This is a genomic window from Streptomyces sp. NPDC016459 (assembly GCF_040632845.1).
Taxonomy (GTDB): Bacteria; Actinomycetota; Actinomycetes; order Streptomycetales; family Streptomycetaceae; genus Streptomyces.
The window spans coordinates 57,084-287,769 of sequence record NZ_JBEYCR010000005.1; the positions used below are offsets into that span (position 1 = coordinate 57,084).

Annotated in this window: 193 protein-coding genes, 5 pseudogenes and 1 riboswitch (1 of these 199 running past the window's edge); of the genes and pseudogenes, 138 read left to right on the forward strand and 60 right to left on the reverse strand. The window is 71.9% G+C overall.

Annotated features, from left to right (window positions below; translation table 11 throughout):
- From ABZ567_RS15010 to hflX, 3 genes are all read left to right on the forward strand, one after another.
- Positions 1-2,093, forward strand: the 3' portion of a protein-coding gene (locus ABZ567_RS15010) for an HD domain-containing protein (protein WP_360788969.1). The gene continues 751 nt to the left of window position 1, outside the view; only the last 2,093 of its 2,844 coding nucleotides appear in the window; its start codon lies off the left edge, out of view; its stop codon occupies positions 2,091-2,093.
- Between the two features lie 111 nt (positions 2,094-2,204).
- Positions 2,205-3,695 (forward strand): M1 family metallopeptidase, encoded by a 1,491-nt coding sequence (locus ABZ567_RS15015; protein WP_360788972.1) that lies wholly within the window; start codon positions 2,205-2,207, stop codon positions 3,693-3,695.
- A gap of 152 nt (positions 3,696-3,847) precedes the next feature.
- On the forward strand, positions 3,848-5,341 hold the full coding sequence (gene hflX / locus ABZ567_RS15020; protein WP_360788975.1) for a GTPase HflX: 1,494 nt from the start codon (positions 3,848-3,850) through the stop codon (positions 5,339-5,341).
- Between the two features lie 111 nt (positions 5,342-5,452).
- Here the strand turns inward: hflX and ABZ567_RS15025 are convergent, their stop codons facing one another.
- Both ABZ567_RS15025 and ABZ567_RS15030 read right to left on the reverse strand, forming a co-directional pair.
- A complete protein-coding gene (locus ABZ567_RS15025) occupies positions 5,453-6,616 on the reverse strand; it encodes a hypothetical protein (RefSeq protein ID WP_360788978.1) in 1,164 nt (387 codons plus the stop codon).
- 266 nt (positions 6,617-6,882) lie between these two features.
- Entirely contained in the window at positions 6,883-8,061 is a 1,179-nt protein-coding gene (locus ABZ567_RS15030) for a hypothetical protein (protein WP_360788980.1), read from the reverse strand.
- A 582-nt stretch (positions 8,062-8,643) separates the two neighbouring features.
- Here ABZ567_RS15030 and ABZ567_RS15035 point away from each other — a divergent pair.
- From ABZ567_RS15035 to ABZ567_RS15055, 5 genes are all read left to right on the forward strand, one after another.
- On the forward strand, positions 8,644-10,002 hold the full coding sequence (locus tag ABZ567_RS15035) for a diaminobutyrate--2-oxoglutarate transaminase family protein (RefSeq protein ID WP_360789832.1): 1,359 nt from the start codon (positions 8,644-8,646) through the stop codon (positions 10,000-10,002).
- A 37-nt stretch (positions 10,003-10,039) separates the two neighbouring features.
- On the forward strand, positions 10,040-12,082 hold the full coding sequence (locus ABZ567_RS15040; protein WP_360788982.1) for an IucA/IucC family protein: 2,043 nt from the start codon (positions 10,040-10,042) through the stop codon (positions 12,080-12,082).
- Positions 12,083-12,137: 55 nt separating this feature from the next.
- Positions 12,138-12,824 carry a GNAT family N-acetyltransferase gene (locus tag ABZ567_RS15045; protein WP_360788985.1) on the forward strand — a complete coding sequence of 229 codons (687 nt, stop codon included), beginning with the start codon at positions 12,138-12,140 and terminating at the stop codon, positions 12,822-12,824.
- 103 nt (positions 12,825-12,927) lie between these two features.
- Positions 12,928-14,730 (forward strand): IucA/IucC family siderophore biosynthesis protein, encoded by a 1,803-nt coding sequence (locus tag ABZ567_RS15050; RefSeq protein ID WP_360789835.1) that lies wholly within the window; start codon positions 12,928-12,930, stop codon positions 14,728-14,730.
- Between the two features lie 50 nt (positions 14,731-14,780).
- The gene (locus tag ABZ567_RS15055) at positions 14,781-16,754 is read left to right on the forward strand and encodes an ATP-dependent DNA helicase (protein WP_360788988.1); all 1,974 of its coding nucleotides are present in this window, start codon (positions 14,781-14,783) and stop codon (positions 16,752-16,754) included.
- Between the two features lie 108 nt (positions 16,755-16,862).
- Here ABZ567_RS15055 and lexA read toward each other — a convergent pair whose 3' ends face one another.
- Positions 16,863-17,651 carry a transcriptional repressor LexA gene (lexA, locus tag ABZ567_RS15060; protein WP_360788990.1) on the reverse strand — a complete coding sequence of 263 codons (789 nt, stop codon included), beginning with the start codon at positions 17,649-17,651 and terminating at the stop codon, positions 16,863-16,865.
- Between the two features lie 447 nt (positions 17,652-18,098).
- On the opposite strand from lexA, the gene nrdR reads away from it, so the two are divergent.
- The gene (nrdR, locus tag ABZ567_RS15065) at positions 18,099-18,608 is read left to right on the forward strand and encodes a transcriptional regulator NrdR (RefSeq protein WP_360788992.1); all 510 of its coding nucleotides are present in this window, start codon (positions 18,099-18,101) and stop codon (positions 18,606-18,608) included.
- 170 nt (positions 18,609-18,778) lie between these two features.
- Entirely contained in the window at positions 18,779-21,673 is a 2,895-nt protein-coding gene (locus tag ABZ567_RS15070; RefSeq protein WP_360788995.1) for a vitamin B12-dependent ribonucleotide reductase, read from the forward strand.
- A 115-nt stretch (positions 21,674-21,788) separates the two neighbouring features.
- Here ABZ567_RS15070 and ABZ567_RS15075 read toward each other — a convergent pair whose 3' ends face one another.
- On the reverse strand, positions 21,789-22,319 hold the full coding sequence (locus ABZ567_RS15075) for a TerD family protein (protein WP_360788998.1): 531 nt from the start codon (positions 22,317-22,319) through the stop codon (positions 21,789-21,791).
- A 141-nt stretch (positions 22,320-22,460) separates the two neighbouring features.
- Here ABZ567_RS15075 and ABZ567_RS15080 point away from each other — a divergent pair, with 141 nt between their 5' ends.
- The 6 genes from ABZ567_RS15080 to ABZ567_RS15105 all read left to right on the forward strand — a co-directional run bounded on the left by ABZ567_RS15080 (position 22,461) and on the right by ABZ567_RS15105 (position 27,840).
- A complete protein-coding gene (locus ABZ567_RS15080; RefSeq protein ID WP_360789001.1) occupies positions 22,461-23,291 on the forward strand; it encodes an arylamine N-acetyltransferase in 831 nt (276 codons plus the stop codon).
- 42 nt (positions 23,292-23,333) lie between these two features.
- Positions 23,334-23,939, forward strand: coding sequence for a YdbC family protein (locus tag ABZ567_RS15085; RefSeq protein WP_360789004.1), 606 nt, complete (start codon positions 23,334-23,336; stop codon positions 23,937-23,939).
- A gap of 172 nt (positions 23,940-24,111) precedes the next feature.
- On the forward strand, positions 24,112-24,771 hold the full coding sequence (locus ABZ567_RS15090) for a histidine phosphatase family protein (protein ID WP_360789007.1): 660 nt from the start codon (positions 24,112-24,114) through the stop codon (positions 24,769-24,771).
- Between the two features lie 12 nt (positions 24,772-24,783).
- Positions 24,784-25,692 (forward strand): ADP-ribosylglycohydrolase family protein, encoded by a 909-nt coding sequence (locus tag ABZ567_RS15095; protein ID WP_360789010.1) that lies wholly within the window; start codon positions 24,784-24,786, stop codon positions 25,690-25,692.
- Positions 25,693-26,381: 689 nt separating this feature from the next.
- A complete protein-coding gene (locus ABZ567_RS15100) occupies positions 26,382-27,095 on the forward strand; it encodes a ribonuclease HII (RefSeq protein ID WP_360789012.1) in 714 nt (237 codons plus the stop codon).
- 106 nt (positions 27,096-27,201) lie between these two features.
- Positions 27,202-27,840, forward strand: a complete 639-nt coding sequence (locus tag ABZ567_RS15105; RefSeq protein WP_360789015.1) for a hypothetical protein — start codon at positions 27,202-27,204, stop codon at positions 27,838-27,840.
- A 57-nt stretch (positions 27,841-27,897) separates the two neighbouring features.
- Here the strand turns inward: ABZ567_RS15105 and ABZ567_RS15110 are convergent, their stop codons facing one another.
- Together ABZ567_RS15110 and ABZ567_RS15115 are read right to left on the reverse strand one after the other, a co-directional pair.
- Complete coding sequence (locus ABZ567_RS15110) at positions 27,898-28,527, reverse strand: hypothetical protein (RefSeq protein WP_360789018.1); 630 nt, start codon at positions 28,525-28,527, stop codon at positions 27,898-27,900.
- Positions 28,528-28,755: 228 nt separating this feature from the next.
- Entirely contained in the window at positions 28,756-30,939 is a 2,184-nt protein-coding gene (locus ABZ567_RS15115) for a RecQ family ATP-dependent DNA helicase (protein ID WP_360789021.1), read from the reverse strand.
- A 141-nt stretch (positions 30,940-31,080) separates the two neighbouring features.
- Here ABZ567_RS15115 and ABZ567_RS15120 point away from each other — a divergent pair, with 141 nt between their 5' ends.
- The 5 genes from ABZ567_RS15120 to ABZ567_RS15140 all read left to right on the forward strand — a co-directional run bounded on the left by ABZ567_RS15120 (position 31,081) and on the right by ABZ567_RS15140 (position 38,563).
- Positions 31,081-32,505: a DUF4192 domain-containing protein gene (locus ABZ567_RS15120; RefSeq protein ID WP_360789023.1), complete on the forward strand. Its 1,425-nt coding sequence runs from the start codon at positions 31,081-31,083 to the stop codon at positions 32,503-32,505.
- 115 nt (positions 32,506-32,620) lie between these two features.
- Entirely contained in the window at positions 32,621-34,693 is a 2,073-nt protein-coding gene (locus ABZ567_RS15125) for a glycogen debranching N-terminal domain-containing protein (protein WP_360789026.1), read from the forward strand.
- Positions 34,694-34,802: 109 nt separating this feature from the next.
- A complete protein-coding gene (locus ABZ567_RS15130) occupies positions 34,803-35,633 on the forward strand; it encodes an NUDIX domain-containing protein (protein ID WP_360789029.1) in 831 nt (276 codons plus the stop codon).
- A 122-nt stretch (positions 35,634-35,755) separates the two neighbouring features.
- A complete protein-coding gene (locus ABZ567_RS15135) occupies positions 35,756-37,513 on the forward strand; it encodes an ABC transporter ATP-binding protein (protein ID WP_360789032.1) in 1,758 nt (585 codons plus the stop codon).
- A 159-nt stretch (positions 37,514-37,672) separates the two neighbouring features.
- On the forward strand, positions 37,673-38,563 hold the full coding sequence (locus ABZ567_RS15140; protein WP_360789035.1) for a FadR/GntR family transcriptional regulator: 891 nt from the start codon (positions 37,673-37,675) through the stop codon (positions 38,561-38,563).
- 216 nt (positions 38,564-38,779) lie between these two features.
- On the opposite strand, the gene ABZ567_RS15145 is transcribed toward ABZ567_RS15140, so the two are convergent.
- Complete coding sequence (locus tag ABZ567_RS15145) at positions 38,780-39,010, reverse strand: hypothetical protein (RefSeq protein ID WP_188266940.1); 231 nt, start codon at positions 39,008-39,010, stop codon at positions 38,780-38,782.
- On the opposite strand from ABZ567_RS15145, the gene ABZ567_RS15150 reads away from it, so the two are divergent.
- The gene (locus ABZ567_RS15150; RefSeq protein ID WP_360789037.1) at positions 38,943-40,490 is read left to right on the forward strand and encodes an RNA polymerase sigma factor; all 1,548 of its coding nucleotides are present in this window, start codon (positions 38,943-38,945) and stop codon (positions 40,488-40,490) included. The genes ABZ567_RS15145 and ABZ567_RS15150 overlap by 68 nt on opposite strands.
- Positions 40,491-40,644: 154 nt before the next feature.
- Complete coding sequence (locus ABZ567_RS15155) at positions 40,645-41,463, forward strand: serine protease (RefSeq protein WP_360789040.1); 819 nt, start codon at positions 40,645-40,647, stop codon at positions 41,461-41,463.
- Positions 41,464-41,568: 105 nt separating this feature from the next.
- Here the strand turns inward: ABZ567_RS15155 and ABZ567_RS15160 are convergent, their stop codons facing one another.
- Positions 41,569-41,799 carry a hypothetical protein gene (locus ABZ567_RS15160; protein ID WP_030211728.1) on the reverse strand — a complete coding sequence of 77 codons (231 nt, stop codon included), beginning with the start codon at positions 41,797-41,799 and terminating at the stop codon, positions 41,569-41,571.
- 431 nt (positions 41,800-42,230) lie between these two features.
- Here ABZ567_RS15160 and ABZ567_RS15165 point away from each other — a divergent pair, with 431 nt between their 5' ends.
- The 3 genes from ABZ567_RS15165 to ABZ567_RS15175 all read left to right on the forward strand — a co-directional run bounded on the left by ABZ567_RS15165 (position 42,231) and on the right by ABZ567_RS15175 (position 46,614).
- A complete protein-coding gene (locus tag ABZ567_RS15165; RefSeq protein ID WP_360789044.1) occupies positions 42,231-44,348 on the forward strand; it encodes a DNA topoisomerase IV subunit B in 2,118 nt (705 codons plus the stop codon).
- Positions 44,349-44,539: 191 nt separating this feature from the next.
- The gene (locus tag ABZ567_RS15170; protein ID WP_360789047.1) at positions 44,540-45,025 is read left to right on the forward strand and encodes a DUF485 domain-containing protein; all 486 of its coding nucleotides are present in this window, start codon (positions 44,540-44,542) and stop codon (positions 45,023-45,025) included.
- Positions 45,022-46,614, forward strand: a complete 1,593-nt coding sequence (locus ABZ567_RS15175; RefSeq protein ID WP_360789049.1) for a cation acetate symporter — start codon at positions 45,022-45,024, stop codon at positions 46,612-46,614. Before ABZ567_RS15170 ends, ABZ567_RS15175 begins: the two co-directional genes overlap by 4 nt.
- 9 nt (positions 46,615-46,623) lie before the next feature.
- Here the strand turns inward: ABZ567_RS15175 and ABZ567_RS15180 are convergent, their stop codons facing one another.
- Positions 46,624-47,313: a response regulator gene (locus ABZ567_RS15180; RefSeq protein WP_360789052.1), complete on the reverse strand. Its 690-nt coding sequence runs from the start codon at positions 47,311-47,313 to the stop codon at positions 46,624-46,626.
- Positions 47,310-48,992 (reverse strand): sensor histidine kinase, encoded by a 1,683-nt coding sequence (locus ABZ567_RS15185; protein WP_360789054.1) that lies wholly within the window; start codon positions 48,990-48,992, stop codon positions 47,310-47,312. Before ABZ567_RS15185 ends, ABZ567_RS15180 begins: the two co-directional genes overlap by 4 nt.
- Before the next feature lie 111 nt (positions 48,993-49,103).
- On the opposite strand from ABZ567_RS15185, the gene ABZ567_RS15190 reads away from it, so the two are divergent.
- A complete protein-coding gene (locus ABZ567_RS15190) occupies positions 49,104-50,189 on the forward strand; it encodes a CobW family GTP-binding protein (RefSeq protein ID WP_360789057.1) in 1,086 nt (361 codons plus the stop codon).
- Between the two features lie 37 nt (positions 50,190-50,226).
- Here ABZ567_RS15190 and ABZ567_RS15195 read toward each other — a convergent pair whose 3' ends face one another.
- Positions 50,227-52,683: a DNA topoisomerase IV subunit A gene (locus ABZ567_RS15195; protein ID WP_360789059.1), complete on the reverse strand. Its 2,457-nt coding sequence runs from the start codon at positions 52,681-52,683 to the stop codon at positions 50,227-50,229.
- A 181-nt stretch (positions 52,684-52,864) separates the two neighbouring features.
- On the opposite strand from ABZ567_RS15195, the gene ABZ567_RS15200 reads away from it, so the two are divergent.
- From ABZ567_RS15200 to ABZ567_RS15215, 4 genes are all read left to right on the forward strand, one after another.
- Positions 52,865-54,223, forward strand: coding sequence for a pitrilysin family protein (locus ABZ567_RS15200; RefSeq protein ID WP_360789062.1), 1,359 nt, complete (start codon positions 52,865-52,867; stop codon positions 54,221-54,223).
- Positions 54,220-55,617: a pitrilysin family protein gene (locus ABZ567_RS15205; protein ID WP_360789065.1), complete on the forward strand. Its 1,398-nt coding sequence runs from the start codon at positions 54,220-54,222 to the stop codon at positions 55,615-55,617. The genes ABZ567_RS15200 and ABZ567_RS15205 overlap by 4 nt, the downstream gene beginning before the upstream one ends.
- A gap of 240 nt (positions 55,618-55,857) precedes the next feature.
- Positions 55,858-56,023: riboswitch (cyclic di-AMP (ydaO/yuaA leader) on the forward strand.
- 12 nt (positions 56,024-56,035) lie between these two features.
- Positions 56,036-56,806 carry a M23 family metallopeptidase gene (locus tag ABZ567_RS15210; RefSeq protein WP_360789068.1) on the forward strand — a complete coding sequence of 257 codons (771 nt, stop codon included), beginning with the start codon at positions 56,036-56,038 and terminating at the stop codon, positions 56,804-56,806.
- A 250-nt stretch (positions 56,807-57,056) separates the two neighbouring features.
- Positions 57,057-57,740: a GntR family transcriptional regulator gene (locus ABZ567_RS15215; protein ID WP_360789070.1), complete on the forward strand. Its 684-nt coding sequence runs from the start codon at positions 57,057-57,059 to the stop codon at positions 57,738-57,740.
- 142 nt (positions 57,741-57,882) lie between these two features.
- Here the strand turns inward: ABZ567_RS15215 and ABZ567_RS15220 are convergent, their stop codons facing one another.
- A complete protein-coding gene (locus ABZ567_RS15220) occupies positions 57,883-58,164 on the reverse strand; it encodes an HPr family phosphocarrier protein (RefSeq protein ID WP_030211756.1) in 282 nt (93 codons plus the stop codon).
- 215 nt (positions 58,165-58,379) lie between these two features.
- Between ABZ567_RS15220 and ABZ567_RS15225 the strand changes: the two genes are divergently transcribed.
- The 4 genes from ABZ567_RS15225 to ABZ567_RS15240 all read left to right on the forward strand — a co-directional run bounded on the left by ABZ567_RS15225 (position 58,380) and on the right by ABZ567_RS15240 (position 64,123).
- Positions 58,380-61,577 (forward strand): GNAT family N-acetyltransferase, encoded by a 3,198-nt coding sequence (locus ABZ567_RS15225; protein ID WP_360789073.1) that lies wholly within the window; start codon positions 58,380-58,382, stop codon positions 61,575-61,577.
- Positions 61,578-61,608: 31 nt separating this feature from the next.
- Positions 61,609-62,205 carry a DUF5998 family protein gene (locus tag ABZ567_RS15230; RefSeq protein WP_360789076.1) on the forward strand — a complete coding sequence of 199 codons (597 nt, stop codon included), beginning with the start codon at positions 61,609-61,611 and terminating at the stop codon, positions 62,203-62,205.
- Entirely contained in the window at positions 62,205-63,410 is a 1,206-nt protein-coding gene (locus ABZ567_RS15235; RefSeq protein WP_360789079.1) for a nucleotide pyrophosphatase/phosphodiesterase family protein, read from the forward strand. The genes ABZ567_RS15230 and ABZ567_RS15235 overlap by 1 nt, the downstream gene beginning before the upstream one ends.
- Before the next feature lie 62 nt (positions 63,411-63,472).
- Entirely contained in the window at positions 63,473-64,123 is a 651-nt protein-coding gene (locus ABZ567_RS15240; protein WP_360789081.1) for a thymidine kinase, read from the forward strand.
- A 113-nt stretch (positions 64,124-64,236) separates the two neighbouring features.
- Here the strand turns inward: ABZ567_RS15240 and ABZ567_RS15245 are convergent, their stop codons facing one another.
- Together ABZ567_RS15245 and ABZ567_RS15250 are read right to left on the reverse strand one after the other, a co-directional pair.
- Positions 64,237-65,424 carry a helix-turn-helix domain-containing protein gene (locus tag ABZ567_RS15245; RefSeq protein WP_360789084.1) on the reverse strand — a complete coding sequence of 396 codons (1,188 nt, stop codon included), beginning with the start codon at positions 65,422-65,424 and terminating at the stop codon, positions 64,237-64,239.
- A gap of 86 nt (positions 65,425-65,510) precedes the next feature.
- A complete protein-coding gene (locus ABZ567_RS15250) occupies positions 65,511-65,693 on the reverse strand; it encodes a hypothetical protein (RefSeq protein ID WP_360789087.1) in 183 nt (60 codons plus the stop codon).
- 239 nt (positions 65,694-65,932) lie between these two features.
- Between ABZ567_RS15250 and ABZ567_RS15255 the strand changes: the two genes are divergently transcribed.
- The 11 genes from ABZ567_RS15255 (at position 65,933) to ABZ567_RS15305 (ending at position 82,532) form a co-directional block, all read left to right on the forward strand.
- Complete coding sequence (locus tag ABZ567_RS15255; RefSeq protein WP_360789090.1) at positions 65,933-66,889, forward strand: DUF3068 domain-containing protein; 957 nt, start codon at positions 65,933-65,935, stop codon at positions 66,887-66,889.
- 255 nt (positions 66,890-67,144) lie between these two features.
- Entirely contained in the window at positions 67,145-68,371 is a 1,227-nt protein-coding gene (locus tag ABZ567_RS15260) for a glycosyltransferase family 4 protein (RefSeq protein WP_360789093.1), read from the forward strand.
- Between the two features lie 64 nt (positions 68,372-68,435).
- Positions 68,436-69,113 (forward strand): class I SAM-dependent methyltransferase, encoded by a 678-nt coding sequence (locus ABZ567_RS15265; protein ID WP_360789837.1) that lies wholly within the window; start codon positions 68,436-68,438, stop codon positions 69,111-69,113.
- Between the two features lie 22 nt (positions 69,114-69,135).
- Positions 69,136-73,449 carry an alpha-(1->3)-arabinofuranosyltransferase family protein gene (locus ABZ567_RS15270; RefSeq protein ID WP_360789096.1) on the forward strand — a complete coding sequence of 1,438 codons (4,314 nt, stop codon included), beginning with the start codon at positions 69,136-69,138 and terminating at the stop codon, positions 73,447-73,449.
- A gap of 80 nt (positions 73,450-73,529) precedes the next feature.
- The gene (locus ABZ567_RS15275; RefSeq protein WP_360789099.1) at positions 73,530-75,149 is read left to right on the forward strand and encodes a condensation protein; all 1,620 of its coding nucleotides are present in this window, start codon (positions 73,530-73,532) and stop codon (positions 75,147-75,149) included.
- The gene (locus ABZ567_RS15280) at positions 75,146-75,940 is read left to right on the forward strand and encodes a methyltransferase domain-containing protein (protein ID WP_360789101.1); all 795 of its coding nucleotides are present in this window, start codon (positions 75,146-75,148) and stop codon (positions 75,938-75,940) included. The genes ABZ567_RS15275 and ABZ567_RS15280 overlap by 4 nt, the downstream gene beginning before the upstream one ends.
- A gap of 3 nt (positions 75,941-75,943) precedes the next feature.
- Positions 75,944-76,849, forward strand: a complete 906-nt coding sequence (locus ABZ567_RS15285; protein ID WP_360789104.1) for a DMT family transporter — start codon at positions 75,944-75,946, stop codon at positions 76,847-76,849.
- Positions 76,846-77,052, forward strand: coding sequence for a Trm112 family protein (locus tag ABZ567_RS15290; protein ID WP_360789107.1), 207 nt, complete (start codon positions 76,846-76,848; stop codon positions 77,050-77,052). The genes ABZ567_RS15285 and ABZ567_RS15290 overlap by 4 nt, the downstream gene beginning before the upstream one ends.
- A 275-nt stretch (positions 77,053-77,327) precedes the next feature.
- Entirely contained in the window at positions 77,328-80,018 is a 2,691-nt protein-coding gene (locus ABZ567_RS15295; protein ID WP_360789110.1) for a YfhO family protein, read from the forward strand.
- A gap of 144 nt (positions 80,019-80,162) precedes the next feature.
- Positions 80,163-81,128 (forward strand): glycosyltransferase family 2 protein, encoded by a 966-nt coding sequence (locus ABZ567_RS15300; protein ID WP_360789113.1) that lies wholly within the window; start codon positions 80,163-80,165, stop codon positions 81,126-81,128.
- Positions 81,129-81,131: 3 nt separating this feature from the next.
- On the forward strand, positions 81,132-82,532 hold the full coding sequence (locus tag ABZ567_RS15305; protein ID WP_360789116.1) for a polysialyltransferase family glycosyltransferase: 1,401 nt from the start codon (positions 81,132-81,134) through the stop codon (positions 82,530-82,532).
- A 39-nt stretch (positions 82,533-82,571) separates the two neighbouring features.
- On the opposite strand, the gene ABZ567_RS15310 is transcribed toward ABZ567_RS15305, so the two are convergent.
- Positions 82,572-83,345, reverse strand: coding sequence for a VOC family protein (locus ABZ567_RS15310; protein ID WP_360789119.1), 774 nt, complete (start codon positions 83,343-83,345; stop codon positions 82,572-82,574).
- Positions 83,346-83,518: 173 nt separating this feature from the next.
- On the opposite strand from ABZ567_RS15310, the gene ABZ567_RS15315 reads away from it, so the two are divergent.
- On the forward strand, positions 83,519-84,346 hold the full coding sequence (locus tag ABZ567_RS15315) for a sulfurtransferase (protein WP_360789121.1): 828 nt from the start codon (positions 83,519-83,521) through the stop codon (positions 84,344-84,346).
- A gap of 414 nt (positions 84,347-84,760) precedes the next feature.
- Here ABZ567_RS15315 and sepH read toward each other — a convergent pair whose 3' ends face one another.
- Entirely contained in the window at positions 84,761-85,834 is a 1,074-nt protein-coding gene (gene sepH, locus ABZ567_RS15320; RefSeq protein WP_360789123.1) for a septation protein SepH, read from the reverse strand.
- Between the two features lie 453 nt (positions 85,835-86,287).
- On the opposite strand from sepH, the gene ABZ567_RS15325 reads away from it, so the two are divergent.
- Complete coding sequence (locus tag ABZ567_RS15325; protein WP_360789126.1) at positions 86,288-87,190, forward strand: hypothetical protein; 903 nt, start codon at positions 86,288-86,290, stop codon at positions 87,188-87,190.
- A 3-nt stretch (positions 87,191-87,193) separates the two neighbouring features.
- On the opposite strand, the gene ABZ567_RS15330 is transcribed toward ABZ567_RS15325, so the two are convergent.
- Both ABZ567_RS15330 and ABZ567_RS15335 read right to left on the reverse strand, forming a co-directional pair.
- Positions 87,194-88,534: a D-arabinono-1,4-lactone oxidase gene (locus ABZ567_RS15330; protein WP_360789128.1), complete on the reverse strand. Its 1,341-nt coding sequence runs from the start codon at positions 88,532-88,534 to the stop codon at positions 87,194-87,196.
- The gene (locus ABZ567_RS15335) at positions 88,473-89,738 is read right to left on the reverse strand and encodes an MFS transporter (RefSeq protein ID WP_360789131.1); all 1,266 of its coding nucleotides are present in this window, start codon (positions 89,736-89,738) and stop codon (positions 88,473-88,475) included. The genes ABZ567_RS15330 and ABZ567_RS15335 overlap by 62 nt, the downstream gene beginning before the upstream one ends.
- Before the next feature lie 160 nt (positions 89,739-89,898).
- On the opposite strand from ABZ567_RS15335, the gene ABZ567_RS15340 reads away from it, so the two are divergent.
- Together ABZ567_RS15340 and ABZ567_RS15345 are read left to right on the forward strand one after the other, a co-directional pair.
- Entirely contained in the window at positions 89,899-91,026 is a 1,128-nt protein-coding gene (locus ABZ567_RS15340; RefSeq protein WP_360789133.1) for a ferrochelatase, read from the forward strand.
- A gap of 21 nt (positions 91,027-91,047) precedes the next feature.
- Entirely contained in the window at positions 91,048-91,848 is an 801-nt protein-coding gene (locus ABZ567_RS15345) for an inositol monophosphatase family protein (RefSeq protein ID WP_360789840.1), read from the forward strand.
- A 143-nt stretch (positions 91,849-91,991) separates the two neighbouring features.
- Here ABZ567_RS15345 and ABZ567_RS15350 read toward each other — a convergent pair whose 3' ends face one another.
- Positions 91,992-92,165 carry a hypothetical protein gene (locus ABZ567_RS15350; RefSeq protein ID WP_360789136.1) on the reverse strand — a complete coding sequence of 58 codons (174 nt, stop codon included), beginning with the start codon at positions 92,163-92,165 and terminating at the stop codon, positions 91,992-91,994.
- Between the two features lie 370 nt (positions 92,166-92,535).
- Between ABZ567_RS15350 and ABZ567_RS15355 the strand changes: the two genes are divergently transcribed.
- The 4 genes from ABZ567_RS15355 to ABZ567_RS15370 all read left to right on the forward strand — a co-directional run bounded on the left by ABZ567_RS15355 (position 92,536) and on the right by ABZ567_RS15370 (position 96,164).
- Positions 92,536-93,189 carry a response regulator transcription factor gene (locus ABZ567_RS15355; protein WP_266970061.1) on the forward strand — a complete coding sequence of 218 codons (654 nt, stop codon included), beginning with the start codon at positions 92,536-92,538 and terminating at the stop codon, positions 93,187-93,189.
- A 4-nt stretch (positions 93,190-93,193) separates the two neighbouring features.
- A complete protein-coding gene (locus ABZ567_RS15360; RefSeq protein WP_360789139.1) occupies positions 93,194-94,432 on the forward strand; it encodes a HAMP domain-containing sensor histidine kinase in 1,239 nt (412 codons plus the stop codon).
- Between the two features lie 395 nt (positions 94,433-94,827).
- Positions 94,828-95,124 (forward strand): DUF4193 domain-containing protein, encoded by a 297-nt coding sequence (locus ABZ567_RS15365; protein ID WP_003955561.1) that lies wholly within the window; start codon positions 94,828-94,830, stop codon positions 95,122-95,124.
- Between the two features lie 11 nt (positions 95,125-95,135).
- Complete coding sequence (locus tag ABZ567_RS15370) at positions 95,136-96,164, forward strand: hypothetical protein (protein ID WP_360789142.1); 1,029 nt, start codon at positions 95,136-95,138, stop codon at positions 96,162-96,164.
- Positions 96,165-96,230: 66 nt separating this feature from the next.
- Here the strand turns inward: ABZ567_RS15370 and ABZ567_RS15375 are convergent, their stop codons facing one another.
- Entirely contained in the window at positions 96,231-96,746 is a 516-nt protein-coding gene (locus ABZ567_RS15375; RefSeq protein WP_360789145.1) for a DUF3093 domain-containing protein, read from the reverse strand.
- Positions 96,747-96,804: 58 nt separating this feature from the next.
- On the opposite strand from ABZ567_RS15375, the gene ABZ567_RS15380 reads away from it, so the two are divergent.
- The 8 genes from ABZ567_RS15380 (at position 96,805) to ABZ567_RS15415 (ending at position 104,343) form a co-directional block, all read left to right on the forward strand.
- Positions 96,805-97,389 (forward strand): PaaI family thioesterase, encoded by a 585-nt coding sequence (locus ABZ567_RS15380; protein ID WP_360789147.1) that lies wholly within the window; start codon positions 96,805-96,807, stop codon positions 97,387-97,389.
- A complete protein-coding gene (gene dut, locus ABZ567_RS15385; RefSeq protein WP_360789150.1) occupies positions 97,389-97,901 on the forward strand; it encodes a dUTP diphosphatase in 513 nt (170 codons plus the stop codon). Before ABZ567_RS15380 ends, dut begins: the two co-directional genes overlap by 1 nt.
- Position 97,902: 1 nt before the next feature.
- Positions 97,903-98,667 (forward strand): DUF3710 domain-containing protein, encoded by a 765-nt coding sequence (locus ABZ567_RS15390; protein ID WP_360789153.1) that lies wholly within the window; start codon positions 97,903-97,905, stop codon positions 98,665-98,667.
- A 229-nt stretch (positions 98,668-98,896) separates the two neighbouring features.
- Positions 98,897-99,625, forward strand: a complete 729-nt coding sequence (locus tag ABZ567_RS15395; protein WP_360789155.1) for an ABC transporter ATP-binding protein — start codon at positions 98,897-98,899, stop codon at positions 99,623-99,625.
- A gap of 145 nt (positions 99,626-99,770) precedes the next feature.
- Positions 99,771-102,317, forward strand: coding sequence for a sensor histidine kinase KdpD (locus ABZ567_RS15400; RefSeq protein WP_360789158.1), 2,547 nt, complete (start codon positions 99,771-99,773; stop codon positions 102,315-102,317).
- A gap of 115 nt (positions 102,318-102,432) precedes the next feature.
- Positions 102,433-103,119: a response regulator gene (locus ABZ567_RS15405; protein WP_360789161.1), complete on the forward strand. Its 687-nt coding sequence runs from the start codon at positions 102,433-102,435 to the stop codon at positions 103,117-103,119.
- Positions 103,120-103,176: 57 nt separating this feature from the next.
- On the forward strand, positions 103,177-103,584 hold the full coding sequence (locus ABZ567_RS15410; RefSeq protein ID WP_360789162.1) for an OB-fold nucleic acid binding domain-containing protein: 408 nt from the start codon (positions 103,177-103,179) through the stop codon (positions 103,582-103,584).
- A 3-nt stretch (positions 103,585-103,587) separates the two neighbouring features.
- Positions 103,588-104,343, forward strand: coding sequence for a DUF3159 domain-containing protein (locus ABZ567_RS15415; protein WP_360789165.1), 756 nt, complete (start codon positions 103,588-103,590; stop codon positions 104,341-104,343).
- A 133-nt stretch (positions 104,344-104,476) separates the two neighbouring features.
- Here ABZ567_RS15415 and ABZ567_RS15420 read toward each other — a convergent pair whose 3' ends face one another.
- Positions 104,477-105,157, reverse strand: coding sequence for a TrkA family potassium uptake protein (locus tag ABZ567_RS15420; RefSeq protein ID WP_360789167.1), 681 nt, complete (start codon positions 105,155-105,157; stop codon positions 104,477-104,479).
- Complete coding sequence (locus ABZ567_RS15425; protein WP_360789170.1) at positions 105,157-105,825, reverse strand: TrkA family potassium uptake protein; 669 nt, start codon at positions 105,823-105,825, stop codon at positions 105,157-105,159. The genes ABZ567_RS15420 and ABZ567_RS15425 overlap by 1 nt, the downstream gene beginning before the upstream one ends.
- A gap of 235 nt (positions 105,826-106,060) precedes the next feature.
- On the opposite strand from ABZ567_RS15425, the gene ABZ567_RS15430 reads away from it, so the two are divergent.
- On the forward strand, positions 106,061-108,109 hold the full coding sequence (locus ABZ567_RS15430; protein ID WP_360789173.1) for an APC family permease: 2,049 nt from the start codon (positions 106,061-106,063) through the stop codon (positions 108,107-108,109).
- Between the two features lie 96 nt (positions 108,110-108,205).
- Positions 108,206-109,534, forward strand: coding sequence for a TRAM domain-containing protein (locus ABZ567_RS15435; RefSeq protein ID WP_360789175.1), 1,329 nt, complete (start codon positions 108,206-108,208; stop codon positions 109,532-109,534).
- Between the two features lie 187 nt (positions 109,535-109,721).
- On the opposite strand, the gene ABZ567_RS15440 is transcribed toward ABZ567_RS15435, so the two are convergent.
- From ABZ567_RS15440 to ABZ567_RS15485, 10 genes and pseudogenes are all read right to left on the reverse strand, one after another.
- Complete coding sequence (locus ABZ567_RS15440; protein ID WP_360789178.1) at positions 109,722-110,444, reverse strand: alpha/beta hydrolase; 723 nt, start codon at positions 110,442-110,444, stop codon at positions 109,722-109,724.
- A gap of 3 nt (positions 110,445-110,447) precedes the next feature.
- Positions 110,448-111,236 (reverse strand): DUF1295 domain-containing protein, encoded by a 789-nt coding sequence (locus tag ABZ567_RS15445; RefSeq protein WP_360789842.1) that lies wholly within the window; start codon positions 111,234-111,236, stop codon positions 110,448-110,450.
- 35 nt (positions 111,237-111,271) lie between these two features.
- On the reverse strand, positions 111,272-112,558 hold the full coding sequence (locus ABZ567_RS15450; RefSeq protein WP_360789181.1) for a cyclopropane-fatty-acyl-phospholipid synthase family protein: 1,287 nt from the start codon (positions 112,556-112,558) through the stop codon (positions 111,272-111,274).
- A complete protein-coding gene (locus ABZ567_RS15455; RefSeq protein WP_360789183.1) occupies positions 112,555-113,835 on the reverse strand; it encodes a cyclopropane-fatty-acyl-phospholipid synthase family protein in 1,281 nt (426 codons plus the stop codon). The genes ABZ567_RS15450 and ABZ567_RS15455 overlap by 4 nt, the downstream gene beginning before the upstream one ends.
- Positions 113,836-113,888: 53 nt before the next feature.
- A complete protein-coding gene (locus ABZ567_RS15460; RefSeq protein ID WP_360789186.1) occupies positions 113,889-114,635 on the reverse strand; it encodes a DUF1365 domain-containing protein in 747 nt (248 codons plus the stop codon).
- Positions 114,632-115,891 (reverse strand): FAD-dependent oxidoreductase, encoded by a 1,260-nt coding sequence (locus ABZ567_RS15465; protein ID WP_360789189.1) that lies wholly within the window; start codon positions 115,889-115,891, stop codon positions 114,632-114,634. Before ABZ567_RS15465 ends, ABZ567_RS15460 begins: the two co-directional genes overlap by 4 nt.
- Before the next feature lie 223 nt (positions 115,892-116,114).
- Positions 116,115-116,474, reverse strand: coding sequence for an STAS domain-containing protein (locus tag ABZ567_RS15470; protein WP_360789192.1), 360 nt, complete (start codon positions 116,472-116,474; stop codon positions 116,115-116,117).
- 7 nt (positions 116,475-116,481) lie between these two features.
- Complete coding sequence (locus ABZ567_RS15475) at positions 116,482-117,915, reverse strand: SpoIIE family protein phosphatase (protein ID WP_360789195.1); 1,434 nt, start codon at positions 117,913-117,915, stop codon at positions 116,482-116,484.
- A 484-nt stretch (positions 117,916-118,399) separates the two neighbouring features.
- Complete coding sequence (locus ABZ567_RS15480; protein WP_360789198.1) at positions 118,400-119,134, reverse strand: anti-sigma factor; 735 nt, start codon at positions 119,132-119,134, stop codon at positions 118,400-118,402.
- Positions 119,131-119,427, reverse strand: a pseudogene (locus ABZ567_RS15485) (sigma factor-like helix-turn-helix DNA-binding protein); the annotation flags it as partial. The gene ABZ567_RS15480 and the pseudogene ABZ567_RS15485, both read right to left, overlap by 4 nt.
- A 314-nt stretch (positions 119,428-119,741) precedes the next feature.
- Here ABZ567_RS15485 and ABZ567_RS15490 point away from each other — a divergent pair.
- The 5 genes and pseudogenes from ABZ567_RS15490 (at position 119,742) to ABZ567_RS15510 (ending at position 123,831) form a co-directional block, all read left to right on the forward strand.
- Positions 119,742-119,981 (forward strand): chaplin, encoded by a 240-nt coding sequence (locus tag ABZ567_RS15490; RefSeq protein WP_360789845.1) that lies wholly within the window; start codon positions 119,742-119,744, stop codon positions 119,979-119,981.
- 400 nt (positions 119,982-120,381) lie between these two features.
- Positions 120,382-120,900 (forward strand): MMPL family transporter, encoded by a 519-nt coding sequence (locus ABZ567_RS15495; protein ID WP_360789200.1) that lies wholly within the window; start codon positions 120,382-120,384, stop codon positions 120,898-120,900.
- Between the two features lie 29 nt (positions 120,901-120,929).
- Positions 120,930-121,480 (forward strand): annotated as a pseudogene (locus tag ABZ567_RS15500) (MMPL family transporter).
- Positions 121,481-121,510: 30 nt separating this feature from the next.
- Positions 121,511-123,097, forward strand: coding sequence for a molybdopterin-dependent oxidoreductase (locus ABZ567_RS15505; protein WP_360789203.1), 1,587 nt, complete (start codon positions 121,511-121,513; stop codon positions 123,095-123,097).
- An 83-nt stretch (positions 123,098-123,180) separates the two neighbouring features.
- Positions 123,181-123,831 carry a fasciclin domain-containing protein gene (locus tag ABZ567_RS15510; RefSeq protein WP_360789206.1) on the forward strand — a complete coding sequence of 217 codons (651 nt, stop codon included), beginning with the start codon at positions 123,181-123,183 and terminating at the stop codon, positions 123,829-123,831.
- Positions 123,832-124,002: 171 nt separating this feature from the next.
- Here ABZ567_RS15510 and ABZ567_RS15515 read toward each other — a convergent pair whose 3' ends face one another.
- Together ABZ567_RS15515 and ABZ567_RS15520 are read right to left on the reverse strand one after the other, a co-directional pair.
- The gene (locus ABZ567_RS15515; RefSeq protein WP_360789208.1) at positions 124,003-124,257 is read right to left on the reverse strand and encodes a DUF4394 domain-containing protein; all 255 of its coding nucleotides are present in this window, start codon (positions 124,255-124,257) and stop codon (positions 124,003-124,005) included.
- On the reverse strand, positions 124,247-125,104 hold the full coding sequence (locus tag ABZ567_RS15520) for a LysR family transcriptional regulator (protein ID WP_360789210.1): 858 nt from the start codon (positions 125,102-125,104) through the stop codon (positions 124,247-124,249). The genes ABZ567_RS15515 and ABZ567_RS15520 overlap by 11 nt, the downstream gene beginning before the upstream one ends.
- Before the next feature lie 148 nt (positions 125,105-125,252).
- Between ABZ567_RS15520 and ABZ567_RS15525 the strand changes: the two genes are divergently transcribed.
- The 12 genes from ABZ567_RS15525 to sbnB all read left to right on the forward strand — a co-directional run bounded on the left by ABZ567_RS15525 (position 125,253) and on the right by sbnB (position 140,525).
- Positions 125,253-126,107, forward strand: coding sequence for an alpha/beta hydrolase (locus ABZ567_RS15525; RefSeq protein ID WP_360789213.1), 855 nt, complete (start codon positions 125,253-125,255; stop codon positions 126,105-126,107).
- Positions 126,108-126,571: 464 nt separating this feature from the next.
- A complete protein-coding gene (locus ABZ567_RS15530; RefSeq protein WP_360789216.1) occupies positions 126,572-127,798 on the forward strand; it encodes a condensation domain-containing protein in 1,227 nt (408 codons plus the stop codon).
- Between the two features lie 416 nt (positions 127,799-128,214).
- Positions 128,215-130,680, forward strand: coding sequence for an ATP-grasp domain-containing protein (locus tag ABZ567_RS15535; RefSeq protein ID WP_360789219.1), 2,466 nt, complete (start codon positions 128,215-128,217; stop codon positions 130,678-130,680).
- Positions 130,677-131,936, forward strand: a complete 1,260-nt coding sequence (locus ABZ567_RS15540) for an MFS transporter (RefSeq protein WP_360789222.1) — start codon at positions 130,677-130,679, stop codon at positions 131,934-131,936. Before ABZ567_RS15535 ends, ABZ567_RS15540 begins: the two co-directional genes overlap by 4 nt.
- Positions 131,937-131,993: 57 nt before the next feature.
- Positions 131,994-132,305 carry a hypothetical protein gene (locus ABZ567_RS15545; RefSeq protein ID WP_360789225.1) on the forward strand — a complete coding sequence of 104 codons (312 nt, stop codon included), beginning with the start codon at positions 131,994-131,996 and terminating at the stop codon, positions 132,303-132,305.
- A 23-nt stretch (positions 132,306-132,328) separates the two neighbouring features.
- Positions 132,329-133,021, forward strand: coding sequence for an SDR family oxidoreductase (locus ABZ567_RS15550; RefSeq protein WP_360789228.1), 693 nt, complete (start codon positions 132,329-132,331; stop codon positions 133,019-133,021).
- Positions 133,021-134,391 carry a fatty acid--CoA ligase family protein gene (locus ABZ567_RS15555; protein WP_360789231.1) on the forward strand — a complete coding sequence of 457 codons (1,371 nt, stop codon included), beginning with the start codon at positions 133,021-133,023 and terminating at the stop codon, positions 134,389-134,391. The genes ABZ567_RS15550 and ABZ567_RS15555 overlap by 1 nt, the downstream gene beginning before the upstream one ends.
- On the forward strand, positions 134,384-135,004 hold the full coding sequence (locus ABZ567_RS15560) for a hypothetical protein (protein WP_360789233.1): 621 nt from the start codon (positions 134,384-134,386) through the stop codon (positions 135,002-135,004). Before ABZ567_RS15555 ends, ABZ567_RS15560 begins: the two co-directional genes overlap by 8 nt.
- Positions 135,005-135,022: 18 nt before the next feature.
- On the forward strand, positions 135,023-136,735 hold the full coding sequence (gene cmlS, locus ABZ567_RS15565) for a chloramphenicol-biosynthetic FADH2-dependent halogenase CmlS (RefSeq protein ID WP_360789236.1): 1,713 nt from the start codon (positions 135,023-135,025) through the stop codon (positions 136,733-136,735).
- Between the two features lie 189 nt (positions 136,736-136,924).
- Entirely contained in the window at positions 136,925-138,289 is a 1,365-nt protein-coding gene (locus ABZ567_RS15570; protein ID WP_360789239.1) for a cation:proton antiporter, read from the forward strand.
- Positions 138,290-138,583: 294 nt separating this feature from the next.
- Positions 138,584-139,549, forward strand: a complete 966-nt coding sequence (gene sbnA / locus ABZ567_RS15575; RefSeq protein ID WP_360789242.1) for a 2,3-diaminopropionate biosynthesis protein SbnA — start codon at positions 138,584-138,586, stop codon at positions 139,547-139,549.
- Complete coding sequence (sbnB, locus tag ABZ567_RS15580; protein WP_360789245.1) at positions 139,542-140,525, forward strand: 2,3-diaminopropionate biosynthesis protein SbnB; 984 nt, start codon at positions 139,542-139,544, stop codon at positions 140,523-140,525. Before sbnA ends, sbnB begins: the two co-directional genes overlap by 8 nt.
- Here sbnB and ABZ567_RS15585 read toward each other — a convergent pair.
- A complete protein-coding gene (locus ABZ567_RS15585; RefSeq protein ID WP_360789248.1) occupies positions 140,515-141,231 on the reverse strand; it encodes a 4'-phosphopantetheinyl transferase superfamily protein in 717 nt (238 codons plus the stop codon). The genes sbnB and ABZ567_RS15585 overlap by 11 nt on opposite strands.
- Before the next feature lie 189 nt (positions 141,232-141,420).
- Here ABZ567_RS15585 and ABZ567_RS15590 point away from each other — a divergent pair, with 189 nt between their 5' ends.
- Positions 141,421-142,287: a metallophosphoesterase gene (locus tag ABZ567_RS15590; RefSeq protein WP_360789250.1), complete on the forward strand. Its 867-nt coding sequence runs from the start codon at positions 141,421-141,423 to the stop codon at positions 142,285-142,287.
- A gap of 362 nt (positions 142,288-142,649) precedes the next feature.
- Here the strand turns inward: ABZ567_RS15590 and ABZ567_RS15595 are convergent, their stop codons facing one another.
- The gene (locus ABZ567_RS15595; RefSeq protein ID WP_360789252.1) at positions 142,650-143,198 is read right to left on the reverse strand and encodes a tellurite resistance TerB family protein; all 549 of its coding nucleotides are present in this window, start codon (positions 143,196-143,198) and stop codon (positions 142,650-142,652) included.
- Between the two features lie 484 nt (positions 143,199-143,682).
- Here ABZ567_RS15595 and ABZ567_RS15600 point away from each other — a divergent pair, with 484 nt between their 5' ends.
- Complete coding sequence (locus ABZ567_RS15600; protein ID WP_003973099.1) at positions 143,683-143,886, forward strand: cold-shock protein; 204 nt, start codon at positions 143,683-143,685, stop codon at positions 143,884-143,886.
- A gap of 302 nt (positions 143,887-144,188) precedes the next feature.
- On the opposite strand, the gene ABZ567_RS15605 is transcribed toward ABZ567_RS15600, so the two are convergent.
- Complete coding sequence (locus ABZ567_RS15605; RefSeq protein ID WP_360789255.1) at positions 144,189-144,749, reverse strand: hypothetical protein; 561 nt, start codon at positions 144,747-144,749, stop codon at positions 144,189-144,191.
- Between the two features lie 222 nt (positions 144,750-144,971).
- Here ABZ567_RS15605 and ABZ567_RS15610 point away from each other — a divergent pair, with 222 nt between their 5' ends.
- Positions 144,972-145,802 (forward strand): hemolysin III family protein, encoded by an 831-nt coding sequence (locus tag ABZ567_RS15610; protein ID WP_360789257.1) that lies wholly within the window; start codon positions 144,972-144,974, stop codon positions 145,800-145,802.
- 342 nt (positions 145,803-146,144) lie between these two features.
- On the opposite strand, the gene ABZ567_RS15615 is transcribed toward ABZ567_RS15610, so the two are convergent.
- Complete coding sequence (locus tag ABZ567_RS15615) at positions 146,145-146,558, reverse strand: arsenate reductase ArsC (RefSeq protein ID WP_360789260.1); 414 nt, start codon at positions 146,556-146,558, stop codon at positions 146,145-146,147.
- A gap of 91 nt (positions 146,559-146,649) precedes the next feature.
- Between ABZ567_RS15615 and ABZ567_RS15620 the strand changes: the two genes are divergently transcribed.
- From ABZ567_RS15620 to ABZ567_RS15630, 3 genes are all read left to right on the forward strand, one after another.
- Entirely contained in the window at positions 146,650-146,958 is a 309-nt protein-coding gene (locus ABZ567_RS15620) for a metalloregulator ArsR/SmtB family transcription factor (protein ID WP_360789263.1), read from the forward strand.
- On the forward strand, positions 146,955-148,040 hold the full coding sequence (gene arsB, locus ABZ567_RS15625; protein ID WP_360789266.1) for an ACR3 family arsenite efflux transporter: 1,086 nt from the start codon (positions 146,955-146,957) through the stop codon (positions 148,038-148,040). Before ABZ567_RS15620 ends, arsB begins: the two co-directional genes overlap by 4 nt.
- Positions 148,041-148,119: 79 nt before the next feature.
- The gene (locus tag ABZ567_RS15630) at positions 148,120-149,181 is read left to right on the forward strand and encodes an ArsO family NAD(P)H-dependent flavin-containing monooxygenase (protein ID WP_360789269.1); all 1,062 of its coding nucleotides are present in this window, start codon (positions 148,120-148,122) and stop codon (positions 149,179-149,181) included.
- A 78-nt stretch (positions 149,182-149,259) separates the two neighbouring features.
- Here ABZ567_RS15630 and ABZ567_RS15635 read toward each other — a convergent pair whose 3' ends face one another.
- Positions 149,260-149,748: an N-acetyltransferase family protein gene (locus tag ABZ567_RS15635; protein ID WP_360789271.1), complete on the reverse strand. Its 489-nt coding sequence runs from the start codon at positions 149,746-149,748 to the stop codon at positions 149,260-149,262.
- Positions 149,749-149,952: 204 nt separating this feature from the next.
- Here ABZ567_RS15635 and ABZ567_RS15640 point away from each other — a divergent pair, with 204 nt between their 5' ends.
- Together ABZ567_RS15640 and ABZ567_RS15645 are read left to right on the forward strand one after the other, a co-directional pair.
- Positions 149,953-151,311, forward strand: coding sequence for an NAD(P)-binding domain-containing protein (locus ABZ567_RS15640; RefSeq protein WP_360789274.1), 1,359 nt, complete (start codon positions 149,953-149,955; stop codon positions 151,309-151,311).
- Complete coding sequence (locus ABZ567_RS15645; RefSeq protein ID WP_360789847.1) at positions 151,308-152,561, forward strand: MFS transporter; 1,254 nt, start codon at positions 151,308-151,310, stop codon at positions 152,559-152,561. The genes ABZ567_RS15640 and ABZ567_RS15645 overlap by 4 nt, the downstream gene beginning before the upstream one ends.
- A gap of 467 nt (positions 152,562-153,028) precedes the next feature.
- Here the strand turns inward: ABZ567_RS15645 and ABZ567_RS15650 are convergent, their stop codons facing one another.
- Entirely contained in the window at positions 153,029-154,291 is a 1,263-nt protein-coding gene (locus ABZ567_RS15650) for a cellulase family glycosylhydrolase (protein ID WP_360789277.1), read from the reverse strand.
- 609 nt (positions 154,292-154,900) lie between these two features.
- On the opposite strand from ABZ567_RS15650, the gene ABZ567_RS15655 reads away from it, so the two are divergent.
- On the forward strand, positions 154,901-155,935 hold the full coding sequence (locus tag ABZ567_RS15655) for a LacI family DNA-binding transcriptional regulator (protein ID WP_360789280.1): 1,035 nt from the start codon (positions 154,901-154,903) through the stop codon (positions 155,933-155,935).
- A gap of 97 nt (positions 155,936-156,032) precedes the next feature.
- On the opposite strand, the gene ABZ567_RS15660 is transcribed toward ABZ567_RS15655, so the two are convergent.
- The 3 genes from ABZ567_RS15660 to ABZ567_RS15670 all read right to left on the reverse strand — a co-directional run bounded on the left by ABZ567_RS15660 (position 156,033) and on the right by ABZ567_RS15670 (position 159,384).
- Complete coding sequence (locus ABZ567_RS15660) at positions 156,033-156,947, reverse strand: carbohydrate ABC transporter permease (RefSeq protein WP_360789283.1); 915 nt, start codon at positions 156,945-156,947, stop codon at positions 156,033-156,035.
- The gene (locus ABZ567_RS15665) at positions 156,944-157,975 is read right to left on the reverse strand and encodes a sugar ABC transporter permease (RefSeq protein WP_360789286.1); all 1,032 of its coding nucleotides are present in this window, start codon (positions 157,973-157,975) and stop codon (positions 156,944-156,946) included. The genes ABZ567_RS15660 and ABZ567_RS15665 overlap by 4 nt, the downstream gene beginning before the upstream one ends.
- Before the next feature lie 83 nt (positions 157,976-158,058).
- Positions 158,059-159,384, reverse strand: a complete 1,326-nt coding sequence (locus tag ABZ567_RS15670) for an extracellular solute-binding protein (protein WP_360789289.1) — start codon at positions 159,382-159,384, stop codon at positions 158,059-158,061.
- Between the two features lie 293 nt (positions 159,385-159,677).
- Here ABZ567_RS15670 and ABZ567_RS15675 point away from each other — a divergent pair, with 293 nt between their 5' ends.
- Together ABZ567_RS15675 and ABZ567_RS15680 are read left to right on the forward strand one after the other, a co-directional pair.
- Positions 159,678-162,095 (forward strand): glycoside hydrolase family 2 protein, encoded by a 2,418-nt coding sequence (locus ABZ567_RS15675; protein ID WP_360789292.1) that lies wholly within the window; start codon positions 159,678-159,680, stop codon positions 162,093-162,095.
- The gene (locus ABZ567_RS15680; RefSeq protein WP_360789295.1) at positions 162,092-163,123 is read left to right on the forward strand and encodes a LacI family DNA-binding transcriptional regulator; all 1,032 of its coding nucleotides are present in this window, start codon (positions 162,092-162,094) and stop codon (positions 163,121-163,123) included. Before ABZ567_RS15675 ends, ABZ567_RS15680 begins: the two co-directional genes overlap by 4 nt.
- 121 nt (positions 163,124-163,244) lie before the next feature.
- Here ABZ567_RS15680 and ABZ567_RS15685 read toward each other — a convergent pair whose 3' ends face one another.
- The 3 genes from ABZ567_RS15685 to ABZ567_RS15695 all read right to left on the reverse strand — a co-directional run bounded on the left by ABZ567_RS15685 (position 163,245) and on the right by ABZ567_RS15695 (position 166,802).
- A complete protein-coding gene (locus tag ABZ567_RS15685) occupies positions 163,245-164,225 on the reverse strand; it encodes an acetylxylan esterase (protein ID WP_360789298.1) in 981 nt (326 codons plus the stop codon).
- A gap of 141 nt (positions 164,226-164,366) precedes the next feature.
- Positions 164,367-165,602 (reverse strand): mannose-6-phosphate isomerase, class I, encoded by a 1,236-nt coding sequence (manA, locus tag ABZ567_RS15690; protein ID WP_360789301.1) that lies wholly within the window; start codon positions 165,600-165,602, stop codon positions 164,367-164,369.
- A gap of 210 nt (positions 165,603-165,812) precedes the next feature.
- Positions 165,813-166,802, reverse strand: a complete 990-nt coding sequence (locus ABZ567_RS15695) for an ROK family protein (RefSeq protein WP_360789304.1) — start codon at positions 166,800-166,802, stop codon at positions 165,813-165,815.
- A gap of 258 nt (positions 166,803-167,060) precedes the next feature.
- On the opposite strand from ABZ567_RS15695, the gene ABZ567_RS15700 reads away from it, so the two are divergent.
- Positions 167,061-168,524: a GH1 family beta-glucosidase gene (locus ABZ567_RS15700; protein WP_360789307.1), complete on the forward strand. Its 1,464-nt coding sequence runs from the start codon at positions 167,061-167,063 to the stop codon at positions 168,522-168,524.
- On the opposite strand, the gene ABZ567_RS15705 is transcribed toward ABZ567_RS15700, so the two are convergent.
- Together ABZ567_RS15705 and ABZ567_RS15710 are read right to left on the reverse strand one after the other, a co-directional pair.
- Positions 168,457-169,101, reverse strand: a complete 645-nt coding sequence (locus ABZ567_RS15705; RefSeq protein WP_360789310.1) for a pyridoxamine 5'-phosphate oxidase family protein — start codon at positions 169,099-169,101, stop codon at positions 168,457-168,459. The two genes, ABZ567_RS15700 and ABZ567_RS15705, sit on opposite strands and share 68 nt — an antisense overlap.
- Before the next feature lie 58 nt (positions 169,102-169,159).
- The gene (locus tag ABZ567_RS15710; protein ID WP_360789313.1) at positions 169,160-170,407 is read right to left on the reverse strand and encodes a globin domain-containing protein; all 1,248 of its coding nucleotides are present in this window, start codon (positions 170,405-170,407) and stop codon (positions 169,160-169,162) included.
- Between the two features lie 494 nt (positions 170,408-170,901).
- Between ABZ567_RS15710 and ABZ567_RS15715 the strand changes: the two genes are divergently transcribed.
- Together ABZ567_RS15715 and ABZ567_RS15720 are read left to right on the forward strand one after the other, a co-directional pair.
- On the forward strand, positions 170,902-171,531 hold the full coding sequence (locus tag ABZ567_RS15715; protein WP_360789316.1) for an NADH oxidase: 630 nt from the start codon (positions 170,902-170,904) through the stop codon (positions 171,529-171,531).
- A gap of 30 nt (positions 171,532-171,561) precedes the next feature.
- Positions 171,562-171,996 (forward strand): VOC family protein, encoded by a 435-nt coding sequence (locus ABZ567_RS15720; protein WP_360789319.1) that lies wholly within the window; start codon positions 171,562-171,564, stop codon positions 171,994-171,996.
- Between the two features lie 162 nt (positions 171,997-172,158).
- On the opposite strand, the gene ABZ567_RS15725 is transcribed toward ABZ567_RS15720, so the two are convergent.
- The gene (locus tag ABZ567_RS15725; protein ID WP_360789322.1) at positions 172,159-172,803 is read right to left on the reverse strand and encodes a type III effector protein; all 645 of its coding nucleotides are present in this window, start codon (positions 172,801-172,803) and stop codon (positions 172,159-172,161) included.
- Between the two features lie 132 nt (positions 172,804-172,935).
- Between ABZ567_RS15725 and ABZ567_RS15730 the strand changes: the two genes are divergently transcribed.
- The 4 genes from ABZ567_RS15730 (at position 172,936) to ABZ567_RS15745 (ending at position 176,437) form a co-directional block, all read left to right on the forward strand.
- A complete protein-coding gene (locus ABZ567_RS15730; protein WP_360789325.1) occupies positions 172,936-173,370 on the forward strand; it encodes an Hsp20/alpha crystallin family protein in 435 nt (144 codons plus the stop codon).
- Between the two features lie 233 nt (positions 173,371-173,603).
- The gene (locus ABZ567_RS15735; protein ID WP_360789327.1) at positions 173,604-174,017 is read left to right on the forward strand and encodes a DUF2267 domain-containing protein; all 414 of its coding nucleotides are present in this window, start codon (positions 173,604-173,606) and stop codon (positions 174,015-174,017) included.
- Positions 174,018-174,099: 82 nt separating this feature from the next.
- Positions 174,100-174,537 (forward strand): DUF2267 domain-containing protein, encoded by a 438-nt coding sequence (locus tag ABZ567_RS15740; protein ID WP_360789850.1) that lies wholly within the window; start codon positions 174,100-174,102, stop codon positions 174,535-174,537.
- A 274-nt stretch (positions 174,538-174,811) separates the two neighbouring features.
- Positions 174,812-176,437: a CAP domain-containing protein gene (locus ABZ567_RS15745; RefSeq protein ID WP_360789330.1), complete on the forward strand. Its 1,626-nt coding sequence runs from the start codon at positions 174,812-174,814 to the stop codon at positions 176,435-176,437.
- Between the two features lie 21 nt (positions 176,438-176,458).
- Here the strand turns inward: ABZ567_RS15745 and ABZ567_RS15750 are convergent, their stop codons facing one another.
- Both ABZ567_RS15750 and ABZ567_RS15755 read right to left on the reverse strand, forming a co-directional pair.
- Positions 176,459-177,070 carry a response regulator transcription factor gene (locus ABZ567_RS15750; RefSeq protein ID WP_360789333.1) on the reverse strand — a complete coding sequence of 204 codons (612 nt, stop codon included), beginning with the start codon at positions 177,068-177,070 and terminating at the stop codon, positions 176,459-176,461.
- A gap of 65 nt (positions 177,071-177,135) precedes the next feature.
- A complete protein-coding gene (locus ABZ567_RS15755) occupies positions 177,136-177,351 on the reverse strand; it encodes a hypothetical protein (protein ID WP_360789335.1) in 216 nt (71 codons plus the stop codon).
- A 352-nt stretch (positions 177,352-177,703) separates the two neighbouring features.
- Here ABZ567_RS15755 and ABZ567_RS15760 point away from each other — a divergent pair.
- Positions 177,704-178,389 (forward strand): annotated as a pseudogene (locus ABZ567_RS15760) (3-deoxy-7-phosphoheptulonate synthase); the annotation flags it as partial.
- Here the strand turns inward: ABZ567_RS15760 and ABZ567_RS15765 are convergent.
- Complete coding sequence (locus tag ABZ567_RS15765; protein ID WP_360789337.1) at positions 178,367-178,888, reverse strand: alpha/beta fold hydrolase; 522 nt, start codon at positions 178,886-178,888, stop codon at positions 178,367-178,369. The pseudogene ABZ567_RS15760 and the gene ABZ567_RS15765 sit on opposite strands and share 23 nt — an antisense overlap.
- 202 nt (positions 178,889-179,090) lie before the next feature.
- Positions 179,091-179,555 carry an aspartate/glutamate racemase family protein gene (locus ABZ567_RS15770; protein WP_360789341.1) on the reverse strand — a complete coding sequence of 155 codons (465 nt, stop codon included), beginning with the start codon at positions 179,553-179,555 and terminating at the stop codon, positions 179,091-179,093.
- A 489-nt stretch (positions 179,556-180,044) separates the two neighbouring features.
- Here ABZ567_RS15770 and ABZ567_RS15775 point away from each other — a divergent pair, with 489 nt between their 5' ends.
- The 5 genes from ABZ567_RS15775 to ABZ567_RS15795 all read left to right on the forward strand — a co-directional run bounded on the left by ABZ567_RS15775 (position 180,045) and on the right by ABZ567_RS15795 (position 184,379).
- Positions 180,045-180,773, forward strand: a complete 729-nt coding sequence (locus ABZ567_RS15775) for a DUF4097 family beta strand repeat-containing protein (protein ID WP_360789344.1) — start codon at positions 180,045-180,047, stop codon at positions 180,771-180,773.
- Positions 180,774-181,135: 362 nt separating this feature from the next.
- Positions 181,136-181,702, forward strand: a complete 567-nt coding sequence (locus ABZ567_RS15780; RefSeq protein ID WP_360789347.1) for an ABC transporter permease — start codon at positions 181,136-181,138, stop codon at positions 181,700-181,702.
- 157 nt (positions 181,703-181,859) lie between these two features.
- Positions 181,860-183,194: a cytochrome P450 gene (locus tag ABZ567_RS15785; protein WP_360789349.1), complete on the forward strand. Its 1,335-nt coding sequence runs from the start codon at positions 181,860-181,862 to the stop codon at positions 183,192-183,194.
- Between the two features lie 4 nt (positions 183,195-183,198).
- Positions 183,199-183,417, forward strand: a complete 219-nt coding sequence (locus tag ABZ567_RS15790) for an MbtH family protein (RefSeq protein WP_360789353.1) — start codon at positions 183,199-183,201, stop codon at positions 183,415-183,417.
- Between the two features lie 20 nt (positions 183,418-183,437).
- Complete coding sequence (locus ABZ567_RS15795) at positions 183,438-184,379, forward strand: ATP-binding cassette domain-containing protein (protein WP_360789356.1); 942 nt, start codon at positions 183,438-183,440, stop codon at positions 184,377-184,379.
- 111 nt (positions 184,380-184,490) lie between these two features.
- Here ABZ567_RS15795 and ABZ567_RS15800 read toward each other — a convergent pair whose 3' ends face one another.
- Positions 184,491-185,168, reverse strand: coding sequence for a 4'-phosphopantetheinyl transferase superfamily protein (locus tag ABZ567_RS15800; protein WP_360789359.1), 678 nt, complete (start codon positions 185,166-185,168; stop codon positions 184,491-184,493).
- Positions 185,169-185,300: 132 nt separating this feature from the next.
- Here ABZ567_RS15800 and ABZ567_RS15805 point away from each other — a divergent pair, with 132 nt between their 5' ends.
- From ABZ567_RS15805 to ABZ567_RS15845, 9 genes and pseudogenes are all read left to right on the forward strand, one after another.
- Positions 185,301-185,786: a TrkA C-terminal domain-containing protein gene (locus ABZ567_RS15805; RefSeq protein WP_360789362.1), complete on the forward strand. Its 486-nt coding sequence runs from the start codon at positions 185,301-185,303 to the stop codon at positions 185,784-185,786.
- Positions 185,787-185,793: 7 nt separating this feature from the next.
- Positions 185,794-187,026, forward strand: coding sequence for a cation:proton antiporter (locus tag ABZ567_RS15810; protein ID WP_360789364.1), 1,233 nt, complete (start codon positions 185,794-185,796; stop codon positions 187,024-187,026).
- Between the two features lie 199 nt (positions 187,027-187,225).
- Positions 187,226-189,607 (forward strand): collagenase, encoded by a 2,382-nt coding sequence (locus tag ABZ567_RS15815; RefSeq protein ID WP_360789367.1) that lies wholly within the window; start codon positions 187,226-187,228, stop codon positions 189,605-189,607.
- Positions 189,608-189,692: 85 nt separating this feature from the next.
- A pseudogene (locus ABZ567_RS15820) lies at positions 189,693-190,829 on the forward strand (FAD-binding oxidoreductase); the annotation flags it as partial.
- Positions 190,830-191,212: 383 nt separating this feature from the next.
- Positions 191,213-191,551, forward strand: coding sequence for a (2Fe-2S)-binding protein (locus tag ABZ567_RS15825; protein WP_360789370.1), 339 nt, complete (start codon positions 191,213-191,215; stop codon positions 191,549-191,551).
- Positions 191,532-193,007, forward strand: coding sequence for an FAD-dependent oxidoreductase (locus ABZ567_RS15830; protein WP_360789373.1), 1,476 nt, complete (start codon positions 191,532-191,534; stop codon positions 193,005-193,007). The genes ABZ567_RS15825 and ABZ567_RS15830 overlap by 20 nt, the downstream gene beginning before the upstream one ends.
- Positions 193,008-193,200: 193 nt before the next feature.
- Positions 193,201-194,064, forward strand: coding sequence for a dihydrodipicolinate synthase family protein (locus ABZ567_RS15835; protein WP_360789853.1), 864 nt, complete (start codon positions 193,201-193,203; stop codon positions 194,062-194,064).
- Positions 194,065-194,203: 139 nt separating this feature from the next.
- Positions 194,204-195,208 (forward strand): proline racemase family protein, encoded by a 1,005-nt coding sequence (locus tag ABZ567_RS15840; protein WP_360789375.1) that lies wholly within the window; start codon positions 194,204-194,206, stop codon positions 195,206-195,208.
- Between the two features lie 127 nt (positions 195,209-195,335).
- Positions 195,336-196,046 carry a GntR family transcriptional regulator gene (locus ABZ567_RS15845; protein WP_360789378.1) on the forward strand — a complete coding sequence of 237 codons (711 nt, stop codon included), beginning with the start codon at positions 195,336-195,338 and terminating at the stop codon, positions 196,044-196,046.
- 136 nt (positions 196,047-196,182) lie between these two features.
- Here ABZ567_RS15845 and ABZ567_RS15850 read toward each other — a convergent pair whose 3' ends face one another.
- Positions 196,183-196,575 carry a RidA family protein gene (locus ABZ567_RS15850; protein WP_360789381.1) on the reverse strand — a complete coding sequence of 131 codons (393 nt, stop codon included), beginning with the start codon at positions 196,573-196,575 and terminating at the stop codon, positions 196,183-196,185.
- A 243-nt stretch (positions 196,576-196,818) separates the two neighbouring features.
- On the opposite strand from ABZ567_RS15850, the gene ABZ567_RS15855 reads away from it, so the two are divergent.
- From ABZ567_RS15855 to ABZ567_RS15875, 5 genes are all read left to right on the forward strand, one after another.
- Complete coding sequence (locus ABZ567_RS15855) at positions 196,819-197,391, forward strand: dihydrofolate reductase family protein (RefSeq protein ID WP_360789384.1); 573 nt, start codon at positions 196,819-196,821, stop codon at positions 197,389-197,391.
- 70 nt (positions 197,392-197,461) lie between these two features.
- Positions 197,462-197,893, forward strand: a complete 432-nt coding sequence (locus tag ABZ567_RS15860; RefSeq protein ID WP_360789387.1) for a cell division protein SepF — start codon at positions 197,462-197,464, stop codon at positions 197,891-197,893.
- Between the two features lie 433 nt (positions 197,894-198,326).
- Positions 198,327-199,421, forward strand: a complete 1,095-nt coding sequence (locus tag ABZ567_RS15865; RefSeq protein ID WP_360789856.1) for an ATP-binding protein — start codon at positions 198,327-198,329, stop codon at positions 199,419-199,421.
- Positions 199,422-199,461: 40 nt separating this feature from the next.
- Complete coding sequence (locus ABZ567_RS15870) at positions 199,462-199,842, forward strand: nucleotide pyrophosphohydrolase (RefSeq protein WP_360789858.1); 381 nt, start codon at positions 199,462-199,464, stop codon at positions 199,840-199,842.
- 127 nt (positions 199,843-199,969) lie between these two features.
- Positions 199,970-200,443, forward strand: a complete 474-nt coding sequence (locus ABZ567_RS15875; RefSeq protein WP_360789389.1) for a DUF6099 family protein — start codon at positions 199,970-199,972, stop codon at positions 200,441-200,443.
- A gap of 11 nt (positions 200,444-200,454) precedes the next feature.
- Here the strand turns inward: ABZ567_RS15875 and ABZ567_RS15880 are convergent, their stop codons facing one another.
- On the reverse strand, positions 200,455-200,739 hold the full coding sequence (locus ABZ567_RS15880; RefSeq protein WP_360789392.1) for a hypothetical protein: 285 nt from the start codon (positions 200,737-200,739) through the stop codon (positions 200,455-200,457).
- Positions 200,740-200,986: 247 nt separating this feature from the next.
- Here ABZ567_RS15880 and ABZ567_RS15885 point away from each other — a divergent pair, with 247 nt between their 5' ends.
- The 6 genes from ABZ567_RS15885 to argF all read left to right on the forward strand — a co-directional run bounded on the left by ABZ567_RS15885 (position 200,987) and on the right by argF (position 209,538).
- Entirely contained in the window at positions 200,987-201,910 is a 924-nt protein-coding gene (locus tag ABZ567_RS15885; protein ID WP_360789394.1) for an LLM class F420-dependent oxidoreductase, read from the forward strand.
- Positions 201,911-201,923: 13 nt separating this feature from the next.
- Positions 201,924-202,838 (forward strand): homocysteine S-methyltransferase, encoded by a 915-nt coding sequence (gene mmuM, locus ABZ567_RS15890; protein ID WP_360789397.1) that lies wholly within the window; start codon positions 201,924-201,926, stop codon positions 202,836-202,838.
- Positions 202,839-202,903: 65 nt separating this feature from the next.
- Positions 202,904-204,370 (forward strand): 3' terminal RNA ribose 2'-O-methyltransferase Hen1, encoded by a 1,467-nt coding sequence (locus ABZ567_RS15895; RefSeq protein ID WP_360789400.1) that lies wholly within the window; start codon positions 202,904-202,906, stop codon positions 204,368-204,370.
- On the forward strand, positions 204,367-206,895 hold the full coding sequence (locus ABZ567_RS15900) for a polynucleotide kinase-phosphatase (RefSeq protein ID WP_360789402.1): 2,529 nt from the start codon (positions 204,367-204,369) through the stop codon (positions 206,893-206,895). The genes ABZ567_RS15895 and ABZ567_RS15900 overlap by 4 nt, the downstream gene beginning before the upstream one ends.
- A gap of 288 nt (positions 206,896-207,183) precedes the next feature.
- Entirely contained in the window at positions 207,184-208,416 is a 1,233-nt protein-coding gene (locus ABZ567_RS15905; RefSeq protein WP_360789405.1) for an arginine deiminase, read from the forward strand.
- 111 nt (positions 208,417-208,527) lie between these two features.
- Entirely contained in the window at positions 208,528-209,538 is a 1,011-nt protein-coding gene (argF, locus tag ABZ567_RS15910) for an ornithine carbamoyltransferase (protein ID WP_360789408.1), read from the forward strand.
- A 42-nt stretch (positions 209,539-209,580) separates the two neighbouring features.
- Here the strand turns inward: argF and ABZ567_RS15915 are convergent, their stop codons facing one another.
- Entirely contained in the window at positions 209,581-210,138 is a 558-nt protein-coding gene (locus ABZ567_RS15915; protein ID WP_360789411.1) for an ATP-binding protein, read from the reverse strand.
- 241 nt (positions 210,139-210,379) lie between these two features.
- On the opposite strand from ABZ567_RS15915, the gene ABZ567_RS15920 reads away from it, so the two are divergent.
- From ABZ567_RS15920 to ABZ567_RS15930, 3 genes are all read left to right on the forward strand, one after another.
- The gene (locus tag ABZ567_RS15920; RefSeq protein WP_360789414.1) at positions 210,380-211,207 is read left to right on the forward strand and encodes an enoyl-CoA hydratase family protein; all 828 of its coding nucleotides are present in this window, start codon (positions 210,380-210,382) and stop codon (positions 211,205-211,207) included.
- A complete protein-coding gene (locus ABZ567_RS15925) occupies positions 211,192-213,624 on the forward strand; it encodes a bifunctional salicylyl-CoA 5-hydroxylase/oxidoreductase (RefSeq protein WP_360789417.1) in 2,433 nt (810 codons plus the stop codon). Before ABZ567_RS15920 ends, ABZ567_RS15925 begins: the two co-directional genes overlap by 16 nt.
- Before the next feature lie 181 nt (positions 213,625-213,805).
- Positions 213,806-214,267, forward strand: coding sequence for a hypothetical protein (locus ABZ567_RS15930; RefSeq protein WP_360789419.1), 462 nt, complete (start codon positions 213,806-213,808; stop codon positions 214,265-214,267).
- 49 nt (positions 214,268-214,316) lie between these two features.
- Here ABZ567_RS15930 and ABZ567_RS15935 read toward each other — a convergent pair whose 3' ends face one another.
- The 3 genes from ABZ567_RS15935 to ABZ567_RS15945 form a co-directional block, all read right to left on the reverse strand.
- On the reverse strand, positions 214,317-214,625 hold the full coding sequence (locus tag ABZ567_RS15935; protein ID WP_360789422.1) for a hypothetical protein: 309 nt from the start codon (positions 214,623-214,625) through the stop codon (positions 214,317-214,319).
- A 122-nt stretch (positions 214,626-214,747) separates the two neighbouring features.
- Positions 214,748-215,575 carry a PaaX family transcriptional regulator C-terminal domain-containing protein gene (locus tag ABZ567_RS15940; protein ID WP_360789425.1) on the reverse strand — a complete coding sequence of 276 codons (828 nt, stop codon included), beginning with the start codon at positions 215,573-215,575 and terminating at the stop codon, positions 214,748-214,750.
- 38 nt (positions 215,576-215,613) lie between these two features.
- On the reverse strand, positions 215,614-217,239 hold the full coding sequence (locus tag ABZ567_RS15945; RefSeq protein WP_360789428.1) for an AMP-binding protein: 1,626 nt from the start codon (positions 217,237-217,239) through the stop codon (positions 215,614-215,616).
- A gap of 162 nt (positions 217,240-217,401) precedes the next feature.
- On the opposite strand from ABZ567_RS15945, the gene ABZ567_RS15950 reads away from it, so the two are divergent.
- The 10 genes and pseudogenes from ABZ567_RS15950 (at position 217,402) to ABZ567_RS15995 (ending at position 230,241) form a co-directional block, all read left to right on the forward strand.
- The gene (locus ABZ567_RS15950) at positions 217,402-218,592 is read left to right on the forward strand and encodes an acyl-CoA dehydrogenase family protein (protein WP_360789431.1); all 1,191 of its coding nucleotides are present in this window, start codon (positions 217,402-217,404) and stop codon (positions 218,590-218,592) included.
- Positions 218,593-218,622: 30 nt separating this feature from the next.
- Positions 218,623-219,036 carry a RidA family protein gene (locus ABZ567_RS15955; RefSeq protein ID WP_360789434.1) on the forward strand — a complete coding sequence of 138 codons (414 nt, stop codon included), beginning with the start codon at positions 218,623-218,625 and terminating at the stop codon, positions 219,034-219,036.
- A 95-nt stretch (positions 219,037-219,131) separates the two neighbouring features.
- Entirely contained in the window at positions 219,132-220,679 is a 1,548-nt protein-coding gene (locus ABZ567_RS15960; protein WP_360789437.1) for an MFS transporter, read from the forward strand.
- 104 nt (positions 220,680-220,783) lie between these two features.
- Positions 220,784-222,349: an ABC transporter substrate-binding protein gene (locus ABZ567_RS15965; RefSeq protein ID WP_360789861.1), complete on the forward strand. Its 1,566-nt coding sequence runs from the start codon at positions 220,784-220,786 to the stop codon at positions 222,347-222,349.
- 85 nt (positions 222,350-222,434) lie between these two features.
- Complete coding sequence (locus ABZ567_RS15970; protein ID WP_360789439.1) at positions 222,435-224,324, forward strand: ABC transporter permease subunit; 1,890 nt, start codon at positions 222,435-222,437, stop codon at positions 224,322-224,324.
- The gene (locus ABZ567_RS15975) at positions 224,305-225,267 is read left to right on the forward strand and encodes an ABC transporter ATP-binding protein (protein WP_360789442.1); all 963 of its coding nucleotides are present in this window, start codon (positions 224,305-224,307) and stop codon (positions 225,265-225,267) included. Before ABZ567_RS15970 ends, ABZ567_RS15975 begins: the two co-directional genes overlap by 20 nt.
- The gene (locus tag ABZ567_RS15980) at positions 225,264-225,938 is read left to right on the forward strand and encodes a dipeptide/oligopeptide/nickel ABC transporter ATP-binding protein (protein ID WP_360789445.1); all 675 of its coding nucleotides are present in this window, start codon (positions 225,264-225,266) and stop codon (positions 225,936-225,938) included. The genes ABZ567_RS15975 and ABZ567_RS15980 overlap by 4 nt, the downstream gene beginning before the upstream one ends.
- On the forward strand, positions 225,935-227,173 hold the full coding sequence (locus ABZ567_RS15985; RefSeq protein WP_360789448.1) for an MFS transporter: 1,239 nt from the start codon (positions 225,935-225,937) through the stop codon (positions 227,171-227,173). Before ABZ567_RS15980 ends, ABZ567_RS15985 begins: the two co-directional genes overlap by 4 nt.
- Before the next feature lie 173 nt (positions 227,174-227,346).
- Positions 227,347-227,549 (forward strand): annotated as a pseudogene (locus ABZ567_RS15990) (helix-turn-helix domain-containing protein); the annotation flags it as partial.
- Between the two features lie 598 nt (positions 227,550-228,147).
- Positions 228,148-230,241, forward strand: a complete 2,094-nt coding sequence (locus tag ABZ567_RS15995; RefSeq protein ID WP_360789451.1) for a DUF262 domain-containing HNH endonuclease family protein — start codon at positions 228,148-228,150, stop codon at positions 230,239-230,241.
- Positions 230,242-230,686 lie beyond the last annotated feature (445 nt).

Here is a 230,686-nt window from a genome sequence, read left to right on the forward strand (position 1 = left end):
TCATCGCCGACAACCCGCACGCCGGTGATGCGCTGGGCGCCGTCGCGGAACAGGTGTCCGCGATCCTGCGCGAGGCGGGCATCGGAGCCGAAGTCGGCGTCCGGCCACGGCACTTCGTGTCCGTCCATCGGGTCCGCCTCAAGCGGGGCGAGCTACGCGGCTGCGACTTCGGACGGCTCCTCGTCCTCGTCGCCGAGGACGCGGACTGCTACGCGGTCCTCGGCGAGCTCCACACGTGCTTCACCCCGGTGATCTCCGAGTTCAAGGACTTCATCGCCGCCCCCAAGTTCAACCTCTACCAGTCTCTGCACACCGCGATCGCCGCCCCGGACGGAGCCGTCGCCGAGGTCCTCATCCGGACGCACCGGATGCACAAGGTCGCGGAGGCGGGGGTCGTCGCCCTCGGCAATCCCCATGTCGGTCAGGAGACCGGCGCGCAGCCGGGCGGCATCGCCCTGGACGCGACCGCCGGGCCGACCACCACGACCGACGGGTCCGACACCCCGGCCGGCACGGCAGACCGGCCTGGCGCGACCCCTCAGCCCGATACCGCCGCTGGTCTGCACGCGACCGACGGGCCAGGCACGGCGGTGGGTACCGGCACGGCAGGGGGCACCGGCGGGGCGGTGGGTACCGGCACGGCCGTAAGCCCTGATACGACCGCCGCACGCGACCGGGCCGACACGTCCGCCTCTGCCGCCGGGCCCGGCCTGGCCGACCGTCCTGCCGCTGCCACCGGGCCGGGTCCGGCAGCGCGGCCCGGCGTTGCCACCGAGTCAGACTCCGCCGAATCGCCCGCCACCACCCGGGGTGCCGGAACCTCCGACCGTTCGAGCGCCTGGCATCAGCCCGCCCGCACGCGTGAGCCCGGCGCCACGGACCGGCCCGGCACCGCCGACCGGCCAGACGCCACGCCCCACCCCGGCTCCGCCGACCGCCCCGGCTCCGCCGACCGCCCCGGCCCTGGCACCACCCCCCTCCCCGGCACCGCCGATGGCCGTGGCCCCGCCGACCACACCGGCCCCGCCACCACCCACCACCCCGACACCTCCCACCGGCCCCCCGCCTCCCTTCCGCCGCAGCACCCCACCGCCCCCCAGCGCGGCGCCCCCGCTGCCGCCTCCCCGGCCGAGGACGGTGAGCGTGTCGATCCCACTCGACCCGGCTGGCTCTCCCGGCTGCTCGACTGGCAGCAGTCCGCCCCCGACCCCGACACCTTCTGGACCTCGCTCCGCGCCGACCTCGCCGAGGACGACGAGATCACCGTCTTCCGGGCCGACGGCAGCGCCCCCGGCACGATCAGCCTGCCGGCCGGAGCCAGCTGCGTGGACGCCGCGTACGCGCAGCACGGCGAGGCCGCGCACGCCTGCCTCGGCGCCCGCGTCAACGGGCGCCTCGCGCCGCTGAGCACCGTCCTCGGAGACGGCGACACCGTCCAGCTGCTTCTCGCCCAGGACACCGTGTCCGGACCGTCCCCGGAGTGGCTGGACCACGCCCGTACCCCCGCCGCCAGGATCGCGATCACCCGCTGGCTCCAGGCGCACCCGGAGAGCGCCGCACCGCCGGCCGCCACCACCGGCCCGCGCCCGCCTGCCACCGTCACCGCCGACCGCCGGCCCGGCGCGGAGCTCCACGCCGACCTGGAGGGGGAGCCGAGCGCGCCCGTCCGCCCGGCCGGCTGCTGCACCCCCGTACCGCCGGACGAGATCACCGGCTTCCGGGTGCGCGGCGGGTCGGTCACCGTCCACCGCGCGGGCTGCGCGGCCGTCGACACCATGCGCAGGCTGGGCCGCGACCCCGTCGCCGTCCGCTGGGGCGACACCGCCCAGGGCAGGGTCACCCTGGTCGCGGAGTCCTTCGGGCGGCCCGGCCTCCTGGCCGACCTCACCGAGGCCATCGCCGTCGCCGGGGCAGCCGTCGTCTCCGCGACCGTCGAACCGCCGAGCGAACAGCGGGTCCGCCACACGTACACCCTCCACCTCCCCGACGTGGCCCGGCTCGCGGCCCTGATGCGGGCGATGAGGGACGTACCGGGGGTGTACGACGTGTCCAGGGCCCGCCACCGGCCGTCCCGGCAGCGACGCCGGGCCTGACCCCGCCGCTTCCCCATGTGACCCCCTTCGGGTGGCGGGCGAGCGCGCCGCCCGGGGGAGCGGGCGAAGCCCTGGTAGCCGTAGGGCCAGTCCTCCGGAAAGGCCTGGTCCATGCCGCTCGTCCGAACAACCCCGCGCCGCGCCCGGTGGCTCCGCTCCGCCGTCCTGGTCGCCGCCTCGGCGGGGCTCGTCGCCGCCGCTCTGCCCGCCCCGGCTCCCCTCGGCATCGGGGATCCGCTCTTCCCGCACCTCGGCAACCCCGGTTACGACGTCCTCGCGTACGACATCGATCTCACCTATCCGGGGGTCAACACCCGGCCGCTCGCCGCCGTGACCCGGATCGAAGCCCGCGCCACCGAGGACCTGGAACGGCTCAACCTCGACTTCACCCGTGGCACGGTCTCCGCCGTCACCGTCGGCGACCAGCCCGCCGCGTACACCAGCAGCGGTGAGGACCTGGTCGTCACCCCCGCCGTGCCGATCGACGCGGGCGAGCAGATCGAGATCACCGTCACCCACACCAGCGACCCCGGCGGCCCCGCGGACACCGGCGGCTGGGTCCGTACCGGCGACGGTCTCGCCATGGCCAACCAGGCCGACGCCGCCCACCGGGTCTTCCCTTCGAACGACCACCCGGCGGACAAGGCGTACTTCACCTTCCGGATCACCGCTCCCAGCGAGCTCACCGCGGTCGCCAACGGCCTCCCCGTCGGCCGCGTCACCCGAGGCGCCACCAGCACCTGGACGTACCGCACCCACCATCCGATGGCCACGGAACTCGCCCAGGTCTCCATCGGCCGCTCCACGGTCGTGCACCGGTCAGGGCCCCACGGGCTGCCCGTCCGGGACGTGGTGCGCACGGCCGACCGGACGCTGATGGAGCCCTGGCTGCGCCGGACCCCGGGGCACCTGGAGTGGATGGAGCGGCAGGTCGGCCCGTACCCCTTCGAGACGTACGGGGTGCTCGTCGCGGACGCGGAGACGGGCTTCGAGCTGGAGACCCAGACCCTCTCGCTGTTCGAGCGGGGCCTGTTCACCGAGCCGGGCTTCCCCGAGTGGTACGTCGACTCGATCATGGTCCACGAACTCGCCCACCAGTGGTTCGGCGACAGCGTCTCGCCCCGGACCTGGTCCGATCTGTGGCTCAACGAGGGCCACGCCAGCTGGTACGAGGCGCTCTACGCCGAGGAGACCGCCGGCAAGTCCCTGGAGCTGCGCATGAAGGCCGCCTACGGCGCCTCCGACGGCTGGCGGGCCGCCGGTGGCCCGCCGGCGGCGCCCAAGCCCCCCTCGCCCACCCACAAGATCAGCCTCTTCCGGCCCGTCGTCTACGACGGCAGCGCCCTCGTCCTCTACGCGCTCCGCCAGGAGATCGGCACCGAGGCCTTCCAGCGCCTGGAGCGTCGCTGGGTCGCCGACCACAGGGACGGCAACGCCACGACCGCCGACTTCATCGCGTTGGCGTCCGAGATCGCGGGACGGGACCTCACCCCCTTCCTCCGCGCCTGGCTGTACGAGGCGAAGACCCCGGCGATGCCCGGGCACCCGGACTGGCGCAGCCGCCCGGCCGGAACCGCCAGGACCACCCCGAAACCCGGATGACGGGCCCGGCAGGGGCGTGTCACCATCGTCAGGTCGGCGACGCGGTCGGCGCGCCGGGAATCTTCCGGTGCCCTCACGCGTTCCCACGGCATAAGACTCATCGCCTCGTGTGGCTCCATCGGAGCAGACGCGGCAATCGACGTAAGGATCAAATGACCTCCTCTTCTTCCCCTTCCCAGGACGAGCAGAGCTTCGCGGAGACGAGCCGTACCGAGAGCCTTCGGGCCGATGCCCTGATGGAAGAGGACGTCGCCTGGAGCCACGAGATCGACGGGGACCGGGACGGCGACCAGTTCGACCGCTCGGAGCGCGCGGCGCTCCGTCGTGTCGTCGGCCTCTCCACCGAGCTCGAGGACGTCACCGAGGTCGAGTACCGCCAGCTGCGCCTCGAGCGCGTCGTGCTGGTCGGTGTGTGGACCTCGGGGACCGTCCAGGACGCGGAGAACTCCCTGGCCGAGCTCGCGGCCCTCGCCGAGACGGCGGGCGCCCTCGTGCTCGACGGCGTGATCCAGCGCCGTGACAAGCCGGACCCGGCGACGTTCATCGGCTCCGGCAAGGCGCGCGAGCTGCGGGACATCGTGGTCGAGACCGGCGCGGACACCGTCGTCTGCGACGGCGAGCTCAGCCCCGGCCAGCTCATCGCCCTCGAAGACGTCGTCAAGGTCAAGGTGGTCGACCGGACCGCCCTGATCCTCGACATCTTCGCCCAGCACGCCAAGTCCCGAGAGGGCAAGGCGCAGGTCGCGCTCGCGCAGATGCAGTACATGCTGCCGCGCCTGCGCGGCTGGGGTCAGTCGCTCTCCCGGCAGATGGGCGGCGGCGGCGGTGGCGGCATGGCCACCCGTGGTCCCGGTGAGACCAAGATCGAGACCGACCGGCGTCGTATCCGCGAGAAGATGGCGAAGATGCGCCGGGAGATCGCGGAGATGAAGACCGGCCGCGACATCAAGCGGCAGGAGCGGCGCCGTAACAAGGTGCCGTCGGTCGCCATCGCCGGTTACACCAACGCGGGCAAGTCCTCCCTGCTCAACCGCCTCACCGGCGCGGGCGTGCTCGTGGAGAACGCGCTGTTCGCCACGCTCGACCCGACCGTACGCCGGGCCGAGACGCCCACCGGCCGGGTCTACACCCTGGCCGACACCGTCGGCTTCGTCCGGCACCTGCCGCACCACCTGGTCGAGGCGTTCCGCTCCACCATGGAGGAGGTCGGCGACTCCGACCTCATCCTGCACGTGGTGGACGGCTCGCACCCCGCTCCCGAGGAGCAGCTGGCCGCCGTGCGCGAGGTCTTCCGGGACGTCGGCGCGATGAACGTGCCGGAGATCGTCGTCATCAACAAGGCGGACGCGGCGGACCCGTTGGTGCTGCAGCGGCTGCTGCGGACGGAGAAGCACTCCCTCGTCGTCTCGGCCCGTTCGGGTCAGGGCATCGAGGAACTGCTCGCGCTCATCGACCGCGAGCTTCCGCGCCCGAAGGTCGAGCTGGAAGCCCTCGTGCCGTACACGCAGGGCGGCCTGGTCTCGCGGGTGCACGCCGAGGGCGAGGTCGAGTCCGAGGAGCACACCCCGGAGGGCACCCTGCTCAAGGCCCGGGTGCACGAGGAGCTGGCGGCGATGCTCGCGCCGTACGTTCCCGCCGCGCACTGATCCACGGCTGAACGACCGAGGGCGCTGTCCCCCTTCCGCCAAGGAAGGGGGACAGCGCCCTCGGTCATGGTGCGGGCGTGCGTCGCCCTCGGTCATGGTGCGGGCCGTGCGTCAGCGGGCGAACTTCTTGCTGACCATCTCGTGGGCCGCCTTGGCGCCCCGGCCCAACTGCGGTCCGGCGAGCCAGCCGTTGCGGCCGGCCGGGCCGATCGAGGTGTTCGACACCAGGGCCGTCTTGCCGTTCGGCATGACACGGAACCAGCCGCCGCCCGAGGAGCCGGCGGTCATCGTGCAACCGATGCGGTACATCGTCGGCGTGGCCGGGGCCGTGGTGTACCGCGTCGCCCGGTCGACACACTTGTGCATGATCATGCCGTTGAAGGGCGGCGCCGCCGGGTAACCCCAGGCGCCCACCGTCCCCGCCCTCGCGGGCGCCGGCGCGGAGAAGTCGACCGGCAGGGCGGCTCCTACGGTCTCCTCCAGGGACTTGCCGCCCCGCTGCGGCTTCACGTGCAGCACGGCGTAGTCGTACGGCCAGGCCTGGTTGGACCCGCCGGACCTGATCCACTCACCGGAGGTCACGGCCCAGTCGGCCCAGTACTGGCCGTACGGGTACACCTCGTGCGGCTTGGCGTTGTCGAGCGCGGCGGGGGACCTGCCCAGGTCGTTGAAGGCCGGGACGAAGGTGATGTTGCGGTACCAGCCGCCCTTCTTGCCCGCGTGGACACAGTGGCCGGCCGTCCAGACCAGGTTGGACTTACCGGGCCGGCGCGGGTCCTTCACGATGGTGCCGGAGCAGACCATGTGGCCCTGCGGCGAGTCGAAGAAGATCTTCCCCACCGGGGCCGCGTTGCGGTGGTACGGCGTCTTCTCCCGCTGCGCCCTGACGGGACGGGGCGTCGGGTCGCTGCCGCCGCCCGCCTGCGCGGTGATCGTCGGGTCCGGGCTCTTCGCCGACTGCATGCGCGCCGGGTCCCAGAGCCCCTCGATCACCGGGTTGACGAAGTCCTCGGCCTCACGGAGCCAGGTGTCCTTGTCCCAGTTCTTCCACTCCCCGTCCTTCCACTTGTCCAGGTCGACACCGTGCTCCTTGAGCTTGTCGGCCAGGTCCTTGGTGAGGTCGGCGCCCCCGCCGTCGGTGGCCGGCGCGGAGCTACCCGCCGCGGTGGCCGGTTTGTCGGCGGCCGGGGTCTCGGTGGGCCCGCAGGCCGTGGCGGTCAGCGCGAGCGCGGTGACCAGGCCGAGGGTGGCTGGTAGGAGTCGTACGGAACGCATGTGGTGAATTCCCCCTGTGATGATGCCGCGCCCGGACGGGCCACGCTCCGCGGCGAGTTGTCGCCGCGACGTTGCCATGGACGCGTCACTTGCGGTGCACAGTATGCCGGTCGGCAGGACGGGCCGGGCGGGCCGGACGACCGGTCAGTGGTCGGACGGGCGGTCAGTGGTCGGACGGGCGGGCTGGACGGCCGGTCAGTGGTCGACCGGGCGGGCCGGACGCGGGAGAGGCGGGGCCGGTGGGCCCCGCCTCGTCGCGCGGGTGCCTACTGCCCGGCGTACTTCTTGCTGACCGCGTCGAAGATGGACTTCGCCTCCGCGCCGAGGCGCGGACCGGCGAGCCAGCCCGCCGACGACGGACCGATCGAGGTGTTCGACACCAGCGCCGGCTTGCCGTCGCTGCCCTTGGCGACCCAGCCGCCACCGGACGAACCACCGGTCATGGTGCAGCCGATGCGGTACATCGTCGGCTGCTCCGCCTTCAGGGACAGCCGGCCCGGCTTGTCCGCGCACTGGAACATCTTCTGACCGTCGAACGGCGGCGCCGCCGGGTAGCCGGTCGCCTCCAGGCTCGCGATCTTCGCCACCGCCGGCGCGTTGAACTGCACCGGAAGCGCCGAACCGACCGTCTCCTCCAGGGACTTGTCCGTGCCGCCCTTCTCCGGAGTCACCTGGATGACCGCGAAGTCGTAGGGAGCACCCGCGCCGCCGGTGGACGCGCCCTGGGCGATCCACTGGTCGGAGGTCTTGACCCAGTCCGCCCACCACACGCCGTACGGCGCGATCTGCTCCCGCGTCGCCTTCTCCAGGTCGGCGGTCGAAAGGCCGGAGTCGTTGTACGAGGGCACGAAGGCAATGTTGCGGTACCAGCCGCCCTTCTTGCCCTTGTGCACGCAGTGGCCGGCCGTCCACACCATGTTCGACTTGCCGGGGTGCGCCGGGTCCTGCACGACCGTGGCCGAGCAGACCATCGAGCCCTCGGGGCCGTCGAAGAAGACCTTCCCGGACTCCGGGGCGTTGGCGTGGTACTTCGGCGCCACGGCCTTCGCGCGCACCGGCTCCGGCGTCGGGTCGGTCTTGCCCTCGTCACCCGAGATGTCCTCCTCCCCGACCGGCTGGTCGGGGCGCTCGGCCTCGCGCATCCGGTCCGGGTTCCAGAGGTCCTCGATGATCGGGTTGACGAAGTCCTGGGCCTCGCGCAGCCACTTGTCGCGGTCCCAGTTCTTCCACTCGCCGTCGCGCCACTTGTCGACGTCGATCCCGTGCTCCTTCAGGCGGTCCTTCAGGTCCTCCGGAATCCTGAGCTTGTCGGCCGGGCTCTGGGCGGTCGCGGGCGCGCTGGGCTTGTCTCCCGCGTTCTCCTCGCTCGGACCGCAGGCCGTGGCGGTGAGCGTCAGCGCGGCGACGGCGGAAGCCGCCGTCAGCAGCGGACGAATCGATCGCATCTCGTGATCCCCCTGGGACTACGTCAACTTGTGCATGCACGAACAGCGGCCGCGCCCGTGCGGACAGCGGCCGACGGCCCCCACTATGCCGGTGCCGGAGGGGGACGGTACTCGGCCGGTCGGCGGTTCCGGCCGTCGTCCGGCTGTTGCCGTGACGTGATCCGGGACACGCCAAGTTCTTGTCTCCGGCCCGTGATCCCCGGCAGTTCTCGTCGTTGGTACGCACGGGGGACACGACGGTGGCGCTCAGGGCGACCCTTGCAGCGGCTCCACGACGTCCCGATGTGCAACGCAACCGTTACAGCGGGAGGACACCGAGTCGTGGCCGTGACCGAATCAGCTCCGGCCGTCCCACCGGCTGCGCGGACGCAGCCCCGGACACCCGAAGGCCCCACGGGCCCGCCACCCGGAGCTCCAGGCCGAACGGCTCAAGGCCCAAAGGCTCAAGGTCGAACGGCTCCGGACCAGGCAGCTCCGGACCAGGCGGCTCCGGGCCAGGCAGCTCCGGCCCGAGCCGCTTCTGACCGGGCGGTCTCGGACCGGGCCGCTTCGGATCAAGTCGGTGGTGGCGGATACGAAGGCATCCTTCGTCGGCAGTCCCTGCGCGAATCCGCCGCCCGGACCTACGCCCGCTCCCTGCCCATCGTGCCCGTGCGGGCCAGGGGCCTGACCATCGAGGGTGCCGACGGCCGCCGCTATCTGGACTGTCTCTCCGGCGCCGGGACGCTCGCCCTCGGGCACAACCACCCCGTCGTACTGGAAGCCATCAAGAAGGTCCTCGACTCGGGCGCCCCCCTGCACGTGCTCGACCTCGCCACCCCGGTGAAGGACGCCTTCACCTCCGAACTGTTCGCCACCCTCCCGGGCGAACTCGCCGACAACGCCCGCGTCCAGTTCTGCGGCCCCGCGGGCACGGACGCCGTCGAGGCGGCCCTCAAGCTCGTCCGCACCGCCACCGGCCGCAGCGGCCTGCTCGCCTTCACCGGCGCCTACCACGGCATGACGGCCGGTGCCCTGGCCGCCTCGGGCGGGGCGACCGACGTCCGCGTCACCCGGCTGCCCTACCCCCAGCAGTACCGCTGCCCGTTCGGCGTCGGCGGCGCCCCCGGCGCCCGACTCGCCGCCCGCTGGACCGAGAGCCTCCTCGACGACCCCAAGAGCGGTGTCCCCGCCCCCGCCGGAATGATCGTGGAGGCCGTCCAAGGCGAAGGCGGGGTCCTCCCCGCCCCCGACGACTGGCTGCGCCGGATGCGCCGGATCACCTCCGACCGCTCCATCCCGCTCGTCGTCGACGAGGTCCAGACCGGGGTCGGCCGCACCGGCGCGTTCTGGGCCGTCGAGCACAGCGGCGTCGTGCCCGACGTGATGGTCCTGTCCAAGGCCATCGGCGGCTCCCTTCCCCTCGCCGTCATCGTGTACAGGTCCGAACTCGACGCCTGGGGACCCGGCGCCCACGCGGGCACCTTCCGCGGCAACCAGCTCGCCATGGCCGCGGGCACGGCCACCCTCGCGTACGTCCGGGAGAACAAGCTCGCCGAACGGGCCGGCACCCTCGGCGCCCGCATCCTCGGCCGACTCCGGGGCCTCGCCGCCGCCCACCCCTGCGTCGGCGACGTCCGTGGCCGCGGCCTGATGATCGGCGTCGAACTCGTCGACCCCGACGCGGCGGGACCCGACGACCTCGTCCCGCCCGCCGCCCCCGCCCTGGCCCTCGCCGTCCAGCAGCAGTGCCTCGCCCGCGGACTCATCGTCGAACTCGGCGGCCGCCACTCCGCGGTGGTCCGGCTCCTTCCCCCGCTCACCCTCACCGACGAGCAGGCCACCGCCGTCCTGGACCGCTTCGCCGACGCCTTGGCCGCGGCCGAGCGGGCCCACACCCCCCAGCTGCCCGCCGCCCGCCGGGCCACGGCCCCCCGGACCGCCCCCGGGCCGTCCCACTGACCCGGACCGCCCCCGGCCCCACCCCAAGGAAGCCCCCGTGAACGCCACGACCCCCTCCCCGGCGCCCGAGACCGAGGCCCCCCACACCCGCCAGGAACTCGCAGCCGACACCCCCGCCCCCGAGGGACGCGAAACTCCCCTGGCGCCCCCCGGAGCACGCGGCCCCCAGGCCCCCGACACTCCGGAACCGGCGACTCCGTCCGAACGAGACACCTCCCCGTCCCACACCTACGGCCCCGGCACCGCCGACCCCACCGCCCCGCGCGGTGCCGGCACCGACGCCCCTGGCACCGTCGACCCCACCGTCCCGCGCCAGCACACCGGCCCTCACGACCCCCGGCCGCACCGCCCGGTCACCGTCGCCGATCCCCTGGACGACCCTGACCCGCAGCGCGCCGCCGACGCGGCCACCATCGAGAACCTGCTCCGCTGCTGGGTCCGGGAGAAGAACCTGCCCGCCCCCGGCTCCACCACCCTGCGCGTCGCCCTCGACGCCAGCGGCACCGCTCTCCTCGTCCCCGTCCGCTACTGGTCGCCCACCGGCTGGCACCGCTTCGGAGCCCCCACCCTCGAAGGACTCCCGGCCACGGCACCGTCCGTCGACGCCGTGACCGTGGCCGCCCTGCTCAGCCGGGAGACCGGGCGCCCCGAGGGCACCGAACTCGTCGGCAGGGTCGCCGACTCCGCCCGCCGCACCGCCGACTTCGTCACCGAGCGCCGCCTCCGACCCCAGCCGCACCCGGACGCCGACCTCTTCCTCGCCGCCGAACAGGCGCTGCTGCTCGGCCACCCCCTCCATCCCACCTCCAAGAGCCGCGAAGGCCTCTCCGAGGCCGAGGCCCGGCTCTACTCACCCGAACTGCACGGCTCCTTCCCGCTCCACTGGCTCGCCGTCGACTCCTTCCTCCTTGCGTCGGACTCCGGCTGGACCGAACAGGGCCGTCCCGTCACCGCGGAGCAACTCGCCACCGGTCTCGCCGAGGGGCTCACGCTCCCCGTCGGCACCGCGCCCCTGCCCGTGCACCCCTGGCAAGCACGCGAACTCCTGCACCGGGCCGACATCCGGGACCTCCTCGACGCCGGGCTCCTGCACGACCTCGGTCCCCACGGCAGCCCCTGGCACCCCACCTCCTCCGTCCGTACCGTGCACCGCCCCGGCGCACGGGCCATGCTCAAGCTCTCCCTCGGTCTGCGGATCACCAACTCCCGCCGCGAGAACCTCCGCAAGGAACTCCACCGGGGCGTCGAGGTCCACCGCCTGCTCCGCACCGGCCTCGTCGACGAATGGCAGGCCGTCCACCCCGGCTTCGACATCGTCCGCGACCCCGCCTGGCTCGCCGTCGACACCCTGGACGGCACCCCCGTCCCCGGACTCGACGTCATGATCCGCCACAACCCCTTCGGGCCCGGCGACGACGCCGTCTGCATCGCCTCCCTCACCGCTCCCCGCCCCTGGCCCGGAGCCACCACGATGCGCTCCCGCCTCGCCGACGTCATCGGCCGGCTCGCCGCCCGCACCGGTCGCCCCCTCACGGCCGTCTCCGCCGAGTGGTTCCTCCGCTACCTCGACCAGGTCGTCCGCCCCGTCCTCTGGCTGGACGGACACGCCGGCATCGCCCTGGAGGCCCACCAGCAGAACACCCTGGTACTCCTCGACCCCGACGGCTGGCCGGTCGGCGGCCGTTACCGCGACAATCAGGGGTACTACTTCCGCGAGTCACACCGGGGCGAGCTGGAGAGCCGCCTCCCCGGCATCGGCGCCGACAGCGACACCTTCGTCTCCGACCAGGTCACCGACGAGCGCTTCGCCTACTACCTCGGCATCAACAACGTCCTCGGTCTGATCGGTGCCTTCGGCTCCCAGCACCTCGCCGACGAGCGCGTCCTGCTCGCCGCCTTCCGTAGCTTCCTCACCTCCGCCACCAGCCTGGGCTCACCCCTGCCGCACCGGCTCCTGGAAGCCGCGACCCTGCGCACCAAGGCCAACCTCCTCACCCGCCTCCACGGCATGGACGAACTCGTCGGACCCGTCGACACCCAGTCCGTGTACGTCACCGTCACCAACCCCCTCCGTCCCTGAACCCCCCCTCCGAGGACCCACGCCCCGACCGCACCGCCGAGAGGAGAGCGACACCGTGTCACCCACCCGCCCACCGGCCGACCCCCCGGGCGACGACACCCTCGACCTGAGGCTCGACGACCTCGTCGCCCTCCTCGAAGGCGGCCACCTCGACGCCGAGGTCCTCGACGGCGACCTGCTGGACTCCGTCGCCTCCTGGAACCCGGCCGACACCCCCGCCGGCACCTTCCGGCTCGTCCCCGTACGGCTCGAAAGGGACCTGCCGCTCCTCACTCGTTGGATGAACGACCCCGCCGTCGCCGCCTTCTGGGAGCTCGCCGGACCCGAGACCGTGACCGCCGAGCACGTCCGCGCCCAGATCGAAGGCGACGGCCGCAGCGTCCCCTGCCTCGGCGTGCTCGACACCACGCCCATGAGCTACTTCGAGATCTACCGCGCCGACCTCGACCCACTCGCCCGGCACTACCCGGCGCGCCCCCATGACACCGGTATCCATCTGCTGATCGGAGGCGTCACCGACCGGAGCCGCGGTGTGGGCTCAACCCTTCTGCGCGCCGTCGCCGACCTCGTCCTCGACCACCGTCCCCGATGCACACGCGTCGTCGCCGAACCCGACATCCGTAACTCCCCCTCCGTCTCTGCCTTCCTCAACGGCGGCTTCCGCTACGCGGCGGAAATCGACCTCCCTGACAAGCGAGCGGCGCTCATGATGCGTGACCGCGTCCTCCGTCACGCTCTGTGACCCACCCTCTGTCTTCTATACACCGCTCGGCCCACAGCGGTTCCCACCCCGAGGAGTCCTCGTGTCGACGTCCCCTGCACCCCACGACTCCGCTCGGTCCACAGTGCCCGCCCCGTCCCCCTCGGACGGAGCGGCGCCCACCCCCGAGCTGCTCGCGCCCCCCGAGTTGAACGCCGCCGCCTGGACCCTGGCGTCGACCCGCCTGCTCCAGAAGGCCCTCGCGGAGTTCGCCTACGAGGAGGTCGTCGAACCCGTCCCCGCGGCCGACGGCGCACCCGACAGCTACGCCCTGCGCCTGGACGACGGGTCCACCCTCACTTTCCGCGCCCGTCGCGGCGCCTACGGCAGCTGGTACATCGCCCCCGACTCCGTCGCCCACGAGGGCCGGCCCATGACCGACCCCCTCGACTTCCTCGTCCGCGCCCGCCGCCTCCTCCAGCTCGACGGCGCCACTCTCGGACACCTCATCCGCGAGCTCTCCGCCACCCTCGCCGCCGACGCGCGCCTCGACCACACCGCGCTCACCGCCACCCGCCTCGCCGACCTCTCCTACGCGGAACTCGAAGGCCATCAGACCGGCCACCCCTGGATCGTCCTCAACAAGGGGCGCGTCGGCTTCTCCGCGACCGACGCCGCCCGCTGGGCCCCCGAGGCCCGACGCGCCACTCGGCTTCCCTGGATCGCCGTCGACAACCGCCTCGCCGCCTACCGAGGCGTGACCGGCCTCGAAACCCCCGACCGCCTCTACGCCCAGGAGCTCGACCCCGAGGTCCACGCAGCCTTCCGCGCCGAACTGGCCGCCCGCGGCCACGAACCCGACGGCTACCTCCTGCTGCCCGTCCACCCCTGGCAGTGGGACGAGGTCCTGCTGCCCCTCTACGCCCCGGCCGTCGCCGCCGGGACCGTCGTCCCGCTCGGAACGGACGGCGACCTCCGGCTCCCGCAGCAGTCGGTCCGTACCTTCCTCAACACCAGCCGTCCCGACCGGCACACCGTCAAACTCCCGCTGTCGGTGCTCAACACGCTCGTCTGGCGCGGCCTGCCCACCGAACGGACCCTCGCCGCACCGGCCGTCACCGCCTGGGTCCACGGTCTGCGTGAGGCCGATCCGTTCCTGCGGGACGAGTGCGGGGTGGTCCTCCTCGGAGAGGTCGCCTCCGTCACGGTCCAGCACCCCTTGTACGACCGGCTGCCCGAAGTCCCGTACCAGTACAAGGAACTCCTCGGGGCGATCTGGCGCGAACCGCTCAGGCTGCCCCCGGGCGAGCGGGCCCGCACGCTGGCCTCCCTGCTGCACACGGACCCCGAAGGGCGGGCGTTCGTCGCGGAACTCGTCGACCGTTCCGGACTCGTCCCCGCCGTCTGGCTCCAGCGCCTTTTCGCGGCGCTGCTGCCCCCGCTGCTGCACTTCCTCTACCGGTACGGCACGGTCTTCTCGCCGCACGGGGAGAACGCCATCGTCGTCTACGACGGCGAGGACGTTCCCGTACGCCTGGCGATCAAGGACTTCGTCGACGACGTGAACATCAGCGCCCAGCCGATTCCCGAGCACGACACCCTGCCGGACGACGTCCGCGCCGTCCTTCTGACCGAGGAACCCGACTTCCTCGTCCAGTTCATCCATTCGGGGCTTTTCGTCGGCGTGTTCCGTTATCTGGCACCCCTCTGCGAGCAGCAACTCGGCGTGCCCGAGACGGAATTCTGGGCCCTCGTCCGCGCCGAGATCCACCGCCACCAGGCGCGTTTCCCCGAGCTGAAGGAACGGTTCGAGCTCTTCGATCTGCTCACTCCCCGGATCGCACGGCTCTGCCTCAACCGCAACCGTCTGCATCTGGACGGTTACCGGGACCGCCCGGAGCGCCCCCACGCGGCCGTCCACGGGACCGTTCCCAACCCGCTCGCGTGACGCGCGCGCGTGCTCCCGCTGTCAGTGGCGCCCCTTAGTCTGAGAGGGCTATGACGAAGCCATCCCTCCCCGACCTCCTCCACGCCGCCGTCGCCGCCGTCGGCGGCACGGAGCGGCCCGGCCAGGTCACCATGGCCGAGGCCGTGGCCGAGGCCATCGACGACAACTCCCACCTCCTCGTCCAGGCCGGCACCGGCACGGGTAAGTCCCTCGGCTACCTGGTGCCGGCGCTGGCGCAGGGGGAGCGGGTGGTGGTGGCCACGGCCACCCTGGCGCTCCAGCGTCAGCTCGTCGAGCGCGACCTGCCGCGGACGGTCGAGGCACTGCATCCGCAGCTGCGGCGCCGTCCCCAGTTCGCCATGCTCAAGGGCCGGTCGAACTACCTGTGCCTGCACCGGCTCCACGAAGGGGTCCCGCAGGACGAGGAGGACGGCCTCTTCGACCCCTTCGAGGCCGCCGCGCCCACGAGCAAGCTGGGCCAGGACCTGATGCGGCTGCGGGACTGGTCGGACGAGACCGAGACCGGCGACCGGGACGACCTGACCCCCGGTGTCTCCGACAAGGCCTGGGCCCAGGTCTCGGTCTCCTCCCGGGAGTGCCTCGGTGCGAGCAAGTGCGCGTACGGGGCGGAGTGTTTCGCCGAAGCGGCGCGTGAGCGTGCCAAGCTCGCCGACGTCGTCGTCACCAACCACGCCCTGCTCGCCATCGACGCCATCGAGGGCGCCCCGGTGCTCCCGCAACACGAGGTGTTGATTGTCGACGAGGCCCACGAGCTGGTCTCCCGGGTCACCGGGGTGGCCACGGGCGAGCTCACCCCCGGCCAGGTCAACCGTGCCGTGCGCCGGTCCGCGAAGCTGGTCGACGAGAAGATCGCCGACCAGCTGCAGACCGCCGCGGAGAGCTTCGAGCGGGTCATGGAGCTCGCCCTGCCGGGGCGCCTCGAAGAGCTCCCCGAGGACCTCGCGTACGCGCTGATGGCCTTGCGGGACGCGGCCCGCGCGGTGATCTCGGCCCTGGGTTCCACCCGTGACCGGTCCGTCCAGGACGAGGACGCCGTGCGCAAGCAGGCCATGGCCTCCGTGGAGACCGTGCACGGCGTCGCCGAGCGCATCACCCAGGGCTCGGAGTACGACGTCGTCTGGTACGAGCGGCACGACCGCTTCGGTGCCTCGGTGCGGGTGGCGCCGTTGACTGTCTCGGGGCTGCTGCGGGAGAAGCTTTTCACGGAGCGGTCCGTGGTCCTGGCGTCGGCCACCCTCAAGCTGGGCGGCGACTTCAACGGTGTCGGAGCATCTCTCGGGCTGGCTCCCGAGGGCACCGAGGGCGACGACCTGCCCGTCTGGAAGGGCATCGACGTCGGCTCCCCGTTCGACTATCCCAAGCAGGGCATCCTCTACGTCGCGAAGCACCTTTCCCGCCCCGCGCGTGACGGGGACCGCGGCGACATGCTGGACGAGCTGACCGAGCTGATGCAGGCGGCCGGCGGGCGGACCCTCGGGTTGTTCTCGTCCATGCGCGCGGCGCAGCAGGCCGCGGAGGAGCTGCGGACCCGGGTGCCGGAGCTGCCGATCCTGCTCCAGGGCGAGGACACCCTCGGTGAGCTGATCAAGAACTTCGCCGCCGACCCCAAGACATGTCTCTTCGGGACGCTTTCGCTCTGGCAGGGCGTGGACGTCCCGGGGGCCAGCTGTCAGCTGGTCGTGATGGACAAGATCCCGTTCCCGCGACCGGACGACCCGCTGATGAGCGCGCGCCAGAAGGCCGTCGAGGAGGCGGGCGGCAACGGCTTCATGGCGGTCGCGGCGACCCACGCGGCCCTGCTGATGGCGCAGGGCGCCGGCCGACTGGTGCGGGCGACGGGCGACCGGGGGGTTGTGGCGGTCCTCGACCCCCGCCTGGCGACGGCCAGGTACGGCAGCTATCTGAAGGCGTCGCTGCCGGACTTCTGGTACACGACCGACCGCAATCAGGTACGGAAGTCGCTTGCTGCCATCGACGCCGCGTCGCAGGCGGCGGGTGCCTGACGTTCACCGCTTGTCGGGCCCCCGCTGTGCGCGGGGGCACTCCGGACGCGGCAGGGCCCCGGGACCGGCGCAGGGGTCTCGGGGCCCGGTCAGAGCCGGCGAGGTGTGTCAGACCCGCCGCAGTACCGCCACGACCTTGCCGAGGATGGTGGCCTCGTCGCCGGGGATCGGCTGGTACGCCGCGTTGTGCGGGAGGAGCCAGACGTGGCCGTCCTCGCGCTTGAACCGCTTGACCGTGGCTTCGCCGTCCAGCATGGCGGCGACGATGTCCCCGTTCTCCGCGACCGGCTGGCGGCGGACGGTGACCCAGTCGCCGTCACAGATGGCGGCCTCGATCATCGAGTCGCCGACGACCTTGAGGACGAACAGCTCGCCGTCACCGACCAGCTGCCGGGGAAGGGGGAAGACGTCCTCGACGGACTCCTCGGCGAGGATCGGGCCACCGGCGGCGATCCGGCCGACCAGGGGCACGTACGACGCGGCGGGCTTGCCCGTGGTGTCCGTGGGCTGGGTGCTCGGCTGGTCGGAGCCCCGTACCTCGTACGCCCGCGGTCGGTGCGGGTCGCGGCGGAGGAAGCCCTTGCGCTCCAGCGCCATGAGCTGGTGCGCCACCGACGAGGTGCTGGAGAGGCCGACCGCCTGCCCGATCTCGCGCATCGACGGCGGGTAGCCGCGCCGCTGGACCGAGTCGCGGATGACTTCGATGACCCTGCGCTGCCGGTCGGTGAGACCGGAGCTGTCGGCACGGATGCCTGGAGGTCGCCCGGGAAGGGCGCGGGCAGGTCGCCCGGGGTCCTCGCCGTTCATGCTCACTTCATTCATGGCGTGCACCGGCTCGAGTCGGCCCTGGGAGCGGTCCTGGGCGGTGATGGCGGCACTGTCTGCGGTGGTGGTCACGTCGTCGGCCCCTCTCGAAATGGTCTCCCTCGCTGGCACAACGGTAGTGGCTTTCGAAAGGTTGCGCCAAACACACGTTCGAGTGAAAATTCGCAGATTGCCTTACGTCTGTTCGTATGCGGGTGTATGAGCACGGTCGCCCGCCGGTCGAATCGGAGCCGAATCGAACGCTACGGTAGCCTTCGCCGCTGGACCGCGGGCGGGCGGTACTCCCCTCAGTGTGGCATCAGGGGTGCCGGATCCCGGGAGTGGGCGCGCCGCGACACGCGGAGGCTCTCGAAACGCCCTCAACCCAAGATCTAGTGGTTGGATGGCACCGGCCACCCAGGGGTAGTGGTCCCCGGTCCGCCGGGGGTGTCCACATCGCCTATGCTGGGGGTCGCTTCGCAGGGCCTTGACGGGCCGCGTGAGGTTCACCAGTCGTGCCGTGAGGGAGGGTCGGAACCAATGCACTGCCCCTTCTGCAGGCACCCCGACAGCCGTGTCGTCGACAGTCGCACCACTGACGACGGGACGTCGATCCGACGTCGTCGTCAGTGCCCCGACTGCTCCCGTCGTTTCACGACGGTGGAGACGTGCTCGCTCATGGTGGTGAAGCGCTCCGGAGTCACCGAGCCCTTCAGTCGTACCAAGGTCATCTCCGGCGTACGCAAGGCGTGCCAGGGGCGACCGGTCACCGAGGACGCCCTCGCCAAGCTCGGCCAGCGGGTCGAGGAGGCGGTGCGCGCCACCGGCAGTGCCGAGCTGACCACCCACGACGTGGGCCTGGCCATCCTCGGTCCGTTGCAGGAGCTCGACCTCGTCGCGTACCTGCGCTTCGCGTCCGTCTACAAGGCTTTCGACAGCCTCGAAGACTTCGAGGCCGCCATCGTGGAACTCCGCGTGCGGCCTCCCGCTGAGAACCGCGGGACCGGTGCGACCTCCGGGGTCCCCGTTCCCGCCACCGCCGCCGACTGACCGGCGGTCCGGGCCCACGGTGCCCGGCGGCCGGCCCGTGCGGCCTGGCAGACGTGCCCCGAGTGATCCCCGGTGACGCTCGTGGCAGCAGTACAGAACGACGTACAGAAGACGGTGCCCTGGGACTATCTGGGTGCCAAAGTGTGTTTTGCCCGTATATGGGAGGCGGCATGACAGAGACGGCGAGCGGTCCGGCACGTGGTTCTCGTTCCAAGGGGACCAAGGCGGCGAGCAAGGGCCTGCGTATCGAGCGCATCCACACCACCCCTGGCGTGCATCCGTACGACGAGGTGGCCTGGGAGCGCCGTGACGTCGTCATGACCAACTGGCGCGACGGCTCGATCAACTTCGAGCAGCGTGGCGTCGAGTTCCCCGACTTCTGGTCGGTGAACGCGGTCAACATCGTCACCAGCAAGTACTTCCGCGGGGCCGTCGGCACCCCGCAGCGCGAGACCGGTCTGAGGCAGCTCATCGACCGGATCGTGAAGACGTACACGAAGGCCGGCGAGGAGTACGGCTACTTCGCCTCGCCCGCCGACGCCGAGATCTTCGAGCACGAGCTGGCCTACGCCCTCCTGCACCAGATCTTCAGCTTCAACTCGCCGGTCTGGTTCAACGTCGGCACGCCGCAGCCCCAACAGGTGTCCGCCTGCTTCATCCTGTCCGTCGACGACTCCATGGAGTCGATCCTCGACTGGTACAAGGAAGAGGGCATGATCTTCAAGGGCGGCTCCGGCGCCGGCCTGAACCTCTCCCGCATCCGCTCCTCCAAGGAGCTGCTCTCCTCCGGCGGCAACGCGTCCGGCCCGGTCTCCTTCATGCGCGGCGCCGACGCCTCCGCGGGAACGATCAAGTCCGGCGGCGCGACACGTCGCGCGGCCAAGATGGTCATCCTCGACGTCGACCACCCCGACATCGAGGACTTCATCCAGACGAAGGTCAAGGAGGAGGAGAAGATCCGCGCCCTCCGTGACGCGGGCTTCGACATGGACCTGGGCGGCGACGACATCACGTCCGTCCAGTACCAGAACGCCAACAACTCCGTCCGTGTGAACGACACCTTCATGAAGGCCGTCGAGGCAGGCGAGAAGTTCGGGCTCACCTCCCGCATGACCGGTGAGGTCATCGAGGAGGTCGACGCCAAGGCGCTCTTCCGCAAGATGGCCGAGGCCGCGTGGGCCTGCGCCGACCCGGGCATCCAGTACGACGACACGATCAACCGCTGGCACACCTGCCCCGAGTCCGGCCGGATCAACGGCTCGAACCCCTGCAGCGAGTACATGCACCTGGACAACACGTCCTGCAACCTCGCCTCGCTGAACCTGATGAAGTTCCTCAAGGACGACAGCAAGGGCCACCAGTCCTTCGAGGTCGAGCGCTTCGCCAAGGTCGTCGAGCTCGTCATCACCGCGATGGACATCTCCATCTGCTTCGCCGACTTCCCCACCGAGAAGATCGGTGAGAACACCCGCGCCTACCGCCAGCTCGGCATCGGCTACGCCAACCTCGGCGCCCTGCTGATGGCGACCGGCCACGCGTACGACTCCGACGGCGGCCGTGCCCTCGCCGGTGCCATCACCTCCCTGATGACCGGCACCTCGTACAAGCGCTCCGCCGAGCTGGCCGCTGTCGTCGGCGCGTACGACGGCTACGCCCGCAACGCCGAGCCGCACCAGCGCGTCATGCGTCAGCACGCCGACGAGAACACCAAGGCCGTCCGCGTGGACGATCTCGACTCGCCGATCTGGGCCGCCGCCACGGAGGCCTGGCAGGACGTGATCCACCTCGGCGCCAAGAACGGCTTCCGCAACGCCCAGGCCTCGGTCATCGCCCCGACCGGCACCATCGGTCTCGCGATGTCCTGCGACACCACCGGCCTCGAGCCCGACCTCGCCCTGGTCAAGTTCAAGAAGCTCGTCGGCGGCGGCTCGATGCAGATCGTCAACGGCACCGTCCCGCAGGCCCTGCGCCGCCTGGGCTACCAGGAGGAGCAGATCGAGGCGATCGTCGCCCACATCGCCGAGCACGGCAATGTGATCGACGCCCCCGGTCTGAAGACCGAGCACTACGAGGTCTTCGACTGCGCCATGGGCGAGCGCTCCATCTCCGCGATGGGCCACGTCCGCATGATGGCCGCCATCCAGCCGTGGATCTCGGGCGCCCTCTCCAAGACCGTGAACCTGCCGGAGACGGCCACGGTCGAGGACGTCGAGGAGGTCTACTTCGAGGCCTGGAAGATGGGCGTCAAGGCGCTCGCGATCTACCGCGACAACTGCAAGGTCGGCCAGCCGCTCTCCGCCAAGAAGAAGGAGGAGGAGAAGGTCGCGGTCACCGCGAAGTCCGAGGCGACGATCCGCGAGGCCGTCGAGAAGGTCGTCGAGTACCGTCCCGTCCGCAAGCGTCTTCCCAAGGGACGTCCGGGGATCACCACCTCCTTCACCGTCGGTGGCGCCGAGGGTTACATGACCGCCAACTCCTACCCGGACGACGGTCTCGGCGAGGTCTTCCTCAAGATGTCCAAGCAGGGCTCGACGCTCGCCGGCATGATGGACGCCTTCTCCATCGCCGTCTCCGTCGGTCTGCAGTACGGCGTCCCGCTCGAGACGTACGTCTCGAAGTTCACCAACATGCGCTTCGAGCCGGCCGGCATGACGGACGACCCGGACGTGCGGATGGCGCAGTCGATCGTCGACTACATCTTCCGTCGCCTGGCGCTGGACTTCCTGCCCTTCGAGACCCGCTCCGCCCTCGGCATCCACTCGGCCGAGGAGCGCCAGCGTCACCTGGACACCGGCTCGTACGAGCAGTCCGAAGAGGACGAGGTCGACGTCGAGGCCCTGGCGCAGTCCGCGCCCCGCACCCCGGAGCTGAAGGCCGTCGCGCCCCCGGCCCCGAAGGTCGAGGTCCCGGCCCCGAAGCAGGCCCACACGTCGGCGGAGCTCGTCGAGATGCAGCTCGGCATCAGCGCCGACGCCCCGCTCTGCTTCTCCTGCGGCACCAAGATGCAGCGCGCCGGCTCCTGCTACATCTGCGAGGGCTGCGGCTCGACCAGCGGCTGCAGCTGACCGCCGGCGGGACCGCGCCGGACATGATGTCCGGCGCGGCCCGAGCGGGTGACTGACCAGCGCCTCACGAAGGGGGCCGGCCTCGTGGCCGGTCCCCTTCGTCGTGCCCGGGGACTCAGGGGCGGGCGGAGCCCATCAGGCGGGCGAAGTCCTGGGGATCGGCGTCGAAGCCGCGGCTGAGCGGGCGGTACGTCCAGCCCTCTCCGCCGTCGCGGGTGAACTCCACGACCGTCGCCGACAGGGCGTCCGGCACATCCGCGAAGTCATGGACCAGCAGGTCCGTGTAGCCCTCGCGGACCCGTACACCCGTGCTCGCTATGTCGCCGAAGGTCCGTCGGCCACCGCCCTGCTGTATGGCGACGCCGACCACCACGCGGGCGTACCGCGGTGCCAGCCGGTCCAGCTCCAGGGTCATGGCTTCGTCGTAGCCGAATCCCTGGCCCGTACGGCTGTCGCGGTTGAGCGTGATCGTGCCGTCGGGGGAGCGACTGCCGAAGTGCACCAGGTGGACCGGTGCTCCGTGCGGGTCGTCCGCAGCGAAGACGCCGGCGACGATGTCCAGGTCGTGGGCCGGGGCACCGGTCGGGGCGGGGTCCCACCTGAGCGTCACCTCGACCCTTCCCACTCCCTTGTTGAGTCCGCTCATGTTGCTTCCCCTCTCCGCGTGCGCCCCCGCGCACGCTTCACGTCGTACCGTCGACCCGCTCGAAAGCCCGTGGTCGTAAGCCGATTACTCATGGTGTCATGGGGCTACGACAGTGGACCGAGGGTTGAGGGGGAGATCGGTTTGTGGAGCGGTGAGGAGCTGGATCTCGACGCATATCTGGCTCGAATCGGTTACGAGCCCGAGCGGGACGGGGAACTCGTACCTGATCTGCGGACGTTGACGTACCTTCACCGTGCCCATGTCGGAGCCGTACCGTTCGAGAACCTCGACGTCGCGCTCGGGAAGCCGGTGCTCCTGGACCTGAAGAGCCTGCAGGGCAAGCTCGTCGAGAGGCGCAGGGGAGGCTACTGCTACGAGCAGAACGCTCTGTTCGCGGCCGTACTCGAGCGGATCGGCTTCGCGGTGGCCGCGCGCGGAGCCCGTAACCGGTCGCGGGGCGCGGTGCGGCCGCCGGTCACGCACGCGCTTCTGGTCGTCGCGATCGAGGGCGGGGAGTGGCTGGCAGACGTCGGGTTCGGTTGGCAGGGGCCGCTGGAGCCCGTGCCGCTGCACGACGGGGCGCGGGTCCAGCAGGGCGGCTGGACGTTCGCGATCGGGGCCGAGGAGGAGGGCATCCACGTACTGCGCTCCCTTCGGCCGCAGGGCTGGACCGATCTGTACGCCTTCGCCCCACAGACCCTCTACCCCGGCGACTTCGTCGTCATGAACCACTACAGCTCCAGTCATCCGCAGTCGCGTTTCCTCGGCCAGGTCGTGGCCCAGCGGCCCGGCGCGGAGGTGCGCAGGGCGTTGGTGCGCGAGACGCTCTCGGTGATGCGGACGGACGGTGTGACCGAGGAACGGATCGTGGGTGCCGCCGAGTTGGTCGCGACCCTGGAGACCGAGTTCGGGATCGAACTGGACGACGAGGAACGCGCGGGAGTGGAGCGAATACATCCGGCGGGAGTCTGAAGGGGCCTGCCGGGGCGGTCATCGGCCCCGTACGATGGCGCGGTGCTGGTCAAGTGGATTCGCTGCACCGTGGTGGACCGTCGAGGGTTCGAGCGGGGGCAGCGGAAGTGGGCGGGGCTGCTCGGTGAGCCGGGGTTCCGGGGGCAGGGTGGCGGGTGGAGCCGGGCTCGGCCGGACGTCGCCCACATCTTCGCGTTCTGGGAGAGCCGGGCCTTCTACGACTCCTTCATGGCGCGCTCGCACGACCGTCTGGCGACCGCGCAGGTCGGCACGTTCAAGGACGGCCAGGTCAAGCTTTTCGATCATCGCTTCGACGTGAAGACGGGGTTCGAGCCGCGGTTCTCCGACGCCGATGTGGCGCGGGTGGCGCACTGCCGTGTCCACGAGGACCGCGCCGAGCATTTCGCGCTCATGCAGGAGAAGGTGTGGAACCCGGCGATGGCCGGGTCTCCCGGCATGCTGCGGGGCCTGTTCGGGGAGGCGCCCGGCAGTGAGTTCCTGGTGCTCTCGATGTGGCAGTCCGTCGCGGAGCACGGGAAGTACCGGGCGGAACGCATCGAGCGGCTCGGTCTGCGGGCGAGGACCGCGGCCGACGTGGCGGCGCTGGACGGGGACGTGGTGCAGCTCGAACCGTCCTGGACGGTCTGAGAGGGTTCGAGGCCGGTGCGGACGGCGTCGCCGGTCCGGGTCCGGGCGGTGCGGCCGAGAGGTCGGCGGACCGGGCGGGCGCACGCCGAGGCAGCCGGGCCGCGTACGCCGGACGGCCTTCGGGTGCCCCCTCGGCCGAGCCCGCCGGGGACCGACGATCTAGGGTCGGGGTATGGCACGACCGCGGCGCATCGTTCTCGTACGGCACGGAGAGTCCGAGGGCAATGCCGATGACACGGTGTACGAACGGGAGCCCGACCACGCGCTGCGGCTCACCGCGACCGGGTTGCGGCAGGCCGAGGAGACGGGGGAGTGGCTGCGGGAGCTCTTCGGGGAGGAGCGGGTCAGCGTCTACGTCTCGCCGTACCGCCGCACCCATGAGACCCTCCGCGCCTTCCGGCTGTCGCCCGAGAGGGTCAGGGTGCGGGAGGAGCCACGCCTCCGGGAGCAGGACTGGGGCAACTGGCAGGAGCGGGACGACGTACGCCTGCAGAAGGCCTACCGGGACGCGTACGGGCACTTCTTCTACCGCTTCGCGCAGGGGGAGTCGGGGGCGGACGTCTACGACCGCGTCGGGGCGTTCCTCGAGAGCCTGTACCGCAGCTTCGAGGCACCCGACCATCCGCCCAACGTGCTGCTGGTCACCCACGGACTGACCATGCGCCTGTTCTGCATGCGCTGGTTCCACTGGACGGTCGCGGACTTCGAGTCGCTCGCCAATCCGGGCAACGGCGAGACGCGCGTCCTCCTGCTCGGCGAGGACGGGAGATACCGTCTGGACCGGCCGTTCGAACGCTGGCGTACCCCGGAACCGTACGGCCCTACCGGATAGAGTGGCAGACCGATGACCGCTGACTCCGCATTCGACCGGCGCTTCGACCGCGCCCTGGCCAGCCTGCGCGGGCTGTCCGTGGGAGACGCCCTGGGCTCCCAGTTCTTCGTACCCGCCCACTACCCCCTGCTGAAGCGGCGCGAGCTGCCCGACGGCCCCTGGCAGTGGACCGACGACACCGAGATGGCCTGCTCCGTCCTGGCCGTCCTCGCCCGCCACGAGCGGATCGACCAGGACGCCCTGGCGATGTCCTTCGCCCAGCACCACGACTTCGACCGTGGCTACGGCCCGGCCGTCAACCGGATGCTCCGGCTCATCCGGGAAGGCGGCGACTGGCGGGAGCTGGCCGCCGCGCTCTTCCAGGGGCAGGGCTCCTGGGGCAACGGTGCCGCGATGCGGATCGCCCCGCTCGGAGCCTGGTACGCGGAGGACCCGGAGCAGGCCACGCACCAGGCCGAGATCTCCGCGTACACCACCCATCAGCACCGCGAGGCCGTGGTGGGCGCGATGGCCGTCGCCGCCGCTGCCGCGCTGGCCGCCGACCCCGCCGGACCGCCCAGCCCCGAGGCACTGCTCGACGGCGTCATCGCCCTGGTACCGCGCAGCGCCGTCGGTGCCGGCCTGCGCCGGGCCCGCGACATGCTCGACTACGGCGACGCGGGCACGGTCGCCGCGGTGCTCGGCAGTGGCCGGCGGACGAGTGCGCACGACACGGTGCCGTTCGCCCTCTGGTCGGCCGCCCGTGGGCTCGGCGATTTCGAGCGCGTGTTCTGGACGACCGCGCAGGTCGGAGGCGACGTCGACACGACCTGTGCCATCGCCGGGGGTGTGGTGGCCGCCGCGGCGACCGGTGCGCCGCCGGCGGAATGGCTGCGCCAGACCGAGGCCCTTCCGGAGTGGGTGCCGGTCACGGCCGCCTGAGAAGCCGTGATGTCCCTTGGATCCCCGGCGGGGATCCAAGGGACATCGGTGTGAGGCTCGGGCGCCTGCCCGGCGGCTTCCGCACCGCCGCTGAGCGCTTCCAGATCGCTCGTGCGTACTCGGATCCGGCGTCGGCCGTCGGAGGAGGACCTCGTCGCGGACGTGCTCCGGGCCGGATTGCCGACGCTCGACGAGGCGCCGGATCTCGGGAGTGCGCGCGGGGATCTGTACGAACTGGTTGCCGTCGGGTCCGGGACGTCATGTGCTCCAAGCCCGGATTCGTCGTGCGGGCTGTGCATTCACGAAAGCGATGCCGAAGCCGCCGAAAGGTTCTGCGACCTGATCGTCGCGAGAGCGGTCGAGCCTTGGGTCGGCTCTTCGGAGCCGCCCTGGGGTGCGGAATTGCCCGGGTCGAGGTGCGGTCCGACGCGGACGACGACCCGGTGCTCGACGTCATTCCCGCCATGATGATGTACGGCTCCAAGGTGTGCGCGAGCGAATGGACGGACGTGGGCTCGCCGACCTGGTCGACCGGATCACGGTGCCGCCGCTCCGTTTGTGACGCGGCCGGGAACGCTCCCCGAGGCTGGCTCACACGGCCTCGGGGGCCCGGCGTGAAGCCCCCGGGGGCCCCGAGGGGGAATCCGGGTATCGCGCGCGGCACCAGGCGGCGTAACCTGTCAGGCGCCATGCCGTACGAACCACCCACCCACACCGTTGAGCGATCGCTCCGAGCCACCACCGGCGCCAAGATCGTCGCCGGGGTCGACGAGGTCGGGCGCGGGGCCTGGGCCGGTCCCGTCACCGTGTGCGCGGCCGTCACCGGCCTGCGCCGGGCGCCCGAAGGCCTCACCGACTCCAAACTGCTCACGCTCAAGCGCCGCACCGCGCTCGCCGTGGAACTGGAGCGGTGGGTCACGGCGTACGCGCTCGGCGATGCCAGTCCGCAGGAGATCGACGAGCTCGGAATGACCGCGGCGCTGCGGCTCGCGGCGGTCCGGGCACTTGAGGGCCTCCCCGTCCGGCCCGACGCGGTCATCCTCGACGGCAAGCACGACTACCTCGGCAGCCCCTGGCAGGTCCGCACGGTGATCAAGGGCGACCAGTCCTGCGTCGCCGTCGCAGCCGCCTCCGTCATCGCCAAGGTCCGCCGGGACGCCGTCATGGCACAGCTGCAGGGCACCGAGGCCGAGAACTACGCGGCGTACGCCTTCGGGGCCAACGCGGGCTACCCCTCGCCGGTCCACAAAGCGGCGCTCGAAGAGCTGGGGCCCACCCCTCACCACCGTCTCTCCTGGGCGTACCTGGACGCGATGCCCAGGTGGCGCCACCTCAAGAAGGTCCGCCTCTCCGCCGAGGCGGCCGCGCTGCAGAGCGGGGGCCAACTCGGCTTCGACTTCTGAACTTCCGGCCGCGGGACCCTGGTGCAGGGCTTCCCGCACGGCCGGGGCGCACATCTGTGCCCACCCGCCGGTGCCACGCGCAGCGGCGTTTGATAGACATCCACCCATGCCTCTGTTCCCCGAGGAGCCTCAGATTCACGAGAGCGCCCAGGGTCCCCGCGCCACCGCGGCCGCCGGCCGTCCCGCGTCGACCCCCCGTCCTGTACCCGGCCCGCGTACCGCGGCCTCACCGCGGCCCGGACGCCCCGTTCCCGGTCCGGCCAGGCCCGCGTCGCCCACCCCGCGCCCGCCCGTCGGTGCCGAGCCCTCTCCGGCGCGCACTCCGGAGAATCGTTCCCACCAGCGGTCCACGCCGCAGCTCCAGCTGATCCCGGCCTCCGTCGACGGCGCGCTCGACGCCGCCGACGAGGCTCTGGACCTGCTCCTGGACAGTGGCCGGGCACCGGGTGAGGTCCTTGTGCTCACCACCGGCGACCCGCACCCCTGGACCACGCACGAGCTGTCGTTCGGTGAGACCGCCTACTGGGCCCAGCAGGACGCCGGTGACGACGTGTTCTTCGCGCACGCCGCCGCCGTGGAGCGGGCGAACCCCCGCCCCGTGGTGATCGTCGCCGTGAACGGCGGGGACGACGAGGCGGCCGCCAAGGCGCTGCCGTCGGCGATGGCCCGCGCGAGCGCGCTGCTCGTCGTCTGCGGTGACCCGCAGCGCGTCTCGGCGCTCCTCGGAGCGGGCGCCGGCGTCTGACCGACCACCCCTCCGCCGGACCGAACCGGGCCGGCGGAGGTCGAGGTGCGCGTGCGATCAGCGCGCGGCCGCCCTGCGCAGGGGCTCGGTGGCACCGCTCGCGGTTCTCGGCGTGAGTCGGCCGAGCTCGGCCGGCGCGTCACCGAGAGGCAGCGGCAACGAGTCGGAACCAGGACGTCGGCCGCCCCGGCCCTCGCCGAGCACCTGCCAGCCGCCGCGGGTCAGCGTGATGTACGCGCCGCAGCGGAGACCGTGCAAGGTGCAGGCGTCCCGGAGGCCCCACATCCACGCTCCGTCCTCCTCCGTCCAGCGCTCGTCGCCCTCGCGGCAGTACAGCAGGACCGCGGTCCGTACGGGCGTGCGCCTGCGCAGGTCGTGCGGGATGACCCGCCGCAGGTGTGCCAGCAGCGCGTTGCGGAACTCCCAGCCGTCAGCCGGGGAGGGGCGCCGGACGAACGAGGCGCTGGCCGCGAGCCTTTCCTCGTGGTCGAGGACCGCCAGGACGGCCGTCGAGGGCGTGGGCGTATGGCGCGAGTGCAGGCCGCTGACGATCTCGCGGGGGTTGCGCAGCAGCGGGATCCCGGCGGCTGACCACTCGGCGGGTTCGAGTATCCGAGCGAGGCGGCTGGCGGACTCGGACGACGATCTGAGCGAGGCGGCTGTGGGCGGAGCGAATCCGAGGGTCACGGTCCTCCCTTCGGATACGCGCCCGCGGGGCGGGCAAGGTCGGGTGAAGGCGCACCACGGCACAGTCCTTCCGGACCGCTGACGGGCCGTGCGAGGCGGTTTCCCAATTCTTGCTGGCCCGTGCGCGAGCGGCAACGAGCAATTGAGGCAGCTGACGGGAATGGGTTGGTATGCCACCCATATCCCTGCCCAGTTGCCCATTGTTCACTCCCCGTTTCCCCACCTGTCTCACCCCTGGACGGCGAGCACCAGCGGAAACACCCCTTCCGCTCCGGCCCGCCGCAGCAGCCGGGCAGCCACCGCCAACGTCCAGCCGCTGTCGGAGAGATCGTCCACGAGGAGAACCGGCCCACCCGCGGCGGCCAGGCGCCCGCCCAACTCGGCGGAGACCGTCAGGGTCCGCTGCAGACCCATCACCCGCTGAGCGCTGTTGGTCCGGGAGAGGCGCAGCTCCTCCGCCTCGGGCGCGTACTCCACCGCACCGAGCAGGGGCATCCTCCCGATCTCGGCGATGCGCTCCCCGAGCGACCCCACCAGTCGCGGCCTGCGGAGGGAGGCGACGGTGACCACCCCCGCGGGCCGCGCCGGCGCGTCCGGCGCTCCGGAGGCCCAACCCCCAGGCCCCTTGGCCCAGTCGGCGAGCACATGCACCACCGCCTGCACGACATCGTCCGGCACGGGTCCGTCCGGGGCGCCGTCGGCCAACAGCGGACGCAGCCGGTTGCCCCAGCCGATGTCCGAAAGCCGCCCCAGAGCCCGGCCGCCGAAGGCCTGCTCGCGGGGAGGAATGCGGCCCTTCAGGTCGACCCCGACCGCGGCGAGTCCCGTCGGCCACATCTTGCGAGGCTCCACCTCCACGCCGGGCCGGCCCAACTCGCCCTTGGCGGCGTCCAGGGCCGCGTCCGACACCTTCGGATCGAAGCGGTTCCCCGCGCAGTTGTCACAGCGACCGCACGGAGCGGCTTCCTCGTCGTCCAGCTGGCGCCGGAGGAACTCCATCCGGCATCCCGTCGCCGCCGCGTAGTCGCGCATCGCCTGCTGCTCGGTCGCCCGCTGTCGCGCCACCCACGCGTACCGCTCGGTGTCGTACACCCAGGGTCGGCCGGTGCTCTCCCAGCCGCCCTTCACACGGCGCACCGCGCCGTCCACGTCGAGGACCTTGAGCATCGTCTCAAGGCGCGTCCTGCGCAGCTCCACCAACGGCTCAAGAGCGGGCAGGGACAGGGGTCGGCCCGCCTGCGCGAGCACATCGATCGTCCGGCGCACCTGTTCCTCGGGCGGAAAGGCCACCGACGCGAAGTAGCGCCAGATCGCCTCGTCCTCCTGCCCGGGCAGCAGCAGCACCTCCGCGTGCTCCACCCCTCGCCCGGCCCTGCCGACCTGCTGGTAGTACGCGATCGGCGAGGAAGGCGACCCCAGATGCACCACGAAGCCCAGGTCCGGCTTGTCGAAGCCCATGCCGAGGGCCGACGTCGCCACCAGCGCCTTGACCCGGTTGGCCTGCAGGTCGTCCTCGGCCTGTTGCCGGTCGGCGTTCTCCGTCCGGCCCGTGTACGACGAGACCGTGTGTCCGCATTGGCGCAGATAGGCCGTCACCTCGTCGGCCGCCGCGACCGTCAGGGTGTAGATGATCCCGGAGCCGGGCAGCTCGCCGAGATGATCGGCCAGCCAGGCCAGCCGGTGGGCCGCGTCGGGCAGTCTGACCACGCCCAGACTCAGACTCTCCCGGTCCAGCGGCCCGCGCAGGACGAGGGCGTCCGTGCCGGCGCCCGTGCCGAGCTGCTCGGCCACGTCCGCCGTCACCCGGGCGTTCGCCGTCGCCGTGGTGGCGAGGACCGGCACCCCGGACGGCAGGTCGGCCAGCATCGTGCGCAACCTGCGGTAGTCAGGCCGGAAGTCGTGCCCCCAGTCCGAGATGCAGTGGGCCTCGTCGACCACGAGCAGTCCGGTGGCGGCAGCGAGCCGGGGAAGGACCTGGTCGCGGAAGTCGGGATTGTTGAGCCGCTCGGGGCTCACCAGGAGCACGTCCACCTCACCGGCGGACACCTCCTCCTGGACCGTGTCCCACTCCTCCGTGTTCGACGAGTTGATCGTCCGGGCGCGGATGCCCGCCCGAGCCGCCGCCTCCACCTGGTTGCGCATCAACGCGAGCAACGGGGAGACGATCACGGTCGGGCCGCTTCCCCGCTCACGGAGCAGTGAGGTCGCCACGAAGTACACCGCCGACTTCCCCCAGCCGGTCCGCTGCACCACCAGGGCCCGCCGACGGTCGGCGACCAGGGCCTCGATGGCCCGCCACTGATCCTCGCGCAGTCTCGCCTTTCCGGTCGGGTCCGATACGAGGCGGGCGAGCACGGTGTCGGCGGCGGTCCGGAGTGCGGCGCGGTCTTCCAGGGGGTCTGCGTGGGTCATGCCTCCATGCAACCCGATGCCTCGGACATCGCGCGAATGAGAGGCCGAACCTGTGGACAACTCGAGGGGCGACGGATGCCCCGTTCCAGGAGTTATCCACAGGGGTTTCGGATTTCGGGAGATCACGAGACCGTCCTGACCATGAACGCGAATCACCATGAATCCAGCGGACCCTCCCGTACCCAGCAGATCACCCTGCGAGGCCCGGCGGAACTGGCCGACGCCCTGCCGTTCATGCTGGGCTTCCACCCCACCGACTCCGTCGTCCTGGTCGCCCTCCACGGCGAGCGCGGCCGCTTCGGCGGCCGGGTGAGGCTCGGCATCCCGCGCTCGCCCCTCGAATGGGCGTCCGTCGCCGACCACCTCGCCGAATGCCTCGTCGACGGAGGAGCGAAGGGCGGTACCCGGCCGGACGGCATCGTCGTCTTCCTCTGCCAGGACCCCTCGGCCGGCGAGACGGGTCGCGGGGTCATGGAACGGCTGCGCCCCTTCGCCCAGCACCTGCGGACCGCCTGCGGCGCCCTCGACATCCCCGTCTACGAAGCCCTCTGCATCTCCGACGGCCTCTTCTTCTCCTACTGCTGCCCCGACGCGCGCTGCTGCCCGCCCGACGGCACCCCGCTCGCGCTCAGTGGCACGTCGGTGATGGCGGCGGCCGCGGCGTACGCCGGAGTGCAGGTACGGGGTTCCCTGAGGGACATGGAAGGCCGGTTCATGCCGTCCGGCGGCCCGAGGGAGGAAGCGCAGCGCGCGGCGCTCGACGCGTCCGCCGCCTCGATCGTTCCCCGGATCCTCGAAGGCGCCGAGGGCAGGGGGCGCGAAGAGGTGCGCGAGACGACGCTGCGCATCGCGCGCGAAGTCCTCCGCCGGTTCGTCAACCCGAAGCGCCCCGGCCAGGAAGTCCCGATGAGCCCGACAGACCGGAAGGACCGCACGGGCATGGGAAAGGCCGACACCGCGACGGCCGAAGGCGACGCGGCCGACGACGCCCTGGTCGGGATCGACGAAGCGGCCGCTCTGATCATCGGCCTCCAGGACCGGGTCACCCGGGACCGTGCCGCCGAATGGATGGAGGGCTGGGAGGCCTCAGCAGCCCTGCGGCTTTGGCGCGTCCTCGCCCGTCGCTGCGTCAGCCCCTACCAGGAGCACGCCGCCGCACCCCTCACCCTCGCCGGCTGGGTCGCATGGTCCACCGGCGACGAGCCGACCGCGCGGGTAGCCCTCGGGCTCGCACTCCAGGCCGATCCCGAGTACGTCTTCGCCCAGCTGCTGCACCAGGCGTGCAACGAAGGGCTCGACCCCGAGTCGCTCCGCTCCTGCCTGAGGAGCGAGCGGGACACCCGAACCACGTCGGCGCCCTCCGTACCCCACGCCTCCCGACGCGTCCGGATGCGCGCCACCCGCCCGCAGGGCGCCCGGCAGACCCTTCGCAAGCCTCCGCGCCCGACCGGCGGAGGGGAGCGCCGTTCCACGGCCGGGGTCAGGCCCAGCGGAGCCGCCACGGGGAAGCCGGGGAGCGGTACCCCGAGGCACGGCGGACAGCGCGGCACCAGGAGTGGCCGATGACGACCGTGACCCGGCCGCCCACAGACGCGTTCAGCTCTCTGGCGGAGTCGTCCGAGCCGTCCCGCCGACATCCCGCCGGCCGCCCGGTTCGCAGAGAGAGCACCCCGTACCCGCCATGGCCCTCAGCCCCGTCCCTGCCCCCGGCCGCCCACCCGGACCCCCTGTCGGTCACTCACTCGGGCGTCCGTCCGGCAGCGGCGCCTCGCCTCCCCGTGGGGCGCGGCCCGCGGAGCTCCCCTCGGTGCACGGCGCGCTCCTCTGCGTGGCCCTGCCCGCCCTCGCCGTCTGCGCCGAGCACGGCCAGCTCACCGGTGAGGGACCCGAGGGCGTGTACGCGGCGGGTCGACGGCTCCTCTCCCGCTGCGTCCTCCGCGTGGCGGGGCGTGAGCCCGTCCCCCTCCAGGGCCGCCTGGCGGCCGCTGACCGGGCGGTGTTCCTCGGCGTCCTCCGCGTCCCGGGAGACGGGGGACCCGACCCCGGTCTCACCGTCGAACGCACGCGGAGCGCCGACGGAACCGAACGGATCACGCTGCGCAGCTCCGTCGCCCGCCCGCTCCGGCTCCCCGTGGAAATCGCTCTGGGCACGGATCTCGCGGACCTGGGCGCGGTGGCGTCCGGCCGGTCGGGCCCCGAACTCACAGGGAGCGTCCATGGCACCGGCCTGCGCTGGACCAGGGGCGGACGGTCCGCCGCCGTCATCGCGGACCCCCCGCCCACCGACTCCCTGGCGGCGGCCGGAGTGCTGCGCTGGGAGGCGGAGGTGGCGCCCGGAGGCACGTTCACGGTCCAGCTACGTGTACGCGGCGACTCGTCCACCCGGCCGCGCGCCCTCGCGGGTGCGGGCGCCGGACGGCCCGGCGGTCATCTGCTCGCCGACGCCCAGGCCGAGGGCGACGACCCACGTCCGGGAGAGCTGCTGCGCGCGTCCGTCGAGGACCTGCGGGCCCTGCTCCAGCGCGACCCGGCGCACCCGGCGGACGTACATCTCGCGGCCGGCGTCCCCTGGCGCTGTGGACCGGTCACCGCCGAAGCGCTCTGGGCGGCCCGGATGGCTCTTCCTCTCGGCACCCGGCTCGCCGCCACCACCCTGCGCGCCCTCGGCCGTACCCAACTCGCCGGAGCCGGTCCCGAGTCCGGCCGCATCCCAGGACCCCTCCGGGATGCGGGGCCGCACCTGCCGCCCGGCTGCACGGGCGTCGAGGCCACCCTCGCCTTCCCGGCCGTTCTCGCCGAGGCCCGTCGCTGGGGGCTGCCGACGGCGGACCTCGAGGAGTTGCTTCCCGTGGCGGAGTGCTGCCTCGGCTGGCTGCGCCGGGCGGCCGCGGGAAACGGTCTCGTGCCGGACCCGGGGCCCTCCGGTCCCTGGCGGGCCGAGACGCAGGCGCATGCCCACCGTGCGGCCCTGCTCGGAGCGGACCTGCTCGACGCCTGCGGGAGACCTGGGGGTGACGCGCTGCGGGAAGCGGGGCGAACTCTGCGCGAGCGGTTCCGACGGGAGTTCTGGCGCGACGACCGAGCGGGGGGCCGCCCCGCTGTGGGCCGCACGTCCGACGGCCGGCCCCTGCCGCACCTGGGGGGCTGGGCCGCACATCTGCTCGACACCGGGCTGCTGGGCGGTGGCCGTCACGCGCAGGGCCTGCTGGACAGGACGGAGACCGAGCAGGTGGCGAGGCTGCTGGGCACCCCGGCCCTGGACTCCGGTTGGGGGCTGCGCGGCCTCGGCACCAAGGAGTCGGGACACAATCCGTTCGGCCACCGGGCGGGCGCGGTGCGGGTGCACGAGACGGCGGTCGCCGTGGCCGGTCTCGCCGCCGCCGGGCACGAGAAGGAGGCCGCCTCCCTGCTTCGCGGGCTGATCGACGCGGCGGAGGCCTTCGGCCATCGGCTGCCCGAGATGTACGCCGGGGAACAGCGCACGGTGGGCGGCCGTCCGGTGCCGCACCCGGCCGCCTGCCGGCCGGCGGCCGTCGCGGCCGCCGGAGCGGTGCACGCCCTGCTCGCCCTCGCCGGAATCCGGCCCGACGCGCCGGGCCGCTCCGTGTCGACACATCCCCTGCGGTCGGCCCCGCTGGGAGCGATCCGGTTCTCGGGGCTTGTGGTCGCCGGTGCGCCGTTCGCCGTGCGGGTCGGACGGCTCGGGCTCGGTATGGTCGAGGAGGCCGCAGAGGGCCTTCAACTGGGGGTGTGACGGGATGCCGGACACAGACACGAGGGAAGCCTCGCGGCAGGGCGAGGAAGTCGTCGCCGATGCTCCCGAGGGGCGTGCTTATCGTCAGGAAGACGACTATGATCACGGCATGCCTCCCTACGACCCGTCGGCCTTTCCGCCCTTCGCCGTCACCGTCGATCTGGTCGTGCTCACCGTGCGCCGCCACGCGCTCTGCACCTTGGTCGTACGGCGGGGAGAGACGCCGTATCAAGGGCGTTGGGCGCTGCCCGGCGGCTTCGTGCGCGCCGAGGAGGATCTCGGCGCCGCGGCCGCGCGTGAGCTGGTCGAGGAGACCGGCCTCTGCGCCCACGACCCCGCCGCCCCGCCGCCGGTACCGAGCAACGGCGCGCATCTGGAGCAGCTCGCGACCTACGGGGCGCCCGACCGTGACCCGCGCATGCGGGTGGTCAGCGTCGCGCACCTGGCGCTGGCCCCGGACCTTCCCGCACCGAGAGCCGGAGGCGACGCGAACAGCGCCCGCTGGGCCCCCGTCGAGGAGCTGCTCGGCGAGGACGTGATCGCCGGGACGCTCGGGAGCGCCGATACGGCCGGAGCAGGGGAGGCGGCAGGCGACGCCGAGGACGCGGAGAAGCACGGGGGCCCGGAGGCCCTCGCCTTCGATCACGCCCGGATCCTCGCCGACGGGGTGGAGCGCGCCCGCTCCAAGATCGAGTACTCCTCCCTGGCCACGGCGTTCTGTCCGCCGGAGTTCACGGTCGGAGAGCTGAGGCGCGTGTACGAGGCGGTCTGGGGTGTCTCCCTGGATCCGCGCAACTTCCACCGGAAGGTGACCGGCACGCCCGGCTTCCTGGTTCCGGCCGGTGGCACCACGACCCGTCAGGGCGGGCGTCCCGCCCAGCTCTTCAGGGCGGGCGGAGCCACTCTCCTCAACCCGCCGATGCTGCGCCCCGAGGTCTGACGGACCGGTACATCCGGCGCCCCAGTGCGCCAATCCTGCGCCGAAAGTCCGAAATGTAGCGTTATCTTGCTGTGATAGCGCCGCCCTGCCGCGGAGCGGTGACATCTACCGCGAGAGAAGCGATGCTCCAGGCAATCGGACTGACCAGCATGCCCCGCCCTGATCGCCCGCCCGCCGTGGACGATCTGACCTTCGAGGCCCCGCCGGGCGCCGTGACGGCTCTCCTCGGCTCATCGGGCTCGGGCAGGACGACCGCGCTCCGGCTCATGCTCGAACTCGAGCCGGGCCGGGGGATCACCTACTTCCGTGGCCGACCCCTGCACCGCATCGCCCACCCCTCGCGCGAGGTCGGCGTCCTCCTCGGTGACGTCCCCGGACACCCCTCCCGGACGCTCCGGGGCCACCTGCGAATGCTCTGCGCCGCCGCAGGGGTCCCCGCCTCGCGGGCCGACACCCTCACGCGGACCGTGGGCCTCACCGGGCTGGACCGCCGACGGCTCGGCACCCTGCCGATCGGCGCGGACCGCCGACTCGGCCTCGCCTCGGCCCTGTTGGGTGCTCCGCACACCCTGCTGCTCGACGAGCCGGGCGCCGGCCTCTCCGTGCCCGAGAGTGCATGGCTGTACGAACTCCTGCGCGCGCACGCGGCGGACGGGGGAACCGTGCTCTACACCACGGATGACCCGAAGGACGCGGCCCGTAACGCCGACCGGGTCGTCACCCTCGACGGCGGCCGGCTCGTCGCGGACCAGGACGTCTCCGAGTTCGCCCGCACACGACTGCGCCCCCGGGTCACCGTCCGCACCCCGCAGGCCGCGAGGCTCGCCGCGGCCGTGACCCAGGAGGCCAGAGCGGCGCGCCGCCCGGTCGAAGTGGTGGCCGAGGGCGGCAGCCGTCTGTCCGTCTACGGGAGCGACTGCGCGGCCGTCGGGGACACGGCGTTCCGCCACGGAGTGCCGATTCACCGACTCGCCGCCGAAACCGGGGACGCGGGCCCCGTCCCGCATACCCCGGAAAGGCGCGCATCGCTCGATGCCACCGGGGCTCCGCGAGGCGAGGTGGCCGGTGTCGCCGCCGTCGGGGAGGCGGTCGGTGCCCGTCGACCGGCCCGCTCGCCCCTGCGCCCGCTGCGGTACGAGATCCGCCGGCTTCTGGGGGTGCCGTCCACTCCGCTCGTCATGGCGGCCGTCCTGCTCGGTTCCGTGGTGCTCGCCCTGCTTCTCGGGCGAGGCGGGCGAGCCGCGTTGCCCGCCGTTCTGGCCGGCTGGCCCGCGATCTCCCCCCTGCCGCCCGCGGCCCTCGGAGCCGGGCTCCTCGGCGCCTTCTCCTTCGGCGAGGAGTACCGCTACCCCGCACTCACCTCGGGCCGCGGTGCCGTGCCCCGCAGACCCGGTCTGCTCCTGGCGAAGCTCACCGTGGCGGCGGCCGTCGCCCTTGTGCTGGCGGTGGTCGTCGTGGTGGCAGACCTGGAGGCGCTGAGGTTCGTCTACGGCGGTGAGTCGATCACCGTACCGAAGAACTGGCCCATGCTCTGCGCGAGTTGGCTGGGGCTGCTCGTCGGCTGCGCCTGGGCCGGAGTGCTCGGCGCCGGCGTGTTCCGCGCCGCGGCGGCCGGTGTGGCGGCGGTCCTCGCGGTACCGGTCGCCTTCGTCCCGCTGCTGCAGAAGGTGTTGACGGGGCCGTCGGTGCGATCGGCCGCCGGACTCCCCGCCCGGTTGCGTGAGTTCGCGGGTCCACAGTGGTCCCCGGCGGTGGACCGCTGGCTGGCCGGGGTGCTGCGGGTCCTGGGGCAGCCCGCGGGGGTGGCCCTGTCGCTGACGTTGACGGGGTTGCTCTGCGCTTATGTGCTCACAGGGCTTCGCCGAAAGGCCCGTTGGTGATCACTTGTGGACCGAAAGTTTCCGGTTCACCGTCAACTCCCTTGAAACTGCCTCATATGTCCGATAAATCGTCAATTGCGCAGGGGGTGGCGATCACCCTTTCGTGTGCTTTTCACCAAAGACCTCAAGGGCCACGGAGGCAACGCCGACAAAGGATGCGTGAGTACCCTTGCGCACACCATGATGACCGCCGCCCGCTCCGTCGACTCCGGCCTCGGCGCCCCGGGCGATCTCGACCGCTACCCCTACCCGGAGGCGCCCGCCGCCGGCCGTACGGGACCGTCCTCCTGGGAGGGCGTGGACACCGACCTGGGCCGTGTCGGCCGCCGGAGCACCGGCAACCGGGGCCGCGGGCTGCACGGGCAGCTCGTCCAGCAGCTCGGCCAGATGATCGTCTCCGGAGACCTCGGAGCCGACCGTCCGCTCGTCCCCGAAGAGATCGGCCAGCGGTTCGAGGTCTCACGCACGGTCGTGCGCGAGTCGCTGCGCGTGCTGGAGGCCAAGGGGCTCGTCAGCGCCCGCCCCAACGTGGGCACCCGGGTCAGGCCCGTCAGCGACTGGAACCTCCTGGACCCCGACATCATCGAGTGGCGCGCCTTCGGCCCGCAGCGCGACGACCAGCGCCGAGAACTGATCGAGCTCCGCTGGACGATCGAACCGCTGGCCGCTCGCCTCGCCGCCGGGCACGGCCGGGAGGACGTCCAGCAGCGTCTCGCCGACATGGTCGAGATCATGGGCCACGCGTTCGCCCAGGGAGACGGCATCACCTTCTCCCGCGCGGACACCGAGTTCCACTCCCTCCTCATCCAGCTCGCCGGTAACCGGATGCTGGAGCACCTCTCCGGCATCGTCGCGTCCGCCCTCCAGGTCTCCGGCGGCGGCCCCGTCACGAACTGCGACCGGCCGAGCGAGACCTGTATCGCCCACCACGCCCGGATCGCGGACGCGCTCGCCGCGGGGGACGCGCAGGGTGCCGAGTCGGCCATGCGGCAGCTGCTCACCGTCCACCCCGAGGTGGAGCGGGTCGTCCCCGCCCCCCGCGAACACTGACCCGCGGGCCGTGTTCGGGAGCGCGCACCTGACGGCATCGCGTACCGCCGGGTCCGAGCGCCACCCGGGGGGTCCCGCAGGGATTCCCCGGGTGGCGCCAGGGTTCCGGCGGTGCGGATGTACGCTGATCTACCCCTTTCAGTCGCTTTGTCGTGCATGAGGTGTGACTCGGGCCACGAAGATTGGGCGTAACACTCCTCCGAGCCGTGCGATGACTTAAGAGGTGACAGCCGAGGAAGGAATACAGCAGCCGATGGAGGCGCTGTGCAGTTCCCCGGTCCAGCCCGCGCCGTCGGCACATTCCCCGTCGACGGTCGTCGGCTCCAGCCCGATCCAGGGCGGGGCCGGAAGCCGTTTCCATCGTTCCGAGAGGTTGTTCGTGTCGGCCAGCACATCCCGTACGCTCCCGCCGGAGATCGCCGAGTCCGAGTCTGTGATGGCGCTCATCGAGCGGGGAAAGGCTGATGGGCAGATCGCCGGCGATGACGTGCGTCGGGCCTTCGAGGCTGACCAGATTCCGCCAACCCAGTGGAAGAATGTTCTGCGCAGCCTCAATCAGATCCTCGAGGAAGAGGGTGTGACGCTGATGGTCAGTGCAGCGGAGTCGCCGAAGCGCGCCCGTAAGAGCGTCGCAGCGAAGAGCCCGGCCAAGCGCACCGCCACCAAGACCGTCACCGCCAGGACGACCGTGACGAAGTCCAGCGTCGCGGGCGCCACGGCCTCTGCGGCGGAGGGCGCCGACCCGGCCGACGAGGCCGGATCCGTCGCCAGGAAGGCGGCCGCGAAGAAGACCGTCGCCAAGAAGGCGGTGGCCAAGAAGACTGTCGCCAAGAAGACGGCGGCCAAGAAGACCACGTCCAAGAAGGACGCCGACGAGGCCGTCGAGGGCGAAGAGCTGCTCGAGGACGTCGCGCCCGGCAAGGGCGAGGAAGAGGAGACCGAGGGCGAGAGCAAGGGCTTCGTCCTGTCCGACGACGACGAGGACGACGCCCCGGCGCAGCAGGTCGCCGTCGCCGGTGCCACCGCCGACCCGGTCAAGGACTACCTGAAGCAGATCGGCAAGGTCCCGCTCCTCAACGCCGAGCAGGAGGTCGAGCTCGCCAAGCGCATCGAGGCCGGCCTGTTCGCCGAGGACAAGCTGGCGAACTCGGACAAGCTCGCGCCGAAGCTCAAGCGCGAGCTGGAGATCATCGCCGAGGACGGCCGTCGGGCCAAGAACCACCTCCTGGAGGCCAACCTCCGTCTGGTGGTCTCCCTGGCCAAGCGCTACACCGGCCGCGGCATGCTCTTCCTGGACCTGATCCAGGAGGGCAACCTGGGTCTGATCCGTGCCGTCGAGAAGTTCGACTACACCAAGGGCTACAAGTTCTCCACGTACGCCACCTGGTGGATCCGTCAGGCGATCACCCGCGCCATGGCCGACCAGGCCCGCACCATCCGTATCCCGGTGCACATGGTCGAGGTCATCAACAAGCTCGCGCGCGTGCAGCGCCAGATGCTCCAGGACCTGGGCCGCGAGCCCACCCCGGAGGAGCTGGCCAAGGAGCTCGACATGACCCCTGAGAAGGTCATCGAGGTCCAGAAGTACGGTCGCGAGCCGATCTCCCTCCACACCCCGCTGGGTGAGGACGGCGACAGCGAGTTCGGCGACCTGATCGAGGACTCCGAGGCGGTCGTCCCGGCCGACGCGGTGAGCTTCACGCTCCTCCAGGAGCAGCTGCACTCCGTGCTCGACACGCTCTCCGAGCGTGAGGCGGGCGTCGTCTCGATGCGCTTCGGTCTCACTGACGGTCAGCCGAAGACTCTGGACGAGATCGGCAAGGTCTACGGCGTGACCCGCGAGCGGATCCGCCAGATCGAGTCGAAGACGATGTCGAAGCTGCGTCACCCGTCGCGTTCGCAGGTTCTGCGCGACTACCTCGACTGAGCCGTACCCGCCCCGGACGCGAGGCACGGCGCGGTAGACGGAAGGGCCCGGTTCCCCGAGGGGGAGCCGGGCTCTCCGGCTGTGCGGGGGTGCACGGTACGCGCGAGTGCTGGACGCTGGGTGAACCGACATCACCGGAGAGTCAGGAGGCTTCATGCGTGGTTCCCTCACCCGAGCGTTGGCGGGTGCTCTGGGCCTGATCGCCGCAGCGGCGGGCCAGGTCGCCACCGGCGCCCCCGCGGCCGCCGACAGTGTCGTCGTGGGCGGGCGTCCCGCCCAGATCACGGACGCGCCCTGGGTCGTGGCGCTGTCCAGCCGTGACCGGTTCGGAGGTACGCGCGCGGGACAGTTCTGCGGGGGCGTGGTGGTCGCGCCGACCAAGGTGCTGACGGCGGCCCACTGCCTGGGCCGGGAGGTGCTCGGCGGCGAGCCGTGGGAGGTACGCGACTTCGTCGTCATCGCGGGCCGCGCCGCGCTGCGGGGACAGGGCGGGCAGGAGGTGCGGATCTCGGACACCTGGGTCAATCCCGACTACGACCCGACGACCAACTCGGGCGATCTCGCGGTGCTGACGCTGGTGAGCGCGCTCCCGAAGTCGTACGTGATCGGCGTCGCCCCCGCCGGCGACGCGGTCCACGCACCCGGCACGGCGGCGGACGTCTACGGGTGGGGTGACACGACCGGTAACGGGGCCTACGCGTCCACGCTGCGGACGGCGCGCGTGCGGGTGCTGCCGGACAGCGCGTGCGAGCGGGCGTACCCGGGTGGACCGGGCGTCCCGTACCGGGGCGACACGATGGTGTGCGCGGGGGACCCGAAGGGCAGCAGGGACGCGTGCCAGGGCGACAGTGGAGGCCCGCTCGTGGCCGGGGGGCTGCTCATCGGCCTGGTGTCCTGGGGCAGCGGCTGCGGGCAGGCGGAAAATCCGGGTGTCTACACGCGGGTCTCGGCGGTTCTGCCGTCGCGTATCTGACACTCGGTGGCATACGAGAACGGGCGGTCATCCCCCTGAGAATGCGGGGGTGACCGCCCGCCGTCCGGGCACTGGCCGGATCTGGCTCGTCGTGGTTGCGAAGCGTCAGTGCTCGTCGCCCACAGTGCGGGCCGGCACGTCCGTCAGCCGGTCCGTCTCATCCTGTATCTCGACGGCGATCTTCTTGAGTTCCGGCTCGAACTTGCGTCCGTGGTGGGCGCAGAAGAGCAAGTCACCTCCGCTGGTCAGGACGACACGCAGGTATGCCTGGGCGCCGCAGCGGTCGCAGCGGTCAGCGGCCGTCAGGGGGCTCGCGGGGGTCAGAACAGTAGTCACGTCGCCTCTTCTCTAGCTCGACGAGCTGTCGTACCAGGGTCAACATCCAACCAGGCCGGAAACGTTCCCGCTCGTGGCTTTTCCTTGAAACTTCTTCCCAAGGTGGCTGTCTGCTGCCGGTTGGCGGCGAATGAGCCGTATTGCTTCGCTCTACGGATTTCGCGTTGCTTGCATCGGTTGGCCCTCCCGGCGGTTGCCGGTTGTTGATGAGGACGTGCCCGGAGCCTAAATGGTTCATGCCTGGAAGGGAACGTGATGTGTGCTTCACCCCATCGAGGGATCGAACATCCATGCGACTCTGGACTAGCATGAGGAATCGGGGTGGGTGGCGTGACAACGGCTCTACCAGGCATCGGTACCCTCTGACCGGTGACCGAAGCCGGGCCTTACCCCATCGCGCAAGATTTCAAATTCAGCGAGGAGCGAACCGCGTGACCGCCGAAACGTCCGTGCCGTCCAGTGCGCTGCTGACCGCAGACCGTGACGCTTCCAATTACACCGCGCGGCACCTGCTCGTACTCGAGGGGCTCGAAGCGGTCCGCAAGCGCCCCGGTATGTACATCGGGTCCACCGACAGCCGCGGCCTGATGCACTGCATCTGGGAGATCATCGACAACTCGGTCGACGAGGCCCTCGGTGGCTACTGCGACCACATCGAGGTCATCCTCCACGACGACGGATCCGTGGAGGTCCGGGACAACGGCCGGGGTATCCCGGTCGACGTCGAACCGAAGACCGGACTCTCCGGAGTCGAGGTCGTCATGACGAAGCTGCACGCCGGCGGAAAGTTCGGCGGTGGGTCGTACGCGGCCTCCGGCGGCCTCCACGGCGTCGGCGCCTCCGTGGTCAACGCCCTGTCGGCGCGCCTCGACGTCGAGGTCGACCGGAACAGCGCCACGCACTCGATCAGTTTCCGCCGCGGCGTCCCGGGCATCTTCACGGAGCAGGGCCCCGACAGTCCCTTCGATCCGGCGAACGGCCTCCGCAAGGGCAAGCGCGTCCCCAAGACCCGCACCGGCACCCGCGTCCGCTACTGGGCGGACCGGCAGATCTTCCTCAAGGACGCCAAGCTCTCCCTGGATACGCTGCACCAGCGCGCCCGGCAGACCGCCTTCCTCGTCCCCGGTCTCACCATCGTCGTCCGCGACGAGCGTGACCTGGCGGGCGTCGGCAAGAGCGAGGAGACCTTCCGCTTCGACGGTGGCATCAGCGAGTTCTGCGAGTACCTCGCGCAGGACAAGGCCGTCTGCGACATCCAGCGCCTCACCGGGTACGGCACCTTCAAGGAGACCGTCCCCGTCCTCGACGAGCGGGGCCACATGACCCCGACCGAGGTCACCCGCGAACTCACCGTCGACGTCGCGCTGCGCTGGGGCACCGGCTACGACGCCACGGTGAAGTCCTTCGTCAACATCATCGCCACGCCGAAGGGCGGCACCCACGTCTCCGGTTTCGAGCAGGCCATCACCAGGACGGTGAACGAGGTGCTGCGCTCGACGAAGATGCTGCGCGTCGCCGAGGACGACGTCGTCAAGGACGACGCCCTCGAAGGACTCACGGCCGTCGTGACCGTCCGCCTCGCCGAGCCGCAGTTCGAGGGGCAGACCAAGGAGGTCCTCGGTACGTCCGCCGCGCGCCGGATCGTGGCGAACGTGGTCGCCAAGGAGCTCAAGGCCTTCCTCACCTCCACCAAGCGGGACGCCAAGGCGCAGGCGCGCGCCGTGCTGGAGAAGGCCGTCGCCGCGGCCCGTACCCGGATCGCCGCGCGGCAGCACAAGGAGGCGCAGCGCCGGAAGACCGCGCTCGAGTCCTCCTCGCTGCCGGCCAAGCTGGCCGACTGCCGCAGCGACGACGTGGAGCGCAGCGAGCTCTTCATCGTCGAGGGCGACTCGGCCCTCGGCACGGCCAAGCTCGCCCGTAACAGCGAGTTCCAGGCGCTGCTGCCCATCCGGGGCAAGATCCTCAACGTTCAGAAGTCGTCCGTCTCGGACATGCTGAAGAACGCCGAGTGCGGTGCGATCATCCAGGTCATAGGAGCGGGCTCGGGCCGCACCTTCGACATCGACGCGGCCCGCTACGGGAAGATCGTCCTCCTGGTCGACGCCGACGTCGACGGCGCCCACATCCGCTGTCTGCTGCTGACGCTCTTCCAGCGCTACATGCGGCCCATGGTGGAGGCCGGGCGGGTCTTCGCCGCCGTGCCCCCGCTGCACCGGATCGAGCTCGTCCAGCCCAAGAAGGGCCAGGACAAGTACGTCTACACGTACTCGGACAACGAGCTGCGGCAGACCCTGCTGGAGTACCAGCGCAAGGGGGTCCGCTACAAGGACGCCATCCAGCGCTACAAGGGCCTGGGCGAGATGGACGCCGACCAGCTCGCGGAGACCACGATGGACCCGCGCCACCGCACCCTGCGCCGGATCAACATCGGTGACCTGGACGCGGCGGAGCAGGTCTTCGACCTCCTCATGGGTAATGACGTCGCTCCTCGCAAGGAGTTCATCACCGGTTCGGCGGCGACCCTCGACCGTTCGCGCATCGACGCCTGAGGGTCGCCGACCGGCGTCCGCGACCGGGCGCAGGCCGTGCGGTACGCATATCAGCACGGTCTGGTCAGGGCGCCGGGGAGAAGAGTCACCTGATGGGGTGAAGAGGGGGAGGAGAAGAGTCCGGGATCTTCCCGCTCTGTCCATCCTTGGGCACGCGGCCGAAACGGTTCGCTGACAAGGAGAGCTGGCGGGTGGAGCAGGTGGACGAACAGGAGGGGCTCGGCGTTCCGGCGATGCCGGTCGACGACCCCTGGTACGACGTGACGGCCTCCGGACGTGACGAGCGGGCCGAGGCCGGGCCCCCCGGTGCCCGACGCCCCGACGCGGTGCCGCGGCAGCGGGTCCACAGCGCGGCGGAGATCTATCTGGAGGTGCAGCGCAGCCCCGCCTTCCAGGAAGTGCGCAGCCGCTACCGCCGGTTCGCGTTCCCCGCCGCCCTCGCGTTCCTCCTCTGGTACCTCGCCTACGTCGTGGCGGCGACGGCCGCTCCGGGGCTCATGGCCCGCCCGGTCGCCGGAGCGGTGAACGTGGCGATGGTCGCGGGGCTCGGGCAGTTCCTCACCACCTTCCTGCTGACGTGGGCCTACGCGCGCCATGCCAGGCTGCGCAGGGACCGGGCCGCGCTGGACCTGCGGTGGGACACGCAGGAGATGACCCGAGGGGTGGGTCAGCCGTGACCGGAGACCACCAGACCCTGGCGCTCGTGCTGTTCAGCGCCTTCATCGCGGTCACCCTGGGCATCACCACCTGGGTGAGCCGCAACCGGCGCGGTTCGGCGGAGGAGTTCTACGCCGGGGGCAGGCTGTTCTCGCCCCTGGAGAACGGCTTCGCGATCGCCGGTGACTACATGTCCGCGGCCTCGTTCCTCGGCATCTCCGGGCTGATCGCGCTCTACGGCTACGACGGCATGCTGTACTCCGTGGGGTTCCTGGTCGCCTGGCTGGTCGTCCTGCTGCTGGTGGCCGAACTGGTGCGCAACTGCGGCCGGTTCACCCTGGCCGATGTCGTCGCCGCGCGGATGGCGGAGCGACCGGTGCGGATCGCCGCCGGAACGTCCTCGGTGACCGTGTCCGTGCTGTACCTGGTCGCCCAGATGGTCGGCGCGGGGAGCCTGGTCGCCCTGCTGCTCGGCGGCACCAGCGAGGCGGCCCGGTCATGGACGGTGATCGGCGTGGGCGCGCTGATGGTGGTCTACGTGTCGCTGGGCGGCATGCGGGCCACCACCTGGATCCAGATCGTCAAGGCCGTCCTGCTCATGGCGGGCACGATCGCGCTCACCGTCCTCGTCCTGCTCCGATTCCACGGCGACGTGAACAACCTGCTCTCCACCGCGGCGGAACGCAGCGGCCACGGAATGGGGTTCCTCGCCCCCGGACTCCGCTACGGCGGGGACTGGACGGCCCGTCTCGACTTCATCAGCCTCGGCCTCGCCCTGGTCCTCGGCACCGCGGGCCTGCCGCACATCCTGGCGCGCTTCTACACCGTGCCGACCGCCAGGGCCGCCCGGCGCTCCGTCGTCTGGGCCATCGGGCTCATCGGAAGCTTCTACCTGATGACCATCGTGCTCGGCTTCGGCGCGGCGGCCCTGATCGGCCCGGCCGAGGTCCGCGCCTCCAACGCCTCCGGGAACACGGCCGTACCGCTGCTCGCTCTCGACCTCGGCGGCGGAGCGGGCTCCACCGGCGGCACCGTGCTCTTCGCGATCGTCGCCGCCGTCGCGTTCGCGACCATCCTGGCCGTCGTCGCGGGGATCACCCTCGCCTCGTCGGCCTCCGTCGCCCACGACCTGTACGCCTCGCTGCGCCGCCGACGCACGAAGCAGTACAGCGAGGTGACCGTGGCCCGGATCGCCGCGGCGGTGATCGGCGCGGTCGCCATCGGCCTGGGGCTGCTCGCCCGCGACCTCAACGTGGCGTTCCTGGTCGGACTGGCCTTCGCGGTCGCGGCCTCCGCCAATCTGCCGGTGCTGCTCTACTCGCTGTTCTGGCGGAAGTTCACCACCCGGGGCGCGGTCTGGGCGGTGTACGGCGGACTGATCCCCGCGGTGCTGCTCGTCCTGGTCTCGCCGGTCGTCTCCGGCAGTCCCGAAGCGCTGTTCCCCGGCGTCGACTTCCACCTCTTCCCGCTGCAGAACCCGGGGGTGGTGTCCATCCCGCTCGGCTTCCTCGCGGGCTGGATCGGGACAGTCACCTCCACCGAACCGCCCGACGAGGCGCGGCACGCCGAGACCGAGGTGCGGGCGCTGACCGGCGCGGGAGCCGTCTGACCTGGTGCCTCAGCGACTGGGTGGGGAAGTCACCCAGACGTAGCGGTGTTCGGGCCGGCCCGTCTCGCCGTACCGGAGCGAGAGCCGCACGCGGCCGGTGCGTTCGAGGAGCTTGAGATAGCGCTGCGCCGTCTGGCGGCTGACGCCGGCCCGCTCGGCGATCTCCTGCGCGGACAGGGGAGCGTCCCAGGCGAGCAGGACCTGGCGGACCAGTTCGGCCGTGGTGGGGGAGTGCCCCTTGGGCAGGTCGGGGGTAACGGAGCCGGCCGACAGAGCGCCGAAGATGCGGTCCACCTCGGCCTGCTCCGCCTCGCCGCCGCTCTCCAGGGTGCGGCGGAGCGTCGCGTACGCCTCCAACTTGGCTCGGATCACGGCGAAGTTGAACGGCTTGACCAGGTACTGGAGGGCGCCGTGCCGCATCGCCGCCTGCACCGTGGCCACGTCCCGGGCCGCCGTCACCATGATCACGTCGCACTGGTGGCCCCGAGCACGGAGCTCCCGTACGACCGCGAGCCCGTTCTCGTCCGGGAGGTAGTGGTCGAGAAGGATCAAATCCACCGGGTGCTCGTCCAGAGCGGCGAGCGCCTCGGCGGCCGTGTGGGCGGTGGCGGCGACCCGGAAGCCCGGCACCTTGGTGACGTACGCGGCGTTGATCCGCGCCACCCGCACGTCGTCGTCCACGACGAGGACGTCGATCATCGCGCCCCCTCGACCGGTTCCGGTTCCGCGGAGGCCGCGTCGGGATCGGGGTCCGGCTCGGTCAGGGCGTCCGGGAGGACGACGGTGAACTCGGCGCCCCCCTCGGGGCCCCCGGGCACGCGGGCGGTGCCGCCGCGACGTTCCGCGAGCCGGCGGACGAGGGCGAGACCGAGGCCGCGCTTCCCGTGGGACGGGAGGGCCTTCGTCGACCAGCCCTCGGTGAAGATCAGCTCACGGCTCTCCTCCGGAACCCCCGGGCCGCCATCCGTGACCCGCAGCACGACCGTACGGCCGTCGGCGCGGAGGGAGACGTCGATCCGGGCGCCGGGGGTGCCCGCCACGGCGTCCAGGGCGTTGTCGACCAGGTTCCCGACGACGGTGACCAGTTCACGCGGGTCGACGAGCCGGTCCGGCAGCAGCGAGGCGGGGGCGATCCGCAACGAGACGCCCCGCTCGGCGGCGACCGTCGCCTTGCCGACCAGCAGCGCGGCGAGCAGCGGATCGTGGACCTTCTCCGTGACCTGCTCGGCGGTCGCCCGATGCACGCCGACCACCTCGGTGACGAACGCGACCGCCTCCTCGTGCAGCTCCAGCTCCAGGAGCCCGAGGAGGGTGTGCATCCGGTTGGCGTGCTCGTGGTCCTGGGCGCGAAGGGCGTCGATCAGCCCCCGGGTGGAGTCCAGCTCGCGTCCGAGCCGCTCCAGCTCGGTGCGGTCGCGGAGGGTCGCCACCGCGCCGCCGTCGTCGGTCGGCATCCGGTTGGCGATCAGCACCCGGTGCCCCCGCACGGTGACCAGGTCCTCCCCGGTCACCCGGCCCGCGAGGACATCGGCGGTACGGCCCCCGCCGAGGAGGTCGTCGAGCGGCCGGCCCGCCGCCTCGGAACCGAGACCGAGAAGCCGCTGCGCCTCGTCGTTCATGAGCCGCACGGAGCCGTTGCGGTCCAGGGCCACCACCCCCTCGCGGATGCCGTGCAGCATGGCCTCGCGTTCGGCGAGCAGCGCGGAGATGTCGGAGAACGCCAGGTCGTGGGTCTGCCGCTGAAGGCGCCGGGAGATCAGGTACGCGGCCAGGGCCCCGGCCGCGAGCGCCCCGCCCGCGTAGGCGAGGAGACCGGGGATCGCGGCGAGGAGCCGGTCGCGGACGCTGTCGTACTCGATGCCGACCGACACCGCGCCGACGATCCGCCCGTCCGCGTCCCGCAACGGCGTCTTGCCGCGCGCCGAGCGGCCCAGGGTGCCGCTGTCGATCTCCATCACCTCGCGCCCGGCGAGGACGGCGCTCGGGTCCGTGGAGACACGCCCGCCGATCGCGGCGGGATCGGTGTGCGACCAGCGCACCCCACGGGTGTCCATGACCACGACGTACTCGGCGCCCGTCGACATCCGGATCCGCTCCGCCTCCGTCTGCACCGGGCCCCGCGCGGACGGCGGCGTCGTGGTGAGGTCCGCGGCCAGCCGGGGCGACGCGGTGGTTCCCGCGATGGCAAGCGCCCGCCGCATGGCCTGGTCGTCGAGCTGGGCGCTGAGCGGGGCGAGGAACAGCCCGGTGGCGAGGACGGTCACACCGGTCGCGATGGCCAGCTGCATCAGCAGGACCTGCGAGAACACCCGCCGGGGCCACCCGAACCGCCGTCGGCGCGCACCGGGGCGCGGGGGGCTGGTCTGTGCGGGGCTCATGCCGGAAAAGGTACGGGGCCGCGCCCCGGGACCGGAAACGGCGACGGAGGGGGCGCCTATCCTGGGGGTTTCCCACAGCCGTGGGGCACGAAGGAACCGGAGGCACGTCCCTTGACCACGCAGCAGATCCCCGTCGTCGTCCTGGCCGGGTTTCTCGGGGCCGGGAAGACCACGCTCCTCAACCACCTGCTGCGCAGCGCCCGGGGCACCCGTATCGGCGTCATGGTCAACGACTTCGGGGACATCGGCATCGACGCGATGAGCGTCGCCGGACAGGTCGGCTCCACCGTCTCCCTCGGCAACGGCTGCCTCTGCTGCGCCGTCGACGCGAGCGAACTCGACGAGTACCTGGAGGTCCTCACCCGCCCCGAGTCCCGCCTCGACGTCATCGTGATCGAGGCGAGCGGTCTCGCCGAGCCGCAGGAACTGGTCCGTATGGTGCTCGCCAGCGAGAACGAGCGGATCGTGTACGGGGGGCTCGTCCAGGTCGTCGACGCGGCCGAGTTCTCCGCCACCCGGCAGCGGCACCCCGAGACCGACCGGCATCTGCCGATCGCCGACCTCGTCGTCGTGAACAAGGCCGACCGGGTCCCCGGGGACCGGCTGCGCTCCGTCCGCGAGGCGGTGGCGGGCCTGGCGGGGAAGGCCGTCGTGGTCGAGGCGGCGTACGGACGGATCGACCCGGAACTGCTCTTCGACCGGGTGGTGCCCGAGGGGGAGATCGAGGGGCAGATGTCCATCGAGGACATCCTGTACGGCCCGGAGGGCGAGGACGGCGGGGGCGGGGAGGACGGCGGGGGCGGCCCGCACGCCCACCCGCACGCGGCGTACGAGACCGTGTCCCTGACGGCCACGACCCCGCTCCACCCGCGCCGGCTGATGGCCTTCCTCGACGCCCGGCCCGAGGGCCTCTACCGGATCAAGGGCTTCGTCGACTTCGGCGCCGCGGACCCGGACAACCGCTACACCGTCCACGCCGTCGGCCGTTTCCTGCGCTTCTATCCCGAGCGGTGGCCCGAGGGCGAGGAGCGGCTCACCCAGCTCGTCCTGATCGGTTCCGGCGTCGACGCGGCGGGACTGGGCAAGCAGCTGGCGTCCTGCGAGCAGAACGGGCCGCAGGACGCCCCCGACGGGCACAGCATGTGGGGCGTCCTGCGATACGTACAGCAGACCGAGGAAGAGCCGGAGGCGCCCTGACCCCCAGGGCGGGCGGGGGCCGCCTCCGACGGCCGTCCTAGCTCGCCGGGCCCGCCACCACGTCCACCGGGCGGGGGAGCGGGGTGCCCGAGCCGTCTCGGCGCGGGTCCATCTCCGGGAGGTCCACCGGGGTGCCGGTCTTCTGGGCCGCGCGGGCCGGCGCGGCACCCGCCCACGCCAGGATCAGGACGTCCTCGCCCCTCAGGAAGCGCTGGCAGCGGACACCGCCGGTCGCCCGGCCCTTGCGCGGGTACTGGTCGAAGGGCGTCAGCTTCGCCGACGTACCCGCCGAGTCCAGGGTGCCCGTGGAGCCCGCGACGGTGAAGACGACGGCGTCGGCGGCAGGGTCGACCGTCGTGAACGAGAGCACCTCGGCGCCCGCCGACAGCTTGACGCCCGCCATGCCGCCGGCCGGGCGGCCCTGGGGCCGTACCTGCGAGGCCGGGTAGCGGAGCAGCTGGGCGTCGGAGGTGATGAAGACCAGGTCCTCCTCGCCCGTCCGCAGCTCGGTCGCGCCGACGATCCGGTCACCGTCCTTGAGCGAGATGACCTCCAGCTCGTCCTTGTTCGCCGGATAGTCGGGCACCACGCGCTTCACCACGCCCTGGCGCGTACCGATGGCCAGCCCGGGCGAGGACTCGTCGAGCGTGGTGAGGCAGACCACGGTCTCGTCGGCCTCCAGGGACAGGAACTCGGACAGTGGCGCACCGCCCGCCAGGTTCGGGACGCTCGCGGTGTCCGGAAGTTGCGGCAGGTCGATGACCGCGATCCGCAACAGCCGCCCCTTCGAGGTCACCGCGCCGATGTCGCCGCGCTGCGTGGCGGCCACCGCCGACAGGATCACGTCGTGCTTGACGCGCTTCGCGTCCGGGTCGGCCTCCGGCAGCTCCGCCGTCGCCGTACGGGCGAGCAGTCCGGTGGAGGACAGCAGCACCCGGCACGGGTCGTCCGCGACCTCCAGGGACACGGCCGCGACGGGCGCACCGGCCGACTCCAGCAGGACCGTCCGCCGGTCCGTCGCGAACTTCTTGGCGACCGCGGCCAGTTCCGCCGAGACCAGCTTGCGCAGCTCCGCGTCGGAGTCCAGGATGCCGGTCAGCTCGTCGATCTCGCCGTTGAGACGGTCGCGCTCGCTCTCCAGTTCAATCCGGTCGAACCGGGTGAGGCGGCGCAGCGGGGTGTCCAGGATGTACTGCGTCTGGATCTCGCTCAGGGAGAAGCGCTCCATCAGGCGCTCCTTGGCCTGCGCGGAGTTGTCGCTCTCCCGGATGAGGCGGATGACCTCGTCGATGTCGAGCAACGCGACGAGCAGGCCGAGCACGAGGTGGAGCCGGTCGCGCTTCTTGGTCCTGCGGAACTCGGAGCGGCGCCGGACCACCTCGAAGCGGTGGTCGAGGTAGACCTCCAGGAGCTCCTTGAGACCGAGGGTGAGGGGCTGGCCGTCGACCAGCGCCACGTTGTTGATGCCGAAGGACTCCTCCATCGGCGTCAGCTTGTAGAGCTGCTCGAGGACCGCCTCCGGCACGAAGCCGTTCTTGATCTCGATGACCAGGCGAAGGCCGTGGTTGCGGTCGGTGAGGTCCTTGACGTCCGCGATGCCCTGGAGCTTCTTGGAGCCGACCAGGTCCTTGATCTTGGAGATGACCTTCTCGGGGCCGACCGTGAAGGGCAGCTCGGTGACGACGATGCCCTTGCGCCGGGCCGTCACGGTCTCCACGCTCGTCGTGGCGCGGATCTTGAACGAGCCGCGGCCCGATTCGTACGCGTCCTTGATGCCGGAGAGGCCGACGATCCGGCCACCGGTCGGCAGGTCGGGGCCGGGCACGAAACGCATCAGCGTCTCGAGGTCGGCGCCGGGGTGGCGGATCAGATGGCGGGCCGCGGCGATGACCTCGCCGAGGTTGTGCGGGGGCATGTTGGTCGCCATGCCGACCGCGATGCCGGACGCGCCGTTGACCAGCAGGTTCGGGTAGGCGGCGGGCAGCGCCGCCGGCTCCCGCTCCTGGCCGTCGTAGTTCGGCGAGAAGTCGACCGTGTCCTCGTCGATGGACTCGGTCATGAGCAGCGCGGCCGGAGCCATCCGCGACTCGGTGTACCGCATGGCGGCCGGCGGGTCGTCGTTGCCGAGGGAGCCGAAGTTGCCGTGGCCGTCGACGAGGGGGAGGCGCATGGAGAAGGGCTGCGCCATGCGCACCATGGCGTCGTAGATCGAGGCGTCGCCGTGCGGGTGGAGCTTGCCCATCACCTCGCCGACGACGCGGGCGCACTTGACGAAGCCCCGGTCGGGGCGAAGCCCCATCTCGCCCATCTGGTAGACGATGCGGCGCTGGACGGGCTTCATGCCGTCCCGGGCGTCGGGGAGGGCACGCGAGTAGATCACCGAGTACGCGTACTCGAGGAAGGAGCCCTGCATCTCGTCGACGACGTCGATGTCGAGGATTCGCTCCTCGAACGCGTCGTCCGGCGGCGGTGTCTTCGTGCTGCGGCGGGCCATCGCGGCTGCGGCTCCTTCACCAACATGGTTGAACTGACGCGGACCATTGTGGACCTTGCCACCGACAACGCCGACCGCGACCCGGAAGAGGGACTTCTCGAAGGGACGGGAACTTCGTCAGGTGTCGGCGCGCTTGCATACAGTGGCAGGACCTTTTCACATCGCGATCGAAGGGACGTACATGCCCATGGGTCACACGGCCACGGCCGAGGCCGGCTCCGGCGGCCTCACAGCGACCGAGCACCGGTTGGCGAACGGCCTGCGCGTGGTGCTCTCGGAGGACCACCTGACCCCGGTCGCCGCGGTCTGCCTCTGGTACGACGTCGGCTCACGGCACGAGGTCCCGGGCCGCACGGGCCTCGCCCACCTCTTCGAGCACCTGATGTTCCAGGGCTCGAAGCAGGTCCACGGCAACGGGCACTTCGAGCTGGTGCAGGGTGCGGGCGGCTCGCTCAACGGCACGACGAGCTTCGAGCGCACCAACTACTTCGAGACCATGCCCACGCACCAGCTGGAGCTCGCTCTCTGGTTGGAGGCCGACCGCATGGGCTCGCTGCTCGCCGCCCTGGACGACGAGTCCATGGAGAACCAGCGGGACGTCGTCAAGAACGAGCGCCGCCAGCGCTACGACAACGTGCCGTACGGCACGGCGTTCGAGAAGCTGACCGCCCTCGCCTACCCGGAGGGCCACCCCTACCACCACACGCCGATCGGCTCCATGGCCGACCTGGACGCGGCCACCCTGGAGGACGCGCGGAACTTCTTCCGCACGTACTACGCCCCGAACAACGCGGTGCTGTCGATCGTCGGCGACATCGACCCGGAGGAGACCCTCGCCTGGGTCGAGAAGTACTTCGGCTCCATCCCCGGCCACGACGGCAAGCCCGAACCGCGCTCCGGCGACCTGCCCGAGGTCATCGGCGAGCAGCTGCGCGAGGTCGTCGAGGAGGAGGTCCCGGCCCGCGCGCTGATGGCCGCCTACCGGCTGCCCCACGACGGCACGCGCGAGTGCGACGCCGCCGACCTGGCCCTGACGGTGCTCGGCGGTGGCGAGTCGTCCCGTCTGCACAACCGTCTGGTCCGCCGCGACCGTACGGCCGTCGCCGCCGGCTTCGGCCTGCTGCGGCTCGCCGGAGCGCCATCGCTCGGCTGGCTGGACGTCAAGACCTCCGGGGGCGTCGAGGTCCCCCAGATCGAGGCGGCCGTCGACGAGGAGCTCGCCCGGTTCGCCGCCGAGGGCCCCACGCCGGAGGAGATGGAGCGCGCGCAGGCCCAGTTGGAGCGCGAATGGCTCGACCGCCTCGGCACCGTCGCCGGCCGTGCCGACGAACTGTGCCGTTACGCCGTGCTGTTCGGCGACCCGCAGCTCGCCCTCACGGCCGTCGACCGGGTCCTGGACATCACCGCGGACGAGGTGCGGGCGGCCGCCGCGGCCGCGCTGCGCCCCGACAACCGCGCGGTGCTCGTCTACGAGCCCCTGGCGACCGGGCAGAGCGACCACGCCGACGGCGATGACGACGCAGAGGGAGCGGACCAGTGACCGACGCAGCCGTGTCCTTGACGAGCATGGACTTCCACCCCCAGCCGACGCCCGGCGTCGCCAGGCCCTGGGCCTTCCCCGCCCCGGACCGCGGCAAGCTGGACAACGGCCTGACGCTGCTGACCAGCCACCGCCCCGGCCAGCAGGTCGTGGCCGTGGAGCTCTTCCTGCCGGCCCCGCTGGACGCCGAGCCCGCCGGTCTCGACGGTGTCGCCACCATCATGGCCCGCGCGCTCTCCGAGGGAACCGACCGGCGCAGCGCCGAGGAGTTCGCGGCCGAGCTGGAGCGCTGCGGCGCCACGCTCGACGCGCACGCCGACCACCCGGGCGTACGGGTCTCCCTGGAGGTCCCCGTCTCCCGGCTGCCCAAGGCCCTCGCGCTGCTCTCCGAGGCCCTGATCGCCCCGGCGTTCCTGGACACCGAGATCGAGCGCCTGGTGCGCAACCGTCTCGACGAGATCCCGCACGAGACGGCCAGTCCCGCCCGTCGCGCCGCCAAGCAGCTCTCCAAGGAGCTCTTCCCGGCCGAGTCGCGGATGTCCCGGCCGCGCCAGGGCACCGAGGAGACCGTCGAGGCGATCGACGCGGCCGCGGTCCGCGCCTTCTACGAGGCGTACGTCCGGCCCGCCACGGCCACCGCCGTGGTCGTCGGCGACCTGACCGGCGTCGACCTGGACAAGGTCCTCGCCGAGACCCTGGGCGCCTGGACCGGCGAGCCGGCCGAACCGCTCCCGATGCCGCCGATCACCGCCGACGACACCGGACGGGTCGTCATCGTGGACCGACCCGGCGCCGTCCAGACCCAGTTGCTGATCGGCCGCATCGGTCCCGACCGGCACGACCGCGTCTGGTCGGCCCAGGTCCTGGGCACGTACTGCCTCGGCGGCACCCTCACCTCGCGACTCGACCGGGTGCTGCGCGAGGAGAAGGGCTACACCTACGGGGTGCGCGCCTTCGCGCAGGTGCTCCGCTCCGACAGTCAGGGGAACGGAGCCGCGATGCTCGCCATCAGCGGTTCCGTCGACACGCCCAACACGGGCCCGGCGCTCGACGACCTGTGGAAGGTGCTGCGGACGCTGGCCGCCGAGGGCCTGACCGACGCCGAGCGCGAGACGGCCGTGCAGAACCTGGTCGGGGTCGCCCCGCTCAAGTACGAGACGGCCGCCTCGGTCGCCGGGACGCTCGCCGACCAGGTCGAGCAGCACCTTCCGGACGACTACCAGGCCCAGTTGTACGCGCGCCTGGCCGAGACGGGCACGGTCGAGGCGACAGCGGCCGTGGTCAGCGCCTTCCCGGTGGACCGGCTCGTCACGGTGCTCGTGGGTGACGCGGCGCAGATCGCGGACCCGGTGCGCGCGCTGGGCATCGGTGAAGTCACCGTCGTGACGGGCTGATTCCGGCTCCCGGCCCCTGTCCGGACCGGTTCCGACCGGCTCCTGAGAAAAGGGGCACGGGGAGGGCTCCGACGAACGATGTCGTCGGAGCCCTCCCCTTTGTCCGTATTGGCAGCAAGGGTGATCGTTTGCTCTGTGGCATGTCTTACAAACAGGCCGGTCCGGTTGGTGATTGAAAGACGATCCGCATAGCGTCGGTGCGTCTGTTCGGCAGTTGCACCCGCCGCACCCGCGGCAACCGGACAGTCATCGCCGAGTCCCCGTCAGGCGCGAGCCTGGGGAGCCGGGGACCCACACGTAGTCCCTGGGGTGAATCGGGCGCCTTCGTCTCGTACGGAGGGGCTCGTAGGAGACCTTCCTGCTCCGAACCCGTCAGCTAACCCGGTAGGCGAGAGGGAAGGAAAGGATCAGCCACTACATGGCGTTCACCCGTGCCACCGGGAAGCATCGTGGTTCGAGCCGGATGGCGCGCCGCAGCCTGGGCTTCGCCGGCGCCGCGACACTCGCCACCACCGGCGTCATCGGAACCCTCGCCTCCCCGGCACTCGCCGCCGACGCGGACAACCGCTCCGTCGAGGACACCGGGCTCACCAAGGTGATCACCGAGGACTCCCTCGTGGACCGGATCAACGCCCAGGCCGCCGCCCAGGAGCAGGAGGCCTTCGAGGCCGCCGCGAAGGCGAAGGCCGAAGCCGAGGCGAAGCGCAAGGCGGAGGCCCGCGCAAAGGAGATCCGTGAGGCGGAGGAGCGCGCCGCCCGTGAGGCCGAGCGCCGCCGTCTGAACTCCTTCCAGCTCCCCGTCGCCGGCTCGTACGTGTCCACCGGTTACCAGACCGGCGGCTCGCTCTGGTCCTCCGGGAGCCACTCCGGCGTCGACTTCCACGCCGGCTACGGCAGCAGCGTCGTCTCCGTCGGCTCCGGGACCGTCGTCGAGGCCGGCTGGGGCGGCGCGTACGGCAACAACATCGTCATCCGGATGAACGACGGCACGTACACCCAGTACGGTCACCTCTCCTCCATCGGCGTCTACGTCGGCCAGAGCGTCGAACCGGGCCAGCAGATAGGCATCTCCGGCTCGACCGGCAACTCGACCGGCCCGCACCTGCACTTCGAGGCGCGTACGAGCTCCGAGTACGGCTCCGACATCAACCCGGTCGCCTACCTCCGGGCCCGAGGCGTCAGCGTCTGACGCACGGCGCCGCCGCGCCCCCGTCACCGCACCCCGTACCCCCCCGACCGCACCGCGGCCCCCCGAGGGCCGGTCCGCGTCGCGTCGCAAAAGCCCCGGCTCGTGCTGAGCCGGGGCTTTTCGTCGGTCAAAAGGCTTCCATATTCCGCTGGGGCATCGGAAATTCCGGCGCGCTGCAATAGAGTCGCAGATCGGGCGCAGAACAGGCGCCTCAAGAATTGTCTCGCGCAGACCAAGGCGGAGGTCGGACATGCGCATTCCCGCGCACTCGGTATGCACGGCGATCCGGGACGACATCGTCTCCGGCGTCTTCGAGCGGGGCAGCCGGCTGACCGAGGAACAGCTCGCCCGTCGGTACGGGGTCTCCCGGGTCCCGGTCCGCGAGGCCCTGCGCACCTTGGAGTCCGAGGGCTTCGTCGTCACCCGACGCCATGCGGGCGCGCATGTCGCCGAGCCCACCGAGCAGGAGGCGGCCGACCTGCTCGACATGCGGGCGCTGCTCGAACCCCTGGGCGCCGCACGAGCCGCCCAGCGGCGCACCGAGGCCCACCTCAAGGTGCTGCGGGGCCTGGTCAGGCTGGGGCAGGAGCGGGCCAGGCGCGGCCAGGGCGAGGATCTGCGCTCGCTCGGCGGCTGGTTCCACGAGACGCTGGCGCAGGCCTCCGGCAGCCCGGCCCTCACGGCGCTGCTGACCCAGCTGCGCCACAAGATCGCCTGGATGTACGCGGTCGAGGAGCCCGCGCAGCCGGTGGAGGCCTGGGCCGAGCGCGGCGCGATCGTGGACGCCCTCGCGCGCGGTGACGCCGAGCGGGCGCGGGCGCTGACCGCGCTGCACGCGGAGCGCTCGCAGCCGCTGCACCGCCTCAAAAGGCCGACGCGCGGCCGTGTGAGGGTTTCGCAACATGTCGTCAACACGGCGAGCGCCCGGACTTAACGCGCACACCGTATACAAAGAATGCGAATTCGGCGGGCTGGTCCCGTGCTGCCCGAAGTCGCTCGGGGGGAAATGTAAAAGGCCGTGGCCGCCGGAATTCCGGCAGCCACGGCCTTTCGCCGTACGAGAAGGTCGACCCGGCTCAGACGGTCTCGGGGAGCTCGTCGAGACCCTCGGCGACCAGCTTCGCCAGACGGTCCAGAGCGGCCTCGGCGCCCTCGGCCTCCGAAGCGAGGACGATCTCCTCGCCCCCCTGCGCGCCCAGGCCGAGCACCGCGAGCATGGAGGCGGCGTTCACCGGGGTGCCGTCGGACTTGGCGATCGTCACCGGAACGCCGGAAGCCGTGGCGGCACGGACGAAGATGGACGCGGGGCGGGCGTGCAGGCCCTCGGCCCAGCCGACGTTGACGCGGCGCTCAGCCATGGTGTTGCCCTTCAAGTCTTAGCGGTTGTCTAGACCAGTCTCTCACGGGACGCCCGGTGCTCCACGCCGACCTCCGGCCCGGATCGGACCGCCTTCCGGCCCGCTCCTGCCGCGCCCGGCGTGCTGCCACCTTGCACGGCGTGCCCCTACCTTGCACGGCGCACACCCTCCGCGCGAGCGGTGCCACGGCCGTGTCGCGGCCGTAGGCTGGCCCCATGCAGAGCGCGTCGGAGCAGTCGGAAGCGGCCGAACACCCGGCACCACAGGCGCGTCCTGAACCACCGGACCACGACTACCCCGACCACTGGGAAGCGGACGTGGTGCTCCGCGACGGCGGCACCGCGCGCATCAGGCCCATCACCACCGACGACGCCGACCGCCTCGTCAGCTTCTACGAGCAGGTCTCGGACGAGTCGAAGTACTACCGCTTCTTCGCCCCCTACCCGCGGCTCTCCGCCAAGGACGTCCACCGCTTCACCCATCACGACTTCGTGGACCGGGTCGGGCTCGCGGCGACGGTGGGCGGCGAGTTCATCGCCACCGTGCGCTACGACCGCATCGACGACCGCGGACTGCCCGCCTCCGCGCCGGCCGACGAGGCCGAGGTCGCCTTCCTCGTGCAGGACGCCCATCAGGGACGCGGTGTCGCCTCCGCCCTGCTCGAACACATCGCGGCGGTCGCGCGCGAACGGAACATCCGGCGCTTCGCCGCCGAGGTCCTGCCCGCCAACACCAAGATGATCAAGGTCTTCACGGACGCGGGCTACACCCAGAAGCGCAGCTTCGAGGACGGCTCCGTCCGGCTCCATCTCGACCTCGAACCCACCGACCGGTCCCTCGCCGTCCAGCGCGCACGGGAGCAGCGGGCCGAGGCACGCTCCGTACAGCGCCTCCTCACCCCCCGGTCCGTCGCCGTCGTCGGAGCCGGGCGCGCCCCCGGCGGCGTCGGCCGCACCGTCCTCCGCAACCTCCTCGGAGCCGACTTCACCGGACGCGTGTACGCGGTCAACGCCGCGCTCCCCTCCGGCGAGGCGTCGGAGCTCGACGGTGTCCTCGCCTACCCGTCCGTCGGCGCCATCGGGGAACCCGTCGACCTCGCGATCGTCGCGGTCCCCGCCGAACGGGTGCCGGAGGCCGTCGCGGACTGCGGCGAGCACGGCGTACGGGGCCTGGTCGTCCTCTCCGCCGGATACGCGGAGAGCGGGGCGGACGGCCGCGAACGGCAGCGGCAGCTCGTACGGCAGGCACGCTCCTACGGGATGCGGATCATCGGCCCCAACGCCTTCGGGATCATCACCACCGCGGACGACGTCCGGCTCAACGCCTCCCTCGCACCGCAGATGCCGGCCGCGGGGCGCATCGGGCTCTTCACCCAGTCCGGCGCGATCGGCATCGCCCTCCTCGCCGGACTGCACCGGCGGGGGGCGGGTCTCTCCTCCTTCATCTCGGCGGGCAACCGCGCCGACGTCTCCGGCAACGACTTCCTCCAGCACTGGTACGACGACCCCGGAACCGACGTCGTCCTCCTCTATCTGGAGTCGATCGGCAACCCCCGCAAGTTCACCCGGCTGGCCCGTCGCACCGCCGCCGTCAAGCCGGTCGTCGTCGTCAAGGGCGCCCGGCACAGCGGCAGCGCCCCGCCCGGCCACCGGGTGCCCGTCACCCGCATCCCGCACGCCACGGTCTCCGCTCTGCTCCGCCAGGCCGGGGTCATCCGCGTCGACACCGTCACCGAGCTCGTCGACGCCGGTCTGCTCCTGGCCGCCCAGCCCCTTCCCGCCGGGCCCCGGGTCGCGATCCTCGGCAACTCCGAGTCCCTCGGCCTCCTCACGTACGACGCCTGCCTGACGGAGGGACTGCGCCCGCTGCGGCCGCTGGACCTGACGACGGCGGCGGATCCGGCGGACTTCCGGGACGCGCTGGCGGCGGCGCTCGCGGACGAGACCTCCGACGCGGTCGTCGTGAACGCGATCCCCTGGGTCGGCGAGAACGGGGCCACCGAGTTCGGCGACGGCGAGGTCCTCGCGGCCTCCCTCCGCGAGGCCGTCGCCTCGGCTCCGACCCCGACGAAGCCGGTCGTCGTCGTCCACGTCGAGATGGGCGGCCTCGCGGAGGCCCTCGCGATCGCGACGAGCACGCGACCGACGGCGGCCGGGAGGGGCCGGGGCGGGGGTACGGGTACGGCCCTGGGTACGGGTACGGGAGCCGGGCCCCGGCTCGGACCGCCGGCCCAGGCCGACCCACCGACGCCGGCCGACGGCCGACCGGGAACGCCGATCGGGTCCGGACTCGGAGCCCCGGCCGAGCCCGGACCCGGAACCTCGGCCGATGCCCTGCCCGGCGCCCCGGCCGACGGCCGACCGGGCACGCCGATCGGGTCCGCACCTGGAGCCTCGGCCGATTCCCGGGTCGCATACCCGGCCGGTTCCCCGTCCGGCACCGGACCCGGACCCGGCGCCGGCGCCGGACCCGTCCCCGGGTCGTCGGAGGAGCCAGCCGGCACCCCCGGCGCCGCGGGCATCGCCGCCACCACCATCCCCGCCTACCCCGCCGCCGAGCGGGCCGTGCGGGCGTTGGCCGAGGCCGTGCGGTACGGGCAGTGGCGGCGGCAGGCCGCCGAGCCCGGGCGGGTGCCCGAGTACGAGGACATCGACGAGGCCGGGGCCGCCGCGCTCATCGAGCGGGTGCTCGGCGGCGGCGAGGAGGCCGACCCCCGTGGTGTGACGCTCGGCACCGAGCAGGCCGGGGAACTGCTCGCGCGGTACGGGATCGCCGTCCTGCCGACCCTGCCCGCGCCCACGCCCGACGCCGCCGTCGCGGCCGCCGCCCGGCTGGGCTACCCGGTCGCCCTCAAGACGACCGCGCCGCACCTCCGCCACCGCCCCGACCTCGGCGGCGTACGGCTCGACCTGGCGACCGAGGAGCAGCTGCGCACGGCGTACGCCGAGCTGACCGAGGTCCTCGGCAAGCCCGAGGAGCTCCAGCCCGTCGTGCAGGCCATGGTGCCCCGGGGCGTCGACACGGTCGTCCGGTCCGCCATCGACCCGGCCGTCGGCGCCGTCCTCTCCTTCGGCCTCGCGGGCGCGCCGTCCGAACTGCTCGGCGACACGACCCACCGACTGGTCCCGGCCACGGACCGGGACGTCGCCGAACTCGTCCGGTCCCTCCGCACCGCCCCGCTGCTGTTCGGCTGGCGCGGCTCTGCCCCCGTCGACACCCCGGCCCTCGAGGAGGTCCTGCTCCGGGTCTCCCGGCTCGTCGACGACCATCCCGAGGTCGTCGCCGTCTCCCTGGAGCCGGTGGTCGTGGCACCGCGCGGGCTCTCCGTCCTCGGCGCCACCGTCCGACTGGCCCCGCCGCCGCCCCGAACCGACCTCGGCCCGCGCAGCCTGCCGAGCTACGGAACGGCCTGAGGGGCCCCCACCGCCCCGTAGGATGGAGTCCATGGCGAAGACCGGTACGACGACCCAGGGGCTGCGCGCGGCGATCGAGCGCAGCGGCTACTACCCGGCCCTCGTGGCCGAGGCGGTGGAGGCCGCTGTCGGCGGCGAGGCCGTCGCGTCGTACGTGGTGCACCAGGAGACCACCTTCGACGCGAACGAGGTCCGGCGCCATGTCACCGTCCTCGTCCTGACGCCGCACCGTTTCATCGTCAGCCACACCGACGAGCAGGCCGCCGACACCAGCTCCCCGACCCCGTACGCCACGACGTCCACCGAGTCCGTGAAGCTCGACCGGATCTCGTCCGTCGTCGTCAGCCGCGTGGTCGCCAACCCGGAGTCGTACACGCCGGGCACCCTTCCCCGCGAAGTCGTCCTCACCATCGGCTGGGGTGCCGTCTCCCGGATCGATCTGGAGCCCGCCGCCTGCGGCGACTCCAACTGTGACGCCGACCACGGCTACACCGGGAACGCCACCGCCGACGACCTCAGCCTGCGCGTGAGCGAGGCCGGGGACGGCCCGGACACCGTCCGGCAGACCCTCATCTTCGCCCAGGCCCTCTCCGAAGCCATCGCGGCCACCGCCGCCCCCACCCGCTGATGGTGCAGCCCGCCGCCGTGAACCACGGCTGGCCCGACGATCCCGTTCCGCTCGCCCCGGAGACCGCGCCGGTCCCCGAGTACACCTCCGGCTCCCTCGGCGACCTGCTGCCGACGCTCGTCGCCGGCCAGGGAGTGCCCGGTTTCACCTCCCGGATCGCGGAGTTGGCCCCGGCCGACCGGAACTGCCTCTTCCTGATCGACGGGCTCGGCTGGGAGCAGATCAAGGCCCACCCGGACGAGGCGCCCTATCTGACCTCGCTCCTCGGCTCCTCGCGCGGCGGCACGGGCCGCCCGGTCACCGCCGGTTTCCCCGCGACCACGGCGACCTCGCTGGCCTCCGTCGGCACCGGCCGCTATCCCGGTACGCACGGCCTGCCCGGCTACACCGTGCGCAACCCGGCGACCGGCGAGCTGATGAACCAGCTGCGCTGGAAGCCGTGGACCGCTCCGCACGTCTGGCAGCCGTACCCGACCGTCTTCCAGCTCGCGCACGACGCCGGGGTCCACACCGCCCAGGTGTCCTCCCCGATCTTCGAGCAGACCCCGCTCACCAAGGTCGCGCTCAGCGGCGGAACGTTTCACGGGCGACTCTCCGGCGAGGAGCGCATGGACTTCTCCGCCGAGCAGCTCGCCGCCGGCGACCGCTCGCTGGTCTACACGTACTACAGCGAACTCGACGGCGCCGGACACCGCTTCGGTGTCGACTCCGACGCCTGGCGCGGCCAGCTCATGTTCGTCGACCGGCTCGTGCAGCGGCTCGCCGAGCAGCTGCCGCCCCGCTCCGCCCTGTACGTCACGGCGGACCACGGCATGGTCGACATCCCCTTCGACGAGCAGCACCGCATCGACTTCGACGAGGACTGGGAGCTGCGCGCGGGTGTCGCCCTCCTGGGCGGCGAGGGCCGGGCCCGTCACGTCTACGCCGTGCCCGGCGCCGAGGCGGACGTCCTCACCTGCTGGCGCGAGGTGATCGGCGAGCAGTTCTGGGTGGCGAGCCGCGACGAGGCCGTCTCCCTCGGCTGGTTCGGCGACGAGATCGACGAGCGGGTGTACGGCCGGATCGGCGACGTCGTCGCCGCGGCCCACGACGACGTGGCGATCACCGCCTCCGTCAACGAGCCGCACGAGTCCGCGATGGTCGGCATGCACGGGTCGATGACCCCCGCGGAGCAGCTCGTCCCGCTGCTCGAAGTCCGTTCCTGAGCACCGCGCCCCGCCTCCCCGTCCCTTCCCCCCTCCCACGACCTGAAAGGTCCCGACCCGTCATGCCCGAGCTGGTCTTCTTCTCCGGAACCATGGATTGCGGGAAGAGCACCCTGGCCCTCCAGATCGCCCACAACCGCGATGCGCGGGGGCTTCAGGGCGTGATCTTTACGCGTGACGACCGGGCGGGCGAGGGCAAGCTGTCGTCCCGGCTCGGCCTGGTGACGGAAGCGGTCGAGGCGCCCCAGGGCATGGACCTGTACGCGTACCTGGTCGCCCAGTTCTCGCAGGGCGGCAAGGCGGACTACGTGATCGTCGACGAGGCGCAGTTCCTCGCCCCGGACCAGATCGACCAGCTCGCGCGGGTCGTCGACGACCTGGGTCTCGACGTCTTCGCCTTCGGCATCACCACCGACTTCCGGACCAGGCTCTTCCCGGGCTCGCAGCGCCTGATCGAACTGGCGGACCGGATCGAGCAGCTCCAGGTCGAGGCGCTGTGCTGGTGCGGGGCGCGGGCCACGCACAACGCGCGTACGGTCGGCGGCGAGATGGTCGTCGAGGGCGAGCAGGTCGTCGTCGGTGATGTGCGCCGCCCGGTCGAGGAGGTCGGCTACGAGGTGCTGTGCCGCCGTCACCACCGCAAGCGGATGACCTCCGCCGCCGCCCACGCGGGCGCCCTGTCCCCGGACGTCCTGCCCGTCAACCACGCCTGACAGCGCCGAGGTGCCGACGGGCGCCCACGCGCCGGGTGCCTCCTCACCTTGCGCGGTGCGCTGACGCCGTGAGGCACGAGATGTCGTGCGGTACGTCGGCGCCCCCTCCGGGGTCAGTCGGGCGGGGGGCCGAGCTCTCCGCGCAGCCGCCGGGTGCGAAGCGCCAGTTCCAGTTCGAAGCGGCGGTCCGGGTCGTCCAGGTCGTCGCCCCACAACTCGCGGAGCTGCCTCAGCCGGTAGCGCACGGTCTGCGGGTGTACCCCGAGCAGGGCGGCCACCTCGGGGGCGCCACCGCGCGTCTCCAGCCAGGCCAGCAGGGTCTCGGCGAGTCGGTGGGCGTGCGCCGGGCCGCCGGCCTCGTCGAGACGTGCCAGCCGCCGCCGCGCGAGATCGTCGATCAGCTCACCCGCGGGCAGCAGCACCAGGGCTTCGACGTGCTCGCCACAGTGCAGGAGCCGCCCCGGCGGCAGCAGACCCTGCTCGATCATCTGGACGGCGGCCTCGGCCCAACGCAGTGACGTGGCGGCTTCCGCCAGGGGGACCGACGGGCCGATCGCCCCGGACCAGCCGGCCAGTGTCCGGTGCAGCAACTCCGTGCGCCCGGGGGCGTCCGGGTCCGGTACGACCAGGCGCGGCTGCGTGCCCTCCATGTCGAGCAGCATCTCCTCGCCGACGGCAGGGGCGACGGCCTCCTGGGCAGGGCGGAGCAGTACCGCCACCGCCACCTTCCCGGGCAGCTGCCAGCCCAGGTCGGCCGCGCGGTCGGCGAGCAGGGCGGACGGGTCGGAGCGGTGCTCGGTGAGCAGGAGATCGACGAGGAGCCGTTGCAGGCGCAGCCGTTCCCCGGCCTGGCGGGCGACGGCCTCGGCGTAGCCGCGTACCGACTGGGCGACCATGACGTCGAGGTACTCGAACGCGGACTCGGCGAGTTCGTACATGGCCGAGGGTGGGATGTCGACCTGCTGGCCGATCTCCGCCATACGCCGCCAGGAGAGGCGTACGCCCAGCCGGTAGATCCCCTGCAAGGAGTCCAGGCTGCGCCCTTGCGAGACCTCGCCGCGCCCGAAGTCCCGGAACAGTTCCGGGAGGGTGCGCGGCCGGGCCGACCCCGTGGCCATCTGTTCCACGAAGAGCTCCAGCGCGTGCCGGATCGCCACCAGGGCCTTCGGCTCTCCGGACTCGTCGGGGAGCAGCACCAGGCCCGGATACTCCTGCCGGATCGCGGCGAGGATGTCCTGGGCCAGTTCGGGGACCTGCTCCAGGGCACGGTCGGCGAACTGCTGGATCCGTTCTCGTGGCACGTCGTGCCACGCTGACGACGCTTCCACCGCACCGCTCCTGGGTGTCCGGTCCCTACGCGTTCGGGCTGTGGGCTGCATCTTCCAACCTAGCCCGCGCCGGATCCCGCTGTGCTGGACGTGCCGTCCGTGGGCGGTTCGGGGAACGTGACGAGCGGCACATTCTGCTGCTCGGGTGTGGCGGCGAGAGCGGTGACGATTCCGTAGGCGGCGCCGGTGGCCAGGAGGGCGGAGGCAGCGCAGGTCAGGAAGGCGGCGAGCAGTCTGGACATGAGGATGATCGGCCTCTCGTTGATCGAGGTCTGTCACCCAGCGCACCGGCCCGGTCCGGCGCGGCCAGTATGAGAGGCGCATTGACAGATGGTCAAGGGCAGCCTAATTTCGCGGTCCACAGTCACTGTTACTGCCGGGTATCCCTTCTTGCCCCCGGACAGGCTGCACCCCGTGTGTGTGCCCCCTTCCCACACGGCCCACGAGCCCCCGCACGTCGCGCCCGTATCGGAGTACCCACATGCGTCGTTCAATATCGCCTTTGTCCCTGATTCTGCTGGGTGTCGGAGTCTTCCTGCTGGTGTTCACCCAGCTGCTGGTCTGGTACGTGGAACCGCGCGCCAAGCGCACACCGACCGACGTGGACTCCACGACGGTCTTCACCGGGCCGGGCAGCTACTTCGACACCGGGTCCGTCTCCACGGTGGAAGGCCGGACGATCACCATCACCCGCCGGGTGCTGGGGGACGTCGCGGCAGGTGAGCGCAGCGGAAACGCCATCTGGGACGTGTCGACACAGATCGACTCGCCGAAGACGCTCGCGCTGGGCGACCCGCGCAGATCCCTGCAGTGGACCACCGAGCGCTGGGTGACCGACCGCCGGACGAACCTGCCGGTGCACTGCTGTGACGAGAAGCCCGCGTTCGAGGGCGAGGCCTACCTGAAGTTCCCGTTCGACGTGGAGAAGCGCGCCTACTCCTGGTGGGACAGCACCCTCGGTGCCACCGTGCCGCTGGAGTTCCAGGAGGTCACCAGGGTCGGCGGACGCCAGGGCTACCGCTTCGCCGGCAGTGTCAAGGCCACTCCGACCGGTACCCGGCTGGTGCCCGGCGTGCTGGTGGGCAGCTCGAAGCCGGGCCAGGTGCTGGCGGAGGAGTGGTACTCCAACGCGCGGATCGAGCTGACCGTGGACCAGCGCACGGGGCGGATCATGAACGCGCTGATCGCGCCGAAGAAGACGCTGCGGGCCCCGGGGTCACCGAAGGACGCGGTCACCCTGCTGGCCAGCGAGGGGCTGGAGTTCACCGAGGAGACCCGGCGTGAGCAGGTCGAGCTGGCCTCCGCGGACAGCGACCGGCTGAAGCTGCTCGGCGAGACCGCCCCCATCGTGGGCGGCCTCGTGGGAGGCCTGCTGGCCGTCGGCGGTACCGCACTGCTGATCCGCGGCTCCCGGCGGGCCGACGACTCAACGGAGTGAGGAAAACGGGGGCGCCCAAAGTCCCGAAATTGTCATCCGGGTGAGTAGCGGGAACGAATCCCTGAACGAAGACTGATGTTACCCCGCGGTAGGGCCAATGTTTCCGCCCGATTCGACTGCCCCCGGCAGCCCACCACCGCAGCACCCGCAGTACCCGAAACACCCCCAGTACGAGCCAGCCCAGCGCTTCATCCCCGGAAGCCCGGCACACCCTCATGCGTATCCCACCCGCAGCCGCCGAGTTGGAGCACCTCTATGCCCCAGCGCTCGTCCGCTCTGGCCCCGGGCCAGAAGGACTCCCGTTCCGTCCCCGCGCACATCCGTACCGGCAGCCACGTCACCGACGCGCTCGCCCCCGACCCGCACGTCGCGCCCTTCGGGGCGCCCGCGCCGCGTCGGATCACCTTCCTCGCCCGTCGCGACCTGGCCAACGAGGCCGCCGGCGGCTCGGAACTGCTCATCGACCGGATAGCCGGCGGTCTCAGTGCCGCCGGCCACGAGGTCACGCTCGTGTGCGGCGGCCCGGCCGCCGCACGCGACTACCGGGTGGTCTCCGCGGGGGGCGACGCGAGTCACTTCCCGCGTGCCAGGGCGACCTTCGCCCGCGAGGTCGGCACCTGCGACCTGCTGGTCGAGGTGTGCAACGGCATGCCGTACCTGGCGCCGCTGTGGCACCGCGGAGCAACGGTATGCCTGGTCAACCACGTCCACACGGACCTCTGGCAGATGCGCTACCCGGGCCCGGCGGCACGGCTCGGACGCAGGCTGGAGCACTGGGCACTGACCGGCATCCACCGGGACAACCTGATGGTGGCGGTCTCCGAGTCGACCGCCGCCGAGCTGCGCGACATCGGCGTGGCGGCGGACCGCATCCGGATCGTCAACAACGGCGTCGAAGACCCCGGCCCCCTGCTGCCCGAGGCGAAGGAACCGCTGTTCCTCGCCGTCGGCCGACTGGTGGAGTACAAGCGCATCGACCTGCTCCTACGGCTGTGGGAGCGGGTACGTCCCGTCACGGGTGGCCGCCTCGTCATCGTGGGGGACGGCCCCGAACGGGAACGGCTCGAAGCCATGGCCGGTCCCTCCGTGACGTTCGCCGGCCGGGTGTCGGAAGCCGAGAAGCACCGGCTGATGTGCGAGGCGTGGCTGCTGGTCCACCCCTCCCTCGTCGAGGGCTGGGGGCTGGTCGTCACGGAGGCGGCCACGCGGGCCACCCCCGCGATCGGCTTCGACATACCGGGCCTGCGCGACTCCGTCGAGGACGGGGTGACCGGGGTGCTCGCACGGGGCGAGAGTTCGTTCGCCGCCGCGTGGTGCACCCTGTCCCTCAGCACCGAGCGGCGCGCGGCCATGGGGCGCGCCGCGGCGCAGCGCGCCCAGCGCTTCCGCTGGAGCGCGACGGTCCGTCAGTTCCAGGCGGTCGCCGCCGAGGCCGCGGAGCGCGCCGTGACCCTGAGACGCGGCGGGAGCGGCCGTGGCTGAGACCACCGACCGCGGATTCAAGGATCCGTCGCTGAGGCGATCGGCCTGCCTCTTCCGGGCGTTCATGCGCGAACCCCGGGATCCCGAAGGGTGCTACACCCTGCTGGCGCGTGACTCGGTCGCACAGGTGGCGCGCCATGTCGACCTGACCGGCAAGATCGTCGTCGACGTCGGCGGCGGCAGCGGCCACTTCACCGAGGAGTTCCGCCGCCGCGGCGCGCAGAGCTACCTCTTCGAGCCCGACCCGCGGGAGCTGAACGCCCGCGGTCGTACCACCGAGGACGCGGTGCTCGCCGACGGGTATCTGCTGCCGCTCGGCGACGGCGTCGCGGACGTGTGCTTCTCGTCCAACGTGCTGGAGCACGTGTCGGACCCGCAGACGTTCATCAGCGAGATGGCACGGGTCACCCGCCCCGGTGGACTGATCTACCTGTCGTTCACCAACTGGCTCTCGCCCTGGGGAGGCCACGAGACCGCGCCGTGGCACTACCTCGGGGCCGACCGGGCCCGCGCGCGCTACGAACGGCGCACCGGCCGCGCGGCCAAGCACACCCTCGGCGAGAACCTCTTCCCCGTCCACATCGGTCCCACCCTGCGGCACGTCCGCGGTCGCGACGACGTGCAGGTCGTGACAGCGCGGTCCCGTTACTGGCCGTTCCTCGCGAGCACGATCACCCGGGTGCCGGGACTCCGCGAGATCGCCACCTGGAATCTGCTGCTGATTCTCAGGCGAAGCCCATGAGCATGCGAAGCGAGGAACGGTCATGACCACTACGGTCCAGGCACCCACCTGGGTGCCGCAGCCCGGCCCGACGCCGTCGGGGGCGTCCGGCGAGCCGCGCGGACGACGCCTGTTGTTCGGCTTCTGGGCCGTCGTGCTGGTGGCGTTCCTCGCCGTGTCACCCGGCAGGACGACCTTCGAGACCAAACTCGGCGTCGCCCTCGATCCCTGGCGCTTCCTCGGCGATCTCGGCTCGCTGTGGAACGGGAACGTCGGCCTCGGCGGCATAGCCAACCAGTACGTCGGTTACGCCTTCCCGGCACTTCCCTACTACGCGCTCATGGACCTGCTGCAGGTACCGGTCTGGCTGGCCGAACGGCTCTGGCTCTCGGTCATCGTGACCGCGGCCTTCTGGGGTGCGCTCAGACTCGCCGAGCGGCTCCATGTGGGCACGTCCGCGTCCCGGGTCCTCGGGGCCGCGGTCTACGCGCTGTGGCCGACCTTCACGATCGTCATCGGATCGACCTCCGCCGCCGCGCTGCCCGGCGCCCTGCTGCCCTGGGTGCTGCTGCCGCTGACCTCCGCGGAGCTGAGCCCGCGGAAGGCCGCCGCCCGTTCGGCGCTGCTGATCCCCTTCATGGGCGGTGTGAACGCCGCCTCGACACTGGCCGCGCTGCTGCCCGTGGGCCTGTACCTCCTCAGCCGCCCGCCCGGTCGGCGCCGACGCGCGCTGCTGGGCTGGTGGATACCGGGCGTCGTGCTGGCCACCGTCTGGTGGGTGGTGCCGCTGCTCCTGCTCGGCATGTACGGCGAGAACTTCATGCCGTACGTCGAGCAGGCCGACACCACCACGGCCACCATGTCGGCGACCGAGCTGCTGCGCGGCGCCGGCAACTGGGTGGCCTATCTGAACTTCGGTGAGGCATGGCTGCCGGCCGGCTGGACCGTCGCGACCTCCGTCATCGCCGTTCTCGGTTCGGCGTTCGCCGCGGCCCTCGGCCTGGCCGGCCTGGCCCGGCGGGACCTGCCGGAACGCCGCTGGCTGCTGCTGACCGTCCTCGCCGTCGTCCTGATCGCACTCGCCGGGTACGGCGGAGCCGCCGGCGGTCCCTTCCACGGCGCCGTCCAGGACTGGCTGAACGGACCGCTGAAGCCGTTCCGCAACATCTACAAGTTCCAGCCGGGACTTGCCCTCGCGCTCGTCCTCGGACTCACCCATCTGACAGCCGTGCTGTCCGCGAGCAGAGGCTCGCGCGCCCTCCGCGCCCTCCCCGGTCGTCGCTGGGTGCCCGTGACCGCGGCGGTGCTCGTCCTGCCCGGTCTGGCGCTCCCGTACGTCAACGGCTCGATCCTCCAGCCCGGGGGGTTCACCAAGCTGCCCACCCACTGGGAGAAGGCCGCCGGCTGGCTCAAGGACAACGCCCCGAACAGCCGGGCCCTGGTCGTCCCGGCGACGGCGCACGGCATCTACACCTGGGGTTCCCCCATCGACCAGCCCTTCGACGTGCTGGCCGAGACCCCCTGGGCGCAGCGGGACTTCGTCCCCTTCGGCACTCCCGGAGCACGCCGTATGACGGACGCCGTCGAGCAGGCGCTGCTGTCCGGCACCGAGGTTCCGGGCCTGCGGGCGTACCTCGCACGGGCCGGCATGCACGAGGTGGTCGTCCGCAACGACCTCGACCCCGACCAGATCGGCTACGTCCCGCCGCAGACGGTGAAGCGGACCCTGGAGTCGTCCGGCTACCGCAAGGTCACCGGGTTCGGCCCGCTGATGACCGGTGGACGCATAGCCGCCGACACCCCGCTCCAGGTGCAGGGGCTCTACCCGCGGCTCCAGGCCGTGGAGATCTACCAGCCGCAGGACGGGGCCGGGCGGCCCGACAGGGCCGGCGTCTCGGCCGTGGCCGACACGGCCGTGGTCAGTGGCGGACCCGAGGCGCTGCTCCAGCTGTCCGCCGATCCCTCCATGACCGGGCGACCGGCCGTGCTGGCCGGGGACCGGCTTCCCCAGGGCGTCGTCGCACCGGTGAAGGCGGTCGCGGACGGGCTGCGCCGGACCGACACCCGGTTCGGCCTCGTCAACAACAACACCTCGTACACCTACACGGCGGACGAGCGCAATCACTCCGGCAGCCTGCAGAACCCGGGTGAGAAGCCCAAGCAGATCCTGCCGTCGGAGAGCATCGACCACCAGACCACGGCGGTACTGCGCGGCGCCGAGGCCGTGACGGCTTCCAGCAGTGGTAATTGGCTGTTCCACCTGCCGCAGCACGACCCGGTGAACGCCTTCGACGGCAACCCGGACACCGCGTGGGCCGAGGGCAGCCCGGGCAAGCCGGTCGGACAGTGGCTGCGAGTGGACTTCGCCCGGCCGACCGACATCCCGGCCTCCGTCCAGCTGACGCCCCTGCCGGGTGACGCCATGCGCGCGGCGCCCACGCAGGTGCGGATCGAGACCGACCGTGGTTCGGTCGACAGCCCCCTGCAGACGAACGGCTCTCGGCAGACGGTCAAGGCTCCCGTCGGCGAGGCCTCCTGGATGAAGATCACCGTCCTCGCCGCGCAGCAGGCGCGCCCGGGCCTCTCCGGGGCCGGGTTCTCCGAGGTGTCGATTCCGGGCGTGCAGGTGACGCGCATGCTGGTGCTGCCCGCCGACGCGGAGCGCACCGACGCGGCGGCGACCGTGTACTCCCTGCACCGTGGCACCGACGCGAGCGGCCTGTCGCCCGCGTCGGCGGAGGTGGGACTGCACCGGCGGTTCAGCACCGAGGAGTCGGGCGCGTACCAGGTGTCGGCGCGAGCCGTCGCCGTGTCCGGCGGCGCGCTGGACGAACTGCTCGACCGTTCGGCCCCCGGCTCGAAGAACCGGCTGACGGCCGCCGTGGACTCCACCAGCCGCAACGGCACGTCACTCGGTGCTCGCAACCTGGTCGACGGTGATCTCACGACCGCCTGGATCGCGGGCGACCGGCCGGTCGTCCACCTGAGCTGGCCCGGGATGAAGAAGATCGACGAGATCATCCTCGCGCCGGCGGGCGGGGTGTCCACCCGGCCCGAGCAGGTGATGATCAGCTCCCCGCACGGCGCCGCGGTGGCCGACGTGGACGAGAACGGGCGGATCCGCTTCCCGGAGATCGAGACGAACCGGCTCGACATCACCATCACCACGGTCGCGCCGCTCACCGTCCACAACCCGGTGGCGAACGCGCAGTTGCAGCTGCCGGTGGGGTTGAGCGAGGTGCACGTCCCCGCACTGGCCGATCTGCGAGTGCCGCGGCCGAAGCCGTCCGCGCGTTTCTCGCTGCCGTGCGGGCAGGGCCCCGACCTCGCCGTGGGTGGCGTCCTGCACAAGACGAAGGCCTCCGGACTCGTCCGGGACCTCCTCGAACGGCGTCCCGTCACCGTCGCCCTCTGCGCGGGGAAGGAGAAGGACGGCACCCTGGAGCTTCCGTCCGGCGATCACGAGGTGGAGGCGGCCGACGGCGGCCCGCTGGCGATCACCGACGTCACGCTGACCCGCGGCACCCCCAGGGCACTCCAGGGAGCGGCCGGGCGTGAGGCCACCGTCACCAGGTGGTCCGACGACAGCCGGGCCGTCTCGGTGTCGGCGGGCGACGGCGAGGCCGCCTACCTGCGGACCTACGAGAACGCCAACGAGGGCTGGAAGGCGACCCTGGAAGGCAAGGAGCTCGAGCCGGTGCGCCTCGACGGCTGGCAGCAGGCCTGGGTGATCCCGGCCGGCGCGTCCGGAACGGTGAGCATGGAGTTCGAGCCCTCCGGGCCGTACCGAGCCGCCCTGATCGGCGGCGGGTTCACGCTCGCCGTCCTGGCCGCCCTGGCCTTCGTGGGCCGCCGGCGCGACGACGCCGGCACCGCCGACGAGACGCTGGCCGAGCCGGCGGCCCCGGGGATGCTGCTCGGAACGCTCGCGCTGACCGCGGTCGTCGCGGTGGCCGCGGGTCCGTGGGCGCTGATCGTGCCCGTACTCGCCGTGGCCGCGCGGCTCCGGCCGGGCGTGCTGGTGCCGACGGCGGCGGTGGCGATGGCCGGTGCCGGGCTCGTGGCGGCCCTCGGCGCCGGGGAGCCGGTCGCCGACGGGGAGGGCGCGTTCAGCGGTCTGGCGCAGGTGCTCACGCTGGTGGCCCTGTCCGCCGCGCTGGTGACGTCGGTGCGGCCGACGTCCCCGGCCGCCGGGCGCGGGGACGCCGACGGGGGAGAAGACGGTGGTGGGCGTGGCGGCGACGACCGTTCCGACGCGCAGGAAGCCGGACCGGTGGTCACGGCCAGGCCGCGCAGCGGCGACGGACACCGGTCCCAGCCGCCCCTCTGGCGGCCGGAGGGCGGTGGCCCCTCGTGACAGCGCCGTGGGCACCCGCCGGGAGGGGGACCCTCACCCCTGCCGGCGGGGTCCTGATTCCCTTTCCGACCGTCGACGAGGTGTCGCGGCACTGCCTGAACGACGACGAACCGGAGAGCGTGCACATCGAGGTCCACCTGCCCGGAAGGCTGGACCCGGTACGGCTTCGGGCCGCGTTCCAGCAGGCGCTGCTCACCCACCCCCGGGTGCTGGCACGAGAGGTACCGGGCCGTCGGTACCGGCGGTCCTTCGCCTGGGAGCTGACCGGCCGGCCGGACACCGATCCGGTGAGCTTCGCCGGGCGGGGACCCGACGCCCTGGCGCAGGCCAGGGCCCGCGCCCTGGCGGAGTGCCCGCCGCTCACGGAGTCACCTCCGATGCGCCTGGACGTCGTCCGGACGGACACCGGGCCCGATACCGGGACGGTACTTCTCCTGACGACGCATCACACGGCTCTCGACGCGCCCTCGGGACTGCGGGTGCTCGCCACGACCGCCGAACAGTACGGCGGCACGGCGGCCCTCCCGGTACCCGGGCGGGTCCGGCCGGGGCGCTCGGGTCCGGCTTCGAGCGGGACCGGCCGCACCCTACGGACGCGCCCCGTACGGGTCGCGCCGGACTCCCGCCCAGGGCCGGTGCGCGCCCGCGCCGTGGGCAACGGCATGGTGCAGGCGGACCTGCCCGTCCCGAGGCGTGCGGCGCCGAACGGAGACCTCCCGTCCTGGACCGTCAACGACCAACTGCTCGTCGCCACGTCACTGATGGTCGGTCGCTGGAACGCCTCGCACGGCCGGCCGGCCGGTCCGGTACGGATCACGATGCCCGTGGACGACCGTCCACGGGGCACGGAGATGCCGATGGGCAACGGGACCCGGCTCGTCGAGGTGGCCATGACCTCCGACGACCCGCACGACGCGGAGCTGCTGCTCCGTGAGCGGCCGGCCCCGGAGGCCGTGGCACGGCTGCTGGGCGCCACCGCCCGGCGCACCCGCGCGCTGAAGTCGGCCGACGGCGCGCCCATGGGTGCCGGGGCGAGCCTGCTGACCGCACCGCTGCTGCCGGTCGGTGTCCGGGGCGTGCTCACCCGTGGCGCACGCCGGGCGGCCGCGTCCTGGACGTCGACGGCGCTGGTCACCAACCTCGGACGCGTGCCGTACACGCTGGACTTCGGCGACGCCGGCCGGGCGACGGCCGTGTGGTTCTCCGCGCCGGCCCGGATGCCGCGCGGGCTGAGCGTGGCGGCGGCTTCCACCGGCGGCCGGCTGCACGTGACGCTGCGCTGGTCGCGCACGCTGCTCGGTGACGCGGCCGGTGCGGAACTGGCGGACCTGTTCGCGGAGTCGCTCGCGACGACCTCGCTCAGCCCGGCCGGGGCCGCTCCGGCCGAGGACGCTTCGGTCGGCGTCGCTTCACCTGCGGTCGCTCCGGCCGGGGTCGCTCCGGTCGGGGTCGCTTCAACCGGGGTCGCTTCACCTGCGGTCGCTTCGGCCGAGGACGCTTCGGTCGGGGTCGCTTCAACTGCGGTCGCTTCGGCCGACGACGCTTCGGCCGGTGACGCTCCGGCCCGGGACGTCGAGGCGTCCTCGGCCCAGGGACGCGGAGGGAGCCCGGACGGGCCGGACCAGCCCGGCACGCCCCATCCGCACACGACACCCACCGGAACCCACGCCGCCCAGGACAACCACAAGAGGCCGTCATGACCCGCTCAGCCACCGGCACGGCAGCAACCGGCGAGTCGCCCGAGGCGGCGGTGGCCTCGTCGGGTCCGCGCGTTCCCGGGCTGCGGGACTTCTACGAGAACCCCACCGTTCCCGTCGCCTCCGGGGAGGCCCGGACACTGCGGCAGGCCCGGATGCTGGCCGCCGCGCTGGGCCCCGTCGGGCCCGGCCGCCCGGCCGCGACCGTACTCGACGTGGGCTGCGGGGACGGCTCGGCGGGCGCGATCGCCGCGCGCGTGCTCGACGGGCACCGCGTCGTGGGGATCGACTGGTCGCAGGATGCCCTGCGCCGGGCGGCGCCGCGCCTGAGCCAGGTCGTGCGGGGCGAGCTGACCGGCAGCGGGCTGCCGTTCGCCTCCGGCAGCGCCGACGCCGTGCTGTTCAGCGAGGTCGTCGAGCACCTCGTCGACCCCGACAGCGCCCTCGACGAACTCCGCAGGGTGCTGCGACCCGGCGGACACCTCATGCTCTCGACACCGAACCTCGCCGCCTGGTACAACCGCGCGCTGTTGCTCGCCGGCGTCCAGCCGGTGTTCTCCGAGGTGAGTCTGCGCGGTATCCACGGCAGACCGGGCAGCGAGGTCGTGGGGCACCTGCGGCTGTACACGGCGCGCGCGCTCCGCGAGTTCGTGGCGGCCTCCGGGTTCGAGGTGGTGAAGGTCGCCGGCGCGCCGTTCCACGGAGTCCCGCGCCCGCTCCGCCCGCTGGACCGGCTGGCCTGCGGGATGCCGTCGCTCGCTTCCATCCTCCTTGTACATGCGAGAAGGGTGTAGCGCGTGGTGTGGGGTGTGGCCGCCGCGCTGGTGGCGAACGTCCTGTACAGCACCGGCTTCGTCCTGGAGAAGCGGGCACTGGCCGGCATGCCGCCGCTGAGTGCCGCACAGCCCGGCCGGGCCCTGCTCCTGCTGGCAGGCCGGCCGCTGTGGATCTGCGGGGCCATGGCGCTGGCCCTGGGGTTCGCCGCGCAGCTCGCCGTCTACCGCACCCTGCCGATCGCCGCCGCCCAGGGCCTGTTCCTGTCCGGCCTCGTCCTCCTTCTCGTGCTCTCGTCGGTGGTGCTCGGCGAACGCCCCTCGGGCCGCGAGCGGCGTGCGGTGGCTGTCATCGGTCTGGCGCTCGTGATGGTGGTGGCCTCGCTGTACGAGACCAACGAGGAGATCAGCCGGACCGCTCCCACGGGCATCCTGCTGGCACTGTGCCTGCCGACCCTCGTGGCCGGCATCGCGCTCTACGCCGCCGCCGAACGGCGCGCCCGCCGACGCCATCGGCAGCCGACCACCGGGGTGGCCTACGCGATCGCGGTCGGTCTCATCTACGGCGTCAGCTCGCTGGCAGTCAAGGGCGTCTCCGGACATCTGGACACCTCGGACCTGCTGGGCTCCGTGCCCGCCCTGCTCGCCTCCCCGTACCCGTACCTCCTCCTGCTGACAGGGGTCAGCGGACTTGTGCTGTCGCAGACCGCCCTGCAGCGCTGCCGCGCGTCACTGATCGTTCCGGTGTGCTCGACGGTGACCTGCGTGTTCACCATCGTGAGCGGCACGATCGCCTTCGACGAGCCGCTGCCCGACGACCCGTTGCGGCTGTTACTGCGTCTCGGCGGCACCGTGCTCGCACTGACGGTCCTGCTCACCCTGCCGCGACACGACGCGAACACCCCCACCTCCGAAGGAACCCGGCCATGAAGCCAGACAGCCCGCTGCTGAAGATCCTCGCCTGCCCGCTCGACAAGGGCCCGCTACTCCTCGACGAGACGAAGGGCGCTCTCTACAACCCACGCCTGCGCCGGCACTATCCGATCGTCGACGGCATCCCGCAGCTCCTTCCCTCCTCGGGTGTGCCCGCCGTCGAGGAGGAGACTCCCCTCGGGAGGGAACAGGACGCGTGAGGCACTCCGCGCCCCTCCAGCGAGAGGAGGGCCACAGGCCTGACGAAGGCCCTCCCGACCGGGCGGCGCGCTGACGGAACACCGTACGGTCGACGACCTCGCCGTCCCGAAGAACGCGGTGCGACGACCCGGTCCTCGGCACCGGGAGTTCACCCGAGGTGTACCGGAAGACCGCCTGGTGATCGGTTGCGGGTCGCCCGACTCGGCGGTAATGGCGGTCGCCCCTGTCGTACGACTCCCGGGCGTTCCCGTTCCGTGCGCCCCCTGGAGGACGTGTGCCCCCCGCCGCCGAGACCGTGCTCGACGAGGTCCACGGCGCGGAGGGGACAGGCGGGCCGTCGGCCCCGCCCGGCGCACCGGCACGCGGCCTACGGGCCCCGGCCGTCGTCGGGCCGCTCGCCGCCGCCCTGCTCACCGCCGTCCTGCTCTGCCTCGCGACCCGGCTCTCCCGGAGCCGTCCGTTCGGGCCGGTGACCAGGAACGTCGTCGACCTCGGCCAGCAGTACCTGCCGTTCCACGCGTACTGGCGAGCCCTCCTCCTCGGCGACACGGACGGGGACGCCTTCCTCAACTGGAACTCCGGCTTCGGCTCCAACTTCCTCGGCGACATCGGCACCTATCTGAGCAGCCCCTTCGACCTGCTCGTCGTGTTCTTCCCCGCCGACCACATCGAGCTCGCCCTGTACGTGGTCACCGCCGCCAAGATCACGGCGGCCGGGGCGGCGATGACGCTGCTGCTCCTACGGCTGCGCCCCGGACCCTGGCCGGTCGCCGCCGTGCTGGGCACCGCGTACGCGCTCTCCGGCTGGACCTTCAACTTCGGCGCGTCCGTCCCGATGTGGCTCGACGGGCTCGTCGCCTTCCCGCTGCTCTGCCTCGTCGGGGAGTGGGCCCGCACCGGGCGCCGCCCCGTCCTCGGTCCACTCGTCGTCGGCCTGGCCTGGATCGCCAACTTCTACACGGCGTACATGGCCACCCTCGGCGCCGCCGCCGTCCTCCTCGTACGGCTCCTCACCGCCGAGGAGACGGCCTCCGCCCGCCGACGCCTCGCCGGGGCGCTCCGCGCCGCGCGCGGTGTCCTCATCGGCATCGGGCTCGCCGCCCCGCTCGTCGTGGTGGTCTTCCTCGGCACCGAGGTCGCCGACCCCACGCCGGAGACCACCTTCGTGGCCGCCCCCTGGACGGACGTCCTCGCCCGGTTCCTGCCCGCCACCGCCAGTGTGGCCAGCCCCGCCCTCTTCATCGGCACGCCCGCGCTGGCGCTCGCCCTCACCCTGCCGTTCAACCGGGCCGTCGCCCCGCGCGTGCGTGCCGCCTGGTCGGCCGCGATCGTCGTCGTGACGCTCTCCCTCCAGTGGGAGCCGACCCACCTCCTCTGGCACGCCGGAGCCTCGCCCAACGGCATTCCGTACCGTCAGACCTTCGTCCTGTGCGGGCTGCTGCTCATCGCCGCCTGGTTCTCGGCGGCCCGAGGGGTGCCGACACCGGCCGCGCTCGCCGGGGGCGGCGCCCTGCTCGGGTCGCTCGCCTGGGCGGCCCGGGGGAGCGTCGACATCGACCGGTGGACCTACCCCGCGTTCGGAGCGGCCGCGGTCCTGGCACTCGCCGCCGTTCTCCTCGCCGGCGCGAACGCCCGGCGGAACGCAGGACCCGGCGCCGGGCCCCGCACCCAGCCCGACACCGGCTCGCACGTACGACCCGACGCCGGGCCCCGCACTCAGCCCGACGCCGGAACGCACACCCAGCCTGACACCCGGCCGCACGTCCGATCCGACGTCCGGCCGAACGCCCGGAGAACCACCGCCCGCGTACTGCCCGTTCTCGCCCTGATCCTGTTCGTCGTCGCCCAGGCGGGGGAGGCGGCCGTCACGGGGAAGCGGATCGAGGAACAGCAGCGGAGCAAGGTCGCCTGGTCCCCCCGGATCGGCCCCTGGCACACGTCCGTGGCCGAGGAGGCGGCCCGCGCCGACGCCTGGCCCCGCTACCGTACGGACCCGGGCGAGGTCCCCGGCGGCAACGACGTGCTCCTCGTCGGCGGCCAGGGACCCGACTACTACAGCAGCCTCACCGCCGAGGTGACCTCCCGCACCCTGGCGTCCCTCGGCTTCGGCCACTACGCCAAGGGCCGGCATCCGGTCACCCTCGACAACCCGGTGACCGACGCCCTGTTCTCCATCGGCACCCGCATCCGCTCGCGCCCCACGGAGCGGGTACGACAGGACGCGCCGCCCCGCGCCACGGTCTCCGTCACCACCACTCCCGTACCGCCGCTGGTGACCGTCCGCCCGCCGGGACGCCCGGCCACCCACGCCGGAGACTCCGCCTTCGCACGGCAGGAGCGCCTGCTCGGCGCCGAGGTGTACGAGCTGCCGGCCCCCGCCCGGAGCGGACGCACCCTCACCACCCGCTGCCCGGCGGGCTCCCAGGTCTGGTTCTGGGCGCCCGAGTACCGGGGCGCGGCGACCCTCGCGGGGGAGCGGCCCGTGGACTTCGAGGGCAAGCCGCCCTCCGTCCGCGCCCCCATGCGGGCCCTGGGCGCCGTGCCCCCGTCAGGGGAGGTGCGGATCGAGCTGAGTCCCGAGACGAGGCTGCGGCTGCCCCGTCAGCCCGTGGGCTGTCTGGTCCAGGCCCGGCTCGACTCCGCCGTACGGCAGCTGACCGACACCGGTGCCTCACGGGTGCGAGCGACCGGTCACACGGTCACGGCCGAACTTCCCCCCGGCAGCACGGGCACCGCCGTGCTCGCGGCGCCCCGCATCTCCGGCTGGCGCTGCGCCGCCGGTGGCGCGGAGCCCCGCCCCGCGCGCGCGTACGAGGGGCTCGTGGCCGTTCCGCTCGACGGCCGGGCGACCACGGTCACCTGCTCGTTCCGGCCCCCGGGGCTCCGTCTCGGCGGCGCAGTCGGCGGGGCCGCGCTCCTCGCCCTGGCGGTGACGGGAGTCCTGCACCGGCGGGCCCGGCGGTGAGGAGACACCTCCGCGCGGACTTTCCACGGGAGACGACAAGAGTTCACCCGGAGTGCACGCGCGGATCGTTCGCCCGGAGAAGTGGGGCGTTACCGTACCCGCCGTAGCGGCGTTTAACTGTTCGATTCAGTATGGGGATTCCGAGTGCCGAAACTGTCCGTCGTCGTACCGTTCCACAATGTCGGGCCCTACGCGCCCGACACCCTGCGCAGTCTCGCGAACAACGCGGATCCGGAATTCGAGTTCCTGCTGATCGACGACTGCTCGACGGACGACACCCCGGAAATCCTCGACCGCTGGCGCGACCGTCTGCCGAACGCCACCGTCATCCGGCACGAGACGAATCTCGGAGTCGCCCAGGCACGCAACACGGGAATCGACACGGCGCGCGGTGAATACCTCACCTTCCTCGACGGCGACGACTGGTACGCGCCGGGCCACCTCACCGCCGCCGTGGCCGGGATGGACCGTCTGGGCTGCGATTTCGCCCGGACCGACCACGTCCTCTCGGAGGGCCGGAAAAGGCAGATCCGTTACGCCCCCGCCAAGCGCCGCGACACGGTGATGAACCCCCGGGACGGAATCTCGCCGGCCAGCATGGTGACGATGGTGGATTATCCGTTCGTGCCCTTCGGCGTGTACAGCGCGCGGCTCTTCGAGAACGGCGCCTCACGTTTCGAGACCTCCCTGAGAACGGCCGAGGACCGGCTCTGGGTATGGCGCCTCCACCTCAAGGCCCGCACCTTCGCGGCGCTCTCCCTGCACGGGGTCTTCTACCGGCGAGGCGTCACCACTTCGCTCACGCAGATCACCGACAACCGGCAGCTCGACTTCATCCCGTCGTACGACCTCCTGCTCGACGACGTCTCCAGGGACCCGGAGGCGGAGCGGTTCCTGCCGAAGGCGGTCCGCACCTACTGCGCGATGATCGCCTTCCACATGGGCAAGGTCGGCAAGTACGACCCCGCCGTCGCCGAGCGGCTCCGCGCCGACGTGGCCGACGCGCTGCACCGGATGCCGCAGCACGTCCTCGACGAGACCCTGGCGACCATGGACACCCCCCGCAGCACCCTCCTCCGGGGCCTGCGCGACACCGTAAGGACCGCCTGACCCATGGCCCCCGACACGGCCCCCGCCGCCGCCCAGGCCCCCGCCTCTGCCGTCCCCGCCACCGACTCCCGGCCGGTGCAGATCTTCCAGGTGTCCACCCTGTACGGCGCCGCCACCCTCGCCGCCTCCCTGGACGCCGGTCAGTTCGGCCCCCGCGAGGACGCCCGCCGCCTCCTGCTGATCTCGCGCAACGCCGAGATCCCGGAGACGGCACTGCGCCTGGAGACCATGACCGGATACGAGCGGATCGCCGCCCGCTTCGACGGGACCCTCGACTGGAACGAGACGATCCACCCGTACCACCCCGCCGCCTGGGCCCCCCGCCCCGAGGAGGCGCCGCTCTGGCAGCGCGTGCTGCGCACGGCGTGGGACCTGGGCACCGCCCCGGTGGAGCTGATCGTCGAATCCATCCAGGTCAACCCCGCGAAGGCGCTGGCCGGCACGTTCCCCGAGAGCGCCCTCCACGTCTACGCGGACGGCCTCATGAGCTACGGGCCGACCCGCAACGACCTCGCGCAGTCGATCGCCTGCCGCATCCGCAGGGTCCTCCACCTCGACCTGGTGCCGGGCCTGCGGCCGCTCCTCCTGAGCGAGTACGGCGTCGAGCCCGAACTCGTCCCGGACGACGCCTTCCGCGAGGTCCTCGCCGAGATCGCCGAGGAGGCAGCCGATGACCCCGACATCGCCCGGGCGACGGCGGCCGAGCCCACGGCGCTCCTGCTCGGCCAGTACCTCGCCGCGCTCTCCCTCCTCACCGCCGAGGAGGAGGAGGAACTGCACGTGCGGATGCTGCGCGGGGCGGTCGCGGCCGGGCACCGCTCGGTCGTCTTCAAGCCGCATCCGAGCGCGCCCGCCGGATACGCGCAGGCGCTCCACGACGAGGCGGAACGGTCCGGTGTGCGGCTCACCGTCCTCGACGGGCCCCTGCTCGCAGAGACCTTCTACGAGCGGTGCGCGCTCCGGCTCGTCGTCGGCTGCTTCTCCACGGCGATGTTCACCGCCGCCGTCTACTACGGCGTCCCCATCGCGCGCGTGGGCACGGTCGAGGTCCTCGAACGGCTCACCCCCTTCGAGAACAGCAACCGCATCCCGCTGACGGTCGTCGACCACCTGGTCGCGGATCTGGAGCGGGGCGAGACGCCCACCGTCCCCGGCCCCGCGCCGGAGTCGCTCACCCCCCTCGTCCGCGCCGTCGGCTACTGCATGCGGCACAAGAGCCACCCGGGGATGCGGGAGGAGGCGGCCGCCTACCTGGCCGAGCACCACGCCGAGCCCGGGACCGCGCACCACTTCTCCGCCGAACGGCTGACCCAGCTCGCCCTTCCGGGCGGCGCGGTGGCCCCGCCGCAGGCCGGCTCGTCGTTCCGGCTCCGCCGGAACCTCGTACGGTCCAGGCGGGGCTGAGCACGACCGCCGACCGCTCAGCCCCGCAGGATCACCGGATCAACCTGCGCCGGCGGACCTGACGAGGGTGAAGACCGCGCCCTCCGGGTCCGTCACCAGGGCCAGCCGCCCCGCCGTACCCTCGTGCGGCGGGCGCAGCACACGGCCGCCGAGCTCCACGACGAGCCGCGCGGCCGCGTCCGTGTCGGCGACCTCGAAGTACGTCATCCAGTGCGGTCCCCGGTCCCGGGGCAGCGCGTTTCCCACGCCGTGCAGGGAGGCCACCGGGACCCCGTCCACGTGGAGCGTCGCGAAGTCCTCGTCGGCGGCCTCGACCGGCTCCACCTCGTAGCCGAAGACCGACCGGTAGAACTTGCCGATCGTCGTCTCGTAGGTGAGGAGCTCGTTCCACACGGGCGTCCCGGGCGGGCCGGCCGTCGCCGTGCCGTGGTGCGCCTCCGCCTGCCAGACGCCGAACACCGCGCCCGTCGGGTCGGAGCAGATCGCGAGCCGGCCGGCCTCGCCCGCGTCCAGCGGGCCCACCGCCACGGTCCCACCGCAGCCGCGGATGCTCTCGGCCGTCTCGTCGGCGTCGGCGGTGGCCAGATACGGGGTCCAGGCGATCCGCAGATGCCGGTCTGGTGGCAGCCGGCCGATGCCCGCCACCTCCCTGCCGTCGAGCAGCGCCCGCACGTACGGCCCGAGCTGCTGCGGACCGGGCACGAACTCCCAGCCGAAGAGCGCGTGGTAGAACTCCAGCGTGGCGTCAAGCCCGTGCACCATCAGACTCACCCAGCACGGTGTGCCGGGTGTGCGCCGAGTCGCCTCGGTCATCGTGACTCTCTCCTCGGACCGTCGTCGTGCCCGTGCCCCTGTCCGATGGTGTCACCGAAGAGGCCGTGGCGCGTCCCGGTCGCACCAACGAGTGGCGTGCCCCGCGGTGACGGACGTGGGGAGGACGCCGGGTTCGTCCTCCGCGGCCGGGCGGCTGCGCGAGGATGACACCCATGAAGCCCATCATCTCCGCAAGCGAACTGCTGAGCGAGTCGGCCGGGGCCCGGCCGCCGGTCCTCCTCGACGTCCGCTGGACGCTGGGCGGCCCGCCCGGCCGTCCGGCGTACGAGGCCGGGCACCTGCCCGGCGCGGTCTACGTCGACCTGGACACCGACCTCGCGGGCCCGGCCGGTACCGGCGGACGGCACCCGCTGCCCGACCCGGAGGTCTTCGGGGCCGCCATGCGCCGTGCGGGTGTCTCGGCCGGTAGTCCGGTCGTCGTCTACGACGGCGGTCTCGGCTGGGCCGCGGCCCGCGCCTGGTGGCTGCTCCGCTGGGCGGGCCACCAGGACGTACGGGTCCTGGACGGGGGCCTCGCGGCCTGGGAGGGGGAGCTCACGGAGAAGGTCCCCGCGCCCGAGCCGGGCGACTTCCGGCCGGAGCCGGGCTCGCTCGGGCTGCTCGACGCGGACGGTGCGGGGGCGCACGCGCGCGCGGGGCTGCTCCTGGACGCGCGGGCGGCCGAGCGCTACCGGGGGGACGTGGAGCCGATCGACCGGGTGGGCGGCCACATCCCGGGCGCGGTGTCGGCCCCGACGACCGAGAACGTCGACACGAAGGGGCGCTTCCTGGCCGCCGACGCCCTGAGGAGCCGCTTCGCCGCCCTGGGCGCGGCGGAGGGGACCCCGGTCGCGGTCTACTGCGGCTCGGGCGTCTCCGGCGCCCACGAAGTCCTGGCCCTGGAGATCGCCGGCATCCCCGCCGCCCTGTACGCGGGCTCCTGGTCGGAATGGTCGTCCGACCCCGCCCGCCCGGTGGCCACGGGCCCGGACCCGCAGTAGCGCGGTCCGACCGCGCGGCCCGAGGGGGCCCGCACCGATCCGGCGCGTGCCCCTGGGCGTACGACCACGGCCGGGTACCGGGCGCGGGCCCCCTCCGCGTATGGCTGCGACCCGACGCGAGGCTTCCGCGCGGCCACGCCGACGGACCCGGCGCGTGCCCCTGGGCGTACGACCACGGCCGGGTACCGGGCGCGGGCCCCCTCCGCGTATGGCTGCGACCCGACGCGAGGCTTCCGTACGGCCACGCCGACGGACCCGGCGCGGGCCCCCTCCGCGTACGACCACGGCCGGAATACCGGGCGCGGGCCCCCTCGCGCCACGGACCCGGCGCGAGCCTTCCGTACGGCGTGCGTCCGTGCCCGCCGTACCCGGCGCGGGCTGCCCCGGGTACGCGTACGGCCACGCCCACCGCCGTCAGTCCTGCTTCTTCCTCCGCGTGCCGAAGACGATCTCGTCCCAGCTGGGCACGGCCGCGCGGCGGCCCGGGCGGACGCCGTCCGCCTCCGCCTGGCGGTCCGTGGTGCCGGTGAGCCGGTCGCGGTGACCCGACACCGCGCGCGGCATCAGGACGTCGGCGTACGCGGAACCCGCGCCCGCCGAGGCGGCCGGGGCCGGCGGCTCCTCCGCCTCGGGCTCTTCCGAGGGCTCGGAGTCGGGCTGCTCGGGCACGACCATGTCGCCGCGGAAACTCGGTACCGCTTCGAGCAGGCTGGTCAGCGAGTCCCGCTCGTCCTCCGGCTCGACGGCGGCGGGCGCCCGCTCCAGCTGGCGGTCCGGCCGGTCGATCTGGCGGTCCAGGGCCCGGTCGAGGGGCCTGTCCCGGGGCAGCCGGGCGATCCGCGGCACGAAGGGGAAGCTCGGCTCCGGGGCGGCGGCGATCGTGTCGTCCGTCTCGCCGATCAGCGCGCGGGCCTCGTCGTCCACGGCCTGGACGAGCCGCCTGGGCGGGTCGTACGTCCAGCTGGCCGTGTGGACCTCGCCCGCGACGCGGTAGACGAGCAGCACCTCCCAGGTGCCGTCGTCGCGCCGCCAGGAGTCCCACTGCACGGTGTCCTTCTCGGCGCCGCGCAGCAGCAGCCGCTCCTGCACCGCCTCGCCGAGCTGCGGCCCGCTGTTCTCACCGGGCCTGCGGACGGGGGTCTTGCGGGCCCGCTCCGCCATGAAGGCGCGCTCGGCGAGCACGGGGCCCTCGAAGCGCCGTACGCGGTCGACCGGGATGCCGGCGAGCTGGGCGACCTCCTCGGCGGAGGCACCGGCTCGTATCCGGGCCTGGATGTCGCGGGGGCGGAGGTGGCTCTCCACCTCGATCTCGATCTGGCCGAGGCGCGCGCGGTCGTTGCGCACGGCGGCGCGGAGCCGCTCGTCGATCGGAAGTGTGTACTCCGTGCTGTCAGCAGCCTTCAGCACCAGTCGTGTGCCGTCGTTGGAGACGGCCACGACACGCAGTTCGGGCATGGGGACCTCCCGGGTGGTGCCTGCCGACGTCACGTGCGTCGCTGCTTCCGCTAGTCGAGTGTGGCCTGCCCGGGTGCAGCCTGCCACTACCTTGCCGAGTTGCCCGGCGTGTCGGGCGTGGACCCTGGAACGCCGTTATGACACGGTGACCTGTTGGCTACCCGGAGTGACAGACGGTCACTCTGTGCAGCCGGTTCCCGTGCGTTGCCGCGGCGCCGCCGGTTCGAGTGCCGTGTCCGGCCCCCTCCCCTTGATCCCGGGCACCCGTGAAGGCGTCCGGACCCAGGGTTCGTCAATGTACTCCATTCGGGCCACCGGGGTGGACCGGCGCGCCGCCCAACTTCTCGGGCGGTACGGGAGTTGAGTGTCCGTGATCTTCCCCCGTACGTGTCGCTCTTCACAGAAGCAGCAGAAACGGAACTATTCACTTCGCCCATTTGTCCCTTCTGGGTGCAAGGTGAACGGAAGAGCCGTCAGGGGTCGGAGATGCGCCACAGGCCGGAAGGCGACACGGAGGAACCGGAGGAGAAGGAGGGCGGCAGGAGAAGGATCGACCTGAGCATGGCTCAGGTCTCGGGCAGTGCGGTGGCCGCGGTCATCGCCGCCAAACTCGCCTCCACCCTCGGTGTGTACGGCACGATCGTGGGCGCCGGTGTGATCAGTGTCATCGCGACCTGCGGCGGCCCGCTCTTCCAGCACCTCTTCCGGCGCACCGGTGAGCAGGTGCGCGGCGCGACCGCCGTCGCCAGGCCGAAGGCCCGTCAGGTCCCGGTCGGCGGAGGCCCGCGTGACGACCGCACCCTGATGCTCGGCACGGTCCGGGCCCCCCTCCCGTCCGACGGGGAGTTCGGCTCGGCGACCACCCACGGCACGCGGGTCCGCGGCTGGAAGCGCCCGGCGATCGCCGCCGCCCTGGTCTTCGGCGTCACCATGGGCGGCATCACCACCTACGAACTGGTCTCCGGGCAGGACTTCAGCGGGACCCGGGGGACCACCACCTTCGGCTCCGTCGTCGGCGGCGGGAGCACGGGGCAACGGGCGCCGGACGAGGACGAGAAGGACCCCTCGCCCGCTCCGTCCGGGTCCGTCGAGGGCGACGGGCGTCCCGGGGACGGCGGGCGGAGCCCCTCGACCGACGGCGCCCCGCCCCCCGGCGGGCAGGACACGGGGCGGACCGGCACCGCGACCTCCTCGCCGGAGCCGACCCCCTCCGGTTCCACCGGCGGCGAGTCGACGCCCACCCCGACCCCGACCGGACCGACGGCGGAGCCGACCGACCCGACCCGGGAGCCGACCACCGGGACCTCCGGTCTGCCGGAGGTCCCGACGACGCCGACGCCGGCCGCCCCGGGGACCGGAGCGGGAACGGACGGCGGGGGAGCCGGGTGACCGTCAGTCGCCCAGCACGCGGCGCAGGTAGTCGTTGCCGAACCGCCGGTCCGGGTCGAGGCGGTCGCGCAGCGCAGTGAACTCGGCGAAGCGCGGGTAGACCTCGGAGAGGTACCCGGCGTCACGCGTGTGGATCTTGCCCCAGTGGGGGCGGCCGCCATGCGCCGTCATGATGCGCTCCACCGCCGTGAAGTACGCGCGGTGGGGCGTCCCCCTGTAGAGGTGGACGGCGATGTACGCGGTCTCCCGCCCCGAGGCGGTGGACAGCGTGATGTCGTCCGCCGGCGCCGTCCGCACCTCCACCGGGAAGCTCACCTTGAGCGGCGAGCGCTCGACCATCGCCTTCAGCTCGCGCAGCGCCGCGACCGCCGCCTCACGCGGAAGCGCGTACTCCATCTCCATGAAGCGGACCCGGCGCGGTGAGGTGAACACCTTGTACGGGATGTCGGTGTACGTACGGGCCGACAGGGCCCTGCTGGAGATCTTGGCGATCGAGGGGATGGCCGGCGGCACCGCGCGGCCCAGCGAGCAGGCCACCTGGAAGAGCCCGTTGGAGAGGAGTTCGTCCTCGATCCAGCCGCTGACCCGGCCGGGAGGAGCCGCGGGGCCGGCGCTGCGGTTGTTGCGCTTGGTGTTGCAGTTGTCCGTGTGGGGGAACCAGTAGAACTCGAAGTGCTCGTTCTCCGCGTGCAGCGCGTCGAACTCCGAGGTGACCCGGTCGAAGGTCATCGGCTCCTCTCGCGCGGTGAGGAGGAAGACCGGCTCGACCGCCAGGGTGAGCGCCGTGACGACACCGAGGGCGCCGAGCCCGATCCGGGCCGCCGCGAAGAGCTCGGGATTCTCCTTCTCGGAGCAGGTCCACAGCTGGCCGTCCGCCGTCACGAGCTCCATCTCGCGGATCTGCGCGGCGATCGAGGCCGAATCGCGGCCCGTGCCGTGCGTCCCCGTGGAGACGGCCCCGGCGACGGTCTGCTCCATGATGTCGCCCATGTTCGTGAGCGAGAGGCCCTCTCGGGCCAGCGCCACGTTGAGCCGCTTGAGCGGGGTTCCCGACTCGACCGTCACGGTCATCGTCTCGCGGTCGATCCGCCGGATCCCGCTCAGCAGGCCCGGCCGGATGAGGACGCCGTCGGTGGCCGCGATCGAGGTGAAGGAGTGCCCGCTGCCGACGGTCTTCACCCGGAGCCCGTCCTCGGCCGCCCGGCGCACCGCCTCGGCGAGTTCCTCGGCGGAGGCCGGGCTCACCTCCCGTACGGGCCGGGAGGTGACGTTCCCCGCCCAGTTACGCCACGGGCTGTTCGCCGTCCTTGTGCTCCCCGACCCCGCTGCTGTCGTCCCGCTCACGCTGCCCCTCCCGGTTCGGCGCCGGCCTGCGGAGCCGGCGGTGTCCGAGGAGACCCACCGCGACCGCGAGCGCGCCCGAGACGACGGGCACCACGTACCCCGCCTCGGCCCCCGACGCGTCGACCACCCAGCCGGCGGCCGAAGAGCCGAGCGCCACGCCGATCGCGAGGCCCGTACCCGTCCAGGTCATGCCCTCGGTCAGCTTGGTGCGCGGTACGTGCGCTTCGACGAGGGCCATGGTGGTCACCATCGTCGGTGCGATGGACAGGCCCGCGACAAAGAGCGCCACGGCCAGCAACGGCAGGTTCCCGGCCAGTAGGAGGGGGATCATACTCACGGCCATCGCGCAGACGCCCAGGAGCCAGCGGCGGGACGGCTCGCCCTTGAGGTGCAGCAGTCCGAACACGGCGCCGGCCAGGCATGATCCCAGCGCGTAGACGGCCAGGACGAGACTCGCGGCGGCCTTGTGCCCCTCCTCCTCGGCGAAGGCCACCGTCACCACGTCCACCGAGCCGAAGATGGCGCCGGTCGCGACGAAGGCGAGGGCCAGGACCTGGAGGCCGGGGGAGCGGAGCGCGGAGACACCCCGGGTGCCCTGCTGCTGCGGGTGCGGGGCAGGCTCGGTGGCGTGCTGGGTGGTCAGCCAGAAGACGCCGACGGCCAGGAACAGCCCGGCGAACATGGGGCCGGCCTCGGGGAACCACGCCGTCGACAGGCCGATGGAGATGATCGGGCCGAAGATGAAGCACACCTCGTCGACGATCGACTCCCAGGAGTACGCCGTGTGCAGGTGACGCTCCTCGCCCCGGTAGATCGCCGCCCACCGGGCCCGGGTCATGGCGCCGACGCTCGGCACGCAGCCGATCACCGCCGTGAAGACGAAGAGCGTCCAGTCGGGGGCCTGCTGCTGCACGCACATCAGGAGCCCGGTGGCCGCCGCGAGCGAGACCAGCGTTATCGGGCGGAGCACCCGGCGCTGCCCGTGCCGGTCGACCAGGCGCGAGACCAGGGGGCCGAGGACGGCGGCGGACATCGCGAGCGTCGCCGCGAGCGCGCCGGCGAGGCCGTACCGGCCGGTGACCTGCGAAATCATGGTCACGATGCCGATGCCCATCATGGACAGGGGCATCCGGCCGAGGAGCCCGGCGGCCGAGAAGGAGACGGTGCCGGGCGCCTGGAAGATCGCGCGGTAGGGACTGGGCAAGAGGTGTCCTTGGTCAACACGTGTAATTAACTCCTAAAGCCTACGGCGTTGAAGTCGATCGGTCATCCTCCTTTTCCCGGATCGGTCGTCCCTTTTCGGACGTCCGGCCACGGACGGGCCGCGCCGCCCGGTGTCAGGGGCGGGTGGGAGGATCGGTGCCATGTCCGATCAGCACGATCCCGCCCCGTACGACGCCCTGCTGCTGCTCTCGTTCGGCGGCCCCGAGGGCCCGGACGACGTGGTCCCGTTCCTGGAGAACGTGACCCGTGGCCGTGGCATCCCGAAGGAACGGCTCAAGGAAGTGGGGCAGCACTACTTCCTCTTCGGCGGCGTCTCCCCGATCAACGACCAGAACCGCGCGCTCCTCGACGCGCTGCGGAGGGACTTCGCCGCCGCCGGCCTCCAGATCCCCGTCCACTGGGGAAACCGGAACTGGGCGCCCTACCTCACCGACACCCTCCGCGAGATGATCACCGACGGCCGGCGCCATATCGCCGTCCTCACCACCAGCGCGTACGCCTCCTACTCCGGCTGCCGCCAGTACCGCGAGAACCTCGCCGACGCGCTGGCCACCCTGGAGGCGGAAGGGCTCCCGCTGCCCCGGGTCGACAAGCTCCGGCACTACTTCAACCACCCCGGCTTCGTCGAGCCCATGGTCGAGGGCGTCCTCGCCTCGCTCGCCGAACTCGACCCGTCCGTACGGGACGGCGCCCACCTCGCCTTCACCACCCACTCCATCCCCGACTCCGCCGCCGACACCTCGGGACCCGTCACCGAGCACGGCGAGGGCGGGGCCTACGTCCGGCAGCACCTCGACACGGCGCGGGTGATCGTCGACGCCGTCCGCGAGGCGACCGGGATCGACCACCCCTGGGAGCTCGTCTACCAGTCCCGCAGCGGAGCCCCGCACGTCCCGTGGCTGGAGCCGGACATCTGCGACCACCTGGAGGCGCTGCACGGCTCCGGGGCGCCCGCGGTCGTCATGGTCCCGATCGGCTTCGTCTCCGATCACATGGAGGTCCTCTACGACCTCGACACCGAGGCCACCGCGAAGGCCGCCGAACTCGGACTGCCCGTCCGGCGCTCCGCGACCGTCGGCGCCGACCCGCGCTTCGCCGCCGCCGTCCGCGAACTCCTCCTGGAGCGCGCCGCCCACGAGCGCGGCACCCGGGCCGAGAGGTGCGCCCTGGGCGCGCTCGGACCTTCCCACGACCTGTGCCCGATCGGCTGCTGCCCGGCAAGGGCCGAGCGGCCCGCCGCGGCCGGCGCCGACAGCCCGTACGCCTGAGGAGACGACCCCGTGACCGACGTGACCGATCCGCTTCTCCCCGAACTGCTCGACCTCGCCCTGGAGGCCGCACGGCGGGCCGGAGCGCTGCTGCGCGACGGCAGGCCGGACGACCTGGCGGTGGCGATGACCAAGTCGAGCCCCATCGACGTGGTCACCGAGATGGACATCGCCGCCGAGAAGCTGATCACCGGCTTCCTCGCCGAGCACCGCCCCGAGGACGGCTTCCTCGGCGAGGAGGGCGCCTCCAGCCCCGGCACCAGCGGGGTCCGCTGGGTGATCGACCCGCTCGACGGCACCGTGAACTACCTCTACGGGCTGCCCACCTGGGCGGTCTCGATCGCCGCCGAACGGGACGGCGAGACCGTCGTCGGCGTCGTCGAGGCCCCCCTGCGCGGCGAGACGTACCACGCGGTCCTCGGCGGCGGCGCGTTCGCGGGGGACCGGCGCCTCGCCGTCCGCCCCTCGCCCGACCTCGGCCACGCCCTGCTCGGCACGGGCTTCGCGTACGTGCAGTCCCGGCGCGCCCATCAGGCGGACGTCGTCCAGCGCGTGATCCCCCGCGTCCGTGACATCCGCCGGGGCGGTTCGGCCGCCATCGACCTCTGCGACGTGGCCGCCGGCCGCCTCGACGCGTACTACGAGCGCGGCCTCAACCCCTGGGACCTCGCCGCGGGCGCTCTGATCGCCCGTGAGGCGGGCGCCCTGACCGGCGGACGCCCGGGGGAGCCGGCGTCGGGCGACCTGACCCTGGCGGCCTCTCCGGGCCTCTTCGCGCAGCTCCAGGAGTTCCTGGAGGAGCTGGGCGCCTGGCACGACTAGCGGGTGCCCGGACGCACGAGGGCCCCGGCGCCGGGAGGCGGCCGGGGCCCTGCGCGCGTGCGGGTCGAAACGGTCGGGCAGGTGGGTCCGGGTCCGGCTGCGGGTCGGTAAGGGTCGGTAAGGGTCGAGCGGGTCGGGGCGGGTCAGACGCCCGGCAGGGCGACCTCCACGCCGTGCTCGGCGGCCAGCCGGTGCAGGTCGTCGAGCTCCGCCTGCTCGACGTCCGCCAGGTAGTCGTCGCCCGTCTCACGGGCCATCGTGAGGTCCGTCTGCGTCGTCCTGATGCGGTGCAGCAGGCCTGCGGTGAAAGCGTCCATCGTGCGCCCCCTCGTCATGGGTCCGGTGGCACGGGGGTGTGCCGAGGGTGGGTGGATCACACACTGCGGTCTCCCGGAAGCGGAGAGCGGTAGGTGGCGCGCCACATACAGGGCGTGATCACGGGGTGTGCAGACGTCCTCCCCAGGCCGTTCCTCAGAGAAACCTCAACTGGCCCGCGAATCCGGTGAATTCTCGGCTTCCCACCCCCCGGACCGCCCCACGCGCCCGCACACCCCCGCCCGTCCCCGGCCCCGCACCGCCGTCTTACAGCCGGTTTACGCGCGTACGGGGCAGGATGGACGCGCACAGTCAGTGCTCAGGTTTCAGCCGTCCCACCCCGGATCGCGGCTCAACGGAAGGATGTACGACGTGCGCGTACTCGTCGTCGAGGACGAGCAGCTGCTCGCCGATGCGGTGGCCACCGGACTGCGCCGGGAGGCCATGGCCGTCGACGTCGTGTACGACGGCGCCGCGGCCCTGGAGCGCGTCGGCGTCAACGACTACGACGTCGTCGTCCTCGACCGCGACCTGCCCCTCGTCCACGGGGACGACGTCTGCCGCAAGATCGTGGAGCTCGGCATGCCCACCCGCGTCCTGATGCTCACCGCCGCCGGCGACGTCAGCGACCGCGTCGAGGGCCTGGAACTGGGCGCCGACGACTACCTCCCCAAGCCGTTCGCCTTCACCGAGCTCACCGCCCGCGTGCGGGCCCTCGGACGCCGTACGAGCGTGCCCCTCCCGCCCGTCCTCGAGCGTGCCGGAATCAAGCTCGACCCCAATCGCCGCGAGGTCTTCCGCGAGGGCAAGGAGGTCCAGCTCGCGCCGAAGGAGTTCGCCGTCCTGGAGGTCCTCATGCGCAGCGAGGGCGCCGTCGTCTCGGCGGAGCAGCTCCTGGAGAAGGCCTGGGACGAGAACACCGACCCGTTCACCAACGTCGTACGCGTCACCGTGATGACCCTGCGCCGCAAGCTCGGTGAGCCGCCGGTCATCGTCACCGTCCCCGGTTCCGGGTACCGGATCTGACCTGATGGCCCCCACCCCCGCGCCCCACCCCCAGGCGCCCCCGAAGCCGACGTGGGACCCCAGGGACCCCGTCCGGCCGCTGCTGCGCCCGACCATCCGCATACGGCTCACGCTGCTGTACGGCGGGATGTTCCTGATCGCGGGCATCCTGCTGCTCTCGATCATCTACCTCTTCACCGCGCAGGCGCTCACCGACAGCGCGGCCCAGCTGCCCTTCAAGATCGTCAAGGGCGAGGTGCAGCCCACCACCTCCTGGTGCGTCCTGCCCGACACGGGCACGGGAGAGCAGTTCAACGACGCCGTCTCGGTCTGCCTCCGGCACCAGAGCGACCTGGCCCTGGACGACCTGCTGCGCCGCTCGCTCTTCGCCCTGCTCGGCCTCAGCATCATCGCCTTCGCCTTCGGCTACGCCATGGCGGGGCGGGTCCTCTCGCCGCTCGGCCGGATCACCCGGACCGCCCGGCAGGTGGCCGGCTCGGATCTGTCCCGGCGGATCGAACTGGACGGCCCGGACGACGAGCTCAAGGAGCTGGCCGACACCTTCGACGAGATGCTGGACCGCCTGGAGCGGGCCTTCACCGCGCAGCAGCGGTTCGTCGCGAACGCCTCGCACGAGCTGCGGACCCCGCTCGCGATCAACCGCACCCTTCTGGAGGTCCACCTCTCGGACCCCGGGGCGCCGGTCGAGCTCCAGCAGCTCGGCAAGACCCTGCTCGCCACCAACGAGCGCAGCGAGCAGCTCGTCGAGGGCCTGCTGCTGCTCGCCCGGAGCGACAACCAGATCATCGAGCGCAAACCGGTCGACCTCGCCGAGGTCGCCTCCCGGGGCGTGGACCAGATGCACGCGGAGGCCGAGGCCAAGGGTGTCGAGATCCGGGGCGTGCGCGCCCCCGTGGTCGTCCAGGGCAACGGCGTCCTCCTGGAGCGGATCGCGCTGAACCTGCTCCAGAACGCCGTCCGGTACAACGTGCCGGAGGGCGGCTGGGTCGAGGTCACCACCGAGGTCGTGGACGGTCAGGCCGTCCTCGTCGTCACGAACACGGGCCCCGTGGTCCCCGCGTACGAGATCGACAACCTGTTCGAGCCGTTCCGGCGGCTACGGCAGGAGCGCACCGGCAGCGACAAGGGCGTCGGACTCGGCCTGTCGATCGCCCGGTCCGTGGCGCGGGCCCACGGCGGCCGTATCATCGCGGAGCCCCGCGAGGGCGGTGGTCTCGTGATGCGCGTCACTCTGCCGATCTGACACACTGCAGGAGCCGACCGGTTCCGTTCGCTTTGCGCGGAATTCCGGAACACCGGTTCTGAGACGCTCCTGTGTGATCGATCACAGGAGAGGCTGTCCGGACATCCACTCTCCGTGATCGTGAAATCCCTCGGAAAGCCTGGAAACGTCCGGGTTTCCGGGGCCCGGAATGACGGGAAGTACACGGGGTGGCGCATGTCAGGTGCGCCCTCAGGACCGTGTACGGTCCGGTTCGCCACCCGAAGCCGATCACTCGCGAGAGCCCGGGACGGGTGTCGATTGAGTAACAGACCTTGATGTGAGGCAAAATCTCCGCCTCAGGTCGGGCACAAGTCCGACCTCTCACGCGTTACGTGCGCTGGAGACACCGCAACCACCCAGAGGGGGAGAGCGACATGGCAACGGATTACGACACCCCACGCAAGACCGACGACGACGTCGATTCGGACAGCCTTGAGGAACTGAAGGCCCGCCGGAACGACAAGTCGACCTCGACGGTCGACGTCGACGAGTTCGAGGCCGCCGAAGGCCTGGAACTTCCCGGCGCCGACCTCTCGAACGAGGAGCTGGCCGTCCGGGTCCTGCCCAAGCAGGCCGATGAGTTCACCTGCATGAGCTGCTTCCTCGTGCACCACCGCAGCCAGCTGGCCAGGGAGAAGAACGGCCAGCCGATCTGCCGCGACTGCGACTGAGATCGTCGGCCGTGGCAGGCGACACACCGTCCCGGAAGCGGCGTCTGAGGCTCCCTGGGAGTCCCCGGACGTACAAGGGCGGCACAGAACCGGCAGAGGGCGCTCACGAGGCCCCTGACGCCGATCGCACCGCCTCCCTGTCCTCCCCCGGCGTACGTGACGACGAGCGGGGCCTCCCGGCCTCGCTCGAAGCGGTCACCGCGCCGGACCCGGCGCGTCTGCCGGTGGAGGCGGGAGAGGGCGCTGCGCCGGTCGAGACGCGACAGGGCGGACGCTTCGGCGCCGTCAAGCGGCTCGCCAACCCCGCACGTGCCCAACTCGACAAGATCAAGATCGACTCGGACCGTATCGACGCCGTCCGGCGCGGCGTCGCGCAAGGCGTGAAGCGCGGCGGCGACAGCGCCAGGGCCGGTCTCGGTCATCTGGCCGACCGCCTGATCGACCTCGCCCCGCGGATCCCCGTCCGCGATCTGGCGACCCTCCGCAAGCACTTCCCCGGGCTCGGCCCCGAGGAGATCGCCGACAAACTCGTCGCCGGCGCGGCCAACGCGAGCTCGACCGTCGGCGCGGGCGTCGGCGCCGCCGCCATGCTCCCCGTGCCCCCGGCCATGCCGGCGGAACTCGCGGCCGAGATCACCGGCGTCGCCGCCGTGGAACTCAAACTCATCGCCGAACTGCACGAGGTCTACGGACTGCGGCCGCCCGGCCGGCTCAGCCAGCGTTCGGCGGCCTACCTGACCTCCTGGGCCGAGGAGCGGGGCATCGACCCCACCAAGCCCACCACGGTCAACGCGGCCCTCGGCGGGCAGCTCAAGCGCGAGCTGCGCCAACAGATCATGAAACGCATGGTGCGCAACCTGCCGATGCTCACGCCCTTCATGGTGGGCGCGGCCGTCGGCGCGGTCATGAACCGCCGCGACACCAGGAAACTCGCCGAGCACATCCGCAAGGACCTGCGCCGTCGCCAGATCCCCTGGGACTCCCTCAGGGAACTGCCTCCGCTGGAGCAGCCCGAGAACCCGAAGGAACTGGGCTTCTAGGACGCGGCGGCAGCGACCCGTCGGCGGCCGGGCGGCTCCGCTCCCGCCGGCCGCCCCCGTCGACCCTCAGTCCTCGGCTCCGCGTCCGGCGTCCGCGCGCTCGGCGTCGAGCGCGTCCGCGAGGGCCTGCGGCTCGCGGCTCGACAGGTACAGGTACGGCGTCGGGTCCGCCGGGTCCGTCACCACGACCCGTACCGCCCCCGGCACATAGCTGCGCATCAGCATGAAGGCGCGCGGATCGGCCTTGTGCGCGCGCCAGGCGCGCGCCTCCTCGGCGTCCAGCACCTCGACCGCCCCCAGGGCCGAGACCGGGACCCGCGCGTCGCCCGCCACCAGCGAACCGGCCACCACCCGGATGCGGGCCGAGCCGTACGAGGACACCGCCGCACCGGCGAGCACCGCCGCCACGATCACGCCGCCCAGCATCGGGACCGTACCCAGAGGGAACATGATCAGGCCGCCCGAGAGACCGAGCAGTCCCGCGATGGCCCACCAGGAGCGGGGCGCCGTCAGCCGCTCGTCGAAGCGCGGCGCGGCCGGGGTCGCGGGGGAGGGGGCGGGGGACGGGGCGGAAGGCTGCATGTGTCCAAGCTTGGCACGGCGCGACCCACGCCCGTCCGCGCGGGTAAGGTCTGCGGCTGTGACCGCAACATCTCCCGCCCTCACCCCGCCCGCCGACGCCATACCGCCGGTACGCCACCCCGACGCGCCGGCCGCCGGCGAGCTGCTCGGTGCGCACTACGCGTACTGCTTCGGGTGCGGCGGCGGGCAGTCCCACGGCCTCCACCTGGAGGCGCGCGCGGGCGAGGGCGTGACCGTCACCGCCGAGTTCACCGTGACCCCCGACCACCAGGGAGCCCCCGGCCTCGCGCACGGCGGCGTGCTCGCCACCGCGCTCGACGAGACCCTCGGCTCGCTGAACTGGCTGCTGCGGGTCATCGCCGTGACCGGACGCCTCGAGACCGACTTCGTCCGGCCCGTCCCGGTGGGCACCGTGCTCCATCTGGAGGCCGAGATCACCGCCGTGCACGGCCGCAAGATCTTCTCGACCGCGGTCGGCCGGATCGGCGGGCCCGACGGCCCCGTCGCCGTCCGAGCCGACGCCCTCTTCGTCGAGGTCAAGGTCGACCACTTCATCGACAACGGCCGCCCGGAGGAGATCCAGGCCGCCATGTCCGACCCCGACCAGGTCCGGCGCGCCCGCGCCTTCGAGGTGAACCCCTGATGCCCAACCCTGTCGACGTACTGATCCGCCGCGTGGACCCGGACGTGCCGATCCCGGCCTACGAGCACCCCGGCGACGCCGGGGCGGACCTCGTGACCACCGAGGCCGCCGAGCTGGCGCCCGGGGAGCGCGCCGTGCTGCCCACCGGGATCTCCATCGCCCTCCCGGACGGGTACGCGGCCTTCGTGCACCCGCGTTCCGGACTCGCGGCCCGCTGCGGAGTGGCGCTCGTGAATGCCCCGGGGACGGTGGATGCCGGGTACCGTGGAGAGATCAAGGTGATCGTGGTCAATCTCGACCCGCGCGAGACCGTGCGGTTCGAACGATTCGACCGGATCGCTCAGCTTGTCGTCCAACAGGTCGAGAAGGTGCGCTTCCACGAGGTGGCGGAGCTTCCCGGCTCGGCGCGGGCCGAGGGGGGCTTCGGGTCCACCGGCGGTCACGCCGCCGTGGGCGGCACAGCGGGTGGGAATCGATACGCTTCGGTCGTATCCGACCGGGAAGGACAGTGACGTGTTCGGACGTCGCAAGAAGAGCGGTGCCGCAGAGGACGCGGCGGGCGAGGCCGAGCAGGTCGTCGACGCCGTGGACGGCGAGGACGCGGACGACGCCGCCCCGCGCCGGAAGAACCTTCCGCCGGCGCCCCGGCCCGACGGGCCCTGGGACATCTCCGAGGTCGGCAAGCCCGAAGAGGGCCGTGTGGACCTGGGTGGCATTTTCGTGCCCGGAGTCGAGGGCATGGAGCTGAGGGTCGAGGTGGCGGGCGACGCGATCGTCGCGGCCACCGTCGTCCTGCGCGACAGCGCCGTGCAGCTGCAGGCGTTCGCCGCGCCCAAGAACGAGGGCATCTGGGGCGAGGTCCGCGACGAGATCGCGACCGGCATCATCCAGCAGGGCGGTGTCATCGACGAGGTCGAGGGCCCGCTGGGCTGGGAGCTCCGCGCCCAGGTCCCCGTGCAGCTGCCGGACGGCAACCGGGGCGTGCAGCTCGTCCGCTTCGTCGGTGTCGACGGGCCCCGCTGGTTCCTGCGCGGAGTGATCTCCGGGCAGGGCGCGGTCCAGCCCGAGGCGGCGGGGCTCCTGGAGCAGATCGTCCGGGACACCGTGGTCGTCCGCGGCGACGGCCCGATGGCCCCGCGCGACCCGATCGTCCTCAAGCTGCCCAACGACGCGCAGATGGTGCCGGACGGCGTGCAGCAGGAGGAGCAGGAGAACTCCCGCTTCTCCGGCGGCATGGGCCAGCTCCAGCGCGGTCCGGAGATCTCCGAGATCCGCTGAGCGACCGCGTCGACCGATGGGCCGCTTCCCGTACCTCGCGTACGGGGAGCGGCCCATCCGCCGTTGTCCACAGGACCTGTTCTCCACAGGGCCTGTTCTCTCCCGTTGTCCACAGGGTCCAGTTCTCCACAGGGTCCAGTTCTCCACAGGCCCGTCCTGCGGCCCTGGTCCTCGGCCCGGGGCGCGGACCATACTGACGGCGCACACGTTCGAGGAGGGGGAGCACAGGATGAGTGAGTCCAGCACGAGGTCCGCGACGGCCCTCGCCGGGGACCCGGCCGCCCCGCCGATGGTCCGCGTCGAGAACCTGCGTCGCTCGTACGGCACGGGTGAAGCGGCCGTCCACGCCCTGCGCGGGGTCTCCTTCGACATCCCGCGCGGCGAACTCGTCGCTCTCAAGGGCCGCTCCGGCTCGGGGAAGACGACCCTGCTCAACCTCGTGGGCGGCCTCGACACCGCCGACGGGGGCTCGGTCGTCATCGACGGCGTCGACCTCTCCACCCTCGGTGAGAGCGGGCTCCTGGAGCTGCGCCGCGACCGGATCGGCTTCATCTTCCAGTCCTTCGGCCTGCTCCCGATCCTGTCCGCAGCCGAGAACGTGGGCGTACCCATGCGGCTGCGCAGGGCGGACCCGAAGGAGCGCGAGGAGCGGGTGGCCCTCCTCCTCGGCCTGGTGGGCCTCGCCGACCACGCGGCCCAGCGGCCCGGAGAGCTCTCCGGCGGCCAGCAGCAGCGGGTCGCCATCGCCCGCGCCCTCGCCAACAAGCCGGCGCTGCTCATAGCCGACGAGCCCACGGGCCAGCTGGACGCGGAGACCGGGCTCGCCGTGATGCAGCTGCTGCGCGCGGTGGTGCGCAGCGAGGGCTGCACCGCCCTGGTCGCCACCCACGACCCCCAGCTCCTGGGCCTCGCCGACCGGGTCCTGGAGCTGAGCGACGGCGAGATCATCGAGCACTGAACCGAGCGCTGAGGAGAGCTGCGACAGGGCCACCGGCTCCGCCCCCGCCGTGGAGACGCCCCCGCGCTATCAGGATCACGTCAAGACCGCGCAGGCCCTCTCCCCGCGTGCGGAATGTCCCAATGGCTGGACGTATGGTCGACCCATGGGACGCGGCAAGCTTCGGATCTACCTCGGCGCTGCGCCGGGCGTCGGCAAGACCTACGCGATGCTCTCCGAGGGGCACCGCCGGGTGGAGCGCGGCACGGACTGCGTCGTGGCCTTCGTGGAGCACCACGGGCGGCCGCGGACGGAGGTCATGCTGCACGGGCTCGAACAGGTGCCGCGCCGGTGCCTGGAGCACCGGGGGGCCGCCTTCACGGAGATGGACGTCGACGCCGTCCTGGCCCGCCGTCCCGCCGTCGCCCTCGTCGACGAACTCGCCCACACGAACGTGCCGGGCTCCCGCAACCCCAAGCGGTGGCAGGACGTCGCCGAACTCCTCGCGGCCGGCATCGACGTCATATCCACCGTCAACATCCAGCACCTGGAGTCGCTCGGCGACGTGGTCGAGGCGATCACGGGCGTACGCCAGCGGGAGACCGTCCCCGACGAGATCGTCCGCAGGGCGGACCAGATCGAGCTGGTCGACATGTCCCCGGAGGCCCTGCGGCGCCGGATGGCCCACGGCAACGTCTACACCTCGGACAAGGTCGACGCGGCCCTCTCCAACTACTTCCGCCCCGGCAACCTCACCGCCCTGCGCGAGCTGGCCCTGCTCTGGACCGCCGACCGGGTCGACGAGTACCTCCGGCGGTACCGGGGCGAGCACAACATCCGCTCCACCTGGCAGGCCAGGGAGCGCATCGTCGTCGGTCTGACCGGCGGCCCCGAGGGACGCACCCTCATACGACGCGCCACCCGGCTCGCGGAGAAGGGCGCGGGCGGCGAGGTGCTCGCCGTCTACATCGCCCGCAGCGACGGGCTCACCGCGGCCTCCCCGAAGGAACTGACCGTCCAGCGCACCCTCGTCGAAGACCTCGGCGGCACGTTCCACCATGTCATCGGCGACGACATCCCGTCCGCGCTCCTGGAGTTCGCCCGCGGCGTCAACGCCACCCAGATCGTCCTCGGCTCCAGCCGCCGCCGCACCTGGCAGTACGTGCTCGGCCCCGGCGTCGGCCAGACCGTGGCCCGTGACTCCGGGACCGACCTCGACGTCCACATCGTCACCCACGGCGAGGTCGCCAAGGGACGCGGCCTGCCCGTCGCCCGAGGGGCCCGACTCGGGCGCTCCCGGATCCTGGGCGGCTGGGTGGTGGGCGTCGGGGGACCCGCCGCCCTCGCCCTGCTCCTCACCCATGTCGACGCCGACCTCGGTCTCGCCAACCACATGCTGCTCTTCCTCGCGCTGACCGTCGCCTCGGCCCTGCTCGGCGGATTCCTCCCGGCGCTCGCCTCGGCGGCCGCCGGCTCGCTCCTCCTCAACTGGTTCTTCACCCCGCCCGTCCACCGGCTCACCGTCGCCGACCCCAAGAACATCGTCGCCATCGCCGTCTTCCTCGGCGTCGCCATGGCGGTCGCCTCCGTGGTGGACCTGGCGGCCCGACGGACCCACCAGGCCGCCCGGCTGCGCGCCGAGTCCGAGGTGCTCTCCTACCTCGCGGGCAGCGTGCTGCGCGGCGAGACCAGCCTCGACGCCCTGCTCGAACGGGTCCGCGAGACCTTCTCCATGGAGTCCGTGGCCCTTCTGGAGCGGGTCGACGAGGTCGAGCCGTGGACGCGGGCGGCGAGCGTGGGGCCCCACCCGGCGGCCCGGCCCGAGGAGGCGGACGTGGACATGCCGGTGGGTGACCGGCTGGCGCTCGCCCTGTCCGGACGGGTGCTGCCCGCGGAGGACCGGAGGGTCCTCGGCGCCTTCGCCGCCCAGGCCGCGGTGGTCCTCGACCGGCGGCGGCTGGTGGGCGAGGCGGAGGAGGCCAGGAAGCTGGCCGAGGGCAACAAGATCCGCACCTCCCTGCTCGCCGCCGTCAGCCACGACCTGCGGACCCCGCTCGCGAGCATCAAGGCGTCCGTCTCCTCCCTGCGCTCCGACGACGTCGAATGGTCCGAACAGGACCGCGCCGAACTCCTGGAGGGCATCGAGGCCGGCGCCGACCGCCTCGACCACCTCGTCGGCAACCTCCTCGACATGTCCCGCCTCCAGACCGGAACCGTCACCCCCCTGGTCCGGACGGTCGACCTCGACGAGGTCGTCCCCATGGCGCTCGGGGGAGTGCCCGACGGCAGCGCCGAGCTGGACATCCCCGAGACGCTGCCCATGGTCGAGGTCGACAAGGGCCTCCTGGAGCGGGCCGTCGCCAACATCGTGGAGAACGCCGTCAAGTACAGCCCCGAGGGCGTACCGGTGGCCGTCGCCGCAAGCACCCTGGGCGACCGGGTCGAGCTGCGTGTCGTGGACCGCGGCCCCGGCGTGCCCGACGAGGCCAAGGACGGGATCTTCGAACCCTTCCAGCGGTTCGGGGACGCCCCCCGCGGCTCCGGTGTCGGCCTCGGCCTCGCGGTGGCCCGCGGCTTCGTCGAGGCCATGGGCGGCACGCTCGGCGCCGAGGACACCCCCGGCGGCGGACTGACCATGGTGCTCACCCTCAGGGCCGCGCGGGGCGGCCCGCCGGCCCCGGCCGTCGACCTCCCGGCCCACGCCGTGACCTGACCCCGGCCGCCGCGGCCGCACTCCCCCGTACGCCGGTTCTCCCGGCCGCACCTGACGCCCGCACCCGACGCCCGTCCCCGTACAGCAGCACCCCAGTAGAAGGAAGGCCCCCTCCATGACCCGGGTCCTCGTGGTCGACGACGAGCCGCAGATCGTCCGCGCCCTGGTGATCAACCTCAAGGCGCGGAAGTACGAGGTCGACGCCGCGCCCGACGGTGCCACCGCCCTCCGCCTGGCCGCCGAACGCCACCCCGACGTCGTCGTCCTCGACCTCGGCCTTCCCGACATGGACGGCGTCGAGGTCATCAGGGGCCTGCGCGGCTGGACCCGGGTGCCGATCCTGGTCCTCTCGGCCCGGCAGACCAGCGACGAGAAGGTCGAGGCGCTGGACGCGGGCGCCGACGACTACGTCACCAAGCCCTTCGGCATGGACGAGCTCCTCGCCCGGCTGCGCGCGGCCGTCCGCCGTGCCGAGCCGGTCGGCGGCGCCGAGGACGGGGTCGTGGTCGTCGGGACCGAGGGCTTCACCGTCGACCTGGCGGCGAAGAAGGTCCAGCGCGACGGCCGGGACGTCCGGCTCACCCCCACCGAATGGCACCTCCTCGAAGTCCTCGTCCGCAATAGCGGCCGCCTCGTCAGCCAGAAGCAGCTGCTCCAGGAGGTCTGGGGACCCTCGTACGGCACGGAGACCAACTACCTGCGGGTGTACATGGCGCAGCTGCGGCGCAAGCTGGAGAGCGACCCCTCCCACCCGCGCCACTTCGTCACCGAACCGGGCATGGGTTACCGCTTCGAACGCTGAACGGACAGGGGCTGCGAGGCCGGTCTCGGTGACAGCGGTGGCCGGTACGCTTTCTGTATGAGTGCTGCACCGCGTACAGAGAAGGCGGCCGGTAGATCCGGTAGGTTCCGCCGGATGCTCGACCGGCTCTCCTCCTCCGTGGAGGACCTGGAGTCGGAGGAGCTCCAGGAGGACGCGCAGGCGTCGGGGTGCACACGTATCTGCGACTGCTCCGACCGCCAGATAGTCAAGGTCACTGGTACCTTGCGCACGGTCACGCTGCGCCCCCGGGCCGGTGTGCCCGCACTGGAGGCAGAGCTCTTCGACGGCACGGCACCGCTCGACGTCGTGTGGCTCGGACGGCGCTCCATCGTGGGCATCGAGCCGGGCCGCAAGCTGATCGCCTCCGGCCGCATCTCCATGAGCCACGGCCGGCGGGTCCTCTTCAACCCCAAATACGAGCTCCGACCGCTCGGACAGGAGTAGCCGGTGACGTCCCTCGACAAGCCGACCACCACGGACCAGGACGCCCAGGCCGCGAAGGAGGTCACCGAGGCCGCGCTGTTCGAGGCCTTCGGCGGCCTGCGGGGCATGGTCGAGACGGTCCTGCCGGGCCTGCTGTTCGTCACGATCTTCACGATCAACAAGGACCTGCACATCTCGGCGATCGCCGCGCTCGCGGTCTCGCTGGTCCTGGTCGCCGTCCGGCTGATCCGACGGGACACCGTCAAGCACGCGTTCAGCGGCGTCTTCGGGGTCGCCTTCGGCGTGGTCTTCGCGATGATGACCGGCAACGCCAAGGACTTCTACCTGCCGGGCATGCTGTACACCTTGGGCCTCGCCCTCGCGTACATCGTGACGACGATCGCCGGGGTCCCGCTGATCGGCCTGATCCTGGGCCCGGTCTTCAAGGAGAACCTCTCCTGGCGCACCCGTAACCCGGGCCGGAAGAAGGCGTACGCGAAGGCAAGCTGGGCCTGGGGCCTGATCCTGCTCGCCAAGTGCGCGATCCTCTTCCCGATGTACTGGTGGGCCGACACGACCAAGTTCGGCTGGGTCCTCGTCGCGCTCAAGATCCCGCCGTTCCTGCTCGCGGTCTACCTCACCTGGATGTTCCTCGCGAAGGCTCCGCCGCCGATCGACGTCTTCGCGGAGATGGAGGCCGAGGAGCGGGCGGAGAAGGAGCGGGCCGGGAAGGAGCGCGAGGCGGCTGCCGCCGCGGGGCAGAGCCCCCCGGAGGCCTGAGCCGGACACGCGGAAGGGCCCGGACCTGACGAACAGGTCCGGGCCCTTCCGTGCTTCAGGGCCTCCATACGACCGGGCCGTACTTCACAGCCTCAGCACGCCGGGCCCTTCCATGCGTACGCGAGACGCGAGGTCAGGACTCGGAGCCGGCCTCGCGGCGGACCTGGAGCAGGTCCTCCAGCTGCTCCTCCCGGGCCTGCGCGGCCACGAACAGCAGTTCGTCGCCCGCCTCCAGGGTCTCCTCGGGGCTCGGCGTGAGCACCCGCGAACCGCGGATGATCGTCACCAGCGAGGTGTCCTGCGGCCAGGCCACGTCCCCGACCGTGGTGCCGGCGACCGCCGACTCCGGCGGGAGCGTCAGCTCGACCAGGTTCGCGTCACCGTGGCTGAAACGCAGCAGCCGGACCAGGTCACCGACGCTCACCGCCTCCTCCACCAGGGCCGACATCAGCCGTGGCGTCGACACGGCGACGTCCACGCCCCAGGCCTCGGTGAACAGCCACTCGTTCTTCGGGTTGTTCACCCGGGCGACGACCCGCGGCACGCCGTACTCGGTCTTGGCGAGCAGCGAGACGACGAGGTTCACCTTGTCGTCGCCGGTAGCCGCGATCACCACGTTGCAGCGCTGGAGCGCCGCCTCGTCGAGCGAGGTGATCTCGCAGGCGTCGGCGAGCAGCCACTCCGCCTGCGGCACCCGCTCCACCGAGATGGCCGTCGGCGCCTTGTCGACGAGCAGGACCTCGTGCCCGTTCTCCAGGAGCTCGCCCGCGATGGAACGGCCCACCGCACCCGCGCCCGCAATAGCGACACGCATCAGTGACCGCCCTCCTCGGGACCCTCGGCGAAGGCCTCCTCGACCTTCGCGATCTCATCCGTACGCATCATCACGTGCACCAGATCACCTTCCTGGAGCACCGTCTGCGACGTGGGGATGATCGCCTCGCCGAGCCGGGTCAGGAACGCGACACGCACCCCCGTCTCGTCCTGCAGCCGGCTGATCTTGTGGCCGATCCAGGCCGACGAGGTGTGCACCTCAGCGAGCTGCACCCCGCCGCTGGGGTCCGTCCACAGCGGCTCCGCCCCCGAGGGCAGCAGACGCCGCAGCATCTGGTCGGCGGTCCAGCGGACCGTCGCGACCGTCGGGATGCCGAGGCGCTGGTAGACCTCGGCGCGACGCGGGTCGTAGATCCGCGCCGCCACGTTCTCGATGCCGAACATCTCGCGCGCGACCCGCGCCGCGATGATGTTCGAGTTGTCGCCGCTGCTCACCGCGGCGAACGCGCCGGCGTCCTCGATCCCGGCCTCGCGCAGCGTGTCCTGGTCGAAGCCCACGCCCGTGACGCGCCGACCGCCGAAACCCGACCCCAGACGGCGGAAGGCCGTCGGGTCCTGATCCACGACCGCGACGGTGTGCCCCTGCTGTTCGAGGTTCTGCGCGAGAGCGGCTCCCACTCGCCCGCAGCCCATGATGACGATGTGCACGTCCCCTTACCCCGCACTCCTGATCGCCCTGCTGACCTGCGAAAACACCCTGCTCACAACTTTCCTCGCCCCGATGCGCCCGGGCCGCGGCGGGCGACGCCCTGCCGGGTCACCCGGTCCGAGCTTAAGCGGCAACTCTGGCCGGGACCGCATCCGAGGTGGTAGACGGAAAGATTCCGTATGGATAGGGGGTCGGGGTGAGTCTGGCTCTTTTCGAACGCTTACGATCCTCTGCGTGTCCAAACTGACCGACGTGCCCAAACGGATCCTGATCGGGCGGGCCCTGCGCAGCGACAAGCTCGGAGAGACCCTCCTCTCGAAGCGGATCGCCCTCCCCGTCTTCGCCTCCGACCCGCTGTCCTCGGTGGCGTACGCACCCGGCGAGGTGCTGCTCGTCCTCTCCGTCGCCGGCCTGTCGGCCTACCACTTCAGCCCGTGGATCGCCCTCGCGGTCGTCGTCCTGATGTTCACGGTGGTCGCGTCCTACCGGCAGAACGTCCACGCGTACCCGAGCGGAGGCGGCGACTACGAGGTCGCCAACACCAACCTCGGGCCGAAGGCCGGACTGACCGTCGCGAGCGCCCTGCTCGTGGACTACGTCCTGACGGTGGCCGTGTCGATCTCCTCGGGCATCGAGAACCTCGGCTCCGCGATCCCCTTCGTCGTCGAGCACAAGGTCGCCTGCGCGGTCGGCGTCATCGTGCTCCTCACCGTGATGAACCTGCGCGGGGTGAAGGAGTCGGGCTCCCTCTTCGCGATCCCCACGTACGTCTTCGTCTTCGGCGTCTTCACCATGATCGCCTGGGGCGCGTACAAGGGGATCGTCCTCGACGAGACCATGAAGGCCCCCACCGCCGACTTCGAGATCAAGCCCGAGCATCAGGGGCTGGCCGGAGTCGCGCTGGTCTTCCTGCTGCTGCGCGCCTTCTCCTCCGGCTGCGCCGCCCTCACCGGCGTCGAGGCCATCTCCAACGGCGTTCCCGCCTTCCGCAAGCCGAAGTCGAAGAACGCCGCCACCACGCTCGCCCTCATGGGCGCCCTCGCCGTCACCATGTTCTGCGGCATCATCTTCCTGGCCATGGCCACCGACGTCCGGATGGCCGAGAAGCCCGCCCACGACCTGCTCCTCAACGGCACGCCGGTCGGTGAGGGATACGTCCAGGACCCGGTCATCTCCCAGGTCGCTGCCGCCGTCTTCGGCGACGGAACGTTCTTCTTCGTCGTCCTCGCCGCCGCCACCGCGCTCGTCCTCTTCCTGGCCGCCAACACCGCGTACAACGGCTTCCCGCTCCTCGGCTCGATCCTCGCCCAGGACCGCTACCTGCCGCGCCAGCTGCACACCCGCGGCGACCGCCTCACCTTCTCCAACGGCATCGTGCTCCTCGCGGGCGCCGCCGCCCTGCTCGTCTGGGTCTACGGAGCCGACTCGACGAAGCTGATCCAGCTGTACATCGTCGGCGTCTTCGTCTCCTTCACCCTCAGCCAGACCGGCATGGTCCGGCACTGGAACCGGCACCTGAAGTCGGAACGCGACCCGGCCAAGCGCCGCCGGATGATCCGCTCCCGCGCCATCAACGCCTTCGGCGCCTTCTTCACCGGCCTCGTCCTCGTCGTCGTCCTCGCCACCAAGTTCACCCACGGCGCCTGGGTCGCCCTGCTCGGCATGGTGATCTTCTACGGGACGATGACCGCGATCCGCAAGCACTACGACTCGGTCGCCGCGGAGATCGCCGCCGCGGAGGAACGGCCCGACGAGTACGTACGCCCCTCCCGGGTCCGTTCCGTCGTCCTGGTCTCCCGGCTCCACAAGCCGACCCTGCGCGCCCTCGCGTACGCCAAGCTGCTCCACGCCCACGAGCTGGAGGCGCTCACCGTCAGCGTCGACCCGGCCGAGACGAGGGCGCTCCAGGAGGAGTGGACCCGCCGCGGCATCAACGTCCCGCTGAAGATCCTCGACTCGCCCTACCGCGAGATCACCCGGCCTGTCGTCGAGTACGTGAAGAACATCCGCCGCGAGAGCCCGCGCGACGCCGTCTCCGTCTACATCCCCGAGTACGTCGTCGGCCACTGGTACGAGCACCTGCTGCACAACCAGAGCGCCCTCCGGCTCAAGGGCCGGCTGCTCTTCACCCCCGGGGTCATGGTGACCTCCGTCCCCTACCAGCTCCGTTCCTCCGAAGTCGCGAAGAAGCGCGCGCGAAAGGGCCAGGAGTGGACCGCACCGGGCTCCGTGCGCCGGGGACCGGTGGAGAAGCGTCACAAGGAACCCGCGGCCAAGGGCTGAGGCCGCCGAAGGCGAATCCGACCCCCATCGGCACGTAGACTGGTGGGCTGCCGCGGTGCGGCAGCCCACCTCTCTCATTCTCTGGAGTCTCCCCGCATGCAGAACGCACCTGAGTCGTCGCTCATCGGGGAGGAGTACGAGGTCGAGGTCGGCCCGGTGGCCCACGGCGGCCACTGCATCGCCCGCACCGAGGAGGGCCGCGTCCTCTTCGTCCGCCACGCCCTGCCCGGCGAGAAGGTCGTCGCCCGCGTCACCGAGGGCGAGGAGACCTCCCGCTTCCTGCGCGCCGACGCGGTCACGATCCTCGACCCCTCCAAGGACCGCGTCGAGGCCCCCTGCCCCTTCGCGGGCCCCGGCAAGTGCGGCGGCTGCGACTGGCAGCACGCCAAGCCCGGTGCCCAGCGCCGCCTCAAGGGCGAGGTCATCGCCGAGCAGCTCCAGCGGCTCGCCGGCCTGACCCCGGAGGAGGCCGGCTGGGACGGCACGGTCATGCCGGCCGAGGGTGACAAACTCCCGCCGGGCGAGGTCCCGCAGTGGCGGACCCGGGTCCAGTACGCGGTCGACGCCGAGGGCCACGCGGGCCTGCGCAAGCACCGCTCGCACGAGATCCAGATCATCGACCACTGCATGATCGCCGCCCAGGGCGTCTCCGAACTCGGCGTCGAGAAGCACGACTGGGAGGGCATGGCCTCCGTCGAGGCCATCGCCGCCTCCGGCTCCGGCGACCGCCAGGTCATCCTCACCCCCCGCCCGGGGGGCCGCCTCCCCCTGGTGGAACTGGACAAGCCGGTCTCGGTGATGCGGGTCGACGAGAAGGACGGCGGCGTCCACCGCGTCCACGGCCGCCCGTTCGTCCGCGAGCGTGCCGACGAGCGCACCTACCGCGTGGGCAGCGGCGGCTTCTGGCAGGTCCACCCGAAGGCCGCCCAGACCCTGATGCTCGCCGTCATGCAGGGCCTGACCCCGCGCAAGGGCGAAACGGCCCTCGACCTCTACTGCGGCGTCGGCCTCTTCGCGGGCGCCCTCGCCGACCGGGTCGGCGACCAGGGCGCGGTCCTCGGCATCGAGTCCGGCAAGCGCGCGGTGGAGGACGCCCGCCACAACCTGGCCGACTTCCCGCGCGTCCGCATCGAACAGGGCAAGGTCGAATCGGTCCTCCCGCGCACGGGCATCACCGACGTCGACCTGATCGTCCTGGACCCCCCGCGCGCCGGCGCCGGCAAGCAGACGGTCCATCACCTCGCCGGCCTCGGCGCCCGCCGCATCGCCTACGTGGCCTGCGACCCGGCAGCCCTGGCCCGAGACCTCGCGTACTTCGCGGAACGCGGCTACAAGGTACGGACGCTGAGGGCGTTCGACCTGTTCCCGATGACGCACCATGTCGAGTGCGTCGCGATCCTTGAGCCTGCCGAAAAGGGCCGCTGACCTGGCGTTCCTCCGAGTGTGCGTTATGGGCGTTACGTGCGTTAGGTGCGATATCTTGACGCATATTCGACGCACGTGACGCACGGACGGCGCGGTTTGTGATGGTTCGTCATGCGGAGTGCCGGCAGCCGCGCGGAGCCCCCGGCTGTTCTTGTCGAGACGTCGGCGTTCGGAGGCTTTGAAGGTCCTACTGTGCGGGCTTGAGCACGGCCGGGCTGCCGTCCCAGGAGGGCCGTTCAGCAAGCACCGAGGGGAGCGGGGCGAGGCCCAGAAGGGCTGCGGTGGTTTCCGCGGTGACGCGGTGCCAGTGACGGGCATGGCGGATCATGGTGTGTCCTCCGTGGGGCATGCGCAGACCCATCACTCGGGCCCCCGCGGATTGAGCGCGGGTGAGGTAGGACCAGGTGTCCTTGGCAGAGGTGACGCGGTCTGCTTCGTCGTGAAGCGCGCAGATCGTGCGGCCGCTCAGGTGGGCGGTCGGTTCTGTCGGCGGGCACCAGGGGGCAAGGGTCACGACTCCTGTGACGTGGGGGTCCTCGGCGGCACGCAGTGCTGCTCGCGCGCCCATGGAGTGGCCGACGAGAACGACGGGGACCGGGCCGGTCAGGTCGCGGAGTTCCGCGAGTGCGCGGTGGGTGTCCGCGACGGGGTGGGCGTGGTGTCCGTTCCAGCCGCGGTACCGGTATCGGACGTGAGCGACGACGACGTCGTCGTGGGCGGTGGCGTGTGCGATCGCGGTCGCGAAGGGCCGCATCCGTAGTGCGGGCAGGTTGAGACCGGGGGGTGTTTCCAGGGCGTCCGCCCGGCCGCCGTGGAGGACGAGGACGGCGGCCCGTGCTCCCGGTAGCGGGCGGTGGGCGAAGAGCGGAGCCAGCGCCGGAGTCGTGCTCGTGTCGCGGAAGGGGTGCACGTCTCACCTCCCCGGCTTCGCGTGTGTGCGCCCTCGGCGGGGCGGCAGAGGCAGGAAACCGCTGGTGCGTGCGGCGTATTCGTCGTATCCGGGACGGTGGGCCATGTGTCTTTCGAGGAGGCGCTTGCCGCTGCCGACGGTGAGCAGCAGCGTCATGACGACCGGGGAGACCACGCTGACGAGGGCGGCCTGCCAACTGGTGCAGGCGAGGAGGAACAGGCCCCACCAGACGAGGCTGTCGCCGAAGTAGTTCGGGTGACGGGTCCACGCCCAGAGCCCACGGTCCATGACGCGGCCCCGGTTGGCCGGGTCGGCCTTGAAGCGGGCCAGTTGATGGTCGCCCACGGCCTCGAAGCCGATCCCCACCGCCCATACGGTCAGCCCCGCGGCGTCGAGCCATCCCAGGGGCGCGGTGCTGTAGGAGGCGGTCTGGACGGGCAGGGAGATCAGCCAGACCAGCGCGGCCTGGAGGAGGTAGACGGTGCGCAGCGCGTACCAGGTGCGATGTCCGCGGGCTTTCCCGAGGAGTTCGGTGTACCGCGGGTCTTCGCCGTGCCCCCGGGAGCGGCGGGCGATGTGTGCCGACAGCCGCAGTCCCCAGACGATGGTCGCCACGGCGACCAGCAGGCGCCGGGCGTCGTCGCCTTCCCCAGCGGAGAGCAGGTAGGTGACGGCGGCGACCGTACTGAAGGCGATGCCCCAGGCGATGTCGACGATCCGGTGCAGGCCCCGGCGTACGGCGATCGCGAACGTGGCGAGCAGCACCCCCGCCGCCACGGCCGCGGTGATCACGAGGTCGGCGGCCGGCGGCCCCCAGCCGGTGCCGTTCACGACGGCTCCGCCGTCGCGTACCAGGCGGCGGGGGTCGCGGGCATGGCGGACCCACCCTCGCGGGCGGGGCGGACGGAGAGGATCTGGTCGACGCCCATGCGGCGCTCGGCGAAGGCCAAGGACGCACCGGCCAGGTAGAGGCGCCAGACACGGCCGGTGGTTTCTCCGAAGATGTCTTCGACCTTCGGCCAGTGGTCTTCGAGGCGGGCGCGCCAGGCGTCGATCGTGACCGCGTAATGCTCGCGCATTGACTCGACGGAGCGGACTTCCAGGCCGGCCGCCTCCAGCAGGTCCGTGGTCTGTCCGACGGGCCGCATGTGCATGTCGGGAGCGATGTACGTCTCGATGAACGCGCCGCCGCCTGGCGCGTCGGCACCCCGTGACATCTGCTGGATGAGCAGGCGTCCTTCGGGCCGCAGAGCGTCGTGCAGAAGGGCGGCGAAGGCGGGGTACTCGCCGTCGCCGACGTGTTCGCCCATCTCGATGGCGGTGGCCGCGTCGTATCCGCCGCCGTCGATGTGGCGCCAGTGCCGCAGCTGGACCTCCACCAGGTCGGCCACGCCCTCACGCGCGGCCCTCGCGGCGACGAAGTCGCGCTGCTCCCGCGACAGGGTGACCGCCGTGACCCGCACCTCGTACTCCCGGGCGGCGTGCACGGCCAGGGATCCCCAGCCGCAGCCGACATCGAGGAGCCGGTCGCCGGGCCGGAGTCCGAGTTTGCGGCAGATCAGCTCCAGCTTGTCCCTCTGAGCGTCGGCCAGGCCGTACGTGGAGTCGGCGGGGCGCGTCCAGTAGGCACAGGAGTACGCCATCGACTCGTCGAGCAACAGCGTGTAGAAGTCGTTGGACATGTCGTAGTGATGGCTGATCGCGGCCCGGTCCCGGGAAGCACTGTGGAGGCGGCCGGTCAGCCTGGCCCGCCCGTCGGGTCGGCGGGGAGGCGGGCCGGCCGCGCCCAGCCCCGCGGCGAGGCCGACGGCGGCCGCCAGGGCGGCGGGACCCGGCCGGGTCAGGCCCTGGTCGCGGAAGGCCTGACCCGCCCGGGAGAGGGCGACGGCCAGATCGCCGTCGATGTCGAGGTCGCCGGTGACGTACGCCTCCGCCAGACCCAGCTCGTTCGGCTGCCACAACAGGCGACGCAGAGCCCCGGGCGAGCGGAGCACGACCAGGGGCGCGTCGGCGGGGCCGGCCTCGCTGCCGTCCCAGGCCCGCAGCCGTACGGGCAGAGGACCGGTGAGGAAGAGGGCGAGGAGATGGGTGAGACGTTCGGCGGCGGGCCTCATCGGAGGGTCCCTTCGGTGAGGAGGATCTGACGGACGTCGAGGTAGCGGGAGCGGAAGCCGGCTTCCGAGTAGGCGAGGTAGAGCTCCCACATGCGGTGGAAGACGGCGTCGAAGCCGAGACCGGTGACGGTTTCCCGGTGGGCGGTGAACCGTTCCCGCCACAGCCGCAGGGTTTCCGCGTAGTGCTCGCCGTAGCCGTTGTCGGCGACCGTGCGCAGCCCGGCGGCGCCGGAGTGTTCGGCGATGGCCTCGCGGGAGGGGATCAGCCCGCCGGGGAAGATGTACTTGCTGATCCAGGTGTGGGTGGCGGCGGTGTGGAGCATCTGCTGGTGGCCCATGGTGATGGCCTGCAGGGCGATCCTGCCCCCGGGGGCGAGGGCGTCCCGCAGCGCGGTGAAATAGGAGGGCCAGTACTCGGCGCCGACCGCCTCGATCATCTCCACGCTGACCACGGCGTCGTAGCGGCCTTCTATGTCCCGGTAGTCGCGCACCTGGACCTCGACACGGTCCTCGAGACCTGCGGACCGGATCCGCTCCCGGGCGAGTTCCGCCTGCTCCACCGACAGGGTCAGGGTGGTGACGCGGGCGCCGCGCTGGGCGGCCCGCAGGGCCAGCTCGCCCCAGCCGGTGCCGATCTCCAGCAGCCGTGTGCCGTCATGGACCTGGGCGAGGTCCAGGAGACGGTCGATCTTGCGGTGCTGTGCGGTGGCGAGGGACTCGAAGCGTGCCGGGAAGGCGGTGAAGACCGCCGAGGAGTAGGTGAGGGTGGGATCCAGGAACGCGGCGAACAGATCGTTGGACAGGTCGTAGTGACGTCGGATGTTGCGCAGGGAACCGTGCGGCGTGTTGCGATCGCTGCCGGGGCGGACGGACGCCCACATGGGGCGGAGCCTGCGCAGCGGGGCAGGCACCAGGTCGTCGGCGTGCGCGGCGAGGACGGTCAGTACTCCCGGCAGGTCGTCGCTGTCCCATTCACCGGCCATGTAGGACTCGCCGAAGCCGATGAGACCGTCGCGGCCGATCCGGCGGTAGAAGGCGTCAGGGTCGTGGAGGCTCATCCTCGGCCCCGTACCGGCGACACCGGTCCTCCTGCCTCCGCGGGGATCGACCAGGGACAGCTTGCGCAGGGCGCGGCCCACGAGATGTCTGGCGACGGCGGTGTGACCCGGCCGGGCGGACGGCAGCCCTGACACGTCCGGCCAGCGCGCCGTGTCCACCTCGTGACGACTGAACAACAGTCCGGGGGAAGAGGAGGCGTGGGTCTGCCGGGGAACCACGGGGTGACGGTCTGCCGTGGGCGGCACGCGGTGGGGTGCGGGGGCGGGGCGGGTCACGGAACCATGCCTTTCTGCGGGGTGTGGTGAGGACGGGGCTGTACGGGCAGGCCGCGCAGGAGCAGGTGGATGGCGTGTCGGCGGATGCCGGCCCAGACGGCGGCGGTCGACCACGGCCTGCGCGCGGCGGCGGCTAGGAGGGCACCGGCGGTCGCGGGGCGGCGGTGGCCTCGGACGGTCGCCGTGAAGGGCCGGCCCTCCTCGGTCTCGAGGTGCACCGTCAGGCCGAGTCGCTCGTCGGGCACGGGCAGCCTCATCCGGTACCGGCCGGAGACCGGGAAGAACGGTGAGACGTAGAACTCCTTGTCCACCCGCGCGTGTCCGGCGCTGTCGGTGCGCAGCAGGTAGCAGTGCCGCTGCCCGTAGGTGTTGTGGACTTCCGCCACCACGCAGACCAGGGCCCCTGAGGCGTCGTGGCACCAATACACGCTGAGCGGATTGAAGACGAACCCGAACACCCGCGCGTGCGCGAGCATCAACACCTGTCCACCGCCCAGTTCCACGCCTCGGGCCCGGAGGAATTCCTCCAGGCCGCCCCGGATGGAGACGGCGCGCCCCGTGAAGTGATCACGCGGATCGAACCGCGCGAGGGGGCGCAGGATGAAGGGCAGGCTCGGCATGCGGTCGAGGTCGACGCACCACAGGTAGGTGCGGTGCCTGAAGGTGTGACGCAGGGGCGCCGTGCGGGCATGGGCGACCACGCACTCGTACAGTGCGCCGACGGATTCCCTGGCGGCGGTCACCAGTTCACCCCCAGCGACCGGGCGGCTGCCACGCCGGAGCGACAGCCGTCCTCGTGGAAGCCCCAGCCGTGCCAGGCCCCCGCATACGCGGTCACGCCCGTGTTCAGCAGGGGAAGCTCCTTCTGGGCCGCGACCGACGCGGGGGTGTACACCGGGTGCTCGTAGACCATGCGTTCCACGACCTGGTCCGGCGCGATGCGGTCCTCGCCGCCTAGGGAGACGATGTATCCGGGTTCCGCGGGCAGACGCTGGAGACGTCGCATGTCGTAACTGACCCGGGCAGGCTCCACCGTGGGATCGCAGCCGGTCAGGTGGTAGTTCCAGCTGGCCCGTGCTCTGTGCGAGCGGGGCAGGACGCCGGTGTCGGTGTGCAGCAGTGTGGGGTTGCGTGAGTAGGTGAAGGCGCCCAGGAGCCGCCTCTCGTCCGTCGTGGGGTCGGCGAGCATGCGCAGCGCCTGGTCGGGGTGCGTGGCGATCACCACCGCGTCGTAGGCGTCGGTATCCCCGTCGCGGGTCGTCACCAGGGCCCCCCGGCCGGTGCGTTCGACAGCGGCGACGGGGCTGGACGTACGGACACGCTGCACCTGTTTGGCAGCGGCGGAGACGTAGGCACCCGAGCCGCCGGTCACGGTCTTCCACTGCGGCGAGCCCGTCACCGAGAGCAGGCCGTGGTGCCGAAGGAAGGTGAACAGGTAGACGGCCGGATACGACAGGGCCGTCCGCGCCGGACAGGACCACACCGCGGACACCAGGGGAAGGGCGAAATGGCTGACGAAGTACGAGGAGAACCTGCCCTCGCGCAGGAACTCACCCAACGTGACAGTCGAGGACGGCCGCTGGGCCAGAAGACGTCGCGCTCCTCGGTGGAAGGCCGGAACCTCGGCCAGCAGCCGTAGATAGCGCGCCCGCAGAGCGGCCCGGCCGGGCAACAACCCCGCGAGGCCACGGGCGCCCGCGTATTCGAGGCCGCAGCCGTCACATCGCACCGACATGCTCATCTCGGCGTCCTGCGTGGTGATCCCGAGCTCCCGGAACAGACGCAGCAGCGTGGGGTAGGTGCGCTCGTTGTGCACGATGAACCCCGAGTCCACCGCGACCGTCCCCCCGCCGGCGCCCGGGAGTTCCCGGGTGTGGGCGTGGCCGCCCAGCCGTCCGTCGGCCTCGTACAGGGTGACCTCGTACGAGGAGGCCAGGACATAGGCGGCGCTCAGGCCCGCCACCCCGGCCCCGACCACCGCTGCCTTCCGGTGTTCCACCACAGCGCTCCCGCCACTCGACACGCCGCTGGTCGCGGCGGTTTCACCCGTACTTCGCAGCCGAGTGCCGGGCGGATTGGTGGTGAGGGCGGCCGTGGTCGGTGTCGTGGGGACTTGGTCGCCACAGGCCGGCTAACCGGAAGGCCGGGGGTGGGGGCAGGCGGAAGGCCGTCCCGACGGGGGTGACGTGGGCGTAGGAGGAGCGGGCCCGCGTCTTCGTCTGTCAGGCGCCCTGTTGGTGGGGAGCGAGCGCCTCGGCAGCGGTTGCGTGGACGGGCAGGACGGCGCGGAGTCCGGTCACGGTCAGGATGTTCAACAAGCGGTCGGGGACGGCTGCCAGGGCGAGGGATCCCCCTGCCTCCTGAGCGGCGTGCCAGAGGCCGATCATGGCGCTGAGGCCGGCGGAGTCGCAGAAGGTGACGCCGGTGAGGTCGAGGATGAGCCGGCGGTGGCCCTGCCCGATCAGTTCCAGTCCGCCGGCGCGCAGGCGCGGCGCGGTGTGGAAGTCGATGTCGCCGCTGACCGCGACCACACTGAGGGGGCCGTGGGTGTCCTGGAGAGCCAGGTGCAGTTCGTCCGTCACGGGGTGGTCAGTGCTCCTGGCCGTCGGCGGGGGCGGTGGTGTGGGCGGTGGCGGCGGCTGTGCCGGGCTCGTCAGCGCTTCGCGCGGTGGGGACGGACAGGGCCAGCAGGGCGACGTCGTCGCCGACGCCCTGGGGCAGGGAGTCGATCAGGGCGACGGCGTCTTGCACCAGGGCGCCGGCGGTCAGGGGCCCGGCGCGGTCGGCGAGGAAGGCGCCCAGCCCTTCGTCGCCGATCCTGGTGCCGTCGCCGGTGTGGGCCTCGGTCAGCCCGTCCGTGTACAGGAACAGGCTCTCGCCGGGCTCCAGGCGCAGTGTGGTGGCGGCGAAGTGCGCGCCGGTGAGGGCGCCGATGAGCATGCCGCCCTGGGGGCGGACCTCTTCCACCTGCACCGGCCGGTCGCCGTCGGCGCCGGGACGCAGGTGGTAGGAGGGGGGATGGCCGCCGCTGGCCAGCGTCAGGCTGAAACCGGTCTCCTCGGGAGTGAGGACGCCGAAGACAGCGGTGCAGAAGCGGCTTCCGGCCGCGACATCCGACAGCAGCGCGGTGTTCAGGGCGTCCAGTACCGTCACCGGGTCGGGGTCGATCTGGGCTGCGGCCCGCAGCGTGTAGCGGGTCAGGGAGGTGACGGCGGCGGCTTCGGCGCCCTTGCCGCACACATCTCCCAGGAACAGGGCCCACCGGCCGCCTTCCAGGGGGAAGACGTCGTAGAAGTCGCCGCCCACGTTGTGGACCGAGGCGGTGTGGTAGTGGCAGGCCAGCTCCAGGCCCGGGACGACCGGCAGGGCCGGTGGCAGCAGGGTGCGCTGGAGAGTCGAGGCGAACTCGGCGATCGCCGCCTTGCCCTTCTCCGCCTGTTCGCGCGCAGCCGCCTCCGTTTCGGCCCGCAGGCGCTGGGCCTTGGCATACCGGCTCTCGGCCTCCCGCTGCTGCTGCTCGTGGCGTATCGCGTGCAAGGCGGACAACCGCAGTTCCAGCTCGTCCATGACGATGGCCGCGAGGTCGGTCAGGGTGGCGGTGTCGCCGGGGGTGATGGAGCGGGGCTTGGTGTCCAGGATGTTGACCGTGCCCAGCCGGTGTCCCTCGGCGGTGATGATCGGGGCGGCCGCGTAGAAGCGCACCCCCAGCGGGCCGGTGACCAGGGGGTTGGCGCAGGCGACGGGGTCGGTGAGGGTGTCGGGGATCACCAGGGCGTCATCGCTCAGGACCGCCGAGGCGCACAGGCCCGGGTCGCGGCCGATCTCGACGACGCCGTCCAGTCCGTGGGCGGCCTTGAACCAGATCCGGTCGACGTCCACGATCGTCACCGTGGCCACCGGCACATCGAAGAGCCGGGCCGCCATCGTCGCGATACGGTCGAACGCGCCGTCGGGCGGGGTGTCCAGAATGCTGTAGCGGCGTATCGCGTCGATCCGCCGCGCCTCGACGGCAGGCAGCGGCACCGCGCGTTCATCCGGCCGGCCGGCGGCTGAAGCCGACTGGGGCATTGCTGTCCGCCTTCCTCGCTGCGGCCCCAGACGGGCGGCAGGCCCTGACAGCCTAACCGGAGTCATGTCCGCGACTACCAGCGTCGCGGTATCGAGAACTGCTGCGGAGGAGCCCCTACGGTGCACATCGCGACCTGTGGTGGGGCCATCCGGCCGCCGGGGGCGCGGCCGGACCGCACCAAGGGCCTCGCGGAGAGCCCGGTCGCCGCCCGCCCTGTGGTGCCTGGACGTCTGCCTCCGCCAGAGGACGCAGTGAGAGAAGCCACACGAGTCCGCCACGAGGGCGGACGCTGTGCTGCGTCTGGACGTGGCCGCCCTGTACCCGCCGGACACAGGCGAGGCAGGATCACCGTCAAGGGCGGGGCGACCGGATCGAGAGCGAGAAGCGTCGGTGTGCCTCGCCGCGGTGGCAGGGGGTGTGGTCACGCGCGCAGGTTCATCAGGAGCAGGGGGGCCGTGGTGGGCTGTGCGGATCCCCGGAGGGTTCGAGGGTGAGGCCGACCGCGGTGGCGTCGGAGGGATCGCCGGCGACGAGGACGGTGCCGTCCGAGTGGATGAATCCGGCCGGGCGCATCGTTCCCTCGTTGTCCAGCCACAGTTGGTACGCCCGGCCCGACGCCGGGGCGGGCAAGCCGGTGGCGGTGAAGACGGCCTTGTTCTGACGGTCGGAGGTGACGACACTGGTGAGGGCGCCGTTGGCGGCCTTCCCGTGCACGGAGCGGGCATCCGGAGCGGCCAGAACGCTGCTGAAGGAATCGAGTTGCCGCTGAACCTGCCGGGCCCGCTGCTGGGAGTCCTCCCTTTCCTCGTACTGCCAGGCGGAGAGGCCCGCGAACGATGCGGCGGCGGCCAGGCTCGCGGCCAGCCCGAAGTGCAGGGTTCTCCGTCGCAGTCCCCCTGCGAGGCTCGTCGCCGATGCGGTGAGGGGCACGTGTGGCGGGGCTTGGCGTACGCCGTCGATGGCGTTCATCGTCCGCTGCTTCATGGTGGCCGGTGGGGCCTGGGCCGCGGCCGCGGCCATCCGCGCGGCGGTCGCCTCGAACTCGGCCACTTCCTTGCGGCACTCCTCGCAGCGCTGGAGATGGCCGCTGAACTCCGTCCGTTCGGCCGGGTCCAGGGCGTTGAGGGCGTAGGCGGCCGCGAGGGTGTGGATGTCGAACTGGTGTTGTCTCACGTGGTCACCCCCATGCAGTCGCGGAGCCGGATCAGCCCGTCCCGCATGCGTGTCTTGACGGTGGGAAGAGGCGTGCGCAGGGCTTCGGCGACCTCGCGGTATGTCAGCCCCCCGTAGTAGGCCAGGGTCACGGCCTGATGCTGCAGTTCGGTCAGGCCGCGCAGGCAACGGCGGACCTGTTCGCTCTCCAGGCGGGTCTCCACCTGTTCGGCGACCTGGTCGTATGCGGGGGAGTGGTCGCGAGCGGCCTGGGACTGTTCGCGGTCGGCCGCGGCCTGCGCGGAGCGGACGCGGCTGTGTGTCCATCGCATGTGCGTCCTTGGTCGTCGTCGTAAAGGCCGGCTGCCACACCGGCAGACGGGCCGCGGAACCCGAAGGGTGGTCTCTGAACACTCTTCGTAGCGGACGCGCGTGCGGATGGGCGGGGACTTCTGTCACCGGAGCGGCTGTCGGTTCCCTCGTGCGAGTGAACGGGGTGCTCCTGACCCAGCCGACGGTCAGGGGGGACCGAAGAAGGCGGCGAGGGGCCGGAGTGTTCACCGGTTCCCTCACCCGTCGTGCGGGACATCCGCACGACGGGCACGTCCTTGACTTCGGAGGCAGCGCAATGGTTCGTCTGTGCAAGAGTCTGGCGGTAGCGGCGGCGGCTGGTGCAGTGGTGGTCGGGGGAGCGGCGCTGGCCGCGGCCGACACGGGGGCGCAGGGTGTCGCCGCGTACTCGCCCGGCGTCGGATCCGGCAACCTGATCCAGGTACCGGTCCACGTCCCGGTCAACGCCTGCGGGAACACAATCAGCGTCATCGGTCTGCTGAATCCGACGTTCGGCAACGCCTGCGTCAACGCCTGATCTCTGCAGTCCTCTCAGGCTCCGGTCCAGCGCCTTGAGCGAGGCGGCGCGGATCGGTGACCGGCCCGGGCCGCGGGCAGGGGCGCATCCGGCGCTTCGTGCATTCGGAGCCGCTGCCCCGGGCGGGTCGGCTGCGGGCGGGCTGTGAACAGCCCGCCGGCAGCTCCTCTCCCCGCTCCCTTCACCGGTCGCCGGTGATCACGACGGTGGACCGCTGCCGCGGGGCAGCGGCTTGAGGACATCCGCACCGGGAGCTCGGACGATCTCAAGCCCCGTCTCGGGCGGTCGGCTCTTCAGGACAGCGGTGCTGCCCAGGGCGGGACGGGGAGGAGCCCCTGGACGACATCGGCCCGGCGCCCGTGGCCCGGCCCGGACCCCAGGACGGAAGAGGGAACGAGTCATGCGTGGGCTCAACCGGCCTGGCGCGCTGGTCATGCTCCTGCTGTGCTTGGCCCTCGCGGGTATCGCCGGCCCCTGCACGGTGCGCCTCGGTGAGGTGACAGAGACCGGCCAGGCGGCACAGCTCCCGGCGGACGCGGAGTCCGCCGCGGTGGCCGCTCTGCTCAACCCGAGCGGCGCGGACGAGGCCCTGCCGTTGGCTGTGGTGTGGACCAGCTCGAAGGCGGGCGGCCGGCTCACTTCGACACAGCACTCCGCGGCGCGCCGGATCGTCGCGGGCATCACCGGATCGCGTCCGGACGCGGAGCCGGCGATGTCGCGGGACGGGATGGCCCTGACCGCAGTCGTCACCGCCGGACCGGACGACCTGCCCGGCCGGCTCTCGGACATCAGGAAGGCGGCGGACGCGGTTCCGGGTACCGACGTGCACCTGGCGGGCCCGGCAACCGCACAGGCCGATCTGGACACCGCCTTCGCCCACACCGACGGCACGCCGTGTCCCTCGCCGGCGTACTGCTGATCCTGCTGCTCGTCTACCGCAGCGTGGTCATGCCGGCGCTGGTGCTCGCCGCTGCGCTGCTCGCCCTGGCCATGGCCTCCCCCACGCTGTACGCACTCGTCCGGGCCGGCTGGCTGACGTTCGACGGCCAGGTCCAGGGCATCGTCTTCGTCCTGGTCATCGGCGCCACAACATCTTCCTCGTCCACCGAGTCCGGAACGAAGCACTCGAAGCGGGCACGGTGTCCGGGGTTCGGCAGGGGCTCGTCAGCACGGGTGGTGTGATCAGCGCGGCCGGCATCATCCTGGCCGCCACCTTCGCCGCCCTGACCGTGATGCCTCTTCTCTACCTCGCCCAGATCGGCTGCGTCGTCGCCGTCGGTGTTCTGATCGACGCGCTCCTGGTGCGTCTCTTCCTCGTCCCGGCCCTCATCCTCGACCTCGGTCACAGGGCTTGGCGACCCGCCGTCCTGCCGAAGGACCCGTGCCCCCAACTGGTGTGCCTGGGCTCGGTGGTGATGCCGCTGCCGAGACCGCCGCTCCGGCGGCCCCGGTCGGCCAGACCTGAACTCTCCGCGGCCGCCGACGAACTTTTCGGGTGACAGACCAATCCGTCGGACGGGTGCTGCCGAATGGCATGTGTGAGCACCTTCCGTAACACCCTCTCCCGGTCCTCTCTCGGGGCGCTGGCCGGCCTGTTGGCCGGGTTCACCGCGCTCGCGGTGGCCGAGCTGACCGCTGCCCTGGTCAGGCCCGAGGCGGGGCCGGTGACGGTGGTGGGCGGCGCGGTCATCGACCGGACGCCCGCGCCGGTGAAGGACTTCGCGATCCGGACGTTCGGGGAGAACGACAAGGTCGTCCTGCAACTCGGCATCTTGCTCCTCCTCGGCCTGTTCGCGGTCGCCCTGGGCGTTCTGGCGCTTCGGTACAGGCGGGTGGGGGCGGCCGGAGTCCTGCTCTTCGGGGTCGTCGGGTCGGCCGCCGCCCTGAGCAGGCCGGACACCGCGGGCGTGGGAGACGCACTGCCGTCCATGGCCGGTGCGGTGGCGGGAGCCGCCGTGCTGTACGTCCTCGTCGGCAAGGCCTCCTCCTCCCGCTCCCTGACAGGTGATGAGGGCGCCGGGGGCGGGTGGAGCCGGCGGGGGTTCCTCACCACCGCGGCCGTGACCGCTGCCGCTGCCACCGGAGCGGGGGTACTGGGACGGGTGCTGTCGCAGCAGCGCGGACAGGGAGCGGTCACCTCCCGCAACAACCTCCGCCTGCCCGCACCGGCGTCACCGGCACCCCCCGTTCCGGCCGGAGCCCAGCTCAAGGTGCCAGGGATCAGCGCGTTCACCACCCCGAACCGGGACTTCTACCGGGTTGACACCGCTCTCGTCGTGCCCAAGATCGATGCCGGTACGTGGCGGCTGCGGATCCATGGCAAGGGCGTCGCACGGCCTCGCACGTACACGCTCGACGACCTCCTCGCCCGCCCGTTGATCGAACGGGACATCACGCTGACGTGCGTCTCGAACGAGGTCGGCGGGCCCTACGTCGGCCACGCCCGCTGGCTCGGCGTACGCCTGTCCGACCTGCTCACCGAGTGCGGTGTGCGGCCTCCCTCACGGGGCGGCAAGGCCGATCAGCTGGTGGCGCGTTCGGTGGACGGCATGACGCTCGGCTCGCCGGTCGAGGACGTGATGGACGGGCGGGACGCGATGCTCGCCCTGGGCATGAACGGCGAACCCCTGCCGTTCGACCACGGCTTCCCCGTCCGGATGCTCGTCCCCGGTCTCTACGGATACGTCTCCGCCTGCAAGTGGATCGAGGACATCGAGCTCACCACGTTCGACACCTACGACCCCTACTGGGTGAAGCGGAAATGGGCCCGCAAGGCCCCGATCAAGACCCAGGCACGCATCGACACGCCGAAGCCCTTCGCCCGTCCCGCCGCCGGCACCGTCACGGTCGCCGGCGTCGCCTGGGCCCAGCGCCGGGGCATCTCCCGGGTCGAGGTACGCGTCGACGACGGGCCCTGGCAGGACGCCGACCTCGCCGCCCAGGCCACCGTCGACACCTGGCGCCAGTGGTCCTACCGCTGGCAGGCCACCCCCGGCGGACACACCCTCACCGTCCGCGCCACGGACGCCACCGGTCAGATCCAGACCGAACAGCGGGCGCGGACCATCCCCGACGGGGCGAGCGGCTGGCACAGCGTCTTCGTCACCGTCACCTAGACCACCGGACCTTCCTCAGGTCCGGAAAGAACCACCCCGCAATTCCGATACAGAGCAACCAATACTTCATAGGAGCAACAAAGATGAACACTCTCCGCATCCGCCGTGGCGCGATCGCCGTGGCCGCCGCCGCCGTCCTCCCCTTCTCGCTCGCCGCGTGCTCGGACTCCGACGGCGGCAGCGACGCGGCCGCACCCACCACGGCCTCCGCCGCCCCGACGACGCAGAGCGAGGCGCCCACCGAGGACGCGACGGCCATGGACCAGCCCTTCGGCCCGGCGTGTGCCGGTGTGCCCGAGGACGGGGCCGGTTCGTTCGACGGCATGGCCAAGGACCCGGTCGCGACCGCCGCGTCGAACAACCCGGCGCTGTCGACCCTGGTCACCGCGGTGAAGAAGGCCGGTCTGGTCGACACCCTCAACAACGCGGAGAACATCACGGTCTTCGCGCCGACCAACGACGCCTTCGCCAAGATCCCGAAGGCCGACCTGGACAAGGTCCTCGCCGACAAGGCCACGCTGACGAAGATCCTCACGTACCACGTGGTCGGCCAGAAGCTCACGCCGAAGCAGCTGGAGAACGGCTCCTTCGAAACGCTCCAGAAGGGCATGATCACCACCGCCGGCTCCGGCGAGGCCTACACCGTCAACGACACCTCCAAGGTCGTCTGCGGCAACGTCAAGACCGCCAACGCCAACGTCTACATCGTCGACACCGTCCTCATGCCCAAGTAGCCGCCGAGCTCGACCCTCGCTCCTCTTGGGGCCGCGTCAGCAGCCGGTGGGCCGGCATCCCTCACTTCGAGGGATGCCGGCCCACCGGCGTTGTCTCCTCGCCCGCCCGCTTCGAGTCGTCACGCCGAGGCCCGCGGCGGGCGCCGACCGGGGACGTCCGCCAGGCCGCCCTTACTTCTGGTTGACGGGCATCGCCAGGTCGGTGACCTGGCGATGCTTCGGGAAGGCACCCTTGTCGACGGCGCTGCCGGTCAGGACGTCGATGCCGTACAGGCGGTAGCCGTCGCCCGTGCTGATGGTGGCGAAGCCGTGGTTCATGCCGGTGCCCGGCTCGGTGTAGATGTCGAAGCCTGCGTTCAGGCGGGCGTTCACGCCGAGGTCGGCGATGGGACGCCGGTGTGGTTCCCGCACCACTTCAGAGGACACGTGCGTGGTCCAGGAACGCCCGGGCGGCAGGAGTGCAGTCGTCGAGGGAGGGCACGGCCAGGGCGAGGGCCCTGGAGATCGGTACGTCCAAGGGGCGGGTGACGGCGTCGCCGAGATCTGTGGGTAGGCCCAGGGTCGGCACGATGCTGACGCCCAGACTCGCTTCCACCATCGCGATGATGGTCGACAGTTCGCCGGCCTCGTAGGCGACGTCGAGGGTGGCGTCGGCTCGGCGCACGGCGTCGAGGATGGTCGGACGGCACCCGCCGGTCGTCAGGATGAACGGCTCGCGCGCCAGTGCTCGTACGGCGACCCTCTCCGCCGAGGCGAGTGCGTGCCCGCGCGGCAGCAGCGCGACCATCGTGTCCGCCCCCAGTGGCACCGTGTGCATCCCGGACTCCGGGAGGATCACCACGCCTATCTCCGCGGCTCCGTTCTCGAGCCATCCGCGTATCTCCAGGCTGTAACCCTCCAGAAGGCGCACGCTGACCTGAGGGTAACGGTCGCTGAACGTGCGCAGCCGGGCGGCGATCAGCGTCCCGGTGGCGCTCGGCAGACTCGCGAGCCTCAGGGGTCCCGCCACTTGCCCGGCGGCAGCCGCTACATCCGGGCGGATCAGGTCGAAGTGCCGCACCGTCTCCCGGGCCCGGGCGACGGCCTGCTGCCCGGCCGCAGTGAGGGCGACACCGTCCCGGCGCCGCACGAGCAACGCCGCGCCCAGATCAGCCTCCAGTGCGGCGATCGACCGGCTGACGTGTGGTTGAGACATGCCGGTCTGCTCTGCTGCGGCGGTGAACCCGCCGTGCTCGGCAACAGCCAGCAAAACCCGCAACTGCGACAGCTGCACTCTTCACGCCTCCCCCGTGCACTCGGCTGCCCACCTGCAACTATGCCGACTGGCCTATGGTGCCATGCCGGGAATGGTATTTGACGGTCCTGTTTTCAGCCAGGAAGGTCGTGTCCTCCAACGTTGAGGACACGACTCCGGAGGCGACATGTCGTCGATATCCGTCACCCGCAAGGCCGTCGATGTGGACGGTCGGCCCGCCAGCTACCTCACTGCGGCCGGAGTGGACGACCGCGCGGACCGGACGACCGTCCTGCTGCTGCACGGGACCTACTGGAGCCGGGTGTGGCTGCCGGTGCTGACGGAGCTGGCAGCAGCAGGGCTGCGGCCCATCGCCGTCGACCTGCCCGGCCTCGGCCAGTCGGCCGGCGAACTGGACCTCGAATCCGCCGCCGTGCCCGCGCTCGCCGGCTGGGTGAGGCGCTTCGCCGCCGCCGTGGGCGCCGACGAGCCGCTGCGGGTGGCGGGCCACGACATCGGCGGAGCCGTCGCCCAGCACCTCGCGGTCGGCGGGGACACCGAGGTCGCCCGGCTGGCGCTGGTCAACTCGGTGACCTACGACTCGTGGCCGGTGCCGGGTGTGGAGCGGTTCCGGAACCCCGAGGTGGTGGCCGCCACGAGCGTGGAGGAACTGCTTGCCGCCCGGCGCACCGCGGTCACCGCCGCGTTGGGACGGCCGGCCGCCGAGCAGGAGATCTCCGAATACCTCGACCCCTGGCGCAGTCTGCGCGTCGGTCGTTCCTGGATGGCGCTGGCCGGCGCGGCCGACAGCCGTTACACCCTCGACCTGGTTCCGGCGCTGCGCCGCTCGGGCATGCCGAAGCTGCTGGTGTGGGGCGAGGACGACAGCTTCCAGGGCATCGCGTACGCCGCGCGCTTCGCCGAGGAGATGCCGCACACCGAGCTGGTACGCGTTCCTGACGCGGGCCACATCCCGATGGAGAACGACGCCAAGGCGGTTGCGGCGGCGCTCTCCGCCTTCTTCGCTCCCGACGGGGCGTGACCACGGCACGAGGTTCCTCTTGAATGTCGCAGGAAGAATGCGAATCGGACATTCCTGTCCTGGGGGGAATTGCTGATTCCGCTATCTCTGGCCACCGGGAAACTGTCTCGAAAAGTGGGCAGGTCTTGACCAATCTTCGATGGTGGTTCAAGATTCCTGACAGTGCCAACGGCAAATTCCCATGTCGATCCCCTCGGCACCGGCGAGCCATGCGACGAGGCTGGCCCGGAACGACTGCCGATTACCCCTTCACTTCAGCGATTCCCTGAGGCTGGGCTGCTTTGACGTGCGCCCACGTGTCAACGATGTCACATCGAATCTCAGGTGTCTGTTCCCACCTCCAGGACGGCCCTCCGCGCCTTGGAGCATTGCCTGCAACCCGATTCAACGGCACGAAAAGGCTATCCCGCATGCACGCGAATGAAGTCGCCAGGGCCCCCGTCACTTTCGGGCAGCTGTCACTCTTGCGTTCCATTCAGAACATCGACCCGCTGGCGGCCAATCTCCCCCAGGTGTGGGAGCTGCCCGCGGGAACCACCCACAAGCAGGTCGAAGAGGTCTTGACCGCCCTGCAGGAGCGGCACGAGGCGCTCCGTACGCGTTACGAGGACATCGACAGCGAGAACCCCACGCAGATCGTTCTCCCGCCGCAGCCGGTCGTCATCGCCGGCCCGCCGCAGGAGACCGAGCCGGTGAAGGCGGCGGATTCTCTCGGCGGCGAGCCCTTCGACCTCGCCATCGACCCGCCCTGGCGGATGACTCTGGTGGCCGAGAACGGTCAAATCCGCTGGCTGGCCATCTGCCTCCACCACATCGCGACGGACGGCTGGTCGGTCAACCAGTTGCAGCGGGAGTTCCTGACGCTCCTCTCCGTGGGCGTCCTCCCCGGCGGGGAGGTCCCGACGTGCCGATCGCTGGCGGAGGAGCAGTGGTCCGAGGCCAACGAGACGCGCCGGAGGTCGGCCCGCAAGCACTGGCAGAAGATCTTCGGCAAGGCGCCGACCATGGTCCGCGACGAGGCGCCCCATTCGGTCAACGGTCGCTGGGGCCGTTACGGCACCGCGGAGCAGACCGACGCCCTCCACCGGATCGCCCGGGCCTACCAGCTCTCGCTCCCCTCGGTCATCCTCAGCGCCTACTGCCGCGCCGCCGCGCAGTTCGACGGCCTGGACGAGATCATGGTCGCGGTCTTCACCAACAACCGCAGCGACCCGCGCTGGGAGAAGCTGCTCACGACGCAGGACCAGCTCATTCCCCTCGTTGTCCCCACCGACCCGGACGAGCCGTTCGGCGCCTTCGCCACCAAGGTCCACTGGGAGCTGTTCAGGTCCTACCGGCATGGTGAGTACAACGTCGACGACATGCTGGAGATCGCGGCCGAACACGGCTTCACGGGCACGGTGAACGGCTGCTTCGACGGATCGGTGAGCGGGCTCTTCACCTACTTCTTCAACTACATGGGTGAATATCAGAAGGACCAGCTCTCCATCCCGGAGGGCCTGGAGACCGGCACCACGGGCCGCAACATCGGCGCGCCGCTCTACCTCCAGGTGCAGGAGGGCGAGGCTGTCGTCTCGACGCTCCAAGAGAATTCCTCGGCGACCGATTACACGAGGATCACCGACGTCCTCCGCCTGATCGAGGAGATCCTCCTCACGGCTTCCCTGGAGGCGGATTCCCGGCCCGAGTAATGGTCGCCGGTTCTGCGACCTCCGTCGCGGCGTTGCCGACTGGCAAGGGAGAGCCGCGACGGAGCCGCTCGGCGAAACCATGGATCGCGACCATCTCGGCCATTCGTGTCCGGCGGCAGCGACCTCCGCGCCCGCCCGTGAAGACCCACTGCGAAAGGACTGGAGTAGGCGAACCGGTCGTGAACACTGTCGTTATGCGCCCCTTCTGCCGTCATCGGGTGGAGTGCAGGCGAAAGCCTTGACTATTGGATAGTGGCCTCTTCATATGCCAGGACGTCAGGACAGACGCAATGGCCGCTCGACGCCTCCGGGACGCCCGAATTCACCGCTCTTACGAACGAACCGCCGGCTGGTTCAGTCACCAGTTGCGCATCCACCCCCTGCACTGTCCTGGAGGAATAGTGTCGAAGCACATCATGATTCTGCATCAATGGACTGACTGTTTCGCGGAGTACGAGTCGTACATCGACCACGCCGCCAACACGGTCACGTACGTTGCCGCACCATGGTCGCTCGGCTCTATTCCCAGTGCAGCGGCAGCGGTGAAGGAGGTCGCAAGCACGGAGGACGCGCGCCTGCTCAGGGGCGCCGTCGAGGAGCTCGTCTCCGAGTACGGCGTACCCCACCGCATCGTCGCGCTCAACGAATCGGACCTCGACCTCGCCGCGGTCCTCCGTGAGGAACTCGGCGTCCCCGGTCAGACCCCGGCGGAGCTCGCGCCGTTCCGCGACAAGCTGGTCATGGCAGAACGCCTGACCGAGGCCGGTGTCGCCGTGCCCGCGACCGTGCACGCGGTCGACCACCAGGTGGTGCGCTCGTTCGCCGACGAGCATGGCTGGCCCGTCCTGCTCAAGCCGGCGTGCGGCACCTCCAGCATCGGCGTCACGCGCCTCGACTCCGCCGACGATCTCGCCGCGTTCGTCTTCCCGCTCGACGAGATCCTCCTGGTGCAGCCCTACCTCCCGTACGAAATCCTGCACGCCGACGGGATCAGCCTGGGGGACGGGCTCGGGCTCGGGGCCTGGCGGGCGTCGCGATACGTCAACACCTGCTTCGGCTACACCAAGGGCGAGCCGCTCGGGTCGGTCGAGATCGACGACCCGGTGCTCCTCGCCCGCATCGAGGACTTCACCACCCGGACCACCACCGCCCTCGGCGCCGGCCCTGTCGTCTTCCACCTGGAGCTCTTCGTCTCCGGCTCGCAGGACGCGCCGGAGCTGCAGTTCCTGGAGATCGGAGCCCGGCCCGGAGGGGCCGAGATCCCCTTCCTGTGGCGCGAGATCCACGGCATCGACCTCATGAAGGCCACCTTCGCGCTCCAGGTCGGGGACCCGGTTCCCGACGAGGCGCGGTCGCTGCCGCCCGTAGAGGAGACCGAGCGCGTCGGCTGGCTGCTGATGAAGACGCCGGAGGTCCGGCCGTGCCGCGTCGTCGCGTCCGAGCTCGCCCTGTCCGCCGAGGAGGGCCCGTACGAGACCGTCCGCCCGATCCGGGGCCAGACGATCGTCGCCACCCCCGGATACGAGCACGGCTACGAGAACTCCGGGGCGCGCTTCCGGTTCCGCGGGCGCTCCAGCGCCGAGGTGCTGGCGAAGGTCGAACGGACGGTCGATGCCTACGACTTCCGCTGCCGTCCCGTCGACCCGGCCGCCCCCGACCTGGTCGTCTTCGTCGGCTCCGGCGAGCGCGTCTACCGTGAGTACGCGTACCAGGCGGTCGCCGGAGGTGCCCGGATCGCCCTCGTCAGCACCTCGCAGGCGACCTGGGAGCACGAATACATCACGGCTCACCGGCAGGTCTCCGACACCAAGCCCGATTCGCTGGTGGAGGCGATCGGCGATCTCTTCGCGGAGCACGACGGCAACGTCGGCGTCATGACATGGGCCGAGGTCCTCCTGGAGGACACCGCGGCCGCGGCCGCGCGGCTCGGCATGCGCCACATGTCACCGGCGGCCGCCACGAACTGCCGGGACAAGCTCTCCACCCGGACCCGGCAGACCACCGGCCTCATCCGGTTCGCACGCGTCGACACGGAGGAGCAGGCCCTGGAAGCCGCCGAGTCCTTCGGCTACCCGGTCGTCGTCAAGCCGCGCTCGCTCGCGGGCAGCGTGGGCGTGGCCCAGGCGAACAACCGGGAGGAGCTCGTCGAGCACTTTGCCATGACCTCGGCGAGCAGCTTCCCCGGACTCACCCCGCTCGGCGGCTCGATCGTGGAGGAGTACGTCGACGGCCCGGAGATCAGCATCGACTCCGTGGTCTTCGAGGGCGAGGTGCACCCGGTGAACGTGGCGCGCAAGCGCCTCGGCTTCGAGCCCTATTGCCAGGAGGTGGGACACCTTGTCGCCCCGTGGCGCGAGGAGGAGTGGGCTGACGACGTGCGGAGCATGCTCGTCCAGACCCACCGCGACCTGGGCATCACCGACGGCGTGACGCACGCCGAGGTCCGGCTGTCGTCGTCGGGTCCGAAGCTGATCGAGCTCAACGGACGGCTCGGCGGCGACTTCATCCCCCTCCTCGGCCACCTGGCGACCGGTGTCGACCTGACGTCCGCCGCGGTGTCGATCGCGCTGGGGCACCGGCCCGACATCGAGCAGGTGCGCGACCGGTGCGTCGAGATCAGGTTCCTCTTCCCGGCCGAGGACGGGACCGTCGAGTCCGTCGACACCGCCGCTGCCGAACAGCTCGACGGAGTCGTGGAGGTGGTCCGCCTGATCCAGCCGCCCACCTCGCTCCGGCTTCCCCCGCGCGGCCTGGAGCCGCGGGTGCTCGCCGTCATCGTCGTCGCCGACAGCCCCGAGGAGTGCGGCAGCATCCTTGACAAGGCGGAGTCGCTCATCGAGATGCGGCTCACCCCGCTCGACGCACCGGTAGCCGGACGATGATCGGGAACGGCGTCAAGAAGCTGGTCAGCGATTACTCCCTCCCCGGGAGGAACCACCGCATCATCGCCTGGGGCGTCGTCGTCAACGCCTCCGGCAGCGGGTTCTACCTGACCGGCAGCACGCTCTACTTCCTGAAGGGGATAGGTCTGACGGCGGCCCAGGTCGGGATCGGTCTGACCATCGCCGGCCTCGTCGGCTTCCTGACCACCGTTCCCGTCACGCTCCTCGCGAAGCGCCTGGGCCCGCTCACTCTGCTGCGGACGCTCCAACTATGGCGCGCCGCCTGGCTCGTGGCGCTGGCCTTCTCCGACGGGATGCTGACGTTCACCCTCTGCGCCTCCATGGTGATGATCACGCAGGGCCCGATCTTCCCCATGGTCCAGATGCTCGTCAACACGACCGCCGGCAGTGCCGACCGCACCCGGATGCTGGGGGTGATCAGCTCCGTCATCAACGTCGGGATGTCCATCGGAACCCTCGCGGCGGCACCGTTGATCTCGATGGGCGGACTGCCCTGGCTGAGGTCGATCATCCTGGCCGGAGCCGCCTGCAGCGTGATGTCGTCCGTGGTGTTCCGCTTCCTGGACATCGATACCTCGTCCGCGGAGCCGAACACGCAGAAGTGGTACGCCGGACTCGTCGACGTCGCGAAGGACCGCAAGTACCTGGCGCTCTCCGCCGTCAACGGGATCCTCTTCCTGCATCCGGTACTGCTCGGCGTCGCCATCCCGTTGTGGCTCGTCGAATCGACGAACGCGCCGGAGGCCCTGCTCAGCGTCTTCCTCTTCATCAACACCGTCCTGGCCATCGTCTTCCAGGTGCATTTCGCGAAGAACATCAAGAGCACCGCGGACGGCACCCGGTCCCTCCTGCGGTCCGGTGTGGCGCTCGCGCTCTTCAGCCTGCTGCTGATTCCGTCGATGTACACCGATGTCTGGCTGAGCGTCACGATCCTGGGGGCGGCGATCCTCCTGCTCACCTGTGGGGAGCTCTTCCAGGGGGCGGGGGCGTGGGAACTGTCCATCCGCCACGCCCCGGAATCCAAGAGGGCCGAGTACCTGGGCGTCTTCAGCCTCGGTGGATCCGTCTCGAACATCGTGGGACCCGCTCTGGTCGCCGTGCTCATCACCTGGGGGGCGAAGGGAATGGTCGTCCTCGCGGCGGTGTTCGTCGTCGCGGCCGGCCTGATCGCGGCAGTGGGCGCGAGACTCGCGCAGGCCGAATCGAAGACGGAGATGGCCGAAGCGGCTCCCTGAGCGTCGCCCACCCGTCCCACCCCACCGGACATCTCTGAACCCAGCAAGGAGAAGACCATGCAGGAACGCTTGCTCAAGATCATCCTCGACGTCATCAGCGAACTGAACGAGCGGCGGGATCAGAAGATCTCCACGGACAACCCGCTGGACGTGAGTTTCTACGGGAACTCGGCCGTCTTCGACTCCATGCAGCTGGTGAACTTCCTCGCGCGCGTGGAGGAGGCGATCGAGGACGAGTTCGACGTCGAGATCTCGTTGACCTCGGAGAAGGCGGTCTCGCAGCGGATCAGTCCCTTCAGCAGCACCCGCCGGCTCATCGAGTTCGCCATCGGTGAGCTCGAGGAGGCCGGGGTCGCGACCGGCGCCTGAACGGCCGCGACACCATGACGACGATGTTGATCACCGGGACCCGCACCGGTATCGGAAAGTCCCTGGCGGAGTACTTCCTGCAGCGCGGGAACACCGTGATCGGCTGCAGCAGGCGCTCCTCCTCGATCGAGCACCCCGGGTACCGCCATTTCGAGTTGGACCTGACCGACTCGAAGCAGCTGAAACGCATGTTCCGGTCCATCCGGCAGGAGTTCGGCCACCTCGACAGTGTGGTCAACAACGCGGGCACGGCCACCATGAACCACTTCATGCTGACTCCGGAGGAGACGACTCGGAACATCTTCGAGATCAACTTCTTCGCCGTGCTCGCGTGCAGCCGCGAGGCGACCAAACTGCTGCAGAAGAGCGACCAAGCGAGCACGTCCATCCTCAACATTTCCACGGTCGCCGTCCCGTGGTCGCTCGACGGCCAGTTGGTCTATTCGGCGAGCAAGAGCGCTGTCGAACAGGCGACCCGGGTCATGAGCAAGGAACTCTCGGCCTTCGGCATCAGGGTGAACGCGCTCGGGCTGCCGATCGTCAGAACGGTGTTGACGCGGACCCTCCCCGAGGAGGCCAGGGCCAACGCGCTCGCGCGGCAGACCATCGACCGCATGTGCGAGTTCGACGACCTGGTCGGTCCGGTGGAGTTCCTGACGTCCGAGCAGTCCGGGTTCGTCACCGGCGAAACGATTTATCTAGGAGGAGTCCGCTAGTGCGCGACACATTGACGGCCCAGCTGAGGAGCCTGCACGACCGCGTCGCCGTCATCGACCGTGGCGTCAGTCATTCCTACGCGGAGCTGGCGGACGAGATCGACCGGCTGGAGTCGGTGTTCGACGCCGCCGGGATGTCCGCACAGGCGACCGTCGTCCTGCACGGGGACTTCTCCTTCTCGCAGATCGCGGCGTTCTACGCGCTGTACCTGCGCAGGAGCGTCGTGATCCCCATCGTGTCGTTCACCGAGACCACCTATGACGCTGTCCGGAACACCTGCCTCGCCGAGTTCGTCGTCGAGGTGGGCGACGAGGTGACGGTCGAGCGTTACGAGCCGGCCGGCGGTGAGGCGTCCGAGCGCCTCGGCGCCCTCAAGGCGGGCGGGGAGTCCGGTCTCGTTCTGCTCTCCAGCGGCTCGACCGGGAAGCCGAAGGCCATCCTCCACAACCTCGACGCGCTCTTCGCGGAGAAAGCCGGTGCGCCCGGGCACTTCGGTCGGACCCCGCGCAACGTCCTGCTGTTCCTGCTGGCGGACCACATCGGCGGGATCAACTCGCTGCTCGGAGTACTGCGTTCGCGGGCGAGCGCCGTTGTTCCCGCCGAGCGGACCCCCGGCGAGATCTGCTCGCTCGTCGAGAAGTACGGCATCCGGCTGCTGCCGACCAGCCCGACCTTCCTGAACCTCGTCCTGATCGGCGGGTTCCACGAGAAGCACGATCTGTCGAGCCTGAAGCTCATCACGTACGGGACCGAGCCGATGCCGGAGGAGCTCCTCAAGCGGGTGCACGCGGCGATCCCGGGGGCTCGTCTGCTCCAGACCTTCGGGACGAGCGAGACCGGCATCTCGACCACCAGCAGCAAGTCCTCCTCCAGCACCTCCTTCCGGATCGAGGACGACGGCTCCGAGTACCGGATCGTCGACGGCGAGCTCCAGCTGCGGACGAGGACCCAGTTCCTCGGATACCTGAACTACTCGAACGAGGCCGTCACCGAGGACGGCTGGTTCCGCACCGGCGACCTGGTCGAGGAGACCGGGGACGGCTACATCAGGGTCAAGGGCCGGGCGGCCGAGGTCATCAACGTCGGCGGCGAGAAGGTCCTTCCGCTCGAACTGGAGTCCATTCTCCTCGGCAGTCCCGAGATCTCCGACTGCGTGGTCTTCGGCATGCCCAACTCCATCACAGGCCAGGCCGTCCACGTCGAGGTGGTGCCGGCCGGAAACCTTGCCAAAGCCGAACTACGGCGTCACATACGGGACTTTCTCGACGGGAAGGTCGAGCCGTTCAAGATGCCGGCCAAGGTCACCATCGTCGCCCAGACGGCCTTCTCGGCCCGTTTCAAGAAGGACAGGAAGCTGAACCGTGGCTGATGTCGTACTCCTCGGTGCATCCAAGTTCGCTGCCGAAGTCGCCCGTTACGTGCGCGGCGCGGGACACGCCGTCGACCGTTTCCTCGCCCTCCCGGGCGAGGAGGTCACCGTTCCGGAAGGACAGTCGGAGGAGATATCCCGGGAGGCGCTGCCCGACGGCACCCGGGTCGTCCTGGCCGTGGCGGACATGGAGCTCCGGGCGATGGCCGTCCGGGACTACATCGAGGCGTGGAACCTCGACGCGATCAACGTGGTGGACCCCACCTCGACCGTCGAGGAAGGCGCCCTGCGGGGGATCGGGAACATCATCGGACCCGAGAACTACATCGGGGTCAACGCCACCCTCGGCAGCTTCAACGTCCTCCACTACAAGTCGAGCATCGGCAACCACTCGCACGTCGGCTCCCTGAACTTCATCTCGCCGAACTTCCACACCGGCAACACGGTCACGATCGGCTCCGGGAACTTCATCGGCATCGGCTGCCAGCTGGCACCGGGCGTGACGGTCGGCGACGACTGCCGCATCCAGGCGGGGCTCACCCTCTTCGAGGACGCCGTGGACGCCCGTTCCTACCTCGCGCCCAGCCGCATCAAGTCCCTTCCCATCCAGTAGACCCTTAAGGACATCGCCATGAACCAGCAGCGTGTGGCCATCATCGGGGCCGGCCCGACCGGGTGTGCGGCGGCCCTCACCCTGAACAAGCTCGGCCACGAGGCCGTGGTCTTCGAGCGGGGCTCCTTCCCGCGCTACCGGGTCGGGGAGTCCTTCCTGCCGGGCTCGCTCTCGATCTACAACCGCCTCGGCCTGGAGGAGAAGATCAAGGAGGCCGGCTTCCTCAAGAAGCCGTCCGCGACCTTCCTGTGGGGCAAGGGCGAGGTGCCCTGGACGTTCTCCTTCTCCACCCCGAAGACCGCGCCGTGGGTCCTCGACCACGCCATCCAGGTCGACCGCGGCGAGTTCGACCTCATGCTCGTCGACGAGGTCCGTGAGCGCGGCATCCCCCTCCACATGGACACTCCCGTGACCGCCGTGGACATCTCCGACCCTGACCGCGTCACCGTCTCGTACAAGCTCTCCGGCGAGGTCACGGAGGACTCCTTCGACTACGTCATCGACGCCGGCGGCTCCGGCGGGCCGCTCGCCCGCCAGCTGAAGAAGCGCCGCTATGACGAGTACTTCCGGAGCTTCGCGATCTGGTCGTACTTCAAGAAGGCCGACCCGTTCGAGGGCGACCTGAAGGGCACCACGTTCTCGATCACCTTCGAGGACGGCTGGGTCTGGATGATCCCGCTCAAGGGCGATGTGTACAGCGTCGGTCTCGTCGTCGACCGCTCGAAGGCCGACGAGGTCAAGGAGCGCGGCTACGAGGAGTTCTACACCTCGACGCTGGCGAAGGCCGACCGCGCCATGGCCATCCTCGACGGGGCCGAGCGCTGCGACCAGGTGCGCATCGTGCACGACTGGTCCTACGACTCGGAGCAGTACTCCAGCGGGCGCTGGTTCCTCAGCGGCGACGCCGCCGCCTTCACCGACCCGCTGTTCTCGCAGGGCGTCCAGATGGCCGCCCAGTCGGCGGTGTCCGCCGCGGCCGCCATCGACCGCCTCGGGGCTCACCCGGACGAGGCCGACACCGTGCACGCCTGGTACACCCGCGCCTACCAGGAGACCTACGAGAAGTACCACGAGTTCCTGGCCGCCTTCTACACGATGGCCTCCTTCAGCGAGCCGGACTCCGAGTTCTGGTCCAAGCGCCGGATCCGCGAGTCCGACGACGACCGGGTCGAGCGCCGTCGCTGGTTCGACAACCTGGTCAACGCGGACGACGGCTCGGGATGGTCGGCCGAGGTGTTCCGGGAGCGCGCCACCACGATGATGAGCATCGGGCGCCACCAGCGGGATGGTCTGAGCTCCGATTTCTCCGACGACGAGCTCGTCCCGGCCCGCGTACGGTGGGTGGCGAACCTGAACAAGTCGCTGCGGAAGATCACCCGGTTGGAGTGGGTGGGCGAGGAGGTCCTCCTCAAGCCCTACTACAAGATCGACCCGGTCGACTTCCGCCTCACGCCCAAGCAGGTGGTGGCGAACGAGTCCGGCCGCGAGATGGTCAAGTGGCGCCTGGACGAGCGGCACCAGAAGATCCTCCAGCGCATGCAGCAGGAGAACTTCGGCTTCAAGGAGCTGGAGAGCGAACTGGCCGGCGCCGACGGCGCCGACGTCAGTTCCCAGATCGTCATCCGCCTCTTCGAGGCCGGTCTGCTGCGCGGCTTCGACAAGAACGGCGATCCCGTCGTCATCCAGGACCGCCTGCGGTTCGACGGCGTCGGCACCGAGTACGAGGTCTAGGGTCCGCCCCGCCGCTCCCGCCGTACCCGGGCCGCGCTCCCGCGCGTCTCTCGACCGGTCCGACCTGACGCCGATGGTCGGACGGCACGGCCCATGTCTCCGCTCGGCCGTCCGGTCGCTCGGCCCCCGGCCGGAGTCCCGGAAGCGGTCACCGACCGCTTCGCACAGCCAACCTGATAGGGAATGAGTATGTCCAGATCGGTCCAGATCGCCGCAGCGGTCACGGACAAGAACCTCGAACTGGTTCTCAAGGTCCTCCCGGCCATCATCGTCATCATGGCCGTCTCCTGGGCGTGCGGCCGCCTGGCGTTGATGGTGAAGCAGCCTCGTGTGCTCGGCGAGATGGTCGCCGGCGTGCTGCTCGGCCCGACGCTCTTCGGCGCGGTGTGGCCCGATGCGCAGAAGTTCATCTTCCCGGCCGAGGTCAAGCCGATCCTCTACGTGCTCAGCACCATCGGCCTCACGCTGTTCATGTTCCTGGTCGGCGTGGGATTCGACCACAGCGGCGGCACCAACGGAAAGCAGGAGGCCAAGCGGGCCGGTCTGCTGGCGGTCTCCGGCATGTTTCCGTCGCTGTTGCTGGGCGGAGCCGTCGGCTGGCTGCTGTACGACCGTCTGTCCAAGCCCGACGTGGGTACCGTCGAGTTCACGCTCTTCGTCGGCGGCGCGCTCTCCATCACCGCCTTCCCGATGCTGGCCCGCATCCTGTACGAGCGGAACCTGCAGAACACCTCGCTGGGCCGGATGACCCTGCTCGGTGCCTCCTTCGACGACGCGGCCGCTTGGTGCTTCCTCGCCGTGATCTCGGCCATGCACGCCAACGCCGGCGGCGCGAAGGCCCTCGTGACGATCGGTCTCTCCGTCGTCTTCGTGGCCTTCATGCTCCTCGTCGTGCGCCCCCTCCTGAAGCCGTTCGGCGACCGCGTCGAGCGGACCGGCAAGTTCGGCCTCGACCAGATGTACCTGGTGCTCGGCGTCGTCATCGCGGCCGGCTACTTCACGGACTACATCGGCATCTACTCGGTGTTCGGCGGATTCGTCGCGGGTCTGGCCATGCCGAAGAACCCCGCGTTCCGCGAGGCTGTGCTCAAGCGCATGATGGAGGTCGTCAGCGTCCTTCTGCTCCCGATCTTCTTCACCTTCTCGGGCCTGAACACCCAGCTGAACGGCCTCGGCGGATGGGCCATGATCGGCCCCTTCCTGCTCATTCTCGTGGCGGGATTCATCGGGAAGTACTTCGGCTGCGGCCTCGCGCTGCGCGGGGCGGGCCTCTCGTGGCGTAAGTCCCTTGCCATCGGCGGCCTGATGAACGCCCGCGGTCTGATGATCCTGATCTTCATCAACATCGGCCTGGCGCAGGGGATCATCAACCAGGAGGTCTTCTCCATGCTGGTGCTCGTCGCCGTCATCACCACCGCCCTCGCCGTGCCGCTCTACCGCTGGGCCCTGCCCGACCGGATGGAGCGGGAGATGCTCATCGAGGAGGGCGTCACCGTGGACGAAGGCACGGAGAGCCGCGACGACGAGCGCGAACTGGTCACGGCCGCCAGGTGAACCGCTTTCCCCGGGCCGTCGAGGCCCATCGGGCCGCAGGCCGCCCCTGACCCGCCGTGCGGCAGCACAGTGGGAACGGACGCAGCGGTGTCCTAGGACGCGTGAGCGGCGGGCCTCGCGGGCTTCGAGTCCGATCTGCTGGTTGTTCCTCTTCGCCCGCGGTGTCCGCACCGCTTCCATGCCGGCCAATCGGCGCAGGTCGTCAGGGATGACGGGATGCGACATGGTGCCCCGTCATCTGTCAGGGCCCCGGCCGTTCGGCGCCTCTGCAAACGCTGTTGGAAGGATGTCCGAGTGATTTACCAGAACGCGACCGAGATCGTCCACGACGACGTTTTCCTGTCGCTCCCCGCCTTCCTGCCAGGTTCGGACGTCTTCCTGAAGATCGAGGGACTGAACCCCGCGAGCTCCATAAAGTTCAAGGCCGCGATCAACCTCGTGGAACAGGCCGAGAAGGCGGGGACCCTGGTCCCCGGCATGAACCGGATCGTCGAGTCCTCGTCGGGGAACCTCGGAATCGCGCTCAGCATCGTCTGCGCGATCAAGGGGTATCCGCTGACCATCGTCGCCGACCTGAACACGGTCGAGTCCGCGGTGCTGGCGATGGAGGCCCTGGGGGCGGACGTCGTCGTCATCGAGGAGCCCGACGCGAACGGGGGGTTCCTCCACAAGCGCCTGGCCTTCGTCGACGACATGCTGAAAGCCGATCCGTACCTGGTGTGGCTCAACCAGTACAAGAGCCGGGCCAACGTGGAGGCGCACAAGGACACCACGGCCCTGTCGATCGACCGGGAATTCGGCCCCATCGACTACCTCTTCGTGGGTGTCGGTACGTCGGGAACGCTGATGGGCTGCCTGGAGTACCGCCGCGAGAACCGGCTGTCACACCACGTCGTCGGTGTCGACGCCGAGGGCTCGGTGACCTTCGGCGGCAGTTCCAAGCGCCGCTACATCCCCGGGCTCGGTTCCAGCCGGCTGCCGGAGATCTACTCCGACGACGGCAGCTTCCGCAAGGTGCTCGTCCCTGAGCACGAGAGCGTGGCCCAGTGCCACCACGTCGCCCGTGCGTACGGCCTCCTGGTCGGGGGATCGACCGGCACGGTGCTCGCGGGGGTGCGACGCATGCGGGACGAGATACCTGCCGGCTCCCGGGTCGTCGCCATCTCCCCTGACCTGGGGGACAAGTACCTCTCCACCATCTACTCGGAACAGTGGTTGAACGACCACCCGACCCTGATCAAGGAACTCAGCAATGTCTGACTTCATCGTCGTCGCCGGCCCTGACATCGCCGGCATCCTCGTCGGCGACAAGGCGAAGGTCCGGGACATCGTCGCGTCGACCTACCGCCTCCACGACGCCGGCGACACCATCAACCCGGACAGCTACTTCCTCCGCTTCCCCCACAAGCCCAATTCGCGGGTCATCGCCCTGCCCGCCTACATCGGGGCCGATGTCAACCGTATGGGCATCAAGTGGATCTCCAGCTTTCCGGACAACCTGTCGCGCGGCATCCCGCGGGCCTCGGCGGTGCTGATCCTCAACGACTTCGAGACGGGCCGTCCGCTGGCGTGCCTGGAGTCCGCGCACATCAGCGCCGCCCGTACGGCCGCGTCGGCGGCGGTCGCGGCGGAGAAGCTGTGCACGGGCGCCGGCATCACGGTGGGCGTCGTCGGCACCGGGGTGATCGCGTCCACCATTCTCGACCACCTGCACAGTTCCACGGTCGACATCGCGAACGTCATCGCCCATGACCTCGACCACGAGCGGATCGCGGGATTCGCGGAGCGGGTGCGCGCGGAGATCGGCCTCGACGTCGATCCGGTCGGGCTCGACGCGGCCCTGAAGGCCGACCTGGTGGTCTTCGCCACCACGGCGGGCGAACCGTACGTGGACGCCGACCACCGGTTCACGCCGGACCAGGTAGTCCTCAACGTCTCGCTGCGCGATCTGCCGCCCGAGGTCATCCTGGCCTCGACCAATCTCGTCGACGACGTCGAGCACTGCCTGAAGGCGAACACCTCCCCGCACCTGGCCGAACAGGCCTCTGGCAGCCGTGAGTTCATCCACGGCACGCTGGGCGGGCTGCTGAACGGAACGGTCGACGTCCCGAGCGGGAAGCCCGTCATCTTCTCCCCGTTCGGACTGGGCGTGCTCGACATCGCCGTCGGCAGCTACGTCATGGACCGCGCACTCGAAGCGGGCAAGGCCACCGTCATCAACGGCTTCATCGAATAACCGCCGAGGTCACTATGTGCCCCTCGCATGCGGGGCCGCTGACCGCCCACCGGCCGAGAACCGCAGGCCGTGTGGGCGTCGCGGTCTCCGGAAGGTCCTGTTGCAGATCCGCAGTGAAGGTCGCGGCGGTCGGGTCGATGGATATCGTGCAGTCGCGGAGGTCGAACCACCGCTGGGTCAGCGGGAACCAGGCCTTGAAGACGCTCTCCTTGGCACTGAACAGGACCCGGTCCCAAGCCACCCCCGGGTGCTCCGAGTGCAGGGCGGCCAGGCGGTCCAGCTCGTCGTGGCAGGCGATCCTGCCGAGGGCCGGCGTGGGGAGGCGGTCGTGGGGTTCGGCGTCGATGCCCAGGGCGAGGACGTCGGCGGTGTCCGCGACGGCGGCGGCCCGGTATCCCTCACAGTGGGTCAGGCAGCCGGTGTACCCCGGCGGCCAGGTCGGATACTGGACCAGGAACTCAGCACCGGTCGCGGTGGGGATCAGCGGACCGGGTGGTGCGCCCATGGAGGCCAGGGCCTGGCGAGCACACCACCGGACGTCCCGGAATTCGCGGTGACGGGCCGGGGTGGCTCCGGCGATGTATTCCTCTTCGGTGGGGAACAGCGTGATTTCATGGCCGGTCGCCCATGATTCCACTCCTGCGACGCCGGCAGGAAGGACTTGGGAGATGAGGCCCGCAGTCGGGCTTCCCGCAGAGGGGTTCATGGAATCGGAGCCTAAGTGTCCGGTGATTAATAGGGGGTGCGCGAATCCCTGATCCCCGCAGAGCTCAAATGTCCGCAGAGCTCTGCGGTAATCGTACTGTATTGGCTGCAACCACGAACTGAGATATCTACCCGGACCGGTTCACCGCGTGTCCTCGCGGTGCCATTCCGTGCGAAGAGGAGGCGAGAGGTGACATCGAAGGCCGACGGTGCCAGGCAGCTCTTGGCCATCAGCGACCTCCACATCGGCTACGAGGAGAACCGCGCTCTCGTCGAGCAAATGCGCCCCAGCTCTGACGACGACTGGCTGCTCGTGGCTGGGGATGTCGCCGAGACCACAGCTGACATTCACTGGGCCCTCAAGACACTGGCGAGTCGTTTCCGCAAGGTCGTCTGGGCTCCGGGAAACCACGAACTGTGGACCCCTCCGCAGGACGCCGTCACCCTGCGTGGCGCCGCCCGCTACGAGTATGTGGTGGACCTGTGCCGCGAACTGGACGTGACCACCCCGGAAGACCCGTATCCGGTCTGGGACGGGCCTGGCGGTCCAGTTGCCGTGGCACCGCTGTTCCTGCTGTACGACTACAGCTTCCTGCCGGCCGGCTGCATCAGCAAGGATGAGGGACTGGCCTATGCGCGAGGCACTGGCATCGTATGCAGCGACGAGTACCTGCTTCACCCCGATCCCTATCCGAGCCGCGAGGCCTGGTGCCGGGCCCGGGTCGCCGAGACCGAGCGCAGGCTTGCTGAACTCCCTGGCGATCTGCCTACCGTCCTCGTCAACCATTACCCGCTGGATCGTCATCCCATGGATGTTCTGCGGTACCCCGAGTTCTCCATGTGGTGCGGCACGCGGCTGACCGCCGACTGGCATCGCAGATTCCGTGCGGTCGCCATGGTCTACGGCCATCTCCACATCCCGCGGACCACCTACCGCGACGGTGTCCGCTTCGAGGAGGTGTCCGTGGGGTATCCGCGCGAGTGGCGCACGCGCCAGGAATCACCGGGAAGACTGCGCCGCATCCTGCCGATGGAGATGGGCCGGTCGTTCTCGTAGGAGTGGGGTCGGGCAAGAGGGTGTCTTGTCCGAGCTCACCTCCTCGTCCGTACGCCGCTCCGAAAAGATCGCGAAGACCGGGACCGGCGGCGTAATAGGCCGTCAGGACCGCGCCGCCGCCAGCTTTTTGGGGGCGATACGGATCCGGTCGAGGCCCAGGGGGTACGGGAGCGAGGCGGCGGCGCTCCTGGCCTCGGCGAACGCCTACATGGAACGTCCCGCCTCACCGCCGAGGCCGAGAGCGAGAACGATGGTCTCGAGTCCTTCCTGGCTTCTTTTCGGGTCACCGGACGGCATGACGGCCGTCCGGCTCGCCTGATGTGCCTCAGCGTCAGCCGCCTCGGCTCCGGACCGCGGACGGATCAGAGCTGGAACTCGGCGGGAGACAATCCCAGCACCGCGCAGGCTTCCCGGATGATCATCTGCTCGGGCTGGGAGACATCGCCGTCGGCCCCGGCGATGACGATGCCGGTCTGGATCACGGCCCTCGCCTCCGTCGGCTTCTTGGCGGTCTTGGCGATGTCCTGCATCGCCTCGGCCTTGCCCTGCTGGAAATCGTGCGTCAGCTGGTCCACGTGCTTGTTGAAGCGCTGGCGCAACTGCTCCGGCGGGAAGTTCTGCAGCACCTCGTTGCTGAGGATCATCGACTCCACGTGCTGCCGTTCGGCGGGATCCACATGCCCGTCCGCAGCCGCGACCAGTGCGCACATCGCCATGCTCGCGTCCCGGTACGCGCCGCTCTTCAGCTCGGTCTTGAGGGAGCCGAGCTGCGTCTTCAGCGCGCTCACCAGCTGGGCGCGGGAACCACCGCCCGACCTTGCGCCGCGGCTCGATCCGGGGGTAGCGCCGTGCCCGCGCTGGGCCTGCTGCAGAGTCTGGGCCTGTTCCTTGAGCCGGTCCCACATTGCCATTGACGTCACCCTCGGCATTCCACTGAGTCGGTCGCGCCGCTCGCGCGTTCACCTGAACAACGGCCGCTGCCAGGCAAAGGTTCCGCAAAATACAACCCTCTGCTGCGAGAGGAGCCGTCCTGCTGCTCCCTCGGCGCGTCATCGGCATCCTGGCCGCCATCGGTACCGCGCTGAGATTCCGTCCGAACGTTGCACCCCGGTGCATCAATAACTGTGTTCGCGAAGGGAGAGTTCAACGGCCCATGCGGTGAGAGTTATTGCGGCAACGGTCGGAGTTGAATTATCCGGCGCACATATGCCGTCCCGGCGTGCTACTGTCGATCTCAGTTGCAGTTGTGGTTCCCGAAACTTCAGGTGCCCCCACTCGGTTTCTGCCGATGGGAGCACTTTCGTATGTCCGGTCTTTTCCGGCGGGGTGATCATCGCGGCGACACGGTGTCCGCGCAGTGCGGATTCCGATGTACTGCCCCAAAGGAGAATTGACATGGCTGCTGGTACCGTGAAGTGGTTCAACGCGGAAAAGGGCTTCGGCTTCATCGAGCAGGACGGTGGCGGCGCTGACGTGTTCGCCCACTACTCGAACATTGCCGCTCAGGGCTTCCGTGAGCTGCTCGAAGGCCAGAAGGTGAACTTCGACATCGCGCAGGGCCAGAAGGGCCCGACGGCCGAGAACATCGTTCCGGCCTGACGCTGACGCACACGTGGTAGCTGGGGCTCGCATCCTTCGGGGTGCGGGCCCCAGCTGCTTGGCATTTCCGGCAGCGGTTCGACGCCCGGGTTTTCGCCCCCGTCGAGGGCTTCGACGAATCCCGACACACCCGAGCGACTGCTGGCCGAACTCGGCAAGCAGGCCGCAATGGACGGGGGTTCCGGTAGTGCGGGAGCACCGGGCCGGATGGTTCGGGATACGAGGCCGGGAACGTGCGCTTCGGTGCCGGGTCGGGCGCCGTAAGCCCTGCGTGGTTGTCGTGCGGCGTGGGCGGGCAGGCGTCAGACGCTGGTCCAGGCGTCGAGGAACGCTTTCCGGCCGGCGGGATCGTCCGACCCGCGGTCCGCGTGCAGGACGCGCCAGGCGGTGAGTTCGAGATCTCGGAGCCACAGCTCTCCGATGACCTGTGCCTTGAGGTCGGGGAAATGGTCGGACTCGGCGAGGGCCTGACCGATCACCTCTCCGGCTGCGACCCGTTGGGGCGGGGTCATCTCGTCGACGGCGGAGAGGATTTGGCGGGCCAAGGGCGTTCCCTCCCCTGCCAAGGACCGCAGCACCAGGCCCTTGATGTTGCCGGGCAGCAGGTACGCGGTGCCCGAAGACCTCCACAGGTCCGACCAGAAACGTTCTCCCGCTTTGGTGGGGGCAGGCAGCGCGGCCAGCAGTCCGAGGAGATGGCCGGTGGCCGCATAGCCTTCGGAGTGGGCAGCCGCGACGACGGCGATGCCGCCGACACGCTCCACGTCGAGATGACCGGCTTCGAGCTGCGGGGCCAGGCCCCATTGGCGTTCCAGCTGGTGCGCGAGCGTGGCGGACACATGGGGGCGGACCTCAGGGAGCATCGGCGATCCTTGCGCGTAGGCGAGCGGGAATGCCCGTTCGTAAGCCCTGATCGTTCCCATGACCGGCCGATCTACTCGGCTTCGGCCGACTCGAATCGGTGGGGGGATCAGCGGGGCCGGAGTTCACACGGCGGCGAACCTGCCCATCCCGGCGACATGTGCCTGCTTCTCGACTCCCGACTCCCTGGATGCCGTCCGGGTGGAGTCTCCTAGCATGATCGCATGATGACCGGTGAGGCCCAGGAGTCCCAGGGCGGGCGGGAGACCGCGTCCCGCGACGTCGCCGATGCCGAACGCGTCCACGTCGCGTCGGCGCGTGGAGAGTGTCGCGAAGACCCACCGCCCCGCGGATCGCAAGGGGAGGACGCGGGGGAGAACGCGCACTCGGTCGCCGCTCTGCTGGAGCGGGCGGCCGACCTGGCCGAACCGATCAAGCCCAGGTTGCGTGGCTGGCTTCACGCCGGAATGGTCCCCGCCTCGCTGATCGCGGGCATCGTGCTCGTCTGCCTGGCCCGCACCCCGCAGGCGGCCCTGGCCTGCGCCGTGTACTCGGTCACCGCCTGGCTGCTGTTCGCCACGAGCGCCATCTACCACCGCGGCACCTGGGGGACGCTCGGTGAGGCTCTTCTGCGGCGTCTCGACCACGCCAACATCTTCCTCATCATCGCCGGTACCTGCACGCCCCTGGCCGTACTCCTCCTCCCGGCGGGACAGCGGTCCACGCTGCTGTGGATCGTGTGGACGGGGGCGTTGGCCGGCATCGCCTTCCGGGTCCTCTGGGTCACAGCTCCGCGCTGGCTGTACACGCCGTGCTACCTGGCCCTGGGGTGGGCGCCGGCGCGCTATCTGCCGGATTTCCTGCACACCGGCGGAGCGGCCGTACTCGCCCTGATCGTGGTCGGCGGTCTCCTCTACAGCGCGGGCGCGGTCGTCTACGCTCTCCAGCGCCCCGACCCCTCACCCCGCTGGTTCGGCTTCCACGAGGTGTTCCACGCCCTGACCGTGGCGGCCTTCACCGCGCACTACATCGCCATCTCCCTGGCCGCGTACTGATCGCGACGGCGCTCCCGGGTCGACGGAGACCGCCGCCAGAACCTTCCGTGCATGACGCGGTGGCTCCGCGGTCGCCCGACTCGTCTCGACTCGGGGCGCGGCCACGGGGCCGCGGACCAGCCCGCGTTCGCGACCGTCGAGGCCGGCCCGCCGCCCCGCCGCCGGCTGGTGTTCGTCCCCCTGGCCGCGCGAGGGTAGGTGCCGGGCGAGCTGCCTCGGAACAGTGGTCGAGTTACGCGCGGGCCGTGAGAGGGCGGCGGTGGATCCGGCGGGACCGGATCCGATGGGGCATCCGCTGCGTGCACGGCCACCAGCCGGTCATGACGACCTCGCGGATCCCGCTCAGGCGGTCTTCTCCGGGGCGATCTCCTCGATCAGGCCCTCCACGAGCTTCCTGATCTCGTCGCGGATCGGGCGTACGGCCTCGACGCCCTGGCCCGCCGGGTCCTCCAGCGTCCAGTCGAGGTAGCGCTTGCCCGGGAAGACGGGGCAGGTGTCGCCGCAGCCCATGGTGATGCAGACGTCGGACGCCTTGACCGCGTCGACCGTGAGGATCTTCGGGGTCTCGGCGGTGATGTCGATGCCGACCTCACGCATCGCCTCGACGGCGGCGGGGTTGACCCGGTCGGCGGGGGCGGAACCGGCGGAACGGACCTCGACGCGGTCCCCGGCCAGGTGCGACAGCCACGCGGCGGCCATCTGCGAACGGCCGGCGTTGTGGACGCAGACGAACAGGACGGAGGGCTTCTCGGACACGACGGGTCTCTCTTGTCTCACGACGACATCAGGCACGAGTGAAATCAGCACCCGGTGGTGTCATCCACCACTGATGTGACAGTATCAGTACATGATGACGTCAGTCGACACTGAGTTGATGCGGGTGCTGGGCGATCCCCTGCGCCTGCGGATCGTGACCCTGCTCGCCCGCGAGACGCTCTGCACCACCCACCTCGTCGAGGAGACCGGTGCCAAGCAGACCAACCTCTCCAACCACCTGAGAGTGCTGCGCGAGGCCGGGGTCGTCGAGACCGAACCGTGCGGGCGCTTCACGTACTACAAGCTCCGCCCGGACGTCATCGCCGCGCTTGCCGGCCAGTTCACCGACCTGGCCGAGTCCGCCCGTACCGCTGCCGAGAACAAGAGGGCCTGTCCGTGACCCCCACCCAGGCGCCCGCCCCGGCCGAGGAGTCCTCGGTCGTCGCGAAGCTGTCGACGCTTGACCGATTTCTCGCCGTCTGGATCCTCCTGGCCATGGGCCTCGGCCTCGGCCTCGGCCGGCTGATCCCCGGGCTGAACGACACGCTCGCCAAGGTCGAGATCGGCGGCATCTCGCTCCCGATCGCCGTCGGCCTGCTGATCATGATGTACCCGGTGCTCGCCAAGGTCCGGTACGACAAGCTGGACGCCGTCACCGGCGACCGCAGGCTGATGATCTCCTCCCTGGTCATCAACTGGATCCTCGGTCCGGCGCTCATGTTCGCCCTGGCCTGGATCTTCCTCCCCGACCTGCCCGAGTACCGCACCGGCCTGATCATCGTCGGCCTCGCCCGCTGCATCGCCATGGTGATCATCTGGAACGACCTCGCCTGCGGCGACCGCGAGGCCGCCGCCGTCCTGGTCGCCCTGAACTCGGTCTTCCAGGTGATCGCCTTCGGCGTGCTCGGCTGGTTCTACCTCGATCTGCTGCCCGGGTGGCTGGGCCTCGGCGAGGGTGAGCAGCTCGACATCTCGATGGGGAAGATCGCGCTGAACGTCGTCATCTTCCTCGGTGTCCCGCTGGTCGCCGGCTTCCTCACCCGCCGTATCGGCGAGAAGAAGGTGGGCCGCGAGTCGTACGAGGCGACGTTCCTGCCGAAGATCGGCCCCTGGGCCCTCTACGGCCTGCTCTTCACGATCGTCATCCTCTTCGCCCTCCAGGGGAAGACCATCACCTCGCAGCCGCTGGACGTCGTGCGGATCGCGCTCCCGCTGCTCGTGTACTTCGCGGTGATGTGGTTCGGCACCTTCCTGCTCGGCAAGGCGATCGGCCTGAACTACGACCGCACGGCCACCCTCGCCTTCACGGCCGCCGGCAACAACTTCGAGCTCGCCATCGCCGTCGCCATCGCCACCTTCGGCGTGACCTCCGGCCAGGCGCTCTCCGGTGTCGTCGGCCCGCTGATCGAGGTCCCGGTCCTGGTCGCGCTGGTCTACGTGTCACTGGCCTGGCGCAAGAAGTTCGCCGCGGCCAGGCAGTAACCCAGCAAGTGACACAGGGTGGCCCCGCCCTCCGACGGGGCGGGGCCACCGTGCCGAGAAGGGAAGGGAGAGCCGGGGCATGCACAGGCCACTCGACGTCGTCGTCATCGGCGGCGGACAGGCGGGACTCGCGGCCGGCTACCACCTGCGCCGCCTCGGCCTGGAGTTCGTCGTCCTCGACGCCCAGGCCGCGCCCGGCGGAGCCTGGCAGCACGCCTGGGACTCCCTGCACCTCTTCTCCCCGGCCGCGTACTCCTCACTGCCGGGCCGGCTGATGCCGCCGCAGCCGGGGCGGACGTACCCGGACGCGGCGCACGTCGTCGACTACCTCGTCGACTACGAGCAGCGGTACGAACTCCCCGTCATCCGCCCCGTACGGGTCGAAGCGGTCCGCCCCGACGGCGAGTTCCTGCGGGTGGAGGGGGACGCCGGTACGTGGCCGGGTCGTACGGTCATCAGCGCGACCGGCACCTGGTGGCGTCCGTTCATGCCCGCAGTCCCCGGCCGTACGGAGTTCGAGGGCGTCCAGCTCCACACGGTGCAGTACCGCAGCCCCGCCGACGTCGCCGGACAGAAGGTCCTGGTCGTCGGCGGCGGGAACTCCGGCGCGCAGATCGCCGCCGACCTCGCCCACGCCACCGACCTCACCTGGGTCACCCGGCGCCCGGCCCGCTTCCTCGCCGACGACATCGACGGCCGCGCCCTCTTCGACCACGCCACGGCCCGCCGCCGCGCCCTCGACGAGGGCCGCACCGACACCGGAGGCGTCGCCTCGCTCGGTGACATCGTCGCCGTCCCACCCGTGCGCGAAGCCCGCGACGCCGGACTCCTCAAGGCGCAGCCGATGTTCCACCGCCTCACCCGTACCGGCGTCGAATGGGCCGACGGCACCCGCGCCGACGTGGACGCGATCGTCTGGTGCACCGGCTTCCGCCCCGCGCTCTCGCACCTCGCGCCGCTCGGCCTGCGGGGCCCGCGCGGCCACATCCCCGCCGCGGGCACCCAGGCGCTCGGGGACCCCCGCCTCCACCTCCTCGGCTACGGCGACTGGACCGGCCCCGCCTCGGCCACCCTCATCGGCGTCGGCCGCCCCGCCCGCGACGCCGCCCGGGCGATCGTGGAGCTCCTCGGCCCGCGCTGACGGACCGTGGTCTCCGTCGGCGGGGCGGGGGAGCGGCGCCGGCCGTGAAGGCCGATCGCCTCCGCGGAGCCGCCCCGGTCAGTCGACGAGGGGACTGCGCCGCTCGACGAGAACGGTGTCCCTCCAGCGGCCGTGGTGGAGGCCGATGCGTTCGCGGGTGCCGATGACCCGGAAGCCGGCGCGCCCGTGGATGGTCAGGCTTGCGGTGTTCTCGGGGAAGATGCCCGCCTGGATGGTCCAGATCCCGGCCGCCTCGGTGGATTCGACCACCGTCCTGAGGAGCGCGGAGGCGATGCCCCGGCCGCGGGCGGCGGAGTGGACGTAGACCGAGTGCTCGACCACGCCCGCGTACGCGCGGCGGTCGGACACCTTGGCGGTCGCCACCCAGCCCAGCACCCGCCCGGCGTCGTCGAGGGCGACGAAGCGGTGCTCGGGCATCTTGGCGGCGTCGAACTGCTCCCAGGTGGGGGCGGTGGTCTCGAAGGTGGCGTCGCCCTCGTCGATTCCCGCCTGGTAGATCGCGACGACCTCGTCGGCGTGCTCGGTGGTGAGCGGTGTGATGTTCACGGTTGTCCCAAGATCGGCTGCCACGACAATGAATTCGATATATATCTATGTTGACAGTTGTCGATGCAGGTGACAAGCTCCAGTCATCGAGGACATCGATATGCATCAAAGCAGAGGGGGTCTCGCCGTGATCACCGACCTGCGCACCCGCCGCGCCGAGACCCACCGCCCCGCCGGCACCCCGCGTTGAGGAGAACACCCGTCATGTCCCAGCAGCAGCTTCCCGTCGTCGTCATCGGTGCCGGCCCGGCCGGTCTCGCCGCCGCCGCCCACCTCGTCGAGCGCGGCCTCGAGCCGCTCGTCCTGGAGGCGGGCTCCACCGCCGGCAGCGCCGTCCGCGAGTGGGGGCACGTGCGGCTCTTCTCCACCTGGTCCGAGGTCGTCGACCCCGCCGCGGAGAAGCTCCTCGCGCCCACCGGCTGGGTGAAGCCCGACGGCGCGACCTACCCGTCCGGCGCGGACTGGGCCGAGCAGTACCTGCAGCCGCTCGCCGACGTCCTCGGCGACAAGGTCCGCTACGGCGCCACCGTCACCGGGGTCTCCCGCGTCGGCCGCGACCGGATCGTCGACGCCGACCGCGAGGCCCAGCCCTTCACCGTGCGGATCCGGCTCGCCGACGCCTCCGAACAGCGGGTCCTCGCCCACGCGGTCATCGACGCCTCCGGCACCTGGGCCACCCCGAGCCCGATCGGCGGCGACGGCCTCCCCGCCCTCGGCGAGAAGGCGGCGTCCGACCGGATCTCGTACCGCGTCCCCGACCTCGACAACCCCGCCGTACGCGCTCGTTACGCCGGGAAGCGCACCGCCGTCATCGGCTCCGGAGCCTCCGCTTTCACCGCCCTCGCCACGCTCGCCGCCCTCTCCACGTCCGACGACGGCACCGGCACCCACGCCCTCTGGGTCCTGCGCCGGGGCATCTCCGGCTCCACCTTCGGCGGCGGTACCGCCGACCAGCTCCCCGCCCGCGGCGCCCTCGGCCTCGCCGCCAAGGCCGCCGTCGACCACGGCCACGCGGACGCCGTCACCGGCTTCCGTACGGACGCGATCGAGCACGACGGCGAGCAGCTCGTCCTCGTCGGTGACGACGGCCGCCGGCTCGACCCGGTCGACGAGGTCATCGTCCTCACCGGTCTGCGCCCGGACCTGTCCTTCCTCGCCGAACTCCGCCTCGGCCTCGACGAGCGCCTCCAGGCCCCGGTCGAGCTGGCCCCGCTGATCGACCCCAACCAGCACTCCTGCGGCACCGTCTACCCCCACGGCGTCAACGAGCTCTCCCACCCGGAGAAGGACGTCTACCTCGTCGGCATGAAGTCCTACGGCCGCGCCCCCACGTTCCTCGCCATGACCGGCTACGAACAGGTCCGCTCCATCGCCGCCGCCCTCGCCGGTGACCGGGAGGCCGCCGAGCGCGTCGAACTCACCCTCCCCGAGACGGGCGTGTGCGGCGGCGCCGGCCTCTTCGACGAGCCCGAGGCGAACCCGGCCGACGGCGGCGGCTGCTGCGCCACTCCCAGCACCCTCACCCTCGGCATCGGAGCCCCCGCCCCCTCCGGCAGCTGCTGACCACCGTGCCCGACACCCACAGCCGCGTGGCCGCGACCGGAACGGGGGACCGGTCGCGGCCACGCGGCGTACTCCCCGCTCTCTGCGCCACCCAGATCACCAGCTGGGGAATCGTCTACTACGCCTTCCCCGTCCTGCTCTCCCGCATCACCGCCGACACCGGCTGGTCCACCAGCGCCACGACGGCCGCCTTCTCCCTCGCCCTGCTCGTCTCGGCGGCGGCCGGCATCCCGATCGGCAGAATGCTGGACCGGCGAGGCCCCCACCTCGTCATGACCGGCGGCTCGGTCCTCGCCGTCCTGGCGGTCCTCGGCGTGGCCGCGGCACCGAACCTCCCCGTCTTCCTCGCCGCCTGGACAGCGGCCGGCGTCGCCATGGCCGCCACCTTCTACCAGCCCGCCTTCGCCGCCCTCACCCGATGGTGGGGCCCCGACCGCATCCGCGCCCTGACCCTCGTGACCCTCGCCGGCGGACTCGCGAGCACCGTCTTCGCCCCGCTCACCGCCGTCCTCGCCGAGCACCTCAGCTGGCGCGCCACGTACACCGTCCTCGCCCTGATCCTCGCCGCCGTCACCATCCCGGCCCACGCCCTCGCCCTCCGAGCGCCGTGGCCGCCGGCACCACCCGCGCCACCGGCCTCGTACGTCGGCATCCCGATCACCCGCAGCCGCCCCTTCGTCCTCCTGGCCCTCGCCTTCACGCTCTCCGGCTTCGCGATGTACGCGGTCGTCATCGGCCTCGTCCCCCTCCTCCAGGAACGCGGCGCGAGCACCACCGCCGCCGCATGGGCACTGGGTCTCGGCGGAGCCGGCCAGACCCTCGGCCGCACCCTCTACTCCGCCCTCGCCTCCAGGACGTCGGCCACCACGCGCACCACCACGCTGATCGCCCTCGGCGGAGCGACCACCGCCGCACTGGCCCTCGTCCCCGGGCCGATCCCGCTCCTCGTCCTGCTGTCGGTCCTCGCCGGAGTCGTACGCGGCAACCTCACCCTCCTCCAGGCCACCGCCGTCACCGACCGCTGGGGCACCACCCACTACGGCCGCCTCTCCGCCCTCCTCGGCGCCCCCGCCCACCTCGCCGCCGCCCTCGCCCCCTGGGCCGGGGCCGCCCTCGCGGGATCACTCGGCGGGTACGACGGGCTCTTCGGCGTACTCGCGGGACTGTCCGCCGTGGCGGCATGCGTCGTCCTGGCCGCGGACAGGACGCCACGGCAGCCGGGTGCGCGCTCGGCCGTCGTCCCGCCGTGAAGAGAACGGTCCGGGTGTCATGGACGTCCCGGGGCACTTTCTCCAGCCACTCCTCGCGCCTGAGGGCGTGCCCCACGACCACGCGTCGAGCAGGGTCACGGTCTCCCGTAGGCGCCCGCCGGCCCGGTCGTACTGCTCGGTGTCGGAGACGACCCGGGTGCCGGATCGCAGCCGGATCCGGTAGGCCTTGCGGGGCCCTGCTGTTGCCGACCGCGGCGTACCGGCGTGACCGCGCGGGCTCCGGGTGCGAGGGGGCCGCCGAGGAGCGGCAGTCCGAGGAGCGGGCCTGGGCCCGCTCCTCGGCGCGTCGGCGGCCGTGGACGACGCCTGGCGGCGCTACCGCACCACGGACGGCCTTCTCGGTGCGGTCGCGGACGCGTTTCCCGTCGTGGAGCGCGCCCGTGAGGCGGGCGTCCACGGGATCGCGCGGGAGGACGACCGGTCACGCCGGGGTGGCCGGGTGGGCGTCAGCGGTCGGCGGAGCCGTGGCGGACGACGCAGGAGCGGTTGTTCTCCCAGCCCCAGCCGTCACCGTCGGGGTCGGAGGCGCTGCCCTGGGCGCAGTAGCGGTAGCCGTTGGGCGCCGTGTCGGCGGGGCCGCCGCGGACGACGCAGGAGCGGTTGTCCTCCCAGCCCCAGCCGTCACCGTCGGGGTCGGAGGCGGTGCCCCGGGCGCAGTACGGGTAGCCGTTCCGGGCGATGTCGTCGACCGGTCCGCCGCCGTAGACGGTGGCCTTCTTCGAGGTGGTGGAGATGCCGTTCGCGCCGTGGAGGAGGCGGTTGCCCCACGGGGTCAGGGACGTGGCGTCGAAGCCGTTGACCATGTCGAGGTACTCGACCCCGGAGCCGTTGCCGCTCCACGACCAGCCGAGGTAGCCGATCCGGAGGGACTGGGCCGTCGCCATGATGGCGTCCTCGTCGGGGTTGCCGTCACTGTGGGCGTCGCCGAACTCGCCGATCACGAGGGGGAGTCGGTTGCTGACGAAGTGGTTCAGGTAGTTCCGCACCTCGGCGGCGGTGTCGTAGACGCCGTACATGTGGACCGAGAAGATCGTGTTGCGGTCGGGGTCGGCGGCGAGGACCGAAGCGGCGTTGTCCCGCATGACGTGGGCCCAGTCCTGGCCCCAGGCGGGGGCGTCCACCATGAGGGCGTGGCGGAGGCCGGCGCCGCGCAGCTTGCCGATCGCGCTCTTCGTGGCGTTGGTCCACGCGCCCTGGTCGTTGTTGCCGAACGGCTCGTTGCCGATGTTGACGACGACGTAGTCCTCCTGGCCCACCAGGGCGCTCTTGACGCTGACCCAGTAGTCGGCGGCCCTGTCCAGGGAGGCCGCGGCGGGCTCTTCGCCGTAGCCGGTCGTGTCGTGCGTTTCGAGCACGCAGATCAGCTTGCTCGTCCTGCACCGGTCGATCAGGGAGGACACCTGGTCCGTGGTCGTCCTGGTCCACCTGTCGCCGCTGCTGAGGACGATCCGGACGGTGTTGGCGCCCTTGGCGGCGATGTCGGCGATCGAGCCGGCCCGCTCCGGGTACCAGGCGTGCGCGTGGTTGACGCCACGCATCACGAACTCGTTCCCGTTGGCCTCGTACAGACGCCCGTTGTCGACGCGGAGGCCGGTGGGGGCTGCCTCGGCCTCGCCGGCGGGGCCGAGAACGGGCAGCAGCAGGCCGGCTGCTCCGGCGATCGCGGCGCCGAGAGCGGTCAACCAGGTTCTGCGCGATGGCTTCTTCATGTGTCTCCTCAAGGGGATGCTTCTCCGTCGGGACCGCGTCGCCGAAGTATGGCAACGTTGTCATCACGTGGTGCGTCGACCGCTCGGTCGTATGGCTCGGGATTCCTCACCGGCCGACGAGATCGGGCCGGCGGTCTTCACCATGAGGCACTCCCCGTTCCCCCGAAGTCAATAGGCGGGAAAGCGGTGCTTCGCTTTCGACGGACGAAAGGAGGCGTCGGCAGAGCTAAATTCCCACTGAACAAAGGATCTTTGTTGGTGGGGGTTGCTCCGCTCCTCCCCAGGTTTTACGGTCCCTCGTGTTCCATCCGTCGACGGACAGAGCCCGGCGGTGAATTCGGTGGCATGCGGCGATTTCCGGCAGCTCCCCGGATCCGGCTCGCTCATGTCACGGCCGACGAGAGGGACTTGTCCCTTCGTGGTGCGGTGGAATCCGATAACCGCCACCATGGCTCGGCCGGTTGAGTGCGGTCTGCCGGAACGGCGGACGGGGTGTCGCCCACCGGCCCTCGCGTCCCGCCGGGCCGCCCCGGCGGAGTGCCCCCGGCGGTGCGGGCGGGCGGGTAGGGTCGACCACCGGCGACGGACCAGCACAGACAGGGGTGGCGCGTGAAGCGGCCGACCATGGCGGACATCGCACGCCGCGCAGGTGTGTCCAAGGTGGCGGTCTCGTACGCGTTGAACGACCAGCCGGGGGTCTCCGACGCGACCCGCGCGTCGATCAAGAGCATCGCCGAGGAGTTGGGGTGGCGCCCCAGCAGCGCCGCCCGCGCGCTCACCGGAGGGCGGGCGCAGGCGGTGGGGCTGGCCCTGTGCCGGCCCGCCCGGATGCTCGGCGTGGAGCCGTTCTTCATGGAGTTCATCAGCGGCGTGGAGGCGGCCCTCTCGGAGCGTTCGTACGCGTTGATGCTGCAGATGGTGGGGGATCAGGAGCAGGAGATCGAGGTCTGCCGGCGCTGGTGGGGCGAGCGGCGGATCGACGGGGTCTTCCTCATGGACCTCCAGGCCGCGGACGCGCGCGTGCCCGCCGTCGAGGCCCTCGGTCTTCCCGCGGTGGTCGTCGGACCGCCCGATGCCTCCGGTTCGCTGCCCGCGATCTGGTCGGACGACGGCGAGAGCATCCACGAGATCGTGCGCTATCTCGCGGTGCTCGGCCATCGCCACATCGCCCGGGTGGCCGGCCCGGCGGAGCTGACCCACACGGCGGTCCGTGACCGGGCGCTGCGCGCCGCCTGCCAGGAGGCCGGGATTCCCGAGGCCGCCGTGGTCCACACCGACTACACCGGCGACGCCGGGGCCCGGGCCGCCCGCTCGCTGCTGATCTCCCGGGAACGGCCGACGGCCATCGTGTTCGACAACGACATCATGGCCGTGGCCGCGCTCTCCGTGGCGCAGGAGCTGAACCTCTCGATCCCGCGCGACCTGTCGATCGTCGCCTGGGACGAGTCCCCGCTGACCCAGGTGGTCCGCCCCGTGCTGTCGGCGGTGACGCGGGACATCCCGGCGTACGGGGCCCGTGCGGCGAACGCGCTGCTGGCGCTCATCGCGGGCGAGGCGGTCGACGACATCCGCGACGGGTACGCCCGCTTCGTTCCCCGGGGCAGTACCTGCCCGCCGTCGGACGGGCGACCGGAGTCCTCCTGATCGCAGGCCGGGCGCCGTCGGACGGGCGACCGGAGCCCTCCTGACCCCGGCCGTCTCCCGCAGCCGGGACTGCCCACCTCCTCTCCCCGCCCCCGCCCTACTTGGTGGCGCCCTGGGAGAAGCCGTTGTAGATCCAGCGCTGGAGCAGCAGGAAGATGACCAGGGTCGGCACGATGACGAGGATCGCCCCGGCCGAGATGGCCTCCCAGTGCGCGCCGAACGGGCCCTTGAAGCGGAAGAGCGCCGTGGAGATCGTCCCGAGGTCCTCGGAGTGCATGTAGAGGAAGGGGATGTAGAAGTCGTTGTAGGTGGTGATCCCCTTGATGATGACCACGGTGGCGACGGCCGGCTTCAGGAGCGGGAAGATGATCCTGCGGTAGATGGTGAAGGCGTTCGCGCCGTCGAGCCGGGCCGCCTCGTCGAGCGAGACGGGAATGCCTCGGATGAACTGCAGGAAGATGTAGACGGACACGATGTCGGTGCCCATGTAGAGCAGGATCGGGGCCCAGCGGGTGTCGACGAGGCCGAAGCCGCTGATGACCTGGAAGGTCGCGACCTGCGTGGTGACGCTGGGCACGAGGGTGGCGATCAGGAACAGCGCCATGACCGGCTCCTTCGCCCGGAAGTCGAAGCGGTCCACGGCGTAGGCGGTCATCGAGCCGATGACCACGGTGCCGCTGATGGAGAAGAAGAGGATGAACGCGGTGTTCCAGAAGGCCATGAGCATGTTGCCGTCGGTGAACGCCGTGACGTAGTTGTCGAGGTTCAGCCAGTTCCCCGGCAGGGAGAGCGCGCCCCCCTCCCCGACCTCCCGGGAGGTCTTGAGCGACGTGAGGAAGACGACGGCGAGCGGCAGCAGGACCACCGCCGTGGCGGCGACCAGCGACAGATAGGTCAGCAGGGTCCCGACGGGGAGGCGGCGGCGTCGGCCGGTGCGGGCGGAGGGCGGGACCGCGAGGCGACGGCCGGTGCGGGCGGAGGGCGGGACCGTGAGGGGGCCGGGGGAGGTCATACGAGGTCCACCTTGTCGTCGGGCACGAGCCGGCGCTGGATCCACGTGACCAGCAGGATGATCAGGAGCAGCACCACGGCCGCCGCCGACGCCAGGCCGGTCTTGTTGAACTGGAACGCGAGCTTGATCGTCTGGATGACGAAGGTCTGGGTGCCGGTCGCGCCGCCGGTCATGATGTAGGGGATCTCGAAGACGGACAGGGAGCCGGAGATCGCCAGGATGACGCTGAGGCTGATGACGGGCTTGATGCTGGGCGCGATGATGTGGCGGAACTGCTTCCACCTGCCCGCGCCGTCCAGTTCGGCGGCCTCGTACAGCTCGCCGGGGATGGACTGGATGGCGCCGAGGAAGAGGACGAAGTTCAGTCCGGTGAAGCGCCAGACCGATACCCCCGCCAGGGAGATGTTCGCGGAGGTCGGGTCGCCGAGCCAGGGGTGGTCGGTGGTCACGCCGAGCCACGCCAGCACGGAGTCGAGGGTGCCGCCGTCCTGGAAGAAGTACAAGAACACGAAGCCGATCGCGACGCCGTTGATGAGGTAGGGGAAGAAGAGGATCCCCTTGAAGAAGTTGCGGAACCGGAGGTCGAAGCTCAGGATCACCGCGAAGTAGAGCGCGACGGCGATCTGGACCACGGACGCGGCCAGGTAGTAGCCGCTGACGAAGAAGACCCGGAAGAGCTCGGGGCGGGTGAATATCTGTACGTAGTTGTCGAAGCCGACGTTCTCCCGGTCGGGGCTCACCCCGTCCCAGTCGGTGAAGCTGTAGGAGATCATGCTCGCCACGGGGACGTAGGTGAACGTGATCAGGAACGCCAGCGGGACCGCCAGGAAGAGCCAGGGCGTGATCCGGCGGAGCGGCGAACGTCGCCAGGAACGGGGCTGTTCGCTCCCGGCGGTGGGGCGGCGCCGGGGAGCCGGCCGGCCCCCCGGTTTCCCTCCGCGCGACGCGCGCCCCGTGGCGTCCGTGTCCGTGGCGGACCGCCGTGGCACGGCGGCGCCCCCGGGAGCGGTGTGGGTTGTCTCGGTCATGTCGGCCTTTCGTGTCCGCGACTGCGGAAGGTCCAGGGGCCCCGGCCGGCGTCGGTCCGGCCGGGGCCCGCTCCGCCGTCGGATCAGGAACCGGCGGTCTCCGCCGCCTCGTTCCACCTCTTGTCGAGGTCGGCGAAGAAGTCCTCCAGGCTGCCCTTCGCGGCCCCCCGCGCGGTGTCGACGAGCTTCTGGCGGTAGTCCTGCTTGGTCAGGCCGATCTCGGCGGCCTCGTCGATGTCGTTGACCGCGGCGGTCCTGGCCTCGGAGCGGTCGACGAACGTGACATCGTTGTCAACGAAGTCCTTGAGGGTCGCGGGCATGGGCGCGGCCTTGACCGCGGAGACGACGCCCTCCTTCTCCGAGTAGCCGGACTTCTCGGTGAACCAGTCGATCCAGGCGCGCGCGGCGGGCTTGTTCTCGGAGTGGACGCTGACGGCCTGCTGGTAGTCGGACGTCACCGTCGCGCAGAAGGTGCCGTTCTTCCGGGTGGGGAACGGCATGAAGCCGATGTCCTCGGCCCTGAGGCCCGCGTCGGTCGCCGCGCCCTGCATCTGGGTGATCGACCAGGAGCCCAGCATCATCGTCGCGATCCTGCCCTCGGCGAGCAGGGCCTTGGACGTCTCCCAGTTGGTCGTGGTGGGGTCCTTCTCCGCGAGCCCCTGCCGGACGATGTCGTGCAGCAGCGTGTCGATCGTCCGCAGCTCACCGCCCGCCTTCCAGGGGGACACCGGACCCGCCAGCGCGTTGCTCGCCTGCGAGTCGCAGCTGACGGAACCGACGTTGGCGCTCCACTGGACGAGCGGCCAGCCGTCCTTGAAGTTGGTGTAGTACGGGGTGGCGCCCGTCCTGTCCTTGATCGCCTTCAGGCCGGCCAGGAACTCCTGCGGGGTCTTCGGCCAGGTGGTTATCCCCGCCTTCCTCCACACCGCCTTGTTGTAGACGAAGCCGTTGGCGGTGCCGAACTGGGCGATGCCGTACGACTTCCCCCCGACCTCGGTCTTGTCGGCGAAGCGGTACTTCGCCCCCAGCTCCTTGGCGGAACCGAGCGGGGCGAAGAACTTCGGGTAGTCGTTCTTCGCCACGGCCCCCGGGATGCCCAGCACGTCACCGTAGGACTTCGCGTTCAGCCGGATCCTCACCTCCCCCTCGTAGTCGGTGATGCCGTCGAAGCTCACCTCGACCTCGGGGTAGACCTTGTTGAACTCGGCCGCGTACTTCTTCATCACCCCGTTCTGGACGAGGTCGGTCCGGTGCGTGAGGACCTTGATCTCGCCCGAGACCTCCTTCGGGTCGGACGGGGCGGCGGCCGTCTCACCCGTGACGGCGCTCCCTCCTCCGCCGCACCCGGCCACGGTCACCATCGTGGCTGTCAGCAGCACGCCCGTGAGCGCCATCGACTTCTTGCCCATTGCCCAACTCCTTCAGGGTTACGGCTCAGGTCTTACCGGTGGGATGTCGGCACTATGTCAGCCGAACGTGAACCGGTAAAGTATTGATTTCCCGCGTGATACGCAATCGTTACCGCCGTGACGCGTCGGCCCGGCTATCTCCGGTAGGCCCCTCACTCGCAGTCACTCTTCCCCCGGGACCCGGCTACTTCACCGGTTCATGGACAGCCGCGGGGAACGGCGGTTAGTTTGTCGCCCCACACCCGCGTCCACCCCACGACGAGACCACCGTCAGGCGATTGGAGCCGCACACCATGAAGGACGTCACCCAGCTGCACGACGGCTGGAAGCTGCGCCACGAGGACGCAATGCTTCCGGCCACCGTCCCCGGCTGCGTCCACACCGATCTGCTCGACGCCGGGGTGATACCCGACCCGTTCATCGGCCGGAACGAGACCGAGATCGCGTGGGTGGGCCGACGGGCCTGGTCCTACGCCACGGAACTGGCCCACGACAGCGGCCACGAGCGCACCGACCTCGTCTTCGACGGCCTCGACACCGCCGCCGAGGTCCTCCTCGCCGGCCGGCCCCTCGGCACGACCCGCAACATGCACCGCGCCCACCGCTTCGACGTCACCGGCCGCACCGGCCCGCTGGAGGTGCGTTTCGCCTCCGCGTACGAGGAGGCCGACCGCGTCCGCGCCCTCACCGGGGAACGGCCGAACGTCTACCCGGAGCCCTTCCAGTACATCCGCAAGATGGCCTGCTCCTTCGGCTGGGACTGGGGCCCCACGGTCGTCACGGCCGGCATGTGGCGGCCCGTGCGCCTGGAGCACTGGTCGACGGCCCGGCTCGCCGAGGTCCGCCCGCTGGTCACGGTCGACGACAGCGCCGGACGGGTCGAGGTGCGGGTCCGGACCGAGCGCACCGGGAGCGGCGCGGGCCGCCCGCTGCGGCTGCGCGCCACCGTCGCGGACGCCGTCGCCGAGACGGTCTTCGAGGGCGACGAGGCGGTCCTGGTACTCCGGGTCCCGGAGCCCGAGCTGTGGTGGCCGCGCGGCCACGGCGAGCAGCCGCTGTACGGGCTCGACGTGGCGCTCCTGGACGAGGAGGGCGACCCGCTCGACACCTGGCGGCGGCGGATCGGCTTCCGTACCGTCGAGGTCGACCGCTCCCCGGACGGGCACGGCACCGGTTTCACCTTCGTGGTCAACGGCGTGCGGATCTTCGCGCGCGGGGTCAACTGGATCCCCGACGACGTCCTGCCCTCCCGGGTGACACCCGAGCGGTACCGGACCCGGCTCGCGCAGACGGCCGGGGCGAACGTGGACCTGGTCCGGATCTGGGGCGGCGGGATCTATGAGGACGACGCGTTCTACGACGTGTGCGACGAGCTCGGCCTCATGGTCTGGCAGGACTTCCTCTTCGCCTGCGCCGCCTACCCCGAGGAGCAGCCCCTGCGCGGAGAGGTGGAGGCCGAGGCCCGCGACAACGTTGTCCGCCTGATGCCCCACCCGAGCCTGGTGCTGTGGAACGGCAACAACGAGAACCTCTGGGGATTCCGCGACTGGGAGTGGGAGCAGCCGCTGGCCGGCGACTCCTGGGGCGAGGGGTACTACCTCGGCGTGCTGCCCCGGATCGTCGCCGAACTCGACCCGACCCGCCCGTACACGGCGGGCAGCCCCTGGTCCGGGTCCTGGGACCACCACCCCAACGACCCCGCCCACGGCACCCACCACTCCTGGGAGGTGTGGAACCGACAGGACTACGCCGAGTACCGGGCGAACGTGCCCCGCTTCTGCTCCGAGTTCGGCTGGCAGGCCCCGCCCGCCCTCGCCACCCTGCGACGCGCCCTGCCCGGCGAGGAACTCGCCCCCGACTCTCCCGGCATGCTGCACCACCAGAAGGCCGAGGACGGCAACGGCAAGCTGAACCGGGGCATCGCACGCCACTTCGCCCTGCCCGAGGGGGACTTCGACCGCTGGCACTATCTGGCGCAGGTCGTGCAGGCACGGGCCGTGGCCGCCGGGATCGAGCACTGGCGGGCCAACTGGCCGGTGTGCGCGGGCACGGTGGTGTGGCAGATCAACGACTGCTGGCCGGTCAGCTCCTGGGCCGCGATCGACGGCGACGGCCGGCTCAAGCCGCTCTACCACGAGCTGCGGAGGGTGTACGCGGACCGGCTGCTCACCCTCGTGCCAACCGAGGACGGACCGGTGCTCGCGGTCGACAACCAGTCCGGCTCCCCGTGGCGCACGGCGGTCACGCTGCGCCGGATCGGCGCGGACGGCACCGTCCTGCGCGAAGCCGTCGTCGAGGTGGAGGCCGCCGCGCGTTCGGTCGCGCGGCCGGTCCTGCCGGGCGGGCTCCTGCCCGCGCCCGGATCGGTGAAGGAGTTCCTCGTCGCCGACGCCGACGGACTGCGGGCCGTCCACTTCCCCGTACCCGACAAGGAGTTCGCCCACCCGGCCCCGGAGTACGACGTCCGCGTCGAGGCGCACGCCGGGGGCGGGGCGGTGCAGGTGGTGGTCACCGCCCGGACCGTGGTGCGGGACCTGCTCCTGCAGCCCGACCGGCTCTCGCCGCAGGCCCGCGCGGACCGCGGTCTGCTGACGCTGCTCCCCGGCGAGGAGGCACGGATCACGGTCACCGGATGGCCCGCCGCCGGTGAGGGCGACGAGGTCGACGTCTGCGCCGTACGGGACGCGCTGTTCAGCGTGGGAGCCGCGTGAACGTCCCCGCCGCCCGCGTCACGATCAACGACGTCGCCGCGCGGGCCGGGGTGTCCAAGGGCGCCGTCTCCATGGCCTTCAACAACCGTCCCGGAGTGTCCCAGGCGACGCGCAAGCGGATCTTCGAGGTCGCCCAGGAGCTCGGCTGGGCCCCGCACCAGACCGCGCGGAGCCTCTCCGGCCGGCGGTCGGGCATCGTGGGCCTCGCGCTCTGCCGCCCGGCGCGGGTCCTCGGCCTCGAACCCTTCTACATGGAGTTCATCTCCGGCATCGAGGACGTCCTGTCCGAGCGCTCGTGCTCGCTGCTGCTGCGGCTGGTGCGGGACCTGGAGGAGGAGGTCACGCTGTACGAGGAGTGGTGGCGCAGCCGGACCGTCGGCGGGGCCATCCTGGTCGACTTCCACCACGACGACCCGCGGGTGGGGCCGCTGCGGGCACTGGGCATGCCCGCCGTGGCCGTCGGCCATCCGTCGCTGACCGGCGGGTTCCCCTCGGTCTGGACGGACGACGCGTCGGCGGCGGCGGAGGCCGTGCGCTACCTCGCCGCGCTCGGCCACCGCCGCATCGCGCGCGTCGGAGGCCCGGCGGGCCTCGGCCACAGCGGGATCCGCGCCGCGGCCTTCGAGGCCACGATGGCCGAACTCGGCCTGGACGGACGCCTGCAGATGTCGACCGGCTTTGTCGGGGAGGAGGGGGCACGGGCGACCAGGAGCCTGCTGCTCGGCCCCGACCGTCCGACGGCGGTCGTGTACGACAACGACATCATGGCCGTGGCGGGGGCGGCCGTGGCCGCCGAGATGGGGCTCTCCGTGCCCGACGACGTGTCCCTGCTGGCCTGGGACGACTCCCAGTTGTGCCGGCTGACCCACCCGGCGCTCTCGGCCATGAGCCATGACGTGCACCAGTTCGGCGAGGAGGTCGCGCGCTCCCTGTTCGGTGTCATCGAGGGCACGTACAGGGGCGACCACCAGGTCCCGACGCCGGCGCTGACGCCGCGTGGTTCCACCGGGCCACCCCGGCGCACGTAGCCACCGCGGGTCGGACGGGGAGAGGCCGCACCTCCACGGAGGAGGTGCGGCCTCTCCCCGTCCGGCCGCCCACGGTACGCATGCGCGGCCGGCCCGCCGGGCGGGCGCTGTCCCGGTTCTCTCAGCGCTCCGTGGGCGCGAGTCCCCGTCGGCGCAGCCACCGCAGGTGCTCGACGGCCGTCGCCCCCCTTCCGCCCGCGTGATCGGCGAAGGGCCACTCCCTGATGTCCTTCTCGCCCGCGTAGCTCCGGTAGGCGGCGAGGACGGTCGACGGCGGGCAGACGGGATCCATCAGTCCGGCGCTGAACAGGGCGGGAGCCGTCGCCCGCCGAGCGAAGTGCACGCCGTCGAAGTGGGCGAGGGTCGTGAAGACCCGCTCCGCCGCGTGCGGGGCGTGCCGGCGCAGGTAGTCGACGAGCTCGGTGTACGGCCCCTCCGTCGCGGTCTCGGCGCCCCGGCGGATGTGGCACAGGAACGGCACGTCGGGGAGGGCGCCGGCTATGTCGTCACCGGCCAGCCCGGCCACGGCGAGGGCGAGACCGCCGCCCTGGCTCGCGCCCTGGACGACGATCCGGTCCGGGTCCACGTGGGGGATGGAGCGCGCGGCGTCGACGGCGAGGACGCAGTCGGTGACGAGGCGCCGGTAGTAGTGGGCGTGCGGGTCCTCGATGCCCCGGGTCATGTAGCCGTGCACCCAGTGGGTGCCCGTGTCCGGGTGGGGGTCCGGGGTGTCGTGGCCCTGGCCACGGCTGTCGACGACGAGGTGGGCGTAGCCGGCGGACGCGTACAGGAGGTGGTCGGTCACCAGGCCGCGCCCGCCGCTGTATCCGAGGTAGGTGATCACCGTGGGCAGCGGCTCCTCGGCCTCCGACGGCACGACGAGCCAGGCGGCGACCGGGTGGCCGCCCCAGCCGGAGAGCCGTACGTCATAGGCGTCGACGGTGGTCAGGAGGGAGTCCCGCACGGGCTGGAGCTCCGGAGCACGGCCGGCCGCGCGGGCCGTCCGCAGGGTCTCGGACCAGAAGGCGTCGAAGCCGTCCGGCTCCACCGGGGGTTCGTCCCGCGTGGCCGGGTGGTCGGGGGGCAGATCGGCGTACGGCATCGGAAGGGTCTCTCCTGGGAACGGGGCCGGCCGTCGGACGACGGGACGGCTCAGTGGGCTTCACGTGGTGGCACGGGCGTCATCGGTCGCGCGCACTCTTCCCACGCGCCGAGGAGATAGGCCGGACGGAACCGATGAAGTTCAGTGCGGGGCCGTGGGTCTCGTGTCCGCGTCGAGCTGCCGCCGAGGAGTCTCCGGTGTTCCCACGGTGGCCCGGAAGACCGTGCCCGTGCCCGAGAGCGCGACCTCGGCGGCGGCGGGTACGTACACGCAACGGCCGGGCCCGATGCGTACGGCGCCGGCCGTCGAGGTCACGGCGGCCTCGCCGTCGACGCACAGCAGGATCTGGGGAGAGCCGGGCGCGAGGCGTCTCGCCGGCCCGTTCGCCCGCAGCCGGAACCGCGAGAGCCGGAAGTCGTCGACGGGAGCGGGATACACCTCCTCCCCGTCCTTCCCCCGGGGGATCAGGACGCGCGTCGGCGTCGCGGTGAAGCGGACCACCTCCAGGAGTTCGGCCACGTCGACGTGCTTGGACGTCAGCCCGCACCGCAGGACGTTGTCGGAACTCGCCATGATCTCCACCCCGAGACCGGAGAGGTACGCGTGCGGGACCCCCGCGGCGAGGAACAGCCCTTCACCCGGCGCCAGTTCGACACGGCGCAGCATCAGGGCGGCGAGCAGCCCCGGATCACCCGGATGCGCGTGGGCGACCGTCGCGCAGGCGGTGAAGTCCTCCCGGTGGGGGCCCGTCCGGACGGCCGCCGCCTCGACGGCCTGCGCGACGGATGCGACGAGGCCCGTGGGGGGACGGAGGAAGGCGGTGAAGACCTCGGCGAGTGCCTTTTCCTGCGGGAGTGCGCGCAGCGACCCGGCGTACGGGCGCAGGGCGGGGACGGCGAGGGCGTCGAGCAGGTCGGCGCACTCGCGGGGGGCCCGGAAGCCGCACAGGCCCCGGAAGCGGCTGAGGGCGACGATCATCTCGGGCTTGTGGTGGGCGTCCCGGTAGGTACGGTGCGGGGCGTCCGTCGGGATGCCGAGGGCGTCCTCCCGCGCGAAGCCGGCCCGCGCCTGCGCGGGGTCGGGGTGCACCTGGACGGAGAGCGGGGCGTCGGCGGCGAGCAGTTTGAGCAGGAACGGAAGCCGGGCGCCGAACCGGCGCAGGGTGGCCGCTCCCAGCTCCGCGAGCGGGTCCGCGGCGATGACCCGGTCCAGGGGGAGCGTGCGGTGGTCGCGCCGCACGCGGGACGGCGCGGCGGGGTGGGCTCCCATCCACAGCTCGGCCTGGGGAGCGCCGCTGGGCTCGGTGCCGAGGAGTCGCGGCAGGGCGGTGACGGAGCCCCAGTCGTAGGACTGGACGGTGTTGAGGAGGAGGTCCACGGGTTCTTCCTGAGGGCGGGAGGAGGTGCGACGACGGGGCCGGGGGGGAGAGGGAGGAGGGCGGTGCGGGCAGTGGGCGGGGCGCGTGCGGTGGGTGGGGCGTGGGGGGGGGTGTGTTCCTCGGTCCGGTCGGTCCGGTCGGTCCAGTAGGTCCGGCTGAACCGGCTGAACCGGCTGAACCGGCTGAACCGGCCGAACCGGCCGAACCGTTCAGCCCGTGGGCCGGCCCCCGGCCCCGGTGCCCGCCCGCGGCGGGCCGGCCGGGGCCTGGCCCACCGCGGTGGCGCCCGCGGCGGCGGCTCCGATCAGGCCCGCGTCGAGGCGGAGGGCGGCGGGCACGACTCGTACGCCGCGCGTGAAGTCCAGTACCGCGTACGAGGCCAGGTGGTGCCGGAGGGGACCGAAGAGCGTCTCCCCGGACTGCGCGACACCGCCCCCGACGACCACGAGGTCCAGTTCGACGAGCGCCGTCGTGGCCGCGATCGCCGCGGCCAGGGCCCGCCCGGCGCGGTCGAACGCGGCGAGGGCGCGGGGATCGCCCGCGCGGGCGGACGCCTCGACCTCCTTGGCCGTCGCGAATCCCCCGGCGGCCGGGGTCCAGCCGGATTCCAGCGCGTGGGCGGCGATGGCCGTGCCGCTGGCGAAGCGCTCCACGCAGCCGCGTGCCCCGCAGGGGCAGAGGGGGCCGTTCTGGTCGACGGTGATGTGACCGATGTGGCCGGCGTTCCCCGAGGTCCCCGCGCGGAGCGTCCCGCCCAGGATCAGTCCGCCGCCCACGCCGGTGGAGACCACCATGCACAGCGCGTTGTCGACGCCTCTCGCCGCGCCCAGCCAGTGCTCGGCCGCGGTCATCGCGACCGCGTCGCCGACGAGGACGGGCCGCATCCCCGCGGGCATCGCCGCGTGCGCCCGCACCCGGTCCACCAGCGGGAAGGCGCGCCAGGCCGGGATGTTGACCGGGCTGACCGTGCCCGCGACCGTGTCGACGGGACCCGCGCTGCCGATGCCGACGCAGGACAGCGCGGCCCACTCCGGACGCGCCGCCAGGTCGTCGAGGACGGCGGAGACGGCGGCCATCAGCTCCTCGGCGCCGCTCCGCGCCGGAGTGGGCCGCTGCGCCCGAACCAGGAGGTGCCCGTCGGCGTCGACGAGGGCCCCGGCGATCTTCGTGCCCCCGATGTCGAGTGCTCCGTACACCATCGCGTTCCACCTTTCGTGCCAGCCCGGTAGCGGCTGCTGGGGTCACTCTGCCCAGTCGCTGACAACGTTGTCCAGTAAACGGGTTCAGTTAAGCCCGGGTTTAGTAAAACCGCCGCTCGGCGATCCGAACTCCCTGGACCGGGCCGCTGAATTCCTTCATGCTCGACCTCCTTACCGCACTCCTCTCCCCACCCTCTCCCTCACTCCACTCCTTGATCCCACTCGTTATCCCATTCCGCACGAAGGGTTCTCCTTTCCGTGAGCCATTTCCCGGCCTTTCCGCCCGGATTCGAGTTCGGCGCCGCCACGTCGGCCTACCAGATCGAGGGCGCCACGCAGGAGGACGGACGAGGGCCGTCGATCTGGGACACCTTCTCCCGGCGCGCCGGCGCCGTATCGGACGGCAGCAGCGGCGAAACGGCCTGCGACCACTACCACCGGCACCGGGAGGACGTGGCGCTGCTCGCGGACCTCGGGGTGTCCCACTACCGCTTCTCCGTCGCCTGGCCGCGGATCCAGCCGTCGGGCTCGGGTCCGGTGAACACCCGGGGACTCGACTTCTACGCCCGCCTGGTCGACGACCTGCTGGAGGCCGGCATCGAACCGGTCCTCACCCTCTACCACTGGGACCTGCCCCAGCCCCTTGAGGACGCGGGCGGCTGGCGGTCCCGCGACACGGCAGAGCGCTTCGCGGAGTACACGGCCCTGGTCGCGGCGGAGCTCGGGGACCGCGTGCCCCGGTGGATCACCCTGAACGAGCCCTGGTGCAGCGCCTTCCTGGGGTACGCCAACGGCGAGCACGCCCCCGGAGCCTCCGAGGGGACACCCGCGCTCGCCGCGGCCCACCACCTCCTGGTCGGCCACGGCCTGGCCCTGGGCGCCCTGCGCGCCGCCAGGGTGCAGGAGGCCGGGATCTCGCTCAACCTCGACCACGTCACGCCGGCCACGCAGGACCCCGCCGACCTCTCGGCCGCCCTGCGCGCCGAGACCCAGCGCAACCTGATGTGGACCGACCCGCTGCTCACGGGCCGATACGCCCTCGCGGAAGCGGACACCTTCGGGGAACTGATCGAGCGCCAGGACTTCCGCCGGGAGGGCGACCTCGCCCTCGTCTCCGCCCCGATGGACTTCCTCGGCCTCAACTACTACACGCCGTCCACCGTCCGGGCGGCCCCCTGGCGCGAGCCCGATCCGGCGCTGCGGACCGCCATGGACAACCGCTTCGAAGGGGTGGACCTCCCCGGCGTCCGCCGCACCGCCATGGGCTGGGCCGTCGTCCCCGAGGCCCTTCGGGACCTCCTCGTGTCCCTCCGCGACCGCTACGGTGCCCTCCTCCCGCCCCTCCACATCACGGAGAACGGTTCCGCCGAGCACGACCCCCCGGCCGTGGACGGCACCGTGCACGACGCCGACCGGATCGCTTACCTGGAGAGCCACCTCCGGGCGGCCTCCGAGGCCGTCGCGGACGGCGTCGACCTGCGCGGCTACACCGCCTGGTCACTCATGGACAACTTCGAGTGGGCGTTCGGCCACAGCAGGCGCTTCGGGCTCGTGCACGTCGACTTCGCGACCGGGACGCGCACCCCCAAGGCATCCTACCACTGGTACCGAGCAGCCATCGCGGCCGCCTCCGCCCGCCAGTGGGCCCGGACCCCTAGCGGGCCTGGACCCAGGGAGCCGGTTCGCCGGGGGCCGGGTCTGCGGCGTGGCGGGGGCCGGTGAAGTAGTGGGCGTCCTTGGGGCGGGCGGGATCGTGGAGGGAGGGCTGGGGGACCTGGGCGAGCTGGGGGATGTACTTGGAGCAGTGGATGTAGGCCTCCTCGATGCTGAGGTGGACCCACAGTTCGGGGCCCCGGCCCGGTGCGACGTCCGACGGCAGTTCGGGGTGGAGCGCGCGCAGGGTCGTGTCGGTGTACAGGCGGGACACCCCGTTGACGTGGAGGCCGATGCGGTCGTGGGTGAAGTCCACGAAGAGCATGCCGAGATGAGGGTTCTCGCTCATGTTGCCCGCGCTGGCGAGCACCCCGTTCCCCCGGAACTCGGGGTACGCCAGGGTGTGGTCGTCGATGACGTGGACGAAGCCCGGGGGGCCCGCCCGGAAGCTGGCGTCGCATTCTCCCCGTGCGTCGGACGTCGCGAGGAAGACCATCGTCTGACGGCCGATGAACTCCCGCATCTGGGGTGTGAGGCAGGGACGCACCTGCTGGTCGTAGAACCTCTGGGCGCGGTCGGCGGTGCCCAGCTGCTGCTGCAGGAGGTGTTCACCTGCTGAACCGAAGGGCGTCGGGTGCGAAGACACGGAGTTGCTCCTGGCAGGGATGGAGGGGGAGGGGGGAGGGACGGACGGGGACGGGGCCTCAGGTGGTGGCCAGGGCGGAGACGTCGAACGGGTCGTGGTGGATGCGGTCCGGCGACGTACCGGTGAGCGTGAGCGTCTGCCTCGCGGACGTGACCATCGGGACCGGACCGCTGAGGAAGACGTCGTGCTGGTACCACGGCCCGTACTCGGCGAGGACCTGCGGCAGGGACCCCCGGATCCCGGGGATGTACTCGTCGGAGACCGCGCCCCTGACCGTCAGCCAGTGGTGCCGCTGGGCCATGCGCAGCATGTCGTCCACCCCGTACAGCTCGGCGCCGGTGCGGGCGCCGAGGAAGAGGTTCACCTGGTGCCGGCCGCCGCGCCGGGCGACCTCCTCGACGAGCGCGCGGATCGGGGCGAGGCCGGTGCCGCCCGCCACGCACAGCAGGTCGTTGTGGACGGCGGCGTCCAGCACCATGTCGCCCATGGGCGCGCCCAGGTGGACCACGTCGCCCGGGACGGCCCGGTGCACCAGCGCGGTGCTCACCGTGCCGCCGGGAACGGCCCGTACGTGGAAGGTGAGGGTGCCGTCCTCGCGGGGCGCGTTGGCGGGGGAGTAGGAGCGCCACTGCCTGGGGTGCCAGGGGGTCTCGACGCTGACGTACTGCCCGGCGGCGTACTCGTAGGGCGTGTGGGGGCGCACGGTGACCTCGGCGATGCCGGGCCCGCAGGGGACGCGGTGCACGACCGTGGCGGGCCAGACGGCGGGCCGGGTCCTCGCGTCCTCCTCGGCCGCGCCGATCATGACGTCGGCGACCACTCCGTACGCCTTGGTCCACGCGTCGGCGATGTCCTGGGTCCAGGCGGGACCGGCGTAGCGGGCCAGCGAGGCGAGGAGGCATTCGCCGACGGCGGGGAAGTGGTCCCGGAGCGTGCCGAACTTGCGGTGGTCACGTCCGAGGTGTCCGCAGAAGCGGACGAGGCTCTCGGGGTCGTCGACGAGGTCGACGATCCGCAGCAGGGCGCGCAGGAGGCGGCCGCGCTGGGCGTCCATCCCCGGCGGGAACAGGGGGCGCACCTCGGGGTAGCGGGCGAAGAGGATCGCGTAGAAGTAGACCGTCATGTCGGCGGCCAGCGGCTCCACCACCGACACGGAGGCGCGTATGAGCGCGATCTCGTGGGGGGAGAGCGGCGGTTCGGCGACCTCCGGCTCAAGGAGGTACTCGGCCGGTGCGGGCGCCTGCTCCTGCTCCTCCGGGGAGGGCGGAACGGGCGTGCTGCCGGGGCGTCTGATCCGGAACCTCAAGGGACCAGAGCTCCGCCCGTCGGTATTCGAGACGGCGCGAGCCGGGCGGGACGCGAACCGGACGCGCTCATGGGTCTGCGCCCCCGGTGGGCACTGCGGGCGGGGATCTCACTGGCAGGCATGGGGTCCTCAAGGCGGGCGGGAGCATCGAAGCGGACTAAGCAGCTCCGGACGCTACCCGATGACCCGGGTGACTCAGAAGTAGCCGGGGGATATGCGGAAGGGACGACCCGTTCCGCCCCGAACGGGCACATGCTGAGGACTTGCCCGCTTCCTGCGCCTCCGATTCCCATGCGAAAGCGGCCCGAGGCCCGCGGATCGAGCGGGCCCGCCGTCCGGGCGGGCCCGCTCCCCTTTCGTCTGGGGAGGACGGGACGGGACGCCGCGAAGCGCGTATGAGAAATTCATGACGGATACGTGAATGCGTGGCTACCGGCCCCGCGCCCTCCGGCCGGATACTCGATGAGATCGTGGCGTCAAGTCGAGGACTACTCGTGCGGAGTGAGGGCGAACCCGGGACCGTGCACCTGTGGTCCCTGCGAGAAGACGTCGCCATCGAGCGGGAGGACGACGGCGGCCTCCTGCTCGTCGGTCCCTGGGGCGACGAGCGCATCGGGGACGCGCATCCGGTGCTGCGCGAGGCCCTGTACCGGATGGAGCTCGGGCCCGTCCTGCTGAGCAACATCGAGTCGACGCCCGGCGTTCCGATGCTCGGCGCCGGCCTGTACCTCATCCTCCTGCCCGCCCTTCGGCGGCTGTCCCATCTGATCGTGCGCACCCTGGGACTCGCGGACCTGCGCGGCCCGCTCCTGTCGGTGCTCCCGCTCACCAGGCCCGCGGTGTTCGTGCTCCCGAGACTGGGGGAGACGGAGCCGGTCCGGCTGCACCGGGGCGTGACCCTGCTCCTGGAGGCCAAGGGCTTCCGGCTCGAACGGGGCGGGGCGCAGCACCGGGTGCTGCTGCACCGCCCCGAGCCGATGTGGGTGGTCGCCATGCTGGCCGCCGCCGTCACACCGGAGGCGGTGGCCCGGGCCCTGCCCCTGCCGCGGACGGTGACGAGGGAGATCCTGGAGTACCTGGCGGCGGCGGGCATGCTCGTACGGGGGAGCGGGAGCGGTAACTGAGTTGCCGAACGCCCCTGTTACGGTGGTCCGATGGCATCGGTCAAGCACTTCCAGGTCACCTTCGACTGTGTGGAACCCGAGCGCGTCGCCCGCTTCTGGTGCGAGGTGCTGGGGTACGTCGTACCTCCTCCGCCCGAGGGCTTCGCCACGTGGGACGCCTACAACCAGGCGCTGCCGCCCGAGGACCGGGACGCCTGGTTCGCCTGCGTCGACCCCTCGGGGGCGGGCCCCCGGCTGTACTTCCAGCGTGTCCCCGAGGGCAGGACCGTCAAGAACCGGCTGCACCTCGACGTGCGCGTCGCCACCGGACTGGTGGGTGAGGAACGCCTGGCCAGGCTGGAGGCCGAAGGCGCGCGCCTGACGGCGCTCGGCGCGACACGGGTGCAACTCCTGCCCGCCGACGACGAGAACGAGTCGTGCCTCGCGATGCAGGACGTCGAGGGCAACGAGTTCTGCCTCGACTGAGCCCGCTCCGGGACCTCGGGGCGGGTGACTCCTCCGTGCGATCCGGAGCCCCCGCTTGAGGAGAGCCGCCGCCCGCGGGAAGGGGGGGACCGCGGCGGCGGCTCTCACTCTGCTCATCCCCTGCCCCCGAACGCCGGCCTCACACCCCCCGGGTGCGGATGATCACGCCTGCGGGGTGCCCGAGCGGCGCTGGGCGCTCTCCTGGCGGAGATGCGCCGTGCGGTCGGTGAGCGTGTCGACGCGCTCGGCCAGGTCGGGGTGTGCGGGCGCGAGATGGGTGAGGGTGCGGCTGAGCGGCTCCAGGAGCAGGGCCGGATCACTGCTCGCCAACGCCTCGGACAGGGCGTTCCGCGCGGGGGCGGGGAGGCCGTCGACGGCGGTGATCTGTCCGGCGAGGCGGCGCAGCTCCGCGGCGTTCCCCCGGGCCCAGGCGGTGACCGACCGGTCGGCGGCGCGGCGGTCGCGGGTGGCCTGGACGCGCTGCTCCCCGGTGGTGCCGGGGCCGCCGGGCCGTACCCGCAGATAGCGGCGCTCGGCGGCCTGGCGACTGGTGACGCCGAGGGGCTGGGCGAGCTCGGCCCAGCTGGCGCCGGCGTCCCGGGCCGCCTCGATGAATCCGGGCTCCCAGGCGGCGAGCTGTTCCCGCAGCTCGCGCAGGAGGAGGAGGGCGGTGAGCGCCTCCTCCGAGGAGCCGCCCGGGGCGGCGTCCGGGGCGGTCGCGGATCGGGCTGCCCGTACGGCTTCGTCGATCTCCGCGAGGGCCGCGAGGGCCGCACGGAAAGCGACCGGTTGGTCCGCTCCTGTCACGGAATCGACTCCTCTCCTTCACGTCATCCATTCGTTGACATGAAACTTGTCGTCGTTTGGATGACATGCTACAACGGTGTCAGATGAAGCGCATTGGCAGTCACTGCCTGACCTGACTGGAGGTGTTTCGCGATGTTGATGCGCACCGACCCGTTCCGCGAACTCGACCGTCTCGCCCAGCAGCTGGCGGGTGCCCCCGGGACCTGGTCACGGCCCTCGGCGGTCCCGATGGACGCCTACCGCGAAGGCGACGTCTATGTCATCGCCCTCGACCTGCCCGGCGTCCCGCCGGACGCGATCGACATCGACGTCGAGCGGAACATGCTGACGGTCAAGGCCGAGCGCCGACCCGTCGCCAAGGCCGACGACGTCCAGATGGAACTGTCCGAGCGGCCCCTCGGTGTCTTCTCCCGTCAGCTGATGCTGGCCGACACCCTCGACACCGAGAAGATCACGGCCGACTACGAGGCGGGAGTGCTCACGCTGCGCATCCCGATCGCCGAGCGCGCCAAGCCCCGCAAGATCAGCATCGGCCGCGGGGACAGCCGTCGGCAGATCAGCGGCTGAGTCCCCGGCAGGCCCGATCAGCGGCAGAGGCTCAAGCCGGTCCCGTCAGTGGCTGAGCCGTAAGCCGGCAGATCAGCGGCCGAGTCCCAGGCAGGCCCGATCAGCGGCTGAGCCTCACACCGGCCCGGTCAGCGGTCGAGCCGCGACGAAACCCGGGAGCGGAGGGCGGAGGCCTCTCCCCCTCCTCCGTCCTCCGCGACCCCGTATCCCTCCCTCACCCGAAGGGGGCCGTGATGACACTGCGATGGCAGGCGTTCCTCGACAAGGTCACGGAACGCGGCGACTACCGCACACCCCAGGAAGCCGAACGCGCCGCCCGCACCGTGCTCGCGCTGCTCGGCGCCCATCTCGTCGGTGACGTGCGGGCCGCACTCGCCGCCCGTCTGCCGGAGACCTTCGCCGTCGTGCTGCTCAACCCGCTCCGGGCCACCGAGCCCCTCTCGCCCGAGCGGTTCGTACGCGCCACGGCCGCATGGATCGAAGGCGCCACCGAGCGCACCGCGGCCTGGGACGTCAGCGCCGTCCTCAGCGTCGCCGCCGACGCGGCAGGCGAGGACCTGACCGCTCGGATACTCCTCCAGCTCCCACCCGGCTTCGACCTCCTCTTCGGCCGGCCGCACTCCGACCGGCCGACCGCCACCCCGTGAAACGTGTTCACACCGCCCGGTCCGCCGACCGGGCCCGAAGAGAACGGCGATCTCCACCGGCATGACTCTGCAGACCGAGACCATGGCAGCCCCGGCGCCCGGCGGCGTCACCGGCGCGGCGTCCTACACCCGCATGCTCGAGCGGGTGCGCTACGAAGGCGCCTACCCGACCCGCGAGCGCGCCGAGGAAGTCGTCCACTCCGTGCTCGCCGCGCTGGGACGCCAGCTCGTCGGCGACGAACGGGTCGAACTCGCCGCCCGCCTCCCCGTCGAGGCCGCCCTGGTCCTCACCGCCGAGGTCCCCGCCACCGCACCCCTGACCGGCTGGGAGTTCGTCAAGGACCTGGCCCGGCGCACCGGCAGCACTCCCGCCACCTCCCGCTGGAACGTGGGCGCGGTCCTCGCCGCGGTCTCCCAGCTCGCCGGACCGGAACTCGTCGACCGCATCATCGGCCGACTCCCCTCCGGCTACGCCCTCCTCTTCGGCAAGGCCGAGCTGCACAGCCCCTGGCCGAGGTAGGTGTCAGTCAACCGAAGGCTCACGGCCGTCAGCGGGTGCGGCGGGCCATGACCGAACTCCACGCCGGTGACGGCGCCCGGCTCGTCGTCCTTGCCCACGAGGCCGGCCCGGTGGCCCCACGCACCTGCTGACGTCCCCGGTCGTCGGTGCCACCGGGGACCGCTCCTGTGACCCACCTCACTGCCGCCGTCCGCCCCTTTCCGTTATCGCCGCCCCTGGCGCAGGCTCTCCCCTGCGCAGGGAACTCCACAAGAGCAAGCGAAGGACGGACGGCGTGCGGCGAACCACGAGTTTTGAGCAGCTGACGGATACGGAGCCGATACGGGCGGCGCAGTACGACCCGTCCCGGGCCCGCGAGCACCTCCTCGACGCCCATCAGCCGCTCGTCCACGCCCTCGCGGCGCGCTCCCTCGCCGGCCGGCCGGGCGCCGACACGGCCGTGCACGCCGTCGTACGGGACACGGCCAGCCGCGCCAGGTTCGCGCCGGGCGCCCACCCCTCCCCGGAGTCGTTCCGCCCCTGGCTCGTCGCGATCGCCGTGCAGAGCACCCTCTCCCACGCGCCCGCCGCCCACGGCTCCGACGCCGCCGTGGCCCTCAGCTGGCTGGACATCGAGGACGCCGTGATGGCGGCCCTGGGGTCGTTGGAGGAGGAGGGACATCTGAGCCGCTACGAGACGGCGGCCGCGCTGAGTTGGTCCCTGGACGACACCGCGATACGGATGGAGTCGGTACGCCTCCGTCTGGACGCCGCCCGGTCCGTCACCGCGGCCCTCGCCCGCCCGCCCCGCTGCCACGGCCTCCACCAGCAGGCCGCCACCTGGGACGGCCACCCGAGCGGCCCGTGGCGGGACGAGCTGGCCCGGCACGTCGCCCACTGCGCCCTCTGCCTCACCGGAGCCGACGCGGCCGAGCCCGCAGCCCCCACGGAGGCCTTCGCCGTCCTCCCCGATCCCGCCGGCTCCTCCGCCTCCCTGGAACGTGACACCGCCACCGCCCCGGCGGCGGCCGGCCGGCGCGGCACCCGCGCGGCCCGCCGACGGCGCCGCCAGGCCGACGAGCGCAGCCGCCGCCGCGCCGTCGTCGCGGCCGGGTTCGCCGTCGTCGCGGTGACGGGAGGAGCCTTCGCGCTGCACGCCGGACGCAACGGGGGCGAACTCCTGGAGGTGAACCGGGCCGCCGCGCCGGGCCTCGACCTTCCCCTGGCGAACGAACCGGACACGCTGACGGCCTCCCCGTCCACCGCCTCCGGAGCCCCGTACGGATCCCCCTCCGCCTCCGCCTCGGCTCCCGCCCCGAAATCCGCCCCCGCGTCGGCCTCCCCGTCGCCGCGCGCTCCCCAGCGGGTCACGTCCACGCCCGCCGAGAAGCCCCGCCCCGCCACGACGACGCCCGCGCCGCAGCGCCCCACCACCCCGGCGGCCGGCTCCGACGCCACGGCCTCCGCGCCGCCGAGCTCGGCGGCCCCCACCGGCGGTACGGACGCGGGTCCGGGCGGCGGCCCGCAGCAGGACACGGGCCGGTCCTCGGCGGCGGACCAGGTGATCGCGCTGGTCAACACCGAGCGGGCCAAGGCGGGTTGCGGGCCCCTCAGCCACAACGCCACCCTGACGCGGGCGGCCCAGGGCCACTCCGACGACATGGCCGCCCGGGACTTCTTCGACCACACCGACCCCGACGGCGACGGCCCGGGGGAGCGTGTCACGGCCGCGGGCTACCCGTGGTCGACGTACGGCGAGAACATCGCGAAGGGGCAGAGCACCCCGGAGCAGGTCATGGAGGCGTGGATGAACAGCCCCGGTCACCGCGCGAACATCCTCAACTGCGACTTCAAGGAGATCGGCGTCGGCATCCACACCGACGGCGGCCCGTACTGGACGCAGGTCTTCGGCGCCCGCTGACCCCGTCCACCGGAGCGTCGGTCAGAGCAGCCAGTCGGCGTCCTGCGCGATCTTGATGGCGTCCACGCGGTTGCGCGCGTTCAGCTTGGTCACCACGGACGTCAGGTAGTTGCGGACCGTGCCGAGGGAGAGTCCGAGCCCGTCCGCGATCTCGACGGGTTCGAGGCCCTCGGCGGCGAGACGCAGCACCTCCGTCTCCCGGCTGGTCAGCGGGCTCTGCGAACTGCTCCAGGCGGAGAGCGCCAGCTGGGAGTTGATCACCCGCCGCCCGGCCGCCACGCTCCGCACGGCCTCGGCCAGTTCGTGCGGCGGGGCGTCCTTCAGCAGGAAGCCGGCGACCTGGGCGGCGAGGGCGCGGCGGAGCGCTCCGGGGCGCCCCAGGCTGGTGAGGATGAGGGTCCGGCACTCCGGGAGCTGTTCGCGCAGACCGGCGGCCGCGGTGAGTCCGTCGGTGCCGGGCAGGTCGATGTCGATGATGGCGACGTCCGGGCGGTGTTCGAGGGCGGAGGGCAGGATGTGGTCGCCGCGTTCGAGTTCGCAGACGACTTCGAGGTCGTCCTCCAGGTTCAGCAGGGCCACGAGCGCTCCGCGCACCATGTTCATGTCCTCGGCCAGCAGGATGCGGATCGGCATGATGAATGTCCTTTCCGGCCGGGTCTCGGCCGTCGGCGGCTCGCGGGAAAGGGGTGGGGGACGCGTCAGACGGCCGGGTCCCCGAGGGGACGCGGGCTGTCGTCGGGGGTGGCGAGGCCCGGGAGGCGGGCCGGCGCCTCGGCCGTCAGACGGAAGGTTCCCGCGCGCCGGGAGACGGTGAGCTTGCCGGAGGCGGACCGGAGCCGTGCCCTGAGGTTGCCGAGGCAGCTGCCGCTGTCCGGCGACTCGTCCCGGTAGTCGGGGTCCACGCCGTCGTTCACCACGGTGAGCCGGACCCAGCCGTCCTCCGCGACGGCTTGGAGGATGCAGGTGCCGACGCGGGAGTGACGCAGCAGATTCGTTACTGCTTCGCGGGTTCGCCCCCGGCCGCCTCTACGACATCCCCGTCGCCCTCGGCAGGCTCACCACCCCTACTCCGTATGAGGAGTTGAACCCCGTCCCGCTGTTCGGGCACGCCTACCTGGCCGGGCTTGCCGGACCGGGGCCCGGCGCGCGCCCGGGCGTGAATGGCCCAGCTGGAGACAGAAGATGAGGACGAGGCAGACGACGGTACCGGCGGCGGGCGGCGCCACGGCGTCTCCGCCCGACGTCCAGGAATCGCCGACGAGATCGTTCTTCGTCGGCCACGAGGGCCTGCTCCTCGACTACGAGGCCGCCCTCACCCGCGTCGAGGCGGAGACCGGCCGCGCGTACGCCACCAGCGGACACCTGCTGTGGATCGGTGAGCGGACCCGGGACCTGGACGGCGCGCACGTCGAGTACTTCTCCCGCGTCGCCAACCCCATCGCGGTCAAGCTCGGTCCCACCGCCTCGCCCGACGCCGTCCTCGGTCTCATCGACCGCCTCGACCCGGCGCGCGAACCGGGCCGGCTGACCCTGGTGGTCCGGGCCGGTGCCGACCGCGTCCGCGACGTGCTGCCCACCCTGGTGGAGAAGGTGACCGCGGAGGGGGCCCAGGTGTGCTGGGTCAGCGACCCGATGCACGGCAACACCTTCACGGCGCCCAGCGGCCACAAGACACGCCGCTTCGACGCCGTCCTCGACGGGTCCGCGGCTTCGTCGAGGTGCACCACGCCCTCGGCACCCACCCCGGAGGCGTCCACGTGGAACTCACCGGCGACGACGTCACCGAGTGCGTGGGCGGCGGCAACGAGGTCCGCGCCGAGGACCTGGACCGGCGCTACGAGACCGCCTGCGACCCCCGCCTCAACCACGACCAGTCCCTCGACCTGGCCTTCCCCCTCGCGGAGATGTACCGGGAGCGTCCGGCGGCGCTCAGGCCCGGCAGCCGTCCCTGAGCGCGTCGAACGGGGGCTCGGCGGCCAGGTAGAAGTGGTCGCCGGGCACCGTCCGCAGCCGGAAGGCGCCCCGGCTCGCGTCCCGCCAGGCCCCGGCCTGCGCGGGGGTCACCCGGGGATCGGCGTCCCCCACGAGCGCGGCGACGGGACACGACAGCGGCGGCCGGTCCGGTTGCGCGTAGCCGCCGAGCATGGCGAAGTCGGCGGTGAGCGCGGGCAGGATCAGGGCGCGGAAGTCCGAGTCGGCCAGCAACTCCGGTGGGGTGCGCCCCAGTTCGGTCAGGGTCCGCAGGGCACCCTCCGGGCCCCCCGGGGCGTCGGAGCGCGGCAGGTGCGGCGCCCGCGCCCCCGAGACGACCAGCCCGTGCACCGGGGCGCCGCGCTCCTCCAGGACGGCCGCCGCCTCGTACGCCACCAGTGCGCCCATGCTGTGCCCGAACAGGACGACCCGCCGCCCGTCGTCCGCCCTCGCGATCTCCTCCGCGATCAGGCGCGCCATCGCGCACAGGTCGCGCGACGCTTCCTCGCCCAGGCGCTCGGCGCGCCCCGGATATCACACGGTGTACACCTCGGCCTCGGCGAGCGCGCCGCCCCACCCCCGGAAGAACAGCGGGGGAACCGCCGGCGTGCGGAAAGCAGAAGAGCCGCACCGGGGTCGAGGCCCGCGGTGCGGTCGTACGGGTCCACGGCATGGGCCCTCCTCAGAGCAGTGCGGCGACACAGGCGCGGGACAGCGCCTGCAGGGTGGAGATCATGGACTCCGGCGGCAGCGCCGAGGCCCGGTGGGCGAGCGGGAGTTCGGTGCAGGCGGCGAGGACCGGGAGGGGGCGCCGCCGCCACAGGGACTCCACGACGTCCTGGAAGGCGCCGGCGGCCTCCTCGGTCCGCCCGGCCTTCACGAGCCCGGCGGCCGCGTGGACGCGCTCCTGCTCCGTGTCGCCCGGCACGTGCAGCGGGTATCCCCGCGTCGCCGCCCGCTTCTGGTACAGGCCGCTGGCCACGGTTCCCGTGGTGGCCGTGAGCCAGCCGCCCTCGGGGCTCAGCAGCACCGCCTCGTCGAGGGCCGCGTCGACGATGTCCACCAGGGGTGCGGGAAGTTCGGAGGCGATGTCGTCGAGCAGCGCGTGCGCGGTGTTGCAGGGGATCGCCAGGAGATCGGCCCCCATTCGACAAGGGTGAACAGGTGTTTGCGAATGCGCCGGGCCGCCTCGGTGTCCTCGCCGAGGATCGCCGCGGTGCGGTCGGGGACGGAGGGGTCGGAGAGCATGACGATCCGGGGGTGTTCCTGGTCCCTCGTGGCCGGCACGTCGATGCCGAGGAGCCGGAGGAACTCCGCGGTCGCCGCGGGCCCCATCCCGCCGAGTACGCCCAGCGTTCTGCCCGCGGGCAGGGTGGTCGCCGCAGTCATGGGACGATGCTGGGCCGCGCCGCTGACACCCCGCTGACACCCCGCTGACCGGCCCGGGGGCGGGGCGCCGCACCGCCCGTGGTCACCGCTCCGGAGGTACGGTCAGCCCGCGTTCGGACCCGGGGGTTTGCCCCATGGTCGCTCCGTTGCACGTGCGATAGCGTCGCAGAGCGCCGGGACCACCAGGGCCCGGACCGGCTTTCACCTCGTGCCCGTTCGGGCCACTCTCCAGAACTGAGGGACCTTCATGCGTCAGTTACTCCGTGGCCTCGGGATCTTCGCCCTGTCCGGCACCGCCGTCGTGTCGCTCGCCTCCTGCGGAATGGTCAAGGGGGAGACGTACGAGGACGACAGCACCCTCTCCGGCAGGATCACCTCGGTGCGCCTCGACAACGGTTCGGGCGGTGTCACCGTCAACGGGGTCAAGGACGGCGCCCTGGCGCTGCACCGCAAGATCGAGTTCCAGGGCGAGCGGCCCACGGGAGCCACCCATCGGATCGAGAACGGCGTGCTGGTCCTCGGGGGCTGCGGCAACCGCTGCTCGGTCAACTACACCGTCGACGTGCCGGCCGGCATCCCGGTCAGCGGCGAAGTCTCCAGCGGAGCGATCCGCCTCGCCCAGGTCGGTTCGGTCGCGGTGACGACCAGCTCGGGCCGCATCGAGATGAACGGGGTCACCGGCACCGTCCAGGTGCGGACCAGCAACGGCCAGATCAACGGCACCGGCATCAAGGGCGACCGGATCCAGGCCCAGACCTCCAACGGCAAGATCAACCTGTCCCCGGTCACCCCGGCCCACGTCCGTGCCCAGACCTCCAACGGTGACGTCACCCTCACCGTGCCGCGGGCCAGCTACAAGGTGACTGTCGACTCCAACAACGGCGACCAGACCATCGACGTGCCCAACGACCCGGCCGGCACGTACGAGCTCGGGGTCCGCACCAGCAACGGCGACATCACCGTCAGGAACAGCTGAAACCGGGCGGCCCCGGCCCGCCCCCGCCTCCTCCCCTCCGGGCGCCCGCCTCCGAGCCCCCCCCGCCGCCGCCACCGTCCTCTCCGGGCGCCGGCCTCCGAGCGCCCCCCGCCGCCGTCCCCTTCCGGCGACCGCCCTTCCGGCGACCGCCGCCGAGCGACCGCTCCGAGCGCCCCCGCCGTGTGACCGCCCTCCGCGTGCCTGCCGGCCAACCTGCCGCCCACCCGCCGCCCCCCGCCGTCCGCACGCCGGAACGGCGCCGACGGCGGTGGAGATCAGCGAGGCGTCAGCCCGCTGTCAGCGCCTCTGCAGAGTCTTGAGTGGCTCCGACCACTCAAGGAGGCCCAGAGAACCGGCCGGCGGTGAACCGTTCCATCAGGTCCCCGTGGGTCCGGGACAGCCGCAGCAGTCGCGGGATGCCGTGCTCGCCGAGCTCGGCGAGCGGATGTCTCCTCGGCCACACCCTCGGCGACCTGGCCGTCGGCCTCATCGGGCTCGCCGTCGTCACCGGCATCGGCGTCCTGTTCGGCTGGCGGCCCGAGCGCGGCCCGCTGCCCGTGCTGGCCGGCTTCCTCCTGCTCGCCGTGTTCATGTACGCGATGCTCTGGGTCGGCGTCCTCCTCGGCCTGTTCTCCCGCAACATGGAGACGATCAACGTGGTCGCGGGTCTCGTCACCGTCCTCCTCTCCTTCCTGTCCAACGCCTTCCAGTCCGTCGACCGGCTGCCGGCCTGGCTGCGCCCGGTCGCCGAGTGGAACCCGGTCAGCGCCGTGGTCACCTGGACCCGCGAGCTGTGGGGCAATCCCACCGCGGCCGGCGGAAGCTTCCCGGGCGAGCACGCGTCCCTCGCCGTCGCCATCTCCCTGGGCGCCGTCTTCGTCCTCACCGTGCTGTTCAGCCTCCGCCGCTTCCGCACGGCGGCATCGTGAGACCGGGGCCGCGGCGCCCGCGCGCCGCGGCCCCACCGCCCCTCGTACCACCGCGATCCCGCTGCACCGCAGTTCCCGCACCACCGCTCCACGCACCACCTACGCCGTGCGCCGCGGTCCCACCGCCCCTCTCCGCCGTGTTCCGAAGGGAGCACCCATGAGACCCACCGCACCGCAGCCCTCCGACCCCGCGAGACCGGAGGTCCCCGACCCCGACAGCGTCGACCTCACCGACCCCCGTACCTTCACCCGCCCCGACCTGAGGGCGATCTGGGCCCGCTTCCGCGCCGAACGGCCGGTCCACCACCACCGCGCCACCCCGGGCGCACCCCCGTTCTGGGTGCTCTCCCGCCACGCCGACGTCGTCGCGGTCTACCGGGACGACAAGCGGTTCACGTCCGAACGGGGCAACGTCCTCGCCACCCTGCTCCAGGGCGAGGACTCGGCGTCCGGGAAGATGCTCGCCGTCACCGACGGACCCCGGCACCGCGAGATCCGCAACCTCATGCTCAAGTCCTTCTCGCCCCGCGTCCTCGCGCCGGTCGTGGAGGGCGTGAACCTCCGTACGGCCGACCTGCTCGAAGGGGCCCTGGACCGAGGCGCGTTCGACTTCGTCGTCGACCTCGCGGACCACATCCCGATCAACACCATCGGCGACCTCATGGACGTGCCGGTGGGGGACCGGGAACAGCTCGTCCACTGGAACACGATGACCCTCTCCCGAACGAGCGAGGAGCACGGAGCGGAGGAGGAGTGGCTCGCGCGCAACGAGATCCTCCTGTACTTCTCCGGCCTCGCCGCCCAGCGCCGCCGGCACCCCGGCGAGGACGTGATCAGCGCCCTGGCCACCGGCACCGTCGACGGACGGCTCCTCACCGAGGACGAGATCGTCTTCAACTGCTACAGCCTCATCCTCGGCGGCGACGAGTCCAGCCGGATGTCGTCCGTCGGCGCCGTGATCGCCCTGGCCGAACACCCCGACCAGTGGAAGGCGCTGAAGGAGGGAGCCGTCGACACCGCCACCGCCACCGAGGAGGTGCTCCGCTGGACGACCCCGGCCATGCACTTCGGCCGGCGCGCCCTCACCGACGTGGAGATCCGCGACCGCACGATCGCCGCGGGCGACGTGGTCACCCTGTGGAACAGCGCCGCCAACTTCGACGAGGACGTCTTCACCGACCCGGAGCGCTTCGACCTGGCCCGTACGCCCAACAAGCACGTGGCCTTCGGACACGGACCGCACTTCTGCATCGGCGCCTTCCTCGGCCGCACCCACGTCGAGGCGATGCTCCGCGCCCTGCGGGACACGGTCGGACACATCGAACTGCTCGGCAACCCGCGCCTTCTCCACTCGAACTTCGTGTACGGCTACACCGCCCTGCCGGTCCGCCTGGACCGTCCCACCCCGGACGGCACCGGCGGCATCAGCCCGGTGTCAGCGCCCCCTGCCACAGTCGAGCGGACCCGCGAGTCCGCGACAGATGGGAAGTGACCACATGCCGAACCCCTTCGACGACCAGAACGGCACGTTCCTCGTCCTGGTGAACGACGAGGCCCAGCACTGCCTCTGGCCCGCCTTCGCGCAGATCCCCGACGGCTGGACCGTCGCGCTCGGCGAGAGCAGCCACGACACCGCACTCGCGTACGTGGAGGAGAACTGGACGGACATGCGCCCGCGCAGCCTGCGGGAGCAGGCCCCGGACCCGGTGCGCTGAGCGCGGTGGGGGCGGCAGAGGTGGACACGGCCATCCGGGCCGAGGGCCTGCGCAAGCGGTACCGGGACGTCGAGGCGCTCTCCGGCATCGACCTCCAGGTGCGCGCCGGCACGGTGCTCGGCCTGCTCGGCCCCAACGGGGCGGGCAAGACGACCACCGTGCAGGTGCTCACGACGCTCGTGGCGCCGGACGGCGGGCACGCGGAGGTCGCCGGCTTCGACGTGGCCCGGCAGCCGCACGAGGTACGCCGGCGCATCGGCCTCGCGGGCCAGTACGCGGCCGTCGACGAGATCCTCACCGGGCACGAGAACCTGACACTGCTCGGCAGGCTGCTGCACCTCGGCCGCCGTCCGGCGCGCCGGCGTGCGGACGAGCTCCTGGAGCGCTTCGGTCTCACCGCCGTGGCCCACCGTCCGGCCCGCACCTACTCCGGCGGCATGCGAAGGCGGCTCGACCTGGCGAGCTGTCTCCTCACCTCGCCCCCCGTCCTGTTCCTCGACGAGCCGACCACGGGTCTCGACCCGGTGAGCCGGATGGCACTGTGGGAACTGGTCCGCGAGCTGGTGGACAACGGCGTCACCCTGCTCCTGACGACGCAGTACCTGGAGGAGGCCGACTTCCTCGCGGACCAGATCGCGGTCGTCGACTCCGGCCGGGTGATCGCCGACGGCACCCCCGACGCCCTCAAGCGCAAGGTGGGACGGGAGTGGCTCGAAGTGACGGTGCCGGACCCGTCGGAGGTGGGAGCGGTCCTCACCGCCCTCGGACCGGCGCTGACGACGGTGCCGACGGTGGACGCCGCCAAGGGCACGGTCGCCATCCAGCTCGACGACGGTCTCGGTGACGTCGCCGACGTCGCCGTCGCGCTGCGCGACGCGGGCATCCAGGTCAGCGACTTCACCGTGCGCAGGCCGACCCTCGACGATGTCTTCGCACATCTGACGGGCCGACCGGCGGAATGACCCCGGCCCCTCCGGGCCCCGGCGACGACGCGTCCGACCCCCGCGCGTCACCTCGCCGAGGGCCCGGAGGCGCCGGCTCGCGGCGGGCGACGCCGGGATCACGGCCACCGGCTACGCGCGCCGGAGGGCGACCGCCGTCACGACGAGGCCATCGCGGCAGAGCCAGCGGCCTTCGAGGACCTTCAGACGGTCGCCGTCCGGGCCGTGGTCCGGGAGGGATATGCGCGCGGTGAACGTCCCGGCCTCCGGGTCGATCCGGACGTCCGCGTCCCCGAAGTCCAGCTCGCGCCCGGTCAGCGGGTACCAGACCTTGAACACCGACTCCTTGGCGCTGAACAGCAGACGGTCCCAGCGGACCTCCGGCGCTGACGCGGCCAGCTCGACGAGCCGGGCCCGCTCCCGCGGCAGGGAGACGAACTCCAGGACGTCGTCGTCGAGGGGGGCGTTCGGCTCGGCGTCGATGCCGAGCCCTCGGTAGTCGGAGACCCGGCCGACCACCGCCGCTCGGTACCCGGCGCAGTGGGTCATGCTCCCCACGAGACCGGCGGGCCACCGCGGCGCCCCCCGTTCCCCCGCCACCAGCGCCACCGCCGCCACACCGAGCCCGCTCATCGCGCGCCGGGCGCACATGCGGACGACGGCGTACTCCTGCCGCCGTTTCGGCAGGGCGCGCGCGACGGCCGCGGCCTCTTCGGGAAACAGCTCGCGGACGGCCGACTCGCAGTCGTGGAACGCGTGCGCGGCGCTCGCGGGCGCGGGTACCAGCTCCTCGATCACGACGTCCCTCACGGCACGGGGCCGACGCCCACACCGGCGCCGACGGGGACCCCAGACTACCGACGGTCCGATCGGGCGTTCCGGACGGATGACACCATGGGTGCGCATCACGACCGCCCACGATCGACAGGAGGCGACGGCCCTGTGCCCGCTCCCCGGACGAGAACGACCCCCCTGCCCGGCATCGGAGTCCGCTACGACCTCAGCACCCGGGAGCACCGTCAGCTGTCGGTCATCGCGCACCGCGACGGGAGCCGGACCGTGAACGTGTACCGGGCCGACGACCCCGACGCCTGCGCCCAGTCGCTGCACCTCACCGAGGCCGAGACGGCCTCGCTGATCGACGCGCTGATGCCCGCCCACCACAGCCCCAACGTCCTGCACACCACCGACCTGGGGCTGGTCGCCGAACGCATCGAGCTGTCCGCCCACTCGTACTGGAACGGGCGGGTCCTCGGCGAGACCCGGATGCGTACCGACGCCGGTGCCTCCATCGTCGCCGTACTGCGCCGCTCCGGGGCCGTACCGTCCCCGACGCCCGCGTTCCGGCTGGCCGGCGGCGACACGCTCATCGTCATAGGCACCCGCGAGGGCGTCGACGCGGCCGCCACGATTCTCGGTCGGGAGTGAGGCAGGCGTGCACTCCGCGGTCTTCCTGATCGAATTCGGCGCCATCATCCTCGGCCTCGGCCTGCTCGGGCGCTTCGCCGGCCGGTTCCGCTTCTCCCCGATACCGCTCTACCTCCTCGCGGGGCTCGCCTTCGGCAAGGGCGGTCTCCTGCCGCTCGGCGCCAGCGAGGAGTTCGTCGCCATCGGCGCCGAGATCGGGGTGATCCTCCTGCTCCTCATGCTCGGCCTCGAGTACACCGCGAGTGATCTCGTCTCCAACCTCAAGACCCAGTACCCGGCCGGTCTTGTCGACTTCGCCCTCAACGCCCTGCCGGGCGCCGCGACCGCGCTGCTCCTCGGCTGGGGCCCGGTCGCCGCCGTCGTCCTCGCGGGCGTCACCTGGATCTCGTCCTCCGGGGTCATCGCCAAGGTCCTCGGAGACCTGGGGCGCCTGGGCAACCGCGAGACCCCGGTCATCCTGAGCATCCTGGTCCTCGAAGACCTCGCCATGGCCGTCTACCTGCCCATCGTCACCGCGCTCCTGGCGGGCGTCGGTCTCGCCGCGGGCAGTGCGACGCTCGCCATCGCCCTCGGCGTGGCAGGGGCCGTCCTGTTCGTCGCCGTCCGTTACGGGCGCCTCATCTCCCGTTTCGTCTCCAGCGACGACCCGGAGAAACTGCTCCTCGTCGTCCTCGGTCTCACCCTGCTCGTCGCGGGCATCGCCCAGCAACTCCAGGTCTCGGCGGCCGTCGGGGCGTTCCTCGTCGGCATCGCCCTGTCCGGCGAGGTCGCCGACGGCGCCCACGCGCTGCTGAGCCCGCTGCGCGATCTGTTCGCCGCGGTCTTCTTCGTCTTCTTCGGACTGCACACGGACCCCGCCAGCATCCCGCCGGTGATCCTGCCCGCGCTGGCCCTGGCCGTCGCCACCGCGCTGACGAAGATCGCCACCGGGTACTGGGCGGCGCGCCGCGCCGGGATCGGGACCAAGGGGCGGTGGCGGGCGGGCGGCGCCCTGGTGGCGCGCGGCGAGTTCTCCATCGTCATCGCCGGGCTCGCCGTCACCGCGGGGGTGCAGCCGCAACTGGGGCCGTTCGCCACCGCGTACGTCCTGATCCTCGTCGTCATCGGCCCGCTCACGGCCCGCTTCACGGAGCCCGTGGCCACCCGCCTCACACGGCGCCGGGCGAAGACCCCGCCGTCCCCGGAGCACCTGACGCCGGAGACGGTCACGGCGCCGGAGACGGCCTCCGACCGCGTCTGAGAAACCCGTCGTTCCGGGGGACCCTCCAGGGGGTCCCCCGGTTTCCTTTGCGCCGGAATCCCGCCAGCCCCTTGTCAGTGCAATTTCACATTACTATGGTACTGCTCGCACCTTCGCTGGAAAGAACGTCAACTCGACTAACAGTGAGGCGAGTTGACTGGGAACCACCCCCACATCCCCCTCCTCGACAGGAGTTCTGGTGTCCCAGTACAGATCCGTGCGCAGCGCCCTGCTCGCCCCCGCCCTCGCGGTCGGCCTGCTCCTACCGCTCGGCCAGACCGCCGGCGCGGCCGCCGCACCCGGCACTTCACCGACCGCGGCCGCCGCGTGGCAGCCGCATCCCTACGACGAGGTCGACCGGCTCGCGTCCGCACCCCCGGCCCTCGCCGCCCCGGCCCCCGCCCCCGGCGGCGCCACGGACGGCCGCATACCCGGCGCCGCCCCCGACCCCGCCGACCGAACACGCGCCGCTGCGACCGACTCCGCCGTCCGGACACCCGGAGTCGTCTCCGACCCCGCCGCCCGACCGTCACGAGCGCAACGGCGGGCCGCCGCCGCGCCCTGCACCCTCGACGGGGTCACCGGCCTCACCCCCGAACGGTTCGCCGACTTCCTCGCCGACCCCGCCGTGACCGCCGACGGCTGTCTGCGCGGACTCGTCTGGACCTGGGACGCCCGGCTCGCGCCGGTCATGTCCGACGCCCACGTCCAGGCCGTCGCGCGCCGCGCCACCACCCTCGCGCCCGGCCACGACGGGAAGAACTCCTCCCACCTGGAGGAGATGTTCACCTACCTCCACGCGGTGGCGTACCACGACTTCTCGCGCGACGAGATCGACACCACCGACGCCCCGACAGTCGACGCCGTGCGACGGGCCGTCGCCGCCCACGGCACGGCCCCGCGCACCTTCGACGTCACCCCCACCAACGCCGACACCCTCCGCGAGGCCCTGTACGCGGCGAGCGCCCCGGGGCTCCGGCAGCACCAACTGCCCCTGATCCGCAGGACACTCGCGACGATGGACGCGGCGCATCCGGCGACGCACCTCGACCCGGCCTGGGCGGGCGCCGCGCTCGCCGCGCTCTCCCTCAACTACCTCGGCGTCTACCCCGGCAACCGGGACACCGCCTTCCACACGGCGGCCGCCGCCGACCCCGCCTACCGCGCCGCCTTCAAGGCCTTCTCGGGGTACGGGCACCTGAAGGGGACCGCCAACAGCTGGGTCGCCCGTGACGCCCTGGGCGAGTACGGCCGCTTCGGCCAGATCCAGGGACTGCGCCCGGCCGTCGTCGCCGACCTGGGCGCCCTGCTCGGCCCGGTCGAGACCACCTTCGGCACCGGCAGCGCCCCGTGGGCCTCGCTGGTCTCCTGGTTGAACGTCTACGAGGCCTGCGCCCCGTACGGGGTCTGCAAGGCGGACATCGAGCGCCGGATCTTCCCGTACACCTACCCGTACGACAGCGGCGCGATCAAGGTCCGCACCGGGCTGCCGCGCACGACCGTCGACACGCTCTACTACGCGAGCAAGCAGGTCAAGGCGCAGTTCCACCGGGTGCTCGGCACCCAGGAGCCGCTGGCGGGCGACCCCAACACCTCCCTGAACATCGTCCTGTACGCCTCGCGCGCGGACTACGAGAAGTACCACCCCATCCTCACCGGGATGGACACGAACAACGGTGGCATCTACATCGAGCGCGGCGCCACCTTCTACACCTACGAGCGGCGCGTCCCGCAGGACTCCTCGCTGACCCTCGAAGAGCTGTTCCGGCACGAGTACACGCACTACCTCAACGGCCGGTACGCGGTGCCCGGTTTCTTCGGCGAGGGCCCCTGGTACCAGGGCGACCGCACCACGGCGATGGACGAGGGCACGGCCGAGTTCTTCGCCGGGGCCACCCGCGACGACGGCGTCGCCGTCCGCAAGTCCCTCGTCCGCGGCGTCATCGCCGACACGGCGGGCGGCGGACCGCGCATGACCGTACGGCAGATCCTGCACGCCACGTACGACGGCGACGGCTTCCGCTTCTACGCGTACGCGGGCACCTTCTTCGAGTACCTCTGGACCGGCAGGCCGGCCGCGCTGCGCGAGATGTACAAGCACCTGCGCGGCAACGACGTCGCCGCGTACGACGCGTGGCGCGAGCGGCTCGGCGCGGACCCGTCGGTGCAGCGCGGCTACGACCGCTTCCTGGACGCGGCGATCGCCGACGTGGACCGGCTCTTCGTGCCGGCCACCACGTTCACACCCGTCGCACAGCTCCGGGACTCCCGGGCCGCCGACGTGGCGGCCTCCTTCGCCGCCGCGACGTCCAGCACCCCCGTCTGCGCGGAGAGCGGCGAGCCGGGCGGACGCCGCTTCACCTGCACCGGACGCATCACGGCCAACCTCGCGAACGCGGGCAGCGCCGACCAGGTCTTCAAGGACATGTCCGAGACGGTCGACTACTTCATCCTCGACCGGGCGGGCGCGGCCTCGGACAACCTCGCCGACATGAACTGCTCCTTCGGTCCGGTCGACATCTGGACCGGCGGACGCGCGGGAACGTCGAGCTACCACTGCGAGGGACCGCTGCGCGGCTGACCGAAGCCAACCGACCGGACGGGGTGCGGAGTTGAGTGGACTCCGCACCCTGTTCCCCTTCCAGAGAATGTGACATATTACTGCCGTGCCCAAGAGACTGCGGACCCTGGACGCCGTGATCATCGGCGCGGGCGTCGTCGGAGCCGCCTGCGCGTACTACGCGGGCCGGGCGGGACTCGCCGTCGCCGTCGTCGACCGCGGACCCGTCGCCGGGGGAACCACCGGCGCCGGAGAGGGCAATCTCCTCGTCTCCGACAAGGAGCCCGGCCCCGAACTCGACCTCGCGCTGCTCTCCGTACGCCTCTGGCGCGAACTCGCCGCCGCGCTCCCGCAGGACATGGAGTACGAGACGAAGGGCGGCCTCGTGGTGGCCCCCGACGCCGCCACGCTCCGGGCCCTGCGCGCCTACGCCGAGGGCCAGCGGGCCGCGGGGGTGGAGGCGGCCGAGGTCCCCGGCGACACCCTGCGCACCCTCGAACCGCACCTCGCCGACGGTCTCGCGGGCGGCTTCCTCTACCCGCAGGACGCCCAGATCCAGCCGGCCCGCGCCGCCGCCCGCCTCCTCGCCGCCTCCGGCGCCGCCGTCCACCTCGGTGAGGAGGTCACCGCCATCCTCCGCACCCCCTCGGGAGCGGTACGCGGAGTCCGCACGGACCGCCGCGAACTCGCCGCGCCCGCCGTGGTCAACGCGGCCGGGACATGGGGCGGAGCCGTCGCCGCCCTGGCGGGCACGGACCTGCCGGTGCTGCCCCGGCGCGGGTTCGTGCTGGTGACCGAGCCCCTGCCCCGTGTCGTACGGCACAAGGTGTACGCCGCCGACTACATCGCCGACGTGGCCAGCGGCTCGGCCGCGCTCCAGTCCTCTGCCGTCGTCGAGGGCACCCCCGCGGGGCCGGTCCTCATCGGCGCCACCCGGGAGCGGGTGGGCTTCGACCGTTCGCTCTCCGTCGAGGCCCTGCGCAGGCTCGCGTCCCAGGCGGCCGCGCTCTTCCCGGTACTCGCCGACGTGCGGGTACTGCGTGCCTACCACGGCTTCCGGCCGTATCTGCCGGACCACCTGCCGGCGATCGGACCCGACCCGCGCGTCCCGGGCCTCCACCACGCGTGCGGCCACGAGGGCGCGGGCATCGGCCTGGCCCCGGCCACGGGCCTCCTCGTGGCGGCGGCACTGACGGGGGAGACACCGCCCCTGAACGGCTTCCCGTTCCGCCCGGAACGGTTCACGGCGGAAGCCGCCGTCCCGGCTGCCCCCGCCGCCGTGGCTGTTCCCGACGCCGGCACGGCCGTCCCCGACGCCGCCGTGATTGTCCCCGACGCCAGCACGGCTGTCCCCGACGCCGGCACGGTTGTTCCCGACGCCGCCACGGTTGTCCCCGACCCCTACTCCGGCCCAGTCCCCGAACTCGGTTCCGGTCCCGGTCTCGGCTCCAGTTCCGGTCTCGGCTCCGGCTCCGGTCCCGGCTCCGGTCCCGGCCCTGGCCCTGGCCTCGGCCTCGGCCCTTGCGTGGTCGCCGACTCCACCCCCGGAGCCCACCCGGACCCCGGTCCCGGCTCCGCCCCAGACCCCACCCCCACCCCCACCCCCACCCCCCGGGAGACCGCACCATGAGACGACGCCGTCCCGCGTTCGGCGCCCGGACCCCGCGTTCCCTGGTCGGCGGGGCGGCCTCGGGCGCGTTCACCGTCGACTTCGACGGGCGGCCGGTGCCCGCGCTCGCCGGGCAGTCCCTCGCGGCCGCCCTGTGGAGCGCGGGCATCCTGACCTGGCGCACCACGCGCGTCTCGGGCGCCCCGCGCGGTGTCTTCTGCGGGATGGGCAGCTGCTACGACTGCCTCGTCACCGTCGACGGGCACCCCAACCAGCGCGCCTGTCTCACCCCGGCCCGCCCCGGCGCCACCGTCACGACGCAGGAAGGGACCGGCCGTGCCGACCTCACCGTGTGACACGGGACCCGAGCCGCACCACGATGCCGGAGGCGAACCGTTCGACCTGGCCGTCGTCGGCGCCGGTCCGGCCGGACTGGCCGCGACCGTGGAGGCGGCGCGGCTCGGCCTCCGCGTGGCCCTGCTCGACGCCGGGGACCGTCCCGGCGGCCAGTACCACCGGCATCCGGCGCCCGCACTCGGCGCGCTCCACCCGGACGCACTGCACCATGGCTGGCGTGCCTTCGCCCGGCGGACGGCCACCCTGGACGGGTTCGTCCGTTCAGGACGGATCACCTACCGCCCGGGGTGCCACGTCTGGACCGTGGTGCCCGGGGGCCCCGTGTGGCGGCTGCACGCGGTCGGCACCGCTGACGACACCGCCGTGACCGTACGCGCCCGTGCCGTGCTCCTGGCCACGGGCTCGTACGAGCGTCAACTGCCCTTCCCCGGCTGGACCCTGCCCGGGATCGTCGCCGCCGGGGGAGCGCAGGCCATGCTCAAGAGCGGGCTCGTCCTGCCGGGGCGCCGCGTCGTCGTCGCCGGCAGTGGCCCGCTGCTCCTGGCGGTCGCGGGTTCCCTGGCGACGGCGGGCGCACGCGTCCCGGTCGTCGTCGAGGCCGGGACGTATCTGGGGTACGCGTACTTCGCGCCCCACGTGCTGCGCAACCCGGCCAAGCTCGCCGAAGGCGCCGCGTACGGAGGGACGTTGCTCCGGCGCGGCGTCAGGGTCCTCACCCGCCACGCGGTCGTCGAGGCACACGGCACCGACCGTGTGGAGGCGGTCACCGTGGCGCGACTCGACGCGGACTGGCGGCCCGTACCCGGCACCGGCCGACGGATCCCGTGCGACGCGGTCGCGGTGGGCCACGGGCTCGTCCCCCAGTTGGAACTGGCCACCGCTCTCGGCTGCGCGACCCGAACGTCCGCCGACGGAACCTCCGCCCTCGTCCTCGACACCGACCAGTCGACCTCTGTCCCCGGCATCTGGGCGGCGGGGGAGCCAGGCGGCATCGGTGGCGCGCGACTCGCCGTACTGGAGGGGGAGTTGGCGGCGGAGTCCGTCGCCCGGTCCCTCCTCGGGGCCAGGCCGCCGAGGGTGAGGAACGCGCGTGGACCGGCCGCCGCCCGGCGTCACCGCGACCGGCTGCGCGGCTTCGCCGAGGCGATGGGGGCCGTGCACCGGCCCGGCGCCGGATGGACGGACTGGTTGCGGGAGGACACCGAGGTCTGCCGCTGCGAGGAGGTGCCCGTCGCGCGGGTCGTGGAGGCCGTCGACACGCTGGGCGCGCGGGACGCCCGTACGGTCAAGCTGTTCACCCGGGCCGGGATGGGATGGTGCCAGGGCCGGACGTGCGGGTCCGCCGTGGCGGCGCTCGCGGGCACCCCCGAGGCTGCCCCGGACCGGCGCCCGCTGTCCTGCCCCGTACCCCTGCGACATCTGGCCGAGCTTCCGGAATTCCCGCTCAGCGACTGACGGCCCGTCAAATCCGCAACGCACAGAGGCTATTGCGGCCTGCGTCAACATCAATAAAATGTCACACACCACACAAGGGAGTTCTTCCATGGTCCACGAGCCCGGCGATCCCCACGATTCCCCCGAGCCCCGCGCATCCCGCAGCGCCAACGGGCAGGCCCCCGCGCCCCGCGCCCACCCCTGGCACGGCATCATGGTCGCCACCACCCTCCCCCTGCGCGACGACGGCTCCGTCGATCACGACGCCTACGCGCGTCACGTCTCCTGGCTGATCGCCCAGGGCTGCGACGGCGTCGTCCCGAACGGCTCGCTGGGCGAGTACCAGACCCTCACCGACGCGGAGCGCGCCCAGGTCGTGCGGACCGCGGTCGAAGCGGCCGGGGACGGCTCCCGGGTCATGCCCGGCGTCTCCGCGTACGGCGGCGCCGAGGCGCTGCGCTGGGCCGAACAGGCGGCCGAGGCCGGGGCCGGCTCGGTGCTGCTCCTGCCGCCCAACGCCTACCGGGCCGACGAGCGCTCCGTACGGGCCCACTTCGCGCAGGTCGCGGGCGCCGGGCTGCCCGTCGTCGCGTACAACAATCCGCTCGACACGAAGGTCGACCTGACCCCGGCCCTGCTGGCCCGCCTGCACGCCGACGGCAGCATCGTCGCGGTCAAGGAGTTCAGCGGGGACGTCCGCCGTGCCTACGAGATCGCCGAACTCGCGTCGGGGCTCGACCTGTTGGTCGGCGCCGACGACGTCCTTCTCGAACTGGTCCTGGCCGGAGCGGTCGGCTGGGTCGCCGGCTACCCCAACGCCCTCCCACGCACCTGCGCCACGCTCTACCGCGCCGCCGTGGCCGGGGATCTGGACACGGCGGTGGGCCTGTACAAGTCCCTGCACCCGCTGTTCCGTTGGGACTCCAAGGTGGAGTTCGTCCAGGCGATCAAACTGTCCATGGACATCGCGGGCCGGACCGGCGGCCGCACCCGGGAGCCGCGCCTCCCGCTGACGCCGGAGCAGGAGGCGGTCGTACGCGCGGCGACGAAGAAGGCCCTCGCCGAGGGTCACGCGTAGGTCGATCCTCGCCGAGGGCCTCCGGTTCCGGCCGGTCGGACGGCAGAGGCCGTGGGGCCACGCAGCTCAACGCCCGCTCCACCGACCCGCGTTCCCGCTTCCCCCGTACGCCTCCGCACGCAGACCCGAAGGGGACCCCATGCGCACCCGTCACGTCTACCACGCGGTGGACTCCCACACCGAAGGCATGCCCACCCGGGTGATCACCGGTGGCGTCGGGGTGATCCCCGGCGCCACGATGGCCGAGAAACGGCTCCACTTCGTCGAGCACCTGGACCACGTCCGTACCCTCCTCATGTACGAGCCGCGCGGCCACGCGGCGATGAGCGGCGCGATCCTCCAGCCGCCCACCCGCCCCGACGCCGACTACGGCGTCCTGTTCATCGAGGTGTCGGGGCTCCTCCCGATGTGCGGCCACGGCACCATCGGCGTCGCCACCGTCCTCGTCGAGACGGGCATGGTGCCGGTCGTCGAACCGGTCACCACCGTCCGCCTCGACACCCCGGCGGGGCTCGTGAGCGTCGACGTCCGCGTCGAGGACGGGCGGGCCCGCTCGGTCACCCTCACCAACGTGCCGTCCTTCGCGGCCGGGCTCGACCTGAAGGCGGACGTGCCCGGGTACGGCACCATCACCTACGACCTCGCCTACGGCGGCAACTTCTACGCCTTCGTCACCCTCGACTCCCTGGGCCTGCCGTTCGGCCTCGCCCACAAGGACGAACTGCTCGCCGCCGGACTCGCCGTCATGGAGGCGGTCAACGCCGGCCCCGACCGGCCCGTCCACCCGGAGGCCCCGGCCATCGCCGGGGTGAAGCACGTCTACCTGGCGGCGCCCGGCTCCGACGCGGTCCGCTCGCGCCACGCCATGGCGATTCACCCCGGTTGGTTCGACCGCTCGCCGTGCGGCACCGGCACCAGCGCCCGACTGGCGCAGCTGCACGCGCGTGGACTGCTCGCCCCCGGCGTCGACTTCGTCAACGAATCCTTCATCGGCACCGAGTTCACCGGACGGATCGTCGAGGAGACGGAAGTCGCCGGCCGGCCGGCCGTCGTGCCGACCGTCACGGGCCGCGCCTGGATCACCGGCACGGCCCAGTACTTCCTCGACCCCGAGGACCCCTTCCCCGCCGGCTTCCTGCTCTGACCGCCCCACAACTCCTGCCGCCCGTAACTCCTGGCCCCTCACAACTCCCCGCCCCGTAACTCCCGCTCCCGGAAGGAGAAACGTGACATTGTACGATGCTCCTCCGTGACTTCTCGGAGGACGCACGATGGGTGACCTGAAGCAGTACGGCCTCGTCAGGGCGCAGGAACGGCTCCGCGACCAGGTCGGGCACGCCCTCCGCGCCGCCCTGATCGCCGGCGAACTGCGCCCCGGTCAGGTCTACTCGGCGCCCGGCCTCGCGAGCGACCTCGGTGTCTCCGCGACCCCCGTCCGCGAGGCCATGCTCGACCTGGCCCGGGAGGGCCTCGTCGAACCCGTCCGCAACAAGGGCTTCCGCATCACCGAGGTCAGCGAACGGGACCTCGACCAGTTCACCGAACTGCGGACCCTCATCGAGGTCCCCACCATCGGCCGCGTCACGCGGAAGGCCGACCGGCAGCAGCTGGAGGCGCTGCGCCCGGTGGCCGAGGAGATCGTCGCGCGGGCCCGTGAGCACGACCTCATCGGCTATCTGGAGGCGGACCGCCGCTTCCATCTCGCGCTGCTGGCCCTCTCCGGCAACGAACGCCTGGTCGAGACGGTGGGGGAACTGCGCAAGCGCTCCCGCCTCTACGGGCTGACCGGTCTGGACGAGGCGGGCAGGCTCGTCTCCTCCGCCGAGGAACACCTGGAACTCCTCGACCTGATGCTCGCCGGCGACGCACGCGGCGCGGAGGCATGCATGCGCCGCCACCTCGGCCACGTGCGGTCCCTGTGGGCCGACGCCCGAGACACCCCGCCGGGCCGCGGGCGAACCGCCAAGGACGGCGGAAGGTAGCGCCCCCACCTGCTCCTGCGCCGGGCTCCCACCTCCACGCGATCTTCCCCCTCTCTCCCTCCTGCGCCCATGCCCCCGCCCGCGCTGACCTCGCCGTATCGTGTCGGCGAATGGCCGTGTCCAGCACCGTCGGGAGTCAGTCGAGGATGGCGTCGAGCTCCACTTCGACGAGCCATTCGGGATCGATGAAACGCGAGACCTCGATGAAGGTGCAGACCGGACGGACGGACGCGAACCGCTCCCCGTGGGCTCGCGCGGCTTCTTCCCACCGCGTCACGTCGGTGAGCATGATGCGGGTCCGCACGACGTCCTCCAGTGACGCCCCCGTTGCCTTCAGTGCGGCGTCTGCGATGTCCAGACACCTGACAGCCTGGGCATAGACGTCGCCGCGCCCCACGGTCGTCCCGTCGTCCCCGATGGGAGCAGTCCCGGCGACTGCGACGTGCGCCCCCTTGCGGACGGCCCGGGAAAAACCGATGCGGGGTTCGAGTGGCGATCCGGAACTGACTGTCTGCCGAGCATGATCCATCGCACCATGCTCCCAGATCACCGCACTTGTGAGCCATGCCCTGGGCCTACCGCTCGGTCAACGTGGCTGAAGTGGCCTGGCCGAAGCGGCTTAGGTGGCCGAAGTGGTCAGCGTGGTCGGCGTGGCTGAAAGAAGTCGGCCAGAAGTGCGCCCCTCGTCATGTAGAGCGGCGCCGGCCGACTCCGACCACAGGGCGAGAGCGGGCCGCAGGGGCGGCCCGCGTCACCGGAAGGCAGCACCCCCATGGGCCGGATCATCCACTTCGCGCACCAGTCCCTCGACGGCTTCATCGCCGGCCCGAACGGCGAGTTCGACTGGCCGGCCATGGGCCCCGAGCTGTCCGCGTACACCGCGGAGCTGATCGAGGGCGACACCGTCTTCCTCTACGGCCGGAAGGTCTGGGACCTGATGTCCGGCTTCTGGCCGAACGCCGAGCGGTACTCGCAGGACCCGCACGACCTCGCCTTCGCACCGGTCTGGCGGGAGGCGCCGAAGGTCGTGGTCTCCCGGACGCTCGCCGGCCAGGACGTCGGCTGGAACACGACCGTCGTCTCCGAGAACGTCGCCGAGGACCTGGCTGCGCTCGCGGAGGCGGGCAAGAACCTGGTGCTCTTCGGCGGCGCCGAACTGGCCGCCCACCTCGGCGCGCGCGGTGTCGTCGACGAGTACCGGGTCGTCGTCCACCCCGTACTCCTCGGCGGCGGCACCCCGGCCTTCCACCCCGCGGAACGCCGTACGGTTCTGGAGACCGTGGAGACCCGGACCTTCGACGGCCGTTCCGTCCTCCTCCGCCACCGGGTGGTACGCGAGGCGTAGGGCTCCGCCATCCGGGCGACAGCTCGTGTCGCTGTTGGGCCGAACGGGTGAGGGGCGGGAGGATGGGTCCATGAGTAGGTACGAGAGGTACGACGTCACCGACGAGCAGTGGGAGGGCCTCGCTCAGGTCGTGCCCCTGCGCGGCCGTGACGAATGGCCGTCCAGGGTCGACCACCGCACGAATCCCGAGCAGTACGAATCCGCCGAGCAGCGCCGCATGGTCGTTCTCCGCGTGCAGGTCTTCGCCGACGCCCGTGAGGTAGCCGACTACCTCATCGCCCAGATCCCGGTGCTCCTCGACCTGACGAGCGCCGACGCCGAGGTCGCCAAGCGCATCCTCGACTTCAGCAGCGGCGTGGTCTTCGGCCTCGGCAGCGTGATGCACCGTGTCGACCGGAACGTCTTTCTGCTCGCCCCGGCCGGTACGGAGGTCGAGGGCACGGAAGGCGAGGACGAGGAGGACGGCGTCGGCGGCAGGACCGCCGACGTCCCCCGATCGTAGGAAGGTCATCTGGGCGTAACGGTTCGTCAGGGAACGACGTGCGTACGGTCCGGGCATGGACCTCACCGGCGGCTTCACGCTCGACCACTCCTCCACCGTCGCGCCTTCTCCCGGCACCCCCGCCGGCAGAGCGCCCTTGAGCAGGGCCCCGGCCCGAGGCGGTGCGCCGGGTGTGGCCCCTGCCGGAGGTGATGGGCCGGGTGTGGCCCCTGCCGTAGGCGGCGCGCCGGGCGTGGCCCCCGGCCGAGGTAGTACGTCAGGTGTGGCCCCCGCCCGAGCCGGGGTCCTCGGTCCGCGAGCCTCCGTCCCCGAGGCCCGGGGTCCGGCCGCCTCGGAGAGCCGGCCGAGGGGCGGGCCAGGGCGGAGGGCCGAGGTCGGGGCGGCCGGCGGCCGGGAGGGCGGCCGGCTCCGCCCACGGCCCGCCGTCACCGAACTGCGCCTGTCCGCGTTCGCCGGACATCGCGCCGCCGTGCACGCGCTGGGACCGGTCACCCTCTTCGCCGGCCCGAGCGGCAGCGGCAAGTCCACCACCCTGCGGGCCTACGAGGCGCTGGCCCGGCTCGCCGCGGGCGACCCGCTCGACGAGGTGTTCCCCGACGCCGCCGACTGCGTCCCCGAGCGGGCCAGACCCGACGCCCAGGGCAGGCGCGGTTTTCGGATCGGATGCACGGTCGACGGACCGGAGGGCGCGGTCCACCTGGACCTCGCCGTCCAGGCCGAACCCCGGCTCCGTATCGTCGGCGAGCGGCTCACCGGCCGCGGCCGCACCCTGCTCGCCACGGCGCTGCGCGACCCCGGCCGCACCACCGTCCAGGCCGAGTGGCACACGGCCGGTTCCACGCCCGTCACCAGGGCGCCGCTCCCCGACGACCTCCTGGGTACGGCGCTGCTGCCGCTACGGGTCGCGGGCAAGACCCCGGGGCAGCTCGAGGTCCTCGCCGCCGCCGAGCAGGTGGTCATCGGGCTGTGCTCCGCGTTCGCCTGCGACCCCCGGCCCGAGCGGATGCGGGCCCCCGTCCTCCCCGGCGAGGGGCGGCTGCGGCGCGGCTGCGGCAACCTCGCCGAGGTGCTGCACCGCACGCACACGGACTGCCCGCGCCGGCATCACCGTCTCGCGGCCGTGGCGGGAGCGGGCTGCGCCGGACCCGTCACCGGGCTCGGAGTGCAGGAACTGCCCGAGGGCACGGTCCGGGCGGTCCTCGAACGAGGGGCCCGTCCTGCGACCCCGCTCGGCCGCCTCGGGGACGGGGAACTGCGCTATCTGGCTCTCGCCCTCACTCTCCTCACGGGCCCGGGTGTGCTGGCGATGGACCGGCTCGCCGAGGTGCCCGACGCCATGCAGTCCCTGACCCTGCTCGCCGACGGCCTCGACCGGGCGCTCGACGGGCGGCAGGTGGGCGAACTGCTCCGGCTCGCCACGGGCATCGCCGCCGACGGACACATCCGGGTCGCCGGGACGGTCGGCGCCGCGGCGGCGGCGGTGGCCCTCCGGACTCCGGGAGTGACGGTGGTGGATCTGAGTGCGTGACGGTCACGGTGATAGACCTGGACGCGTGACGGACAACGACGTGACGGACAACGACGTACCGGGATTGCAGCGCAGGCTGGTCGAGTTCGCGGCGGCCCGTGACTGGCAGCCGTACCACACGCCCAAGAACCTGGCGGCCGCGCTCAGCGTGGAGGCGTCCGAACTCCTGGAGATCTTCCAGTGGTTGACACCCGAGCAGGCGGAGCGGGTGATGGACGACCCCGGTTCCGCGCACCGGGTGGCGGACGAGGTGGCGGACGTCCTCGCCTATCTGCTCCAGTTCTGCGCGGTGCTCGGGGTCGACCCGCTGGCCGCGCTCGCGGCGAAGATCGACCGGAACGAGGTCCGATTTCCGGTCCGGAGGCGGGGCGGAGCGGACGGGGAAGGGGATTCGGCCGACCATCGTCACTCTTCGGAGTGAGGCACTTTTCCCCGTCGAGCTTCCTGTCCACAGATTTCCGCATTCCCCTGGTGCCGCGGCTCAGGCGGCCTCACTCTGGGTAGTGGACTCAGTGGGTGGATAAGTCGTAGGAACGGGGGCGGCGTTGATGGAAGCGGAGCGGCTCATCGCGCTTGGCCGGCACGCACTGGCCGAGAGCGGGACGGCGCAGGACATCGTGGCGGAGGCCTGGCAGGCCCAGGCGCTCGCCCAGGCGATAGGGAGTCGTCTCGCGCTCTGTGGACCGCAGGAACTGCGGGGCGAAGCGCGAGGGCTGAGCGAGATCGGGGAGTACCCGGCGTGGGGAGCCGGCGGGCCGCGAGCGGCCCAGTTGTCCGAGGTGGCGGACCCGCAAGGGGCGTTGACCAGACTCGGGGAGCTGCTCGGGGAGGTGGGCATCGGGCTGGTCGGCGTGGCCTGTGCCACCGACGAGGAGGGGCTCTACTGGCAGTGCATCGAGGCGATCGACGCGGTCGACGAGTCGAACGACCGGGTGCGCGGGATGCTGCGGCGGCTCGCGGTGCGGGACGGTGAGCGGGCCCGCCCTCCCGACGCCGCACGGGCCGCGCGGAGCCGGTGGTGAACGGCGGGCGGCTACCGGCGCGGCCGGCCCGTCCAGTCCTGCCAGCCCTGCTGGTTCGACTGTCCCGACTGTCCTGGCCGGCCCGACTGGTTCGACTCGTGCTGCTCCGGCTCGTGGCGGTCGGACGCGGACTGGAGGTCGGCGTCCAGTTGGGAGAGGTCGGCGGAGAGCGCCGCCATCAGCTCCTCCATCTGCTGGAGCAGGCCCCCCGGGGCACCGCCGTCCTTCTGCTCCGGCACGGACCGCGGTACCGGCTGCCCGGGCACGGCCCGCTCCGGCGCGGCTTCCTGGGACATGGAGGCCTCCTCGGCCCGGACTCCGCCACCAGAGCGGGGCCACGAGAGAGAGCCACGCACCGGCAGCGGCCGCAGGCGCGCGGGCCGGGCGGTCCGACTCCGCCCGAGCCAACGACGGGCGCCCGGGCCGGTCACTGGCAGGGGAGGACGCGGCCCGCCAGGGGGCCGGAGATTCACCCGACCGAGCCGGGGCGGGCAAGGGGCTGACGGACAGGTTGACACGCACCCGACGGTGCAGGATGGAGGCATGGACCTTCGCATCTTCACGGAACCCCAGCAAGGGGCCGACTACGACACCCTCCTCGCGGTGGCACGGGCCACCGAGGAACTCGGATTCGACGCCTTCTTCCGATCCGATCATTTTCTCAGCATGGGCTCCGGCGACGGGCTGCCCGGACCGACGGACGCCTGGATCACCCTCGCCGGACTCGCCCGGGAGACCAAGCGGATCCGTCTCGGCACGCTGATGACCGCCGGTACCTTCCGGCTCCCCGGCGTCCTCGCCATCCAGGTCGCCCAGGTCGACCGGATGTCCGGCGGCCGGATCGAACTGGGCCTCGGTGCGGGCTGGTTCGAGGAGGAGCACAAGGCCTACGGCATTCCGTTCCCGAAGGAGAAGTTCGGCCGGCTGGAGGAGCAGCTGGCGATCGTCACCGGTCTGTGGGAGACGGAGGTCGGCAAGACCTTCAGCTACGAGGGGGAGTTCTACCAGCTCACCGACTCTCCGGCGCTGCCCAAGCCGGCCCAGGACCGGATCCCGGTGCTGATCGGCGGGCACGGCGCCAGCCGCACGCCCCGCCTGGCCGCGCGGTACGCGGACGAGTTCAACATCCCCTTCGCCTCCGTCGAGGACAGCGAGCGACAGTTCGGCCGGGTCCGGGCGGCTGCCGAGGAGGCCGGGCGGGCACCCGACGACCTGGTGTACTCGAACGCGCTGGTCGTCTGCGTCGGCAAGGACGACGCCGAGGTGGCCCGCCGGGCCGCCGCCATCGGGCGCGACGTGGACGAGCTGAAGGCGAACGGTCTGGCGGGCTCGCCCGCCGAGGTCGTCGACAAGCTGGGACGGTACGCGGACATCGGCTCCTCCCGGGTCTACCTCCAGGTCCTGGACCTGGACGACCTGGACCACCTGGAGCTGATCTCCGCACGGGTCCAGTCGCAGCTGGGATGAGCGGGGCGATCCGATGAAGCCGGTACGTACGCTCGCCGAAGCCCTCGGGGCGGGAGTCCTCGTCCTCGACGGCGGTCTGTCCAACCAGCTGGAGGCGCAGGGCTGCGACCTCTCCGACGTGCTCTGGTCCGCGCGGCTCCTCGCCGACGGGCCCGAGCAGATCGAGGCGGCCCACGCGGCCTACGTACGGGCCCGGGCCCGGGTGCTGATCACCTCCAGCTACCAGGCCACGTTCGAGGGCTTCGCCCGCCGGGGCGTGGACCGGGAAGAGACGGCCCGGCTCCTGGCGCGGAGCGTGGAGCTGGCGAGGGCGGCGGCGGAGGGCGTGCGGGAGGAGGTCTGGGTCGCCGCGTCCGTGGGGCCGTACGGGGCGATGCTCGCGGACGGGAGCGAGTACCGGGGGCGGTACGGGCTGTCCGTACGGGAGCTGGAGGCGTTCCACCGGCCGCGGATCGAGGTGCTCGCGGCGGCGGAGCCGGACGTCCTCGCCCTGGAGACGGTTCCGGACGTGGCGGAGGCGGAGGCGCTGCTGAGGGCGGCCGAGGGGTGCGGGGTGCCCGTGTGGCTCTCGTACACGGTGGAGGGCGGGCGCACCCGGGCCGGGCAGGACCTGGCGGAGGCCTTCGCGGTGGCCGCCGGGAACGACCGGGTGGTCGCGGTCGGCGTCAACTGCTGCGACCCGGCGCAGGCCGGGGCCGCCGTGCGGCAGGCCGTGGCCGTGACCGGGAAGCCGGCCGTCGTCTACCCCAACAGCGGCGAGCGGTGGGACGCCCGGGGGCGGGCCTGGCGGGGGGACATGGCCTTCGATCCGGCCCGCGCCGCCGACTGGGCCGCGGCCGGCGCCCGGCTCGTCGGCGGCTGCTGCCGGGTGGGACCGACCACGATCACCGCCCTGGCGGCCTCCCTGGCCCCCGAAGGCAGCGCCTGAGCCGCGGAGCCCACCCCTCGGAAAATGCCTGGTCAGGAGGGGAGAGGAGAACCATACTCGGACGTGTGTTCCTGACGATCAGTACGACCGGCGACCCGGAGCGTCCCGCGACCGACCTCGGCTTCCTGCTGCACAAGCATCCCGAGCGGGCGCAGACGTTCTCGACTTCACACGGCACGGCGCACGTCCTCTACCCCGAGGCGAGCGCCGAGCGGTGCACGGCGGCACTTCTGCTGGAGGTGGACCCCGTGGCGCTGGTGCGCCGCGGCAAGGGCAAGGGCCGGGGCGGCGCCCCGGACTCCGCGCTCGCGCAGTACGTCAACGACCGGCCCTACGCCGCGTCCTCGCTGCTCGCCGTCGCGCTCGCCCGGGTCTTCAAGACGGCGCTGCACGGCGTGTGCCAGGCGATGCCCGAGCGGGCCGCCGCGCCGCTGCCGTTGCGCGTCGAGGTGCCCGCGCTGCCCGCGAGGGGCGGCGCCGACCTGGTGCGCGCGCTGTTCGCGCCGCTGGGCTGGGACACGGTGGACGTCGAGCCGGTGGCCCTGGACGCGGAGTTCCCCCAGTGGGGCGACTCCCGCTACGTACGGCTGGTCCTGGAGGGCGAGCTGCGGCTCGCGGACGCCCTCAACCACCTGTACGTCCTGCTGCCGGTCCTCGACGACGCCAAGCACTACTGGGTCGCGCCCGACGAGGTCGACAAGCTGCTGCGCGCCGGTGACGGCTGGCTCGCCGCGCACCCGGAGCGGAAGCTGATCACGGCACGCTACCTCTCCCGTCGCTGGGGCCTGGCCCGCGAGGCGACGGAGCGGCTCGAACTGGTGCGGCTCGCCGAGGCCGAGGGCCTCGACGTCGACGACGTCGACAACGCCGTGGACGAGTCGACGGACACCGAGGAACGACCGGTGCCGCTGGCCGAGCGGCGCAGGGAGGCGATCCTCGGCGCCCTGGAGACCGCCGGGGCGGCTCGGGTGCTCGACCTCGGCTGTGGCCAGGGCCAGTTGGTGCAGGCACTGCTCAAGGACCCCCGGTACACGGAGATCGTCGGCGTCGACGTGTCCGTCCGCGCCCTGACCGTGGCCGCTCGCCGGCTGCGGCTCGACCGGATGGGGGAGCGGCAGGCCGCCCGGGTGAACCTGCTGCAGGGCTCCCTGGCGTACACCGACAAGCGACTGACCGGGTACGACGCGGCCGTCCTCAGCGAGGTCATCGAGCACCTGGACCTGCCGAGACTGCCGGCCCTTGAGTACGCGGTGTTCGGCTCGGCCCGGCCCCGCACGGTCCTCGTGACCACGCCGAACGTCGAGTACAACGTGCGCTGGGAGTCCCTCCCGGCCGGACACGTCCGGCACAGCGACCACCGCTTCGAGTGGAACCGGGATCAGTTCCGGAGCTGGGCGGCCTCGGTCGCCGAGCGGTACGGGTACGACGTCGGGTTCACCCCCGTCGGCCCCGACGACCCCGAGGTCGGACCGCCCACCCAGATGGCCGTCTTCACCCGCGCCGACGAGACCCTGAAGGAGGTCGCGGCATGACCCGTACGCTCCCCGTCACCGACCTGTCCCTCGTGGTGCTCGTCGGTGCCACCGGCTCCGGCAAGTCCACCTTCGCCCGGCGCCACTTCAAGGCGACCGAGATCGTCTCCTCCGACTTCTGCCGGGGGCTCGTCGCCGACGACGAGAACGACCAGTCCGCGAGCAGGGACGCCTTCGACGTCCTCCACTACATCGTCGGCAAGCGGCTCGCCGCGGGACGGCTCGCCGTCGTCGACGCCACCAACGTGCAGCAGGAGGCCCGGCGCCGGCTCGTCCAGCTGGCCCGGTCGCACGACGTGCTGCCCATCGCGATCGTCCTCGACCTGCCCGAGGACGTGTGCCGCAGCCGGAACGCCGCCCGTCCCGACCGCGCCGACATGCCCGCGCACGTCATCCAGCGCCACCGCCGCGAGCTGCGCCGCTCGCTGCGGGGCCTGGAGCGCGAGGGCTTCCGCAAGGTCCACGTGCTGCGGTCCGTCGAGGAGGTCGAGGACGCCGAGGTCGTCCTGGAGCGCCGCTTCAACGACCTGCGTCACCTCACCGGCCCCTTCGACATCATCGGTGACATCCACGGCTGCCGTTCCGAACTGGAGACCCTGCTCGCGAAGCTCGGCTACGTCGACGGGCACCACCCCGAGGGGCGTACGGCCGTCTTCGTCGGCGACCTCGTCGACCGCGGGCCCGACTCGCCCGGCGTCCTGCGCCGGGTGATGGCGATGGTCGCCGCCGGCGACGCCCTGTGCGTCCCCGGCAACCACGAGAACAAGCTGGGCCGCTGGCTCAAGGGCCGCAAGGTGCAGGAGACGCACGGTCTCGCCGAGACCGTCGAGCAGCTCGGGCACGAGAGCGAGGAGTTCCGGGCCGAGGTGGCGCGGTTCATCGACGGACTCGTCAGCCACTACGTCCTCGACGGCGGCGACCTCGTCGTCTGCCACGCCGGTCTGCCGGAGAAGTACCACGGCCGGACCTCGGGGCGGGTGCGCTCGCACGCGCTGTACGGGGACACCACGGGCGAGACCGACGAGTTCGGGCTGCCGGTGCGCTACCCGTGGGCGGAGGAGTACCGGGGACGGGCCACCGTCGTGTACGGGCACACACCCGTGCCGAGCACTTCCTGGGTCAACAACACCATCTGCCTCGACACCGGAGCCGTCTTCGGCGGCAGGATGACCGCATTGCGCTGGCCGGAGCGCGAACTCGTCGACGTACCGGCCGAGCGTGTCTGGTACGAGCCGGCCCGGCCGCTCGCGACCGAGGCGCCCGGCGGGCACCAGGGACGTCCCCTGGACCTGGCCGACGTGCACGGCCGGCGGATCGTGGAGACCCGGCAGCACGGCAACGTCGCGGTCCGGGAGGAGAACGCGGCGGCCGCCCTCGAGGTCATGAGCCGGTTCGCGGTCGACCCCCGGCTGCTCACCTACCTGCCGCCGACCATGGCACCGACCGCCACCTCCAAGGAGGACGGCTACCTGGAGCACCCGGCCGAGGCCTTCGCCCAGTACCGGGCGGACGGAGTCGGACGGGTCGTGTGCGAGGAGAAGCACATGGGCTCCCGCGCCGTGGCCCTGGTCTGCCGGGACGCCGACGCCGCCCGCGAGCGCTTCGGCGTCGACGGGGTGACCGGCGCGCTGCACACCCGGACCGGTCGGCCCTTCTTCGACGACCCGACCGTCACCGAGGAGGTCCTCGGACGGCTGCGGACGGCGATCGGCGCCGCCGGGCTCTGGGACGAGTTCGGCGCCGACTGGCTGCTGCTCGACGGCGAGCTGATGCCGTGGTCGCTCAAGTCGGCAGGGCTGCTCCGCCATCAGTACGCGGCGGTCGGCGCGGCCTCCGGCGCTGTCTTCCCCGGCGCCGTCGCCGCCCTCGAACAGGCGGTGGCGCGCGGCGTCGACGGGATCGACGGGCTGCTCGCCAAGCAGCGGGAGCGGGCGGCGGACGCGGCCGCGTTCACCGAGGCGTACCGCAGGTACTGCTGGCCGACGGAGGGGCTCGACGGCGTGCGGTTCGCGCCGTTCCAGCTGCTCGCGACGACCGGACGCTCGCTCGCCGCCGTCCCCCACGACGAGCAGCTGGCCTGGCTCGACCGGCTCGTGGAGCACGACCCGACCGGGCTGCTCCAGGTCACCCGCCGGCTCGTCGTCGACACCGGCGACGAGGCTTCGGTCCGTGCCGGGGTCGACTGGTGGCTGGACATGACCGGCGCGGGCGGCGAGGGCATGGTCGTCAAGCCGCTGGCCGCGCTGGTCCGCGACCCCAAGGGCCGACTTGCCCAGCCCGGGGTGAAGGTGCGCGGCCGGGAGTACCTGCGGATCATCTACGGTCCCGAGTACACCCGCCCGGAGAACCTGGAGCGGCTGCGGCAGCGCTTCCTCGGCCACAAGCGGTCGCTGGCCCTGCGGGAGTACGCCCTCGGCCTTGAGGCACTCGACCGCCTGGCGGAGGGAGAACCGCTCTGGCGCGTCCACGAGGCCGTCTTCGCGGTCCTGGCCCTGGAATCGGAACCGGTGGACCCGAGGCTCTGACGCCGTGGGACGGGGCCGGCGGCCGACCGCCGGCCCCTGCTCACCGAGGTGCCCGGCGGCGTCGGCGAACCGGGCGCCTCGTCGGCGGCGGCGCGACGCCCCGGTCGGCACGGTCGCCGCGCTCCTCCGGGCTGCGTACGAGCCCGGCATCGCCCGCCCCTTACGCCCCCGCCCTCCCCGTCCCGGACCACGCCGCTCACGACCCCCGGCCGCCCCGTCCCCGACCCCGACCATCCCGCCTCGTGCGAAACGCGGGCCACGGCCGCCCGGCTCCGTCAGGATGGGCGCATGGGATTCCACGTCGATTCCGAGACCGGGCGGCTGCGCCGCGTCATCCTGCACCGGCCCGATCTGGAGCTGAAGCGCCTCACCCCCAGCAACAAGGACGCCCTCCTCTTCGACGACGTGCTGTGGGTGCGCCGGGCCCGGCAGGAGCATGACGGCTTCGCGGACGTGCTGCGGGACCGGGGGGTGGAGGTGCATCTCTTCGGGGACCTGCTGAGCGAGGCGCTCGAGGTCCCGGCCGCCCGCGCGCTCGTGCTCGACCGGGTCTTCGACGAGAAGGAGTACGGGCCGCTGGCCACCGACCACCTCCGCGCCGCGTTCGACTCGCTGGACGCGGTCGCGCTGAGGGAGGCACTGGTGGGCGGGATGACGAAGCGGGAGTTCCTGGTGGCGCACCGCGAGCCGACCTCGGTCCGTTTCCACGCCCTCGACCTGGACGACTTCCTCCTCGGCCCGCTGCCGAACCACCTCTTCACCCGGGACACCTCGGCCTGGATCTACGACGGTGTCTCGATCAACGCGATGCGCTGGCCGGCCCGGCAGCGCGAGACCGTCCACTTCGAGGCGATCTACAAGCACCATCCGCTGTTCACCGGCGTGGAGGCGGGTGCCTTCCACCACTGGTCGGAGGGGCAGGCCGACTACCCGTCGACCATCGAGGGCGGGGACGTCCTCGTCATCGGCAACGGCGCCGTGCTCATCGGGATGAGCGAGCGGACGACGCCGCAGGCGGTGGAGATGCTGGCCCGGGGCATGTTCGCGGCCGGTTCGGCGCGCACGATCGTCGCGCTCGACATGCCGAAGCGGCGGGCGTTCATGCACCTGGACACGGTGATGACGATGGTCGACCAGGACACGTTCACCCAGTACGGGGGGCTCGGCATGCTCCGTTCGTACACGATCGAGCCGGGGGAGGCGGGGCAGGCGCTGCGGGTGACCGACCACCCGCCGGAGCACATGCACCGTGCGATCGCGGCGGCGCTGGGGCTCCAGGAGATCCGTGTCCTGACGGCGACGCAGGACGTGCACGCGGCCGAGCGGGAGCAGTGGGACGACGGGTGCAACGTGCTCGCCGTGGAGCCCGGCGTCGTCGTCGCGTACGAGCGGAACGCCACCACCAACACACATCTGCGGAAGCAGGGCATCGAGGTGATCGAGATCCCGGGCAGCGAGCTGGGGCGGGGGAGGGGTGGCCCGCGCTGTATGAGCTGCCCGGTGGAGCGCGACGCCGTGTGACGGATTCGTGAGAGCCCTCGCCCGAAGGGGGCTGTATAGAAATGTTGACGTGCGTATACACTTCCAGCGTCGATCGCCGTCCCCCCGACCGTACCCATAGGAGCGCGACCCATGGCCATAGACCTCATCGGCCGCCACTTCCTCAAGGAGCTGGACTTCACCGCCGAGGAGTTCCGCACCCTGATCGCGCTCTCGGCCGAGCTGAAGGCCGCCAAGAAGGCGGGCGCCGAGGTCCAGCGGCTGCGCGGGAAGAACATCGCCCTCATCTTCGAGAAGACTTCGACCCGCACGCGCTGCGCCTTCGAGGTCGCCGCCGCCGACCAGGGCGCCTCCACGACCTACCTGGACCCGTCCAGCTCCCAGCTGGGTCACAAGGAGTCGGTCAGGGACACCGCCCGCGTCCTGGGGCGGATGTTCGACGGCATCGAGTACCGGGGCGACAGCCAGGCCGCGGTCGAGGAACTCGCCGCCTTCGCGGGCGTCCCCGTCTTCAACGGGCTCACCGACGACTGGCACCCCACCCAGATGCTCGCCGACGTGCTCACCATGACCGAGCACACGGACAAGCCGCTGGACGCGATCACCTTCGCCTACCTCGGCGACGCCCGTATGAACATGGGCAACTCCTACCTGGTCACCGGCGCCCTGCTCGGCATGGACGTACGGATCGTCGCCCCCGAGGCGTACTGGCCGGCCGAGGACGTCGTCGCCGCCGCCCGGAAGCTCGCCGAGACCAGCGGTGCCACCGTCACCCTCACCGAGGACGTGACGGAGGGGGTCAGGGGCGCCGACTTCGTGGCCACGGACGTCTGGGTCTCCATGGGCGAACCCAAGGAGGTCTGGGACGAGCGGATCGCCGCCCTCGTACCCTACTCCGTGACCATGGACGTGCTGCGCGCCACCGGGAACCCCGGTGTCAGGTTCCTGCACTGCCTGCCGGCCTTCCACGACCTCGGAACGGCGGTCGGGCGGGACATCCACGCCCGGCACGGCCTGACCGAGCTGGAGTGCTCCGACGAGGTCTTCGAGTCGGCGCACTCGGTCGTCTTCGACGAGGCCGAGAACCGGCTGCACACCATCAAGGCGGTCATGGTCGCGACCCTGGCGGGCCCGACCGCGTGATCCCGGTGACCCCGCGCCTCGCGCACGCGCGGGCGTGCCCGGTCACGGTGCCGGGCGGCGCTGGGACGGTATCGCCGGAAGGGTGAACCAGACCGCCTTGCCGTGCGGGGTGGGGCGGTGTCCGCAGTCGCTGCTGAGCGCGCGGATGAGGAGGAGGCCGCGGCCGTGCTCCTGCCAGGGGTCGACCTCCGTTCCCGGAGCGGGGCAGACGAGCGCGCCGGGGCGGCCGGGGTCGGAGTCGTGGACCTCGATCTGGCAGCCGCCGGGCCCCGGGAGCAGCTCGACGACGAGTTCGATGGGACCGCGGCCGCCGGTGTGCTCGACGGCGTTGGCGACGAGCTCGGCGGTGAGGAGTTCCGCCGTGTCGCGGTCGGGGCCGTGAGCGGCCCCGGGGTCGATGTCGGAGAGCGCGGTACGGATCAGGGCGCGGGCGATCGGCACGGCGGCGGCGGTGTGCGGCAGCTGGACGCGCCAGGCGGCGGGAGGGCCGGTCGCGGCCGCGCCGGGGGGCCGGCATGCGGGGGCGTCGGCTCCGGGGCCGGTGGCCGCGCGTGGGTCGGCCGCGGGTCCGGCGGCTTCTGATCCGGGGGCTTCGGGCATGGGGGGCAGGGCTCCCTTCACCGAGTGGGGGCGGTGGGGCGATGGGGCGGGGCATCCCGAGACGTCCTGGTTTCAACCTTACGAGCTGTAATTTCTCGTTCCAGAGGCGCCCCTCCCTTACGGCGGGGACCTCGGCCCCCTCTGGCCCGGGACCTTGGCGGACGCCCCGTCGTATCGCGTACTCGTGACGACAGTCACAGTATGGTGATAACCTCCGAGCGGAGGAAGGAGGCCCTTCCCGATGAGCCCTTTCACCGGCTCCGCGCCCCGCACGGCGGACTGGCGGCATCTGCGACTCGACATCGACCGGGGCGTCGCCACGGTCACCCTCGCCCGGCCCGCGAAACTCAACGCCCTCACCTTCGGCGCCTACGCCGACCTGCGTGACCTCCTCGCCGAGCTCTCCCGCGAGCGGACCGTCCGCGCGCTCGTCCTCGACGGCGAGGGCCGGGGCTTCTGCTCCGGGGGTGACGTCGACGAGATCATCGGTGCCACCCTCGCCCTCGACACGGCCCAGCTCCTGGACTTCAACCGGATGACCGGACAGGTCGTCCGGGCCCTGCGCGAATGCCCCTTCCCGGTCGTCGCCGCCCTTTACGGGGTCGCCGCCGGCGCCGGGGCCGTCCTCGCCCTCGCCGCCGACTTCCGGATCGCCGACCCCACCACCCGTTTCGCCTTCCTCTTCACCAGGGTCGGCCTCTCCGGCGGCGACATGGGCGCGGCCTACCTGCTGCCCCGGGTCGTGGGACTCGGCCACGCCACCCGGCTCCTCATGCTGGGCGAGCCCGTCCACGCCGCCGAGGCCGAGCGCATCGGCCTGCTCTCCGAGCTCACCGAGGAGGGCCGGGCGGCCGAGCGGGCCACCGCCCTCGCCCGTCGCCTCGCCGACGGCCCCGCCCTCGCCCTCGCCCAGACGAAGGCGCTGCTCACCGCCGAGCTCGACATGCCGCTCGCCGCGTCGATCGAACTGGACGCCGCCACCCAGGCACTCCTGATGCACGGCGCGGACTACGCCGAGTTCCACGCCGCCTTCACGGAGAAACGGCCCCCGACATGGCAGGGCCGCTAACCGTGCCGGGCCCGCCGGAAACGACCCGACCCCCGGAAACGGCCCGGCCCCCGACCACGGCCCCACCGCCGACCACGGCCCCACCGCCGACCACCCCCCGGGCGCCGACCACACCCCGGCCACCGACCACATCCCGGGCGCGGACCACTGCCCAGCCGCCGGCCGCGCCCCGGACGTCGAGCATCGCCGTAGTCGGTGGTGGCCCCGGCGGGCTCTACGCCGCCGCCCTGCTCAAGCGGCTCGACCCCGGTCGTGAGGTGACCGTCTGGGAACGGAACGCGCCCTCCGACACCTTCGGCTTCGGCGTCGTCCTCTCCGACGAGACCCTCGGTGGCATCCGGGACGCCGACCCCGTCGTGTACGAGGCGCTCCGCCGCGACCTCGTCCGCTGGGACGACATCGACGTCGTCCACCGGAGCCACCGCACCCGCTCCACCGGGCACGGCTTCGCCGCCCTGGGCCGCCGCCGGCTCCTGGAGATCCTGCACGCCCGCTGCGCCGACCTGGGCGTACGGCTCCGCTTCCGCACCGAGGCCCCGCCCGCCGACGTCCTCGCCGCCCGCCACGACCTGGTCGTCGCCGCCGACGGCGTCCACAGCCGCACCCGCGAGGCCCACGCCCCGCACTTCCGCCCCACGGTCACCACCCACCGCTGCCGCTACATCTGGCTCGCGGCCGACTTCGCCTTCGACGCCTTCCGCTTCGAGATCGCCGAGACCGAGTACGGCGTGATGCAGCTGCACGCCTATCCGTACGAGGCCGGTGCCTCCACCGCCATCGTCGAGATGCGCGAGGAGGTCTGGCGCGCGGCCGGATTCGACGGGCTCGACGAGGCCGAGTCCACCGACCGCTGCGCGAAGATCTTCGCGGAGGCGCTCGGAGGCCGGGAACTCCGCGCGCACCGTTCCGCGTGGACGGCGTTCCGCACCGTCGTCAACGAACGTTGGTCGTACGGCAACACCGTGCTCGTCGGCGACGCCGCCCACACCGCGCACTTCTCCATCGGCTCCGGCACCAAACTGGCCGTCGAGGACGCCCTGGCCCTGGCGCACGCCGTCGGCGGGCACCCGACGCTCCCGGACGCCCTCGCCGCCTACGAGGCCGAGCGCCGTCCCGTCGTCGCGTCCACGCAGCGCGCGGCCGCCGCCAGCCTCCACTGGTTCGAGGAGCTCGCCGGCCGCGTCGACCGCCCGCCCCGCCGGTTCGCCTTCGACCTCCTCACCCGCAGCCGCCGCGTCACCCACGCCAACCTGCGGCTCCGCGACCCGGCCTTCACCACCGCCGTCGAACGCGACTTCGGCTGCCCGCCCGGCACCCCGCCGATGTTCACCCCGTTCCGCCTCCGGGGCCTCACCCTGCGCAACCGGGTCGTCGTCTCACCCATGGACCTGTACGTCGCGGAGGACGGCGTCCCCGGCGACTTCCACCTCGTCCACCTGGGGGCCAGAGCCCTCGGCGGCGCCGGGCTCGTCATGACCGAGATGGTCTGCGTGAGCCCCGAGGGCCGCATCACCCCCGGCTGCACCGGTCTCTGGACCGACGAACAGGCCGCCGCCTGGAGCGGGATCAGCGCCTTCGTCCACGCCCAGGCCCCCGGCACCGCGCTCGGCGTCCAGCTCGGCCACTCCGGCCGCAAGGGCTCCACACGGCGCATGTGGGAGGGCATCGACCAGCCGCTCCCGGCAGGTAACTGGCCCCTGGTCGCCGCCTCGCCCCTCCCGTACCGGCCCGGTGTCAACCAGACCCCCCGCGCCCTCGACCGCGCCGGACTCGCCGCCGTACGCGCGGAGTTCACGGCCGCCGCCCTGCGGGCCGCCCGCTGCGGCTTCGACCTCCTCGAACTGCACTGCGCCCACGGCTACCTGCTCTCCGGCTTCCTCTCCCCGCTCACCAACCACCGCACCGACGCGTACGGCGGCGACCTCGACGGCCGGCTGCGCTTCCCGCTCGAAGTCTTCGACGCGGTACGGGAGGTGTGGCCCGCCGACCGTCCGATGACCGTCCGGATCTCGGCCACCGACTGGGCCGAGGGCGGCACGACCGACGAGGAGGCCGTCGCCGTCGCCCGTGCCTTCGCGGAGCACGGCGCCGACGCGATCGACGTCTCCACAGGCCAGGTCGTCGCCGACGAGACCCCCGCCTACGGCCGCTCGTACCAGACCCCGTACGCCGACCGGATCCGCAACGAGGTGGGGATCCCCGTCGTCGCCGTCGGCGCGATCTCCTCGTGGGACGACGTCAACTCCCTGCTGCTCGCCGGCCGCGCCGACCTCTGCGCCCTGGCCCGCCCGCACCTCTACGACCCGCACTGGACCCTCCACGCGGCGGCCGAGCAGGGCTACCAGGGCCCGGCCGCACTCTGGCCGGCCCCGTACCGCGCGGGCAGCCGCCGACCCCCCACCGGCCGCCGCGACTGACGACCCGCCGGCCCCCGCACCGGCCGCCGCGACCAGTCACCCGCCGACCTCCCACCGGCCGGTGCCTGCTCCGAGTGGCCGTATGCCGTTCGCCGCCTCGGCGCGGCTGGGCTGGGATGGGGCAGCGATGACTTCTCCCACCTCGCCCCCTCCACGGGGTTCTCCGGAAGGACGGCTCTCCATGTCTGTGAGCGGCGACGGGCCCGACGGCGGCCACCGGCGTCCGGACGGTGCCACCGACGCCACCGTGGAAGCGCTCGGATCCCTGTCGAAGGCCCTGGAGACGACCGAGCGGGCCCGCGGTCACCTCTACTCGTTCCACCAGCTGACGGGACGCGCCGACCTCGAACTGGACCGGGCGACGCAGCTGCTGAGCGAGGCCGGGCACAGCGGCTGGGCCGACCGCGTGCGGCAGGAGATCGTGGGCCGCAACGTCATCCCCGGACGGTGGACCTTCCAGATCGTCGAGGAGTACGACCGCACCTACTACGAGCCGTTCCGGTCGGTGGAACGGCAGGTCCTGGCCGACCTGGCCGAGGGGAAGGACCACCTGTACGAGGCGGAGATGAAGGAGGCCCGCCGCACCGACGGCCACCCCGACCACGCGGCCCGCCCCGACAGCCCCGGCACCGGTCGCCGGTGACGGTCTCGCGGACAGGCCACCGGCTCGGACCTGCCGGCCGGAGTGGCCGTCACCCCTCGGCGGCCACCTGCCGGATCAACGGCTCGAACTCCCGCCGCACGTAGACGTCGAAGGGCTGCGTCAGCGCACCGTCGATCACCCGCCGCACCCGGTGCTCCGCCGCGAACGCCTTGATCGCGGCGCGCGAGTCCGGCCCCACGCCCCCGCCGATGATCAGCACGCCGAACTCCTCGGCCTCCATCAGCTTCAGGGCCTCCTCGTCGGTGCTCACCCCCTCGGCGTCGAAACCGTCCTCGCGCAGCGTCGTCAGCACCGCCGTCACCCTGGCGGGCGTCCTTCCCAGCACCAGCGTCCTCATGGTCGTTCCTCCCAGGTACGTCGACATCGGCATCCCCGAACCTAGAAGCTCAACCCGACTTGAGGTCAACCCCGACGCGCGACGCGTCTCGGCGGTCCGGTGCGCCGCCGGACAGGACCCGGCTAGGCGGGTTCTCCGGAGAGGAACGGGCGCACGAACTCCGCGCTCCGGTCCCGCAGCAGTTCGTGCAGGGCCGTGAAGACCTCCACCGAGCGCCGCCCCGGCCAGTCGTCCGGCAGCAGCTCCGCCGGAAGTACCGGGTCCGCGTACGGCAGCCTGCGCCAGGAGTCCAGGGCGAGGAGGTAGTCCCGGTAGGCGTCCTCAGGGCCCGCCGGCGCCGTCCGCCAGGCATGGAGCACCGGCCCGTGGGCCGCGAGGAACTCGGCGTGGAGCGCGGCGATCGCCGGCAGGTCCCACCAGCGCGTCACCGCCCCGGCCGTCGCCGCGTACCCCAGGTGGTCGCCCCTGAAGAGGTCCACGTACGGCGAGAGCTCCAGGCGTTCCAAGGTGTTCCTGGTCTCCTCGTACAGCCGCGCGGGCGCGATCCAGACGCCCGGCGCCGCCGTACCGAAGCCGAGCCGGGCGAGTCGGGAGCGCAACAGATGGCGCTTGTGCCGCTCGGCCTCGGGCACCGAGAAGACGGCGAGGACCCAGCCCTCGGACAGTTTCGGCTCGGTACGGGCGTAGATACGGCGGTCGCCGTCGTCCAGGAGCCGACGGGCGTCCTCCGAGAGGGCGTACCCGGCGGCCCCGTCCGCCGTCCGGCCCGGCAGCAGCAGCCCGCGCCGCTTGAGCCGCGACACCGAGGAACGTACCGAGGGCGCGTCCACTCCCAGCACCGCGAGCAGGCGGACGAGCGCGGCCACCGGAACCGGCGAGCCGTCGGGGGCACGGCCGTACGCGCCGTAGAGGGAGACGATCAGGGATCGGGGAGTGTGCTGCTCGGCCACGTGATCACTCTAGGGGGTGCCCCGCCGATCGGGCCGGGTCATACTGGGTCCGCGCGCAGCCGGAAGCGCTGGAGCTTGCCCGTCGGCGTCCGGGGCAGGGCGTCGAGGAAGACGATCTCGCGGGGCGACTTGTACGGGGCGAGGCGGGCGCGGACGAAGGCCCGCAGCGCTGCGGCCGTGGTGGCGTCGCGCGGCACCCCGTCCCGTACCACCGCGTAGGCCACGACGACCTGGCCGCGCAGGTCGTCGGGGCGGCCCACCACGGCCGTCTCCAGCACGTCGGGGTGTCCCAGGAGCGTCTCCTCGACCTGGGGCCCCGCGATGTTGTACCCGGCTGAGATGATCATGTCGTCGGCCCGTGAGACGTACCGGAACCAGCCGTCGGGGTCGCGGACGTACGTGTCTCCCGTGATGTTCCAGCCCTCCCGTACGTACTCGGACTGGCGGGGATCGGCCAGATAGCGGCAGCCCACCGGGCCGCGCACCGCGAGCAGGCCCTCCTCGCCGTCGGGGACCTCCCGGCCGTCGTGGTCCGTGATCCGGGCCTGCCAGCCGGGCACCGGGCGGCCGGTGGTGCCGGGGCGGATGTCGCCGTCGGCGGCGGAGATGAAGATGTGCAGCAGCTCGGTCGCCCCGATGCCGTTGATCAGACGCAGCCCGGTTCGCCGGTACCAGGCGGTCCAGGTGGCCTCGGGCAGGTTCTCGCCGGCCGAGACGCAGCGGCGCAGCGACCCGATGTCGGGGGCGGTGCCGAGGGCCAGCTCGTCGAGCATGACCCGGTACGCCGTCGGGGCGGTGAAGAGCACCGATACCCGGTGCCGCTCGATCGCCGCGAGCAGTTGCTTGGGCCCCGCCTGTTCGAGCAGGACCGCGCTCGCCCCGGCCCGCAGGGGGAAGACGAGGAGCCCGCCGAGGCCGAAGGTGAAGGCGAGCGGCGGCGAACCGGCGAAGACGTCGTCGGGCCGGGGGCGCAGGACGTGCGCGGAGAAGGTGTCGGCGACGGCCAGGACGTCCCGGTGGAAGTGGACGCATCCCTTGGGGCGGCCCGTCGTGCCGGAGGTGAAGGCGATCAGGGCCACGTCGTCGGCGGCCGTGGCCACCGCCGGGTACGGGCCGGGACGGCGGGCGGCGAGGGCGAGGAGGTCGTCCGGTCCCTCCCCGCCGAAGGGGGTGACGCGGAGGCCCGGGATCCGGGCCGCGAGGAGTTCGTCGAGGGTGTGGGCGTCGCAGAGGGCGTGGGTGCAGCGCGCCGCGTCCGCCATGACGGCCAGCTCGGGGGCGCGCTGCTGGGCGAGGACGGTGACGGCGATCGCGCCGGCCTTCATCACGGCGAGCCAGCAGGCGGCGAGCCAGGGGGTGGTGGGGCCGCGCAGCAGGACCCGGTTCCCGGGCCGGACGCGCAGGTCGGAGGTGAGGACGTGGGCGATGCGGTCGACCCGGTCCTGGAGTTCCCCGTAGCTCCAGACGCCGCCCTCGCCGTCGTGGAAGGCGGGCCGTTCGACGCCGAATCGTTCCACCGTACGGTCGAGGAGTTCCGTGCCGCAGTTGAGCCGGTCGGGGTAGGCGAGCTCGGGGAGGTCGAAGACGAGACGCGGCCACCGGTCCGGCGGTGGGAGCCGGTCGCGGGCGAAGGTGTCGAGGTGGGCCGAGGGTGTCAGCTCCATGAGTCCGTCCCCCTGTCGTGGTGGGGTCGCCCGTCGCCACACGAGCGTATCGTGTTGGTGACGGCAGTCAACGGTTCGCGACAAGGGTGCCCGGCGGCGAAGGGACGACGACGTCCGGCGACGACGGGACGACGACGCCCGAGGGCGTCAGAGAGGGCCCACATGCCCGCATTCTCGCTCGATACGGCACAGACCACCTGGTGTGCGGAGCTCCGCACCCTCGCCGCCGAACGCCTGCGGCCCCTGGCCGAGAAGGGCGAACCCGGCCGGGTCAACCGCCCCCTCGTCGCCGCCCTCGGGGAATTCGGTCTCCTCGGCCGGCTCTTCGACGCGGGCGCCCTCGACCTCTGCCTCCTGCGTGAATCCCTCGCCCGGACCTGCACCGAGGCCGAGACCGCCCTCGCCCTCCAGGGACTCGGCGCCCACCCCGTCGCCGCCTACGGCACCCCCGCGCAGCGCGCCCGCTGGCTCCCCGAGGTCACCGCGGGCCGGGCCGTCGCGGCCTTCGCGCTCTCCGAACCGGGCGCCGGCTCCGACGCGGCCGCCCTCGCCCTCGACGCCGTCCCGGACGGGCGCGGCGGCTGGCGGCTGCACGGCGAGAAACAGTGGATCTCCAACGCCCCCGAAGCCGACTTCGCCACCGTCTTCGCCCGCACCACCCGGGGCGCGGGCTCCCGGGGCGTCACCGCCTTCCTGGTCCCCGCCGACCGGCCGGGCCTCGGCGGCGAGCACCTCGACATGCTCGCCCCGCACGCCCTCGGCACCCTCACCTTCGACGGCGTCCCCGTGGGCCCCGAGGACCTCCTCGGTGAACCCGACGGGGGCTTCCGGGTCGCCATGCACACCCTCAACCTCTTCCGGCCCAGCGTCGGCGCCTTCGCCGTCGGCATGGCCCAGGCCGCCCTGGACGCCGCCGTCGCCCACACCGCCGCCCGCCCCGCCTTCGGCGGCCACCTCGCCGACCTGCAGTCCGTCGCCCACCGCATCGCCGAGATGGCCACCCGCACGGAGGCCGCCCGCCTCCTCGTGTACGCGGCGGCCACGGCGTACGACGACGGCGATCCGGACGTGCCCCGGCGCTCCGCCATGGCCAAGCTCCTCGCCACCGAGACCGCCCAGCACGTCGTCGACGCCGCCGTCCAACTCCACGGCGCCCGCGCCCTGCAACGCGGCCACCTCCTGGAACACCTCTACCGCGAGGTCCGCGCACCCCGGATCTACGAGGGGGCCACCGAGGTCCAGCGCACCATCATCGCCAAGGAGCTGTACGCGTCCCATCGCCGCCGGCAGGAACCGCCCCCGAGCCGGCGCCTTCCGCGGGAACCGTCCCCGGAAGCCGGTCATGAGTCGTGACGCGCCACCGCACGAGGAGGAACCGTCCCCATGAGCCTGCATCGGCACAACCCCGCCGAACTCGCCCCGCCCAGCGGCTTCTCCCACGCCGTCACCGCCACCGGCACCCGGTTCGTCTTCCTCGCGGGCCAGACCGCCCTCGACAGTGAGGGCGCCGTCGTGGGGGAGACCCTGACCGAGCAGTTCACCACCGCCCTCGCCAACCTCCTCACCGCCCTGCGGCACGCCGGAGGCACCCCCGCAGACCTCGCCCGCGTCACCGTCTACACCACCGACGTCGACGAGTACCGCACCCACGCCCATGAACTCGGCCGGATCTGGCGCAGGTTGGCGGGCCGCGACTACCCGGCGATGGCCGTCATCGGCGTCGTACGCCTCTGGGACGAACAGGCCAGGGTGGAGCTCGACGGCTTCGCGGTCCTGGACGAGCCCGCCCACGCTTGATCAACTGGTCGGCCGCGCCGGCCGGGCTTAGTGTCGAAAAGGTGGACTGACCGGCCCACGGCTCACTCACCAGGCGAAGCACTTGAGGCGCCCACATGAGTACACCCAAGCCGACGACACCAGCACAGACCGCCACCCCGGGGAACGGCAGTGACGGAAAGGGCATCGCCCTGTTCGTGATCGCCTCCTGCCAGCTGATGGTGGTCCTCGACATCACGATCGTGAACATCGCGCTTCCCCACATCCAGACCGCGCTGGACTTCTCCACGACCAGCCTGGCCTGGGTCGTCAACGCCTACACCCTCACCTTCGGCGGCCTGCTCCTGCTCGGCGGCCGCGCCGGAGACATCCTGGGCCGACGACGCGTCTTCATCTTCGGCGTGCTGCTCTTCGGACTCGCCTCGCTCTTCTGCGGACTCGCGCAGAGCGAATGGCAACTGCTCGCCGCCCGGGCGCTCCAGGGCGTCGGCGGCGCCATAGCCTCCCCGACCGCCCTCTCCCTCATCACCACGACGTTCGACGAAGGCCCGGAACGCAACCGGGCCTTCGGCGTGTTCGCGGCCGTCTCGGCCGGTGGCAGCGCGATCGGTCTGGTCGCGGGAGGCATGCTCGTGCAGTGGCTGGACTGGCGCTGGATCTTCTTCGTCAACGTGCCCATCGCGCTGCTCATCGCCTTTCTCACCCCCCGCCACGTCAAGGAGTCCGAGCGCAGCCCCGGCCACTTCGACCTCACCGGCGCCCTCACCTCGACGCTCGGCATGGTGGCCCTTGTCTACGGGTTCATCCGCGCGGCCCAGGAGGGCTGGCGCGACCCGTACACGATCGGCTCGTTCGTCGCGGCGGTCGTGCTCCTGGCCGTGTTCCTCCTCGTCGAACGGCGTTCCCAGCAGCCCATCACGCCGCTGCGCATGTTCGCCGACCGCAACCGCTCCGGCACCTACGCCATCATGCTGTGTCTGGCGGCGGCGATCTTCGGGATGTTCTTCTTCCTCACCCTGTTCGTCCAACAGGTGCTGGGCTTCAGCCCTTTGAAGGCCGGCCTGGCGTTCCTGCCGGTCAGCGCGATCATCGCGGTCGCCGCGGGGCTCACCTCCAGCCTGCTGCCCCGCTACGGGCCGAAGCCGTTCATGGTGACGGGCTCGGTACTCGCCGCGGCGGGCCTCGCCTGGCTGACCCTGACCGACGTGGACTCCACCTACCTGGGCAGCATCCTCGGGCCGATCCTCGTCTTCGGCTTCGGCATGGGCTTCATGTTCGTCTCGCTGACCATCATGGCGCTGTCGAACGTCGAGCAGAGGGACACCGGCGCCGCGTCCGGCCTGCTCAACGCCACGCAGCAGGTGGGTGGTTCGCTGGGTCTGTCGATCCTGGTCACGGTCTTCGGCACGGCCAGCCGCAGTGAGGCGGACAAGCAGGTCCCCGCCTTCCTCTCCCAGGCGGACCCGCTGGAGAAGGCCGAGTTCGCCAGGACCGGCCAGCTCCCGCCCCCGTGGAGCGACGAGGTCCTGACCTCCGGAGTCTCGGCGGGCTTCGTCACGGCGGCGATCTTCGCCGTGCTGGGCGCCCTGATCGCCCTCTTCGTGATCCAGGTCCGTGCCTCGGACATCGAACGCCTCAAGGGCGGCGTGGTGCCGCCGGCCTGAGTGTGCCCGAGGGCCCGGGACCGGCGTAATGAAAATGATTGTCATCCTGGTATGGTCGGCCCGTACCCGCTCGCCGCGCCCTCCGAGGACCCCCTTTGCTCCCCCTGCCCGCGCCCTCCGGCCTGCCCGGAAACAGCCGCACACCCCGCGCCCACCGTCATCGCCCGCTCACCGCGCTCGCACTCACCCTCGCGGCCGCGACCCTGCTGACCGGCTGCTTCGCCGGAAGCGGGGCCGGCACCGGGGCCCGGTCCGGATCCGGGAGCGCGGGCGCCGGAGCCGACGGACGCCTCAGGGTCGCCATGATGCAACCGCCGCGCTCCGGCCTCTCCCCGCTCACCGACGACGCCTTCAAACTCTCCCGGTGGTCCACCGCCGAGACGCTCGTCCGGCTCGACCGCGACGGCAACGCCGTACCCGCCCTCGCCACCGACTGGCGACAGACCGGCCCGACCTGGACCTTCACCCTCCGCGACGACGTGACCTTCCACGACGGGACACCCCTGACCGCCGACGCCGTCGTCCGCTCCCTCACCACCGCGGCGAAGGCCTCGCCCAAGCCCCGCATCCTCGACGGCGTCACCCTCACCACCCGCGCCACCGGCCCCCGCACCGTCACCGTGACCACCGGCACGGCCGACCCCCTCGTCCCCCAGCGGCTCAGCTCCCCCCAGCTGTCGATCCTCGCCGCCAAGGCCTACCGGGGCAGGACCGTGAACCCTGTCGGCGCAGGCACCGGACCGTTCGTCCTGGTCCGAGCCGAGGGCACCGCCTCCGCGACCCTCGACCGCTACGACGCCTACTGGGGCGGCCGCGCCAAGGCCGCCGGCATCGACGTGCGGTACGTCCCCGACGGCACCGCCCGAGCCGCCGCCCTGCGCGCCGGCGAGGCCGACATCGTCGAGGCCGTCCCCGTCTCCCAGGCCCGTCTCCTCGACCCGGAGCTCGTCACCGAGGTCCCCATGCCCCGGACCAACACCCTGTACCTCAACACCCGCACGGGCCCGTTCAAGGACCCGGCCCTCCGCGCCGCCGCCCGCGAGGCCGTCGACGCCCGCGCCCTCGTCGCCGGGGCGTACGAGGGGCGCGCCGACGTCGCCGGCGGACTCCTCGGCCCCGCCCTGCCCTGGGCGGCCGAACTCCGCACACCCGTCCGCCGCCCCCACGCGCCCGCCGCCCCCCGGGGCGCCGCCGTCACCATCGGCACCTTCACCGACCGGGCCGAACTCCCCGAGGTCGCCCAGCTCCTCCAGCAGCAACTGGAGAAGGCCGGCTTCACCGTGAAGCTGGACGTACGCGAGTACGCCGCCATCGAGGCCGACGCGCTCGCCGGGAAGTTCGACGCCTTCGTCCTCTCCCGCGCCACGGTCCTCGACTCCGGCGACCCCGCCGCCTACCTCTACAGCGACTTCGCGGGGGACGGGTCCTTCAACATCGCCCAGCTCGCCGACCCGGCCGTCGACCGGGCGCTCGCCGCCGCGACCGGCACGGCGACCGGCGACTCCCGCCGCCGGGCCGTGATCGCCGCCGAGGCCGCCGTACTCGCCACCGACGCGGCCGTGCCGATGCTGCACGAGCGCGTCATCCAGGGCGACGCCGCCCACGTCGTGGACGCCGCGCACGATCCGCGCGAACGCGAACTCGTCACCGTCGACACCCACGTACGGTGAAATCCCCCGCGGTCACGACCCTGGCGGCCCGGCGCCTCATCGCCAAGGCCCTGGCGGTCAAGTCCTTCCTGACGAAAGCCCATCCATGACCGCCCCCACGAGCCGACGGGCCGCCGTCCTCGCCGGGGTGGTCCCCGCCCACCGGCGTGTGGCCACCGCCCTCGCCGGGGCCGTCTTCGCCCGCAGACGAGCGGCCCTCGCCGGGGCCGTCCCCGCCCGCCGACGAGCCGCCCTCGCCGCGGTCGCCGTCAGGGCGGGCGCCCTCACCGTGCTCGTTGCCGTCGTCGGGTTGCTGCCCCGGCTCTCCGGCAAGGATCCCGCGCTCGGCCTGCTGCGGGCCCGGTCCGCCGAGCAGGAGCCCACCGCCGAGGCGCTCGCCGCCATCCGTGCCGACCTAGGTCTCGACGCGGGGCCGTGGGGTCTCCTCGGCGACTGGGGCGCCGGGCTGCTCCGGGGCGACCTCGGGGTCTCCTGGGTCTCCGGCACCGACGTCCTGCCCACGGTGGCGGCAGGCCTCGGGGTCTCCGTGACCCTGATGGGCGCCGCCCTCGGAGTCGCGCTCGTCGTCGGCTCACTGCTCGCCGCGCCCACGCTCGTACGGGGCCGCCCGACGGCCGGCGCGGTCGCCGCGGTCCTCGCCTCGCTGCCCGAGTTCCTGCTGTCCCTCGTCCTCCTCGTCGTCGCCGGCGTGTGGCTCGGTCTGCTGCCCACCTCCGGTTGGGCCGGACCGGCCCATCTGGTGCTGCCCGCCGTGGCCCTCGGCGTTCCGGCGGGCGCGCTCCTCGGCCGGCTCGTCGCCGACGCGGTCCCCGCCGTCCTGGGGGAACCGTGGGCGGAGCTGTGGCGCGGCGCGGGCACCAGCCGCGCCCGGATCACGCGGGCCGCGCTCCGCCGCGCCCTGCCGTCGCTCGTCCCGCAGATCGGCCTGGTGGTCGTCGGCCTCACCGGCGGCGCCGTCGCCGTCGAGACCGTCTTCGCCGTTCCCGGCATCGGCCGTACGGCGCTCGGCGCGGCGAAGGCACAGGACCTGCCGCTGCTCCAGGGCTGCGTCCTCGCTCTGCTCCTGCTCGGCCTGCTCGTCGGCGGCGCGGCCTCGCTCGTCCGGAGCCGGCTCCTCGGTCCCGCGCTCCGCGAGGCGGGTCTGAGTCTGCCGCCGCCCCGGCCGCCGCGGGTGTCCGCCGCGGTTCCGCTGCTGCTTGCCGCCGTGCTCGCGGGGGTGATCGGCTGGGGGCTGCTCCGCGACCCGTACGCCGTGGACGTCGCCTCCAGGCTCGCCGGGCCCTCCGCCGCGCACCCGCTCGGTGCGGACGCGCTCGGCCGGGACGTCCTCGCCCGGCTCGGGCACGGTGCCGCCTCCACCGTCGGCACCGCCGCCGCGGTGACCGCGCTGAGTTGTCTGGTCGCCCTCGTGCTCGGATTCCTGCCGAGTGCGGCGGCCGGCCTCGCGGACATCGCGAACGCCCTGCCGCCGGTGATCGTCGGCCTGCTCGTCGCGGCCGTGACCGGTCCCGGCGCGGGCGCGGCCGCCCTCGCCGTGACCCTGGTGTCCTGGCCGCCGCTTGCCGCACACGCGGCCGCCCTCGCCCAGGAGGTACGCGCCTCCCGCTTCCTCCAGGCCCAACGGGCCCTGGGGGCGGGTCCGTTGTGGATCGTCGCCCGGCATGTACTGCCGTCGGTGGCGGGCCCGGTGGCCCGGCACGCGGTGCTGCGCCTGCCCGGAGTCGCCCTCGCCCTCGCCTCCCTCGGCTTCCTCGGTCTCGGCGCGCAGCCGCCCTCGCCGGAATGGGGCCTGCTGCTCGACGAGTCGGCCGACTACGTCGAGCGGGCCCCCGTCGCCGCGCTCGCCCCGGCCGTGGCCCTCGCCCTGCTCGCCGCCCTCGCCGTGCGCCTCTCCCACGCTTCCCCGACCGCTCGGATCCGCCGTACCGCCCCCGTACCCAGAAAGGCCGGTCCCGTTGCCGCCCCCCGCTCCTGAACCGCTCCTCTCCGTCGACGCGCTCCACGTCTCCTTCCCCGGGGCCGCTCCCGCGGGCGTCGAGGCCGTGCGCGGGATCGGTTTCGAGGTGTACGCGGGTGAGGTCTTCGCCCTGGTCGGCGAGTCCGGTGCGGGCAAGTCGCTCACGGCGCGCGCCCTGCTCGGCATGGCACCCCGCACGGCAACCGTCTCCGGGCGGGTGCTGCTGCGAGGCGTTCCCGTCACCCGGGCCGACCTCGGGCGCCGCCTCGCCGGTATCCCGCAGGACGCCCTGTCGGCGCTCTCGCCCGTCCACCGGGTCGAGGACCAACTGGCACTGGCCGTGCGGTCGGTCCAGGGCCTCGGCCGCCGCGAGGCCCGCGCGGCCGCCCGCCGGGCGCTCGCCGACACCGGCCTCGGCCCGGAAGCCGCCGCCGCGTATCCGCACGCCCTGTCCGGCGGCATGCGTCAGCGCGCCGTGATCGCCATGGCCCTGGTGAACGGGCCCGATCTGGTGGTGGCCGACGAGCCGACCACCGCGCTCGACCCGGACCGCCAGGAACGGATCCTCACCCTCCTGCGGGAGCGGTGCGCGGCGGCCGGAGCGGCACTGCTGCTCGTCAGTCACGACCTGGAGGCGGTGCGCCGCCACGCCGACCGGGTGGCCGTCCTGTACGCGGGCCGGACCGTCGAACTCGGTCCCGTGGACAGGGTCATGGGACGCCCGGCCGCCCCGTACACCCGCGCTCTCCTCGCCTCGCTGCCCACGCCCGGCCTCCCGCACCGGTCCCGGCTGCCCGTCCTCTCCGGAGCCCCGCCGTTCCCGGGCGCGACGGACGAAGGCTGCGCCTTCGCGCCCCGCTGCCCGTACGCCACGGCCCTCTGCCGCACCGAGGACCCCGAGCCGAGAACCGTCGACGGCCGCCGGGTCGCCTGCCATCACCCTCTGGGGGAGACCGCGTGAACACCCTGCTCCAGGTACGCGACCTCGTCGTACGGTACGGCGGCCGCACCGTCGTCGACGGGGTGTCGTTCGACGTGGCGGCCGGTGAGACCGTCGGTCTCGTCGGGCCCTCCGGCTGCGGCAAGTCGACCACGGCCGAGGCCGTCCTGCGACTGTTGCGCCCCGACGCGGGATCGGTCCGCTTCGACGGGGTGGAGCTGACGACCCTGCGCGAGGGCGAACTGCGGTCGTTGCGGCCCCGGTTCCAGCCGGTCTTCCAGGACCCGTACGGAGCACTCAGCCCGCGCCGCCGCGTCCGCGACCAGATCGCCGAGCCCCTCAGGCTGCACGGACTCTGGACGCGGGCGGCCGGCCCCGCGCGGATCACGGAACTGCTAGGCCTCGTCGGCCTGGACCCCTCGCACGGTGACCGGCTTCCCCACGAACTCTCCGGTGGGCAGTGCCAGCGCGCCGGGATCGCCCGCGCCCTCGCCACCCGCCCGGAACTCCTCGTACTCGACGAACCGACCTCGGCCCTCGACCCGTCCCTGCGGGCCGGCGTCCTCAACCTCCTGATGGATCTTCAGGACACCCTCGGTGTCGGCTGCCTGTTCATCTCCCACGACAGGGCCGCGGTCCGGCACACCTGCGACCGCGTCCTGACCATGCGCGACGGAAAGCTCACCGAGTGACCCCCCTCACCCGTCTCCTGACTGTCAGCCAGTTCGCTTTCAATGCGGGCTTCTTCGCCGTCCTGCCCTACCTCGCCGACCACTTGGGCGGAGCGCTCGGGCTCGGCGGAGCGCTGGTCGGACTCGTCCTGGGCCTGCGGACGTTCAGCCAGCAGGGGCTGTTCGTCGTCGGCGGCGCACTCACCGACCGGTACGGTCCCCGGCCCGTGGTCCTGGCGGGCTGCGCCCTACGGATCGTCGGCTTCGTCTGGCTCGCCTTCGCGGCGAACCCCTGGACGGTGACGGGGGCCGTCGTCCTCGTCGGCTTCGCCGCGGCGCTCTTCTCCCCGGCCGTCGAGTCCGAGATCGCCCGCGAGGCACTCCGTACCGAGCGCTCCGGCGGCCCCCGGCGCACCCGGACCCTGGCCCGCTTCTCGGTCGGCGGCCAGGCGGGCGCGCTCCTCGGCCCGGTCCTCGGCGCACTCCTCCTGTACGGGACCGGGGACGCCCACTTCCGTACGGCCTGCCTGGCCGGAGCGGCCGTCTTCGCGCTCGTCCTCGCCGCCCACGCCCGGCTGATGCCCCGGGGCGGCGGGCAGGAACGGCGCCCGGGGGAGTGGCGGACGGTGCTGGGGGAGCGGCGCTTCCTCCGCCTCGCCCTCGCCTACTCCACCTACCTCCTCGCCTACAACCAGCTCTATCTGGCCCTCCCCGCCGAACTGGACCGCGCCACCGGCTCCCAGACCGCCCTGGGATGGCTGTTCGCCCTCTCCTCCGCCCTGGTCGTCTTCGGCTCGACGCCCCTGGAACGGCTCGCGGCCACCCGCCTGGACAGCCCGGCGATGGTCCGCGCCGGACTCCTCCTGATCGCCACGGCGTTCGCGGCGACGGCCGCCCTCCGCACGTACGAGGGCGTCTGGGCGGCCGTCACCTTCACCGTCCTGCTCACCCTCGGCCAGATGCTGGTACTGCCCGCGACCAGGGCCCTGCTGCCCGACCTCGTGGACGCCCGCAGCCTCGGCCTGGCCACCGGCGCCCTCTCCTCCCTCTCGGGCCTCGTGGTCCTCGCCGCCGCGGCCCCCGTCGGCGCTCTCCTCGACCTCGCGGGCCCCACCCCCTGGCTGCTCCTCGCCACCGCCCCGCTCCTCGGCCTCACCCTCGTACCGGCGCGGCCCGACGCCCCGACCGGCCTCCCTGCCGACCACCGCGGCCGGACGACCCACGAGGCGTCTCCGCAGGGACGCCGTCCAGGGTGAGCCCCCCCCGGAGACCGACCTACGCCGGAGGGTCCCGCCTGTCCAACGGGGCCCTCCGGCGCGGGTCGGCCTACTGATCCGAAACGCTTTGAGTTCACGCTCGTTGGCGATGTGTGAGTGATCTGGTGGGGGATGCGCGGACCTGGTCTCCGGACACGCAGGAGGCTGTGCGGTTGCTGGCGGTGTCCGCACTGTTGGAGGGCCGGGACCGGGCGGAGGCCGCGGCCCTGTTCAAGGTGTCGGTCAGGGCCGTGGGCAACTGGTGGACGAGGTGACAGACCGGTGGTCGGGACGCGCTGCTGTCCCGTCCGCGCGGCCGCCGGGCGGGCTACCATCAGGTTCTGTCCGAGGTCGAGCAGCCGCCGTCCGGCAGGCCGCGCCGGAACCACCGCAAGCCTGTCCACAAGTGATCCCGACGCTCCTCGCGCGGGTGTGGATCGGCCCTATCCTTCGACGCGTGGCTCCAACTCGACCTTGACGCCTCGGCCGTTCGGCCGTCGAGCCCCCCTTGGCTGGCGACAACGGGTGTCCGCCGACGTATGCGTGGCCGGGCTGAGTCGGAGGCCGCCCCCGTCCGTGTGGGGCTGAGAGTTGCGTGACTCACCATGCGAGGATCGTCCCTGATGATGTGCGGTCGAGTGACCTTCCGGAGGAGGGAGCTGCGTGGCTGCAACCACGTCGAGGTGTGAGGGCGTGTTGCGTGGGCGGCGGGGGACGCCTGTCGAACTTCAGCATCGATACGCAAACGGAATTTATTGGACACGAGCATCTCGAATCACAACCGTCAGGTGCGGTTGCCGTTTCTTGGGCAGCTCCGAGGCAGTCACGACTGTAGGGGCGATTTCAGGCGGTACCCATCCGTCTCGCGTCGGTCTCGCCCCTGGTTGCGGGGTCGGCGCTAGTCCCTGAGTCGGCCGAGAGGATCTCAATGGCAGGTACTCGGCTCGTGTGACCAGCCCTTATTGGAGGCCAGTGTGGAAGCGAAATCGATGACCCTGCGCGATCTGTTCGGGCCGGACCGGCGACTCGTCGTGCCGGTCTTCCAGAGGCCGTACGTCTGGACGGAGGACCGGAACTGGCGTCCGCTGTGGGAGGACGTCACCGCTTTGGTTCACCAAAGGATGGCGGATGAGGAAGTTCATCCGCACTTTCTTGGCGCGGTAGTGCTGGATCAGTTGTTGACACTCACGGGGTCGATGCCCGCCAGACAGGTCATCGACGGACAGCAGAGGCTGACAACACTTCAGGTTCTTCTCGCCGCGGTCCGCGACGTCGCACGGGAGCTCGATGTCCAGGACAGGTACGTACGTGCGCTTGTCAAACTGACCGCCAACGACGACGACATGACCGACGACCCGCATGCTGCCTACAAGGTGTGGCCTACCAACATTGACCGTGACTCGTTCCGCATGGTCATGGACGGTCGGCTCCGGCGGCCCGTCGATGTCGCATTCCCCGTCACTCCGGGCGCCTCGGCGATCGTCCAGGCGTACTGGTTCTTTCGCAACCGCACGGTCGAGTGGGCACAAGAACTGAACTACGAAGGCAGGCTGGACAAGGGCTTCGATGCCTTGGTGCGCGTGCTTCGTGACAAGTTCGAGTTGGTCGTTATCGATCTCAAGCCCGAGGACAACGCCCAGGTCATCTTCGAGGCTCTGAACGACCGAGGCACCCCGTTGCAGGCCTCCGACCTGGTCAAGAACCTGGTCTTCCAGCAGGCAGAGGAGCAAGGGCTCCCAGTGGAGGAGCTGTACAGGGACCTGTGGGCGCAGCTGGAGACGCCTGACTGGCGCAAGGAGGTGCGGCAGGGAAGGCTGAAGCGGCCTCGCCTGGACGTCTTCCTCATGCAGTACCTGACGGGTGAACTCGCCGAGGAGGTGATGGCTCCCGAGCTCTTCCTCACCTTTCGCAGGTACGTCAAGGCCGCTGATATCGGCCTGGTCAATCTGATGAGGCGCCTGGTGGAGCGGGCAGGTGCCTACCGGCGGCTGACGGCCGAGGAACAGCCGCTGACACCGGAAGGCCGCTTTCTGCGCACTGTTGGGGTTCTGGACGCCAACACCGTGATGCCCGTGCTCCTGTGGCTGGTAAGCCGTTACGACGAGGACGATCGGGCTGGCGCGGTGGCCACCCTGGACTCCTACCTGGTGCGACGCACCGTCTGCCGTCTGACGACGAAGAACTACAACCGGCTCTTTCTGGAACTGCTCAAGGAGCTGAAGGCGAAGGACGACCCGTCGGTCGTGGCGGACTTTCTGCTCCGGCAGGAAACCGACTCCGGGTTCTGGCCCCGCGATCGCGATATCCGAGAGGTCTTTCGGTCCCAGCCGTTGTACAAGCAACTCACGCGGACCCGGATGCGGTTGCTGCTGGCCGAGTTGGAGGACTCGCTGTATTCGGGCAAGACCGAGCGACACGTTCATAACGGGGAGTTGACGATCGAGCATCTACTGCCCCAGGCCTGGGAGGAACACTGGCCGCTCCCCGAGGGTGGAGGCGGCGGAAGCGTCGAGGCTCATGAGCGCAGGCAGTCCCTCCTCCACACCGTGGGAAATCTGACCCTGCTCACCGGCAGACTGAACACATCGGTTTCCAATGGTCCCTGGGAGCGCAAGAGGAACGACATCCTCGTGCACAGTGCACTTTCGTTGAACCGTTCCCTGCCTGCTCAGTGGGACGAGGAGAGCATCCTGGCCCGGGCTGACCATCTGTCCGAGGCGTTCTCCCGGCGCTGGCAACGCCCGGATGGAGGCGCGCCCACCTCCTCGGTCGCAGGCTTCCCGGCACCCCGGCTGGGGGCGCGGGAGGCTACCCCCGTCGGTAGGCCGGCGACGGTTCAGATGCCCCGGTCCCGGCGCGATGTCGCACGCCACATGCGAGAGGCCTTCTCCGGGCTGCCGATCGGAAGCGTTCTGACGGTGTCGCAGATAACGGCGGTCCCCCCGAGCCAGTACGAGGGCGGGGAGATCAGTCCCGGCGCTGTGGCCGCCAGACTTCGCGCCGACAACGTTCCTGGTATCCGGGCCGTACCTGGTTCCAGCCCACTTTCAGCCCGCAAGACCAGCTGAACCGTTCCGCACTTGTGCGGGGTGCACTTCCTCGGGACAGAATCCGTCACGAACTGGTGATGCCTGCTGTCACGGCGAACTGGTGGAACCAAAGCAGAGGGTTCGGATGGGGTGGCGAGAGGGCGCCGGGGAACTGGACGCGCGGATGCTTGAGAGTTCGCTTCGTTCGGATGCAGGGAGAAAGCTGGGAGCCTGGCTGGCGGGAGATGGGGCGCCGTACGCGGATGGGATCGGCGAGCACCCCGTTCGCTACATCCCGGGGTCCTGGTCCGGCATCCGGCCGTGGCCCTCGGGGTTGGCTGAGCAGGTCGGACGTAAGCCAACTTTGCTGGAGGTGTCGTGCCCCGTGCCGCCATGGGCACGACACCCCGCCGATCAGATGTCCCGGAAAGGACCAGCAGGTCTGTGACTTGCACTGTTAGATGGCTGGCAGTCGCTGACCTGC

What these genes read in the sequence shown, in the direction of transcription:
- ABZ567_RS15720 (WP_360789319.1), top strand. Translation starts at nt 171,562, where the DNA reads ATGGCATCGGTCAAGCACTTCCAGGTCACCTTCGACTGTGTGGAACCC.
- ABZ567_RS15255 (WP_360789090.1), top strand. Translation starts at nt 65,933, where the DNA reads ATGCGTCGTTCAATATCGCCTTTGTCCCTGATTCTGCTGGGTGTCGGA.
- ABZ567_RS15145 (WP_188266940.1), bottom strand. Translation starts at nt 39,010, where the DNA reads ATGAGCGCCATCACAGACTCGGACTCGGCGATCTCCGGCGGGAGCGTA.
- ABZ567_RS15730 (WP_360789325.1), top strand. Translation starts at nt 172,936, where the DNA reads ATGTTGATGCGCACCGACCCGTTCCGCGAACTCGACCGTCTCGCCCAG.
- ABZ567_RS15365 (WP_003955561.1), top strand. Translation starts at nt 94,828, where the DNA reads ATGGCAACGGATTACGACACCCCACGCAAGACCGACGACGACGTCGAT.
- ABZ567_RS15915 (WP_360789411.1), bottom strand. Translation starts at nt 210,138, where the DNA reads ATGCCCGAAGCCCCCGGATCAGAAGCCGCCGGACCCGCGGCCGACCCA.
- cmlS (WP_360789236.1), top strand. Translation starts at nt 135,023, where the DNA reads ATGAACCAGCAGCGTGTGGCCATCATCGGGGCCGGCCCGACCGGGTGT.
- ABZ567_RS15925 (WP_360789417.1), top strand. Translation starts at nt 211,192, where the DNA reads ATGGCAGGGCCGCTAACCGTGCCGGGCCCGCCGGAAACGACCCGACCC.
- ABZ567_RS15970 (WP_360789439.1), top strand. Translation starts at nt 222,435, where the DNA reads ATGACCGCCCCCACGAGCCGACGGGCCGCCGTCCTCGCCGGGGTGGTC.
- ABZ567_RS15510 (WP_360789206.1), top strand. Translation starts at nt 123,181, where the DNA reads ATGAACACTCTCCGCATCCGCCGTGGCGCGATCGCCGTGGCCGCCGCC.
- ABZ567_RS15740 (WP_360789850.1), top strand. Translation starts at nt 174,100, where the DNA reads ATGGCAGCCCCGGCGCCCGGCGGCGTCACCGGCGCGGCGTCCTACACC.
- ABZ567_RS15340 (WP_360789133.1), top strand. Translation starts at nt 89,899, where the DNA reads ATGTCCGATCAGCACGATCCCGCCCCGTACGACGCCCTGCTGCTGCTC.
- ABZ567_RS15855 (WP_360789384.1), top strand. Translation starts at nt 196,819, where the DNA reads ATGGGCCGGATCATCCACTTCGCGCACCAGTCCCTCGACGGCTTCATC.
- ABZ567_RS15410 (WP_360789162.1), top strand. Translation starts at nt 103,177, where the DNA reads ATGAGTGCTGCACCGCGTACAGAGAAGGCGGCCGGTAGATCCGGTAGG.
- ABZ567_RS15665 (WP_360789286.1), bottom strand. Translation starts at nt 157,975, where the DNA reads ATGACCGAGACAACCCACACCGCTCCCGGGGGCGCCGCCGTGCCACGG.
- dut (WP_360789150.1), top strand. Translation starts at nt 97,389, where the DNA reads ATGCCCAACCCTGTCGACGTACTGATCCGCCGCGTGGACCCGGACGTG.
- ABZ567_RS15585 (WP_360789248.1), bottom strand. Translation starts at nt 141,231, where the DNA reads ATGAACCCCTCTGCGGGAAGCCCGACTGCGGGCCTCATCTCCCAAGTC.
- ABZ567_RS15215 (WP_360789070.1), top strand. Translation starts at nt 57,057, where the DNA reads ATGCGCATTCCCGCGCACTCGGTATGCACGGCGATCCGGGACGACATC.
- ABZ567_RS15015 (WP_360788972.1), top strand. Translation starts at nt 2,205, where the DNA reads ATGCCGCTCGTCCGAACAACCCCGCGCCGCGCCCGGTGGCTCCGCTCC.
- ABZ567_RS15495 (WP_360789200.1), top strand. Translation starts at nt 120,382, where the DNA reads ATGCGTGGGCTCAACCGGCCTGGCGCGCTGGTCATGCTCCTGCTGTGC.
- ABZ567_RS15845 (WP_360789378.1), top strand. Translation starts at nt 195,336, where the DNA reads ATGGGTGACCTGAAGCAGTACGGCCTCGTCAGGGCGCAGGAACGGCTC.
- ABZ567_RS15195 (WP_360789059.1), bottom strand. Translation starts at nt 52,683, where the DNA reads ATGGCCCGCCGCAGCACGAAGACACCGCCGCCGGACGACGCGTTCGAG.
- ABZ567_RS15825 (WP_360789370.1), top strand. Translation starts at nt 191,213, where the DNA reads ATGAGACGACGCCGTCCCGCGTTCGGCGCCCGGACCCCGCGTTCCCTG.
- ABZ567_RS15240 (WP_360789081.1), top strand. Translation starts at nt 63,473, where the DNA reads ATGCCCGAGCTGGTCTTCTTCTCCGGAACCATGGATTGCGGGAAGAGC.
- ABZ567_RS15375 (WP_360789145.1), bottom strand. Translation starts at nt 96,746, where the DNA reads ATGCAGCCTTCCGCCCCGTCCCCCGCCCCCTCCCCCGCGACCCCGGCC.
- ABZ567_RS15600 (WP_003973099.1), top strand. Translation starts at nt 143,683, where the DNA reads ATGGCTGCTGGTACCGTGAAGTGGTTCAACGCGGAAAAGGGCTTCGGC.
- ABZ567_RS15660 (WP_360789283.1), bottom strand. Translation starts at nt 156,947, where the DNA reads ATGACCTCCCCCGGCCCCCTCACGGTCCCGCCCTCCGCCCGCACCGGC.
- ABZ567_RS15695 (WP_360789304.1), bottom strand. Translation starts at nt 166,802, where the DNA reads ATGGTGTACGGAGCACTCGACATCGGGGGCACGAAGATCGCCGGGGCC.
- ABZ567_RS15630 (WP_360789269.1), top strand. Translation starts at nt 148,120, where the DNA reads ATGCACAGGCCACTCGACGTCGTCGTCATCGGCGGCGGACAGGCGGGA.
- ABZ567_RS15900 (WP_360789402.1), top strand. Translation starts at nt 204,367, where the DNA reads ATGACCCGTACGCTCCCCGTCACCGACCTGTCCCTCGTGGTGCTCGTC.
- ABZ567_RS15685 (WP_360789298.1), bottom strand. Translation starts at nt 164,225, where the DNA reads ATGCCGTACGCCGATCTGCCCCCCGACCACCCGGCCACGCGGGACGAA.
- ABZ567_RS15360 (WP_360789139.1), top strand. Translation starts at nt 93,194, where the DNA reads ATGGCCCCCACCCCCGCGCCCCACCCCCAGGCGCCCCCGAAGCCGACG.
- ABZ567_RS15115 (WP_360789021.1), bottom strand. Translation starts at nt 30,939, where the DNA reads ATGACCCACGCAGACCCCCTGGAAGACCGCGCCGCACTCCGGACCGCC.
- ABZ567_RS15225 (WP_360789073.1), top strand. Translation starts at nt 58,380, where the DNA reads ATGCAGAGCGCGTCGGAGCAGTCGGAAGCGGCCGAACACCCGGCACCA.
- ABZ567_RS15610 (WP_360789257.1), top strand. Translation starts at nt 144,972, where the DNA reads ATGATGACCGGTGAGGCCCAGGAGTCCCAGGGCGGGCGGGAGACCGCG.
- ABZ567_RS15770 (WP_360789341.1), bottom strand. Translation starts at nt 179,555, where the DNA reads ATGGGGGCCGATCTCCTGGCGATCCCCTGCAACACCGCGCACGCGCTG.
- ABZ567_RS15155 (WP_360789040.1), top strand. Translation starts at nt 40,645, where the DNA reads ATGCGTGGTTCCCTCACCCGAGCGTTGGCGGGTGCTCTGGGCCTGATC.
- ABZ567_RS15675 (WP_360789292.1), top strand. Translation starts at nt 159,678, where the DNA reads ATGAAGGACGTCACCCAGCTGCACGACGGCTGGAAGCTGCGCCACGAG.
- ABZ567_RS15230 (WP_360789076.1), top strand. Translation starts at nt 61,609, where the DNA reads ATGGCGAAGACCGGTACGACGACCCAGGGGCTGCGCGCGGCGATCGAG.
- ABZ567_RS15180 (WP_360789052.1), bottom strand. Translation starts at nt 47,313, where the DNA reads ATGATCGACGTCCTCGTCGTGGACGACGACGTGCGGGTGGCGCGGATC.
- ABZ567_RS15650 (WP_360789277.1), bottom strand. Translation starts at nt 154,291, where the DNA reads ATGAAGAAGCCATCGCGCAGAACCTGGTTGACCGCTCTCGGCGCCGCG.
- ABZ567_RS15605 (WP_360789255.1), bottom strand. Translation starts at nt 144,749, where the DNA reads ATGCTCCCTGAGGTCCGCCCCCATGTGTCCGCCACGCTCGCGCACCAG.
- ABZ567_RS15025 (WP_360788978.1), bottom strand. Translation starts at nt 6,616, where the DNA reads ATGCGTTCCGTACGACTCCTACCAGCCACCCTCGGCCTGGTCACCGCG.
- ABZ567_RS15130 (WP_360789029.1), top strand. Translation starts at nt 34,803, where the DNA reads ATGCCTCCCTACGACCCGTCGGCCTTTCCGCCCTTCGCCGTCACCGTC.
- ABZ567_RS15950 (WP_360789431.1), top strand. Translation starts at nt 217,402, where the DNA reads ATGCCCGCATTCTCGCTCGATACGGCACAGACCACCTGGTGTGCGGAG.
- ABZ567_RS15875 (WP_360789389.1), top strand. Translation starts at nt 199,970, where the DNA reads ATGGAAGCGGAGCGGCTCATCGCGCTTGGCCGGCACGCACTGGCCGAG.
- ABZ567_RS15095 (WP_360789010.1), top strand. Translation starts at nt 24,784, where the DNA reads ATGACCGCTGACTCCGCATTCGACCGGCGCTTCGACCGCGCCCTGGCC.
- mmuM (WP_360789397.1), top strand. Translation starts at nt 201,924, where the DNA reads ATGAAGCCGGTACGTACGCTCGCCGAAGCCCTCGGGGCGGGAGTCCTC.
- ABZ567_RS15505 (WP_360789203.1), top strand. Translation starts at nt 121,511, where the DNA reads ATGGCATGTGTGAGCACCTTCCGTAACACCCTCTCCCGGTCCTCTCTC.
- argF (WP_360789408.1), top strand. Translation starts at nt 208,528, where the DNA reads ATGGCCATAGACCTCATCGGCCGCCACTTCCTCAAGGAGCTGGACTTC.
- ABZ567_RS15450 (WP_360789181.1), bottom strand. Translation starts at nt 112,558, where the DNA reads ATGAGGCCCGCCGCCGAACGTCTCACCCATCTCCTCGCCCTCTTCCTC.
- ABZ567_RS15090 (WP_360789007.1), top strand. Translation starts at nt 24,112, where the DNA reads ATGGCACGACCGCGGCGCATCGTTCTCGTACGGCACGGAGAGTCCGAG.
- ABZ567_RS15850 (WP_360789381.1), bottom strand. Translation starts at nt 196,575, where the DNA reads ATGGATCATGCTCGGCAGACAGTCAGTTCCGGATCGCCACTCGAACCC.
- ABZ567_RS15955 (WP_360789434.1), top strand. Translation starts at nt 218,623, where the DNA reads ATGAGCCTGCATCGGCACAACCCCGCCGAACTCGCCCCGCCCAGCGGC.
- ABZ567_RS15570 (WP_360789239.1), top strand. Translation starts at nt 136,925, where the DNA reads ATGTCCAGATCGGTCCAGATCGCCGCAGCGGTCACGGACAAGAACCTC.
- ABZ567_RS15765 (WP_360789337.1), bottom strand. Translation starts at nt 178,888, where the DNA reads ATGGCGCGCCTGATCGCGGAGGAGATCGCGAGGGCGGACGACGGGCGG.
- ABZ567_RS15350 (WP_360789136.1), bottom strand. Translation starts at nt 92,165, where the DNA reads ATGGACGCTTTCACCGCAGGCCTGCTGCACCGCATCAGGACGACGCAG.
- ABZ567_RS15750 (WP_360789333.1), bottom strand. Translation starts at nt 177,070, where the DNA reads ATGCCGATCCGCATCCTGCTGGCCGAGGACATGAACATGGTGCGCGGA.
- ABZ567_RS15280 (WP_360789101.1), top strand. Translation starts at nt 75,146, where the DNA reads ATGACCCGCTCAGCCACCGGCACGGCAGCAACCGGCGAGTCGCCCGAG.
- ABZ567_RS15235 (WP_360789079.1), top strand. Translation starts at nt 62,205, where the DNA reads ATGGTGCAGCCCGCCGCCGTGAACCACGGCTGGCCCGACGATCCCGTT.
- ABZ567_RS15960 (WP_360789437.1), top strand. Translation starts at nt 219,132, where the DNA reads ATGAGTACACCCAAGCCGACGACACCAGCACAGACCGCCACCCCGGGG.
- ABZ567_RS15435 (WP_360789175.1), top strand. Translation starts at nt 108,206, where the DNA reads ATGCAGAACGCACCTGAGTCGTCGCTCATCGGGGAGGAGTACGAGGTC.
- ABZ567_RS15135 (WP_360789032.1), top strand. Translation starts at nt 35,756, where the DNA reads ATGCTCCAGGCAATCGGACTGACCAGCATGCCCCGCCCTGATCGCCCG.
- ABZ567_RS15325 (WP_360789126.1), top strand. Translation starts at nt 86,288, where the DNA reads ATGCGCCACAGGCCGGAAGGCGACACGGAGGAACCGGAGGAGAAGGAG.
- ABZ567_RS15270 (WP_360789096.1), top strand. Translation starts at nt 69,136, where the DNA reads ATGACCACTACGGTCCAGGCACCCACCTGGGTGCCGCAGCCCGGCCCG.
- nrdR (WP_360788992.1), top strand. Translation starts at nt 18,099, where the DNA reads ATGCACTGCCCCTTCTGCAGGCACCCCGACAGCCGTGTCGTCGACAGT.
- ABZ567_RS15290 (WP_360789107.1), top strand. Translation starts at nt 76,846, where the DNA reads ATGAAGCCAGACAGCCCGCTGCTGAAGATCCTCGCCTGCCCGCTCGAC.
- ABZ567_RS15265 (WP_360789837.1), top strand. Translation starts at nt 68,436, where the DNA reads ATGCGCGAACCCCGGGATCCCGAAGGGTGCTACACCCTGCTGGCGCGT.
- ABZ567_RS15525 (WP_360789213.1), top strand. Translation starts at nt 125,253, where the DNA reads ATGTCGTCGATATCCGTCACCCGCAAGGCCGTCGATGTGGACGGTCGG.
- ABZ567_RS15640 (WP_360789274.1), top strand. Translation starts at nt 149,953, where the DNA reads ATGTCCCAGCAGCAGCTTCCCGTCGTCGTCATCGGTGCCGGCCCGGCC.
- ABZ567_RS15105 (WP_360789015.1), top strand. Translation starts at nt 27,202, where the DNA reads ATGCCTCTGTTCCCCGAGGAGCCTCAGATTCACGAGAGCGCCCAGGGT.
- ABZ567_RS15785 (WP_360789349.1), top strand. Translation starts at nt 181,860, where the DNA reads ATGAGACCCACCGCACCGCAGCCCTCCGACCCCGCGAGACCGGAGGTC.
- ABZ567_RS15305 (WP_360789116.1), top strand. Translation starts at nt 81,132, where the DNA reads ATGGCCCCCGACACGGCCCCCGCCGCCGCCCAGGCCCCCGCCTCTGCC.
- ABZ567_RS15920 (WP_360789414.1), top strand. Translation starts at nt 210,380, where the DNA reads ATGAGCCCTTTCACCGGCTCCGCGCCCCGCACGGCGGACTGGCGGCAT.
- ABZ567_RS15185 (WP_360789054.1), bottom strand. Translation starts at nt 48,992, where the DNA reads ATGAGCCCCGCACAGACCAGCCCCCCGCGCCCCGGTGCGCGCCGACGG.
- ABZ567_RS15775 (WP_360789344.1), top strand. Translation starts at nt 180,045, where the DNA reads ATGCGTCAGTTACTCCGTGGCCTCGGGATCTTCGCCCTGTCCGGCACC.
- ABZ567_RS15220 (WP_030211756.1), bottom strand. Translation starts at nt 58,164, where the DNA reads ATGGCTGAGCGCCGCGTCAACGTCGGCTGGGCCGAGGGCCTGCACGCC.
- ABZ567_RS15550 (WP_360789228.1), top strand. Translation starts at nt 132,329, where the DNA reads ATGTTGATCACCGGGACCCGCACCGGTATCGGAAAGTCCCTGGCGGAG.
- ABZ567_RS15200 (WP_360789062.1), top strand. Translation starts at nt 52,865, where the DNA reads ATGCCCATGGGTCACACGGCCACGGCCGAGGCCGGCTCCGGCGGCCTC.
- ABZ567_RS15400 (WP_360789158.1), top strand. Translation starts at nt 99,771, where the DNA reads ATGGGACGCGGCAAGCTTCGGATCTACCTCGGCGCTGCGCCGGGCGTC.
- ABZ567_RS15790 (WP_360789353.1), top strand. Translation starts at nt 183,199, where the DNA reads ATGCCGAACCCCTTCGACGACCAGAACGGCACGTTCCTCGTCCTGGTG.
- ABZ567_RS15595 (WP_360789252.1), bottom strand. Translation starts at nt 143,198, where the DNA reads ATGGCAATGTGGGACCGGCTCAAGGAACAGGCCCAGACTCTGCAGCAG.
- ABZ567_RS15310 (WP_360789119.1), bottom strand. Translation starts at nt 83,345, where the DNA reads ATGACCGAGGCGACTCGGCGCACACCCGGCACACCGTGCTGGGTGAGT.
- ABZ567_RS15395 (WP_360789155.1), top strand. Translation starts at nt 98,897, where the DNA reads ATGAGTGAGTCCAGCACGAGGTCCGCGACGGCCCTCGCCGGGGACCCG.
- ABZ567_RS15315 (WP_360789121.1), top strand. Translation starts at nt 83,519, where the DNA reads ATGAAGCCCATCATCTCCGCAAGCGAACTGCTGAGCGAGTCGGCCGGG.
- ABZ567_RS15210 (WP_360789068.1), top strand. Translation starts at nt 56,036, where the DNA reads ATGGCGTTCACCCGTGCCACCGGGAAGCATCGTGGTTCGAGCCGGATG.
- ABZ567_RS15030 (WP_360788980.1), bottom strand. Translation starts at nt 8,061, where the DNA reads ATGCGATCGATTCGTCCGCTGCTGACGGCGGCTTCCGCCGTCGCCGCG.
- ABZ567_RS15905 (WP_360789405.1), top strand. Translation starts at nt 207,184, where the DNA reads ATGGGATTCCACGTCGATTCCGAGACCGGGCGGCTGCGCCGCGTCATC.
- ABZ567_RS15120 (WP_360789023.1), top strand. Translation starts at nt 31,081, where the DNA reads ATGAACGCGAATCACCATGAATCCAGCGGACCCTCCCGTACCCAGCAG.
- ABZ567_RS15670 (WP_360789289.1), bottom strand. Translation starts at nt 159,384, where the DNA reads ATGGGCAAGAAGTCGATGGCGCTCACGGGCGTGCTGCTGACAGCCACG.
- ABZ567_RS15860 (WP_360789387.1), top strand. Translation starts at nt 197,462, where the DNA reads ATGAGTAGGTACGAGAGGTACGACGTCACCGACGAGCAGTGGGAGGGC.
- ABZ567_RS15840 (WP_360789375.1), top strand. Translation starts at nt 194,204, where the DNA reads ATGCGCACCCGTCACGTCTACCACGCGGTGGACTCCCACACCGAAGGC.
- ABZ567_RS15405 (WP_360789161.1), top strand. Translation starts at nt 102,433, where the DNA reads ATGACCCGGGTCCTCGTGGTCGACGACGAGCCGCAGATCGTCCGCGCC.
- ABZ567_RS15880 (WP_360789392.1), bottom strand. Translation starts at nt 200,739, where the DNA reads ATGTCCCAGGAAGCCGCGCCGGAGCGGGCCGTGCCCGGGCAGCCGGTA.
- ABZ567_RS15930 (WP_360789419.1), top strand. Translation starts at nt 213,806, where the DNA reads ATGTCTGTGAGCGGCGACGGGCCCGACGGCGGCCACCGGCGTCCGGAC.
- ABZ567_RS15100 (WP_360789012.1), top strand. Translation starts at nt 26,382, where the DNA reads ATGCCGTACGAACCACCCACCCACACCGTTGAGCGATCGCTCCGAGCC.
- ABZ567_RS15885 (WP_360789394.1), top strand. Translation starts at nt 200,987, where the DNA reads ATGGACCTTCGCATCTTCACGGAACCCCAGCAAGGGGCCGACTACGAC.
- ABZ567_RS15125 (WP_360789026.1), top strand. Translation starts at nt 32,621, where the DNA reads ATGGCCCTCAGCCCCGTCCCTGCCCCCGGCCGCCCACCCGGACCCCCT.
- ABZ567_RS15540 (WP_360789222.1), top strand. Translation starts at nt 130,677, where the DNA reads ATGATCGGGAACGGCGTCAAGAAGCTGGTCAGCGATTACTCCCTCCCC.
- ABZ567_RS15260 (WP_360789093.1), top strand. Translation starts at nt 67,145, where the DNA reads ATGCCCCAGCGCTCGTCCGCTCTGGCCCCGGGCCAGAAGGACTCCCGT.
- ABZ567_RS15075 (WP_360788998.1), bottom strand. Translation starts at nt 22,319, where the DNA reads ATGAGCGGACTCAACAAGGGAGTGGGAAGGGTCGAGGTGACGCTCAGG.
- ABZ567_RS15935 (WP_360789422.1), bottom strand. Translation starts at nt 214,625, where the DNA reads ATGAGGACGCTGGTGCTGGGAAGGACGCCCGCCAGGGTGACGGCGGTG.
- hflX (WP_360788975.1), top strand. Translation starts at nt 3,848, where the DNA reads ATGACCTCCTCTTCTTCCCCTTCCCAGGACGAGCAGAGCTTCGCGGAG.
- ABZ567_RS15535 (WP_360789219.1), top strand. Translation starts at nt 128,215, where the DNA reads ATGATTCTGCATCAATGGACTGACTGTTTCGCGGAGTACGAGTCGTAC.
- ABZ567_RS15055 (WP_360788988.1), top strand. Translation starts at nt 14,781, where the DNA reads ATGACGAAGCCATCCCTCCCCGACCTCCTCCACGCCGCCGTCGCCGCC.
- ABZ567_RS15070 (WP_360788995.1), top strand. Translation starts at nt 18,779, where the DNA reads ATGACAGAGACGGCGAGCGGTCCGGCACGTGGTTCTCGTTCCAAGGGG.
- ABZ567_RS15835 (WP_360789853.1), top strand. Translation starts at nt 193,201, where the DNA reads ATGGTCGCCACCACCCTCCCCCTGCGCGACGACGGCTCCGTCGATCAC.
- sbnB (WP_360789245.1), top strand. Translation starts at nt 139,542, where the DNA reads ATGTCTGACTTCATCGTCGTCGCCGGCCCTGACATCGCCGGCATCCTC.
- ABZ567_RS15735 (WP_360789327.1), top strand. Translation starts at nt 173,604, where the DNA reads ATGACACTGCGATGGCAGGCGTTCCTCGACAAGGTCACGGAACGCGGC.
- ABZ567_RS15545 (WP_360789225.1), top strand. Translation starts at nt 131,994, where the DNA reads ATGCAGGAACGCTTGCTCAAGATCATCCTCGACGTCATCAGCGAACTG.
- ABZ567_RS15420 (WP_360789167.1), bottom strand. Translation starts at nt 105,157, where the DNA reads ATGCGTGTCGCTATTGCGGGCGCGGGTGCGGTGGGCCGTTCCATCGCG.
- ABZ567_RS15620 (WP_360789263.1), top strand. Translation starts at nt 146,650, where the DNA reads ATGATGACGTCAGTCGACACTGAGTTGATGCGGGTGCTGGGCGATCCC.
- ABZ567_RS15490 (WP_360789845.1), top strand. Translation starts at nt 119,742, where the DNA reads ATGGTTCGTCTGTGCAAGAGTCTGGCGGTAGCGGCGGCGGCTGGTGCA.
- ABZ567_RS15945 (WP_360789428.1), bottom strand. Translation starts at nt 217,239, where the DNA reads ATGGAGCTGACACCCTCGGCCCACCTCGACACCTTCGCCCGCGACCGG.
- ABZ567_RS15250 (WP_360789087.1), bottom strand. Translation starts at nt 65,693, where the DNA reads ATGTCCAGACTGCTCGCCGCCTTCCTGACCTGCGCTGCCTCCGCCCTC.